Here is a 230,686-nt window from a genome sequence, read left to right as displayed (position 1 = left end):
CCACTTTGCTGTAAACACTGCGCCACGCCTGTAACTTTGCCAGCTGAGGTGCAGCACGCAACATGTCGCGGAAAGAGAGAAACGGCACAGTGCCGAGTTTCAGATAGCCTTCCGCAAACACCGCACGGGAATAGTCAAGAAAGCGCCGATAGCCTTCAACGTCACGCGGGTTAAACGCAGCAATCTGTGCTTCCAGCGCTGGCTGATCGTTGTCATAACTGAATACCTTGCCAGACTCCCAGCAGAGGCGATAAAACGGCTTGACTGGCATCAGCTCGACATAGTCAGAGAGCCTTTTGCCCGCCAGCGTGAACAGCTCTTCAATGGCGCTCGGATCGGTGATTACCGTTGGACCGGCATCAAAGGTGTAGCCCTGATCCTCATAGACATAAGCCCGGCCGCCAGGCTTGTCACGCTGTTCCAGCAGTCGGGTGGGAATACCGGACGCCTGAAGGCGAATGGCCAGAGCCAGACCACCAAAGCCTGCGCCAATTACTGTCGTTCTATTCATTGCATCGCCTGTTGACGGTGAGGAGTCATAATAGCCTGTAATGCCGCCAGTACGGGAACCGGTGGCTTGCCGCTTAGGATACGCAGCCGATCAGACAAAGTGAGTTTTCCCGCATAAAAACGGGCGATCAGATCTTCGGGAAGTCCATAAAAACGTTGCATAACCTGCCAGCGCTGGTCAGCCGGACCCGCGAGAAACAGCATCCGGTTTAGCATGCGGAAGAAGCGCTGCTGCTGCCAGGCCTGACTGGCGAAATGCGCAATGGTGGCGTGCAGGGTTTCAGAGGTAAACGTCTGCATCTGAGCCAGCCGGTCAGCCAGTGAGACCGCCAGTGGCAGAGAGTAGCCAGTGGTAGGATGAAATAACCCGGCACGCAGACCACTGCAGGGTAAATCGCGTTTCTGCCAGAAGGCAGCCACGTCGCCGGTCAGTGTAATCGGTAACGCGCCTTGCTCTTCTCGCAGTAGCTGGTTCAGTTTCCAGCCCTGCTGCGCGGCATAGTCACGGATATTCTGACGGGCGCGATCGCCTTCCAGCGTGGCGTGATCAATATAATGGGTATCTTCAATCAGCAGTGTATCGGCAGAAAACGGCAGGCTGTAGACAAAACGATAGCCTGCCTGCTGATCCACCGTCGCATCCATGATGATCGGTTCAGTCAGTCCGTGTGGTTCACTGAGCTGCCACTCCTGCCCGACGAACGACTGGAAGCCCATACGCAACGCGGTATCGGACTGATAGCCACGACCATCGATCACCGCGTCAGTGTCCAGTACGCGGCCATCCTCCAGCGTGACCGAGCGTGAAGCGATGTTCGCCACTCTGGTGTTCAGCAGCAGTTCCGACGCAAATCTGTCACGAATGACCTGCGCAAAACGCTCTGCGGTCACGCAAAAATAGCCACTGTTCAGGGAACGATGTCGTTGAGGAAAGCGCACTTCATAACCGGGCCAGTGATGAACGACCAGTGGCGCAATCCAGTGATGCTGTGTTTCAGTCAGATCTTCCGCATGAAATGACCAGGTGTGATGCGCGCCTGGCTCACTTTCGGCATCAATTAAGAGAATGCGCAGGGACGGCCGCTGCTGACGCAGGCGCAAAGCAATCAGGCCGTTTGCCAGTCCCGCACCCACCAGAATAAGATCATACCGCGGCATAATCTCTCCTCTTAAGCACCGGTTTACGGGTCAGAATCGCCTGTTCGACAATGTCCGCTGCCAGTGTTGTCCCGCCCGCCTGACGAAGGGCGGTGCGCAGCGTTTTCATCTGCTCAACGTAACTTTCATCTGCCAGCAAGGTCTGGAGCTGGCGGGCCATTGAGTGGCTGGTGGTAAAGCGTGATGCGCGACGTCCGATACCGTGCCAGACCACTCTGGCCGCAACGCCTGGCTGATCAAAGGCCAGCGGGATCGCCAGAAGCGGCGTCAGGTGGTTAACTGCATCCAGCACCGTGTTCATCCCGCCGTGGGTGATGGCCAGATCGGCCTGCGCCAGAGCCGCTGCCTGATCGGCAAAATCGACCACCTGAACATGGCTGGCCTGCGCGAGTTTCTCCGCCTGAAACGGTGACAGGCGACCGCAATGCGCCAGCAATAACTGCGCGTCAATCTCCTGACAGGCACGGACGATGGTTTTAAACAGGCCGTAGCGATGACCCTGCAGGGTGCCGAGTGAAGCAAAAACCTTCGGTTTGTCGTCCTGCGTGAAATAGCGTGTCTTCGACGCAGCCGATGACGATTCCGCAGCGCGCAGAGGTCCAACCGCGTGGAAATGGTCGGGCAGGGTCTGGCGGGGAAAATCGAGTGCCGGGATAAGCTGGCTGATCTGTGCCAGCGGTGAAAAACAGTGATGCAGTTTTTCGCGCGGTGCTAATCCCATTGCATGAGCATTGCGGGCGATCACCCGATCGTGACGCCGCATCAGCCAGTCGTAGATTTTTTCACTGGTGCGATAGCGTTCGCGCGCCTGATCTGTCCCTGCATAGTCAAATGGCATCACGGCCAGCGGAAAATCTGCCTCACGGTTTAGCGGCAGCGCACAGGCAACCGAAACGAAAGGCAGATTCAGAAACTCTGCTGCTAATGCACCGGCAGGTTCCATCTGATCGACGATGACGCCATCGATCGCCAGCGTGTTCAGCACCACCGGCAATTCGCGACAGAGCATATCGGTGCTGCGCGCCATCTCATTGATCAGTTTCAGCATCGACGGGCCAAGAGGATGCGCCGCCAGCTGCAGGGTATGCGCCAGACTGCCCGCGGGATGCGAGGCTAATCCCAGTGGGAAAAAGCCAATTCGCCGGTCAGTGAGAAGCGCGCTGACGTCCGTCTGCTGGATAAAGGTAATCTGGTGTCCGCGCGCGATTAAAGCCTGGCTAAGATGCTGAAGCGCCTGCACATGGCTATAAAAGGGCGGTGCGATGACCGCGTAGTGGCTCATGCAGCATCCTTAACTGACGGCAGCGAGTTTTTTCTCAAACCAGGCCTGAACAAAATGATGTGTGGAATAACCGTCCTGACAGGCCGAGAGCAGATGCTCGCTGGCGCAACGCAGATGGTCTCGCAGTCGCGTTTCCACTGCCTGAGGCCCAAGCAGATTCACCAGCGTCGATTTACCCTCATCCTGATGGGTATCTTTGCCGGTATCGGCCATGCCGTCGGTAAGATCGTCCAGCAGCTGGAAAGCCTGGCCGAGATTCAGTGAAAAACGGTGCAGCTCTTCGCGGGTCTCTGCAGACGCTTCTGCCACAATGGAGGCCATCTGCATTGAGGCGCAGAACAGCGTGCTGGTTTTATAGTGATTGGTCATCAGAATGGCATCAGCACTGCGTGGTTTGTCACCCTCTGAGAGATCTTTGAATTGACCCTGCACCAGTCCCTGCATACCGACCGCATGGGATAACTCCGCGACGGCGTCTGCTCTGGCGGCCGCTGTTAAGCCTTCTGCCATGGCGACCACGCCAAATGCCTTACTCAGCAGTGCAACCGCGGCCAGAATCGCCACATGTTCGCCATACTGACAGTGAATGGTCGGCCGTCCACGACGCAACTGCGCATCATCCATGCAGGGCATGTCATCCAGAATCAGGGAGGCGGCATGGACCATCTCCACTGCACAGGCGAGATCAAGCAAACCGGCGGGCGTGACGTCGCAACCGAGATCGCGCGCGGCCAGCAGTAGCAGCAGTGGACGAATACGCTTTCCCGGTGCCAGCGCACCGTCGCGCATTGCAGCGCCGACCAGGTCACGTTCACTTTCAACCGGTAAAAGCTGGTCGAGCCGTTGCTCAATCTCGTTCAACAGGCTCGCAGCCTCACTGCGGTTGAAATTGACGTGTTGTTCTGCACAGACCGTCATCATGGCTGTCCTTATCTACAGAGGAAGTCACAGCAGGTCGAAATTCTTCGATGCCATCTTCAATAATCGTCCCCGACTGCCCTTGCATAGTGGGCAGGTTTTCAAAGAACGGCGGGTAATTCCATTACAACTAAGCGTAGTTCACAGAGATAAAAATGTCGGTAAATTCAGCAGCATTCCGTGTTTAACGTCGATAATTAACGGGGCATTCTGCCTGAATCAACCCAGTAATGCGCGCAGCGTTTTTATCACGCTGGCGACATCCTCGTCAGATAATGCGCCATCTTTGGCGAAACGCACAATTCCCTTCGGATCAATGACGACCACTGACGCGTTTTCCGGCAGAAGATGCCAGCTGTGAGCGGTAACGCCACTGCTGTCGATAATGAATTGCTGCCATGGGTCAGCCTTTTTACTGGACGCAATGCTGCGCAGTACAAAAATGGCACTGCCGGGCAGAGCATCGTCAGTATTGACGATGGTGGTGGTCTGGAAACGGTCTCGCGGCAGTCGGGCCTGCTGAATGGCATTGATTAAAGGCTCGCTCTGATCTTTCGCAGAGAGACGACCCGCCACATGAATCACAAGACGCACTTTTCCGGTCAGAGTCTGACTATTCCAGCGCTGATAATGAATGTCGCCCTGTTTCAGCACCATTTCGCCTTTGTCGGCGACATAGACGGTGGGGACAGGAAAACCCGTTTTCAGGGTGTGGGCAGTGGCGAAACCCGAAAAAAGAAGGGCTATCATCAATCCATAATGGCGCACAGGGTCCTCACTTCTTTTTGGTTTACGTAGGCCAGCTATCTCATCAGCAGGCAGAAGATTAGTATCACATCTATGTTTCAGATCAATAAAGGCATTTAATAACTGGAGTCAAAATAGCGGGGAAGATCTGATTACTGGAGGTGTGAAATGAGTACAACACTGATGACGCTACCTGAATTTGCCCGTTATATTGGCATCGCAACCCCAACGCTGGCGCGCGCCTTTTGCTGTCGGGGATCGCTGGGAGGCGTGCCGCTGCCACAGGCGCTGGATGATGCCCCGCTGACGCAGCGTCACTGGCTGCGCGACGATGTCTGTCAGTTTGATCATGCCTATAAACGGGTTCAGGCGAGGCAGCAACGTAAAACGCTTTAATCAGCGCGGGGAGAGTCCCGCGCTTTCTTATGCAAAATTATCGGGCTTCACCAGGAAACAGACCAGATTAGCCTCACGGTCGCCCACGATTTCAATGGTGTCATCCAGCCCGCTGACTGCGTCTCCACGACCCAGACGGTGATCGCCCACGCGGATAATGCCTTCAAGCACGGTGAGATAAGCGACAAATCCCGGCATTGAAGGCACATTGAGCGTATGGTTGCGCGCCAGCAGCGTGTCGTAGATATAGACCTCCTGGCGCAGTTCCAGTGGCGCGTCAGACGTTTCTGGCCCGGCCAGTTCGGTCCAGCCGTTGGTCATAATGCCCTGATCGCGTTCCAGCACCTGAGTCATCGCTTCCCCGCCCGGCTGTGAAGGCCGAATCACGGCCTGCAACAGCTCCGCTTCATACAGCGGCACCGACTCTTCGTACTGAACACCTTCACCCGCATTGACCACCATCACTTTCTTTGCAGAGAGCTGTGTGCGCTCGCCGTTGCTGTCCTGATGTTGCATCGAACCGCGCCAAAGGTAAGTGAACACTTCTTCATTCTGATGCTGCTGCATCGGAATCCGGGCATCCAGTTTTAACGACATCAGGTCAACACTGATCAGCGGGCTCAGGGCAGCGCCGGGCCGCTGGCGACGAACGGTGAAAGGACCGTACTCAAAAAGTTGCTCAGGATTTGCTCGCACAATGTTCATGATTAGCTCTTAAATAAAGTGACCAATAGCAACGATCATAGACCTCAGACGTAAAATGAGAAGCCGGGGGATTTGCCCGGCTTCGTCAGTTATTTTGAATAATAGACAATTTGCCGTGCTGGCAGCCTACTTGCCCTGTTCGTCACTTTCACCCAGAAAGAAATACCAGAGTGGAATCGACAACAGCCCGGTAAAGACGGTGGAGTAGAGCAGGATCATCATCGCCTGAGTGATATACATAGTCAGTGACCAGTGGCTGAAAGGGATCTGATACTGATCAATCACGCCACCAATCATCGCATTTGCCATTACCGAGATGACAATCAGCGCCAGCACCGTGACGCTGCGCAGAAAATAACGCATCTCTTTACGTTTACCGGCGAAGCGCGACTGAACGATAGCCAGCGGCGACTGCTTATCCGGGGCGATTTCCACCTGAACGATAGCGGCTCGCTGCGCACTGCGCCAGCGCTGAATATCCAGCAGAATCAGCGCTATCAGGCTGACACCCATAACGGGCAGGGCATAGCCCAGGGCCAGCATGACAATCAGACTGGTACACTGTGCGTAGCGCGGCAGTGACAGCCAGGCGGACAACAGCGTCTGCGATGGGCTGAGCTGAGGAACAGCCGGGCGACGTATCCACCACATGCGGTAGCCCAGCACAATCATTGTGCAGAGACCAAAGCCAAACAGCGCCAGAATCAGCTGGTTGGGCAGGCCAAACAGCACGCCCATATGGGCATCCACGCCCCAGCGGGTCAGTTTCGCCACCAGCGGGAAGCTGGCGAACTCAACGCGATCGACCACGCTGAAATTACCCGGATTGATGGAAACTGCATCGACCTGGCTCGGCCAGCTGCGATCAATCTCTGACACTGTCCATGCCTGTTCAGCGTTCTTAGGCTGGCGCAGTTCCAGTTTCGTGGCGTGAAGTCCGGCCTGACGTGCAGCCGCCAGGGCCTGATCCCAGCTGGCATTCGGCTGATTCAGGATCACCGGCGGCGTGGTTTTCGCTGGCATGGTCATCCCGGACATCGTCATTCCTTCCATCGCACCGCGATGGTCAGCATGGGGATCGGCGGCTTCGGCAGGAACGTTACCATTCAGCGCGGTGTTAACCTGCGGCGTTGTCCAGCCGAAGTCGCTGCGCATCTTATCAATGTTGTTGCCCGCCCACTGTGACCAGGTCAGCCCCGTGACTGAAAAGAACACCAGGCCGATGGCCAGAATCAGGCCCAGCGTGACGTGCCAGTGACGCGTTGCTGCAAAGCCACTCAGCGCTTTTTTACGGTGTCGTGGTGGCCGCGTGCCGGCCCATAAAACGAGTCCACCCAGCGCGGCGACCCACAGCCACGAAGCCGCCAGTTCACTGTAATTGCGACCAAAATCTCCCAGCAACAGGCCGCGATGCAGCTGATCCAGCCACATTCGCAGCGGCAACACACCGCTGGTGCCATAGACCGTCATATCGCCTTTCACCTGCAGGGTGTAGGGATCGATAAACAGCGAGCGCGACTCAGATGGACCCAACTGAGGCTCAGCAAACTGCACCCGGGTTGTATCCAGCGGGCCTGGTGCGGGACGCACGGCGTAAATGCGCGCGGACTCACCGGCACGGGCACGGGCAGCGGCAATCTGAGCTGACAGCGGTTGTGCGACACCCTGCGCGTCAGTGGTCAGGGCATCGTGGTAAATCGCCTGTTCCAGCTGCGGCGTAAGAACGTAGAGCGTACCGGTGAGAGCGGCGACGAAAATAAACGGCGCAATAAACAGGCCAATATAAAAATGCAGGCGGCGAAACAGGTTAAAAACAGTGCCGCGTGGTGCAGGGGACATTTCCCGATTAGAGGACATAGCATTCCACACTTTTCAAAAGACAAAGGCGATCTGGTGACGTTGTCACGCAATCGAATCAGTTAGCAGTCGGTGTGACGCAAAACAGGGTGGCGCACGCGGTCGGTGAAGGCGCAGTAATCGTCGCCATTGCGGCGGATTAATGGCAGAAGGAGGCGGGGCGCGGCTTATCAGGCACATCCACCAGATGAACGGGATAAAGACCCATAGCATCAGCGGCACATGAACCAGCAAATCGCAGTAACCACAGGCAAAGCCCGAACCCATCATCATCCCGTGATCCGCCATCGCCATCTCGCTGTGATGATCCATCATGGGCATCTCTGCGCTCATGGCAGAGGCATCCTGCATCATGGCGCGATGTTCAGCCAGATTTTTAGAGATCATCGGGGCAACAAACAACAGCAGCACGGCCAGTATCGCAATACCGGCTGTGAGTCGCTGTCGGATGTCAGATCTCTGCATGATTTTAACAGGCATTTGGGGTCAGAATTCAGGGCGGCAGTGTAACGCGAAGGGGATAAAAGGGTTAAATAAAGTGGCTTCTGTAGCGAGAAAATTCGCACTCTTTGAACATATTCACTTTAATTTCAGCATCATTTAACGTAGTTGTTACCACCATAACACATACAAATAACATTAATGTTTCGGCTGCAGTTAAACCGAACCCATAAAGGATTAAGAATGAAAATTGTCATGCTGGATGGCGACACGCTGCCTGTTTCACTGCCGACCGGAAAGCAGAATGCTGACTGGGAAATTCGTGCACAGACTTCGGTCAGTGAAATCGTGTCGGCGCTTACGGGCGCCACGGTCGCGATCACCAATAAAGTGCCGTTGCGTGCCGACACCTTAAAACTCTTACCCGATCTGCGCTTTATTTGTGTCGCGGCGACCGGATATGACTGTATTGATCTCGATGCCTGTCGTACACGCGGCATTGTGGTCAGTAATGTTCCTGGTTACTCCACCCAGAGCGTTTCAGAGGCGGTTATCGCCGCGATTTTTGCCCTGCGCCGTCAGATTATGGCTTACGCCAGCAATACCCGCATCGACTGGCCGCAGGCTCAGCACTTCTGTCTGCATCGTCAGCCGATAGGGGATATTGGCGGCGCAATGCTGGGTATCGTGGGCAAGGGCGACATTGGCCAGGCGGTCGGCAGGCTGGCTAAGGCGCTGGGTATGCAGGTGCAGTACGCCGAGCGTAAAGGCAGTGACAGAGTGCGTGAGGGTTATGTCAGCTTCGAACAGATGCTCGCGACAAGCGATATTATTTCGCTTCACTGCCCGTTGAGTGACAGCACTCGTCAGATGATCGATCGTCATGCGCTGGAGAAAATGAAATCGCATACGCTGCTGATCAATACCGCGCGCGGCGGACTGATTAACGAGGCCGACCTCGCTAAGGCGTTAAAACAGGGTGTCATTGGGGGCGCGGCGCTGGATGTGCTGAGCAGCGAGCCGCCCGCGCCCGACAATCCGCTGCTGGCGGATCTGCCAACTCTGCTGCTGACGCCGCACATTGCCTGGGCGAGTCGCAGCGGTGTGGAGAATCTTGTGACTGGCGTGATGGCCAATATCGCGGCCTTTATGCAGGGCGAGCCGGTTAATGTGGTGAGTCGGGCCTTGCGGAAATAGTTTTAATCTCTGACATGCGTTGATATTCAGAGCAACCTCGTAGAATTCAGGTGACACCTTTTACAGTGGTTATTAATCAGGCTATTAGTTTCGTTATCTCCATCAGTGACTAAACGTTCGTGCGTGACAGGAATTAGCGCCTTTTACTGGCTGACTCAGCCGTTGTAAGCGCTTCAGGAACAGAAAGGATTCTGGCCAGTGAAAAATAAGAACAGCACGCCCACACCTCATGATGCGACATTCCGGCAATTTCTGACTCAGCCGGATATTGCCCGGGATTTTATGGCGCTGCACCTGCCGCCGGAGCTGCGCGTACGCTGTGATCTCAGCACCCTGAAGCTGGAGTCGGGGTCGTTTGTGGAGGATGACCTTCGGCAGTACTTCAGCGACGTGCTTTACAGTCTTAAAACAACCGCTGGCGATGGATATATCCATGTACTTATTGAGCATCAGTCAGCACCTGACAAACACATGGCATTTCGGCTGATGCGCTATGCAGTGGCAGCTATGCAGCGCCATCTGGAAGCCGGGCATAAGACATTGCCGCTGGTGATACCCATCCTGTTTTACACCGGCAGACGCACGCCCTATCCCTATTCGACCCGGTGGCTGGATGAGTTTGATGACCCGGTGCTGGCGGACAGGCTTTACAGCCACAGTTTTCCGCTGATCGATGTCACGGTGATTCCTGACGATGAGATCATGCAACACCGCAACATGGCGGCTCTGACCCTGTTGCAAAAGCACATCCGCCAGCGAGATCTGACAGAGCTGATGGACAGGCTGGTATCCATTTTGATGGCAGGCGATCACTCTTCATCACAGGTGATATCGCTGGTACACTACATGGTACAGGCGGGCGAAACATCAGACGCCAAAGCCTTTGTACGGGAGCTGGCACGGCGTGTGCCCCAACACGAGAACGCACTTATGACTATTGCACAACAGCTTGAGCAGATAGGTCTTGAGAAAGGCATCGAACAGGGTATTGAACAGGGCATCGAACAGGGCATCGAACAGGGACGAAAAGAAGGTGTTCGTGGCGCGAGCCTGAGAATTGCGCGTAACCTGCTGATGAATGGTATGGATCGCAACACGGTTATGCAGATGACCGGTCTGAATGAAGACGATCTGACACAAATTTCACACTAAGATATTTTTTGCACTCTGATAATTACTGGTGCCTCACATCGCCAGTGCGCGGCACCCTTCAAATCAGACGGCTTTCCCAACATCCTGAAATTACGCCGTGTTTTATGACGGCGAGCTAAATATTCACGCTCAGCATCAAAATATCGAACGTCCCAGCTTATCAGTCAGCAATTCCAGCACAGCGGTTCCCGCCAGTGAATTACCCGCGCTGTCCAGCCCAGGTGACCAGACGGCGATGCTCATCTCGCCGGGAATGATAGCAATAATTCCACCCCCCACACCTGACTTAGCTGGCATTCCGACGCGCCATGCGAACTCGCCTGCGCCATCGTACATCCCGCTGGTGATCATCAGTGCGTTTATCTGTCGGGCCTGACGTGGCGTGATCATCTGACTGCCATCCAGCGTTTTTCCCTGATTAGCCAGGTAGATAAAGGTGCGGGCCAGCTCAATGCAGTTCATTGAAAGTGAGCAATAGTGGAAATAGGTCTGCATCACGCTGGTGACATCATTATCAAAATTACCAAACGACTTCATTAACCAGGCGATGGCTGCATTACGGGCCGAGTGTTCAAATTCAGAACGGGCAACATGGCGATCATAATTAATATCGGGCTGCTGACTGAGCTGACGCACAATTTCCAGCATTCGCTGCCGTGGTGCGGTCAGACGGGTTTCCAGCAGATCGCAAATCACCAGTGCACCGGCATTGATGAAAGGGTTACGCGGCTTACCCTGTTCCAGCTCAAGCTGCACCAGCGAATTAAAAGGCTGACCTGAGGGCTCTTTGCCGACCCGCTGCCAGATTTCGCTGTCGTCATAGCGCGTCAGTGCCACAGTGAGTGAGAGCGCCTTTGAGATCGACTGAATCGAAAAGCGCGTCTCAGCATCACCCGCCTGAAAGAGGGTGCCGTCACGCAGGCAAACCGCAATCGCCAGATTATCGGCAGCCACATCGGCCAGCGCAGGAATATAGTCAGCCACTTTTCCCTGATGCACCAGTGGACGAACCTGCTTCAGGATCGCCTGCAGCAGAGCATTATTCAGTTCAGACACGCACTTTTCTCCCGTCCATTCTTGCTGATCGACGAAGCAATCCAGCCGCGACCGGCAAATTTTTATTTGTTAGCGGCTCGCCGCAATCTCAGCTAATAGGTTTTGACTGCGCTGCCAGCGGAGCCAGCAGCATCTGCAACAGGCTCAGCAGGGCCAGTACACCGAAAGGCAGCGTCCAGTTACCGCTCTGCTCATGGAGCACGCCGAAAAACAAAGGGCCAAATGCCGCCAGCGCATAACCCACACATTGTGCCATGCCTGACAATTGCGAAGCCTGGCGATGATGCGTGGCTCGCAGATTAAACAGCGAAAGGCAGAGCACCAGTGATGCGCCTGCGCCAAGGCCCGCCAGTGTCAGCCAGATCATCGCCCACTGTGGATTGAGCAATAAACCCAGCATGCCGAGGAAAATGCCTGATGAGGCAATGAATGCAGTGAGCCGGGCGTCTTTAACCCGCTTCAGAATCACCATACAGCCCAGATTGGCAATGATCGCAATCGCCTGATACCAGAACAGCAGCCAGCCCGCACGGGTCTGACTGAAGCCATTGTCCTGAGCAAAGACAGCAAACCAGTCGATCAGGGTATAAAATGCCAGCGACTGCAGCGCCATAAACAGCGCGATCTGCCAGCCCCCGGCTGATTTCCAGGGATGACGATACGCGACGGGCGCATCGGTTGCCGCGAGTGTTGACTGCCGCTGACGCAACAGCGGCAGCCAGACAACCAGCGCCACCAGCCCGGGCAGTGCCCAGACGACCAATGAGAGTCGCCAGCCGGCCGATGAAAGCTGGCTCAGCGGCACGGCAATGCCTGAAGCCAGGCTGGCAGTGATCGACATCGTTGCAGCATAGAGACCAATATATTTAGCGGTGTGGGCGGTGAAATCGCGTTTAATCAGTGGTGGCAACAAGACGTTGGCGGCGGCAATGCCTGCGCTAAGCAGCAGCGTTCCCCCCCACAGTGCTGCTTCGGCGGGGTGCCAGCGCAATAGTGAACCGGCCGTGATCAGACACAGCGCACCCCACAAACTCCGCTCCAGCCCAAGTTGATTTCCCAGCCAGGCGGCGGGTGGGGCGAGCAGGGCAAAGAGAATAAGTGGAATAAAATTAAACAGGCCCGCCTCACCGGCAGTGAGTCCAAATGTCTGACGAATATCCTGCAATACCGGGCCAGCGACAGTAATAGGTGCGCGAAGGTTCGCGGCAGTAAGCAGCAGGACGAACAAAAAAAACGTAGCGCTTGAAAACGCAGTAAGAGATTTAGCGGCGTGTTGTACAGGCATCATGGCAGGGATCATCACAGGCAGCAGTGCTGCGGGGGCGTTGCTTGACGTTAACGCTTACGCATCAGAATTGATGTCTGGACGCTACTCTACTGACCGGGTAGCGGCGTGTAAAGCCTTGTAATGCTATGAGATAGCGCAAATGCGATCTCGCAGCACTGTTGGCCGTTTTACCGATCAGTGAAATTCAGGTTCAGGGAAGTGACCGCAGTCATTCTGGCTGGGATCGGTGCCGGGCTGACAGGTCTGCTGACGGGTTTCGGCTGCGGGAACCTGTTTTTCAGCGTGCCATGGGGCGCTGGCGCTACATGCACTAAGAAGTGAAACCAGAATCATCACACTGACAACGCGCATAGCCGCTCCTTATTAACCGTCACGAACAAAGTTACGTCGGTGATCGCCGGTTTGCAGGTCAGGGACGTCTTACCTGAGTGTGGTCGCTAAGGAGATTCTGTCAATTAAAACAGCGCAAACATCAGGGCGACAGGAAAACTCATCGGCCAGGTCGCACCGACTAAAAAGGCGCTCAGCAGTTTGATACTCAGCTTATCTTTTGCGATGAAGAACGTGATCAGCGTAGCGACCAGTGCAACAACAGCATAGAAAATGAGCATTCCCTGGTACAGTGTCATCGTAATCTCCGCAGCGTCATTAAGGTTTTCGCTGCGCATGATGCGGATTTTTGTGATCCAGATCAAGAGGTGCGCGGTTTAGGATCTAAAGAAATCATGGATTAAGCGCGCAATTCGGACGCTGAACTGCACTATCACATCAGGCGATTTCAGGCTGAAACCCGGCCGAAAAATGTCGCTAAAACCTTTGCTGCCGCCGCAAATGCATTCCTACAACCGCTGGCGAATACTTCTCTGTTATTCGTTTGCAGGATGTAAAAAGCCCGCCAGCGAGTGCGGGCAATATATTACAGCGCCAAGGGGTGTGACTTAACTCTGGTGATATAACGCCATCACTTCCTCCAGGTCCGGAGTCCGTGGGTTGCCGCCAGTGCAGACATCATCCAGCGCCGCCTGTGCCAGTGCTGGGATATCCACTTCTTTTAAGCCCACTTCACGCAGCGAGCGGGGAATACCCACATCGCGACAGAGCTGACGAACCGCGGCGACCGCCGCTTCCCGCGCCTGATCCAGCGATAATGACTCGACCTGTTTTACACCCATTGCGCGGGCAATATCGCGATATTTTTCGCCTGTGCAGGAGGCATTCCACGCCATCACCTGCGGCAGCAGAATAGCGTTCGCTACACCGTGCGGGACGTTATAAAACGCGCCAAGCGGGTGTGCCATGCCATGCACCAGACCAAGGCCGACATTGGAGAAACCCATACCGGCCACATATTGTCCCAGCGCCATCTGCTCAACCGCCTCAATATTTCCTGCCACCGATTTGCGCAGTGACTGGCTGATAATCTCAATGGCTTTGAGGTGCAGCATATCGGTCAGGGGCCAGGCGCCGCGTGTGATGTAGCCTTCAATGGCATGGGTTAAGGCATCAATACCCGTCGCAGCCTTCAGCGAAGCTGGCATGCTCGCCATCATCTCCGCATCAATGATCGCCACTTTCGGAATGTCATGAGGATCGACACAGACAAACTTACGGCGCTTCTCTTCATCAGTAATGACGTAATTAATCGTCACTTCTGCGGCTGTGCCTGCCGTGGTCGGGATGGCGATGATTGGCACACACGGATGGCGGGTGGGGCTGGCGCCTTCCAGACTGCGGACATCTTCAAACTCAGGGTTATTAATAATAATGCCGATCGCCTTGCTGGTATCCTGTGGTGAGCCGCCACCGATGGCTATCAGGTAGTCGGCATCTGACTCTCTGAACACCGCAACACCCTTCTGCACAACCCGAATGGTAGGATTCGGCACCACCTCATCATACACCGCCCAGTCAAGCTGATGGTGCGCCAGCAGATCAGTCACCCGTTTCAGCGCACCCGCCGCGACCAGCGCTTTGTCAGTAACGATCAGTGCTTTTCGCATCCCGCGACGTTGTACCTCTTCCGGCAAATGGCGCAAAGCACCAGCACCAAACCAGGCGGTTTCATTGAGAATCATACGTTGGGTCATTAAAACATCCTCTGTTAACAAATGAATTTTTAACATCCGTGATCTCCGGTGGATGTTCTGCGCAGACCCTCTCACTTTCACGTAAAGACATTTGATAAAAATCAATCAATTAGTAAAAATCGCTGCGCCTGTGCCCGCTGGTTTTCGTGCGGTATGTCTGAAATCAGGCTATAGACCTGTTGATGGATTTCTCACAGTCGTCAGTGGTATGTAACACTGCTTCATCAGCAAACCCGCATGCCTATGAGGAAAGAATACATGACCCGATTCGTAATGAATAAAAAGGATGATCTCGTCGACAGCGCGTTAGATGGCATGATTTACGCCAGCCCGTGGCGCAATCTGGTCCGGTTGCAGGTCGATCCGCGCATTCGCATCGTGATGCGTAATGACTGGCAAAAACAGCAGGTCGCGCTGATTTCCGGTGGCGGTTCAGGCCATGAACCGGCGCATGTCGGTTTTATCGGCAAAGGGATGCTGACGGCGGCCGTCTGTGGCGATGTGTTTGCTTCTCCCAGCGTGGACGCGGTTTACAACGCCATCATCAATATTACCGGTGAGGCAGGATGTCTGCTGATTGTGAAAAACTACACCGGGGATCGACTCAACTTCGGTCTGGCAGCAGAAAAAGCGCGTAAAGCGGGATTCAGCGTCACTATGGTGATTGTCGGTGATGATGTTGCGTTGCCCGATAACCCTCAGCCACGCGGCGTAGCGGGCACGTTGCTGGTGCATAAAGTGGCGGGCTTCGTCGCAGAAAGGGGGGATGACCTGGCGGCGGTGACCGAGGCAGCAGAGGCAGCCAGTCGTGCTATCGCCACTATGGGCGTTGCGCTCTCAAGCTGCCATCTGCCGGATGAGCAGACCGGCCAGCGGGTGCCAGACGGCAGCGTTGAAATGGGGCTGGGGATTCACGGCGAACCGGGTGTTGACGTAATGCAGACGCAAAACAGTCAGCAGATTGTGCAGCATCTGCTGGAGAAAGTGGTGCCGGACAACGATCAGCCACGCGCGCTGTTAGTCAATAATCTTGGTGGCATGTCCGCGCTGGAGATGAGTCTGGTAACGCGGGACCTGATTGAGTCGCCGCTCAGCCGGGGCAGTGATTATCTGATTGGCCCGGCTCCGCTGATGACCGCGCTGGACATGAAAGGCTTTTCCGTCACCTCCATGACGTTGACACCGCTGTTCGAGGAGGCAATCTGCGCGCCGGTAGAGGTCAGCGGCTGGGTTCCGGCTGTTAAAATTGCGCCTCTGCAGCCTGTTATTGCCCCCAGAGAGGCAACAGCACAGACGGCCCAACCCTCTGATAACCCGACGGTGGCGGCTTTCGTTGACAGCATCTGTTCAACCCTGATCGCCAGCGAAAGCGAGCTGAATAAACTGGATGCCCAGGTGGGCGATGGCGATACCGGCTCGACCTTTGCTGCAGGTGCGCGTCAGATCCAGCGTGAATGTGCGGATAACAAGCTGCCGTTAAATGCCTTACCGGATCTGCTCGCGGTGACGGGTGAACGACTGGCGACGGTGATGGGCGGCTCCAGCGGCGTGCTGATGGCGATCTTTTTCACCGCTGCCGCGCAGCAGCTGGCGGAAGGTGGTGCACTGCCCGCAGCCTTGCTGCAGGGTCTGGACAAGATGAAACAGTATGGCGGGGCACGACCCGGGGATCGCACGCTGATTGATGCGCTGCAACCGGCTATCGAGGCACTGGTGGCGGGTAAATCGCTGGCAGAGGCGGCTGATGCGGCACAGCAGGGCAGTGATGCAACCGCCAGCATGGGGAAAGCAAAAGCGGGCCGATCATCTTATCTTAACAGTGCTAACCTCAACGGCGTGTCTGATCCGGGTGCCGTCGCGGTCGCCAGAGTGTTTGCAGCGTTAAAACAGCTTTAAACTTTCCGGCACACCTATGGCGCCAAACGCGCCTGTAAAAACGCCAGTAACTGACGGTTTACTTCGCTGCGCTGACGGTGCTGCGGGTAAACCGCATTCAGTGACAGGGGTGGCGGCTGGCAGCCGTCCAGTACCGTCACCAGCTCACCACGTTGCAGCGCAGTCTCAAGGATAAAGGCGGGTAGCAGCACCAGTCCTAAACCCGCCAGAGCCGCATCCCGCAGCACTTCGCCATTGTTACTCACCATCGGACCCTGAACGGCCAGCCATTTCGCTTTGCCATTGACCTGCAACTCCCAGCCATTCTGACCTTCTCGTCCATAACGCAGACAGGCGTGTTGCAGTAACTCATCGGGATGCTGCGGCGTGCCAGCCCGTTTCAGATAACCGGGACTGCAGCAGATCACCCGTTTCAGCTCGCCCAGCGGCCGAGCAATCAGCGTTGAGTCCGCCAGGGTGCCGATGCGTATCGCCATGTCCACGCCTTCGCCAATGACATCCGCATAGCGATCCGCCAGCTCAATCTGAAACTGCAATGCCGGGTGGTGGCTGAGGAACTCGGCGATCAGCGGCGACAGGTGGCTCATACCAAAGGACATCGGCATATTAATGCGGAAGGTGCCACGCAGCGCCTGTTGCTGCTCAGACACTGCCAGCTCTGCTTCCTGAATCTCATCCAGAATGCGCTGAGCATGTTGCGCGAACAATAAACCTGCATCGGTTACAGACAGCTTACGGGTATTGCGTATCAGCAGGCGAACCCCTAATGACGCCTCCAGCGCAGCCATACGGCGGCTGACATACTGTTTCGATAACATCAATTGCTCAGCCGCTGCAGTAAAGTTGCCAGCATGCATCACGGCGACATAAATCCGGAGGTCTTCAATCTGCATAGTGTCCACTTATTGGTGACAGTCATAGGGATTCAGGCGATATTTCAGCCGCAGACGTTAACTTATATCGGGTAATGGGTGACAGGGCAACGCGTCAGCTGCCGGCGTCTGCGCGACGGAGATCATAGATTTGCCGTTCCGCTGCCACGAAACAGGCAGGCTGCCGGGTCAATTGTGCGAAAGCCGTTATAGTAAGCAGGCAGTGATGTAATGCGTCTGGAAAATTTTCGGGTTAATTCGATAAGGAGTGGCTGGTGAAAAAATTACTCTGCGCAACGGTGCTTGCCGTGTTGCCCATGACCACGCTGGCGGCGTCGGTGTTTACGCTGCAATCTGAGGACTTCAGCGATAATGCGCTACTGGATAAAAAGTTTGCCGGTGCCAATAAAAGTAACCCTTCCTGTACCGGTGAGAATATTTCTCCTCAACTCAACTGGTCTGCTGCGCCTGCGGGAACCCGCAGTTTTGCGCTGCTGATGACCGATCCGGTCGGGGCCAAAGGGCTGGGGGTCACGCACATGGTGGCCTATAACATTCCTGCCAGCCGCACGTCTTTTGCGCAGGGGGCGCTGACAAAGGGCAAGGATTATACCGGTGGAAAAAATACGCCAGGCACGCTGCATTATTACGGGCCTTGCCCGCCAGCAGGCAGTGGTCTGCATCACTATAACTTTGTGCTGATCGCCACCGATTTACCGGTGGGGCAGCTGAAAGCGGGGTTAACCCAGGCAGAGTTGGTTGCCCAGCTGAAAGGCCATGCGCGGGGCGCGGCCAGCACGGTAGGCCGCTTCAGTAATGAATAATCTGCACCCGGAATAAAGAAACGTTTGTGGCACGCGTGAGGGCGGTTAAATAAGGTGGGCGGAGCGTCCGGTCGCAGATAAAAAAACACCCTGCAGAGCAGGGTGTCAGAACACTTATTTACCCGCTGTCGCGGCGGGTTTATTTCGTTTGCGCAGCTTGTCGATTAATCGATGTGCTTCTGCCTTAGTCGCCACCGCAGGGGAAGAACCGGTCAGCGGCTGACGGGCCGTCTCGCGAACGGTCAGAATAGTCAGCAGGCCAATGATACCCGCGCCCATCATGTAGTAGGCCGGCATCATCGTGTTTTTAGTGGTATCCACCAGCCATGCGGTAATCAGCGGTGTGGTACCACCAAACAGCGAAACCGACAGGTTAAAGCCAATGGCCAGCGCACTGTAACGGATATCGGTGGTGAACAGGGCTGGCAGCGTCGAAGGCATGGTGCCGCTGAAGCAGGTATGCAACACACCCAGAATCATGAGTCCGCCAAATACCGCCCACATATTCCCGGACCCGATCAGCATAAAGCTCGGGATTGCGAGGATAATCAGGCCCACCGCACCAAAGGCAATTACCGGACGACGACCAATACGGTCAGTCCAGCGACCCCAAAGCAGCGTCAGCGGCATCATCACAAACATCGCCACCATCACCAGAAGCAGGCCACTTAACTCTGGCAGACCCAGTATCCCGGTCAGGTAGCTCGGCATGTACGACGTCAGCATATAGTTAGAAACGTTAAACAGCAGCACCAGACCAATACACTTCATCATCGGCGCACGGTATTTGCTCAGCATCTGCATCAGTGTCAGACGCGGTTTGCTCTGCTCCAGCGCTTCCTGTTTTTCCATATGCTGCTGGAATGCTGGCGTCTCTTCCAGCTTCAGTCGCACATAGAGACCAAACAGGCCCAGCGGCGCGGCGATAAAGAACGGCACGCGCCAGCCCCAGGACATCATGGCCTCATTGGACATCACGGTCGTCATGACCGTCACCAGGCTGGCACCCATCAGATAGCCGCCAATGGTCCCGAACTCAAGGAAGCTGCCCATAAAGCCACGGCGTTTATCGGTGGAGTACTCGGCGATAAAGGTCGCGGCACCGCCATATTCACCCCCGGTCGAGAAGCCCTGAATCAGGCGCGCCACCAGAAGCAGAATGGGTGCCATGATGCCGATTGAAGAGTATGCCGGGATCAGACCGATACAGAATGTCCCGATCGACATCATGATCATTGTCATCGCCAGCACTTTCTGTCGGCCGATACGGTCACCCAGCGGCCCGAATACCAGGCCACCAATTGGACGCACCAGGAAGGCCGCTGCGAACGTACCAAAGGTGGCAATCAACTGAACCGCGTTGTTGGCATCAGGGAAAAAGACTTTGCCGATGATCACGGCGAGATAGCTGTATACCCCGAAGTCGAACCATTCCATCGCATTACCTAATGCCGCTGCGCCAACCGCTCGCTTCAGCATGTCGTTATCGATCACGGTAATGTCGTCGACAGTCAGCTCTTTAGGCTTCCTGTTCCAGAAATGTTTCTTTGGGTGTTCAGACGATGAGTTTCTGGTGTCCATATTCTCCTCAGGTGCATCAATGAAGGAGTCTTATAGCTTTCGCAGCCGCAAACAATGTTCAGAAGAAACCGTGGAAATGAAAGCTATAAGAAGCCGAAAAATTTTAAGTGAAGCGGCAAAAGCCGCAGCCGGTTAACCATAGACCACGATTGTAAGGTTTTGCAAGTTTTCAGCCGAAAAAGCTAACTTTGATGGAAAATTCAGCACGGCGCTCTGACTCCTGAGTGCTTACGGCCATAAACATTTTTAAATATTGCCTGGTAATAGCTCTTTTCATGTGTGGATCTGTTTATGGCTGTTTTCGCCACAATGACTGCCGAAAAAGAGGCTCACGCATGCAGAGTAATCTGCGGCAGGGATGGCTAAGGGGTGGTGGTATATTTCCATCCACCGCATATCCATAGCAGGATTAGTTGGTAGTTAACGCATAAAGGGAATGGCAGTGTAAGGCTATTCCATGCCAACAGAGTCTCTCTCATGAGCGCGTTAACAACAGCAGAATTGCCGGTTATCGATTTCGCATTATTGTCAGGTAATCAACAGCAGCAGCAACAGGTGCTGGAAAAGTTAAGCCAGGCCGCGCGTGATGTCGGTTTCTTCTATTTAATCAATCACGGCATCGACCGTGAATTATCAGATGAGGTTCAGGACGTCGCGCGGAAATTTTTTGCCCTGCCACAGGCGGAAAAATCCGCAGTAGCGATGGCTAACTCGCCTCATTTTCGTGGTTATAACCTGGCGGGCGTGGAAATAACCCGCAGCCAGCCCGACTATCGTGAGCAGTTCGATATTGGTGCGGAACGGGAAGCGCTGCCCGTTACTGCCGATTCCCCCACCTGGCAACGGATGCAGGGGCCGAATCAGTGGCCTGAAGCCTTACCAGAATTGCAGACCGTGGTCACCCGCTGGCAGCAGCAGATGACAGAGGTAGCGCTGGCGTTACTGCGCGCCTTTGCCCAGGCACTTAATCTGCCGCGCAACGCTTTCGACAACCTCTACGGCGACTATCCCAACGAACATATCAAACTGATTCGCTATCCGGGGCGCACCGAGGGTGAATCACGCCAGGGTGTTGGCGCGCATAAAGATTCCGGCTTCCTGACCATGCTGTTGCAGGATGACCAGCCGGGCCTGCAGGTTGAAGTGACACCGGACAACTGGATCGATGCGTCGCCGCTGCCGGGTACCTTTGTGGTGAACATTGGCGAACTGCTGGAGCTGGCGACCAACGGCTATCTGCGCGCGACGGTGCATCGCGTGGTCTCGCCACCTCAAAGCAGCGAGCGCTTATCCATCGCCTTTTTCCTGGGTGCCCAGCTGGATGCGGTGGTGCCAGTCTATCAACTGCCTCCTCAGCTGGCTCGGCTGGCGCAGGGACCGGGCAGCGATCCGCTTAACCCACTGCTGCGCGAAGTGGGCTGGAACTACCTCAAGGGCCGGCTGCGTTCGCATCCGGACGTCGCCCGGCGTTTCTATCCCGAACATAACACTCACTGATAACGATAAGAGATAAATGATGATTAAAAAGCGCTTTCTGGCCCTGGCCGGTCTTTCACTGCTGATTGCTCAAAGCTTACAGGCTGCACCGCTGCGCGTGGCGGCTGATCCCCTGCCGCACGCGGAAATCCTGGAGTATGTCAAAACTCTGGATCCTAAACTGGATATCAAAATTGTCGAGCTGAGCGGCGGCGTGAATGCCAATGAACTGCTGGCCGCCGGAGATGTGGATGCCAACTACTTCCAGCATCTGCCTTATCTGAAAGATCAGGAGAAAGCGCTGGGTAAAACCTTTGCCGTCGTTGCCAGCGTGCATATTGAGCCGCTGGGAATTTACTCGCGCAAGGTGAAATCACTGGCGGCGCTGCCAGAGGGTGCCAGCATTGCTGTGCCGAATAACACCACCAACCTGAGCCGTGCACTGTGGCTGTTGCAGGACAAAGGGGTGATCAAGCTAAGCGCGAAGGGCGAGGCGGGTTCGACGCTGGTGACGCCGAAAGATATCAGTGAAAACCCGAAGAATATTAAAATCGTTGAGATTGAGTCGCCACAGCTGCCGCGCTCGCTGGATGATGTGGATGCCGCCGTGATTAATGGCAACTACGCGCTGGAAGCTGGGCTGACGCCTGCGAAAGATGCGCTGGGTCTGGAGTCCGCGGCCCATAACCCTTACGCCAACCTGCTGGTGACCACGCCTGAACGGGCTAAAGATCCGCGCGTGTTACAGCTGGCAAAAGATCTGCGCTCGCCGCAGGTGGCGGCATTTATCCGTAAAAATTATCAGGGCTCTGTGATTCCGGTTGCGGACGAGCAGCATGATTAAAATCAGCCATCTCAGTAAACATTACGCTGGCGCACCTGCGCCAGCTCTGGACGACATCTCACTCACCATCGAAGAGGGCACCATCTTTGGCATCCTCGGACGAAGCGGGGCGGGTAAAAGCACGCTGCTACGCTGCCTGAACCGGCTGGAAAGCCCTTCCAGCGGGCAGATTGAGATTGACGGACAGGATCTCGCCGCGATGAGCCTGGCGCAACTGCGTCAGCAGCGTCAGCAGATGGGGATGATCTTCCAGCACTTCAATCTGCTGCATTCGCGCAACGTACAGGACAACGTCGATCTGGCGCTGGAGATTGCCGGTGTGCGAGCGGCGGAGCGGCGCCAGCGTGTGGCCTCATTGCTGAAGCTGGTGGGGCTGGAATCGTCTGGCAAAGCCTGGCCGTCGCAACTCTCAGGTGGGCAGAAACAGCGTGTCGGCATCGCCCGTGCGCTGGCCGCCCGACCCCGTTATCTGCTGTGTGATGAGGCCACCAGCGCGCTGGACCCCGAAACCACCACCTCGATTCTCGATTTGCTTGCCGACATTCAGCAGCAGCTCAACATCACCATTGTGTTGATCACCCATGAAATGGCGGTGGTGAAGCGGATTTGTGACGGCGCGGCACTGCTTGAGAATGGCCAGCTCGTTGAAAGCGGCAGCCTGAGCCAGATCATGGGACGTGAAGAGGGACGCCTGCGCAAAATGCTGCTGAGGGATGGCGAAGCAGACCGGGCGTTTATCAAAAAATATCAGCATGAGGCATTAACCCGATGCGTAGCATGAGTAGTGAGCGGTTCCAGGAACTGCTGCTGAATGCCACTGGTGAAACACTCTATATGGTGCTGCTGGCGGCACTTTTCACGGTCGCGCTAGGCCTGCCGGTGGGTGTGATGCTGTTTCTGACCCGGCCAAAAGGCATTCTGCCCAATCGTGGGATTTCACTGCTGCTGAATACGCTGGTCAATACCGGACGCGCGTTGCCGTTTGTGGTGCTGCTGATTGCGCTGATCCCCTTTACCCGTCTGCTGGTCGGCACCACGCTGGGCAGCACTGCCGCCATTGTGCCGATTACGCTGGGCGCGTTTCCTTTCTTTGCCCGCATTGTGGAGAACGCGCTGGATGAGGTCGATCGCGGCCGCATTGAAGCGGTGGTATCAATGGGCGGCACGCTGTGGCATATCGTCAGCCGTGTGCTGCTGCCGGAAGCGCTACCCGCACTGGTGGCGGGCGTTACCCTGACGATTGTGATGCTGATTGGCTTCTCGGCGATGGCGGGCGTGGTCGGTGGCGGCGGACTGGGTGATCTGGCGATTCGTTACGGTTATCAGCGCTTCGACAACCAGATCATGGCGGCCACCATTGTGGTGCTGCTGGCACTGGTGATGCTGATTCAGAAACTCGGCGACCGGCTGGTGCGCTCACTGGCTTATCGTCGGTAGGTTTTATATCTGACGCTGGCACAGAGCTCTGCAGATTGTTTTTAACGGTGAACAGGAAGGCAGCATTTTATCCCGCCTGTGTTCAGACCATGTTGTGCGGGCCCTTCCGGCATCAGGTGCGTTTAACCTGAAATGCGGTCTGCAAAAAGAGTAAACAGCGGCGCTTGATAAGCTACCAATAGTAACTTACCTTTAGTAGCTTAATGGCTGAACAGGTAAGGTGACGACGATGCATGCATTAATAGTGACTTCTCATCCCAATCAGGATGCGCATACCCACCGCGTGGCGGACCAGCTGGCGCAGGGCATTATCTCGACCGGCCAGCACACGGCTGAAAAAGCCGATCTGGCAGCTGAAAGATTTGATCCGCGTTTCACGCTCACCGACCACCGGCATTTCAACGGCCAGGCGGAGGCATCGCCGGATGTGCTGGCTGAACAGCAGCGGTTAAATCGCGCTGATGCGCTGGTGCTGGTCTATCCAGTTTACTGGTGGTCATTTCCTGCCCAGCTCAAAGGCTGGATAGATCGGGTTTTCATTGCCGGATGGGCCTTTGATGAACAGGAGGGTCGGATAGTGAAGCGCCTCAACCATCTTCCTGTGCATCTGATTGCAATCGGGGGCGCGGATACGCGAACTTTTCTGCGGCGCGGCTATTTCGGCAGCATGCGAAATCAGATTGATCACGGCATTTTTGACTACTGTGGCGCGCCGGTGGCGACCAGTGAACTGTTGCTAAGCGGCGATGAGGGTTATCCTGAGTCACACTATCAGCTGGCGCAGGCGTTGGGCCAGCGTCTGTTCCCCCATCAGGAAAAACATGACCGTTGAGAAAGTACCGCGGAAACGACTGTCACGCGAGGCCCGACGCAGGCAGTTGTCGGATGTCGCGTGGCAGATTTTGCAAACCGAAGGCAGCGAAGCGCTGACGCTGGCACGGGTCGGCGAAGCGGCGGGCGTCAGTAAACCGGTGGTTTACGATCATTTCACCACCCGTCATGGATTGCTGGCAGCGTTGTATGACGATTTTGATCGTCGCCAGACCGAGCGAATGGACGCGGCGATGAATGCTGCGCCGATGGTGATGCAGAAAAAAGCGGAAGTGCTGGCCGCCTGTTATGTGGATTGTGTGATGACTGAAGGACGTGAGATTCCAGAGTTGCTGTCAGCACTCAGCACCTCACCGGAACTGGCCGCCGTTAAACGCCACTATCAGCTCGATTTTATCGCCCGCTGTCAGCGCTGGTTTGCGCCCTTTGCTGGCAGCAGCGGGATACCAGAAGCAGGCATGTGGGGCTTGCTGGGGGGCGCGGATGCTATCGCCGCCGCCGTGACACGTGGCGATGTCGCTAAGCCGGAAGGCGAGCAGGCAATAACGGCCATGGTCGTCGCGCTGGTGACTGGCAGCCGTGCATCGGAGTCAGCGTAGGATAAAAAAGGCGGCCCGCAGGCCGCCGAATCATTCAACCACAACAGGCGTTGTGTAAGCAGTGGCAACGTACAATGATGATCGTTTAGCCTTTCACCCCGCCTGCGGTTAAACCGCTTACCAGCCAGCGCTGCGCCAGCAGGAACACCAGGGTGATCGGAATCGCGGAGAGCACCGCCGCGGCGGCAAAGTCTCCCCACAAATAGTTCTGCGGATTGAGATACTGTTGCATCCCGACCGCAAGGGTGTAGCTGTTGACGTCGCGCAGCAGCAGCGAAGCAACCGGCACTTCAGTGACCGCTGCGATAAACGCCAGAATAAACACCACCGCCAGAATCGGCACTGACAGCGGCAGCAGCACCAGCCGGAACGCCTGCCATGGTGTTGCGCCATCCAGCGCGGCGGCCTCTTCCAGTGATCCGTCGATGGTTTCGAAATACCCTTTAATCGTCCAGACATGCAGCGCGATGCCGCCCATATAGGCGAAGATTACGCCACCATGGGTATTCAGCCCGATAAACGGCAGATACTGACCGAGCCGATCAAAAAGCGCATAGAGCGCCACCAGTGACAGAACCGCCGGGAACATCTGGAATATCAGCATCCCTTTCAGCAGGCTGGCACGACCGGCAAAGCGCATACGCGCAAACGCATAGGCGCAGGTGGTCGAAAGTGCCACGATGCCCAGCGCGCTGATTGCAGCAATCTTGATCGAGTTCCATAACCATAACAGCACCGGAAAGGGCGGCGGTGTCACGCTTCCATCCGCATGTTCAACGCTGAAACCCAGCGCCAGCCGCCAGTGCTCCCAGGAGATCTGTTCCGGGATTAGGCTGCCGGTGGCGAAGTTACCGGATCGCAGTGAAATTGCGATAACCATGAGCAACGGGAAGAGTATCGCCGCAATAAATACCAGCAGCAGCAGATGCGTGGTGAACAGACGCAGCCGTTGTGATTTGGGTTGTACCATAGCCATAACAACTCCTTAGTCGAACTTCATCCGCGAGGCTTTCAGGTTAATCACTGCCAGCGCACCCACCAGCAGGAAGATCAGCGTGGCGATGGCAGCCGCCAGACCAAAGTCCTGCCCGCCGCCGCCCTCAAAGGCGATGCGCCAGGTGTAGTTCACCAGCAAATCGGTATAACCGGCTGGCGTGGTCGTGCCAAGACGATCCGGTCCGCCGTTGGTCAGTAACTGCACCAGCACAAAGTTATTAAAATTGAAGGCAAAGCTGGCAATCATCAGCGGCATCAACGGCTTCAGCAACAGCGGCAGCGTAATCAGGAAGAAATTCTGCAGCGGTCCTGCTCCGTCCATCGCCGAGGCTTCATAGAGATCATCGGGAATCGCTTTCAGCAGTCCCATGCAGAGGATCATCATGTAGGGATAGCCGAGCCAGGTGTTGACGATAATCAGCATGGTGCGTGCCAGCGTAGGATCGCTGAACCACGCAGGCTTCACGCCAAATAGCGCGCTGAGCATCACGTTGATCTCCCCAAAGCTCTGGTTAAACAGCCCTTTGAAAATCAAAATCGAGATAAACGCCGGTACCGCATAGGGCAGGATCAGCATCACCCGATAGATCGCTTTGCCGCGTAACGCTTCCCACTGCACCAGACAGGCCAGCACCATCCCGACGGCTACGGTCAGCACCACCGTGATGAGCGAGAAAAGCAGCGTCCAGCCAAATATCGCCAGGAACGGCTTCTGAATCCCTTCATCAGTAAACACCCGCACGAAGTTCTTCCAGCCGGTATTCACGGTAAAGCCGGGGCTTAAGGTTTCGTTGCCCCACTTATTGTCCGCGTTCACGGCCTGATAGAAGCCGGTCTGCGGATTGGCGCGGTAATGCGTGCCGCTCTGCTGGTTGATCAGTTCATCTTTTGCGCCAACCCGATAGAGCGGCTGGGTGCCGGAGAACTGGCGGAGCGAACTCATCCGCAGCTGACGGCCATCCGGCAGCTCAGCGCGGATCTGACTCAGTGCCTGGCGGTTAGTCGTGATAACCCTGAACGTTGCCCGTTCGCCAGCGGGTGGCGTGGCAGGCATCATTTTCAGAGTCTGTTCTGCGCCAAACTGAAAAGGTGGAGAGACAAAGTCTGCTTTGCCATCGTTCAGTACCAGTTGCCAGCGATCGCCTGCCGGGAACAGAGAAAAACTGACTGCCTCGCCCGACTGGAAAGTACGGCCAAGGAGTACCTGTTGCGCCCGCTCAAAGGTGAGCTGGTTGGTGCTACTGTAGTTGGTAAAGGCGATAGCGATGGTGCAGGCGAGGGGGAACAGCACAAACAGCGACATTCCTGCCACGCCGGGATAGACATAACGCCACGCATAGGCGCGACGATTAGCAAAAATCCACAGCCCGGTAGCACTGAGGATCAGCGTCAGCAACGCAAACAGATATTCACCCTGCGCGTACATCAGTATCAGCAGATAGCCGACCAGCAGACAGCCGATTCCGATGAGAACGCCTTTCAGCAACAGACTGTGCGTTTTCGGTTTTCCTGACATGATGCGGTTTTCCTTAACGGTCACTCAAGCCGGGGATAACCCCGGCATGGGATTATTACTTCTTCAGGCGGGCCTGGGCATCTTTAAGCGCGGCGTCAACACTCTGACGACCGCCCAGCGCATTCAGCGTGGCGGTGCGCATCGCGTACCAGAAGGCCGCCATCTGCGGGATGTTTGGCATGATGTCGCCCTGTTTAGCGTTGCTCATGGTGGCGGCGATACGCGGATCTTTTTCCAGCGTCTGCTGGTAGGATTTCAGCGCCACGGCACCCAGCGGCTTGTCTTTATTAACCGTTTCCAGTCCGGAATCGGTCAGCAGATAGTTCTCCAGGAACTCTTTCGCCAGCTCTTTGTTTGGACTGGCGGCGTTGATCCCGGCACTCAGCACACCGACAAAGGCTTTCGACGGTTTGCCCTTCAGCGTGGGCAGTTCAGTGACGCCATAGTCGATGCCGCTCTTGTCCAGGTTGCCCCACGCCCACGGACCATTAATGGTCATGGCGGTTTCGCCTTTGTTAAAGGCGGCCTCAGCGATGGAGTAGTCAGTATCCGCATTCAGCGTTTTGGCTTTGACCTGATCGACCAGGAACTGCATGCCCGCTTTCGCGCCAGCGTTATCGACGCCGACATCTTTCACGTCATAGTGTCCGTCGGTGAGTTTAAAGGCGTAAGCACCGCCCGCGGCCAGCAGTGGCCAGGTGAAGTAGGGTTCCTGCAGGTTGAACATAATCGCGCTCTTGCCTTTGGCGCGCAGTTGCTTATCAAGACCGGCAATCTCTTCCCAGGTTTTCGGCGGGTTCGGCAGCAGCTTTTTGTTGTAGATCAGTGACAGCGCCTCAACCGAGATCGGATAGCCAATCAGCTTGCCGTCGAAGCGTACCGCGTCCCAGGTGAACGGGAAGATCTTCTCGCGGAAGCTGGCATCCGGCGTCACCTCCGCCAGCAGGCCCGACTGCGCGTAGCCGCCGAAACGATCATGTGCCCAGAAAATGATGTCCGGGCCATCGCCGGTCGCCGCAACCTGCGGATACTTCTCCTCCATTTTGTCAGGGTGTTCGACCGTGACTTTGATGCCGGTCTCCTGCTCAAATTTCTTACCCACTTCGGCAAGGCCGTTGTAGCCCTTGTCACCGTTAATCCAGATGACCAGTTTGCCTTCCTCAATTTTTGCCATTGCGCTTGCTGAAAAGAGCACAGCAGAGAGGGCAGAAAGGGCCAGAATGCGTGCTCCGGTTTTCGTCGTCATAAATCCATCCTGTTAGCGGAAGTGGTGAATGCTCTGTCGGCATCATTGTGCGTATCCACACCGGCATCTCATCCTCCTCCGCTCTACGCCCCTCAGCCTGCCTCTGTGATCCCACTGGCAAAAAGCGCCTTAAGCGGGTGCTTAAGCGGCAAAACAATCTTCGGGTCTGCGTTAGCGATCACAAAAAAGCGTGGCAAGGCGCGGGCTGACGCGTCAGCCCGTGTTTCTCCTCCTCCCGACTCCTCCCCCAGCAGTTTGCGTTACGGCGGAGGATGTTACCGATTGTTTCCTCTCGCATAGTGAGCCCCGGAACCCGTCTGCCGCTGAGCAGACACGATTATGCAGCTAAGAGGGAAGGGATCATGGCGAGCGTTGTGTTACGCAATGTCACGAAAGCCTGGGGCGAAACTGTGGTGTCGAAAGATATCGATCTCACTATTCGTGAAGGGGAATTTGTTGTATTCGTCGGCCCATCAGGCTGTGGAAAATCGACACTGCTGCGCATGATTGCCGGTCTGGAAACCATCACCAGCGGCGAGCTGTTAATCGGCGACCAGCGAATGAATGAAGTGCCACCTGCTGAGCGCGGCATTGGCATGGTGTTTCAATCCTATGCGCTCTATCCACACCTCTCCGTGGCGGAAAATATGTCTTTTGGCCTGAAGCTGGCCGGAGTGAAAAAAGCGGAGATCCATCAGCGCGTCAATCAGGTGGCAGAGATCCTTCAGCTGGCGCATCTGCTCGATCGCCGCCCTAAGGTCCTTTCCGGTGGGCAGCGTCAGCGCGTGGCAATTGGCCGTACGCTGGTGGCCGAACCCCGCGTCTTCCTGCTGGATGAACCGCTGTCAAACCTGGACGCCGCGCTGCGCGTCCAGATGCGCATTGAGATCTCCCGTCTGCATAAGCGCCTGAAACGCACCATGATTTATGTGACCCACGATCAGATCGAAGCGATGACGCTGGCTGACAAGATCGTGGTGCTCGATGCCGGGCGCATTGCGCAGGTCGGCAAACCGCTTGAGCTTTACCACTATCCCGCTAACCGCTTTGTCGCCGGATTTATCGGCTCACCCAAAATGAACTTCCTGCCGGTCAAAGTGACCGCCACCGCCATCGATCAGGTTCAGGTACGACTGCCGAATCAGCAACTGGTCTGGCTGCCGGTTGACAGCGCCGGCGTGCAGGTTGGCAGCAATATGTCACTGGGTATTCGCCCGGAACATCTGCTCTCCAGCGATATCGCCGACGTTACCCTGGAAGGGGAAGTGCAGGTGGTGGAACAGCTGGGGCATGAAACACAGATCCACATCGAGATTCCCGCTATCCGTCAAAACCTGGTCTACCGCCAGGAGGACGTCGTGCTGGTGAAAGAGGGCGCCATCCTCGGTATTGGCCTGCCGCCCGAGCGTTGTCACCTGTTCCGTGAGGACGGGAGCGCGTGCCGCAGGCTTTATCAGGAGCCGGGTGTATAGCCCTGCCAAAAACAATAAAAGCAATGACCTCAGGAGATAGAAAATGTTAACTCTGCGCAAACTTCCCATTGCCGTTGCCGTCGCGGTGGGCACCCTCTCCGCCCCAACGATGGCGGTTGATTTTACCGGTTACGCCCGTTCCGGCATTGGCTGGACAGGTAGCGGTGGCGAACAGCAATGTTTCCAGGCCACTGGCGCCCAAAGTAAGTACCGTCTGGGCAATGAATGTGAAACCTACGCTGAACTGAAATTAGGCCAGGAAGTGTGGAAAGAGGGCGACAAGAGCTTCTATTTCGACACCAACGTGGCTTACTCCGTGGCACAGCAAAATGACTGGGAAGCGACCTCACCCGCTTTCCGTGAGGCTAACGTCAAAGGTAAAAACCTGATTGATTCGCTGCCAGGGTCGACCATCTGGGCCGGTAAGCGTTTCTATCAGCGTCATGACGTCCACATGATCGACTTCTACTACTGGGATATCTCGGGTCCGGGTGCCGGTCTGGAAGATGTGGATCTCGGCTTCGGTAAACTCTCTTTCGCCGCAACCCGTTCGTCTGAAGCGGGCGGCTCGTACACCTTCTCCAGCGACCGTATCCGTGACTTCGCGACCAGCACCGCCAACGACGTGTTTGATGTGCGTCTGGCCGGACTGGAAACCAACCCGAACGGCGTGCTGGAACTGGGTGTCGATTATGGTCGTGCCAATGCCCGTGACGGCTACCGCATCGAAGATGGCGCATCGAAAGATGGCTGGATGTTCACGGCTGAACATACCCAGAGCATGCTGAAAGGTTACAACAAGTTTGTGCTGCAATACGCAACAGATGCGATGACTTCGCAGGGCAAAGGCGTGCCGCAGGGCACCAACCTCAATAACAACGGCAAGATGTACCGCGTGCTTGACCACGGTGCCATTTCGCTGGCAGAACGCTGGGACCTGATGTATGTCGCTATGTACCAGAACATCGATCTGGACAATAACCGGGGTACCGACTGGTACACCGTAGGTGTGCGCCCGATGTACAAATGGACGCCGATCATGAGCACATTGCTGGAACTGGGCTATGACAACGTAAAATCGCAGCAGGCTAATGAGCGCAACGGCCAGTACAAAGTGACACTGGCACAGCAGTGGCAGGCCGGTGACAGCATCTGGTCACGTCCGGCGCTGCGTCTGTTCGCAACCTACGCCAAATGGGATGAGAAGTGGGGCTACAACAAAGATGCCTCGGGCGATCTCACCTCCTTCGCCTCTGCGGACTCTACCGGCAACGGCATCCTGACCAACAGCCGTGGTAAAGATGACGAAGTGACCTTCGGCGCGCAGATGGAAATCTGGTGGTAAACCAATCCCTGTTCTGACTGGCGCGCCCCTGCGCCTGATGGATCACTTTGGTCGCGGTGTGCCATTGCCTGGTTCACGCCGCGACCTGCAATAAGGTACGCATAATGAAAATGAAAAAGCTGGCTGCACTCTGCCTGAGTGCGGCGTTACTGACAGGACATGCGCTTCCCGCCCTGGCGGAGGTCAATCTGGTGCCGCAGGATCTCTCTTCTGCACCGGTCGTCGCACCTGAATCCCTCCAACGCCTGAGCTGGCAGCCGCTGGCGGCCTCTCAGACGCAGACTACAAAACTCGCCAACAGTGGACAGACGCTGAATGCACCTCACATTGCCGGGCCGGTCGCGGCTTACAGTCTGCCGGCAAATATCGGCGAACTGACGCTGACGCTGAGCAGTGAAGTGGCAAACGGTAAGGTTTTCGCACCGAACGTGCTGGTGCTGGATGAAAACCTGCGTCCTGCGGCCTGGTTCCCCAGCCGCTATTTCACTTATCAGAAGCCGGGCGTAATGGCGGCAGATCGGCTGGAAGGGGTGATGAAATTGACCCCGGCGCTGGGTCAGCAAAAAATCTACCTGCTGGTGTTTACCACCGACAGCGATCTGACCCAGACCACCACGCTGCTCGATCCAGCCAAGGCCTACGCAGAGGGCACTGGCCATGCCGTGCCGGATATTCCCGATCCGGTCGCCAGCCACAGCCGCGAAGGCACGATCAAGCTGAAGATGCAGACCAGTTCCGGCTCCTCGATTCTTGTCGGACCGCTGTTTGGTTCATCCGGCGCGAGTGCCGTCACCGTCGGCAATACTGCACCTGCGGCAGCGTACAGCGCAGCACCAGCGCCTGCACCGGCTGCAGCGCCCGCGCCAAAAGCCCGTGCGGAACCGATCATGAGCGACACCGAGAGTTACTTTAACCAGAAGATCACCCAGGCGGTGAACAGCGGCAATATCGACAAGGCGCTGAAACTGCTGGATGAAGCCGAGCGGCTAGGTTCCACCTCTGCACGGCAGACCTTTATCAGTAGTGTTAAAGGCAAGGGGTGAAGCTGCCCCGACGCTATTGATGTTGTCCCATCTGGTGCGCTGCGGCGCACCTTTTTTTGTTGTGGAGATCCTTATTGCAGGGTTTTTTTGTGTGGTTTTACGCATTGCGTAAGTCAGGCTGTGGGCAATAGCGTTCGATGAATATAGGCTACCTGAGCTGTTTCAGGGATAAATTTTATGGCGGTTTCAGGCGAAGTTACATGTCAACTCAGACCCGAAATATCTTTCTGAAATCATGGGTATCGTGATGGCGGGTGAACCTGGGTTATCACCCGTCGGAGTATTTCTGCTCCTGTGCATATCAGCCGCGAAGAGTGTGATATCTGGCAGGAAGTAAAACAGGGTGTCACTTTTCAGGCGATACGGAAAAGAGTAATCAGAAACTTTTAATGGTGACTGAGTAACAAAACAGTCGTGGTTGTCGCGATCAATGCATTTGCATTGCCAATGCACTTGCATTACTGTTGCGTTATCTTGTTTTTCCTGATGAGAATCTGAAATGGGAACGCTGACTCATACCAACATCTCTCTGCGCGCTACATCAAAACTGACAGCCCGCAGCCAGACCACGATCCCTGCCGCAGTTCGTGATGCGATGAATCTGCAACCTGGTGAGAATATCGAATACGCTGTTCTGCCTGGCGGCAAAGTCCTTATTACCCGTCAGGAAACGGTGACTGATGATGATCCGGTGATGGCGAGCTTTCTGAGTTTTCTTGCTGCTGATATGTGCAACACGCCTTCAAATATCAAAACGCTGGATCGAGGATTATTAACTCGCATTACTTCGTTGACCGAAGGTATGGACGTTGATTTGGATGCTCCACTCATGGACGATGAGTAATCAGGTATGGAAGATGGCACGGTTATGAATGGATGGCACGTTTATGTTCATCCCTGTTTTGAATCACAGCTGATTGCGCTGACCAATGAAGTGGAGTCACTCAGGGCTAAATATCCTGAAAGTTACCAGCGAAAAGCGACGACTAAGCTTTTAGCCGCGGTGTTTAAAGTTATCAATAGTGAGATTTGCGCCGATCCACATCATGCAAAGTTTCGCCAGGGCGATACGCTGGGAGAACAAAATAAGCATTGGTTCAGTGCGAAGTTTTTAATGCAGTATCGTTTGTTCTTTAGATTCAGCGAACAACATAAAACCATTATCCTTGCATGGATGAATGACGCCGAGACCAAACGTGCCTATGGCAGTAAACGTGACGCTTATAAAGTATTTTCAGGAATGTTGCATAACGGCTACCCACCAGACGACTGGGCATTGCTGTTAAAGCAATCTCAGGATTGGGATAATACAAACTCGTAAGTGTCATAAATCCTGACCACGATCCTGTTTGTGTTTTCAGACGCCTTGCTCAGGGGTAATTCATCTCTGATGAAAGGCGCTGAGTAAAATAGCAGCGTGCGAGCCGTTGGCGGCCCGCACGCTGTAATAACTGAAAATTATGTAAATCAGGCGGCGTCAGACACGCGTCTGAGTCACGCGTTAATCTTCAACCACGCACTGACCGCTTCCGTCGCGCCGTCAAATCGCGCAACAACCTTTCGGTCTCCGAATCACTGAATAGCGCCTCCAGCGGCACGCTCAGCTTGCGTCGCCAGTTTGGGTATTCGTCGCTGGTACCAGGGATGTTCACCGGCGCGGCCATATCCAGCCAGTCCTCCGGTTGCAGTCCCAGCAGGGCGCTGTGACTGTCGGCCAGATAGCGCTGCATCGCCCGGTTTAATGCTTTGCTCATGCCGGTGCGGCGTGCATCGCGTCCGGCACGTTTCGGCAGCGCGCCCACGCGATGCAAACTGTTCAGCAGCGCCTGCTTTGCCCGAAGTCGATCCTGATACAACCCGGCCAGCACCACTTTGTCCGGATAGAGACCGAGTTGCGCGCCAGTTGTCAGATCGTCACTTTGCCACCAGCCGCGCAGCGTGGGGAGATCATGGGTGGTAGCAACAGCCATCGCCTGCCGTGGCCAGCTGGCGGGCGGGCGAAAACCGGCTTCTGACGTCTGTTCGAACCAGAGCACTTTATAGGAGTAAACCCCGCCATCCCGCAGCTTATCGACAATCGCCTCCGGCACGGTGCCGAGATCTTCGCCAATCACCATGCATTGATGACGCTGGCTTTCCAGCGCCAGAATCGCCAGCAAATCGTCAATCGGGTAGTGCACATACGCCCCGTGCCTCGCGCCTTCGCCAGCGGGAATCCACCACAGCCGCATTAGCGCCATCACATGATCAATACGCAGTGCGCCGCAGTGGCGCATATTGGCGCGCAGCAGGGCAATCCACGGCTCCCAGGCACGCTGACGCATCACCTGCGGATCCATGGGCGGCAACCCCCAATCCTGACCGCGTGGGCCGAGAATATCAGGCGGTGCACCGATGCTGGCCTCCATGCAGTAAAGATCCCGCTCACTCCAGGTCTCTGCGCCACCCTGCGCGACGCCCACCGCCAGATCGCGGTACAGTCCGATGGGCATCTGCTGCTGCTGGCAGCTGTTCCAGCAGTTTTCAAACTGCTGCGCGGCCAGCCACTGCAGCCAGAGCCAGAAGCGCACCTGATCCTGATGCTGTTTTAAAAAGGTCTGCACCGCAGGGCTGCCAGGATGCTGTAGCGCCTCCGGCCAGACCGGCCAGCCCCAGCGCCCGCTATCCTGCGCCATCTGGTCGGCATGCAGCGCATCAAACAGCGCCTGATGCTGCAGGCTTTCGCCACCTTCCTGGATAAACGCATTAAACGCCTGCACCTCAGGATCAGCGGCATCACGCTGGATAAACTGCGGCCACGCCAGGCTCAGCGCCTGAATTTTCAGCCGGGTTACCGCGGCATAATCGACCCATTCAGTTGCGCGAGCCTGCGCCAGCGTCTGCTGCGTTTCGGGCAGTTGCCACCAGGTTTGCGCGACCGCGCTCAACTGGAAGTCAGTGACCGCGGCCACATCAATGTAAAGCACATTGAGCCAGCGCCGGGACGAAGGACTGTAAGGGCTGGCACTCTCCGGGCTGGAGGGAAACAGTGCATGAATAGGGTTGAGGCCGATAAACGCGCCACCACGTGCGGCGATTTCCGCTAGCATCCGGCGCAGATCGCCAAAGTCACCAATACCCCAGTTCTGCACCGAGCGCAGAGTGTAAAGCTGCACGCAGGCGCCCCACAGGGATTCACCTGCCAGCAGTGCTGGCGGTTCATAACAGCGGGCCGGGGCGATAATCACCCGGCACGACCACTGCTGCGTGCCCTGTTGCAGTGTCAGCTGATGATAGCCCTCAGGCAGCGGTGGCAGATGCAGTGGCTGGGCAGGCTGGCAGCGACCTGAGCTCATCTCACCCGACTCGTGGGTGAGATGCCAGTGGGCATCGTCACTCAGCTGAGGCGACAGGCTCAGCAGATCGCCGCTGCGGAAAATCACCGCCGGTGGCAGCGGCGTGCTCAGCGGATGGGGAGTCTGCATCACCGCCAGCAAACGCTGGCGGGTCAGGGTCGGGATCGCCTGAGGCTTGCCGTGCGCATTGATATACTCAGCAGCGATGCCTGCCAGAGAAAAATCATCCATAACCGGTTCTGTTTTCATGGCTTTCCTTAGCGTTTCGCTTGCCAGATGCGCTGCTGGTAATCGCGGATTGCGCGATCGGAACTGAACATGCCACAGCGTGCGGTATTGAGGATAGTGGCACGCGTCCAGGCCTCCTGATCGCTCCACAGCCGTTCAACCTGCGCCTGCGCATCCAGGTAGGGCTGGAAGTCAGCCAGCACCAGATACGGATCGCCGCCTTCCGGGCCGAGACTGTGCAGCATCGCGTCAAAAGCGTGGAGGTCGCCCTGACTGAAGGTGCCATCTTCAAGCGCTTGTAACACCTGATTGAGCTGTGGATCTTTTTTGCGCCACTGATCCGGGGCATAGCCGCCCGTTTTTAACGCCACCACCTGTTCCACGGTATGCCCAAAGATAAAGATATTTTCGCTGCCGACCTGTTCGGCGATCTCGACGTTTGCCCCATCCAGTGTGCCGATGGTCAGCGCACCGTTAAGCGCCAGCTTCATGTTGCCGGTGCCGGAGGCCTCTTTACCGGCAGTAGAAATTTGTTCAGAAAGGTCGGCGGCCGGAATCAGGCGCTCGGCGACGGAGACGTTGTAATCGGGAATAAACACCACCTTCAGGCGGTCGCCGATCCGCGGATCCTGATTGATCACTTCGGCCACTTTGTTGATGGCGTAGATGATGTTTTTCGCCAGCGCATAGCCCGGCGCGGCTTTGGCACCAAACAGCACCACGCGCGGTGCACGGTTCGCCTGCGGATCGGTGACCAGCGTCTGCCACAGTGCAATGATGTGCAGCAGGCTCAGATGCTGACGTTTGTACTCATGCAGGCGCTTAATCTGTACATCAAACAGCGCGGTGGGGTTGATCTCAATACCCGTCCGGTTTTTGATCCACCCGACCAGTGCCTGCTTATTCTGCTGTTTGATGGCGCGATATTCCGCGCGGAACGTGGCGTCATCCGCAAAAGCTTCCAGTCCCTGCAGGGCATCAAGATCGTTCAACCAGGGCTTTTGCAGCGTTCGGCTAATCAACGCACTCAGCGCCGGGTTGCACTGATTAATCCAGCGGCGCGGTGTAATGCCATTGGTCACGTTATGGAATTTTTCCGGCCACATCTGGTGATATTCCGGGAAGAGATCCTGCACTACCAGTTTTGAGTGCAGTGCCGCCACACCATTGACCGCGAAGCCGCTGGTGACGCAAAGGTTGGCCATGCGGAGCTGGTTATTGTGCACCAGTGCCAGTTTTGCCCATTTTGCGTCATCATCCGGCCAGCGTGCGGTGACTGCCGTTTTCAGCTGCGCGTTCAGGGTATTAATGATCATCATATGGCGCGGTAGCAGGCTGCGCACCAGTCGCACATCCCAGCATTCCAGCGCTTCCGGCATCAGCGTATGGTTGGTGTAGGCAAAGGTGTGTTGGGTGATCTGCCAGGCGCGATCCCAGCTAAGCTGATGCTCATCCAGCAGCAGACGCATCAGCTCCGGGATCGCCAGCGTCGGATGGGTGTCGTTAAGCTGGATCACTTCATGGTCAGCCAGGGTTTCGATGTTGCGTCCGGCCAGATGGTGACGACGCAGAATGTCAGCCAGCGCACAGGCGCACTGGAAATATTGCTGCATCAGACGCAGTTTTTTACCGTTCTGATGATTGTCATTGGGATAGAGCACTTTGGTGAGTTTCTCTGCATCAATGCCCTGTTGCTCAGCGCGCAAAAAATCGCCGTCGTTAAAGCGGCTGAGGTTGAACGGCTGAGCATGTTTCGCCTGCCATAAACGCAGTGGCTGGCTGATGCCATTCTCATAACCTACTACCGGTAGATCCCAGGCTTCCCCGACCAGTTCAACTGCCGGTTGCCACTGCGGCTCACCTTCGACAGTGATCACTTTACCGCCCAGACCGACGCGCACGTTCAGCGCAGCGTTATGGTTAAACCACGGATAGCGATCGCGCTGCCAGTCATCCGGCCCTTCAATCTGCGCGCCCTGTTCGAAACGCTGGCGGAAAAGACCATATTGGTAGTTCAGACCATAGCCCGTGGCAGGCTGACCCACATTTGCCATAGAATCCAGAAAACAGGCCGCCAGGCGACCCAGACCGCCATTGCCCAGCGCCGGATCGGTTTCGTTTTCCAGCACGTCGGTGAGTGAGACATTCCAGGCGGCCAGCGCATCATTCACCGCGCCATACCAGCCCAGATTCAGCAGATTGTTGCCGGTCAGGCGACCCATCAAAAACTCCATCGACAGATAGTTTACATGGCGCAGTTCAGTTGTAGCCGGGCAAGCTGGCTGCGCCGCCAGCATATCGGCCAGTGCACCGCTGAGGGCCTGCCACCACTGCGACGGGTTCATCTCCTGCGCGTCGCGCAGGCCAAAACGCTGCCACTGACGGGTCAGGGCAGCAGTAAACTGAGTCGGGTTAAAATCGGGCTGTGTCATGATTGATGTCCTGAAAAAAAGAAAATGGGTCAATGTGGTGACAGTGTGCCCGGGCGGAAATCATCACTCATCCTCCCGAAAAGGATTAGGGCAGGAGGATAGGGAGGGTGGAGAGAATGAGGCTATTCCTAAATCGACGCAGGAGTGTGATTGCGCACGCTTTTGTAAAGTTTAGTTAATGGGTTTGCTTGCATTCATCAGACGAAATGCTGAACCTGTGTAAGGAATAATTACGAAGCGTAAAATAATGATGCGCTCGACGAATGGAGAAACGCGCGCCCATGTTAATACCCGCCAAACTCAGCCGCCCGGTCCGTCTTGAAGGCACCGTCATCCGTGAAAGATTGCTGCAAAAGCTCACCGCTGCCGGTAACTATCGGCTGGTACTGGTCACCAGTCCGGCAGGTTACGGCAAAACCACACTGGTATCGCAGTGGGCGGCGGGAAAGCGCGATCTGGGCTGGGTATCTCTGGACGAGGGCGACAATCAGGCGGAACGCTTTGTCGATTACCTGATAGCTGCACTGCAACAGGCCACACATGGCGGCTGTCCCCGCACTGAGCTGCTGGCGCAGAAGCGGCAATATGTGAATCTCAATGCACTGTTTTCTCAGCTTTTTATCGAACTGGTGGAGTGGCAGCAGCCGTTGTGGCTGATCGTTGATGACTACCATCTCATCACCAATCCGGTCATTCATGACGCGATGCGCTTTTTCCTGCGTCATCAGCCGGAGAATCTGACGCTGATTCTGATGTCGCGTAACCTGCCGCAGCTGGGTATCGCTAACCTGCGGGTGCGTGAGCAACTGATTGAACTGGGCAGCCAGCAGCTCGCATTTACACATCAGGAAGCGCGCCAGTTCTTTGACTGCCGTCTGGCGGCGCCGCTGGAAAGCGACGAGAGCAGCCGCCTTTGTGATGATGTCGCAGGCTGGGCGACGGCACTGCAACTGATCGTGCTGTCGGCACGACAGGGTGCCAGCTCTGCGCAGCATTCAGCCCGGCGGCTTTCAGGTATTAATGCCAGCCATCTCTCTGACTATCTGGTGGAAGAGGTGCTGGATAATGTCGATCTCTCCACCCGCCATTTCTTACTCAAAACTGCGCTGCTGCGTTCAATGAACGATGAGCTGATAGCCTGCGTAACCCACGAAGATAACGGCCAGATGCGGCTGGAGGAGATTGAACGTCAGGGGTTATTTCTGCAGCGCATGGACGATTCCGGCTGCTGGTTCAGCTACCATCCGCTGTTTGGGAACTTTCTGCGTCAGCGCTGTCAGTGGGAGCTGGCCGCAGAGCTGCCTGCGCTGCATCGGGCTGCGGCTGAAAGCTGGATGGCGCAGGGGTTCCCTGGCGAGGCGATTCACCACGCGCTCGCCTCCGGTGACGCGAGCATGCTGCGGGATGTGCTGCTGAAGCACGCCTGGACGCTGTTTAATCAGAGCGAACTACCGTTACTGGAGAACTCCCTGAAAGCGCTGCCGTGGGAGATGATGCTGGAGAATCCTATGCTGGTGCTGCTGCAGGCGTGGCTGATGCAGACCCAGCATCGCTTTTCTGAAGTCGATAGTCTGCTGGCACGTTTTGAACAGGCCAGCCGCTGCGAGATTGATGCCGCTCTGCGCGGTGAATTTAATGCGTTGCGCGCCCAGGTGGCGATCAACGATGGCAACACCGACGAAGCGGAGCGGCTGGCGAAAGTGGCGCTCGACACCCTGCCAGCCAGCCGTCACTACAGCCGTATTGTGGCGACCTCAGTACATGGCGAAGTGATGCACTGCAAAGGTGAGTTAGATGATTCACTCAAGCTGATGCGTCAGACCGAACAGATGGCGCGTCGCGATGAGGTTTGGCACTACGCGCTCTGGAGCATGATTCAACAGAGCGAGATTCTGTTTGCTCAGGGCTTTTTGCAGGCCGCCTATGAGATCCAGAGCCGCGCCTTTGTGCTGGTGGAAGAGCAGCATCTGGCGCAGTTCCCGCTGCATGAGTTTCTGCTGCGCATTCGCGCTCAGCTGTTATGGGCCTGGGGCCGACTGGAAGAGGCAGAGCAGGCGGCGCGCGAAGGGATCAACGTGCTGAACGGTTACCAGCCGCAACAGCAGATTCAGTGTCTGGGACTGCTGGTACAGTGCTCACTGGCGCGCGGCAACATTGATAACGCCCGCAGCTACCTGAACCGTCTGGAAAACCTGCTGAACAACGGCAACTGGCACAGTGACTGGATCGCCAATGCCGATAAGGTTCGGGTGATCTACTGGCAGATGACCGGCGACAGCCAGAACGCACGCGACTGGATGCGGCAGACACCCAAACCCGCTTTCGCTAACAACCATTTCCTGCAGGGACAGTGGCGTAACATTGCCCGTGCACAGATCCTGCTGGGTGATGTCAGCCAGGCAGAAGTGGTGCTGGAGGAACTGAATGAGAACGCCCGTGCCCTGCGCCTGATGAGCGATTTAAACCGTAATCTGCTGCTGCTGAATCAGATCTACTGGCAGACTGACCGCAAAGCGGAGGCGCAGCGTGTGCTGATTGAGGCGCTGAAACTGGCACGCAGCACCGGATTTATCAGCCATTTTGTCATTGAAGGCGAGATGATGGCGCAACAACTGCGGCAGCTGATTCAGCTAAATACCCTGAATGAGCTGGACAGTCACCGCGCCCGCCGCATCCTGCTTGAGATTAATAAATATCATCGACATAAGTTTGCCCATTTCGATGAAGGTTTTGTCAGCCGGTTGCTCAACCATCCTGACGTGCCGGAACTGATCCGCACCAGTCCACTGACGCAGCGTGAGTGGCAGGTGCTGGGCCTGATCTATTCAGGATACAGCAACGATCAAATCGCCGGGGAACTGGCGGTGGCATCCACCACCATCAAAACGCATATCCGTAATCTCTACCAAAAACTGGGCGTCTCTCATCGCAGCGAGGCAATGAATCAGGTGCAGGCGCTGTTAAAAATGATGGGCTATGTCTGAGAATAGCGGGCGATTATTCATCGATTGTTGAAAATTGCCCAGGCATAAGGCTGTTCTGATGTAAAACCCGCACAGGAAACCGACGCCGGTTAAAGGCGCCTGACAAGGTCTGGAAGAGTTCTGGAAGAGTAAAGCAGAGCGGGAGTGTGCTGTGGTGAACTGGTTGAAGTGCTTCCCGATCTGCGTCCCGAGCCGCTTAGCGCGTATTTGTGGTCGCGCACCGCCGCAATCTGTCGCGGCGTATCAGGGCTTTTATGCACTGGACAGAAGACATTTTAAAACCCTATTTTGACTGATTACATGCGCGATATTTACGCCAGATACGAAGAGACGAGGCAAAGGAAAAGCTTAATCGTGCAGGTCACGCTGCGCTTTTTCTGATGGTTTGCTTAATCTGATGATAAAATCGCAAATGAGCGTGTAAGCTGAGATAAATATCAGGGCCGCTATAAATTATAGTGATTGAAGCTTGTTAACATTTGTAACTGCTGCTGTGCTAACATTTCGACGTTTATTCAGGTTTCCTGCCGTGTGTAGTATTACTGGAACGCAGTATGATAGATAAAAATCAAACCCATCACGATGTCGCTGTACTGCTTCTGCTACGACACATCTGCACAATCGTCCTGACGTTTCTTCTGCTCATCGTCATTCCTCATTTAGCCTGGGCCGAAATACAGGATGGCAAAGCTAATCGCATTGTCAGTGGTATTATCAGTTTCACCCACTGGCCGGGTGTGAAACGACCAGAATTATGTGTTTTATCTTCAGCGCGACATCTCTCTTTACCGGAAAATACTGCGTCTTCAACCGCGACATTTACTGTTGTGTATCTTGCTTCTGTTAACGACTTCAGTATGCACCGATGCGATGCTGTTTATTTCGGCGATCAGACGCCCCAGCAGCAGGTTGACTCTCTGCAGCATTTTACAGGAAGAGCCGTTCTTAGCCTCGCGGAGAATAATGCGGAGTGTACGGTGGGTGCCGCGTTTTGCATGATTTTTCAGCCTAATCATACGCATTTTTCCGTTAACCTCGATTCCCTTGCCAGAAGCGGTGTCAGGGTGAGTCCTGATGTGCTTTTGCTCTCCCGCGAGGGAGGCGAATAAGATGAAATTTGATAAATTAAGACATGATAAATCGTCCATCCGCAATAAACTGCGGAAGATAAGCACCATCAACGCTGCAGTGATACTCCTGCTGTGCTGGTTATTGCTCTCATCAACGTCGCTGCTGTTTATTAAAAAATATGAGAAACGAAATCTCGAATTAATCGGTTCGACGCTAAGTACTACGCTAACTGCGGCTACCGTTTTTGCCGACAGCTACGACGCACGTAATAAAATCGAACGGCTTGGCAATGAAGGCATGTTCGCTTCCGCGAAGCTGGTTACTCGTGATCACATTGTTCTGGTTCAGTGGAATGCACAACAGGAACCGTCGGGTTGGTATTCACGCTTACTGCGCGAGTGGATTTATATCAAACCGCTTAACGTCAATATCATTCATGCTGATGCTGTCGTCGGGACGTTGACGCTGGAAGGCACGGTGACCGGCGCGTTAAACTTCCTTCGTTACTCATTTATGATTCTTAGCAGCGGCATGCTTTGTGTGCTGGTTATCTCGCTTCTGCTGAGTGAATTTCTGCATCGGGGTATGGTTGCAACACTGCGCACCATTACCAGCTCAATTCACTATGTGATTCATTCTGGTGATTTTTCACTGCGAATTCAGGGTGGCCCAATTAAAGAGTTTCAGCTCTTTTCAGACGATCTGAATTCACTGCTTAAGGAAATGCAATCGCTGAAGGCTTCGCTTATGCGTGATAATCGCTCGCTGGCCGCTAAAGCGCTGGAAGACCCGCTGACCGGCCTTGCCAACCGCACTGCATTTTCCGCCCGGCTGACACAACTCCTCGCTCTGCAATCTGCCAATGAGCGCTTTGCGCTGTTATTCCTCGATGGCGATCGTTTTAAGAGCATTAATGATAACTGGGGACATGCCGCCGGGGATGAGGTATTGAAAGCGATAGGAACGCGCCTTTTATCACAGGCACCTGAACAGGATCTGGTTGCCCGATTAGGCGGAGATGAATTTGCCATGCTGGTGAGCAGCCGGACCCGTGATGAGCAATTGCAGCAACTCATGCAGAACATTCATGATGCCATCAGCGAAGAAATCAGTATTGCAGAAGGTTTGCCGATAAAAACCTCAATGACCATCGGATATGCGTGGTCACAACAGGGTGATACGGTTGAATCGATCCTCGAACGTGCTGATATGAATATGTATAAGAATAAGCGAAAAAATAAAGTTTAATGAAGGCGTGAACGAGACGTGAATATGAAAAAGAATATTTCCCTGATGCTCCTGACTCTGGCTTTGGTGGGTTGTCAGTCTAAAGAGCATTTTAGTGAGGCACAAATCGCCGCGATGAAAAGTGCTGGATTTACCCGAAATAGTGAAGGCTGGGGGTTGGGATTATCCGATAAAATCCTGTTTGGTGTTAACGAATCAGAACTGACTCCCTCAAGCAAAAGTAATATTCAGGGGATGGCGAAAAACCTGGCATCGACCGGTATTGAGCATGTGCGCATCGATGGGCACACTGACAATTATGGCAAACCCGATTATAACCAGCAGCTGTCGTTGAAAAGAGCGAATGCCGTAGCGGCACAGTGGGCGGAAGGTGCGTCGATACCCCGTGGAAATATTGTTACGCGTGGATTGGGGATGAGTGCTCCGGTTACCAGCAACAACAGCGCGCAAGGGCGTGCGCAAAACCGCCGCGTGGCCATTGTGATCACAGCACCATGATAAACCAGCAGCCAACACCTGCTTTGTCGTCGGATTTACCTGCGCGTGACCATGCGCTGACCATGGGAAAAGATGAACGCACGGCGGACTCCGCCATGCGTTGTTTTTATCAGCGATAAAACACCGGTTTAACCGACATCTTAACCGGCACAATCTCGCCAGAGGTTTGTGCCGCGACACAGGCATCTGCCGCGACTGCCGCCGCGTAACCATCCCACGCCGAGGGACCCGTCATCTCACCGCTGATGACGTTGTTGATAAACGCCTGTAGCTCCACGTCATAGGCATCGATAAAGCGTTTTTTCCAGTCGGTCAAAATGGTAGTCGAGAGTTTTGCCGCGCTGCGTGTCTGCACAGAAACGGGCTCCGGCAGGCGGGCAACGCCGCGTTCACCCACCACTTCACACTGAATGTCGTAGCCATATTCACAGTTCACAAAGATTTCGACATCAATACGCGCGCCTTTGGCTGTCTCCAGCAGCACGATTTGTGGATCGCGCAGATGTGACGATGCCTTGCGGGTTTTGCGTGGGAAGATCACCTGTACGCTGGCGTAGTCATCATTCAGCAGCCAGCGCAGCACATCGAGTTCGTGGATAAGCGTATCGGTGATTGCCATGTCGGTGGTGTAACTGTCACCCACTTCCGGATTACGGTGTGCGCAATGCAGCATCAGCGGTTCACCAATCTCACCGCTGTCGATGACCGCTTTTAGCGCACGGTAGCCGCTATCATAAGGGCGCATAAAGCCGACCTGCACCAGCTGCCGTCCCGCCTGAATCTCCGCTTCAACAATATTCATACAGCCCTGAGCGGTGACCGCCAGCGGTTTTTCGCAGAACACCGCTTTGCCCGCTTCGATACAGGCCAGCACAAAGGCTTCATGTGTCGGACCCCAGGAGGCGACCAGCACCGCATTCACCAGCGGATCGTTAATGAGATCCAACGCATTGTCATAAATGCGTGCTTCCGGCGTCAGCTCATTCACAATCTGCTGGCAGTTGTCGCGGTTGATGTCGTTGAGCGCCACCACGCGCGCATTCTGTAACACTGTGCTGCAACGACGGATATGTTCGCGGCCGATTGCGCCGGTGCCGATAACACCAATGTTAATTGTCATGATGATTCCCTTAAGCTGAGTGATTTAACAAACGAATGCTGTCGCGTATTTCGCGGGTGATGTCCGCTTCCTGCCAGCTGTTCATTACCGACGAGAAAGGTTCAAAAGCGTAAAGGCCGCTGTAGCCCATCTTCTCCAGCCGCTCAACCTGTTGCTTACTTTGCAGGCGGTCGTCCGCGCTGAGCATGATGCGCTCTTCGTCGGTGAGCTGGCTGACCGGGCGTGGGTCAGTGACGCCGGAGAGGTGCACCAGCCCGATCTGACCGATATCGATCTCCTGGTCAAAAGTCTGTTCCGCATCCTCAAACAGATGATGATGGAAGGTATCAATCAGTAATCTGAACGGCACGCCTGCTTCATGAATCAGTGTCTGCGCCTGAGTTGCCGAACGTAGTGAGCTCTGAGGAAAGCCCAGCGGCTCGACCAGTCCCTGAATACCTGCGTCGGCGAACAGCGGTGCCAGGGTTTTCAGTGCAGCGACGGTATCGGCTGCGCTGATGGGCGTACCGTCATTGAGCGGACAGAGCACCAGCGATTCCGCGCCAACTGCCTGCGCATCGCTTAATAACTGGCGGGCGCGCTGTAGTACCTCTTCATTCAGCTGGTTAAACGGATAGAGCGCCTTGATAGTGACAATACGAATACCTGACTCACGCGCCAGGGCCCTGACGTCGTCACCGCTGAGATCGTCGGTAACGCGTCCGCTGGGCATATCATTACGCAGCTCGACATTATGAATACCCAGCTGGCTGACGAGGTTAAAAAATTGCGGAAGGGTGAGGCTGGGCGCTATTTTACGGTTGATGCAAAAGCGCGCGTTGGGAATATTCAGGCTCATAACAATTTCCTTGAACGTAGGGTGTCGGTGTTAATAGCAATCGGGTCGTCAGCGTCATGACGCGGGCCGTTATTTTTTACTGCGCAGCAGGCACTATTTTTTGCCGTTATAAAGCGCATAGAAATAGTGCTCGACCTGCTCAAGACTTCTTCCCCGGGTTTCGGGAATAAACTTCACAACAAAAACAGAACCGCCGATGCCGATGGCCGCGAATATGAAGAAGGCACCAGCCAGACCAAACGCGGCTAATAACAGCGGGAAGGCCATAGAGATGGCAAAATTAGCGATCCACAGTGAGAAGACCGCGCCGCCCATACAGATGCCGCGCATCCTAGCGGGGAAAATTTCTGACAGCAGTAACCAGGTCACCGGTGATAACGCGCCCTGCTGAAAGCACAGAAACATCAGCATGCCCGCCAGCACCAGATACGCCCGCAGCAGATTGACGGTGCCATTGAGGTATTCCGGCATCAGCCAGCAGACCAGCCCGATAAAGAAAAGGCAGCAGGTGCAGCCCATCTGGCCAATTAACACCAGCGGGCGACGGCCCACTTTGCCGATTAACCAGATACCGACCAGCGTCATCACCACCGAAATCACGCCATTGGCGATGGTGGCAAACAGCGCCGCATCATTGCTCAGTCCGGCAGCGGTCAGCATGGTCGGCGCGTAGTACATGATGGTATTGACGCCGGTCAGCTGCTGAATGGCGGCGATGCCCACGCCCAGCAGGAAAATTTTCATCAGCCAGGGCGTCGCAAGATCGCGCAGGCGGCCTTTGCCACGCTGGCGGTTCTCTTCGATGGTTTCCTCAATCTCCTCCAGTTCCCACTCAACATCTTCAGCGGCGCGGGTTTTTTCCAGCACCTCACGGGCGGCCTGACTGCGGCCTTTCATTACGTGCCAGCGTGGGGTTTCTGGCATAAATATCATGCCGATCCAGAGCAGAACGGCGGGCACAATCGATAACGCCAGCATCCAGCGCCAGGTGTTTTCACCGCCCCAGATGTCGTTAAATGTGGCGTTTGAGATGTAAGCCAGCAACTGACCGCTGACGATCATCAGCTCCTGCAGGGTAACCAGCTGGCCGCGTTTGTTAGCGGGTGCGATTTCCGCGATGTAGACCGGCACGGTGGCTGCCGCGCCGCCCACGGCAAACCCCAGGAACAGACGCGAGGCGATCATCCAGGTGACGTCCGGTGCCAGGGCTGATCCCACCGCACCCAGAGCAAAAATCAGCGCCAGTGCGATGATAATGCGTCGTCTGCCCAGGCCATCTGCCAGATGGCCGGCCGCCAGTGCGCCGAAGGCCGCGCCAAACAGCAGGGAGCTGGTCACCAGTCCCGTTGTAAACGGTGTGAGATGCAGATCGCTACGCATAAATAGCAGCGCACCCGAGACCACACCGGTGTCATAACCAAATAGCAACCCACCTAAAGTGGCAACCAACGCAATAATCTTCACAAAAGGCTCGGTGCGGGTGGCGCTATTGGGACCGGAGGCCGGGTTCGACGAAATATAAAGTTCTTTTTCCATGAATACTCCTGGTCATTACGGCAAAGACAAAACGTCAGAACATGAAGAAGCCATCACCCTACTGATATTTTTATTTCGGGTTAAATTATATTTGAAACTTAGTTTTCATTATGTGAGCTCAACCCTTGCGCCTTTTTTATTTTGATTGGATTCCATCAGGGCGTAATAAAAATCGTTAGATTAAAGAGGGTTATTGTTCACGTTAATAAAAAAGCGATGTTTTTGTCAGGGCGAAATGGGAATAATTTCGGGAAAGCAGAGTGTAATGAATCAGGGTCAGGATGAAATATCCTGACCAGAAGAAGGGGGAATGTTGAGGTTAGCGGATGGTGAGTGCATTTAATGCGGATAACAGCGCGTCTACTTTTGGCAGAAACTGTTTACGCCGTGGCCATACCACGCTTAGCGTCAGCCCGTCAGGTTGTAACTGCGGCAGGATAATCTCCAGTTCGCCGGCTGCTACGGCGCGCTGAATCAGCCATGAAGGCATCTGGGCCACACCCAGTCCGGCGATGACCGCCTGCAGTTGCGCATCAACGTCGCCCACTGCCAGCCTGAACGGCACCTCGCGCCAGTGTGGCTGACCATCTTCAGTGGTGAACAGCCAGGGTTTGGTCGAGCCATCCACGCGCTCATAAAGGATGGCGGGATGATTCAGCAGCGCCGCCTCATTCTCCGGACGACCTTCACGGTCCAGATAAGCAGGAGAGGCACAGAACTGCATCTGCTCGCGGCCCATATTGCGCCATCCCAGGGACGCAGGGAGGTCAGGCGCACCGCCGATCCGTACTGCCACATCCACGCCTTCCTCAAACAGGTCCACAAAGCGATCGGACAAACTCAGGCTCAGCGCCAGTTCCGGGTGCTGCTGGCAAAATGGCATCAAGAGCGGCATGACGTTGAGACGGCCATAGGTCGTGGGCACCGCCAGACGCAGACGACCGGACGGAATGATGCGCTGCGCCGCCAGCACTGCCTCGGCTTCGGCCAGATCCTCCAGGATGCGCAGGCAGGTCTGATAATAGGCGCTGCCCGCGTCGGTGAGGTGCAGGCTTCGCGTGGTGCGTTCCAGCAGCCGCGAGCCCAGTCGCGTCTCCAGGCGGCTGACGCTTTTACTGACTGCCGAACCGGTCACATGCAGCCGCTCAGCCGCGGCGGTAAAGCTGCCGCACTCGACGCTGGCAACAAACGGCAGAATATCTTTGAGGCGATGATCGTGCATTGATTGATGAACTCAGGTTAAGAATGCTGTGAATAAATGCCAGAGATAAGAACTGAATTCTCTATTAGGCTTAGAATTACGCAAAACGAGGAGAAATCAAATGAAAAAGCACGCTTTGATTGTTGGCATCAGCGGTGTTATTGGTCGCGCACTGTCAGAGAAATTACAAACAGAAGGCTGGCAGGTCACCGGTCTTTCACGCGGACGCGGTGCGGTTCCTGAAGGCGCAGCCAGTCTGACAGCCGATCTGACCGACGCTGACGCCGTTCGTGACGCACTGAAAGAGGTAAAACCGGATGCGCTTTTCTTCAGCGTCTGGGCGCGTCAGGAAAATGAGAAAGAGAACATCCGCGTTAATGGCGGCATGGTGCGCAATGTGATTGAAGCACTCGGCGATCGCCTGAAGGGTTCACACGTGGCACTGGTTACCGGTCTAAAGCATTATCTGGGTCCGTTTGAAGCTTACGGCAAAGGGGCGGTGCCGGTGACGCCGTTCCGCGAAGAGCAGGGTCGTCAGCCAGTCGATAACTTCTATTACGCGCAGGAAGATGAAGTGTTCGCGGGCGCTGAGAAGTATGACTATCGCTGGAGTGTTCACCGTCCGCATACCATCATCGGTCATGCCGTAGGTAACGCGATGAATATGGGGCAGACGCTGGCGGTTTACGCGACGCTGTGCAAAGAGAAGGGCTGGCCCTTTATCTTCCCAGGCTCGCCTGAGCAGTGGAACGGCATTGTGGATATGACCGATGCGGGCCTGCTGGCTGAGCAGCTGCACTGGGCTGCCACTTCACCAAATGGCGCAAATGAGGATTTCAATGCCGTAAACGGTGACGTTTTCCGCTGGAACTGGATGTGGCCAAAACTGGCAGACTATTTCGGTATTGAAGCTGCGGAGTACCCGGCGCAGATGATGCCGCTGGAAAATCGTATGCAGGAAGCCGCCAGTGCATGGCAGGCGATTGCAGAGCAGAATCAGTTGCGTGAGGCAGATGTGACTAAGCTGGCTTCATGGTGGCACACCGATGCAGACCTGGGCCGTCCGATGGAAGCTTTTACTGATATGAGTAAGAGCCGCAAAGCGGGCTTTACCGGCTATCGCAGCACGCTCGACTCCTTTACTCAGCTGTTTGATAAGCTGAAAGCGGAAAAAGTGATTCCGGACTAACCCAGCAGGCGCCGCATCAGGCGCCTGTTTCGTTTCTGGCAGAGACTATACTCAGGCACTGAATCAGTGAATGGAGGAGCAGATCGATGACAACATGTTTCATTATCGGGGCGGCGGGCAAGGTTGGCCAAAAGCTGACGCGTCAGCTGAGCAGCAGAAACCATGCGGTCACGGCGCTGCACCGTAAACCGGAACAGGCTGAAACTCTTCAGGCCGCAGGCGCGAAGCCTGTTGCGGGTGATATTCAGCAACTCAGCGTGACGGCACTGTCCGGTTTAATGACGGGTCACGAAGTGGTTGTTTTCACCGCGGGTGCCGGCGGTGCCGGGATCGAGTTGACCAATGCTATTGACGGTGAAGGGTTGAAGCTGGCGGTAGCCGCAGCAGAGCAGGCGGGTGTCTCGCGCTTCCTGCTGGTCTCGGCGTTTCCGGATGCAGGCCGTGGTAAAACGCCATCAGAGGGTTTTGAGAATTACATGCGGGTGAAACGTCTGGCGGATGCCGTGCTGGTGGCGAGCAAGCTGGAGTGGGTGATCCTGCGGCCGGGAACGCTGACCGATGAAGCCGGGACAGGGCGGGTGCATGCTGATCTCGCTATTCCGTATGGGGAAATCCCGCGTGAAGATGTGGCGGCGACGCTGGTCGGGTTGATTGAGAATCCGGCGATTAAATATCAGATAATCGAACTCACCCAGGGTGATGTGCAGATTGATGTGGCGTTGCAGCGGTTGCAGCGGGGATAGAAAGGTAGGGTTGTTGCTGGATCGAGCCTGCTCAGGGAACGCGGTCAGTTTGGAAAGACGCAAAAGCCGTCATCCATGACACCCTCGGTCCGCACCGTCCCTGGTAAGGGATGCTTTCCTCCTCTGACCGTGCTCCCTGCGCAGACTCTCTGACAGCCAATAGCCCTTACTTTAATCAACAAAAAAGCCCCGAATCAGGGGGCTTTTTGCTTAGCTGACGCAGGTATTACTTCACGCATTTCGCGCAGTGCGCACGCTCAATGTGCTGGAAGAAGTCATTACCTTTATCATCGACCAGGATAAAGGCAGGGAAATTCTCCACCTCGATTTTCCAGATCGCTTCCATTCCCAGCTCAGGATACTCCACGCATTCCAGACTCTTGATGCTCTGCTGCGCCAGCACCGCGGCCGGACCACCGATGCTGCCCAGGTAAAAGCCGCCATGTTTATGGCAGGCATCCGTCACCTGCTGACTGCGGTTACCTTTTGCCAGCATGATTTTGCTGCCGCCGTGGGCTTGCAGCAAGTCCACATAGGAATCCATGCGTCCGGCTGTCGTCGGTCCGAGTGAACCGGACGCGTAACCTTCAGGCGTTTTAGCCGGACCGGCGTAATAGACCGGGTGATCTTTGATGTACTGCGGCAATCCTTCGCCATTATCGATGCGCTCTTTGAGTTTGGCATGTGCGATATCACGCGCCACGATAATGGTGCCGGTCAGTGAGAGGCGGGTAGAAACCGGATACGCGGAGAGCTGGGCCAGAATCTCTTCCATTGGACGGTTAAGATTCACCTGCAACACTTCACCTTCGCCCTGCTGACGCAGCGCTTCCGGAATCAGACGGCCTGGATTTGATTCCAGCTTCTCAATCCAGATACCTTCGCGGTTAATCTTCGCTTTGATATTGCGGTCAGCCGAGCAGGAAACGCCCATGCCGATCGGGCAGGACGCGCCGTGACGCGGCAGACGCACCACGCGGATGTCGTGCGCGAAGTACTTGCCACCAAACTGCGCACCAAGGCCAAGGTCCTGCGCTGCTTTCAGCAGTTCCTGCTCGAGCTGCACATCACGAAATGCCTGACCATGCTCGTTGCCTTCGGTCGGTAAGCCATCGTAGTAGTGCGTTGAGGCGAGCTTCACGGTTTTCAGTGTGCTCTCTGCCGAGGTGCCGCCGATAACAAACGCGATATGGTATGGCGGGCAGGCAGCGGTGCCGAGGGTACGCATTTTGTCCACCAGGTAATTTTTCAGTTTGCCGGGGCTCAGCAGCGCTTTGGTTTCCTGATAGAGATAAGTTTTGTTGGCGGAGCCGCCGCCTTTAGCGATACAGAGAAACTTGTACTCATCGCCATCGACGCTGTAGAGGTCGATCTGCGCAGGAAGGTTAGTGCCGGTATTCACCTCTTTATACATATCCAGCGCGGCATTCTGGGAATAGCGCAGGTTATCTTCAATATAAGTGTTGTAGATACCCAGTGACAGCGCGGCTTCATCGCCACCGCCGGTCCAGACGCGCTGGCCCTTTTTGCCCATGATGATCGCGGTGCCAGTATCCTGACAGGTAGGCAGCACGCCTTTGGCAGCAATTTCAGAGTTTCTTAAAAACTGCAGAGCCACATATTTGTCATTGTCGCTGGCTTCCGGGTCATCAAGGATGGAGGCAACCTGCTGCTGGTGGGCCGGACGCAGCATGAAAGAGGCGTCGTGGAAAGCCTGCTGACTCAGCAGCGTCAGTGCCTGCGGGTCAACTTTCAGGATCTCCTGACCCTCAAACTCGGCGACGGAGACATGCTCGCGACTCAGCAAATAGTATTCAGTATCTTCGTGGGACAGCGGAAAAGGGTTCTGATAGACAAAAGGTTTGTTCGACATTTTTTCTCACTTAATGACCGGCTGAACCTCCGCGTGCAGGCTGCGGGGCACAACATCATAGGCGAATTAATCGTTTATTATGCTTCCTCACCGTGGGTGCGGTGAGGAAGTGCTGGAATGGTATCTTATAACGCGTTGATCTGCATGTTGTATCCGTCAGAACATCCACACCATCCACGGATAAGCAATCAGCATCATCGAACCTAAGAAGATGGCACCGAAGATAGTACCCAGACGCCAGTAATCTTTGGTAGGCAGATAGCCGCTACCGTAGTAAATCGGACTTGGGCCAGTGCCGTATGGCGTGATGATGCCCATCACACCCAAAGAGGTACACAGCATCAGGCAGAAGACGGGCATATTGATGCCTGGGATTGATGCTGCGATGGTCAGCATGGCCGGTAACAGCGCGGTAGTGTGCGCGGTGGTGCTGGCAAAGAGGTAGTGCAGCAGGAAGAAGGCGATCAACAGCACCACGGCTGAAACCTGCGGGTCATAACCCTGCAGTAGCATGCCACCCTCTTTACCTAACCAGGTGATGAATCCGACACGGGCCAGGCCATCCGCCAGCGCAACCAGGGTCGCGAACCAGGCAAAGGTGTTCCAGGCCGGTTTATTACTGGTGATGTCGTTCCAGTTCAGGACGCCGGTCCACAGCATCAGCACGACAACCAGTAACGCAGCCATCGCGGGCTCAATCCACGAGGTGGCGAAAATCCACATCAGCAGGGCACAGACCACAAACACCAGCAGCAGGATTTCATTGCGGGTCAGTCGGCCCAGTTTTTCCAGTTCAGCGATAGCCCATTTTGGTACTTCATCGTTGATTTTGACTTCAGGTGGGTAGAACCAGTAAGCCAGCAGCGGCATGGTCAGAATCAGCAGCAAGCCCAGTGGCAGGAAGGCCAGGAACCACATGCCCCATGAAATATCAAAACCAATGATGCTTTTCACCAGCTCCAGCGCCAGCAGGTTAGGAGCCAGTGCAGAGAGGAACATTGAGCTGGTGATACAGGCTGCGGTAATCGCGACCCACATCAGGTAAGAGCCGATTTTACGGGCGCTCGGGTCATTAGGCTTAGAACCATACAGCGGCGGCAGGTTAGCAATAATCGGGTAAATCGTGCCGCCACTGCGCGCGGTGTTTGACGGGGTAAAGGGTGCCAGTAACAGGTCAGCAAAGGTGATGGCATAACCCAGCGTCAGGCTCCGGCGACCCAGATACTTCACCAGAATCAGCGCAAGGCGACGCCCGAACTGCGTTTTGTCATAACCTGCGGCGAACATAAAGGCACCGAAGATGAGCCAGACTGTAGAGTTGCCAAAACCGCTGACCGCCCACTTAAAGGACTCACTGGCGACTTTAAATTTCGGGTTAGCCAGTTCAGCCGGGCTGAAGAGCAGAAACTGGCTGAATAGCGCGATGACCACCACGCCAGTCAGACCGATCACGGCACCTGGCAGGGGCTCAAAAATCAACCCGACAATCACGCCCACGAAAATGGCGAAAAAGTGCCAGGCGTAGGGTTCGAGTCCGGCTGGGGTGGGAACAAGCAACAGCAGTACGGCAACGATTACCGGCAGCGCCAGCATGATAGCTTTCTTTTTACCCGCCGCCACAGGATCGGCTTTTGGGGGTTCAGTAACAGCTGAGAGTGTTTTCATAGTGTTTTATCTGCAAGTTAATAAGAATGCGATTTGCGCCCCGGACCTTCACTGATGACTTTCTTTTATATTCTTAATAGTGTGAATAAACCGCGATGCACTGATTTTTTTAATCTGCTGCTGTGATAATGAGCAGCGCTTTTAAATCCATGTAAATATAATGCGATTTCCAGAAATAAGAATTTTGATCCAGATCAAAGAAATTAATCCATTATTCCCGTTTTTTAACATTTATTATTAATTTATTTTTACGGCGACAAAGATTTGACGACTCTGAGAAGCTGATCAACAGGAAAATGACTCTGTAAAGCAAGTGTTTTTTACATAACGCCATGATTTTAATTGACTTTTTTGTTGTGTAAATGAATGGTTGATTTTTGGTAACTGATAGTTAACAATTAATATAACTTCGTTTTACTCTCCCGGCAAATAAAAAAATACAAATCGTTTAAAAGTTATAAAAGTAAAGTTATCGCTTAAGAAAGCAAAGAAAAGAGTATATTAACGTTATGACATCGGACCACTTAATTAAGCGATAATTTGCGTCCGCTAAAAATTTCCAGACTTTATAAATTTTGGAGTTTATCGCAATGAAATCTCTCACTCCCATTCTTAATCCACTTACCCTGCCCAATGGCGCTGTTTTAAAAAACCGGCTGGTCATGGCTCCGATGACCACCTGTACCGGTTTTTACGACGGCACGGTCACCAGCGAGCTGGTCGAATACTATCGCGCCCGCGCGGGCAGCATCGGTACGGTGATTGTAGAGTGCTGTTTTATTGATAACCGTGGCCCGGCATTTCCGGGTGCCATTGCTATCGACAGCGACAATAAAATTCCCGGACTCAAACGTATTGCGGACGCAATTAAATCTGAAGGCTCAACCGCCATTCTGCAGATCTATCACGGCGGCCGTATGGTTGAGCCAGAACTGATTGGCGGAAAAACACCGGTTGCGCCCAGCGCCATCGCGGCGCCTCGTGAAGGAGCAACGCAGCCTCTCGCGCTGAGCGCTGAAGAGGTCGATACCATGATCACCAAATTTGGTGACGCAGTGAACCGCGCCATCAAGGCCGGTTTCGACGGTGTCGAAATTCATGGTGCCAACACTTACCTGATTCAGCAGTTCTATTCACCCAACTCTAACCAGCGCGATGACAAGTGGGGCGGCAGCCGCGATAACCGCGCGCGTTTCCCGCTGGAAGTGCTGGAAATCACCCATAAGATGGCGGAGCGCTTCGCGCATAACTCGTTCATTATCGGCTATCGCTTCTCGCCGGAAGAGATCGAAGTCCCCGGCATCCGTTTTGATGACACGCTTTATCTGCTGGAAAAACTGGCCGCGCGTGGACTCGATTACGTTCACTTCTCTGTCGGCCAGCTGCTGCGTCCGTCGATTGTCGATACTCAGGACCCGACGCCGCTGATTGAGAAATTCGTCGCGATGCGCTCACCTGAGCTGGCAAAAGTGCCGGTAATCGGTGTCGGCGGCGTGGTGAACAAAGCGGATGCGGAGCTGGCGCTGGAGAAGGGTTACGATCTGGTGGCGATTGGTAAAGCCTGTATCGCCTATCCGAACTGGACCGATCGCATCATCAACAATGAACACCTTGAGCTCTACATCGACAGCAACAAACGCGAAGAGCTGCAGATCCCTGAACCGCTGTGGCGCTTCTCGCTGGTCGATGCGATGATCCGCGACACCAGCGAATCAGGCCGTAAATACAAAGCGGGCGTCTATCAGGAAAAAGTTGAAGCCGAAGCGCTGAAGCTGAAAATCAACGTCACGCTGGATACCGACCGTATCACCGACATCTCGCTGGTGCCGGATGACACGCTGGATGTGGACTTCACCACCACCTTTGAAAGCCTGCGTAGCCGCATTCTGGTGGCGAACAGCCCACACGTTGATGCGATTACCGGTGCAACCACTCAGAGTGAGGCGCTTAAAAAAGCGGTTTCACGCGCGATGACCACCTCCAGTAAGGAACACGTGATCGAGGAAGGCGGTAACCCTAACGCACCACAGAATTATGATGTGGTGATTGTGGGTAGCGGCGGTGCCGGTCTGGCGGCGGCGATTCAGGCGCACGATGAAGGCGCACGCGTGGTGATCATCGAGAAGATGCCGACCATTGGCGGCAACACAATTAAAGCGTCAGTAGGCATGAACGCCGCTGAAACCCGCTTCCAGAAACTCAAAGGCATTGAAGACAGCAAAGAGTTGTTCTATGAAGAGACGCTGAAAGGCGGTCAGTTCAAAAACAATCCGGTGCTGTTGCGTGAGTTTGTTGACCTGGCACCTGAAGCAATTGAGTGGCTGGCGGATAAAGGCATTGAGCTTAACGACATCACTATTACCGGCGGGATGAGCATCGACCGTACGCACCGTCCGGCTGACCGCTCAGCGGTGGGTGGGTTCCTGATTAGCGGCCTGGTAAAAAATATCAACAGCCGCAACATTGAAGTCCTGCTGGAAACCTCCGTTGCCGAGATTCTCTACGAAAATGGCGCAGTCGCGGGCGTGAAAGTGGTTGATGAGTACAACGACAGCCGTATTCTGAACGCCAAAAGCGTGATTGTGGCGACCGGAGGATTCAGTGCTAACCGTGAGCTGGTGGTGAAATACCGTCCTGAACTCGATGGCTTCGTGACGACCAACCATAAAGGCGCCACCGGCAGCGGTATTACGATGCTGGAAAAAATTGGTGCCGGCACCGTGGATATGGGTGAAATCCAGATTCACCCAACGGTTGAGCAGACCACCTCTTATCTTGTCTCCGAATCCATTCGCGGCGGCGGCGCCATCCTGGTCAGCCAGGCGGGCGAACGTTTCTACAACGAAATGGAAACCCGCGACAAAGTTTCCGCACAAATCATCGCGCTGCCAGAAAAGAGTGCCTGGATTGTGTTTGATGAGCAGGTGCGTATGAACAACAAAGCGGCTGACGAATATATCGCGAAAGGTTTTGTGATCAGCGCGCCAACCGTGGCAGAACTGGCGGTGAAACTCAACATGAGTGAGCATCACACCCTGGAAGCAACGCTGGCCCGTTACAACAACTTCGTCATTATGCAGAAGGATGAAGACTTTGGTCGTCAGACCGCGCTGCGTCATCCGCTGAGTGAAGCGCCGTTCTACGCGATTCGTGTTGCTCCGGGCGTCCACCACACCATGGGCGGCGTCACTATCGACACCACTACAGCGGTGCTGGACAGCCAGAAGCAGGTGATCAACGGTGCCTGGGCGTGTGGTGAAGTGGTTGGCGGCATCCACGGCGCGAACCGTATCGGCGGTAACGCCGTGGCAGATATCATCATCTTCGGTATTCTGGCGGGTGGTAACGCCGCCGCTTACGCCCGACGTTAACGGCAGTCTCCGGCATCCGCACCTGCGGGTGCCGGTCTTTTCCTATTCAAAGCAGAGTCGCCTATGTTAACTGATGCGCGTGTCTATGCTTACTCCGCTGTTTTAATGGGTTCGCCCATTCTGCTGAAGCTCTTCGAAGACAACCAGACGCTGGCCGCTCAGGTTTTCCGCCTGATCAAACAGCAGGAGAACCTTTTCACGGTGAATCGCGCGGCGTCTGAAGTGATGGCCGTTAATCACGCGGCCGGTCAGCATCCTGTGGTCGTCAGCCAGCCAGTCTTTGATTTGATCGCCTGCGCACATGCCGTCAGCCTGCTGCCGGACAGCCTGTTTAATCTTGCTATCGGGCCGCTGGTGAAGTGCTGGAAAATCGGTTTTCAGGGACACAGCGTCCCGTCAGAAACCGATCTTCAGATGCGCATGGCGCTGACGAATCCCCATGACGTCATCCTTGATGCCACAAGTCGCAGTGTCATGCTGGCCCGGCCGGGAATGGAGATTGATCTGGGCGCCATCGCCAAGGGCTATATTGCCGACGTAGTACAGGCGTTTTTGCGCCAGCAGCAGGTTAGCAGTGCGCTGATTAATCTGGGCGGGAACGTGCAGACGGTGGGCGCGCCGCCCGAAGAGGCGGGCTGGGCAATTGGCCTGAAAAAACCTTTTGGTGAGGCCGATGAGCTGATTGGCGTGATTGGCGTGAACAACCGCTCGGTGGTGACGTCGGGTGTCTATGAGCGCTATTTCGAGCTGGATGGCATCTGTTATCACCACATCCTCAATCCGCACAGCGGATATCCACTGGATACCGAGCTGATGAGCGTCACGGTGATCTCTGATCGATCACTGGATGGTGACATCTACACGACACTGCTCTATGGCTTAGGTGTCGAAAAGAGCATGGCCTGCCTGGCAGATAAACCGGGCATTGAAGCGATCTTTGTGACCCGTGACAGGCAGATCATCTGCTCGTCACAACGTCACTTTTCGTTTCAGTTACTGGACACCGGGTACCGGCTGGTTCACTGACAGTACTGTTTGAGTAAGGTGTGATACTCCGGCTGCAGGCGGTAGCGGTAAACCGGACGGCCCGTGACACCATAGTGAATACTGGTGAACAGAATATTAATCTGCGCCAGCCAAATCAGGTATTTGCGGCAGGAGACGCGAGAGATATTCACTTCCGTTGCCAGCTCATCGGTAGAGAACTCGGTGCCAGGATGCGAATCGATCCACAGACAGAGGGTGCGCAGCGTCTGCGGCGTTAATCCTTTCGGCAGGCGTTTCTGCTCGCTGGCGCCTGGCGGATTTCCATGCAACAGCTGATCAACGTCCGACTGCTGATAGAACTGGTGGTTATCCATCAGCGATTTTTTCTGTCGCCAGCCGGTCAGCGCCTCTTCAAAGCGGGCAAACTGAAACGGCTTGATCAGATAATCCACTACGCCATAGTTGAGCGAGGTTTTGATGGTGGCGGCATCGGCGGCTGACGAGATGATAATCACATCGACCGGACGTCCGGCACTGCGCAGTTCCGGGAGCAGGTCGAGGCCGTTTTCCTGCTGCATATAAATATCCAGCAGAATTAAATCAACCTGTGGCTCCTCCTGAGCCAGCCGCTCTTTTGCCTGCTGTAAGGTCGAGGCGGTGCCACAGCACATGAAGCCTGGGATCTGCCCGATATAGCAGCGATTAAGTTCGGCTACCATCGCATCATCGTCGACAACTAACACATTGATCATTGGGTAATCATTCCTCTCTCCCAGGGAAGTTGTACCAAGAATTGGGTAAATACACCCGGTTCCGATTCGACACTGACGTTGCCGCCCAGGCTTTCGGTCTGCTGCTTCACCAGAAATAATCCGACACCACGATCGTCGCCTTTTGATGAAACACCGCGCTCAAAAATGGTGCTGAGCTGGTTGCCGTCAATGCCCGGCCCATCATCACTCACTTCGCAGGCCAGCCAGCCGTTCTGATAGTGCAGCATGAGGTGAATTTCCCCTTCAGTTTCCGGGTCCAGCGCCTCGAGCGAGTTTTCAATTAAATTGCCCAGTACGGTAATCAGAACCGCGTTCTGCTCCTCGCTGCCGCAGTCAGGCAGAAAACTCGCTTCATCAATAATCAGCTGATGACCTTCATCGGTCACCCGGTTGATTTTACTGAGCAGGAAGCCGGCAATGATCGGCGACTTAATCTTTTGCAGCAGTGAACCGATTTCTGTCTGATAGGCGTTAGCCGTTTTCAGGATGTACTCTTCCATCTGCGCATAATTTTTCATGTGCAGCAGGCCCAGAATCACATGCAGCTTGTTCATGAACTCATGGGACCGCTCACGTAATGCATCCACATAGTTTACCATGCCGTCCAGCCGCTGCATCAGCTGGCTAATCTCCGTCTTGTCCCTGAAGGTAGTCACCGCGCCAATTATGCGGTCGCGACTGCGAACAGGCACGGTGTTGCTGATCAGGATCCGGTTACCGAGCGTCAACTCCTGGTCGTACCAGGCTTTACCTGCATGCAGTGCATCCTGCTGATGACGATGCATCACACTCTCTTCTGCAATCAAATCGCCGCTTGACGGCATCTTGCGGGTCGTCTCATGTAACAACTGCTGAGCCGCGTGGTTGATCAGGCTGACGCGCGACTGATCGTCTACTGCAATCACACCCTCTTTAATGGAATTCAGAATGGCCTGACGCTGCTCAAACAGGCTGGAAATTTCGTGCGGCTCCAGCCCCAGTAAGATGGTTTTTAGTCGCCTGACCAGAATAAGCATACCCAGCAGGCCTGCCAGACCACCAAACAGGACGGTCCAGACGATATTCCAGCGGCTTTTAGCAATCTGGGCCGCTACATCATTCAGTGCGATGCCGATCGCCACGACGCCAATCTGCTGATGCTGTGCGTTATAAACGGGCGTAAATACCCGCAGTGCCTCCACCAGTACGCCATGATTGACGGCGACATTTTCCCGTCCGTCCAGCGTGGGATAGATATCATTGCCGACAAAGTGTTTGCCAATCACCGCCGCATTGGGATGTGAAAAGCGAATACCCTGCATATCCGTGACCACCACGAACAGGAGACCGTTACGCTTGCGGGCCGCTTCAGCCAGCGGCTGAATCTGACTGCTGCCGTCCGGCAACAACAAACCACGCTGAACTTCAGGCGTGTCTGCCAGCGTGCGAGCCACTGCCATCGCCTTGTCTTTGAGATGCGACTGAGCAAAGTTATCAATCTGAACGAAATAGAGCACATGGACAGCGACCAATACAGTGATGATAACGGCGGTCATCATCAGGGTGGTCAGAGTACTGAGTTTCATTGGTCGTTTCGGCACGGCATATCGATTCTGTGTTTGGCTTTTCATGAATGTCCAGCACGGATGGGAGATCGCCAGGAAACATACGCTAACTCACCGCATCAGTACAGTTTTAGCGGCCTGCGCGTGGGCAGTCGCACTCAAACAATATTTGTGTTAGGGGATTGTATAATTCAAAGGACACCCTTAATGTGTGGTTAAAATATGTGAGCAATTCAGTAAGCCTTTTGTAATTAAAATAAGGCTAAATTGCTATTTTTAATTTTATAACTATTTTCACATTAACTCACAAATAACATTATTTTAAACTTTGAGGACTTTTTTTAACCAGTACCGTCTGAGCTGTAGATTAAAATGATGAATTCAAAGAAAGTTATTCCCACTCTTTCCCTCGCGGCCTTGTTAGTTTCTTCAGCCCTTCACGCTGAAACCTCACCAGAAAAAACTGACGTCCTGTTAATTGGCGGCGGCATTATGAGCGCCTCAATGGGCACCATGCTGGAAGAGCTGCAGCCTGGCTGGAAACAGATCATGGTTGAGAAGCTGGATGGCGTGGCACTGGAATCCTCTAACGGCTGGAACAATGCCGGTACAGGTCACTCTGCCAACATGGAACTGAACTATACGCCTGAGCGTAAAGACGGTTCTATCGACGTCTCTAAAGCGCTGGAAATTAACGAAGCGTTCATGATTTCTCGCCAGTTCTGGAGCTCACAGGTTAAAGAGGGCGTAATGCACGATCCGCGCTCTTTCATTAACTCAACGCCACACATGAGCTTCGTCTGGGGCGACAACGTCGACTTCCTGACCAAACGCTATGCGGCGTTGCAGAAAACGGCGCTGTTCCAGGGCATGAAGTTCTCTACCGATCACAAGCAGATCGAGCAGTGGGCACCACTGGTCATGGAAGGTCGCGATCCACAGCAGAAAGTGGCCGCAACCTGGACGCCAGTTGGCACCGATGTTAACTATGGTGAAATTACCCGTCAGTTGATCGGCAGCCTGAAAAAGAACGATAACTTCCGTCTTGAAACCTCTTCTGAAGTTACCGACTTCAAACGTAACGGCGACAACTCCTGGCACGTCACCATTAAAGACGCTAAAAACGGCAACGAACGTGCTGTTGACGCGAAATATGTCTTTATCGGTGCGGGTGGTGGTGCGCTGAAATTACTGCAGAAGACCGGTATCCCGGAAGCGGATAACTATGCGGGCTTCCCGGTAGGCGGATCATTCCTGGTGACTGAAAACAAGGCGATTGCCGATCGTCACCTGGCGAAAGTCTATGGTCAGGCGTCAACCGGTGCACCGCCGATGTCGGTTCCGCATCTGGATACCCGTTATCTGGACGGCAAACGCGTCGTGCTGTTTGGACCGTTTGCGACCTTCTCCACCAAGTTCCTGAAAAACGGTTCGCTGTTTGATCTGCTGAGCACTACCACGACTCATAACATCGTGCCGATGACCGATGTGGGTATGGATAACTTCGACCTGGTGAAATACCTGATCGGACAGGTCATGCTGAGTGATGAAGATCGCTTTAAAGCACTGCAGGAATACTATCCGGACGCGAAGAAAGAGGACTGGAAACTGATTCAGGCCGGTCAGCGTGTGCAGATCATCAAGAAAGATGCTGATAAAGGTGGCGTGCTGAAACTGGGTACAGAAATTGTGACCGATCAGCAGAAAACCGTGGCGGCACTGTTGGGTGCGTCTCCTGGTGCCTCAACCGCAGCGCCTATCTCCCTGAGCGTGATGCAGAAACTGTTCCCGGAAGAGTTCAAGTCACCGGAATGGCAGGCGAAGATCCACAAGATGATCCCAGGTTACGGTCAGAAACTGAATGACAACGTGCCGTTGCTGCAGCAGGTCTGGAATGAGACCGCTCAGACTCTGCAACTGACCACGCCGCCCGTGATCAACATGGAAGGCAAAACCACAGATGCGCCGGCCGCACAGCCTGAGAAGGCTGCGCCTTCAGCGAAACACGATATGGCGCTGTAACAGCGACCTGACGTAAAAAAAGCCCGCACAGGTTAACCTGTGCGGGCTTTTTTATTGCCGCCTGATCGGTATTACTCCGGCGTTTTGTCGCGCCAGTTTCCCCAGGGATCTTCAGCAGGGGCCTGATCCGCGTCTGACGGTTCTTCACGCGCTGCCGGTTGCGCACTTAACGAGTCGAGATAAAGCGCTTCGACTTCAGCCCGCGCCCAGGGGGTACGACGTAAAAACTTCAGGCTCGATTTAACGCTGGGATCGCTTTTAAAGCAGTTAATGTTGATCCGTTTTCCCAGCTCCTCCCAGCCATACTGCGCGACTAAACTGTTAATCTGCATCTCCAGCGTTACGCCATGCAGAGGATCTTTTGAGGTGTGTGCGTTCATCGTCTATCCGCCTGATTCAGTCAATGCCGCACATCCTGACAATCGTAAAGCGGTTGTGCAAGGACTGAAGGTGAAAAAGCTCACCCGCGGCGCATCATCGCTGCTTTTATGTGTTCGGGTTAACGTGACGGGCAGAAGAGCGCGCAGGCATGCAGTGATTGTGCTAATCATAAGCAACTGATGATGCTCTAGAAAGGAACGTCGCTCATGTCCGGACCCGTTGGAAATCTGCTCAGCTCTGCCAGCCGTAAACGTGCTCTGCTTGCCGGTTCGGTAGGAAATTTCATTGAATGGTATGAGTTCGCGGTTTATGGCTTTCTGGCTACCGTTATTGCGCAGAACTTCTTCCGGCTAGAAGGGGAATCCGCGCTGACCGGGCTGCTGCTGACCTATGCCTCATTCGCCATCGCTTTTTTCTTCCGTCCGCTGGGTGCGATCATCTTTGGCCGTATGGGCGACCACATCGGGCGCAAACCTGTACTGATCTTTGTGTTGATCATGATGACGCTGGCGACGGCGGCTATTGGTCTGGTTCCCACCTACGCCCGGTTGGGTATTCTGGCGCCGCTGATCGTGACCGGTCTGCGCATCCTGCAGGGGCTATTCGCGGGTGGCGAGTATGGCGGGGCAGTTTCACTGATGACCGAGTTTGCGCCGCGCGGTAAGCGGGGTCTGTATGGCGCATGGCAATCCTTTACCGTGGCGCTGGGTTTGCTGGCAGGCGCGGGCATTGTCGCGCTGCTCTCGGTGCTGCTGACGCCGGAGCAGATGCTGAGCTGGGGCTGGCGCATTCCGTTCTTTGTCGCGCTGCCACTGGGCGTTCTGGCGCTCTGGCTGCGGGTTCAGATGGAGGAGACGCCGGCATTTATTCAGCAGCAGGCGCAACCTGTAGCAAAAATCGACGCCAGCCTGGGTGACACACTGAAAACGATTCTGCTGGGTATCTGCCGGCTGATGGTGTGGTCGGCGGCGGGCTATACCTGGCTGGTGATCATGCCGACTTATCTGCAGGCATCGCTGCATACTGGCTTTAACCAGGCGCTGCTGATTGCGGTGATATCCAACCTCGGCTTTGCCGCCACGATTATTCCGGCCGGAATGCTGAGCGACAGGATTGGGCGACGGGCAGTCATGGTCTCGGCGGCGGTACTGTTGCTGGTGCTTTCTCTGCCGCTGTTAAACGTGTTGCAGTCAGAGAGCGCCGGATTGCTGATAAAAGCGCTGGTGGTGTTTATCGCGGGCGGGGTAGTCGGATTGCTCGCCGGGCCAGGACCCGCGATGCTGTCCGAAATGTTTCCGACGCGGGTGCGCTACACCGGGCTTGGGCTGGCCTATTCACTCTCCAATGCGGTGTTTTCCGGCTGCGCAGGATTAATCATCACCGGATTGATTAAAGAGACGGGTAACCCCGATATTCCCGCCTGGTATGTGATGGCGACGGCACTGGTAAGTATTGTGGCACTGATGACGCTCAATAAAGATGACCATCTGCGGATGCTGGATGAGCCACCCGCGCGCTGAAACAGAACAGGGACAGGGCATCTGGCAATCGTCCAGGTCTGCATCAGTGCCTGGCTGTATATTGGGTCAAATGGGACCCGATTCTGTCGCTCATCCGGCAATACGCGCTTGATGTCCCGATATATATCGCCAACCATACTTTCCTGATTCTAACGGGAGACGATATGGAATTGTCACAAGAGGAAAGCGAAGTCGTGGCCTGGTTTCTGAGCCAGCATTGGTCGGAATTTTCGGAGATCGCAGAGGAGTACCTTTCGGCTTCTGCCGTGCATCGGCTGGCTGAAAAGCTGGGACTGGAAAACAGAGCTGCCTGAACGAAAAAACCAGCCTCACGGCTGGTTTTGTTTGATGCGACGGACTGCGGGTTGCGGGGAAATTACACCAGCTTTTGTGCCGTGGTTTCCACCAGTGTCAGCAACACTTTGATATCATCCAGCGTCACTGTCGGGTTCAGCAGCGTCATTTTCAGGCAGGTCACGCCATCGTGCTCGGTCACGCCAACGTTAGCGCGGCCTGACTCCAGCAGAGCATCACCGATACGCTGGTTCAACAGGGCGATATCCGCACTGCTGAAGTGCGCCAGATGCGCCGGACGATAGCGGAACAGCACGCTGGCCAGTTGCGGTTTCATCACCAGCTCCAGCGCAGGTTGTTCATCAACGTACTGAGCAACCTGCTGCGCCAGTGTCACACCGTGATCGATGATTTCGGCATACTGCTTCTGACCCAGCGCTTCCAGGCCCATCCACAGTTTCAGTGCATCAAAACGGCGGGTGGTCTGCAGCGATTTGGACACCAGATTCGGCACGCCCTGCGCTTCATCGAACTCAGAGTTCAGGTAGGCCGCCTGGTAGCGCATCAGCTCATAATGACGTGCTTCCTTCAGCAGGAAAGCGCCACAACTGATGGTCTGGAAGAACTGCTTGTGGAAGTCCAGGGTGATGGAGTCGACCAGCTCAATGCCATCCAGATAATCACGATACTTCTCTGAGAGTAGCAGTGCGCCACCCCAGGCCGCATCGACGTGCACCCAGATGTTCTCTTCCGCCGCCAGCGCCGCGATCTCACGCAGCGGATCGATCGCACCCGCATCGGTGGTGCCGGCTGTGGCAACAATCGCCAGAATGTTTTCGCCGTTGGCTTTGGATGCGGCCAGCTTGTGGCGCAGGTCATCCATGTCCATGCGGGCAAAGCGGTCACATTTTACCTGCGTGACGGACTGATAACCCAGACCCAGCAGCGCCATGTTCTTCTGTACGGAGAAGTGTGCGTTTTCTGAGCAGAAGACTTTAATCTTCTTCAGGTCGCCGGTTAAGCCATCCTGTTGTACCGAATGTCCCTGGCGGGCAAACCAGGCGTCACGTGCCAGCATCAGCCCCATCAGGTTGCTCTGTGTACCGCCGCTGGTGAAGACACCGGCGTCGCCAGGCTGATAACCCACCTGGGTGCGCAGCCACTCAATCAGCTTCATTTCAATCAGGGTGGCAGACGGTGCCTGATCCCATGAATCCATGCTCTGGTTGGTGGCGTTGATCAGCACTTCCGCCGCCTGGCTGATAACCAGGCTCGGACAGTGCAGGTGCGCCACACACTGCGGGTGATGCACCGACAGGCTATCTTTGAGGAAGTACTCAATGGCGCGTTCAATCGCGGCCTGGTTGCCCAGGCCCTGAGGATTGAAGTCCAGCGTGATGCGCTCGCGCAGCTCTGCGACGGTTTTTCCCTGATACATCTCAGGTTGTTCCAGCCACTTAACGACAGCCGCGCTACTCTGGGCAATCGCCTGCTGGTAGGCCTCAGTACTCTGTTCTGAGGCCGCCAGAATCGGGTTTAACCGGGACATTGCATTCACTCCACTCAAACTGGTTTCACGCCAGCTGACAGCAGGGCGTTTTCAAATTTATCCATGAACACGTCAAGTTCTGCATCCGTGATCAGCAGGGAAGGCAGCAGACGTAATACGCTGCCGTGACGTCCGCCGCGCTCCAGAATCAGGCCGTTCTCGAAGCATTTCTTCTGAACCAGCGCAGAAAGCTCGCCGTCTGCCGGGAAGCTGCCCATGTGGTCAGCAGGCTCATCGGGTTTCACCAGCTCAATACCGATCATCAGACCCAGACCGCGCACATTGCCGATGACCGGATAGCGCTGCTGCAGCTCGCCCAGTTTGCCTTTCAGCCATTCGCCCTGTGCCGCGACTTTGTCAGCGATGTTATTATCTTTCAGCAGTTTCAGGGTAGTCAGGCCGGTGGCCATTGCCAGCTGGTTACCACGGAAGGTGCCGGTGTGGTGACCTGGTGACCAGGCATCGAACTCTTTCTTAATGCCGAGTACCGCCAGTGGCAGACCACCACCGACCGCTTTGGACATCACAATGATGTCTGGCTCAATACCCGCGTGCTCAAAGGCGAAGAATTTACCGGTACGGGCAATACCCGCCTGGACTTCGTCAATGATCAGCAGAATGCCATGCTCTTTGGTGACTTTGCGGATACGCTGCAGCCATTCCGCTGGCGCCGGGTTAACACCGCCTTCACCCTGAACCGCTTCCAGAATGACGGCAGCGGGTTTGCGAACGCCACTCTCAACGTCATTAATCAGGTTTTCGAAGTAGTAAGTCAGTGCTTTTACGCCCGCTTCACCACCAATGCCCAGCGGGCAGCGGTAAAGGTGCGGATAAGGCATGAACTGCACTTCCGGCATCATGCCATCAACGGCTTCTTTCGGAGACAGGTTGCCGGTGACCGACAGCGCGCCGTGGGTCATACCGTGATAGGCACCGGAGAAGCTGATAATGCCGGAACGACCGGTGTGCTTTTTCGCCAGTTTCAGCGCCGCTTCAACGGCATCTGCGCCGGACGGGCCAGTAAACTGCAGGCAGTACTCTTTGCCCTGGCCCGGTAATAAGGAGAGCAGGTACTCAGAGAACTCATCTTTTAAAGGCGTAGTTAAATCAAGAGTATGTAACGGCAAGCCGCTGGTAATGACATGTTGAATGCTCTGCAAAACATCGGGATGGTTATGTCCCAGCGCCAGCGTTCCTGCACCTGCAAGACAGTCGAGATACTGATTATTCTCGACATCTGTAATCCAGACACCCTGAGCTTTCGCAATTGCGAATGGCAATTTACGAGGATAACTGCGAACGTTTGATTCAAATTCAGCCTGACGGGCTAAATACGTTTCGTTGGTAGCGTTTGCGTTCTGTGCATTCAAACTATCAATACGGACTTTATCCGTCATCATATCTCTCCTACAACCGGGACGGGCGTAGCGTCACAGTTGAATAAATGAATTAAAATGGGTGGCTATGTAAAAGCGCGGCCAATATAGGTGTTTTTAAGGTCCGACTCAATGTTTAATTTCATCATCAGATATCGGATTCTTTACTATAGGAATCAATCATTTGGTGGGATTCTGAGCGCATCTATTCTTGCCGCTTCGTTAGCTGCTTTCCAATAACTGGCGTAAAAACACCAGCTTACCTGACTCCGGTTGCGCTAAGTCAATGATAATAATCTGTGTAAACAGCTGTTTCCGGGTAAAAACGCTATCAAAAAGAGGCCTTTTCAGACAGAAACGGTATAAGTCTGTTTTACTGCGTAAGCTGCATTTAAAGCAGCAATAAACCGCCGACTAATTAAAATAATAAACCTTTTATTAACATTTAATTAATATCTGGTCGGTGCCGTCTCGCTAATAAACCGGTTAATCGGGTTTATGACAGGACAGCATCAATAAATTGATTTAAATCTGCCAGTGCTTCGCGTGCTTTTTTTTCAGAAGGATTGATGGTCAGCAGGTCGGCATAGCCGTTGAGCATGGCGCTGATCTGTCTGGCGGTACGGGGCACGTTACTGCACTGCAGTGTCCCATCCGTGACGCCGTCACGAATAATCGCTTCCATCAAACCCTGCCAGGCATCCGTCATCTCATCGGCCAGCGCCGCATAGGCTTCGTTATGTGCAGCCGTCTGCCAGAACGACGCATAGAGTTGCCAGGTTGCATCCGGTGCGCTCGGCAAATGGCTTTCGATAAGCGTTGCCAGCCGCTGGCGGGGTGTGAGCATTTTCAGGGAGTCAGCAAACGTTTCAAAATCCACCTGCATGAAGCGCTCCAGCGCCGCCAGGCAGAGTGTCTGCCAGTTACTGAAATAGTGGTAGATATGACTGCGTGAGATACCCACTGATTCGGTGAGTTCCCGGGTGGTCACTTTTTCAATCCCTTTTTCAATAAACAGGACTATCGCCGCATCCAGTATCCTGGTTCTCAATGCTTCAGCTGACTCTTTCATTATTCTCCCGATAATGGCTACATTGACTTTGAGCGGTTGCTCAAATAGACTGCTTTTTGTACTTGAGCGACCGCTCAATAATAATTATATCAGAAACAGAAACTATGCATTCCTCAAAAACTATCCTTCCTGTTGCGGCTCCCCGCAGCGCTATTCTGACATTAAAAATGCTCGGCCGTCGCCATAGCCGCAAGCTGTTCCTCACGCTGCTACTGGTGGTGGCGGAGAATGTCATGTATCTCCTCTATCCGCTGCTGGCAGGCTTCGCGATCAATGCGATTATCTCCGGCAGGACCTGGCATGCAGTGCTCTATGCCGCGATGGTCTTTACTATGTGGGCCATTGGCGCAGCAAGACGCAGTGTGGATACCCGCACCTTTGCCCGCATCTACGCTGAACTGGCCGTGCCGGTGATCGTGGCGCAGCGCAGCGAAAACCAGAGCGCTTCAACGATTGCCGCGCGGGTGGCGTTGTCACGTGAATTTGTCGACTTTTTTGAGAAACATCTTCCAGTGCTGATAACCTCGCTGGCGTCGATGACCGGTGCCGCCGTGATGCTGCTGGCTATCGAGTTCTGGACCGGCGCAGGCTGTCTGGCGATCCTGCTGTTCTTTGCCTGTTTTCTGCCGGGGTTTACCCGTAAAAACGACGCGTTGTTTGGTCGTCTGAATAACCGGCTGGAGAAAGAGGTGAGCTTTGTCAGCAATGCGAACGCCGCGTCACTTGGCCGTCACTATGGCGTGCTGGCCAGCCTGCGCATCCGCCTCTCCGACAGGGAAGCGTACGGTTATCTGGCGATTGGCAGCGTGGCGGCGCTGCTGTTTGCTGCCACCATTGCAGTGATGTCCAGCCGTGGCGGCACTGATGCGGGTCACATCTATTCGGTGATGACCTATATGTGGATGTTTGCCATGAGCCTGGATGATGGTCCACAGCTGCTGGAGAAATACTCCCAGCTGAAAGACATTGGCCGGCGGGTGAATACAGGCACGCAATGACTGGCCCGTAAAGCAATTATGGGCTCTCCAGGCCTGAATGACCTTCGAATCATGAACGTGTTCCCGGCGGTCTGGTTCCAATCTGCAAAGCAGGCATTGCACGCCACTGAATGCTTTTAGTGATCCAGATCACAAAATGGGTTGCTAAGCACGTTCTTCCTTTTTATAGTCTGACCGCTCTATCCGGACGGGAACATGTTCTGCTTTCTCCCTCCGGCTCACTTCCGTTTTTTTCAGTTCAGGCCATTGGGAATCAATTTTGTTAAGAAAAAATCATAAAACCGACGATGCCGGTTTTGTCCGCTGGGCATTACTGGCCCTTGCGCTGGGCGGCTTTGGCATCGGGACGGGTGAGTTCATCATGATGGGCCTGCTGCCGGATGTTTCACGCTCTCTGGCAATCACTGAGCCGCAGGCAGGTAACGCCATTGCCAGTTACGCGCTGGGCGTGGTGGTAGGTGCACCGTTTATTGCGGTACTGGCGGCGCGGATGGCGCGTAAATCACTGCTGCTGATCCTGATGGCGCTGTTCAGCATCGGTAATGTCGCCAGCGCGATGGCTGATAGCTATCACGGTCTGCTTGTTGCGCGTTTCCTCACAGGCTTGCCGCACGGCGCCTACTTCGGTGTGGCTTCGCTGGTGGCGGCATCGCTGGTACCCATTGAGCGACGTGGCCGCGCGCTGGCGTCCCTGATGCTGGGGCTGACGGTAGCGACCCTGATCGGCGTGCCGCTGGGCTCCTGGATAGGACAACTTTTCAGCTGGCATGTGGTGTTCACCTTTGTGGGCGCGATTGGTCTGCTGACCTGCCTGCTGATTGGTCGTTATGTTCCTTATGTCGCAGGCGATGCAGATGCGCATCCGCTTAGGGAACTGGGCGCGCTGAAAAACCCACAGGTGCTGCTGACCCTGCTGGTGGGCGCGGTAGGCTTTGGCGGAATGTTCGCGATCTTTAGTTATATCGCACCGACACTAATTAATATTGCCGGCATCTCACCCTCGTTAATACCCTGGGCGATGGTGGCATTCGGTCTGGGGATGATCATCGGTAATCTGGTCGGCGGCCGTCTGGCGGATGGTTCGGTACTGAATATTATTGGCTGGACGCTGTTATGGAACGTGCTGGTAATGCTGGCCTTCCCGGTGCTGGTTCAGCATGTGGCGACCGGACTGCTGGCGACCTTCCTGATCGGCACCTGTTCGGTGTTGCTGCCGTCGCTGCAGATTCGCCTGATGGATGTCGCCAATGACTCGCAAACCCTGGCTGCCGCAATGAACCACTCGGCGCTAAACATTGCTAATGCCATGGGCGCGTATCTCGGTGGTCTGACGGTGTCGCTTGGCTACGGCTGGATCTCTACCGCCTGGGTGGGCGTTGCGCTGGGTGTTGCCGGTCTTATGGTGTTTGTCATGACAGCGAGACATGCTGCCCGTCAGCAGACACAACTGGCCTGATATAAAGAGAAGAGGGCGCAGCGATACATTTTATCGCTGCGCGTTATTCACACTATTACTCGTATCATTTTTCAACATTGATTGTCAGCAAGGCCTTTTACTCTGATCGTTCAATGAAGATTATCATTCTGCCTGACTGAAAATTTCAAAAGGCTAAGAAAATCAATAAAGGCGGTCCGGACGTCTGGATGTTAAAAGTAAATTAAAATAATGTTTGCTATAGTCGATAAGGTCTGGCTTAATAGCGTCATCGGTTTGGAACACAGACCTTATCAAAGCAGTTTTAGTAAAGCAGTCCTCAGTGTAAGCGATATCTCAAGATACCCCTTCTTTGTGAGTCTCCTCCTAAAAGCCTGGTAAGTTACCTTCTGAAAGACAGGCCATCTTCGCCACGTAGTGGCTCATAAATTAAGGAAATATCGATGTCTAATAAAATGACTGGTTTAGTAAAATGGTTTGACGCTGGTAAAGGTTTCGGTTTTATCTCTCCTCAGGACGGCAGCAAAGATGTATTCGTACATTTCTCTGCAATCCAGAGCAACGATTATAAAACTCTGGACGAAGGCCAGCAGGTCGAATTCACAATTGAAAACGGCGCTAAAGGTCCTTCAGCGGCAAACGTAGTCCCTATGTAAGCCCTGATTATCAATGATGCTTATAATCGCTACGACGGCAACAGCCTGAGCAGATAAGCCTGAAATTGATAATTAATAAAACCCGCCTTGTGCGGGTTTTTTGCGTTTTATTACGGCTTAATCAATAAATGTTTATTTTTTATGCTGCTTCATTCGTTGTGCGTTAAATAAGCAGTTAATGAAAGCAATAATAACGGACAGGATCAAACGAGACCGAACACTATAAGGGCTCCGGACGTCTGGATGTTAAAAATAAATTAAAACAATGTTTGCTAAACTAGGTAAAGCGTGGCTTAATAGCGTCATCGGTTTGGAATACAGACCTTATCAAAGCAGTTTTAGTAAAGCAGTCCTCAGTGCAAGCGATATCTCAAGATACCCCTTCTTTGTGAGTCTCCTCCTAAAAGCCTGGTAAGTTACCTTCTGAAAGACAGGCCATCTTCGCCACGTAGTGGCTCATAAATTAAGGAAATATCGATGTCTAATAAAATGACTGGTTTAGTAAAATGGTTTGACGCTGGTAAAGGTTTCGGTTTTATCTCTCCTCAGGATGGCAGCAAAGATGTATTCGTACATTTCTCTGCAATCCAGAGCAACGATTATAAAACTCTGGACGAAGGCCAGCAGGTCGAATTCACGATTGAAAACGGCGCTAAAGGTCCTTCAGCGGCAAACGTAGTCCCTATGTAAGCCTTAGTTATCAATAACGCTTACAATAGCGATGACGGCAACAGCCTGAGCAGATAAGCCTGAAATTGATAATTAATAAAAACCCGCCTTGTGCGGGTTTTTTGCGTTTGTCTTTTACGGAATGCTGTTAAGGAGAAGATGGCCTGCGACAGATTTCTAAACGGGCAAATGAAAACAACTGTTCAGCGTAGGCTGGCGACCAGCCAGTGCTGCAATTCTGTCAGCTCTGCCTGTTGCAACGGGAAATCCGCAACCAGCTGACTCAGTACCGGTTCAAGGGCGTCTGGGCGGTAAGTGACGTTTTGCATCCGTTGCGCCAGTGCTTCAAGCGGCGCAGGATTGAGACTGTCGCTGAAAATCTGACAACGAGTGATCACGCCACGTTCAACATCGAAGTGGATTTCCACACCGCCCCAGGCAAAACGCTGGTCAAGCAGATGCGAGAAGTCAGGTGCCTGACCGAAATTCCACGCCCAGCTACTCTGCCGCGCGAACTGTTCTGTGAAACCCGGCAGGTCGGGCAAGGCTTCAGGCGAAATCATCTCTGGTTCACAACGTTCTCCGTAATGATCGAAAAAGGCGTCAGTCACTGCTGAGCAGATCGCCTGATAGCTGATACCCGGTGCTAATTCTGCCAGATTGGTTACCCTTGCGCGGACCGACGTAATCCCTTTGGCCTGCAATTTTTTCACATCAGGATTAAGGTAGTCCGCCAGCCTGCTTAGATCGGCATCCATCAGGATAGTGCCGTGATGAAAACCGCGGTCCGGTGTTTCGCGGTAGGCAGAACCGGAGATTTTACGCAGTCCCTCAGCGGTGTTGACCACTAAATCGTTACGTCCGGACGCTTTCGCCGGGACATCCAGCGCGTTAAGTGCACGCAGGATAATGGCGGTCGAGACGCTTTTATCATACTCCGGCTTGCCAGCCATGAAGGTAAAACAGCAGTTGCCGATGTCGTGAAATACCGCGCCACCGCCGCTGCTGCGACGCGCCAGCCGGATACCATCTTCTTCCATACGTCGCGTGTTGCACTCTTTCCACGGATTTTGCGCCCGTCCGATTACCACCGTTTCCGCATTACGCCACAAAAATAGCACGCGCTGGGTGGCGGGCATCTGCCGGAAAATGCACTCTTCTACCGCCAGATTAAACCAGGGGTCGTTAGATTCAGATAGCAGTAAACGCAGCGTGGACATCGGAGACTCCTGTTCCTTAGAGAAGCGGCCCATAGAGCAGGGCAGAAGGCTGAGTGTATCAGCAGGGACGCTGATCCACATGCCAGTTCATGCCGTGACGCGACGGCAAAAAAATATAAAATGCCGTCTGTAACGCAATCACGGCAGATCACAGCATCGCATTGTGCCAGTATGGTGGGTGAGAGTGCTGATTCTCCTGCTAATTTTCCCCATGATGAGATCAAAAACCCTATGAACGCTTCCGCTGGCATAGCGATGAAGATCACAGCTGCGTTAAGTTCAACGCTGATGCTGGCTTGTGTTAAAGGACTGGATGGCGCAATCCCGGTCGGTGAAGTGATATTTTTCCGTTCAGTGCTGGCATTGGTCCCACTGTTAATCTGGCTGAGTTTTCAGGGCAGCATACTGGATGGCATTTGCACGCGGAATATTCGCGGACATTTTGTGCGAGGACTGGCCGGAACCGGCGGCCTCTATTTCAGTTATCTGTCGCTGCTCTACATTTCCCTGACCGATGCCACCGCAATTAACTATGCTGCGCCGCTTTTTACCGTGCTACTGGCGGCATTGTTTCTGCGTGAAAAAGTCCGGCACCATCGCTGGGTGGCGGTTTTTACCGGTTTTAGCGGCATCCTGGTCATGTTCTCCGGGCATCTCACCCTGACGAGTCAGGCAACATTCTCGCTCTCATCCTCAGTGGGCATTCTGCTGGCGTTAATGGCAGCCTTATGTACTGCCTGTGCGCTGGTTCAGATTCGGTTTCTTAACGGGAAAGAGAAGCCCGGTGCTATCGCATTCTGGTTTGCTGTCACCACGGCGCTAACGTCGCTGGTTACGCTTCCGGGCGGCTGGAAAGTCCCTCAGGGTAACCAGCTGGCATTACTGGTGGGATGTGGACTGCTGGGCGGTATCACGCAGATCCTGATGACTCTGAGCCTGCGGTACGCCGAAGCCTCACTGCTGGCGCCGTTTGATTACACGACGTTGATCTGGTCGGTGGCGGTGGGCTATCTGCTTTTGGGTAATCTGCCGACTTCCACCACCGTTATCGGTGCAATTCTGGTGGTGATTGGCGGTCTCTATTCGGTGTTGTATGAGCGATATCGCTTCCGGAAAGCGCGGGTGGTTGATGCCACTGGTTGACCTCCCGACACCGTCGTCTGGCATCGTTGATACCCGGATGGTAACGCTGCGTGAATAATTTGTGATCGGGGCAGGAGAACCTGTTACGGTAATCGATTACTTTCACACCATCAAAAAGTAATCGATTACTTATTCACGAGGTTCCCATGATTGCAACGGTGCAGGCGCGCGCAGGCCAGCGGGTGCAGCATAAGCTGCTGGTGCCGCGACTCTCTCTCATGATGTTCATGCAGTTTTTTATCTGGGGCAGCTGGTCGGTCACGCTGGGGCTGGTGATGACCCGACACAATATGCCGTTGCTGATTGGAGATGCGTTTTCAGCTGGACCTATCGCCTCAATTCTCTCGCCGTTTGTGCTCGGCATGCTGGTGGATCGCTTTTTCCCTTCGCAAAAAGTCATGGCCGTGATGAACCTGGCGGGCGCAGCCATCCTCTGGTTTGTGCCACAGGCGCTGATTGCGGAGAACGGCGTGCTGCTAATCGCACTGTTATTTGGCTATACGCTCTGCTTTATGCCGACGCTGGCACTCTCAAATAACATCGCCTTTCACAGTCTCGCCAGCAGTGAGCGGAGTTTCCCCATCGTCAGAGTCTTCGGCACCATCGGCTGGATCGTGGCGGGGATCTTTATCGGCGTGACAGGCATTGCTGACAGCGTGGCGGTGTTTCAGCTGGCGGCGCTCTGCTCGATACTGCTGGCGATTTACAGCCTGACGCTGCCGCATACGCCGGCACCAGCCAAAGGTTTGCCGTTGAAAGTCCGCGATCTCTTCTGTGCGGACGCCTTCGCACTGCTGCGACAGCGTCATTTCATGGTCTTTGCTCTGTGCGCCACGCTGATTTCGATTCCGCTGGGCACCTATTACGCCTTCACCGCCTCGTGGCTGGCGGATGCCGGTATCCGGGACGTCAGCACGCTGATGTCACTGGGACAGATGTCTGAAATTCTCTTCATGCTGATCATCCCGCTGCTGTTTCGTCGCCTCGGCGTCAAAACCATGCTGCTGATTGGGATGATGGCGTGGTTTGTTCGCTACGCCCTGTTCGCGCTGGGCATGAGCGATGAGACGCGCACGCTGATCTACCTCGGCATCCTGTTGCATGGTGTCTGTTACGACTTTTTCTTCGTGGTGGGATTTATCTACACCGATCGGATTGCCGGTGAAAAGGTGAAAGGTCAGGCGCAGAGCATGGTGGTGATGTTCACCTACGGCATTGGCATGCTGCTGGGATCCCAAATCTCCGGTTCTCTGTACAACCATCTGGTGGCGGGCAATGCCACAGCCCAGAGCTGGGCGTTATTCTGGTGGATCCCCGCGATTGCTGCAGCGCTGATTGCGATTATCTTCTTCTTCTCGTTCAAATACCGTGATTAGGCGATAGCAGGACACAGGAGTTAATGATGAGAACAATTAAGGGGCCGGGCATCTTCCTGGCACAGTTCATCACCCCGCAGCCGCCGTTTAACTCGCTGGAGGGGCTGGGGAAGTGGGCCGCCGGGCTGGGATATCAGGCACTGCAGATCCCCTGTCATCAGCCTGCCATTTTCGATCTTAAAAAGGCGGCGGAGAGTCAGACGTACTGTGACGAGGTGCGAGGGGTGCTGGCCGGTTTCGGACTGGAGATCAGCGAGCTTTCTACCCATCTTGAAGGTCAACTGGTAGCGGTTAATCCGGCCTACGAGCTGGCATTTGATAATTTTGCCCCGGCGGCATTACGTGGCGATCCGGCCCGGCGCACTGAGTGGGCTATTGCCACACTGAAGAGGGCTGCGGCTGCCTCAGAGAAGCTCGGCCTGCGTGCGCATGCCACGTTCTCCGGCTCGCTCGCCTGGCCCTGGTTTTACCCGTGGCCACCGCAGCATGACGCGCTGTTTGATGAGGCGTTTGCTGAGCTGGCGCGCCGCTGGCTGCCGGTGCTGGATATGTTTGACCATCACGGCATTGACCTCTGTTATGAAATTCATCCCGGCGAAGACCTGCATGACGGTGTCACGTTTGAGCGTTTTCTGGCGGAGGTTAATCACCACCCGCGCTGCAATATCCTGTTCGATCCCAGCCATCTCCTGCTGCAACACATCGATTATCTGCAATTCATCGACCTTTATCATTCGCGCATCAAAGCCTTTCACGTTAAGGATGCTGAGTATCAGCTTAACGGGCGCAGCGGCGTTTACGGCGGCTATCAGCCCTGGCTGGCCCGCGCCGGACGGTTTCGATCGCCTGGCGATGGTCAGATCGACTTCAGCCGTATCTTCAGCAAGCTGGCGCAGTATGGCTATGACGGATGGGCAGTACTGGAGTGGGAGTGTTGCCTGAAGGATAGCGAGACGGGTGCGCGTGAAGGCGCGGAGTTTATCCGCCGGCATATCATTCCGGTGTCTGATCGCGCTTTTGATGATTTTGCTCTGGCAGAGAACGGCCCATCAGTACGCCATCAGTTGGGCCTGGATCGTGACACCTGAGGCCATTTTGCAGATTCAGCGGCTGTGTTATGTGGGCGATCTGCACGGATTCAAACAGAAGGAGCGCTATGTCTATACAGAGAATCGCCCGGATGGCGGGCGTCTCGGTCGCTACCGTTTCAAGAGTGCTGAATAACAGCGACAGCGTGAAACCGGCTAATCGCCAGAAAGTCCTCGCGGCAATTGAAGAGAGCAACTACCAGCCCAATCTGCTGGCACGTCAGTTGCGTACAGCGCGCAGTTCAATGATCCTTGTGCTGGTTTCAGATATCTCCAACCCGTTTTGCGCTGAGGTTGTCAAAGGTATTGAGGAGCAGGCGGAGAAAAACGGCTATCGCATCCTGTTGTGTAACTCCGGCGCGGACATCGCCCGTTCACGGTCCAGTCTGCAACTGCTCTCCGGCAAGATGGTGGATGGCATCATCACCATGGATGCCTTCAGCAAACTCCCGGAACTGAGTCAGCTGATAGGTTCGGCACCCTGGGTTCAGTGCGCCGAACATGATGATAACGGCCAGATCTCCTGCGTCGGCATTGATGATGAAGCCGCTGCGCAGTCCGTGGTGCACTATCTTGCCAGGCAGGGACGAAAGCGCATCGCGCTGATCAATCACGACCTGAGCTACCGTTATGCCCGCCTGCGTCAGCAGGGCTACACCACAGAGCTTGATGAACAGCAACTGAGCTGGCAGGCCATCGCGTATGCCAGTGCGCTGAGTTTCAGTGCAGGTAAAGCAGCAATGAATCAACTGCTGGCTGCTGAAAGCCAGCCTGATGCGGTGTTTGCGGTTTGCGATACGCTGGCCGGCGGTGCGATGGCGGCGATTCAGCAGGCGGGACTGCGGATCCCTCAGGATATCGCCGTGGTGGGGTTTGACGGCAGCGAACTGGCCAGCATGGTCTCACCCCCGCTGACCACACTGGCTCAGCCCTCAAAGGAGATTGGTCGTCGCGCCTGTGAGCTGGTGTTGCAGAAAATTGCCTGGCCCGACGCGCCGCCGCAATCTGTGATTATGCAGGGTGAGCTGGTGGTGCGAGCCAGCAGCTGAACGCCTCACCCGCATACCCTTCATCGGGATATTGTCGCTCATATTGTCCACCTAAATGAGACAGTGATTGCCAGATCAGGTCATTGTGTGGCACTCAGGTTTACTTATATGCTGTTTCCATCGAAGGGCATTCGCACTTCCCGAATCAACGAAGGGGCAGAATATGATTGAGCAAAGATTGTCAGAGCAACGCGGTGTGGGCGATCACGGCTGGCTGAATTCACGTCACACCTTCTCTTTTGCAAACTACTGGGATCCGAAACAGGCGGGCTTCTCCGATCTGCTGGTGATTAATGATGACCGGGTTGCCAAAGGACGGGGTTTTGGCGCCCATCCGCACAGCAACATGGAGATTATCTCTTATGTGCTGGAAGGGGCGCTGGAGCACAAAGACTCAATGGGAACCGGTTCGGTGATTGTCCCTGGCGATGTGCAACTGATGAGTGCCGGTAGCGGTGTGACCCACAGCGAGTTCAACCACTCCGGCACCGAGGGTGTGCATTTCCTGCAAATCTGGGTGGTACCCGCAGAGAAAAACACTCCGCCAGGTTATCAGCAGATCTCCGTCAGCGAAGCAGATAAGCGCGGTAATCTGCGGCTGATTATTTCGCCGGACGGTGAAAATGGGGCATTACGGGTACGCCAGGATATTCGCATCTATGCAGGACTGTTCCAGGGCGATGAGCAGCAGACTATTACACTCCCGGACGATCGCTACGCCTATATTCATGTGGCGCGTGGCAGTGTCAGAGTCAATGGCCTGCAGTTTAATGCCGGAGATGGTGCGCGCGTTCGCGACGAGAAAACGCTGTCGTTCAGTCATGGTGAAGGCGCAGAGGTGCTGTTATTCGACCTGCGTCCGAATGAAGTGAATCATCCAACCCGATAAAACGAAAACTGCGCGGTGAAAGCCGCGCAGTTTTTTGCATCACTGCGCGTTAAGGAACGCCAGCAGATCCTGATTCAGCTGATCCTGATGCGTCACGGCGAAACCATGTGGCGCATTGTCATAGATCCTGAGTTCAGCACCCTCAATCATCTCCGCCGCAACCTTGCCGGTGGTTTCAAACGGCACGACCTGGTCGTTGCTGCCATGAATGACCAGTGTCGGCACATTCACTTTCGCCACGTCGGCACGGAAATCGGTCTCCGCGAAGGCGGTCACGCAATCCACGGTACTTTTGAGTGAGGCCAGCAGCGCGATGTTCAGCGTCTGCGTCATGACACCATCGGAGACGGTCTGTCCGGCATTAGTGCCGTAGAACGGCGTCGCGAACTCTTTGATAAACTGCGCGCGATCCTTGAGCAGGCCATCACGAATGCCTTCGAACACCGACATATCGACACCCTGCGGATAGTCTGCCGTTTTGCCAAAGATAGGTGTAACGGCACCGAGCAGCACCAGCGCCCCGACGCGATCGCTGCCATAGCTGCCGATATAACGCGTGACGTCACCGCCACCCATAGAGAAGCCCACCAGCGTCACGTTCTGCAGGTCAAGATGGGTGATCAGGTCGTTGATGTCCGACGCAAAGGTATCGTAGTTATTGCCGTTCCAGGGCTGATCTGAGCGGCCAAAGCCACGGCGGTCAAATGCAATCACCCGATAGCCATGGTCGGCCAGAAAGTTCATCTGGCTGTCCCACATGTCGGCATCCAGCGGCCAGCCGTGGCTGAACAAAACAGGCTTACCGGTTCCCCAGTCTTTAAAGTAGATCTGTGTACCGTCGGTCGTTTTAAAGGTGCTCATGGTATTGCCCTCTGTATGACGTGATGAATGATGAGAAGGTGTAGCCAGTCACACTGGCGCCACCAGATAGCGAACCTCGGGGAGATTTTCACCCTGATGAAAAGCGAAAACCCGCCGCTCTATCTTTTTGTCGTTGATGGTGTAGCGCTCTTTCTGACGCAGATGCTCGACCCAGGAGCCGACCACAAACGTCTCGACGAAAATACCGGGCTGCAGGATATCTTCATAAAGTGACCAGTTGATGGCGCCACCACGACGTCTGACCCGCCGCATATCCTGCATGCAGACGGTAAAGGCATGTGCATCATCAATAGTAATCCGGTATTCGTAATTTACCATCACTGGCCCTCGTTCATGACGGATATCCAGTGCAGGCGCATTAACGCCATCGCCAACCATATCGAGATTGAGATCGGGATCCTGATCGAGACGCCAGCGCCAGACGGTGCTGCTGGCGAGCACCATCCCCAGCGCGGCGACGCAGAGCGACAGCGGAATGCCGAAGTGCGAGGCGAGCTGTCCCCAGAGGGCGCTGCCTGCGGTCATCGATCCAAAGAACACTGTCAGATAGACCGCCAGCGCACGCGCTTTCACCCATTTCGCGGCGCTCCGCTGTGCGCCAAGATTCAGCGTCGACAGCACCGCGATCCAGGCAAAGCCGGTGAAGAACTCAAAGGCATTGAGTAGCCAGAAGTGCCGCACAAAGGCCAGCGCCAGCATGGTCATGGCGAAGAGAAGACTGGCGAGCACCATCAGGCGATCGGAGCTTAAGTGACGACGCAAACGCGGCAGCAGCACCGCGCCGGTAATCGCGCCGACACCGATGCAGGCCAGCATGATGCCGTAGCCGCCAGGGCCGAGGCCCAGTTCACGACGTGCCACCAGCGGCAGCAATGCCCAGCCCGCGCTGCCAAACAGGAAAAACGAGAAGGTTCGCACCAGTACGTTACGCAAGACCGGTGCCGCATGAACGTAGCGAAGACCGGCCCGTACCGCCGGGAAGAAGTGTTCGGGCGGAAGACGCTGGACGCTCGGCTCCGCTTTCCAGCGCCAGAGCACCCAGGTGACACCCAGCACCGATAGTGCATTAAGCAGGAAGACCATCCAGGGGCCGGCGAACGACAGGATCAGGCCACCCAGTGCCGGTCCGATAGCGCGACTGATATTAATGCCCAGGGAGTTAAGAGCAATGGCAGGCCCGAGCTCCGGTTTGGTCACCAGATCCGGCACGATCGCCTGGAACGGCGGCGAACTCATGGCGGCACCCGCGCTCAGCAAAAAGGCAGCGCCCAGCAGCACGCCGGGTGTCACATGACCGGTCCAGGCCAGTACAGTCAGCCCGGCGGCGGCGGTAAACGTCCACAGTTGGGAAAACAGCAAATATTTACGGCGGTCAACGATGTCCGCCATCACCCCGGAGGGCAGTGCAAAGAGAAACATCGGCAGGCTGCTGGCTGCCTGCACCAGCGCCACGGCCAGAGGATCGGCACTTAGCGTCAGCATGGTCCAGTTCACGCCGACATCATTCATCCATGATCCGATATTTGAAACCACAGTGGCGATCCATAACATACGGAACACCGGCTGACGCAGTGGCTGTAACGGCGAAACCTCATTAGTGGGCCGCACATCAGGCTGTTCCTGCTCAACCTGATGAATATCATTAACCTGTGCCATAACGCCTCCCATTAGGTTTCGCTGCGCTGATGCGCCAGCCGCCTGGCCCGGTCAGCGCCAGCGTGGTAAAGATAATCAGCAGCAGCCAGCCGAACTGGCCTTCCGCCAGTGACCAGCCAGGGTGGACTACCAGCATTGCAACCAGCAGTACCGCGATAATCGGCAGGCAGGCAATCCGGCTTCCCCAGCCGATAATAATGAAAATCGGGCAGATGACTTCCGCCACGATAGCGGGCAGCAGGCTCATCATCGGTCCCAGCCCGAAGGGATCTTCGATGCGCGTCAGTTCTTCGCTGAAATGCAGAATTTTCGGCAGCCCATGTACCTGTAACAACAGCAGGCTGCCGGTCAGGCGCAGGAAGAACAGCCCCGCGTTGATGCGGGGCGAAAGAGCGATAGCATAGTTCATGATTAAAACGCGAAGCAGCTGCAGCCGAGCGCGCCCCAGAAGGCGTTATCTTCGGCAACGGGTACGCTGGATCCACGGGCGATCTCATGCGAGTGGCGATGAACACCGCACGGGCCGCTGCAGTGGTGGACGGCGGGCATCATGCCTGCACGGCTCTGCGCAACCGGCGGAGCACTGCGATAGTGACCCGGCACATTTACCACCGGTGACCACTCCGGCAGGATCGGAATCGCAGGCGGCGCATCTGCGCTGAACGATCCGGCGGCATAGACGATATTGCCATCCACCACGGTCAGCACTGACTCAATGCCTTTGATCTCCTCTTCCGGGACGCTGAAAAAGTCTTTACTCAGCACCGCCAGGTCCGCCAGTTGTCCAATCTTAAGCTGGCCTTTTTTGCCTTGCTCGCTGGAGAACCAGGCGCTGCCCTGCGTCCAGAGCATCAGCGCCGTTTCACGATCAAGGCGGGCACTGACATCATACATCTGCATGCCGCCCACGGTGCGGCCAGAAACCAGCCAGTAGAGCGCGGTCCAGGGGTTGTAGCTGGCAACGCGGGTCGCATCGGTGCCCAGCCCGACCGGCACGCCGGTCTCCAGCATTTTCTGAACCGGCGGGGTATGGCGGGTGGCTTCTATGCCGTAGCGCTCAGCAAAGTATTCACCCTGGAACGCCATGCGATGCTGCACGGCAATGCCACCGCCCAACTCTTTAATGCGATCGATATTACGCTGAGTAATGGTTTCCGCATGGTCAAAGAACCAGTGCAGGCCATTGAACGGAATATCACGATTCACTTTTTCGAACACATCCAGCATCCGGCTGATCGACTCGTCATAGGTCGCATGCAGACGGAAAGGCCAGCGATGCTCAACCAGATGACGCACCACGCGCTCCAGCTCGTCTTCCATGCCAGGGGCTAAATCCGGACGAGGCTCCAGGAAATCTTCGAAGTCAGCTGCCGAGAAGACCAGCATTTCCCCTGCGCCGTTGTGACGGAAATAGTCGCTGCCCTGACCTGGCGTCAGCATGTCCGTCCACTTTTCAAAATCTTCCAGCTCATGGCCCGGACGCTGCGTGAAAAGGTTGTAGGCGATACGCAGCGTCATCTGCTTTTTCTGATGCAGCTCAGCAATCACTTCGTAATCTTCGGGATAGTTCTGGAAGCCGCCGCCCGCATCAATGGCGCTGGTCAGACCCAGACGGTTCAGCTCACGCATAAACTGGCGGGTGGAGTTGACCTGCTGTTCCAGCGGCAGTTTCGGTCCTTTCGCCAGCGTGGCGTAGAGGATCATTGCATTAGGGCGGGCGATCAGCAGACCGGTGGGATTGCCGTTGCTGTCGCGCTGGATTTCGCCACCCGGCGGGTTTGGCGTCTCTTTGGTGTAGCCCACCACTTTCAGAGCGGCGCGATTGAGCAGGGCGCGGTCATAGAGGTGCAGCACGAAAACCGGCGTGTCCGGTGCTGCTTCGTTGATCTCATCCAGCGTCGGCATCCGGCGCTCGGCAAACTGGAATTCAGTCCAGCCTCCTACTACGCGAACCCACTGCGGCGAAGGGGTACGCAGCGCCTGCTCTTTCAGCATCCGCAAGGCATCCGCAACCGATGGCACGCCTTCCCAGCGCAGTTCAAGGTTGTAATTCAGCCCCCCGCGAATCAGATGCAGGTGTGAATCGTTCAGGCCGGGCACGGCCGTGTGGCCCTTAAGATCGACCACTTTGGTGCCGTCGCAGTGAAATTCCATCGCCTCTGCCAGCGTGCCGACCGCCACGAACTTGCCATCGCGAATCGCAACCGCTTCTGCCACTGGATTACTGCGGTCAACGGTATGAAATTTGCCATGGGTCAGTATCAGTTCTGCTTTACCGAGCGTAACCATAGATGCTCCTCATCGGGGGTGTCCGGCTTAGCGCGGGACAGGAAGTGCCGCAGATAACAGGGCACGAATAAGCCAGATTATGGTGAGCAGGCTAACGGGGCGTCTAGTTATACAGAGGGATACCTATACCTTCGTATAGTTATACGCAGAGATAATAGTTTGCCGTTGCAGGTCGCTCTACACTGCGACCAGACAGCCAGCAGCAGGGCGATAAACCTGCACTGACCGTCATTTTGCACACGCCGGTTGGCGGAAATTTCGTTACATAACCTCTATGGGTGAACGCATGTCCAACGCTAAGCTTGAAGTCCTCACGCCACATAACAGCCAGATCATCTTCATTGACCAGCAGCCGCAGATGGCCTTTGGGGTGCAATCCATCGATCGCCAGGTGCTGAAAAACAACACCGTTGCGCTGGCGAAGGCGGCGAAAGTCTTCAGTATCCCCACCATCATCACCACGGTAGAAACCGAAAGCTTCTCGGGTCACACCTATCCGGAGTTACTGGATGTGTTTCCAGGGCTGGATATTCTGGAACGCAGCTCAATGAACTCCTGGGATGATCAGAAAGTGCGTGATGCGCTGGCCGCCAACGGGAAGAAAAAAGTCGTGGTTTCTGGCCTCTGGACCGAAGTGTGCAACAACAGTTTTGCGCTCTGCGCGATGCTGGAAGGCGGCTACGAAATCTACATGGTGGCAGACGCGTCTGGCGGCACGACTAAAGAGGCACACGACTACGCGATGCAGCGCATGATTCAGGCGGGTGTGGTGCCGGTAACCTGGCAGCAGGTGATGCTGGAATGGCAGCGTGACTGGGCCAATCGTGACACTTATGATGCGGTGATGAACATCGCCAAAGAACATTCAGGTGCTTACGGCATTGGTGTCGATTACGCCTACACCATGGTGCATAAAGCACCATCACGTCAGAAAAGTGAACACCGTACCCTGGCGCCGGTTCACGCACCGATACGCTAAGGCATCCAGCTGATCGGCGGAAAATCGCCGATCAGCTGAGTGGCATAACAGGAGCTGGTCATGAATCCTCTACTTGTTTCCCTGGCTGCCGGGGTGCTTACTGGCCTGCTATATGGCCTGCTAAAGGTGCGGTCACCGGCACCGCCCGCGATTGCGCTGCTGGGTCTGCTGGGGATGCTATTGGGTGGGGCGCTGGTGCATGCGGTATCTCCCGCACAAAAGCCTGCAATTGCCTTGCTTCAGCCTGATGTTCATCCCGTTTCATCCTTATTGCGGATAAGCTGAACATGTTGAAATCCTGCGTTATTTCTCTCGCGGTGGGCCTGCTCGCCGGGGTAATCTATGCCCTGATCAACGTCAACTCTCCGGCGCCGCCCGTCATTGCTTTGGCAGGGCTGTTTGGCATGCTGGTGGGTGAACAGTTAATACCGCTGGCTAAACGTCTGTTCAGGCGACAGCCGGTGACGCTGAAGTGGTTCCGCCATGAATGCATGCCAAAAATCAGTGGGACACCGCCACCCGAGGGTGATAACACGCCTTAAGTCCTCGCATGCCACGCGGTGAGGCGTTCCAGAGGATACCTGCATGACGTTTCCCCAGCGTATTGTCATCGTCGATGATGAACGCGCGGTCCGCAGTGGACTGAGCAATCTGTTGCATTCGGACGGCTACGTAACCCGATCATTTGAATCCGGTGAGGCATTACTGGCCGATGACGATGCGCTGGTTGAGGCGGGTATGCTTATTATTGATGTTGGCCTTAAGGGCATGTCCGGGTTTGAGCTTTTTACCCTTCTCAAGGCGCGGGCTGATCTGCCGCCGGTAATTTTTATCTCGGCAGATGTGGAAGAAACCACGCTGTGGTATGCCATTGGGCTCGGGGCCATGACTTTTTTGCGAAAGCCCATTGATGTTGATACGCTGCTGACACTGATCCGATGCGAGTTATCTCAGGGAGATGTGCGCTGATGAGCCTTCTTTCAGTTACTTCCCTGGAGAGTGATGACGCAGGGATCGCGATTGAAAATTTTGACATCCTGATGCCGCTGGCACAGGAGGGATGTCTTCTCTGGATGCTGGCGCGCCGCCAGTCGGGTGAGTCACTGATCATCGCCACGGGTAAAAGTGACGACGTCACTTTTCAGGCCACCCAGCGGCTCAAAAATGAGCGTGCTCTGGCTGCGTATCTGTCACCACGCTGGGCCATCACCGCCACCGGCACGACCCGTTATCTTGATCGTTATGCGCTGATTTATCCCACCTTCCCATTTCGCACCCTGGCTAACAATCTTGCTACGCCTCCCGAAAAAATCGCCGATTTCCTGCAGGTGGCATTGCAGCTTTGCTACACGCTGGGTCAGGCACATCATCAGGGCATCGTGCATGGGGATATCAAGCCAGGCCATTTTTTTATTACTGACGATGGCCGGTTCCGGCTGGGCGGGTTTGGACTCGCCTCCCTGGCGGCGCAGTCGGCTGAGAAAAACAGCCTGCGTGCCTCAGGCGGCACGCTGGCCTATATGTCCCCTGAGCACACCGGTCGCACGCCACATCCGGTCAGTAGCCTCAGCGATCTCTACAGTCTGGGCGTGGTGTTATATGAGTATCTGACCGGCAAGCTACCCTTTGGCTCACCTGACGCAGGTGAAGCAGAGTGGATTCATCATCACATCGCCAGCGCGCCCCGGCCAGCTGAACAGGTCAGAGACGATGTGCCGCCGATGCTCTCGGTGATTCTGCTGCGCCTGCTGGCAAAGTCACCCGCTGACGGTTATCAGAGCGTGCAGGGGCTGATGGCCGACCTTCGCCGCTGTCAGGCCACATTGACAGGTGAAAACACCATTGAGCCGTTTACGCCCGGACTGCAGGAGCGTTTTAACACCAGTTTCCGGCCTGAGACTCTGTTCAGTCAGCATCCGCAGGCTCGCGTATTGCTGACGACGCTGGATACGGTCATCCGCACTGGAACACAGAGCCTGGTGATGCTCAGCGGTGTGCCTGGTTCGGGTAAGTCCGCGATTATCGCGAGCGCCCTGAAAACCCTGCAGCACCGACAGATTTTACTGGCCGCCAGCAAGGCCGATCAACATTCGCCGACCGCACCCTTTGCCGCTGTGGCCTCCGCGTTTCGCACGGTCACGCTTTATCTGCTGGGGTTGTCAGCGCCAGAGGTCAGAAAATGGCGGGGCCGGTTGCTGCGTCTGCTGGGCGGCTATGTCGATTTAGCCATTGAGCTGGTGCCTGAATTAAAACAGCTGCTCAATATTGGGAATTTACAGCCAGTAGCGCGCCATGCACTGGACGCCCGCGAGCAGTTCACGCAGATGGCCTCTTCGCTTGTTCAGGCTTTCGCCACGCCGGGCCGTCCGCTGGTTATGCTGATTGATGACGTACATTGGGCAGACCCTGCCACGCTGCAACTGCTGGAAAACCTGATAACCCGAAATGAGCATTTGCCCTTTATGCTGGTGCTCGCCTTTCGGGAGGGTGAATCAATGCCCTGTCCGATGATTGCCGGATTTCTGCTGCGCATCAGGGCCGCCGCACCGCGGGTAGTGGCGCTGACGCCGCAGCCGTTGAGTGTGAAACGCATCGGCCGCTGGCTGGCGCAAATGCTGCATACCCGTCCTGGCGGTAATCGCGAGCTGGCGCAGATCCTTTTCGAGAAAACCGGTGGCAATCCCCTTTCGATGCAGGAGTTCTTCCGGCAGGCGGTAGAGGATGGGGTGATTAACTTTCGTCAAAATCCGCCGAAATGGCATTACGACAGTCAGGCGCTCATGGCGCGTCGTTACACCGACAATGTGGCCACGCTGGTGTTAAGCCAGCTGGCACGGATGCCAGAGACCACGCGGCAGCTCATGGGTTCGCTGGCCTGTTTGGGGGCCAGTGGCGAGCTCTCGCTGTTAGGTCAGCTGAGTGCGATGCCTGTGACGCTGATTCAGCAGCAACTTGAACCGGCTGTCAGCGGTCGTTTTGTCACCCTGACCGGTGGGCACTACGCGTTTACGCACGATCGCGTGCACAACGCGGCGTTATTATTGCCTGACCTGCGGCAGCAACAGCATCTTCATCAGCAGGCAGCGGTCTGGCTATCCGCAGCGGTCGCAAGCGGGGATAACAGTGAGACGCTGTTCCGCGCGGTTTATCACATTGGGATGATTGCTGAGCTGCCACTGACTGTGACAGATCGTGAACGTTATTATCCTCTTTGTCTGCGAGCCGCGCAGGCGTCGAAACGCGCCGGAGATTACCTCTCAGCGCTGCGCTATCTGCGCACCGCCCAGCGACTCAGCCTGCGAATGGTGACCGGTAATGACTTTATGCTGGGCTTTGATGAAGCGGAGTGCGAGTTTCTTAACGGTAATCTCACGTCAGCGCAAACGCTCTGTACCCGGCTGCTACGTGAGCCAGGCACGCTCAGTGAAAAATCAAAGGCAGCCTGTCTTTCTGCTGAAATCCATATGCGCCAGTCTGACAACCATCTGGCGCTGGAAACCGCGCTTGCCTGGCTGGCAGTGTTTGGTGTGCATCTCAAAAGGGATCCGGATGATGTGGAGATCGACGCCGCCTGCCTGGCGATTCGGGCGCGAATCGGCGATTCACCGCAGGATACGTTGAACCGGCTGCCGCTTAACAGCGATCCTGATGTTGAGTCGGTGCTAAACCTGATGGCCAGCACCATATTTGTCTCCGCCTATGACTGCCCAAAGCTCCATTTAATCCTGGTCTGTCAGATGCTGCAGATGACGCTGGACCACGGCATAACCGGTGCCTCTGCGTTTGGTCTGGCCTGGTTCAGCGTGCTGACAGGAGAACGGTATCAGACCTGGCATTTTAGTTATGCCTGCGGTCGGGTGGCCCGCGAGCTGGTGGAGCGGTATGACTTTACCCGTTATAAAGCCCGTACTCTGCTGCCGCTGGATCAGGTGGGGATCTGGACACAGCCGCTGGACGTCGCCATTGAATGTGCCCGTGAAAGTTTTCGCGTCGCGGTGAAGTATGGCGATCGCTCTTTTGCCTGTCTTTCGTTGCGTCATCAAATCATGAACACGCTGACACGCGGCGATCACCTGGAGTCCGTGATGACCTCACTTGAGCGCGGACTCGCCTTTACGCGTAAAACGGGTTATCCCGACGTTGAGAACGTGCTGCTGATGCAAAAGCAGCTGGTGATGCAACTGCGTAACAGCAGTGGGTTCAGAGCAGGCGAGCGCGACCAGGCTTTGCCGCTGGTGGCCGGCAGTGAGCCAGGTCCGATCTCCGGCCATAAGGCGATGGTGCAGTTCTGGGCGGGCCTGTATCGGGGAATGGCCCATTACTATGCCGGTGAATATCGTGATGCGCTGCGCTGTCTGGAAGAAATCCAGCCATTGATCAGCGCGGTGCCTGCTTATATCTATATGATGGATATGCATTTTTATACTGCACTCTCCCTGAGTCAGCTGTCTGAAACCACTGATAGCAGCGCGCTGCGCATTCATCTCGACAAGTTTGCTGGCTGGACGGAGCTTAACCCCGGTTTATTTGCAGACAAATATGCCTTGCTGAGGGCAGAGTGCGCCCGGCTTGAGGGCGACACGGGTGAGGCGCTGAAGCAGTATGAAAATGCCATTCGTCTTTCCCGGCAGTCTGGATACCTGCACATTCATGCGCTGGCCAATCAGCTGGCGGGCCGCTACTGCAAAGCCTTGCAACTCGATACCGCGGCAGATGCCTACATCAAAGTAGCAATGACAGGCTGGGACAACTGGGGAGCGCAGGCGATGGTGCGCCAGCTGGAGCAGCACTATCCGCACCTGGCCGCACCGGTGCAAAACAGTGCGCTGGCGACGATTCCGTTTACGCAGGATGCCGCTTTCTACGATCTGGAAAGCGTGCTGACCGCCGTGCGCGCTCTGACGGAAGAGATCAATCTTGATCGGTTGATTCACACCCTGATGCGGATGCTGCTGGAGCGGGCAGGTGCCCAGCGCTGTCGCCTCATCCGGATTCTGGATGGCAACCTGCCAGAGACACAGGCCTGGGCAGAAAGCACGGCTGATGGCGTGCGGGTTCAGATTGTCAAAGAGCGGCCTGACGCAAATGACCTGCCGCTATCGGTGCTGTCAGCAGTGATCCGCACGGGTCAGGAGATTCGCACCAGTAAACCGGAGGTATTCAGTCCGTTCAGTCAGGACCCCTATCTGGTGGCTTCAGGCGCGGCGGTGCTTTGTGTGCCGATGTTCAGGCAGGCCAACATGGTCGGGGTGCTCTATCTGGAAAATCGCCTGATGCCCGATGCGTTCACCGCTGAGCATTCCCACATTGTTAAAACCCTGAGCGCGCAGGCGGCTGTTTCCCTGGAGACGGCGCGACTCTATGCGGAACTGCTGGAGGAGAACAACCATCGGCGTCGGGTTGAGAAACAGCTGCGTGCCAGCAAGACTTCGCTGATGCTGGGCGAGAAAATCAGTCATACCGGCACCTGGCGCTGGGAAGTAGCCGAGGACATGATGATAGTCTCTGAAGAATATGCCCGGATACTGGGACTGCCAGCCGAACAACATGGACTGTCGATGGCAGACTTCCTGACCCGCGTTCATCCTGATGATTATGAATCTATCAGCGAACTGGTGACGCACAGCGTCAGTCAGGGACGCAGCATGCAGGCAGAGTTTCGGGTAATCAGGTCAGACGGTGAATGTCGCTATATCAAAGGTATTGGGGAGCCGGTAAACAATTTCCCTGAGGTGAAAGAGTACTTTGGCACCATTTCAGATATCACCTCGCAGCGTATGGCGGAAGACAGTGCGCGCATGGCGCAGGCGGACCTGGCGCGTGTTACGCGCGCCACGACCGTCGGGCAATTGACAGCCTCCATCGCTCACGAAATCAGCCAGCCGCTGATGTCTATCGTGGCTAATGCGGGTGCCAGCCTGCGCTGGTTGAAGCGTGAGCCGCTGATGCTGGAAAACGCCAGCAGCGGTTTAGATGAGATTATTAAAGAGGGCAAACGTGCCGGGGAGATTATTCGCGGCCTGCAGGCGCTGACCCGTAATCATGAATCGAGCTTTGCTTTGGAAAACCTCCATCTGATCGCCCGTGACATTCTGGCGCTTTCCCGTGTAGAGCTGGAACGGCGGGGAGTCTCGCTGGAACTTAAATTCAGGGCTGCTAAAGCAGAGATTTTCTGCGACCGCGTTCAGATCCAGCAGGTGCTGCTGAATCTGGTGATCAATGCGATCGATGCTATGTCCGACGATCTGCCGCGCGCGGCGCTATTGCGCCTGACGTCAGAGAATCCCACCCCTGATACGCTGCGGTTTGAGGTGCTGGATAGCGGCTGCGGATTAAGTGATGACGTGCGGGAACGGCTTTTTGAGTCATTCTATACCACCAAAAAAAGCGGTATGGGCATGGGATTAACGATCAGCAAAGGGATCATCAAAAAGCATTCTGGTGAGTTAGGCGCAGAAAACCGGCCGGAAGGTGGCAGCCGTTTCTGGTTTACTCTGCCATTGGGTTGAGCGAGAGGAACAGGTCGACTGCCGGGTTTCAGCGGCGTCGGCTATGTTCAATATTGAGCCGCTCTGCCGCCCGCACCAGATCGGTGAGCGAACGCGCATTCATTTTTTCCATTACCCGTCGCTTGTGGACTTTAGCCGTAATTTCACTGACGCCCATCTCTGCAGCAATCTGTTTATTCAACAGACCGCTAATCGCCAGCAGCATCACCTCGGATTCACGCGGCGTCAGGGTCTGATGCCGCTGCACAATTTCCCGCCGTTCCTGAGAAGAGGCCAGATTCTGCTCTGCAATCTCTAAGGCTTCCGCGACCGCCTGCAAAATACGCTCAGGTTCGACGGGCTTAGTCAGGAACTCATAAGCGCCAGTTTTCATCGCCCGCACGGTGACCGGAATGGTCCCGAAGCCGGTCAGGAAAATCGTGGGAATAGCATAGCCACGATCGATCAACGCCTGGGCGACATCAAACCCATCTGCGCCAGGCAGATTAATATCCAGAATCAGGCAACAGGGAAGGGGCGTTAACGCGTGAGACAGGAAATCATCAGCTGAAGAGAAAGAGATAACCGTGTAATCGTCGGCGATGAGGAGATTAGTGAGTGCAGAAGTCACCGCGGCGTCGTCATCAACGATATATACGATGGAATTCATAAAGACCTCATTTCAGCCAGCGTTTTAATGGTCACGGAATTAAGCATGACGCGCAAAGAGACCCGGATAAAAGGGCATCGGGCGGGGTTAAGAGGATATTACCATAACGAAAATCATTATCATCTTATAATTAACAGCTTGTTAAAATTCGGATAACTCACTGATTGAAATGGCTAAAATATACACTAATTACCGTGGCGTGGCTCAGGGCTTTCTGGCTAGAGAACGCATACGTTTTTATTGAAACGCCATATCATTGCAATGTATTCATGATCGGATAATGACAAGGAAAACTGTGCAGGTCAGGTGCGTAATTAATCCATAAGCTGTTCAAACGGGTTAAACCGTTTCAGCATGCCTTAATACCCAATTCAATGGGGACGGCACTGAATGGATTCAGATATTAACTGGTACAAATTCCAGAGGGATTCGATAGTGGATTAATCGACAGGTTTAATGAGAGAGAACCAGGTTAATGCTGATGTTTGTACGGGGTCAGAAAGGAATATCAAACTGCTCACCATATAGTTACAACATACAAATCATTTCATAGTTAACCTTATCATCAGCCATCGGGTGCTTATCGCTTAGCAATACAAAAATGCCGATAACGGTGATTCCTGCCGTCCTGCCGTAAGGGAAAACATGACGTGGTTCACGTGGTAAGAAGTCATTACATTTAAAAAACCCTTAACAGTCAGTAAGTAACCCTGATAAGCGTAGCGGTATTCATGGCGCGGCTGCTAATCCTCACTAAGCTTGTGAAGCAACCCTCAAAATTCAGGGATATTTTTCCAGCAGGACGCTATTCGCAATGACGCCATGAGGCTTATATGAGTGAAAATTACTGCACCATTCTCTTTAATGGTGAACGGTTAAAAGGGTTAGCTAATCAACCGCTAATCGACTTTCTGGATGCTCACGGGAAAAAACTACCTCATGTCTGTTACCACCCGGCGTTGCCGCCGCTGCAAAGCTGTGATGTCTGTTGGGTGGATGCCAATGGCGAGCGGGTTCGCGGCTGCACGCTTCGCACTGAAGAGGGGCTCTCGGTACAGAGTGAAGGTACTGCGCTGAGGGCCGCGCAACAGGAGGGAATGGATAGACTGCTCAACCGTCACGAGCTTTACTGCACCGTCTGTGAACACAACACCGGTGACTGCACGCTGCATAATACCGTGGCTGATATGCACATTCCGATTCAGTACTATCCTCATCAGCCCAAACCCTACGCCAAAGATCACTCTAACCCGTTTTATACCTACGATCCTGACCAGTGCATTTTATGCGGTCGCTGCGTCGAGGCGTGCCAGAATGTGGAGGTCAATGAGACACTCTCTATTGACTACACCCAGGCACATCCCCGCGTGCTCTGGGATGGCGGCACAGAAATCGCCGGTTCCAGCTGCGTCAGCTGTGGACACTGCGTCACAGTGTGTCCGTGTAATGCATTACTGGAAAAGACCATGCAGCCTGATGCGGGTCCGTTCACTGCAATGGATGAGGGGTTGAAGCGCCCGCTGATCGATTTCGTCAAAACGATGGAAAACAGTATCGGCATGGGGCCGATCACCGGCGTCTCCAACATCGATGTGGCGCTGAGGCAGTCGGAGATTAAACGCACTAAAACGGTCTGCACCTATTGCGGCGTGGGCTGCAGCTTTGAGATCTGGACCCGCGATCGTCACATCCTGAAAATTCAGCCGGTGGCGGACGCGCCCGCTAATGGCATCTCTACTTGTGTTAAGGGTAAGTTCGGCTGGGATTTTGTTAATAGCCCGGCGCGTCTGACGACGCCCTTGATCCGCGAAAATGGCCGGTTCCGGCCCGCCAGCTGGGATGAGGCGTTGCAGCGGGTAGCTGAAGGATTGCAGGGCATCGCGCAGAATTATGGTGGCGATGCGATTGGCTTTATTGGCTCCAGCAAAGCCAGCAACGAAGAAGCCTATCTTACTCAGAAAATCGCCCGCTTAATCTTCGGCACTAACAATGTCGACAACTCCTCGCGCTATTGTCAGAACCCGGCGACAGAAGGGCTGTTTCGCACCGTGGGCTACGGCGGTGATGCGGGAACGATAAAGGATCTGCAGGAGAGCGAACTGATTGTGCTGGTCGGCAGTAATCTGGCCGAGAACCATCCGGTGATTGCGTCCCACATCAAACAGAGCCACAAACATCGCGGTCAGAAACTGCTGGTTGTCGATCCGCGTCGTCATGAAATGGCGGAACGGGCGGACTGCTATCTGCGCATCCGACCTGGCACGGACCTGGTCTGGGCCTCGGCGATGGCGAAATATATGTTCGACCACGGTTATGCCGATGATGCGTTTCTGGCACAGCGGGTTAATCAGGTAGAAGAGTATCGCACCTCGCTTGATACCTTTACGCTCGACTATGCCAGCGAGATTTGCGGTCTGAGTGAAGCCGAACTCAAAGAGTCGGCGGAGATGATCGGACACGCGGGTAGCGCCTGCATATTGTGGGCGATGGGGATTACCCAGCACAGCCACGGAGCAGACACCAGTACCGCGCTATCGAATTTGCTGCTGGTCACCGGCAACTATGGTCGGCCTGGCACGGGCGGCTATCCGATGCGCGGTCACAACAATGTGCAGGGCGCCAGTGATTTCGGCTGCCTCAGCAATCGCTATCCAGGCTATGAAAAAGTCACCGACGCGTCGATCCGGGAAAAATGGGCGCGCGCGTGGGGCGTCTCTCCTGATGCGCTTTCCGATAAGGCTGGCGCCGATAACTTCAAAATGGTGCAGCAGGCCGGTGAAGGTAAAATCCGTGCAATGTACATCACCGGGGAAGAGACAGCGTTTGCGGATGCCGACGCCACATCGGTGCATGCCGCCTTCAGCAAGCTGGAATTTATGGTGGTTCAGGACATCTTTATGTCGCGTACCGCCGAATTTGCCGATGTCGTGCTGCCCGGTGCGCCCAGCGTGGAGAAAGAGGGCACCTTTGTGAATACCGAGCGGCGCATTCAGCATTTTACTCCTGCCATGAAGCCACTGGGTGATTGTCGTCCTGACTGGCAAATCTTTACCGATCTCGCGGCGCGTCTTGGACATCCATGGCATTACCCGAATCCCGGCGCGATTATGGCCGAAGTGGCGGGCATTGCAGCGATTTTCGCGGGTGTGAGTTATGAGCAACTGGCAGGCTGGCAGTCGCAACTCTGGCCGGTTAACGCTGAAGGTGAAAGCACACCCCGTCTCTATACAGAACGGTTCAATTTCCCGGATGGTAAAGCGCGCCTCTATCCGCTGAGCTGGCAGCCGCCCGCTGAGCAGGAGGATGCCGAATACAATCTGCTGCTGAACAATGGCCGAATGCTGGAGCATTTCCAGTCAATGAATCAGACCGGGCAGGGTGGCCGCATGATGTCATTGTCGCCTAATGCCTTTGTTGAGATCTCACCGGAACTTGCAGCCTCGCGCGCGCTCATTGAAGGTGAGTGGGTACGGATTACCTCGCGTCGGGGATCGCTGGATGTGCCAGTGGTTATTACAGACCGTGTGGCGGGTAACGTGCTGTTCATGCCAATTCATCATGGTACTGATGGCGTTAATGCACTGACTGGTGAACATCACGATCCTGACGTCAACACGCCCGCTTACAAAGAGATCGCTGTCAACATGACGCGCGTCGATCGACGCCCGCAGCCTAATCCGGTGCCGCTACACAATTTCCGTCATGGTAGCCGAACACCCCTGGATCACCTGCCGATTGAGCAAAAATGGCAGCAGGCAGGTTATCGTGAACCGCCTGAACACGTTGAAAAACCGGAGAAATTTTAATGGCAGAACGGATGAAGTATCAGGTCCCGCCCACACGCACCGAGCCCACTGCCCGGGAGGCAATGGACGAGTTGCTTGAAAATCTCCACCAGCAGGGTTTTCTGCGGGTGGCGAACGATCTCGTTAAATCAAATAACGACGTGGGGAAAATTCTGGTCTCAGGTCTCAATCAGCCCGGCACCCAAAATGCGCTGCAAAACCTGTCACTGTTGATGATGACGCTGGGCAGCGTGCCGCCAGAGCGTTTTAATCACTTACTGCTGGCGGTGCGTGATGCTGCAATGGCCGTTAAGCCGGCTCGGGATGAGGCGCGGCAGGAAAAAGCCGCGCCGGGCATCCGTGGCATCATCCGCTTACTTAATGATGAGGATCTGTGGCGTGGACTGCGGCCACTCTTCGCGGCACTCGAGGTTTTCTCTCAGCAGATTGACCGTGAAGAGGAGAAGCCAATCACACGCTTTAGCGGCAAGCCCAGCCGGGAGTAGTAAAGGCAGCGGTGATTCAGGATTGCGTGGGGGTATAGACCAGATGACCGGCTACACCGCCCGCGCCGCCATCTTTAGGGTGGTTGATACCATCAGAGACCGGCACATCCGTGAAATCAAACGGTGAAACGCCCTCAAGACAGGCGACATTAACCCCAAACTGATCGGGCTGTGAGCGGCTCTGATGAAAAGTATAAATGCCGCAGACGGAGCAGAAGTAGTGGCCCACCTCTTTGCTGTTGAAGCGATATTCTGTGAGGTGCGCTTCACCCTGCGTCAGCTCAACGTTGGTTGCAAACACCACTACCGCGCCGCGCATCCGGCAAAACGAGCAGTTGCATCGGCGCACCGTGTTAAAGCCATCCTTTAGCGTCACCTTATAGGCAACGGCACCACAGTGGCATTGCGCTGTCATTTCATTCTGCATCATGATCTCCTGTGTAATGAAACACCCAGCTTTCAGCCTACGCCAAAGCCCGGGTTTTAGCAGCATCGGAGGCGGATTTGTCCGCATTTCAGACAAAAGGTGTCAGCAGTCTGATCTGGATCTAAGTAAAAACGGTGGGGATGTGAAAGGGTGCTAGCTGAATTTTCTGACCTTTAACCTCAGCAAGGAGCATGACTCACGATGGAATTATCTACCCACACACTGCCGGAAGGCATTGTGCTGACGCTGCGTCAGCCCACAGCGACCACTAAATCCCCGGTGATTATTCTGTGTCACGGCTTTTGCGGAATCCGTGAGATTTTACTGCCTGCGTTCGCAGAGGCGTTTACCCAGGCAGGTTTCGCGACACTGACATTTGACTACCGTGGATTTGGTGACAGCGAAGGCGAGCGGGGTCGTCTGGTGCCTGCGATGCAGATCGCTGATATTCTCTCGGTCATCACATGGGCAAAACAGCAACCGGCGCTGGACCCGAGCAGAATAGGTTTATGGGGCACGTCTTTTGGCGGATGTCACATCTTTGGCGCGGCAGCGAATAACCCGGATGTGAAATGTGTTGTCAGCCAGCTCGCCTTTGCGGATGGGGAAGAGATTGTCACCGGGCAACTGGACGCGACGGAGAAGGCGGGCTTTATTGCTACGCTGGAGAAGATGGATCAAAAGCGGCAGAACAGCGGCAAAGAGATGTTTGTGGCCATTACTCGCGTGCTGAACGATGAAGAGTCAAAAGCGTTCTTTGAGGAGAACCGGCATAAGCATCCGAAAATGGACATCAAAATCCCGTTTTTAACCGTCCGGGAAACGCTGCACTACAAACCCGCGATCAATGCCGCGAAGGTCACCTGTCCGACACTGGTCGTGGTCGCCGGTCAGGATAGCGTGAATCCGCCGGAACAAGGGCGTGCGCTGTTTGATGCGGTCGCCGCAACCAATAAGCAGCTCTTTGTGGCCGAAGAGGCCCGTCATTACGATATTTACAGCGGTCAGCACTTCGCGTCTGTGATAAAGGTGCAGACGTCGTGGTTCGCGGCGCATTTGTAACCTGAAGCAGGCTCGCTTCTGCGTGGTGTTCGCTGACCTCTGTCGCGCGCCGGCAGGAGCGAGTTGATTCCGTGCTGAACATTGCGCAGGTTCACACCCCTCTCTTCAGCCTCAAACACCTCATGCCGTTGTTTATCACGCTTTTATTCCACGACCCGCGTTGCGATTTCATGCCATTTAGCCACGATAAATCGCGCCGTTAAAACCGGTCAGCCCGGCCTCCGGATTCATGGCACAGCCGCTAATAAATGCCTGATCAGATAGAATTCCCGGGATCTGGTCGATCGCGGTTTGTCCGACCGTGCCGTCCGTGATCTTCTGTCTCTGCCCGCCCGGCATAATCCTGACGGAAACCTGATTGAGTTGGTTGCAGAGTAATAAACAAAGTCATTACTTTCCCAGCTGAATCCAGCGGCGTCCGGCCAGCACCGTCAGCGCCACAATAGTAATGCCTGCGGCCAGATGCATAGAGAAATCAATAATATGCAGATGAGTGTCATGACACAGCGACAGCAGCATTGATGAGGTAAACGCGCAGCCGCAGCCGCTCAGCGCGAGACTGCGCGCGGGATAAAGTGAACGGGTGCGTTTCAGGGCGATCACCGACATCAACATCATCGGCACGCTGGCCGACAGCATAAACAGATAGCAGTGTATCCCCTCACCAAACCGACCAGCACCTGCTGGCGGGGCTTCAGGTGACATATTGATCAGATTTAGCCCCAGCCACAAAACAGCCAGCAGTAGCGGCCAGCGCGGACTGATCGGTTTCCTGCCTGCAATGCTCAACGTAAAGGCTGCCGCAAGTGTGCTTCCCGCGATGATGAGAGACAGCAGTACGGCAACCAGCGCGAAAAACGCGCCGGGCTGCGACCAGTCAGTAAACCGGCTGTGAAACGCCCAACTGGTCAACGCGCCACAAGGGAGGGCAAGCGCGATCCAGCCCGCGACGCGCCAGGCCACAGGCCAGACGCGCTGCACCGGCTGCGCAGAGGCGCTGAGCTGATCAATTAACTGGTCATGATTTCTCATGCACACCCCGTCCATATTTTCTAAGATTGACCATTGCGCGATGCAACAGGGATTTAACCGCTGAGAGAGACTGATGGGTTTCAGCAGCTGCCTGCGCCAGACTCTGCTCACGCAGATGTACGGATTCGACAATCTCCCGCTGGCGTAGCGGAAGGATATCCAGATAACCGGAGAGGATATCGTTATCAGACTGGAGTTCACTGCTTTCAGCCGGGCGTCTTTGCAGCGCTTCCTCATCCTGTACTTCCTGACGTCGACCATGCTGACGCAACGTATCAATGGTCCGTGCAGAAGCAATTGCTGCAACCCAGGGCAGTATCGGGCGCTGCGGATCGTAGGTGTGGCGAACCCGATGGATCGCCAGCAGCGTCTCCTGAATCACATCTTCGACTAGCACTTCGTCACGGATTTTTTTGCACACTAATGCACGGATGGCCGGAACCATCGCTTTCAGTAACTGGTTATAGGCTGCTCTGTCGCCCGCCTGCGCCCGTGCCATCAGGGCAGGCCACTGCTGTGCGCGTGGATCAGTCTCTGACATTCGTCATCAGCAGTTCAGCACACAGTGACAGTGGCCTGGAAACGTCCCAGGAAATCGCTTAGTCAATCGTCTCAGGTTTTCTTTCCTTTTTCCGTTGCCTGATCGAGCGCTGAAATGACAATGCCCGGCGTCAGGACCTGCGGTAGTACTACCGGTTTTCCGCCGTCAGCCGGGTAGACCACGTAGAGCGGCAATCCGCCGCGTCCGAAATCACTCAGCGCCTGTTCAACATCAGGATTATATTTGGTGGAGTCTGCAACCATGTAAATGGTATTCGTCCGCGCCATTGCGGCCTTGACCGCCTGCGTCGAAAGTGAAGTGCGATCGTTTACCTGGCAGGTAATACACCATGATGCCGTAAAATTCACCAGGATAGGCTTGCCCTGACCTTTAATCGCGTCGACATTCTGCGGCGACCAGGAGACCGTCTCTGCAGCCTGTGAAGCGGTTTCCGTTTCAGCAGGCGCGCTGGCAAAACGGTTCAGGTTCAGCAAAGGCACGACGACGAGTGCCAGGAAGAACACAGTTGCAACATGCATTACAACATGGCGCTGTCCCATCATACGGCGTTTCTGTGCCATGCCATACAGCCAGGCGGCAAAACTAAACAGCAAACAACAGACCAGAATCGCCGCCAGCGCTGCCGAGCCTGCCTGACGTTCCAGAACCCAAATCAGCCAGCCCACCGCGCCCAGCATAGGAAACGCCAGGCCCTGTTTCAGCGTGATCATCCAGGCCCCCGGTTTAGGCAATATGCGCGCCAGCACCGGGAAGAACGATATCAGGGTAAAAGGCGCAGCAAAGCCCAGCGCCAGCGAAATAAAGATAATGAGACTAATCAGCGGAGGCTGGGTGAGGGCATAACCCACCGCGCTGGCCATGAATGGCGCACTGCAGGGCGTCGCAACGATGATGGCCAGTGCACCGGTCAGGGCTGAACCCATTAACCCTGCACGATTGCCGCCCACTTCGCCAACGCGTTGAACCGACAAGCCGACCTCAAACAGACCGAGCAGATTCAGTGCTGAACCGAGCATCACCAGAATTAACGCGGCGATGACCAGCGGCGATTGCAGCTGAAATCCCCACCCAACGGACGCACCACCCGCTCTGGCCAGCAGTAATAGTGCTGCCAGGGCGACCATCGTCAGGACCACGCCCAGCAGAAATGCCAGGCCCTCTGCGCGGGCGTGAGAGGGCGATTCGTGATGGCGGATCAGGCTCAGTGCTTTCAGCGAGATTACCGGAAACACGCAGGGCATGAGGTTCAGAATAATGCCACCCAGAAAGGCAGCTGCAATCGCAGTCAGCATGATATACCTGCTCAGAAGATGAAGTTATGCCGGATTGGCCTGACGATATTTTTTAACAGCATCCATCGCTTTCTGAATATGCGTATCAGGATTTTTGTCGGTGAAGCTCAGCAGAATCTTGCCATCCGGCGCGATCACATAAGAGGTGCGGTCGGACAGTTTCTGACCTTTCATCTCCATGGTGCTTTTGTATTCAGCCGCCACTTTAGCGCCAGGATCGGCTGCCACGGTGAATTTGTCACGGCATTCCAGCTGAGAGAATTTAGCAATCTGATCGGTATTGCCGGCAGTGACACCAATCACGGTCGCACCCTGTTTTTTAAATTCATCGGACGCTTCGGCAAAATCATGCGCTTCAAGCGTGCAGCCAGCGCTGAACGCCGCCGGGAAGAAGTAGAGTACAACCGGGCCTTTCTTCAGAGCCTGCTGCAAAGAGAAGGTGGTCGATTTACCCGCCAGTGCGGCGTCGAGTTTGAAGTCTGGCGCTTTTTCACCGACCTGTAACGCCGCAAAGGCAGATGTTGCCGGAACACTCAGTGCCAGCAGCGTAGCGACGGCCAGGGTTTTCAGGGTGTTTTTCATTGGCATTTCTCTCTCCATTGACGAACAGACGGGGTTGCCTGACGTCTCTGATAAAAGGTTCGTTCAAAAATGGAAAAAGTTGCGGGGTTTTGAAATATTTTTACGATTTATTCGATTTAGGTGGTCTGGCTGAAAGGGTCAGGGAAATGCTCACAAAGCTGAATCGAATACAGCTAAGTCCGGATTTAACATTAAATTGGTCGCGATTATTCCTTTTTGGCTGCTTAATTATGTGATTTAACCCGCATTTATTCCTCTGGACGTTGCCGATTTACCGGCAGGTGAGCGTCGTCACGTTTCTGGTGAGCCTCAACCAGTAAATTCCGCTTAACGTATGAAAAAACGATTCAGCAAATGAGGTAAATAATGAAAATTAAACTGGCGTTAACGGTAGTAGCGGTTCTGGTTTCTGGTTCTGCAGCCGCAAAAACATGGGTGCTGACGAGTGCTGAACAGGGCACAGATCAGGGAAACTGGCAGATTTCCAGTAGTGAGCTGAAGTTTCAGGGCAAGCCGTTCAGCATCGAGCAAAAAGTTCTGCACGGCGGCAAACAGGAAGGCAGTAAAACGCTGACGATTCGCAGTCAGGATGGCCTGACTATCACGCTCAGTCCCACCCGTGGCATGAACCTGCTGCGCGTCGAAGGCTTTGGTACGCGTATGGGCTGGGATTCACCGGTCAAAGAGGTGGTCAATCCTGCTTACATCAATCTGGAAAGCCGCAACGGCCTGGGCTGGCTGGACGGTTTCAATGAAATGATGGTGCGCTGCGGCTACGAATGGACCGGTCATCCGGTGACTGACCAGGGCCGCATCTACACCCTGCACGGTAAAGCAGGTAACACGCCGGTTTCACAACTGGAAGTTGAAGTGGCAGATGCAGCGCCCCATGAAATCCGTATTCGTGGCCTGATTAAAGAGAGCACCTTCAAGAAAACCGATTTGCAGACGATGACCGAACTGCGTTACGTGCCAGGCAGTAACAGCTTCAGCCTGCATGATGTGTTAACTAATCACGCTGACTATCCGCACGATTACCAGATCATCTATCACAGCAACTTCGGTAAGCCTATTCTTGAAGAGGGTGCACGTTTCCTGGCACCGATGTCCGGCATCAGCCCGTTTAATGATTACGCAAAAGCCGGATTAAAAGACTGGCAGACTTACAAAGGGCCGACCAAAGACTTCGATGAGATGGTATTCAACATCAAACCCCTTTCTGACAGTAATCATCAGACCGTAGCTGCAGTGATAAATAAAGCCGGAAACAGCGGCGCATCCATTCAGTTTGATACCCGCCAGCTTCCAATGCTTACGCTGTGGAAAAATACCGACACCTTAAAACAGGGCTACGTGACCGGTATTGAGCCGGGCACCAGTTATGCTTATCCGGTCACGATTGAGCGCGAACAGAAACGCGTTAAGCAATTGCAGCCCGGTGCCAGCACCTCGTTTGATCTGACCTATACCTTGCTGCATAACAGCCAGCAGGTGAATGACGTTGAGAAACGCATTAAAACTATTCAGGGTGATACAAAGATTGATGTGAGTGAGACGCCGATAGCGAAAGAGTAATAGCAGAACGCCCCGGCATATTGTGTCGGGGCTTTTTTCAGGAGAGGGTCAATGATTTCTGTAACTTCATAATTACTACTGCTGGAAGATTCTGACCCGCCATGGTGTATTGTCGCCGCTATCAAGTTTGGATGGCTGCATAATTAACCGCCATTTTTGCACTTTTAAAGACCTGGATCGTGTAAAAGGACGCATCGGTGCCTTGCTGCCCGTTATTAATAGGGCTCATTCATCACAGCAGGGCATTCATCATGTTGTTCAGAGCAGCGTTTATCGCATTATCGGTTTTAATCATCTCTTTGCAGGCTCATGCAACGCCAGGCTTCCGCCAGGTGACATTAAAAGGGGATCAGGGAGTGCCCCTGAACGTAGCCGTTTGGTATCCGGCGGCGGTGCAAAAAGGAGTCAGTGAAACGGTTGGAGGGAACGCCGCCTTTGTCGGCACGGACATTATCCGAGATGCTGTACCCGCATCTGGAAAACATCCACTTTTACTCATTTCACATGGGTTTAATGGCAGCTGGAGGAATCTCTCCTGGCTTGCTTCAGCAATGGCCGCGCAGGGATATATTGTGGCTGCACCTGATCATCCCGGCACGACGACTTTTAACCACAATCCTGAAGATGCCAGAAAACTATGGCGGCGCCCTGGTGAAATTTCACGGGTAATTGATTTCGTCAGTCAATCTTCAGAATTAACTGGCACAGTAGACCCGGCGCGCATAGCTGCAGCAGGTCATTCACTTGGCGGATGGACAGTCATGTCGCTGGCTGGTGCACGTTTTGATCCGTTACGCCTCCTGCATGACTGTCAGCGACACGTACTTCGCGGAGACTGTAAACTGACAATCAGGCTTGGAATAGATGACGCTTCAGCCCGCAACGTTTTTTTATCTGACTGGCAAGATAAAAGAATTAAAGCCGTCGTGTCACTTGATGCTGGTTTAGCACCAGGTTTTACGCCCGTAAGCCTTAGCAAAATTAACATACCCGTACTTATTCTGGCGGCAGGCAACGGTATGGTGGGCGAACTTCCAGCGCCTGAGGAATCTGAATATCTTGCTAATCAAATGCGTGTATCATTGCGGAAATACATCCTCATTAAAGGCGCAACACACTTCAGTTTTATGCAAATATGTAAACCCGGTGCAGAGAAAATTATTGATGATGAATCTCCGGGCGATGGCATTGTTTGCCATGACGATAAGGACGCGGACAGAACCGCGCTGCATCAGACGATAACGACTGAAATTACAGTTTTTCTGAATTCTGTACTGAATTATCAAGCGCCTGCTGGCGAAATAAACGCGGGGAAAGTCCTGAAAGCCGCTGAAACTCACGATTAAAATTCGATTTAGTCATAAATCCGGACTCCAGCATGATATGGGTAACGGGTAATGATGTGCTAAGCAGGAGTTCTTTTGCCCGTTCAACCCTGAACCCATTGATCCACTGAGAAACGTTGCATTGTTTGACAGAGTTAACCGCTGCAGAAAAATTGCGGGCGGGTACGCCGGTTTTTCTTGCCAGAAGAGCCAGGGTCAGATTGGGATCAAGATAGAGCTCAGATTCATGGATCTTTTTTTCCAGCACAATATATAACTCAGTCATATCAGCTGCTGGCGCTTTTTCATCGGTGGTATCTTTTTCCTGCCTGATATCTGGCTCAAATTGTTGATGCGAATTTATGAAGTTGTAAATAATCACACCAACAATCGGTAAGAGCAAAAGTTGAGTGATGAGAATTATTAAAGCGGCATGCTTTCCGCCACTGATATCAAAATCAATTGCGATGAGAAGATCTGTCAGTGCCGACAGGCAGAGAAAGCTTCCTGCGAAGAACGTCAGGCTAGCTTGCTGAGGGATCTCTTTCAGGCGATTGAATTTTAGTTTTTGCTCATTCACAAAAGCTTTTTTGAGCAGTCCAACGCCGTAGCTGAAAAAAAGCAGGCTGAGAATGAAGTCAGTCACAGGAGCCCAAACCAATCTGATCGCCAGCGATACGAGGACTGGCACAATCATGACGAATAAGTCATGTTTGCGTTTGTTGTCGTTAAGTGGGACAAAAGTGTGCCATGCAATCGCAGGTAATAGCATGGCCATAACAGACTGCAAATCCCTCAGAAAGTGAGAATCGTATTCCCAGCGAATGGTATTCAGTGAAACCAGGATGATGCAGGCCGAAAGGAAACGCAGTGCGCCGTTATTGCATGGTTTGCCAGAAAAGACTGTTGCCATCAGCAAAAATAAAGCAAGCAGGGTAATGACAGGAAAAGGCACTGAGAGCATAGGTACAGAACCAGAGCTGTAAATTTCCTGAATCATTACATAATCGACCACAAGTTGTCTTGTCTGGCCTTGGATGTTAAGTAAGGTCCTGACTAAGAAGAAACCGGCCTTAGTCAGTTTTGAACGTCATTGAGCTATTCAGGTATGGAAGGGTAACAGGAGTCACGCTGGCATCTGTAATTTAACATAAGATAGATTGTGCGCATCAATGGTATAGAGGCAATGCTGACCTGGCCATCCTGGGCAACCTGCTGATAACCCCCCAACATGAGCTCTGAATGCCCTCTGAAAAAGATTCGTTTTTAAATCCTACTTTCTGCGTAATCTATCTGCTTTGATAAATCCGCTACTGCCTGATCAAAACAAACTTCTTCTAAAACCAGAATTCTGAATCAGAGCTTTGATTTTTGCTGTTGCCTGACCTGAGCAGGCCCAGACCCTCATCCCGATTTATATCTGAAATTACCATCAGCATTAAGCAAAATTTAACGCCGTACAAAGATTCGCTAACTCACTTAATATTATAAGATTTTACTCTGGATGAATGCTGCTTATCTCTGGTGGGAAATGAACCTGCATGTTATTTGATTAAGGTGTCGTGCTTAAATTCACCAGCCTTCGGGAAATAAAACATGAAAAAGAGCTTATCTCTCGCATTACTGTTTTCGCTTACCGCGTTCACCCAGGGTGCATGGGCACAGCAAACGCTGCGCTTTGGTGTGGACCCTACATTCCCGCCGTTTGAATCTAAGGCGGCTGATGGGTCATTACAGGGTTTTGATATCGATATTGGTAATGCCATCTGTGCTCAGGCAAAGGTGAAGTGCCAATGGGTGCAAATGGGTTTTGATAGCAGCATCCCTGCTCTCCAGGCGAAGAAATTTGATGCCATCCTGTCAGCTATGTCGATGACCGATAAGCGCCGTCAGCAGGTGGCGTTTAGCGACATGTTGTATAACACGCCAAGTGCCCTGCTGGCACCGGCTGACAGCAAGCTGACGACCGACGTTGCTTCTCTGCGCGGTAAGACCATCGGTGTGGCTCAGGGCACCATCCAGGAAACGTACGCCAAAACTAAATGGGAGTCACAAGGCGTCAAAATCGTCTCGTATCCTAATCAGATGGAAGTCTATCCCGATTTGGTCGCCGGACGTCTTGATGGCAGCCTGGCGAATGCGGTCTCCGCTGAACAGGGATTCCTTACCTCACCGGAAGGCAAGACGTACGCCATTAAAGGAACACTGGTGGATAAAGTCATTTTTGGTGATGGCGTAGGTATTGCGTTACGCAAAGGCGATGAAGCGAATCTGAAGATGATCAACACGGCACTGGCCGAGCTTCATAAAAACGGAACTTATGATCAGCTCACTAAAAAGTACTTTAAATTCAAAGTTTATCCCTGATTACTGTTGTGTGACGAATTCTGGAAGGTAGAGACTATGGCATTGCCCGACTACCGCGTTCAGCGTGAACGCTTTCTGGCCGCAGTGGAGCGCAAAGGTGCTGCGATAACCTCATATCGGCATCCTCTTCCGGGTCCGCAGGGCGAAGCGCTATATACGGATGTGGCACGACTGGGACCCGCCAGCGCATCGCGTCTGATGCTGGTCGTCTCTGGCACACATGGCGTTGAAGGCTATTATGGTTCGGATTGTCAGATAGCGTGGCTCGATTCGCTGGATAAAATACCTGCTGACACCGCATTGCTGCTTGTTCATCTGCTCAATCCATGGGGTGCGGCGCATTTACGGCGCGTGAACGAAGACAACATCGACCTCAACCGTAACTTTATCAACTTCAGTCAACCGGTTCCTGATAACCCGGAATATGCGCAGTGGCACGGTATTTATCATGGCGACCGTGTCAGCGCAGACCGGCAACTGGCTGAGGCGATGGACAACGTGGGCTGGCAGTCAGTTAAACGCGTGGTGGAAGCGGGACAATATACGTTTGCAGATGGATTTTTCTTCGGCGGGCATCAGCCCGGCTGGTCTCATCTTACGATGAAGGCGATCATCGAACAGCATCTCTCGGTTGCGAAAATCATTGTCAGCTTCGATCTTCATACCGGCGCTGGCGCATGGGGCCATCCGATGCTGCTCTCAATTGCAGAGCAGCGTTATGCTGCTCACGACTGGGGCAAAGTCATTTACGGGGAGTGGCTGACGTTGTTATTCACCGGTGCCGGACGTGACAGCGTAACGGGCGTGACGGCAACGGCGACCGGATATCTGTCGCAATATCTGCTGACGTCGCTGGCGGAGACGCAAATATTGCCGCTGGTCGTGGAGTGTGGAACTTACGAGGGCCAGGATATGCATCAGCGGGTGCGGGAAGATCACTGGTTGCATCTCTATGGCGAACCCGCCAGTGCGGCAGGTCAGGCAGTGAAGCAACAACTGGTAGAGGGATTCTGGCCCGCCGATGAGGACTGGCGCGCGTTAGTGGCGTTTCGTACGCAGCAGATTTTCCAGCGTGGCTGGCGTGCCCTTACAGACACGCCCCGAGGTTATAATTTGCCGTAGAAAGTCATACGCGCAGTTTCGGATAAAGCAATGTCGGGCTGGGTATTGTAGGCCAGTACCGCCAGCATCCGGGTGACCTCGCCTTCAGTTGGGGTCACCCGGTGCAGTGAATTACGGCCACGAAACAGCACCAAATCCCCGGCATCAATCTCCAGCTCATTAACCGGCTGGCGTTCATCAAGAACGGCTTCAACCCCTGAAAAGTTCATCTCACCGGCATCGGCATCCCGCAAATCTTTCACGTATTGAAATATGCCGCCCGCCAGCGGTTTCTGGACCAGCAAGGTGATAGCAAAGGAGGAGTTGTCGAAGTGCCAGCCCAGCTCCTGTCCGTGAGGCGCATAGTGCAGGTTGATCGAGGAAAGCGGGTCAGCGTAGGGATAGAGCGCGTCCTCACCCAGCACATCGCACAGAAAACGCTGGAACAGGTCATCATTATAAAGCTGACGCAACGGCGAATCGGCAGCGATCAGATCATCAGTAATACAGCCTTTGGTGCTGAGCACATCCCGATTACGCGGGTGATTGGCTGAGAAAGCCTCATCAGGCTTCATCAGATACACATTGTGTTTGCTGCGGGTATGATAGGCCAGATGACGTTGCGCATTGCCCTCTTCGATGATCGCCTCTAAAGCCTGTGGTTTTAAAAACTGACGCAGTACCAGCGCGCCAGACTGGTTTAATTGCTCACGACAGCGTTGACGCCAGCCGTGGTCGGCCAGCGGATGAAGATCGAGACGAACAAGGGAACCAGACATAGCAACATTTCTCACGATGGGCAGGTGTAATGTTACTCTACCTGTCGCCTGCCACACTGCGTAACGATAAAAATTTACTGCCCTGATAAGGAAGCGTTAATGCCTGCCCAAATGCCAAGGTTGCCAAAAATCAGCGTCATACAGTCATTCAAGGTGGCCGCCGAGCTTGGAAGCCTGGCAAAAGCCGCCGCCCAGCTGGCCTTAACGCCGGCGGCGGTCAGTCAGCAGATTCGCCAGCTGGAGGAGCAACTCGGCAGCGCCCTGTTTTTACGCACGCAGAGCGGTGTCATGCTGACCGAAACCGGAAAAGAGTATCTGCGCTATGTCACCGAGGCCTTTGATATCCTGCATCTTGGCCAGCAAAATATTCGCCATGCGGCCAGTGCACCAAAACTCACGGTTTACGCATTACCGGCGCTGGCATCCAAATGGCTTTTGCCTCAACTGGCGAGCTGGCGCGATCATTGCCCGAATATTGATCTCTCATTACATGGCACGCATTCTCAGGTCGATTTCACCGCCATGCCCGCTGATTTCGTGATCTGTTTCGGTGAAGATCGTTACCCGCAACTGGATAAGCTGAAACTGTTTCATGATGAGGTGCTGCCGGTGGCAAGTCCGGCGCTGCTGCAACGCTTTGCGCCGGAAACGGTTCTGAGTCAGGCACCGCTGATCCATCTCGACTGGGGAAATGAAGGCCGTTTTCTGCCGGACTGGCCGGGTTGGTTTCAGACCAAAGGCATGGACGAACCGTTGCCGCAGCCCGCCTTTAGTTTTAATCTGACTTCACTGGCGATTGATGCGGCTGTTGCGGGTATGGGATTGCTGCTGGGACAACGACGCCTTATCGCGCCCGAACTGGCGCGTGGCGATTTGGTGGTAGTGGATGATCTTTGCCTGCCACTGAGCAAACCCTATTTCCTCGCCTGGCCACAACGCACGATGAGCCAGCCTGGCAGTGAAGCACTGATCGGCTGGTTAAACGAACAGGCTGCAGGTCACTGATAGCCGGTGAACGTAAATGCCTGCGCCCGCCAGAGGTAACCGCCGGCGGGCGCAGGATAGGATTGTCACACCTTTATGTCACTACGCTATAAGCATTGTTACGCATTGTCCTCAGTGATGACTGCCACGCGCTGCCCTGCACGGACTGCGCTGCCTGGCTGTACGCTGACCTGCTGAACAATACCATCGCACGGGGCCAGAAGCGGGATCTCCATCTTCATCGACTCCAGCACGACCAGGACATCCCCTTCCCGAACCCTGCTGCCCGCCGTCGCCTGTACCTGCCATAAATTGCCGGATACCGGGCTTTCAACCCCCTGCTCACCCGGCTGCAGCGGTGCATCGCCGCCTTCATCCGCCACCGTTTCCTGACTGTCGAAATGCGCCTGGCCGCTGGCTATCCAGCGATCCCGTTCAGCATTGAATGCGTTTTGCTGATGATCGCGAAACTCGCCGATACTCTCCGCTTCACGCATGAGGAAGTCCTGATACTCCGCCAGCCGCAGCGTGCTGTGCTCAATACGCAGCGGATAGCGACCAAGTGGAAAATCGCGGCGAATCTGCAACAGTTCCTCCGCAGAGACCGGATAAAAACGGATCTGATCAAAGAAGCGCAATAGCCAGGGTTTGCCACCGAAATCGGCGACTTCATGATAGCGATTCCACATCTGCAGTGTGCGCCCCACAAACTGATAACCACCCGGCCCCTCCATGCCATACACACACAGGTACGCGCCGCCGATGCCAACCGAGTTTTCCGCCGTCCAGGTGCGGGCCGGATTATATTTCGTCGTCACCAGGCGATGGCGAGGATCCAGTGGCGTGGCGACTGGCGCACCCAGATAGACATCACCCAGCCCCATTACCAGATAGCTGGCGTCAAACACCGTGTTCCAGACGGCCTGTTCATCCGGCAGATCATTTATCCGGCGGATAAACTCAAGATTACTCGGGCACCATGGCGCGTCCGGGCGCACGGTAGTCATATATTTTTCGATGGCTTTCTGACAGGCCGGATCGTCCCAGGAGAGCGGCAGATGCACCACGCGTGTGGGCACCTGCAGGTCATCACTCATGCAGACCGTCTCCCACTCACCCCGCACCCACGTCAGCAGTACGTCAAGCGTGAGCGTTTCCGGCTGGAAGTGGATTTGTAGCGAGCGAATTCCCGGCGTGATATCAATTATGCCCGTACGGCCCTGCGCTTCCAGCGCCTGCATTAATGCATGAATGCGAAAACGCAGCACCAGATCCAGCTCAGGCTCGCCGGCCTCTAGCAGCAGATGCGTATCGCCAGAGAGACGCGCCACCAGACGTTTATCCGCTTCGCCGCAGGTCATTACGATGGGCGACGTCAGCGGCGCAGGATGCCACGCTGTCTCGTGTGGCTTAAGCGTTGCGAGCTCGCTGAGACGGCTCTGGGCCAATCGACGTGCTGTCGGGATATCCACGGCTACAAACTGCACTTTGTCACCGGCTTTGAGCTGTCCCAGTTGCCACAGATCCGCTTCAATGACCGTCACCGGACAGACAAACCCGCCGAGACTCGGGCCATCCGGCCCCAGGATTACCGGCATATCGCCGGTAAAATCGACTGCGCCGATGGCGTAAGGGTTGTCATGAATATTCGAGGGATGCAGCCCTGCCTCGCCGCCGCTGTCGCGGGTCCAGATCGGCTTTGGCCCAATCAGACGTACGCCGGTGCGGCTTGAGTTAAAGTGCACTTCCCATTCTGTGGCAAAGAAGGTCGCGATATAATCCGGTGCAAAGAACTCCGGTGCACCGTGAGGGCCATAAATGACACGCAGTGTGCGTACTTTGGCGAGATCTGTGCGCAGTGCAGCGGGCAGTTCTGCGCCGTCTGGGATTGCGGCTTGCGGAGCCAGATGCAGCACGTCGCCGCTACGCAGCGCACGTCCTGCGTGTCCGCCAAACTGGCCCAGAGTAAAGGTGCTTTTGCTGCCCAGATAGTCAGGCACCTGAATGCCACCACGCAGGCAGAGATAGCTTCTGACGCCCGCGGCTCTCATCGCGCCCAGCTTCAGGGTTGAGCCAGCCGGGATAGTAAATACAGAGTCCATCGCCTGTTCAACACCATCCAGCGTAACACTCAGCGATGCGCCACAAATCACCGCCTGAATCTCTGTATTAAATTTCAGTGTGGGTCCGTTGAGGGTGATCTCCAGCGCGGCGTCCCCCTCTGCATTGCCCAGTAGTCGGTTGCCGAGACGCAGAGCACGATCATCCATCGGTCCAGACGGCGGCACACCGACCGCCCAGTATCCCAGACGTCCGGGATAATCCTGAACACTGGTCTGGGTTCCGGCACTCAGCACTTCAACCGTTGCCGCCTGATAGCTGAGTTGCTCCAGGCAGCGGGTCCAGGGTTCCCCCGCTGTGAAGGGAGAAAAAGCTAAAATCTGTAACAGATAGAGGCGGTTGGTTTCAACGCCATAGAGACGGGTTTCCGAGAGTGCCTGTGCCAGGGTCGCGATGGCTTCATCGCGTGTCGGTCGCCAGGCGATGGCTTTTGCCAGCATCGGGTCGAAGAATGGCGGAACTTCGCACCCCGCCTCCACCCAGCGGTCAATGCGCAGGTTTTTACCGTCTGCCGCCGGAAAGGCGACCTCGGTTAACAGTCCAGGCGATGGCTGGAACTGGCGGCCCGGATCTTCCGCATAGATTCGTGCCTGAACGGCATGGCCCTGTGGATTCAGCGTGGCGGCTAAAGCAGTCAGTGAGGGGAGATCGCCCGCGGCCAGTTCAATCATCCACTTCACCAGATCAACGCCCCAGACCTGCTCTGTCACGCCATGTTCAACCTGCAGGCGCGTATTCACTTCGAGGAAATAGAATTGCTGCGCCGCGCTGTCATAAACAAACTCCACTGTGCCGGCGCTGCGGTAATTCACCGCTTTTCCCAGGGCGATGGCCGCCGAACACAAGGCCTCAGCCATGCCTGCGGGCAGATTCGGGGCTGGCGTCTCTTCAATCACTTTCTGATTACGTCGCTGAATAGAGCAGTCGCGGACGCCCAGCGCGATGACCTCGCCCTTGCCGTCACCAAATATCTGCACTTCAAGATGCCGGGCACGTTCGATATATTTTTCGAGAAACACCCCGGCATCGCTGAAGTTGTTCTGGCCCAGCCGCTGTACGGTTTCAAACGCATCTGACAGCGCCTGCGCATCACGACAGACGCGCATACCAATGCCGCCGCCGCCCGCCGTGCTTTTGAGCATCACCGGATAGCCAACACTCTCTGCGGCATGATGCGCTTCGCTGAGATCCGCCAGTAATTCACTGCCTTCCAGCAACGGCACGCCTTCTGCTTTCGCCAGTGCGCGGGCGGTGTGCTTCAGGCCAAACGTCCGCAGCTGCTGAGGCCCAGGACCGACAAAAATCAGTCCCGCAGCTTCACACGCTTCGGCAAAGGCGGCGTTTTCTGACAGGAAACCGTAGCCAGGATGAATCGCTTTGGCCCCGCTCTGCTGCGCGGCGGCGATAATTTTATCCGTCATCAGATAAGTTTGTGCGGCAGGCCCCTCGCCCAGGCTCAGCGCCACATCGGCTTCGCGGATATGTAAACTGCTCAGGTCAGCTTCGGAGTAAACAGCAACGCCTTTCACCTGCATGGCACGCAGCGTGCGCAGAATACGACAGGCGATAGCACCGCGATTGGCAATCAGTAAGGTATCAAACATAAGCGAACTCTCAGGGATGCGGGTCGTCCCGCAACATTCGATATTCCCTGGGGCCGTCCCCGGGGCTGACTGGCTCAAAACGTGCGGCCGGCAACATGCTCAGCCTCAGCAGGCTGGCTTAGTTCCAGACCAGCACTTCTGCGGGTGTCGGGTTCCAGCCGTTGCAGGGGTTGTTAAGCTGCGGACAGTTGGAGATCAGCACCATCACGTTACACGCCGCCACCAGTTCAACGTATTTGCCGGGCGCAGATAACCCATCCTCAAACGTCAGGCCGCCTTCGGGTGTCACCGGAACGTTCATAAAAAAGTTGATGTTGGCGCCGATATCGCGCTTATGCAGACGACCATCGTGCAGGCAGGCGCAAAGGAAGTTATCCCGACAGCTGTGCATATAGCGCTTATCCTGGGCATAACGCACAGTGTTGCTCTCCTGCGAACAGGCACCGCCGAGCGTATCGTGGCGACCACAGGTATCAGCAACGATCGTCAGCATCGGATTACCCAGATTTGAATAGAGTACGCTGCCGGTAGTCAGATAGACCTTTCCCTGACGACGCAGGGTACGCTGAGGATCGTAGCGTTCCCGCGGGTTATCGGTGTTGTAAAACAGGGTATCAATCGCCTGATTGCCTTCGAGATCGAGCAGGCGCAGCGTTTGCCCTTTTTTCACTTCAAACAACCACGGCTCGCCTGCCGGGATCTCGTGGCAATAGACAGCATCTTCAGGACGACGATCAGAGTGGATTAGTGTCATCGCAGCCTCCTTACAGGGCAAAAAATTGGGTATTTTGAAATGCGCGCTGGTTTTCACCGCGAGTGACCATTGCTTTGCTGACAGTCTGTATATCGTCAGCCTGATACCAGCTCAGCTGGACCGGGCGCGGAAGATAGTCAGTGGCGGGATCCTGCGGATGTGGCAGCGCAGTCAGCACCATCAGCACGTCCATCGGCGCATAGAGTTCGACGAAGTCGCCTGCCTGGCTGTTGCGTGCGCTGAACCGAAAGCGGCCCTCTTCATCCACTGTGACCTTGCTGAAAAAGTTAACGACCATCAGCAGGTCTTCAAGGCCCAGATCCCATTTGCCCATTTCCACCAGCAGATTATCTGTACCGTTGCGATAGAAGCCGTTGCGCAATTCCTGGTAGCGGCCTGCTCCATACTTATCCTGTGTTTCCGCCGCGTTGAGTACGCCGCCAAACGGGTCGTGCCAGCCGCAGCTATCCGCGACGATCGCAGCCATCACACGTCCCATGTCTGAATAGAAACAGTGACCGGTGGTCAGGTGCGCGGTGTGCTGACCTTTCAGGGTATCAGGCAGATTCAGCCGTTCACTTTTCTCGTGCGGATTGAGCATCATCATGCTGACGTTCGCGCCGCCCTCGATGTCGGTCAGGCGCAGAATCTGCCCTTTACGCAGAATCAGCGAGGTATGCGCTCCGCCTGGCAGCAGCTCTTCGCGCAGGCTCGGGGCTGAATGAAAAAGTTCTGTCATTGAGCGATCTCCTTAAGGGGATAAATGTTGTTTTTGCTGCCGGTGGCCAGCTGAGAGAGGCGCGTTTCATTGAGCGGGATGTCATAAGTGATACGCGCGCCCCATGCATTGGGGGCCTGTGGATCGATTCGCACTTTGTCGAACACCAGCAGCCGGGTACCCAGATTGAAGCCTTCGGCCAGATCGTGCGTGACCATAAACACCGTCATCCTGGTTTCGCTCCAGAGCTGCAGCAGCAGTGCATGCATATCTTTGCGAATGCCGGGATCCAGTGCGCCAAACGGCTCATCCAGCAGCAGCACGCGCGGCTGCATCACAAATGCCTGAGCAATCGCCAGTCGCTGCTGCATTCCGCCGGAAAGCTGAGCCGGATATTTATCCAGTGAATGGCCCAGACCGACTTTCTCCAGCATCTGTTTTGCCTGGTCACGGGCCTGGCGTTTCCGTGCGCCAAAAAGCCGTCCGGTAAAAGGTGACGCCGGAAGTTCGAGGCCAATGGCGACGTTATCCAGCACGTTGAGATGGGGAAAAACCGAATAGCGTTGAAAAACCACGCCTCGGCTGCGATCGGGCTCCGCGGAGAGCTGCTCGCCATCCAGCGTGATCGATCCTCGCGTTGGTTTTTCCTGACCAAGCAGCAGGCGTAAAAATGTTGATTTACCGCAGCCGGACGCGCCCACCAGCGAGCAGAACTCACCCTCTTTCACCTGCAGATTGATGCGTTCCAGCACCACGTGGTCGCCATACTCCTGCCAGATATTTTTGATATCGATAAAACTCATTCCCGGCCTCCTTCCGCCCAGGGGAAACAGGCTTTGTGCAGCTGACGCAGCGCGAGATCCATCAACCACGCCAGCAGCGTGATCCAGATGACATACGGAATAATGACATCCATCGCCATATAGCGGCGGACCAGGAAAATGCGGTATCCCAGCCCGGCGGTAGCGGAAATGGCCTCAGCGGAGATCAAAAAGAGCCACGCGGATCCCAGCAGCAGACGCAGTGAGGTGATCAGCCGTGATAAGAGTTGCGGCAGCACGACCCGCAGCACCACCGTCCAGCTGTTCGCCCCCAGGGTTTGTGCTTTAATAAACAGCTCCGCGGGGATTTCCCTGGCCCGATGTTCCAGATCGCGCGCCAGCATGGGTGTAATGCCGATAACGATCAGCATTACTTTTGACAGCTCATCCAGCCCGAAGACGATAAACAACATCGGCAGCAGCGCCAGCGGCGGGATCATCGACACCACGGTCATAAACGGTGACAGCGCCGCGCGGGTCATCGGGAAAACGCCCGCCGCAATCCCGATGCAGAGACCAATGAGCGACGAGATCGCCAGGCCTGTCAGTAAACGACTTAAACTAATCCATGTATCCACCCACAGCAGATACTCCCCGCTGCGCTTGTCCGGGGTAAACGCCATCCGGTCTATGGCCGCAATCATCTGCGACAGGCCGGGCAGCAGTTTGTCCTGAGGATTCGCTTCCAGACGCACCGCCGAACTGATAAACCAGACGGCGATTAGCAATACAAAAGGTAACAGCATCAGCGTCAGGCGCATTCCCTGCCGGGGATAGCGGTTGATGTGGCGCATGGCAAAAACTCCTGATATCGATGATTACAGCTTGCCCGCGGCGGCCATCTTCAGATAGCTGTCGTCGAAGCGCAGTTTGATGTTTGCTGTATCACCAACGGTGATGTTGCCGGGGAAGCTCATGCCGATGAAGTCGGCACTTTGTGCGCCCTCGCCCAGTAATCCCTTATCAAAGGAGAATGCGGCGACGCGCTGCATGGTTTTCGCCAGATCGGGAGATGAGACAAATGTCTCGGTTTCGGCAGGCGTCCAGAACAGATGGGTGGTTTTCAGCTGCGCCTTGTATCCGGCGAGGTCAGTACCGGAATCGGCGGCCATGGCACTCAGCGCCTGCGTATCTCCAGACTGCATTTTCGCCATCATCTCAAACCAGGCGCCGGTCAGCGCCTTGCCTAGCGCGGGGTTGTCTTTCAGGGTGTCGGTATTGACCACCATCATGTCAATCAGTTCGCCTGGTACGGCCGAGGAGCTGAACACTTCAGTGGTTTGCGGGGTTTTCTTAATCACCGAGAGCTGCGGGTTCCAGGCCACGGCGGCTTTGACGTTGCTGGTGCCGAAAGCTGAGACGATATCCGCATCAGAGGTGTTCACAACTTTGACATCTTTCTCCTGCAGTCCGGCTTTTTCCAGCCCGCGAACCAGCAGGTAATGCGACACCGACAGCGCAGGAAGATAGACTGACATTCCTTTCAGATCGCTGAGTTTCTTATTTTCCCCTTTCAGCACCACACCGTCGTTGCCATCGGAATAGCTGCCGGTGATCAGCGCCGTCGAGTCAACGCCACCTGCCGCAGGAATGGTCAGCGCATCCATGTTCGTCATGGTGCAACCATCAAACTGTCCTGCGGTGTACTGGTTAATTGACTCGATATAATCGTTGAGCTGGGTGATATGAATTTTAATGCCATATTTGCTGGCCCATTTATCAATGATCTTCTCATTGCTGATGGTGCCCCACGGCATCCAGCCTGCGTAAATGGTCCAGCAGATGTTGAACTCTTTTTTGACTGCGGCGGAAGACGGCGCGCTGACCAGCAGCGCCAGAGACATAACAAGCGTCAGGAGTGGTGATTTCTTCATGGTTGACCTCTGGTTGGCACAAAAAAACGGGAGCAGCGCAAGACACCAGATGGTGCCGCTGTCTCCCGGGCTTTTGTCCCGCCGTGTAACCTCGCAGAGGTCGCCAGCTCTCGGACCAGCCATTCACCTGCGTGAACCGGAACCCTAGCCAGCTATTTCAATCAATTGTGTCTGACGCTGCTTACTGCTAAGAGTCAGGCAAATGGCGTGCCAGAAATTAAATACTGAAATATCAGCAAAATAGACGAGAAAAAATCCATGAGGCACCGGGATGGTGAGCCAGTAACGGGCGTTGCACATAATCAGTGCTGAGGTGAAAGGCACAATAAAATTTTGACGTACGCCCTTTTGATTATTCCTTCAAAAGATGAGGTGTAACACAGACGGTGACGTCTGCTACGTATCGCTATATAATTCTATGTATAACGATTTTCGAGGATAGTTAATGAAGCGCTTCTGGCAGGCATGCACACTGAGTTTACTTATACTCCTTCCACTCTCTTCCCATGCGTCACGCCAGATAATCGATCAGATTGGCCGTCAGGTCACGATTCCAGACCATGTTGATTGCGTCGTGGTGCTTCAGCATCAGACGCTGAATCTGCTGGTGCAGATGAACGCCACGGATAAAATTGTGGGTGTAATGGCGAACTGGAAGCAGCAGCTTGGCGATAGCTATGCCCGTCTGGCACCCGAGCTAAACCAGAAAACCACGCTGGGCGATCTGACGCATGTCGATCCCGAAAAACTGGTGGCGCTGCATCCGCAGGTGGTTTTTGTCACCAACTATGCGCCGCATGAGATGATCGACAGCATTACTGCACTGGGCATTCCGGTGGTTGCTATCTCGCTGCGTCATGACCAGCCTGGTGAAAAGGCCAAAATGAATCCGACCCTCAGCGATGAGGAGATAGCCTATGACAAAGGGCTGCGGGAAGGTATTACGCTTATCGGCGAGATCATCAATAAACCTGAAGAAGCGAAAGCACTGATTGAGGCTACCGATCAGGGCCGCAAAATCGTCAGCGATCGCCTCCGGGATATTCCGGCGGATAAACGTATTCGCGCTTATATGGCTAATCCGGATCTCACCACCTACGGCTCCGGCAAGTATACCGGGCTGATGATGCTGCATGCTGGGGCGGTCAACGTCGCTGCGGCGACCGTAAAAGGTTTTAAAACCGTGTCTATGGAGCAGGTGATCGCCTGGAATCCACAGGTGATTTTTGTGCAGGATCGTTATCCCTCAGTCGTCAATGAAATCAACAGTTCACCGCAATGGCAGACGATTGACGCAGTCAAACATCATCGCGTTTATTTAATGCCGGATTACGCCAAAGCCTGGGGCTACCCAATGCCTGAAGCGATGGGGCTCGGCGAATTGTGGATGGCAAAAAAACTCTATCCGCAGAAGTTTACAGATATAAACATGAATAAGCTGGCTAACAGGTGGTATCAACGCTTCTATCGCACCACTTATCAGGGACCAGAGTGATGCGCGTACTGGCGGCGGGTAGCCTGAAAACGGTCTGGCCTGCAATGATGGCGCATTTCCCTCATCCTGTCGAAACCCACTTTGGTCCCGCCGGCTTGCTCCGCGAACGGATCGAGGCGGGTGAGCGCTGTGACCTCTTTGCTTCAGCCAGTGAGGAGCATCCACAGAGGCTGCTGGCTGCCGGGCGAGCTCTGGCGCTGATGTCGTTTGCGACCAATAAGCTCTGCCTCACGGTGCGCAGTGATTGCATTCAGGCGGGTGATGACTGGTATCAGCTGCTCACACGAGACTCGCTGCGAATCGCAACCTCTACGCCATTAGCCGATCCTTCAGGCGATTATGCTCAGGTTCTTTTTGCCCGGATGGGCCCGGCCGGAGAGGCCGTGCGCCAGCGCGCACAAACGGTGGTGGGCGGACGTGACTCAGCAGTCATTCCCGCAGGCAAGCTGGCGGCGGAGTGGATTATCCAGAGTGATCAGGCGGATCTGTTTATCGGCTACGCCAGCTATCGAAAAGCCCTGAGCCAGATTGCCGGCCTGCGGGTAATTGATATCCCCGAGGCTTTTAATCCTGTTGCGCGTTATGCCTGTGCCGTAATCACGTCTGAGGCAGGACAACTGGCTGCATTTTTAAGATCGGAACCGGCAAAAGCAGTACTTCGGGAAGCGGGGTTTGGTTGTGATTGAAAGACCCCTATTGTTCGCAACCTGGAGCCTTGTCACTTTCACTTCAGGCGTGTAAGCAATCGCGAAGGCGAAATGGATTCGGTCTGCAGAGTGGCAGCACGGCAGTGTTTTACGTTGCCGTGCTGCTTCAGGATTTAAAATTCCGCTGGCTCACCCGGCAATGGCTCGGTTAACTCCTGCCCTTTTACACCCGCATAGGTAATCACCAGTTCAGCTGGCTCATTCAGGGTATAGCCCCGATGCGCACTATTAACCGTCTCATTGAGGGCTTCACCTGCATGGAAAGTCCGTTGCTCACCGCTCTCTTTATCTTCCACGATCAGTGTGCCGGAAAGAATAAACGCCGCATTTGGCATGGGATGGGTGTGCCAGGGCAATGACGTGTGGGCAGGCAGTGACAGCCGCATGACGGTCAGTTCTGGTTCGCCAGCAGGATAGGCTTCGATAACTTCACCGTTCCACGCCTGACTGCTGCGCATCACTTCAACTGCGTTAATCCCGCTATCTTGCTTTGACATGGTTAATCCCTGTTAATAATCAATAAAATGCCAGTTACGACCCATGCCTAAGCGTAGAAGAAAATCACATGGCTGCGTAATACGCGGGCACACAGAAGATTTCATCCAGCAAAATCAGTAATCCAGGCAACCCATTATTGAAAGGTAAGAAGCTGGTTAATTTATGTTCGAATTACGCGTTGTGGTTATAAGATATATTCCGGCGTCAGTACGCAACCTGTGATTTCTGTATTATCTTTGATTCCATCTACTACCTGAGGGATTTCTGATAATGAAAGGTCTGTTTACGGCATTACTTGCCAGTTCTGTTTTATTATTGTCCGCCTGCTCAAAAGATGACGATAACAAAGTTAAAGTCGCGATTAATACCGGCCCGGACGAAGCGATCTGGCAGGTGGTACAGCAGGTTGCTAAAGATAAATACAAACTTGATGTTGAAGTGCTTAACTTCAATGATTATGTGCTGCCAAATGAAGCGCTGAATAACAAAGAAGTCGATGCCAATGCGTTCCAGAGCCTGCCGTATCTTGAGTCTCAGTCTAAAGAGCGCGGCTATAAATTTGCTGTAGTCGGCAAGACATTCGTTTTCCCGATTGCGGCTTATTCGCACAAAATCAAAAACATCAGTGAACTACAGAATGGCGCCACGATCACCATTTCTAATGAAGCCACTACGCTGGGACGCAGCCTGCTGCTTCTGCAGGCGCAGGGCCTGATTAAACTGAAAGACGGAGTGGGATATTTACCCACTTCGCTGGATATCGTCGAAAACCCAAAAAATCTGAAGCTGGTTGAGGTGGACACGCCCCAGCTGACCCGCACGTTAGATGATCCCAATGTAAGCCTGTCGATTATCAATACCAACTTCTCGGCTCAGGCTGGATTATCAGCACACCGCGATGGCTTATTCATGGAGAGTGCCTCATCGCCTTACGTGAATGCACTGGTATCTCGTGAAGATAATAAAGACAGCGATAAAATTCAGAAGTTAAAGGCTGCACTGCAGTCACCTGAAGTCGCGGCAAAAGCAGAAGAAGTTTATAAAGGTGATGCGATTAAAGGCTGGTAATTCATCCTGCAATCCATAACGTCGAAAAGGCCGCACTCTGTCGCGGCCTTTTTTGTCTCTGTATTTCAAGCCAGGCTTCAGTTATCGGTACATTTTATATATTTGTCCCTCTGCTCCGCCTGCTAAATCAAAGGCGCGGTTATGCGGCTGCGCCTTTAAGTTGAGCAGAAAGATGACCTGCCCAAAGGCTGGCGACCCATTTCACCCCTTTCGACGTAAAGCGAGCCTGAGAGAACGCGTGCTGGTTTTCGCCCGTGCCGGAGTGCAGCGTAAAATAGCCCGCCTGAAGATGGTAGTGCTGCGGGGTAAGTGTTCCCCTGGCACGATACATGATGTTTCGCTCCAGCAGGAACTGGCGGAACGCCGGTTCTTTCACTTTTAACATTTTGCAGAGCTGACGAAAGCCAAGACTCTCATCAACCTCAACGAAATTATCGAAGAACGCTGCCTTGGGTGCTGAGAGAGCCAGCTGCTGCTCAGCCGCCTGACGCTGTTCGAATTGCTCGGCCCAGGCGCGAGCCGCTTCAGCCGGGTTAGTGAAGTCAGGCAGATGTGAGGTTTTTTCGCGATCCTGCCAGCGATCCAGCACCTCAGCTGTGAAGCCTGGCGACAGGCGTGCCACGGCCAGCAGCGAGTCTCGCTTGTTGAGACGGTACTCCTGACGCACTTCCCCTTCCCGCTCATATTCATTCACGCTAAGTGGCTGGGAGAGACGCGCGGCCGTCTCCAGACTTTTGATTAAACGCTTCACTTCTCCATGTGTGATACCGGTCATCTGAGCCAGCTCACGACTGCTCATTGTGACCGATTGTTCCAGAGACCTGAGGCTTTCAGTCGATATCATCATGGATTCACCCCTCACTATCGCTTCCAATACCCGGCGGGCAGTCCATTTATTATACAAATACCTGTTCGGATATCCAGTATTTTATTTAAGCAATTCCGTAACTGGAAGCGGTTACGCAGATCAGGCAATAAGAGGCGGGTGTTGAACGAATAAGTGCGATGGCGTTGAGATTGTCAGCGCGTTATCCGCCTTTGCTGCAGCATATGAGGGTAATTTTCCCTTTGGTTATTTACATATAATCACAATGGTGGACACAGAATCTTTACATTACAGTATAGTGATGATTGTCAGCAGGTTAGTTGCCTGCCAGACTCACTATTTTGATTCGGGGTGCAGGGGCGCAAGCTGGCTCGTTACCACTGGATGTCACCTATAAATGGAGAAAGTCATGCAGCCGTTGAAAGTCGCCTTTATTAAAGCCAACTGGCACAGCGAAATCGTTTCGCAGGTTCTGACAGGATTTGAACAGGAACTGGAGAGCCGTGGGACCTCATACGAAATGAAAACCTGGGATGTGCCAGGGGCTTTTGAAATGCCGTTACTGGCGCAACGCCTTGCGCAGACCGGCAATTTTGATGCCATTGTCTGTGCAGCACTGGTGGTAGATGGTGGCATCTATCGTCATGATTTTGTCGCCCAGGCCGTGGTCAGTGGTCTGATGCAGGCGCAGCTGGCAACCAATGTGCCGGTTTTCTCCGTTTCCCTTACGCCACATAATTTCCAGCCTTCAGCCGAGTTTATCGACTTCTATACACAGCACTTCGTGAAAAAGGGTCAGGAAGCGGCACGTGCTGTCTGCCAGATTCACGCTCTCGAACTCTGATCATCCCGAATAATGATGGGGCTGCAGCCTGCGCGATAAAAGGAAACAACATTGGAAAATTCACGTCCGCCTCTACCGCCCTTTACCCGGCCTGAACAGGCAATTGAAAAAGTCCGTCTGGCCGAGGATGGCTGGAACAGCCGTGATGCTGAGCGGGTCTCTCTGGCCTATTCAGCGGATAGCCAATGGCGTAATCGCGATACCTTCCTGACCGGCCGGGCAGAAATTGTCGCTTTCCTTCAGCAAAAATGGCAGCGGGAGCAGGAATATCGGCTGATTAAGGAGCTGTGGAGTTTTGACCAGAACCGGATTGCGGTTCGGTTTGCTTATGAATGGCATGACGAGCAGCGTCAGTGGTATCGCTCCTATGGCAACGAGAACTGGGCCTTTGACGAGCAGGGATTAATGATGCAGCGCTTTGCCAGCATCAACGATCTTAAAATCGATGAAAAACAGCGATTGTTTCACTGGCCACAGGGGCGGCGTCCGGACGACCACCCCGCGTTGAGTGAGCTCGGTTTATAGTGTGAACGTACCAGCGGAGAGCGCGGCTCTCCGCCGTCATCAAATCAGCCCTGCACACCCTTATTTTCGACAAAGGTAGCTTTGCTGTTTGTAACCGTGTAAGCCACTTTTTTGACATCCTCAGGTGACGTGGTCACTTCTACAGGTGCGATTGTCACTCGACCCATACCAAACAGGGTTGGCACATAGCCGCCAATCTGGTGCTTTCCGGCAGGAACGTGCAGCAGCATGCTTTCGCCATTAGGTAATCTGCCGGCGTCTTTGCCATCTACGGTCAGGAACACACTGGAGCCATCATCTGCACGGGTCTTGATGTGTGAGACATCAATCTGCGTCGGACCAGCCGCAAATTCATCTGGCGCATCGCTGGCGGCATGTTTCGCACAACCAGTCAGTACAGCCGCAACCGTTACCACGGCGAGAGTAAAACGATAACGCATGGGACACTCTTTCTCCTGATCATCAGAACCCGCTATTTTAACGATTTGCCGGGTGGATGTAAGGGGTTAAGCAGTCAGCATGCTCTTAAAAAGGTAACAGGAGATCCGTTCCCGGTATATTTGCGTAAAGAATCTTTACTGAATAAATACACAGTTCTTTTCAAACGGTCCTGGACAATTTAACTCTCTGATCATCATGAATTTACCATCAGAATAATAACGAATAAGCGAAGCGTCACGCGGCTTTCTCGCCGATTTTACACGGCTTTTCCCTGTTAATTCGCTGTTATAAGGTTCATAGTAGCCACTCATCCCCGGTTCAATACGGCGGCCTCTCCCTCAACAGAGGGCACGATATGCATTCTTTTACTACCGATACTATTTGCGGATTAACGGGTACGCATCCGGCTAACCTTAAACGCTGGATTAAACAGGGTTTACTGACGGCGCAGCAGAATCCCGACATCTGGAACGATGATCATCTCAGCGAAATCTATGCCTTAGTGGGATTAACCGCTACAGGCGCGACGCCTGAAGAGATCAGAGAGGGACAGCTGGCCGCATCAACGGTCACGACCTATGGCTGGGCAGCGCGTAAAGGCGACATGCTCTGGCAGCTTGAATTTGGCACACCCTTGTCGCTTGCCCGTCAGATGCACAACATGTCCAGCAACTACAGTGGTGATGATTTTATCATCAATCTTTTGCGACCTCTGAGCGTCTGGCTTCATGCCGATCAGCGTCAGGGTGCATCGCGACGCCTGGCGCGTTTTGAGCAATCTGTGCAGCAGCAGGCGGATAAAGTGATGCGCCTCTCATCGCGAAATAAATCATCAGTCCCTTTATTTCTGGAAGCGGTGAGTGTTCTGGATAAGACTGAAATCTGGCTCGAAGCGATTCGTCTTACTGCCATGGGCTTTAATGTCGAGGTGGATTCACATGCAAGTGGAGAACCTGCACTTAAGACCGAGCTTTACCAGCATCATGTCATGTGGTGTGGTGCCGGGATTTCTCAGGAAATGCAGGACTACTTTGAACAGCAGCATCAGAATGGTCACCCGGTAATGCTCAGCGGCCCGGATCGTAACCTGCATTACTTCCACTCTTCTGCATCATCAGCTGCCTGAAGCAGGCAGCCCTCCATTTCCCTTCTTTTCTTCCACCGCCGGTAAATTTTTTTTCGTTAAGAATCTCATAAGCTGGCTCCGTATACTGGTGCCACGATTCTGACTCATTGACGAGACGATAATGAAAAAGACCTTACTGACCTTCTGCCTCTATCTGTTACCACTTAGTTTGACTGTGGCTCATGCGGCCACGGCCCTGACAGGGTGTGCCGCCAAAAAGCAGGCGATCAAAACTCAGCTCTCTTATGCGCGCCAGCACAATAATACTCATCAGGTTGCTGGCCTTGAAAAGGCGCTGCGCGAAGTCGATCAGCACTGTAGCGAAAGCAGCCTGTCAAAGGAACGCCACGAAAAAGTGACAGAGAAAAAGCGCGAAGTACAGGAACGGGAACAGGAACTGGCAAAAGCAAAAGCAGAAGGACGCAGCGCCAGCAAGATCCAGAAGCGTGAAGATAAACTGGCCGAAGCGCGTCAGGAACTGAATGAAGCTGAACAGGCCCTGAGCCGTTAACCATCTTTTGGGTCAGCCCTTTTACTGGCCCGCTATTTTTGTCTTTTCTGCACGACTCCCTCCCTCTTTTCTAAATCACTGATTAGCCAGCGCTATTAGCGCATGACTCATTACTTTATGTAATCCTTTGATTACTTATTCTCATGCACTTAATTGGTGCAACAAAGTCAACACAGATGCGATCAATTATTTAACTTTTTGAGCACCCTCAAAGAATTGAAAGATAGCGATATTTCCCGCCCTATGCAGAAAATACGCACTTAAGCCGCATCATTATTCGCATTAAGCCAGTAACTATAACTAATCTATGCACTCGGGTTGCCCCAAAACAGGGCGTCGCTGCACGTCAGCATGCCTGGCGCCGCATCTTATTTGTTTCAGGAGTGTTAGATTATGTCCGCGCAATACACTGCGTTTAACGTCCACGGCTCCACACAATAAATAACTTCATTAAGAAAGGTTTTTTATGGATAAGTTATCTTATGCGTCTGAAAGTAGCACATCTGCCTGGTCCACCTATCTGCAACAAATCGACCGGGTTGCGCCTTATCTGGGCGATCTTTCACGTTGGATAGATACTTTGCGTCATCCAAAACGTGCGTTGATTGTTGATATTCCTCTCCAGATGGATGATGGCTCAATTCGCCACTTCGAAGGCTATCGCGTTCAGCACAACCTGTCGCGCGGGCCAGGTAAAGGCGGTATTCGCTACCATCCGGACGTCGACCTTAATGAAGTCATGGCCCTTTCCGCCTGGATGACCATCAAGTGTGCGGCAGTTAACCTGCCCTATGGTGGTGCCAAAGGGGGTATTCGCGTTGATCCTTTCAAACTGTCCGATGGCGAACTTGAACGACTGACCCGCCGTTATACCAGCGAGATCGGCATTATCATCGGGCCGCAGAAAGATATTCCGGCACCGGATGTTGGCACCAACAGCAAAGTGATGGCATGGATGATGGATACCTACTCCATGAACCATGGCACAACGATCACCGGCGTCGTCACGGGTAAACCTATTCATCTGGGCGGTTCACTGGGACGTGAAAAAGCTACCGGTCGCGGCGTATTCATTACCGGACGCGAAGTGGCGCGTCGTGCCGGTATCGAAATTGAAGGCGCGCGCGTTGCGGTTCAGGGCTTTGGTAACGTGGGTAGCGAAGCAGCACGCCTGTTTGAAGAGGCCGGCGCACGCGTGGTCGTGATTCAGGATCATACCGCCACACTGTTTAACGCCGATGGTATCAATATGGCCGCACTGACTGAATGGCAGATCGCCAATAAGCAGATTGCCGGCTTCCCTGGCGCTCAGAACATTGATAAAGAGGCGTTCTGGACCACCGGGATGGATATACTGATTCCGGCCGCACTGGAAGGACAGATTACCCGCGAGCGTGCTGAAGTCCTGAGTTGCAAAATCGTGCTGGAAGGGGCAAACGGACCAACTTATCCGGATGCCGATGACATGCTGGCAACGCGCGGCATTATTGTGGTACCGGATGTGGTCTGTAACGCGGGTGGCGTAACGGTCAGCTACTTTGAATGGGTGCAGGACATGGCGAGCTTCTTCTGGAGCGAAGATGAGATCAATCGTCGCTCAGATAAAATCATGACGGAAGCGATGGTTCACGTCTGGGAGAAGTCGAAGGAGAAAGATTGCTCGCTCCGCACCGCAGCCTATATCGTGGCGTGTGAGCGCATTCTGATGGCGCGTAAAGATCGCGGTATCTATCCAGGTTGATACGAAAGGCGCTGTTGCCTGCAACAGCGCCGATTTCCTTGCCTACTTCATCAGTACCTGAAACTGCGGGTTAAATTCATCGAAAATCGGCAAGGCTGCAGCACCCAGCGCAGCGGTATCGCTGCCGGTCATACCAATCTTTAGCCGCATATCAAACAGATAACGACCTCGCACCGACTGATAAAGCGGTGGCAATCGTTTTATCATCTGCTCCAGCAAAGGCGCAGGCATCATCCCACCAATTATTACCGCTTCAGCATCAAACACCGACTCCAGAATATTGATCGCCTGACGCAACGGCGTCATTACACTCTCAATCCAGGCAGTAAAGCGCGCGGGTTCAATCTGCAACAAATCTTCTGGTAACGCTCGCATCGGATCGAGGCCGCAGAATTCATACGCTGCCTGCAATGAGACATACCGCTCCAGACAGCCCTGATTGCCGCAGTAACAGTCCCTACCGCCCGGCTCCACCACGATGTGTCCGATCTCGCCCGCATTTTGAGCGTGGCCGGTATAGATATGGCCATCGGTGAAGATGCCTGCACCCAGACCGGTGCCGATGTAGAGATAGATAAAGGAATTAAGATGCCGCGCCGTGCCGTGAAAGCGCTCGCCGATAGCGGCCACCGTGGCGTCATTTTCCAGCGTGACCGGTAATCCGCTGATAGTGGCGAGCTCCGCCTCGATATCGACCTGCTCCCAGCCGTTCAGTGTCGTGGGGCCTGTTGATGAGATCCCCTCTACGCCAAAAGGCCCCGGCATCACCACGCCAATACCCAGCACTTTCTGCCATTGTGTGCCAAGGAAAGCGCGCATCTCTTCCAGCACGCTGGCAATGCACGCCAGAGTAGCAGCAGGCTGAGGCTTTTGCACCATAAGGAGGCGGCGGAAATGCACTTCGCCGCTAAGATCGACCAGCACCAGCAACAGTGTCTGGTGATCGAGATGAATCCCGATTGACCACGCACTGGTGGGATTGAGCGTGACCGGAATCGAAGGCTGACCTCGCCCGCTGCGGCGCGGCTGTCGGCTGGTCAGCAACTCGGCCTGCTCAAGCTCCGCTACGATATTCGAGACAGTCTGCGGCGTCAGCGCTGTCATGCGAGCCAGTTCGGCACGGGTCAGCTCACCGTGAAGTCGAATGGCTTCAATCACCACACGTCGGTTGTGCGCCCGCGCATGTTCAAGGTTGGTACCCGAGGTTTTCATGTTGTTTTCCATTACAGCGGGGCCTGACAGTATTGGTCCCCAGAGTCGTTCGGGCAAACAATATCTTTGATGCTGCACGCAATTTCTGCACATCAGAATAGGCAATTTTGCCATAAAAGCGCAGTCTGTGTGTTAGCGTTGTTACGGCTTTGTTGCACAGATCTTCACCACTGTGGCATGCCGTTTGCTTAACTCCTGATAGGTCAGTTTATATGCTGACCAAATTACGCCCCCGATTAAATCAATCAAATTGATTTAATTAACCGACAGCCTGTTGCTGCATAGTGGAGAAGACCATGTCACAGCGTTATACCCCCAAACTGAAAGCCGGTTTTGCTGCCTTACTGATGTTAAGCGCAGGCAGCGCGGCGGCGGCCAGCCAGATCAATGCCCTGTTTATGACTCAGGCGGCTTACAGCGAAAACGATATCCGCGCCATGACGCAAAATTTTCAGAAGCAGCACCCGGATGTCACTGTCAATCTGGAGTTTGTTCCTTACGAAGCGCTGCACGATAAAATCGTGGCAGCGCGCGGTGCAGGCGGTAATGGCTATGATGTGGTGCTCTTTGATGCCATCTGGCCAGCAGAGTTCGCCCGATTTGACCTGCTGCAGGATGTCAGCGCACGCATTACGCCAGAGGAAAAAGAGAAGGTCTTTCCGGGCGCGATGAACACGGTGATTTACAAGGGTAAGACGCTGGGTATGCCGTGGATTCTGGATACCAAATACCTTTACTACAACAAAGCGATGCTGGCTAAAGCGGGCATCACCACCCCGCCGCAGACCTGGCAGCAGGTGCTGGATGACGCGAAGATCATCAAAGATAAGAAGATCGTCAACTATCCGCTGGTCTGGAGCTGGTCTCAGGCTGAAGCGCTGGTGTGTGACTACACCACGCTGGTGTCAGGCTTTGGTGGAAAGTTCTATCAGAACGGCAAGCTCGACTTCTCCAGTCCTGCCTCTCTTAAGGCGCTGAACCTGATGAAAAGTTCGCTCGATGATGGGCTGAGTAATCCAGCTTCCCGTGAATATCTGGAAGAAGATGTGCGTAAATCGTTCTCTAATGGCGATGCGGCTTTCGCGCTGAACTGGACCTACATGTACAACATGGCGAACGATCCTAAGCAGAGTAAAGTGGCGGGCGACGTTGGCATTATGCCAGCGCCGGGCGATGCGCCTGGAAAAGTGGGCGCAGTGAACGGCTCAATGGGACTGGGTATCACCAAAGGCAGTACGCATGCCAATGAGGCGTGGCAGTACATTCAGTACATGACCTCACAGCCTGTCCAGAATCAGTATGCCAAGCTCAGCCTGCCGATCTGGAAATCTTCTTATCAGGATGAGGCGGTGAAAAAGGATCAGGAGAGCCTGATTGCCGCAGCGGATAAATCATTAAACGTGATGCTGTCACGTCCAGAGACTGCTGATTATTCTCGTCTGTCCAATCAGCTGCAGCAGCAGTTACAACAGGTCTTGCTGGGAAAAACCCCGGCGCAGGACGCGATGGCAACGGTTGATAAAAGCGCTGCCCGGCTGCGTTAAGGAGTCATGATGCTGAGTTTGCGTCAACGCGAACAGCGTCAGGCATGGGTGCTGCTTGCACCCATGCTGCTGGTGATGCTGTTGTTAACCGCCTGGCCTCTGCTGCGCACTATCTGGCTGAGCTTTACTGATGCTGCGCTGATTGGCAGCGGTGAGTCACCCGCCTGGATTGGCCTGGAAAACTATCTCTATGCGCTTAGCGATCCCGACTTTCGGGCGTCGATCTGGCGCACGCTCTACTTCACCGTTGTATCCGTCACCTTCGAAGGCATCATCGGTGTGCTGGTCGCGCTGCTTTTGAATCAGAAATTCATCGGGCGCAACGTGCTGCGGGTGCTGGTGATTCTGCCATGGGCGCTACCGACCATTGTCAATGCCATGATGTGGCGGCTGAACTTTAACCCTGATTACGGCAGCATCAACGCCCTGCTCAGTCAGCTCGGTATTATTGATGGCTATCGCAGCTGGCTTGGCTCGCCGGATGCGGCACTCAACGCGGTAATGTTCGCGGATATCTGGAAAAACTATCCACTGGTCACGCTACTGGTGCTGGCGGCACTGCAATCGATCCCTGAGGATCTGTTTGAAGCGGCACGGCTGGATGGCGCATCCGCCTGGCGTCGTTTCCGGGCGATTACCTTCCCGGCAATTGTTGCCCCGCTTGGCGTTGCACTGGTATTACGCACCATCGATGCTTTTAAAATCTTCGACATCATCTATGTCATGACCCGCGGCGGCCCGGTGGACAGCACCAAAACCTTAAGCTTTTTCGTCTATCAGGAGTCGTTCAGCTATCTGCGTGCTGGCAGTGGTGCGGCCTACGCAATATTGATGACCCTGATGTGCGCCCTGCTTATTACGCTTTACCTGCTGATGTTATGGCATCAGCGTCGCCGGAGTTCCGCTTATGAAAACTAAACTGCGGGGTATGCTGCGTTATATGGCGGCGCTGCTGGTCGCCATCAGCATTCTGGCGCCAATGGGTTGGCTGTTTTTAATGAGCGTCAGTTCTGCCAGTGATCTTTCACGCGTTCCGCTGGAGTGGCTGCCGCGTCAGTGGGATTTCAGCCGCTATCAGGGACTGGTTTCACTGGCACCAAACCAGCCGGGCAACATTTTTCTGCATGCACTCGGCAACAGTTTGCTGGTAGCAACGGTGGCAACGGCGATTTCGTTGCTGCTGGCAATACCGGCGGCATTCAGTTTCTCACGCTACAGCGGACGTGATGCCTGGCTCTCCGGTGCACTGGCGATCTATATGGTGCCGCCGGTGGCGTTTGTTCTGCCGCTCTACTTTCTGCTGCAACAGCTGGGGTTGCTCAACACACGTCCCGGTCTGGTGATGGTCTACTGCTCGCTAATCCTGCCGTTTCTGACCTGGATGCTGAAGAACCAGTTTGACTCGCTGCCGCGTGATATCGAACAGGCAGCGCGTCTGGATGGTCTGCGCTTCTGGCAGGTTCTGCTACGCATCACACTGCCGCTGGCGAAACCAGTGCTCGGTGCCGCAGCACTGTTTGGCTGGCTGCTGGCCTGGGATGAGTTTTTCTACGCGCTGCTGTTCACCAGCAACATTTCAGCACAGACACTGCCAGTCGCGATTGCCGGTTTCACCGCCGGACGTGCGACCGATGATGGCCTGATCGCGGCGATTGGTATTCTGGCTTCGGTGCCGCCACTGTTTATTGCCATCTGGTTGCAGAAAACGCTGGTCAGCGGTCTCACCAGCGGTGGAAGTAAGGGATAATTATGGATAAGACCATTGCGTCCACACTTTATGTGGTGGGCAACATTAATGTCGATTTAATCATGGGTACGCTCGGCGACTGGCCGGCACGCGGTACGGAAGTGATGCTGCAGCACAGTGCGTTACGTCCCGGTGGCTCAGCGGGTAATTGTGCGCTGGCGCTGGAGGCAATGCAGGTGCCGCATCGGGCTATTGCCAATCAGGGTGACGATGGCTTCAGTCACTGGCTCGCCAGCCATTTTCCCCACAGCGCCGCACACTGGCCACGTTACGCCTGTGAGACCTCGCTCACGGTGGGCATAACCCATCCTGATAACGAACGTTCGTTTTTGAGCAATCACGGTCATATTACCGTGCTCACCGCTGACGATGTGCTGGCGCAGTTACCCCAGCAGGCGACGCAGGGCGATATTGTGCTGCTGTGTGGCACCTTTCTCTGTCATGAACTTTATCGCCGCTATCCGACGTTGCTGGCCGCGCTACAGCACCGAGGCTTTTGTGTCGCCGTGGATACCGGCTGGCCGCCTGCGGGCTGGAGTGATGAGCTTCGCCTGGAAATGGGTAACTGGTTGCCTGACTGTGACTGGCTGTTGCTGAATGAAGTGGAAGCGTTGGGTCTGGCGGGCGCAGACCTGCTGGAACAGAGCGGTAAACGGCTGGCGGCTCAGCTCAGTGGTCGCGGTGGTTGCGTGATTAAGTGTGGCGCAGAGGGCGCGCGTCTCTGGTCTGCGGCCTCGGTGCAATTTGCCGCCGGTCAGCCGGTGACGGTAGTCGATACCATTGGGGCCGGTGACAGTTTTAATGCCGGTTTTCTGACTGCACTGCTTTACCGCCAGTCATCGCATACCGCGCTGCGCTGGGGCATTGAAGTGGCCTCACAGGCAATAAGCAGCTCTCCGCGCCGCTATCCCAGCTGGCAACAACTCCAACTATCAAATGAGGTGCGCTGAACATGGCCAGTGTTGAACTTGTACAGGTGGCGAAGCGTTATGGTAAACAGAGCGTGCTGCACCCGCTGGATTTAACCATTCCTGATGGCAGTTTTACTGTTCTGGTCGGCCCCTCCGGCTGCGGAAAATCGACGTTGCTGCGGCTGCTTGCCGGGCTTGATACCGTCTCTGATGGGGCGATTATGCTGGATAAAAAGCGGATTAACGATCTCGATCCTGCCGACCGGGATATCGCCATGGTATTCCAGAGCTATGCGCTCTATCCGCACCTCACCGTTGCAGAGAATCTGGCGTTTCACATGCAGGTAAAAAAGGTGAAGCGCGAGGAGCAGAAAAGCAAAATCGCCCGCATCGCCGGCATTCTCGGCATCGATCAGCTCTTACAGCGTTATCCACGGGCCTTGTCCGGCGGACAGCGGCAGCGTGTAGCGATGGGACGAGCCATGGTCCGCAACCCACAGGTATTTCTGTTCGATGAGCCGCTCTCAAACCTGGATGCCCAGTTACGTATGGAGCTTCGTGCCGAAATTAAATCCCTCCATCAGCGCTTCAACACCACGATGGTTTACGTTACCCACGATCAGGTCGAGGCTATGACGCTGGCGGATCAGATTGTGGTAATGAAAGAGGGCGTGATTGTGCAACAGGGCGCGCCGCTGGCGATTTATGATCGGCCGGTTAACACCTTTGTGGCGCGGTTTATCGGTTCGCCGCCAATGAACCTGATGGATGCCTGCTTCCAGTCACGGGATGGCCTGCCTGGTGTTTGCTGTGGTAAGCAGTGGCTGCCATTGCCGCCTCGCTGGCACCGTGCCGCGCAGCAGCAGGCCGGCCAGCCGGTTACGCTGGGCGTGCGCCCTCACGATCTGATTTTTGATGCCAGCGGACAACCCGCTGCGGTAAATATTGTGGAAATCACGGGTGAATCAACGCTGTTGCATCTGAACTGGCAGGGCTTCCCGTTGCATATGCAGTTGAGCGGTCGTAGTGACGCCATGCCTGGCGGTACGCTACCGGTCACCGTAAACCCGGAGAAAATGCACCTGTTTGATGCCAGCAGCGGTGAGCGGCTGACGGAGCAATGATTAATCTGAAGTCAGTAGTGAATGCAGGGGGCAAACCCGCTTAAAGCGATGGGAGCATACGCCTGTAGCAACGCATCGCGGGCTATGGACAAAAAACTCCCGGCGCTTTTTGAACAACGTAAAGCGTTAGCCCGGCTAAGGACGCACCTCAGGGCTGAGGTGCGTCATCGCCACGTTGAGTCGCCATGGATGGTGCTCTTGCGTCTTTGCGTAAGGCGTATGCTCCCTGAGCTGCATCCTTATGCCAGATGGAACTGCTCCACCGTCTGTGACAGCTGCTGCGCCTGATCTTCCAGTGAGCTGGCGGCCGCCGACATCTGCTGCACCAGCGCGGCGTTCTGTTGGGTCACGCCATCCATTTCATTGACGGCAATCGTCACCTGGCTGATGCCACGCGCCTGTTCGCTTGATGCAGTAACAATCTCACCAATGATGCCCTGCACTGAACTGACCGCGTGCATCATCTCCTGCATGGTTTTACCGGCATCGTTTACCAGCCTGACACCACTCTCGACTCGCACGCTCGACTCCTCAATCAGTGCGCCAATCTCCTTCACCGCGTTCGCGCTGCGCTGGGCAAGGTTACGCACTTCAGAGGCGACTACCGCAAAACCACGGCCCTGTTCTCCGGCACGTGCGGCTTCCACCGCCGCGTTCAGCGCCAGAATATTGGTCTGAAAGGCAATGCTGTTGATCATCGTGGTAATGTCGCCGATCTTTTTCGAGCTGTCATCGATCTGCGCCATGGTCTGCACCACCTCACCCACCAGCGAGGCACCGCGACTGGCAATATGCGTCGCGTTTTCAGTCAGGCTGGTTGCCTGCTGCGCATTGTCGGCATTCAGACGAATCGTGGCGCTGATCTGTTCCATACTGGCTGCGGTCTGCTCCAGCGCAGCAGCCTGTTCCTCGGTGCGTGATGCCAGATTGAGGTTGCCGCTGGCGATCTCGCCCGCGCCCTGACGTACTGATTCACTGGAATCTTTTATCTGTCCAACAATCTGTCGGAGCTGGCTTTGCATGGTGCTAAGCGCGAAGAACAGGCTGCTGCTATCCCCCCTCTTCACCGGGATCCGGTTATCCAGCTTGCCATCAGCAACGGCCAGGGCAATATGCGCCGCTTCAACCGGCTCGCCCCCAATTGGACGCAGCACTTTACGGCTGAACAGCATGCCCAGTACCGCGCCGACCAGCAGAACGCTGACGACCATCAGGATCACCGCCCACATCAGCTGCTGGGTGGATGCGGCCATCACCTGACTGACCGGTGCAACAACGCCCAGATACCAGGCTTTGTCGCTGTTCCCAATCACTATTGGCTGCCAGGTAACCAGGGCATCTTCACCCAGCACGGCATCAAAATGCTGTACGACTTTCGACGTAAAGCCATCTTTTTCCCCTTTCCACGGTTTCCCAGCCTCATCTTTCACCGGCGAGGAGACAACGTTACCGTTACTGGAGAGTAGCAACGCATAGCCGCTGCCCTGCCAGGGTTTAATCTGATTCACTTTCTGTTGTAGTGAAGCCAGGGATATATCAGAGGTGACAACTGCTTTTAAGGTGCCCTGATCCATAATGACGGCCGCTACGGAGGTGAGCAGGGTCGGCACGCCGTTATAGGCATAACTATAGGGTTCGGTAAGCGTGTCTTTTTGTGATTTTTGCGGAACCAGATAGTAATCGCCCTGACCCGGCGTCAGATAAGAGAGCAGCGGATGCATGGCATATTTACCTGCTGCGTCACGATCCACAAAAAAGGCATAGCGCCCCTGTGGCGCCTGTCCAGGCTGTGAGGCGAACTCTGCATCACGGCCATCAAACGCATTCTGTTCAAAGATGACTGACATCGACAGATAGTCAGGATTCGCGCGTAACGCATACTCCATCACTTTATCGACCGCTTTGCGATCGGTAATACCGGCGCGGGGTAACGCGATCAGACTTTGACCGAGAAGGCTGGCAACATCGCGGGCATGGCTTAGCTCCTGCTGCACCTGCAAGGCACGGCTTTGCGCAATCTGCTGCAGATATTTTTCGGCCAGTAGTTTTTGTTCTTTACCTGATTGCCAGCTGAGGACCCCAATTGTCACGGTAAATCCCAGCACTATCGTTAAACCACCCATGATTAACATCTGCGCACGGGTACTCATTTTTTTCTTATGCGTTACCTGACCGGCCATAGTGATTCCCCTGGAATTTACCTGCCTCAATACCTCCCTGTGTTCATGGTGCTCCTGAGATCATTTATCGGCGGCGTTTTTTTGAACTTTAATGGGGCTTATCCTGCCGTGATGGGGGTCTCAACGTGCGCGGTTCAGGAAAGTTGATCGCCAGGGGAAGATGGCAAAACTGCAGAACGGGCTTTTTTTGATCTGCAACAATATCGCCGTCCGCTATTACTGTCAGTTTATGTCAACAGTTGCTGTAGCCCCCTTATCGCAGTGGAGAGAGAACAATGATCGGTAAATCAGGATTGGCTGTTGGGATGGTTGTCTGGCTAGCGTATATCGCCTGGATCGTTCACTACTATTCAGACACTTTTATGCAGTTCTCCCGCTAGTAAACAGGGCCTTCGGGTCCTTTTCTTTGCCTGCCATTCCGCACGGTTGGCCTGTGAGCCAAATATCCGCTATTATCGACTCATCTCGTGAGCCGATTAACCACACTTATTCGGCTCATTCTCTTTAACCGTGAGTGGATGATGAGCGTTGACTGGATCTGGCAACAGCCGGAATGGCCCCAATTTCACTGGCAGGATAACGAGCTGCTACCACGCCTGCGCCATTTGCAGCAGCAGCGCGGTTTGCTGCTTGGCCGCGCCAGCCTGCAGTCAGACACTGAATCACAGACGCTGGATACCCTGTTGGGTAATATTCTTTCCTCTTCGGCAATCGAAGAGGAGCGGGTCAACGTGCAGTCAGTTCGCTCGTCTCTGGCGCGCCGGTTAGGCGTTACGGAAACGCAGCCCTATCCGGTCTCGGATCGGTCAGAAGGACTTGCCGCGATGATGCTCGATGCCATCAACAATCGCAGCCAGCCATTAACGCTGGAACGGTTATTTCAGTGGCACCACTGGCTCTTCCCGGCAGATGAATGGACAGTACAGCGCCTGAGCGTCGGGACGTTGCGTGGCAGTGAACCGATGCAGGTGGTTTCAGGACGCATAGATCGTCCCACGGTACATTTTGAAGCCCCACCGCGACACGGACTGGAGCAACAGCTGGCACAGTTCATCGCGTGGTTTAACAGCAGTCAGCATGATGTGATGCTGGACCCGCTACTGCGGGCCGCCATCTGCCATCTGTGGTTTGTCACGCTACACCCTTTTGATGATGGCAATGGCCGTATCACGCGAGCATTGACCGATCTCGCCCTGGCACAGGCTGACAGCCAGAGCATCCGCCTGTACGCCATGTCTCCGGCAATACTGGCGCAGCGTGCCGGGTATTACCGCATCCTTGAGCAGACGCAGAAAGGCGGCCTTGATATCACCCGTTGGCTGGTGTGGTTTCTGGATATCCTGGATGAGAGCCTGAAACAGGCATTGGATGTTATCGATCGCACACAGTTGAAAGCGCGATTCTGGTTACGACATCAGGGGATGGCATTAAGTCCGGAACAGGTAAAAGTCCTTAACCGGCTGTTAGACGGTGGCGAGCAGGGTTTCGAACAGGGGATAAGCGCCAGCCAGTATCAGAAAGTCGCGAAAGTAAGTAAAGCCACGGCGACCCGTCATCTGGCGGATCTGGTTGAAAAAGGCTGTCTGTTCCGGCTTGAGGGAGGCGGCAGAAGCACCCGCTATCAGGTTAAAACCCGCGAGATACTTACAGATTAATGGGATGAAAGCGGTGATCAAACCGTTATTCAAAAACAGCAATGCCGGAAGGTTCGCTTCCGGCATTGTGGCAATTACGCGGCTTTAACAGCGCGCACTTTCCTGGCAGCAGGCTCTTCAGCCTGATCATCCGCGCCAGCCTCTGACACGGCTTCCGGTTGAGAGACGGAGACTGCCGCTTCCGGCAATTTGCTGGTGCGCAGAATATGCTGAACCGCATCTTTCTGTTCTGCAATCAGCAGGCCCAGGGTTTCAGCCTGAGATTCATCCAGTGCAGGTTGATGCTGTAACAGCCAGTCAGTGAAAGCTTCGGCCATATCGAGCATTTTGTCGTAGGCATCGGCCTCTTTCTTATTGGCAAACGTCATCTTCTCTTCACCCTTTCTGACTACAACAAATTTTGTTTCAACAGCCATCTTTTCGCCCTCAGGTACTGTGTATACATACAGTATATCATGCCGGTTATGCTTTGCCAGCAGAGAATAGAGTTTATCGGTTATGCACCGGCTAACCTTAACCGGGCGCAGGTTTTTTTTATTTTCCTGAGACTTCTCTGCCGGAAACTGCGCTGACTAGACCAGCAGCTCTTCGAGAAACATCGCCAGCGCCTTGCGTGGATCGTCTTCTTCAGAAACGATCACCTCGATCCCCCACTGCCCCAGCACCTCTTTGGCGACCGGGTTATTACGGTTAGTGAACAGATACGATTTTGGTCGCGCCGTCGCCAGCCCGGTGCGGCCCCACATTTTAGTCAGACGGTAAAACAGCAGGCGAATGTTGAAATCACTGATGCTGTAGCCGACAAACAGCACAGAATTGCCCATCACGTCATGGGTCAGTTTAATGTCGAGCGGTGAGTCAAAATAGAGACGTTCGAAATAGCTGCTCTCATCAAGCACGATTGAGGTGTCATCATCGAAGTCACCGTGCAGTTTGATGATGTGGCGCTTATCTTCGGTCAAAGAGACCAGGTCGGCAGCATTGGCCACTTTATAATAGGGTACGCCGTGCGCGTCGTGCGCCGCTTCCAGCCAGCGATCATAGTTAGTAGTGTAAATGCGGGAGAAGTTACCCTGGGTAATCATGGTATGAATTTCAGAAGACCGGACATCGATATCAGGACGGTGCCACTCGCGATCCATCCAGCTGCGCAGCGGGCCTAACGAACCTTTCTTCTGCTTGTAATACTCCGCCAGCGACAGATGCGTGCCATAGGTATTAAAGATTTTGGGATCGTAACCCAGCTCGTTTGCAAGATGCGCAATCAGTTCGTGCCACTCGGGAAGACCAAAATTGCGCGAAATACCGGCACCGGCAAATAGAATCAGTTTGCCGGAATCATAGGCGCGCTTAAGTTCAGGTTTCATGCCACTCCCCGCGAGGTTTTTAAAAAGGTAGCGAAGCGATCCAGCGCAATGCGCCGCATCGAAATCTCATTCTTGAGTTCACCCATTTCCGCAAAGGTCTGGTCATAGCCTTCGGGAATAAACACACAGTCCCACTGAAAGCCGCGTGTCCCGGCAGGTTTCGCGGCGATGGTGCCACGCAGTTCGCCAGAAAACTGATACATTTTACGGCCATCGCAATAGCCCAGCACCGTTTTAGCCGTCACCGCCTGGCTGTCGAGCCCCTGCACCAGCGCGGTAAAGCGCTCAGCGTCCAGGCGATTCCAGAAGATGCGGGTCAGACCGGCGGGCAGACCATTGAGGCCATCCAGATAGAGGCCGGTATGCTCCACAAACAGCGGTCGCCCAATCAGCGAAAACGCTTTGGTGAGTTTGTCGCGCACCAGGTCGAGCTCGTTTTCAGTCTGAATTTCTTCGATGCGACGGGCAATGGGCAGCACTTCGACCCCGATGGGTTCGAGTATTTTGCGCACCTCAGCCAGTTTTGGTTCATTGGCAGAAAGGAATCTGATTTTCATGGGGCTTCCAGGTTAATTACTCCACCAGGCACTGAATGTTAACGGAAACAGGCGGGCAGGATAAATCACTAACGCTGAAGAGTGTAGCTCAATTCGGTGTGGCGCTGCGAGCCGGGGGCGGTCAGACGAGAGAGGCGCGGGAGGGGATCCAACATTGTTCTGGCTCACTTTTTTAATGAAAAGCCGGAACAGCGCCGGATCTGTGGACTCAGTAAAAAATGCCCGGTGGATTTACTGTGGAGTGCGTAATAGCTTCATCCTGTTCCCCCCAGCGGGCCAGCACCTGCTGATACTGACCGCCCGTAATGGTGCCGTCGAGCGCAGCCTGTAGCGCCGGGGCCAGACCATTGCCCTTTTTGGTGGTCACGGCAACCCAGGCGCGAAACGGCCCACTGCCCACCAGTTTTGTCTGTCCGCGTGACGCCACTTTCCAGGCCGCCATGGAGTGAGGCCCAAACATCGCATCGGCCCGCCCAGACAGCAGCGTCAGCGTCGCCGATGCATCATCAGTAAGGTAGATCGGCGTTACCGCAGGCAGACCTTGGGTCCGGTTCTGCTGATCCCAGCTCAGCAATATGCGCTCCTGATTGGTGCCCGACGAGACGATAATTCGCTTGCCGGCAATATCCGCCGGGCTATTAATCCGGCTGATTTGACTGTCGCTTTTCACCGCAAAGGCGTGATTGTCGGCGCGATAGGTCGCAAAATCGAACTTCTTCTTGCGCTCTTCAGTAACGGCTATATTGAACATCGCGACATCATAGCGTCCGGCGCTGATGCCCAGCGGCCAGTCCTCCCATGAAGCCGAAACCAGCTTCAGCTTTAAGCCCAGACTGTCCGCCAGCAGTCTGGCAATATCCGGGTCACTGCCAATCCGTGTCATGTTGTCTGACGCCAGCAGTGACAGCGGCGGTGAGTTGGTGGCTGAGGTCGCAACCGTCAGCGTACCAGCTTCGATAAAATGAAAACCAGCGGGAATTTTAGCGATCGCCTGCGGATTAACCGGGGCAGGGATCGGCACCTCATTTTTAAGCACATCAAGCTTCTCAGCCGCTGAACAGGTCAGCGCCGGAAGAAGCATCAGCGCGGTAAACGTTAGCCCTCTCATAACACGCGCGCCAGGAAACGGCGGGTGCGTTCATGACGCGGATGATTGAGCACCTGCGTCGTGCTGCCCTGCTCCACAATCCGGCCATCCACCATAAAGACCACGTTATCCGCCACTTCCCGGGCAAAGCCGATCTCATGCGTCACAATCACCAGCGTAGTCCCGGAACGTGCAAGCTTTTTAATCACGTCGAGGACTTCTCCGACCAGCTCGGGGTCCAGCGCCGAGGTCGGCTCATCGAACAGCATGACACGCGGATTAAGCATCAGCGCACGCGCAATAGCGATGCGCTGCTGCTGCCCGCCCGACAGATGACGTGGCCAGGCATCCGCTTTATGGCGCAGGCCCACAATATCCAGCAGTTCACCGGCGCGCTGTATCGCTTTCGTTTTCGTTAACTGCCGATGCGCAATCGGCGCTTCAATCAGGTTATCCAGCACGCTAAGGTGTGGGAACAGATTGAAATTCTGGAACACATAGCCGACGTTGATGCGCTGGCGCAGAATCGCTTTCTCTTTCAGCTCATAAAGCTTATTGCCGCGTTGCTGATAGCCGATGTAGTCACCATCAATCTGAATAAATCCCTCATCGACCCGCTCCAGATGATTAATGGTGCGCAGGAGCGTGGATTTACCGGAACCGGAGGGGCCAAGAATCACCGTTACTGAACCGGGTTCCAGCAACAGCGAAACATCATCCAGCGCTTTATGTTTACCAAAACGTTTACTGACCCCGGTGATACTGATGGCTCCGGTGGTGTGTGAAGTGCGGTAATCAATGGCTTCGGACATGGCTGATCTCCTCGGTTGGATGAAGGGGTGTGACGCGGTTGCGCCACTGTCGCCAGCGAGAGGGTTGCGGTTCACGCGTGACGCTGCGGGCCATCCAGCGTTCAGCGTTATACTGAATCACGGACAATACGGTGGTAATTATCAGATACCAGGCGGCCCCCACCATCAGTAGCGGGATCACTTCCTGATTACGGTTGTAGATCATCTGGATGGTGTAAAACAGCTCCGGCATCGCCAGCACGTAAACCACGGAAGTGCCCTTCGCCAGGCTGATGATCTCGTTAAAGGCGACAGGAATAATGGCGCGCAGTGCCTGCGGCAGAATGATGCGGAAGGTGCGGCGCGTGGCGGAGAGACCCAACGCGGACGCGGCTTCTACCTGACCGTGATCGACACCGAGGATCCCGCCACGAATAATCTCCGCACTGTAAGCCGCCTGCACCAGCGTCAGACCAATAACGGCAGCCTGAAACTGGCCCAGTACGTTAATCGTCTGATACGCGCCCCACGACAGACCGGTGAACGGAATGCCGATCGACAGGGTGTCGTAAAGATAGGAGAAGTTATAAAGAATAATCAGCACGACAATCAGCGGCAGTGACCTGAACAGCCAGATATAACCCCACGCCAGCGTGCTCAGCAGCCATGACGAGGAAAGTCGCGCCAGCGCCAGCAGACCGCCCAAAAGCAGGCTGAATACTGTGCCCAGCAGGGTCAGCAGCAGCGTCTGACCCAGGCCATGCAGGATCACAGGATCAAAGAACCAGCGGGCAAACACGCTCCACTCCCAGCGTGGGTTAAAGGCCACCGACTGCACCACGCCCGCCAGTATAAACAGCGCCACGATAGCCCCGGCGGTGCGTGCCGGGTAGCGCGCTGGCACCACCTGTAGTTGTTGATGCTTGCTCATCGTCACTCCTTAACTCGCTTCGGCGACGTTATAAACGCCGATAACTTTACTAAAACGCAGTCGTCCGTCATGGGGCGGCTGGCCGTAACGCTCCAGATCGCCGCTGAGATCAAAATGAGGCTGATAGCCGTGGCCGGTATAGAGCCGTACCGCTTCCGGCTGGCGAAAGCCGGTGGTGAGAAACAGCCGCTGATAACCTGCCTGCAGCGCACGCCGCTCCAGCTCCTGTAACACCACCAGCGCCAGCCCCTGACGACGCAGATCGCTGCGTGTCCAGATACGTTTCAGCTCGGCGGTTTGTGGATCACAGGGTTTGTAAGCGCCCATCGCGATAATCTCGCCGTCACGCTCCAGCACAATAAACAGCCCCTGCGGCGGCAGATACCATTCGGTCAGTTCCTGCTCTTTATGCCGGGCAAAGTAGTCACCATAGCGCGCGGAATATTCATCAAATAGCCCGCCGAGAATCGGCTGGAGCGCTGGTGCATCGGGTGAAACATCGCGAAAAGTGGATTCACTCATGGTCAGCTCCTTAGTCGCCCAGCCCGGCGGGATTGATTTCTGAACGGTCGATCTTCTCAACACCTTCACCCCAGCGGTTCAGCACCTTCTGATAGTCGCCATTGCCGATCACGCCGTTCAGCGCAGTGCTGATCGGTTCCGCCAGGCCGCTGCCTTTCTTCACGGTAACGGCGATGTGTGCCGCTTTTGGCCAGCCACCATCGACACTGCCCACCAGGCGGGTTTTACCCGTCAGTGCCGCTTTCCAGGCTCCAATCACGTTGGGACCGAAGTATGCATCTGCGCGGCCCGCCTGCAGCGCCAGCGTTTGAGCCGCATCATCTTTGGCGTAGATCGGCGTAAAGGCTTTTAGTCCCTTTGCCTGATTCTCTTTATCCCATGCCAGCAGAATCGCCTCCTGATTGGTGCCGGATCCCACGATGATCCGCAGCCCGGCGATATCCTCTGCTTTAGTCAGTGATTTTATCGGGCTGCTGGTTTTGACATAAAAACCCAGGGAGTCTTTACGGTAGGTAGCAAAGTCAAACTTCTCTTTGCGATCTTTGGTCACGGTGATGTTGGAGATCGCCGCGTCATATTTGCCTGAGGCCACACCCAGCGGCCAGTCTTCCCACGACGCAGGCACGACGTTGAGTTTCAGTCCCAGGCTGTCAGCGACAAGCCGGGCAATGTCCACTTCACTGCCGAGCAGGGTTTTATTGTCGTCGGAAAACACGGTGAGCGGTGGCGAATTCAGTGCCGCAACCGCCACCGTAAAGGAACCTGGCACCACAAAGTGATGACCGGCAGGCAACTGAGCGATGGCATCCGGATTCTTCACGGTATTGACTGGCGCTTTATTCGCTTCAAGACTGACCCGCTGGCCGTTATAGGAAACGCGGGTATCTTCCGCCAGCGCATGGCTGCTGGCCGCCAGAATAAGCAGGGCAAGAAGAGGTGATGTTTTTTTCATGGCCTGTGCCCTATTGTGAGGTGAACTGATTAACGGGTTGTTTCAGGGCAAAGCTGTCGCGCAGGGTGCTGCCCGGATAGTCGCGACGCGTCAGCCCGCGAGCCTGCAGAATCGGCACCACGCGGTCGACAAAGCGTTCAAAGGTATCGGGCGTGCCGCCATTGATGATGAAGCCGTCAGCGGCATGGGTCTCAAACCACTGCTGAAGACCATCGGCGACCTCTTCCGGTGTACCGTGGAACAGCGGGCGCGGCGTGGCGGCTTCCAGCGCCGCCTGACGCAAGGTGTGACCGTGCTCGCTGGCTTTGCGTTTGATCTCGTCGGTGGTGCTGCGGAAGCTGTTCTGACCTATGTCGCCAATATCCGGGAACGGCTGATCCAGCGGGTATTGTGAAAAGTCGTGATGGTCGAAGAAACGCCCCAGGTAATTGAGCGCATCGGTAATTGATACCAGCGCCGCCGTGGTCTGATACTGGCGCTCCACGTCCTCTGCATCATCGCCAACAATCACGCTGACACCCTGGAAGATGTGCAGATCCTCTGGCTGACGGCCATTCGCCTCCAGTTGCTGCTTCACATCCTGATAAAACGCCTGCGCCTCTTCGCGGGTCGGCTGATGGGTAAAGATGGCGTCAGCGTGGCGCGCCGCCAGCTTTTTACCGTCCTCAGAGGCCCCGGCCTGGAAGATAATCGGACGGCCCTGCGGCGTGCGGGCGATGTTCAGCGGCCCCTTAACCTGGAAGAAGTCACCGTGATGATCGAGCGTATGTAACTTTGCCGGATCGAAGAACTGCCCACTCTCTTTGTCGCGCACAAAAGCATCCTGCTCCCACGAATCCCATAAACCTTTCACCACCTGCAGATACTCATCGGCAATGCGGTAACGCAACGCATGCTCAGGATGTTTCTGGCGGGAAAAGTTTTTTGCGGAACCTTCCAGCGGCGAGGTCACCACATTCCACCCCGCGCGACCGCCGCTGAGGTGATCGAGGCTGGCAAACTGACGCGCCACGGTGAACGGCTCGCTGTAGGAGGTGGAAACGGTGCCGACCAGTCCCAGATGTTCCGTAACGCCCGCCAGGGCAGACAGGAGTGTCAGCGGTTCAAAGCGATTGAGAAAGTGTGGTATCGATTTCTCATTAATAAATAATCCGTCGGCGACAAACAGGAAGTCGAGCTTGCCCTGCTCCGCTTTACGGGCGATTTTTTTGGCGTAATCCAGGCTGATGCTGGCATCAGCCTGTGCCGCAGGATGGCGCCAGGCGGACATGTTTCCCGATGCGCCATGCAGAATAGTGCCCAGACGAAGTTGTCTTGTGGTCATGATGCTCTCTCTTTTTTAGTCGTAGTGGTGCCCGACGACGGTGTTCAGAACCGTCGTGCGTTAGCGGTCTGCAGATGAATTCAGTTCAGAATGGATTCCCGACATCGCGCACTAAGATGTTGCAGCGCCAGGCGGGCCAGTCGGGCAAAGTAGTCGGCGGCGGGGGCAATCAGCGCCTCATCAGGGGTAAAACTGGCGTGATGCAGACCAAAATCACTGGCGCTGCCAATGCTGACAAACGCACCGGGCACCTGTTGCAGATAAAAGGCAAAATCTTCGCCCAGCAGATGCAGGTCGGCTGTCTGCACCCGATAACCCGCCTGCTGCGCCACTTCACTGCTGAAGTTCGCCCAGTGCGCGTCATTGATCAGCACCGGCGGGCCAGGATGCCAGCTCAGGGTTGCCTGCGCGCCATTGGCTTCGGCAACGTGTTCAACCAGCACCCGCACCCGCCGCTCCAGTTCCGCGCGCACCCGTAAATCATGGGTTCGGGCCGTGCCGCCAAACTCAACGCCGCCGGGTAACACGTTCCAGCTTTTACCGCCGTCGATACGCGTAATACTCAGCACCAGACTGTCCAGGGCACTGAAGCTGCGGCTGGTGAGTCCCTGTAATGCCTGAATAATCTGGCTGGCGGTGACAATGCTGTCGACGCCCTGTTCCGGATACGCAGCGTGTGCGCCTTTGCCAGTCACGCAAATAATAAATTTATCCGTATTGGCGTAGAACGCCCCGCTGCGGGTAGCGAATGTGCCAATGGGCAGCGAGGGTTCATTGTGCATGCCGAAAATGGCCTGTACCTCATCAAGTACACCCACCTCAATAAACTGTCTGGCTCCTCGCGCGATCTCCTCTGCGGGCTGAAACAGAATACGTACCCGGCCAGGCAATTGATCGGACAGCGTGTTGAGCTGTAACGCTGCGCCCAGCATCACCGCGCTGTGCAGGTCGTGACCGCAGGCGTGCATGACGCCAGGATGACGGGAATGAAACCGCACGCCGCTCGCCTCATGGATCGGCAGCGCATCGATATCCGCGCGCAGCGCAATCACCGTCTCTCCACTGCCAATCTCCGCCACCACGCCCGTCTCGAGGGGATAATCCAGAATCCTGATGCCCGCTGCGGCTAACCATCCCCGCAGTCGCGTCGTGGTCGCAAACTCCTGACCCGACAGCTCTGGCCAGGTATGCAGTTCGCGTCGCCATTCGATCAGTTGTGACTCATGGTTCATGATGACTCTCCACTGAGATTCAGGCTGCGACCAGATGATGCGTAGCCAGCAGTTCAAGTGACTTCAGGCGGGCAACCGGCTCGGTAATCGGCGTGTCGATCACGAACTCATCAATATCAAAATTATGATGCAGTGCATCCAGTTGAGCATGAACCTGCGCTGATGTGCCTTTTAGCAATGACGGTGTGCGCGGCTCTATTTTGTAATCCTTGTAACCGCCCTGACGCACATAGCGTTCGGCCTGCTCAAGACTGGCGACATTGACGCCTGGGCCCTCTTTCACTGCGACGTGATAATGGCGCAGACCGGAAACCAGCAGGTCTGCACCGGCGGGTGAATCGGCCACCACCACCTGTACAGCCACCAGTGCGCGCTGACCGTGACTCAGGCGGGAGAAAGTACTTAACGCGCGCTCCAGTAACTGACGATCGCCATTGAGATGGGCCGCAAACACAAACTGCCAGCCCAGACTGGCCGCGAGCCGGGCGCTCTCTTCACTGGCACCCAACAGAAAACGATTGGCCGGACGTGACGGCAGTGGCGTGGCGGCTAAGCCTTCGTCATCAACATGAGGTTGAGCGGCCGTGAGCCAGCTATCCAGCAGCTGAAGCTGATTAGCAAAGCTCCCTTTTTTAGCGGCATCGACACCCTGTTGCAGTGCATGGGTTGAGAGCGGTAATCCACCTGGCGCTTTGCCTACACCGAGGTCGATACGTCCGGGAGCCAGAGAGGCGAGCAGATTAAAGTTTTCTGCCACTTTATAGGGGCTGTAATGCTGCAACATCACTCCGCCCGATCCGACGCGAATATGACGGGTCTGGGCAACGATCCACGCAATTAACACTTCCGGTGAAGGACTGGCGAGCTGCGCGGTGTTGTGATGTTCTGCCAGCCAGAAACGGTGATATCCCCACTCCTCTGCCAGCTGGGCCAGCTGCAGGGTGCGCTGCAGCGCTGCGGTGGGCGTCTCGCCCTGCAGCACGGGTGCTTTATCTAACAGACTCAATCGATATGCCATTGACCTGGTCCTTGTTAATTCCGGTTGCTGACCAGTGTGCTGCGCAGGTGATTATTGGTAAAACATCATATTGTTTTATGCTTTATTGAATTCGTCATAATGGGGAGGGATGAAAGGATAAATGAGGATAACGGCGCTGAAACAGGGTTTGATAGTAAGATCTCACGGATAAAACCGCCTGTTACCTGAAAAAAAGGCGATTGAAACCAGCGAGCCGGCAAAGTTATGCAGAAAATCGTCTTAAGTATGGAAAGCTGTTATGCGTTCTGCCGCGGCGCTGCCTTGATAACAGACATCGGGAATACAACACACTGAAGTCCATTCTGTACTGGAGGAAGAAAGCGCAGAACGTCGGGCAATTAAATAAGCATACTGAGCTTTCAATTGAGGAAAGATAAGTGACTAAAACATTATTTTAGTTAAGGTCGCTGCGAATTTTGTTTCAGAGGAAAATACCGGGTATTGATAATCGCCACATTGACTTCACAGGGAATGCCGTCGTCGAGATAAACCGTTTCATTAAGCTGAATGACCGCATCGCCTTCCGCTAAATTAAGTAACGTAAGTGATTGTGTATCCGCAAGATTGACGGCTGTTAAATGCTGGTCTCTGAGCTGGACTTTTTTACCTGTCACCTCTTCAATATAGGCATATTTGGAGATTTCCAGCTTGCTGAATTCCATGCTGTTGAACAGGTTTACTGGCAGGTGGATATGTTCCAGTGCCACCGGAATATCGTCAAAACACATCAGACGTAAAATTTTATAAATCTGATCGCTGCTCTTGATACGCAGTGCCTGGGCCATGTCCGCTGAAGGAACCCTGACGATACTGACAGAGATGATTTTTCTGACACCTTTATGGCCATTTCTCTGAGCCTGATAATCAAAAGGTGAAAGCACATGATATCGGTGAGCCTGGCTACTTATCTCCGCGGAACCCACAAAAATACCCGATCCTTTTACCCGATATATTCTCTGCTGTTCTACCAGAATACGTGTCGCCTCACGCACCGTTGCGCGTGTAATGCCGATATTTTTGGCAATTGATATTTCGGTATCCAGCTTTTCTCCGGGTTGAAGGCCATCATCCTTAATTTTATTGAGGATGTAATTAACCACCTCTTTTTGCTTTTCAGTAATGCCATCAGCCATTGGCTTTCTTCCCATTTGCGTGAAGGACGGTCTCCCTCTAATCCGTGTCAGTACAGTTCTGCCTGACATTGCCGGATGAGTACCACTACGGCTCGCTGAATATGTGATCAACTTATCAAATTGGCACTGATGTTAAGCCTGTTCAGCCAAATTTTAACTTTACATGTTGTGTCCGTACACGTCGAAGGACATTATCGAGATGACTAGACATCTTTAACATGTACAGATGTACCGGTTAAAGTGAAATTTAATTTTATGTGCACGCTAAGAAACGCGTTATTTCTTAAAGGCTTGATAAAACGTTCTTTTACGAATCGGACTGCCTTTATTTTCCCGCACAGTGAGTGGACGCAGGTTGCCTGCAGGTTCAGTCAAAAAGGGATGAAAGGCGTTTTAATAAAAAATGACTGTACATATTCAGGCATTTTCAGCAGGAGCAAGGCGATGTCACACCTGGCTAAGTGGTTAAACAACGAGAAAATCCAGTACGTCGAAAGCGTTGCTGACTGGCAGGAAGCACTCGTCATTGCGGGGCGTCCTCTGCTCAGTGAGGGCGCAATCTCGCAGGATTACATTGATGCGATCATTCAGCAAAAAGAGGAGATCGGGCCCTTTTTCGTCATCGCTCCGCAGATTGCAATGCCTCACGCCCGTCCGGAACAGGGCGCGCACAAACTGGGGCTCTCGATTGTGCTGCTGGGCACAGCGGTGAAATTTTACTCTGAAGAGAACGATCCGGTAAAGGCCATTTTTATGTTTGCCGCGCCGGACAGCAATAGCCATATCGAAATGATTTCCGAGCTTGCAGAAGTTCTGTCTGATGAAGCGATCATGACACAACTCTTCAGGGCAACCAGTAAAGAAGCGCTGATAACAATTTTATCGGGCGTCTGAACTGCCCGCTAAAACACGACATTTTATCAACAGTGAATGAGGTGAGATATGAAAATTATGGCGGTTTGTGGTTCAGGTCTGGGCAGCAGCTTCATGATGGAAATGAACATTAAGAAGGTGCTTAAAACTATTGGTGTTGAAGCGGAAGTTGAACATTCTGATCTCGGCTCTGTTACGCCCGATGTGGCGGATGTTTTTGTGATGGCAAAAGATATTGCCTACAGCGCCAACCTTCCTGAACAGAAGGTTATCATCATTAACAACATTATTGACCTGAAAGAAGTGGAACAAAAAATACGCGAGTATTTTGAGAAAAACTGACGCTAATAATTAGATAAACACCTTACCCTCGAGGTTAATATGTTTACTCAAAATCTTTTGCAGTTCGTCGTCGACGTGCTGAAAGTGCCCTCAATATTAGTCGGACTGGTGGCATGTTTCGGACTGATTGCGCAGAAGAAGCCGTTTCCTGACGTTATTAAGGGCACGGTTAAAACCATTCTGGGCTTCCTGGTGCTGGCAGGCGGAGCGACCGTCCTGGTCGGTTCCCTGACACCACTTGGCGACATTTTTAAACATGCATTTGATGTTCAGGGCATCATTCCTAATAACGAAGCAATGGTCTCTATCGCACTGGCAAAATATGGTGCGCCAACCACGATGATCATGGCCTTCGGCATGGTCGCCAACATCGTTGTTGCCCGATTTACCCGACTTAAATATATCTACCTTTCCGGCCATGTGACCTTCTATATGGCCTGTATGATCGCGATTATTTTATCAGTTGCCGGTTTTGAAGGTGTGCAGCTTATTTACACCGGCTCACTGCTTCTGGGTATTCTGATGGCCACCTTCCCGGCAATTGCACAGCCTTATATGCGTAAGATCATCGGGGGCGACCATGTCGCGCTGGCGCATACCGGGACCATTGGCTATGTCTTATCTGGCTGGATCGGCTCTTTAGTGGGTAAAGGTTCTAAATCCACCGAAGAGATGAACATGCCAAAAAACCTCAGTTTTTTGCGCGACAGCACGATCTCCATCTCGCTAACGATGATGATTATTTACTTAATCCTGTCGGTGTCAGCAGGTAAAGAGTATGTAGAGGCCAACTTCAGTCATGGTCAGAATTACCTGGTTTACTCGTTTATTCAGGCCATAACTTTTGCGGCGGGCGTCTTTATTATTCTGCAGGGTGTGCGCTTAATCCTGGCTGAGATCGTTCCGGCCTTTACCGGCTTTTCAGAAAAACTGGTACCGGATGCAAGACCCGCGCTGGATTGCCCGATTGTTTTCCCTTATGCCCCGAATGCGGTGCTGGTCGGCTTTATCTCCAGCTTTGTTGGTGGCCTGGTTGGGCTGTTTGTCCTCGGTCAGCTGCATTGGGTATTAATTCTGCCGGGTGTTGTGCCCCACTTCTTCTGTGGCGCTACGGCGGGCGTATTTGGTAATGCCACCGGTGGCAAACGCGGGGCGATTTGCGGTGCCTTTGCACATGGCCTGCTGATTACCTTCCTGCCTGTCGCGTTGCTACCGGTACTGGGACAGATCGGGCTGACCAACACGACCTTCTCGGATACCGACTTCGGCGTGACCGGCATTCTGCTTGGCAATATGGCTCACTTTATGGACAAGGGAACCATCACCATGATCATCACCGGTATTTTTGGCTTGTTAGTGATTTATAACTTCATGGCCAAAAAGAAGGCACCTGCTGAAACGAATGCAGGGTAAAAAGAAAGTGTACTAACCCAGAAAGGGCGATTAGCCCTTTCTGGGCGTGTGTTTCATCGGCTCTTCATTCCCCTCCTGGTCCTTATCAGAATCCCCCTCACCTGTGCCGACAATAGCCGTAATTTACGCTCGTTATGCTCATCCCTGACCTGAAACGCCTCATCGTGACACAGATTCACTGACATCTTCTGGCACTAATCACGCTAAAAAAGGACTATTCCGAACACAAAATGTGATCTATGTCACATTTACAACATTAGTCCGGCTAATAGATAAAATTTAACAATAAAACAATTGAATGATAATGATTAACATTTACACTCTCATCCGCATATAACAAAGCGTTAAACGCTGCAAAATCCACAAATAATATGCGGTATTTATTTTTTTAAGGTTAAAACCCTGGCGTCTTTGGTTGTCAGGATTTTTATCTGGTTAGTCAGATTTATGTTTACTGGAGTTGTTGAGCGCACATCCAACGCTGCTGGCTTAATGCCGGCAGGGTCACTGGTATTAACGCACAGGAACTGAACATGCTTTTACGCTCATCCACACAGGCGGCTCTGGATCTCGCGCCAGCCTCCAACGCCAGCGGTGCCGAAACGGCCATTTTTAACGATCAGCAACTGGCGGCCTGGTCGCAGCAGACTCAGGAAGTGCTAACGCTGATGACGCGCACCGTTACCGGCGTAGAGAAGCCCTTCAGCGGCATTCTGCCCCACGAACTGGCGGCGGAGTTCAGCGAGGTCAATCTCGATCACCCACTCGGCAACAACGAGGATGCACTGGCGGAGCTGAGCCAGCTCTATCTTCGTGACGCCGTCTGGTTTCACCATCCTAAATACCTGGCGCACCTGAACTGCCCGGTGGTGCTGCCCTCGCTGATGGCAGAGCAGATTATGGCGGCAGTCAACAGCTCGGTCGATACCTGGGATCAGAGCGCAGGCGGCACCCTGATTGAGCAGAAGGTGATCGACTGGACGCTTGGCCGTATCGGTCTGCCAGCCGGATCGGATGGGATCTTCACCAGCGGCGGTACCCAATCCAACCTGATGGCAATGCTGCTGGCGCGTGACAGCTGGTGTGCCGCACATCATCCGGGACATTTGATTAAGCATCGTGGCCTGCCTGAAACTGCCTCGAAATGGCGGGTGTTTACCTCGAAACTCAGCCACTTCAGCATCCAGAAATCGATGGCGATTCTCGGTCTGGGCTATGACGCGGTTATCGCCGTCGATCACGATGACCATTACCGCATGGACGCGGGATGTCTGGCACAGGAGATCGCGCGTTGCCGCAGTGAAGGGCTAATCCCGATTGCAGTGGTCGCCACCAGCGGCACCACAGACTTTGGCAGCATCGATCCACTGCCGGAAATCGCCCGTCTCTGTGACGATTACGGTTTATGGATGCACGTTGACGCCGCGTATGGCTGTGGCCTGCTGGTCTCTGAAAATCATCGTTCCCGCCTGAATGGCATTGAGCGCGCGGACTCCGTGACCGTTGATTATCACAAATCGTTCTTCCAGACCGTCAGCTGTGGTGCCTTCTTTGTGCGGGACAGCCAGAATCTGAAGCATGTCACGCACCATGCGGACTACCTCAATCCGCTCAGCGCCCAGCAGGAAGGCACGCCGAACCTGGTCAACAAAAGCATTCAGACCACCCGCCGTTTTGATGCGCTGAAAATGTGGCTGACACTGCGCGTCATGGGCCCGGCGGCGCTGGGTGATGCCTTCGATACCCTGATCGATCTGACACAGGCTGCGCATCAGCTATTAACGGCGCATCCGGCCATTGAAGTGCTGCACGCGCCTGAGCTGACTACCCAGATTTTCCGCTACATTCCCGGCAAACATGCCAGCGACGCGCAGATCGATGAGATCAACGCCGCCATCCGTAAAGCGCTGTTCCGCTCCGGTAATGCGGTGATCGCCGGAACCAAAGTGGATGGACGTCAGTATCTGAAATTCACCCTGTTAAATCCCACTACCACCATTGCCGACCTCGAAGATGTGTTGAGCCTGATTGCGCATTACGGCCGCGAACAGGTTCGTGCTTCTGCGCTGAGCGCGGCGAATCAGGGAGCGATCTGAAATGAATAATCCTGTTTACGATTTTATTGGCATCGGCATTGGCCCTTTCAACCTGAGCCTGGCCTGTCTGAGTGAGCCGGTTGAGGGATTAAACGGTATTTTCCTGGATGAGAATCCCGGCTTTGACTGGCACACCGGCATGATGCTGGAAAACGCCCATCTGCAGACGCCGTTTATAGCCGACCTGGTGACACTTGCCGATCCCACCAGCCCGTACAGCCTGCTTAACTACATGAAGGAAAAAGGAAAACTATACTCTTTTTATATCCGTGAAGACTTCTTCCTGATGCGCAAAGAGTATAACCAGTACTGTCAGTGGGCCAGCTCGCGTCTGTCTAATCTGCGCTGGAACAGCCATGTGGAGTATGTCAGCTACGATGAAGCGGCCGGCATTTATCACCTTCAGGTGACCGACACCCGAAGCGGAGCGAAACAGCGCTATCAGGCGCGTCATCTGGTGCTCGGCACCGGGCCAAAAGCCTGGATGCCGGCGTGCAGCCAGCCGCACCGCCAGCGCCTGACCCACTCCAGCCATTATCTGGCCAAAAAAGCGGAGTTGCAGCAGAAGCGTTCGATTACCGTGCTGGGGAGCGGCCAGAGTGCAGCGGAAATCTACTACGATCTGCTGACCGATATCGACCGCTTTGGCTATCAGCTCAACTGGATCACCCGCGCGCCGCGCTTCTATCCGCTGGAGTACACCAAGCTGACGCTGGAGATGACCTCGCCGGAGTGGGTGGACTATTTCCACGCCCTGCCCGCCAGCACACGCGACGAGCTGAATGCCCGTCACAAGAATCTCTACAAGGGAATCAACAGCAGCTTAATCAATGACATTTACGACCTGATGTATGTGAAACAGCTTGACGGCGATCTCAATGTCAATCTCTTCACACACTCGGCGCTCACTGCGATGCGCTGGCTGCCGCAGGGGGAATTCGAACTGACTCTGCATCAGGAAGAGCAGGATTGCACCTTCACCCGTCGCACCGAAGGACTGGTGATGGCGACCGGTTATCACTACCAGCCACCGATGTTTTTAGAGGGTATCCACGCCCGCCTGCGCTGGGATGACAAAGGCCGCTATGACGTTCAGCGCAACTACAGCATCGATCATCACAATCAGATCTTCGTGCAGAACGCCGAACTGCATACCCACGGTTTTGTCACGCCGGATCTCGGCATGGCCTGCTACCGCAACTCAGTCCTGCTGCGTGAACTGACCGGACGCGAGGTGTATCCCATCGAGCGTCAGATCGCCTTCCAGACTTTCCCGGCTAAATCGGAGCATTGAGATGAGTTCACCAATACTGTTCAGGGCCGATCGTCCCGCAGGCCAGTTTACCCTGAGACCGATGCTTGAGAGCGATGCGTCACTCATCCACAGCTGGGTCACCCGTGATTACGCGCGCTTCTGGGGCATGCAGCAGCAGAGTCTGGAACAGGTCGCGGCGTTTTATCAGATGCTGACCGCATCCGATCCCCATGCCGCGCTGATTGGCTGCTGCAATGACAAGCCCATCTGCCTGATTGAGTGTTATCGCGCCCGCGACGACGAGGTCGGCACGTTTTATCCGGCCGCGCCTGATGATTACGGCATGCACATTCTGATTGCCCCGGCCAGCCAGCCAATCAAAGCCTTTAGCTGGCAGGTCTTCACGCTGGTGATGGACTACATGTTCAGCCGCCCCGAGGTAAACCGTGTCGTGGTAGAGCCGGACGTACGCAATGAAAAAATCCACGTGCTGAATAAACGCGCCGGATTCCGCTATCAGCACACCATCGACATGGGCCATAAAACCGCCTGGCTGGCCTTTTGCCAGCGGGACGATTATCAACACGCGTTACTGCAGGAGTCGCAGACCATGAATACCTCCGCTTCACTGACCGACGGCACACATCTGACGGGCGACAACTGGACACAGGCCAACCGCATGCTGATCCGCAAAGCGATTGCCGAGTTCACGCATGAAAAAATCATCACGCCGCAGGCATCGCAGGATGGCAGCTATCAACTGGCGGTGCCGGGCGGTGAAGCAACGTACCATTTCCAGGCGGCGCGGCTGGCGCTGGATCACTGGGAAATCGACGCGAAGTCACTACGCAAGCAGGAGAACGGTCGCGATCTGCCGCTGGATGCGCTGAAGTTTATTGTGGAATTCAATGGCGAGATTGGCATTCCGCAGGCGCTGCTGGCGACCTATATGGAGGAGATCAGCAGCACCCTGTGCAGCAGCGTGTATAAACTTCAGAAGAATAATCCCGACAGCCAGGCGCTGGTCTCAGCCGATTTCCAGACCGTGGAAGCGGCAATGACCGAAGGCCATCCCTGCTTCGTCGCCAACAACGGACGTATCGGTTTCGATGCGCAGGATTATCTGGCCTATGCGCCGGAAGCCGCCGCGCCCGTACACCTTATCTGGGTCGCTGTTCACCGCCGCAATGCCCATTTCTCCAGCCTTAGCGGGCTGAGCTATGAACAGCTGATGCGTGATGAGCTGGGCGACACCACCGTGGAACACTTCAATACGCAGCTGGTGAATAAAGGGCTGGCGGTTGAGGACTATATCCTGATGCCTGTGCATCCGTGGCAGTGGCAGAACAAACTGCTGACCGTGTTTGCGGCGGACATCGCTAATCACGATATTGTTTATCTTGGCAGCGGCGACGATGCTTATCAGGCGCAGCAGTCCATCCGCACCTTCTTTAATCGCAGCCAGCCTTCTAAGCGTTATGTGAAAACCGCACTGTCGGTGCTGAACATGGGCTTTATGCGCGGTCTGTCACCCTACTATATGGCGACAACCCCTGCCATTAACGGCTGGCTGGAACAGCTGGTGGCGGGGGATGCGTGGCTGCAACGCTGTGATTTCCGTATCCTGCGCGAAGTCGCTTCCGTCGGCTATCACAACCGCTACTACGAGCAGGCGATCAAAGGCGATTCCGCCTACAAAAAGATGTTTGCAGCGCTGTGGCGGGATAATCCCGCGGCCAGCCTGCAACCTGGCCAGCGTCTGATGACCATGGCCTCATTCCTGCACGTTGATCACCATCAGCAGGCTCTGCTGCCTGCACTGATTGCGGACTCCGGTTTGCCGGCGAAGCAGTGGATTGATCGCTATCTCACCTGCTACCTCAGCCCGCTGCTGCACTGTTTCTATCAGCATGACCTGGTGTTTATGCCGCATGGTGAAAACCTGATCATGCTGCTGGAAAACAACGTGCCGGTTAGTGCTTACATGAAGGATATCGGCGAAGAGATCGCCGTGATGAACCCGGAAGCCGTGCTGCCGGAGGGCGTGCAGCGTCTGGCGGTGGATGTGCCGGAGAACCTCAAATTACTGTCGATCTTTACCGATGTATTTGACTGCATCTTCCGCTTTATCAGCGCGATTCTGCATCAGTCAGGAACGCTGCCGGAAGAGGATTTCTGGCAGGCGGTGGCGCAATGCGTGAAGGATTATCAGCAGGCGCATCCCGAGCATGCCACTAAGTTCGCCCGTTATGACATGTTTGCGCCGGAGTTTACCCGCTCCTGTCTGAACCGCCTGCAGCTGGCGAATAATCAGCAGATGATCAACCTTGCCGATCCCGCCGAGAATCTGAAGTTCGCGGGTACGCTGGTCAACCCGATTGCCCGCTGGCGCTAAGCGTTACACTGTCACTCTGATTTGATGCGGTCACTTCGGTGGCCGCTTTTTAATGGTTATATTGCAGGTATTCATCATGGCTTCTTTTCTGCCGGTGGCGCAACTGACCCGCCGACATCTGATCTTTCCGCTCTCGCTGGTCTTATTCGAGTTCGCCACCTATATCGCCCATGACATGATCCAGCCCGGCATGCTGCTGGTGACACAGGAATTTAAGGTCGGGCCTGAATGGGTTTCTACCTCGCTGACCGCCTATCTGGCGGGTGGCATTCTGCTGCAGTGGCTGCTTGGACCGCTCTCGGATCGCATCGGGCGGCGTCCGGTGCTGCTCAGCGGCGTGGCGTTTTTTATGCTCTCCTGCATCGCGACCCACTGGGTACAGAGTATTGAACAGTTCATCCTGCTGCGGTTTCTTCAGGGGATGAGCCTCTGCTTTATCGGGGCGGTAGGTTACGCGGCGATACAGGAGGCGTTCACAGAGTCGCTCAGCATTAAAATGATGGCGCTGATGGCCAACGTCGCCCTGCTGGCCCCACTGGCCGGGCCGCTGGCGGGCGCAGCTTTTCTTACCGTGGGAGAATGGCGCACCCTGTTCTGGTTGATTGGGGCTGTCGCGGCGCTGGCGCTGGCCGGGCTGTGGTATGCCATGCCTGAAACGGCGGGCGATCGTCAGACACCGCTGTCACTGCGATCGATTATCAGCGGTTATGCGGCATTGCTGAAAGAGCGTCAGGTGATGCGCGGTTCGCTGGCCATCGGACTGGTCACTGTGCCCTGCATCGCCTGGGTTGCGCTGTCGCCCGTGATTTTGATCCACGGTGCGCAACTGAGCCGCATCGACTATGCGCTGTTACAGCTGCCGGTTTTTGCCGCCATGATTGCAGGTAATCTGACTCTGGGTCGATTATCCAGCCGTCTGCCCATTGAACAGCCTGTAAGACTCGGTGCATGGCCTGTGGTCTGCGGACTGACCATTGCAGCGATCGCCACCATGATTAACCCAGACAGCTATCTGTGGCTGACTGCCGGAATGAGTCTCTACGGTTTTGGCACCGGACTGGTCAACGCCGGGCTCTATCGCATGACGCTTTTTTCCAGCAACGCAGGCAAAGGCAGTGTGGCGGCGATGCTTGGGATGGTGAGCATTCTGATCATTGCACTCGGCATTGAAGCCGCCAAAACCGCGTATTTCAGCTTCGGCAACGGTGGTTTTAGCATAGTGAATCTGATCTGCGGTCTGCTATGGCTGGGTCTGGTCAGCGCATTCCTGCGTGCAGGACAGCGAAAATTATGCGCGGAGTAGTCATTACCCAGCTATAAAAAATTGCGGGATGGCAAAACAGTGTTTGTCATTCCGCACGCTCAGAACACTGATTAAATCCCCTTCACTTCCGCATTGATTTTATTCAGATAAGCTTCGACCAAATCGTTACTTTATCTGCGTGTTGCGTCATTCGATGATGATTGCGCCTGCTGAGGCAATGGATAAATCTTTTATGCCGGAAACACAGGGATACCATGACTTTGCCTTTAACTGAACAACTGGTGCAGTGGCGTCGCGAACTGCACCAGCATCCTGAACTTTCGAATCATGAATATGCCACTACGGAACGGATTACACGCTGGCTGGAACAGGCAGGAATCCGGCTGAAGCCGCTGGGGCTGAAAACCGGCGTCGTGGCAGAAATCGGTCATGGCGAACCGCTGATCGCCCTGCGCGCGGATATTGATGCGTTACCGATTGAAGAAACCACCGAGCGACCGTGGCGATCACAGCAGCCGGGCGTGATGCACGCCTGTGGTCACGACGTTCACAGCGCCGTGATGCTCGGTGTGGCGTTGCAACTGAAACAGCAGGAAGAGACGCTGCCTGGTCGGGTGCGGATTCTGTTTCAGCCCGCCGAAGAGACTTTTAATGGCGCGCGTCAGCTGATTGAAGCCGGTGCGCTGGAAGGCGTTCAGGCGATATTCGGCCTGCACAATGCGCCTGACCTGCCGCTGGGCACGCTTCAGAGCCGGGCGGGTGCATTTTATGCCAACGTCGACCGCTTTGTGATCCGCATTGAGGGCAAAGGCGCGCATGCCGCACGACCGCAGGAGGGGATCGATTCGATCGTGATTGCCAGTCATATCGTGACGGCACTGCAGACCCTGCCGAGCCGGGTATTCAGCTCGCTGGAAACGGTGGTGCTGAGCGTAACGCGCTTTACCGCCGGTAATACCTGGAACGTGCTGCCGCAAAGCGTTGAGCTGGAGGGCACCGTACGCACTCACAACGGCGAGATTCGGGCGCAGATCCCGCACCGCATGCGGTCACTGATTCAGGGTATCGCCGCCGGATTTGGTGCGACCGCAGAACTGGAGTGGACCGAGGGACCGCCTGCCCTGATTAACACGCCAGGCTGGGTGGATGTTGCTCTGGACGTTGCAGAACAGAGTGGCTATCTCGCGGAGCATGCTGAGTCGCCACAGATGGGCGGAGAAGATTTTGCCTTCTATCTGCAACAGGTGCCGGGCGCGTTTGTCAGCATCGGCAGTGCCAGCCAGTTTGGGCTGCATCATGCCGCCTTCGATCCGGATGAAGCCCTGATCGGCCCGGCGGTGGCGTACTTCACCCAGCTGGTGCCGCGCGCGTTGCAGATTGTGGCGGCGCAATGACAAAAAAAGGAATGCCGGTGACGGGTGACATCGCATTTCAGGAGCAGCCTGAGGCGATTGTGGTGGAGTCCACTGAAGGTTTTAACCTGGCACTACGTTTTACCTGAGTGCAGACCTGTTATGTTGTGAAAAACGCCTCAAATGAGGCGTTTTTCACAGGCGTTACAACGATACAAATCAGAAGGTGTAGCTGGCGGTCACTGAAAAATTACGAGGTTCGCCGTAGACCACAGAGCTGGCCACGTTGGTGTCATACTCTTTGTCGAACAGATTATTGAGATTGCCCTGCAGTGACAGGTTTTTGTTCACCTGATAGCGGGCGAATAGATCAACCAGTGCATAGCTGCCCTGCCGCGCGCGCCAGGTGCCATTACCTTCCGGGCCGCCGACATCGTTCCAGACGTGCGTCTGCCAGTTCACGCCGCCACCCAGCGTCAGCTGCTGCAGTGTCGGCAGACGATAGCTACTGAACAGGTTAAAACTGGTCTGCGGCAGTTGCGGGTTAAACGTGCTGCCATCGCGGTTTTCCGCGATGTAACGCGACCCGCCAAAAGTCATCTGCCAGTTGTCGGTTAATGCACCGTTGACTTCGAACTCCACACCACGACTCACAACCCCTTTGCGGCCAACGTAGGCAACATCTCCAGAGCCCTGAATGGTCTGCGTCGTCGCTTCACCTGCGTTATCCAGCTCCGTGCGGAAAACTGAAACGGAGGTTGTCAGGCGACTGTCCAGCCAGTCAGATTTCACGCCTGCCTCGTAGTTTTTACCGATAACCGGCGACAGGTAAGCACCGCTGGCATCGCGGTAATCCTGGGGCTGGAACACCGAGGTATAGCTGGCGTAAGCCGACCAGTTTTCGGCGAAGTCATAAATCAGCCCGCCATACGGCGTAATGTTGTTTTCTTCCGCTTCGCCACTTAAGGTTTCGCGATTCCAGTTGGTGTAACGGGCGCCGAGAATCAGGTGCAGCGGATCAGCAAGTGACAGGCGGGTTGCCATGTAAGTTGATTTCTGGCGAACCAGTTGGGTATCGCTGGCAGGCAGACGCGGTGTCCAGTTGGATTCCGGATACTGGCCGTTGAAGTCGTTATAGTTACCTAACGACGCCGACGAGATATTCTCAAAGGTGCTGAAGTACTTATTATCCTGGCGGGTGTAGTTGACGCCCACCATCAGCTCATGCTGGCGCCCCAGCAGTTCATACGGGCCGCTGGCAAAAGCATCCACTGCATCCACTTTCCGTTTGCCGGTGTTATAACCGGTTCCGCCCACCACCGGATAGTCAGCATAGGAAGAGACACCCGCGCCGGTATTGCGATCGAAATAGCCATCAAGATAGATCTGCTTACTGTCCAGACGCATCTCGTTGTGCGCCCCGTTCAGGGTGATGTTCCAGCCGTTATCGAAATCCTGCTTCAGGTTTACAAAGAGTTTGCGATTCTCTTTGTCGTTATAGGCCCAGTCAGGCGCGGTGTTGTAGCCGCGACGGGTATGAATCTGTGTGCCGTCCGTGTACCAGCGTGGTGCGCCGCCCCACATGGTGGAGTCGGTATTGACCTGACTGAACTCATAACCGACAGAGAGCGTGGCAGAATCCGTCAGATCGGCGTCAACTACGCCATAGATGAACTGTTTTTTAGCGCCGTAGCGTTCGATGAAGCTGTTGTTATCCTGCCAGCCTGCAACCAGTCGGCCACGCACATTACCTGACTCACTGAGCGGCGCCGAAAGATCGGCAACATAACGCTGTTTGTTCCAGCTGCCGTAGCTGGCAGAGACGGTGCCGCCGAATTCTTTGCTGTCCGCATGTTTGCGTACCATATTGATGGCTGCTGAAGGATTGCCTGGCCCGGTCATCAGCCCCGTTGCGCCGCGAACCACTTCAACGCGCTCATACAGGGCCATATCGGTCTGTGCATCGCCCAGGTTCCAGCGTTCGGCAAAAGCAGTGGGAATGCCATCGACCATATAGTTGTCGATCATAAAGCCGCGCGCATAGTAGTTAGTGCGGTCCATATCCCCACTGATGCCGCGGATTCCAGTGGTATTTGCCAGCACATCATTCAGCGACTGAAGTTGCTGATCTGCCATTCGCTGCTTGCTGACAATGCTGACTGACTGCGGCACATCACGCGCAGTGCCCAGCATTTTTGTGCCTGCACGGGTAACCGGGACGCTGTAATCGGTTTCGGGCGAAGAGACCGCAGCAGCATTATCGGCAGCGGTAACGGTCAGAGTCTGGTCAGTGCTGGCAGCGGGTGCCTGAGTCTCTGCGGCATGCGCAATGTTATGTGCCAGTGATGAGGCGACAATCACGGCCAGCAACGAGAAGCGAAATGGACGTTGCAGAGCAATCACGTTCTTAATCCTGGGATGCTGAAGATCGAAGGCGTTCATTAATTCCTCAATTATCTTTATGTTTTTATGCTGCCATTATCACGGCCCTGCATCCTGCGGGCATCGTCTGACTGCTTATGCTCAGAGAAATCAAAAACCCTCTCGTAAGCGTTTATGCGCAAGTGTGAAAAAACTTTAAAGCAAATGAGAAATATACGCATTGCGATTATCAATGCAAGATTTTGTTAACAAACAATGCTGATTCTTTCAAAAAAGTATTTATCGGGTTCGGACTGCTGGAGAGGATCGCCAGCAAGGAAGGGATTTTCACATCAGTGTAAAAGCGAATTTAACCTCAGTAAGCAAATGCTGCTTCATTTTAAATAATTATAAAATCCTGTAATGCCCGTTCATTGAGCTGAAGTTTCCCTTTCTCATGCAACAATCCCCGTCTTGATACATTTTTTTCCTTATTTAACACCAGATATTGCAGGAATTCGTCAATGCGCAAAATTTTACCTCTTAAAGCGCTGATCATTACGTCCATTTTCAGTGATTTTTCAGCCTCCGCCGCCACACTTATGCAGAATGTAAGTTCAGGCTGGGAAAATTTCAGCAATAACGTCGCCACCACCTGGCAGCAACCTGAGGGTATCGACTTTTACCTTCCCGCTATTACCTGGCACAACCGTGCAACCTACGATCGGGAACATATTAATAAATATAATGAAAGACCCTGGGGCGCAGGTGGCGGGATTTCCCGTTACGACGAAAAAGGCAACTGGAACGGCATCTATTTAATGGCGTTTAAGGACTCCTTTAATAAATGGGAACCCTTCGGTGGCTATGGCTGGGTGGCAACCTGGCGCCCGCTTGCTGATCAGAATTTTCACTGGGGCGCAGGTTACACTGTTGGCGTGACCGCACGACACAACTGGGACTATATTCCAGTGCCAGCCGTCCTGCCACTGGCCTCAATCGGCTATGGCGATCTCGATTTCCAGATGACCTATATTCCCGGTACGCATAACAACGGGAACGTCTATTTTGCCTGGCTGCGCTACCACTTCTGATTACCCTGAATGTAAGCGTTAGCGTGACATCGCCATGATAGAGAGATCGTTCAGGGAAAGCGTCTCACCATCATAGCGATGTCGCAGCAGATAATAACTTTCGCAGTGAATAATCTGCTCAACTGCATCCGAGAAGGTGTTCATCGCGCTGCGCATCTGGCTCAGATAATCATGAGTGTCATACACCCGGTCGATACCCTCCAGCGCATGGTTCATGATTTTGCGGGCCACATCGTTAGGCGTGTCGAGCGCGGAAAGTTTAGATCGTGCGGTCCGGCGCAAATCGCGCGGCGTAAAGGCCTCCAGCCCGAGTCCGCGTGGAGCGCGAATCATCCGACGCAATGCCTGGTTCAGTGCGCCTTTAGACAGTGGCTGTTGCGGATCCCGTGGCGCAGGCACCAGCCAGGGGGAATCGGGATCCGCATCGCGCAGCAATGCTTCAATGCATTGCTTCATCAGGGGTGAAATGGGTAACACATGTTCCCGCTGTGATTTATTGCGTGTGCCCTGCATCCACAATCCTAACTGCAGATCGAACTCCGTTTTTTGCGCCTGTACGATTTCATCAGGCCGTCGGGCACTGACAAGACACAAACGCAGCGCCCAGCGGACTTGTTCTGATAATGCCCAGTTGTCCAGCCCATGCCAGAAAACCCAGATTTCCGCATCAGTGAGTTGCCGACTGCGCGGCGGCGTTGAGCGACCTGCGACATCCCGTTTCTTCATTGAGGCAATAGGTGAATGATCGAGATAACCCTGCATCTCAGCCCAGGCAAGGAATTGTTTAGTCAGCGCAAAGACCCTTCGCGCCTCCTCTTTTTTACCGTCGGCAATCAGAATGTTGTAGAGCCGGTTGAGTCGTAAACGGTTCAGTACTTTGAGGGGCAGCAACCCGATGTTGGGCAGAACATGTTTCAGCAGCGATGAGATCGCAATCTCGGGACGCCGACGGCTACTTAGCAATGACAGTTTGACCCAGACTTTCATCACCTGCTCAACGGTGCCCTCATCGCCAAAATTATCCAGCTCACTAAGCGTGGCAGTTTTTACCTGCTCCAGCCAGACCAGTACATGACGGCCCACATACGCTGAACGGTCCATGGTCTGAGTCAGATTTGTTGTCACATCGCTACCTGTAGCTAACTTCAAAGCGGGCCATTCTAGTCACAATTTATCTGTGACTCCAGACCTATTAAGTCTGGAGTCACAAAGACGCGTTTTGAGTAAAATTGAAGGCGTTGATGGGGTGTTATGCTGAACCAGAAAAGCGATTTTTACTGGATAAAAATGCGATAAAGAAGTGCTTCAGGAGTGAAACATCAACGTAATGATCTTGTGACTCACTTATGTTCCTCAATGCCATCCATGGCGTATAAATTCCGGTCTCAATCGGGCAGCAAGTTATACCAGCCCGGGATGAACGCTGTGCGTCATCAGCTGCCAGCCTGACAGGATAATGATTTACACAGCCCGCTCTTCACCAAAACAGCATGTGCTTTACTGGCAGGCTCACCGTATCCACTATTTGAAATCAACCTGCATCAACTCGGCGATGGTGGAGTCGCGGGTTGTTACTACGCAGCGATCCAGGTAATCGGTAAATCTTGAGGGTTTGTTCATACCCAGTTGCAGCAGTTTGGAATTATCGAATACCACATTCAGGTTTGAGAAATGACCATACAAATTCATGGCGCGCAGCATGATGCGCTCGTTGCAGGGCCCGAACAGATCCTTAAAGGTTCTTCTGCTGTCAGAGAGCTGTTTATAGGACACCTTCTGATAATCAACGCCGAGTGCCCTGCTCCCTGATGCTTTAGCCATCGCTTCGTCAATTTCAGCGAAGGTCACACTGCTTTGTGTGCCAGCAGAGATATGAATCACCTCATTAATGACGTCTTCTGCATCAAGCAGCATCACCAGCGCATCCGCGCAGTAATCAACCGGAACGACATCAATACGATCGTCCAGGTCGCAGGTGAATTTCCCTAATGCCAGCGCCATACGGAATACCCAGAAAATACTGGCTGACGGCAGACAACCCTGATCGGAATGGCCCACGACGATTGATGGCCGGGCAATGACCAGAGGCAGTTCCGGCAGCTTTTCGGTCATCATTTTTTCAATTGAGGCCTTACTCCAGGTGTACTCGACAACATGTTGATCGCGGCTGGAATCCAGTCCGCCTTCAGTCACCAGCGAGCCACGCTCCGGTGCACAAGACATCGCCGTACCCACGTGGATAAATTTCTCAAGTCCCGCGACACGGCTCATGCGTTCAGCGAACTGGAATGTGCCTTCAACATTCACTTTCCAGATAGTGGGATTGTTACCAAAAGAGGCAACGGCAGCACAGTTAATAACGTGGGTGACGTCATTAATCCGAGAGTCATTGATAAAGTTTTCCGTTAATGCCAGATCACCTAAAATGATATTTTCAGGTGTTATCGTGTGAATAACTGACTCACTTAAGCCAAAGTTTTTCAGGTTAGCTTTAAGCCTTTTTAGCCCTTCTTCAACCGTCTCGCCTCTGACCAGCAGCAGCAGCCTATCCTTGACCCTGTTCTGTAATAAATTTGCTACAACAGCCCCGCCTAAAAAACCTGTAGAACCAGTAATAAGGATTTTTTTCATGATAGTGCCATTTAATCTGATTGATCAAAGGAAGCATTACTAAACCGCTTCCCAAACAGGAAACAATTAAAAAAATAAATTGTTCAGGTAAATCATTTCTGATGTATGCGCTGGTGAGTTCAGGTTTACTGCTGAGTCCGACGTCAATGCCTTCCAAACCTGTCACTTCGTAAACCCGACCAGTATAAAGCCAGTTTCTATCGCCAGGCTCAACAACACTGCAGATATTTTACGAAACACGTTCGTTGAAGATTTATTTATATTCTACACAGGAGTAATAACTGCTGACCTCCCCACTCTGCAGCTAAGTTGCCGCTTTAATTTGAACCATTTTCCTCAGTCGGGATCAAGCTATATTAGATTTATATTTTATGAACTTTACAGGTTAGTTATAAATTAAGTTTATTAAGAATCCATTAGGACTGAATTATTTTTCAAAGATTGTCTGCAGGTTAAACAAAAACAATTTAAATCATTTATTAAGCAAGCCGTTTAAACAGCGTTTAATTATCATCGTTTTGTCTCTGCCAATCATAATAGTCTTTTTAAAACGCAGGCGCTCTGAGACGTTTCAGTGCCGCGTCAGACAGAAACGGTTTCCCGGCGAGGGAATTTAACGCAAGAACGACACCCGCTCAAAGCATGACCAGTTCTCAACAGGATGCCATGGGTATTTTGTATGAATACGATCAATCCCTGACAACCCAGCCAGCCAAAGGCTCTCTTACTCGCATGAATGGCGTGAAAAGGGTCGAAACAGGCCGATGGGAAAGCGCGCGTCATGTCACGTTTAAAAGTATCGAGCCAAAAGAGCAATCTCTGCGACAGCAGGTTATTCTTCTGGTTCACAGTGACTACATGCCCTCTCACTTTATAAAGGAAAAGAATTCCTGCACGAAATATTATCTGTAAACAGATGCAGATTACTATTCTGAATAAAAACTCGCCATTTTTTCGCCTCACTGGCTGAAAAGCGTAACCACAGGTAACTATCTTCGTGATATCTGTATCCTGACGAGAGAAAAGAGCCAAAGAGGAGCTAAGCTCTGATGAGTTCAACGTGCAACTATGACTACCAGGATATTGAGTAATGAAAAAATTATCAGTTATCGTTATTGCTACCGGCCTGTTTTTGTCAGTAAATTTACAGGCTAATGCTGAGGGATGTCTTAAAGGAGCCGCAGTTGGAGGCGTGGCAGGTCATGTTGCTCATCATGGTGTCGCCGGAGCTGCAGCAGGCTGCGCAGTCGGTCATCATATGGCAAAGAAAAAGCAGAAAGAAGCTGAGAAAAATCAGCAGGCACAGCAGGCTCAGAAATAAGCTGAACTTTGGTGTTGACCTAGACCCGCCAATAGCCGGATAACACTTTATCCGGCTATTGTTGATTTTTATTGTTAACTACCCAGAATAAATACAGGTGTAGCTGTGCATGAACAGCAGGGATTCGCAGTTTATGATTTACGCTGGCTCATAAAATTAACACCTACCAATTCCGCAGTTATTTAAGCATCATGATTTTGACGCCATTCATCGACCATCTGCTTTGAGACCTCTTTTTTATAACAGATCGGTGCATAACCACCCTGCTTGCTCCATGCGCTTCGTCCGCCACAGCTACTGCCATTTCGCGCAGCACTAAATGGGCATGCACATACACCAGGATATGAGACGATTGAATCCTCGATAATGCGCTGGCGAATGTGATCATCGTTTTGCTTTGGTGTCTTCGCTTGAGACGCACCAACCCAAAATATTGTCAGGACGATAACCAGACTAAAAACGATTCTGTTGTTATTCACGATTTCCTCCAGAAGTGAGGAGGATAATTTAACGCAGTCCAATTCATCTCAATCCTGTGAACAACAGACTATTATGTGCCTAATCCTGGAAATGTTCGGTGTCAGAGGCGAAGGCGAAGATTCTTACCCAATAAGATATCAAGCGAAGATTACGCATTAAAAACCATATCTAAGCCACAGTTCAGAGAAAATCAAAAGCTAATCATAGCGTTCGACCTCCTGAAGACGTTTGTACGAGATAACAGTTATCATCGGCCACATGATTATTCATGAATGCTTTCACAAACGCTTCCTGATTGATAGTTAGATATGTCAGTTACCGTAGCCTTACAGGTTTTGGTCATGATAATGATAAAAAATCCCCCTGATATGACACTGACCATTAATTTTATTTACTTTGTAACCCCCCCAGTTATTAAATGAATATCAGCACTATCATCTAAATCATATCTAAATATTAGAATAAAAACCTATATACTTCATCTTTATACATATAGATTGTCGCAAACCTTCATCGATGTACAATTCTCAAACCCAGAGCACAGTGAGTTTGTCATCTCAGATAATGACATCACGTTTTATAGCGTTGCTTGCCTGAGGTTGGTTTTAGGATTCACGCTAAGCTTTATTCATTATGGGAGAAGGTCGTGGAACAAAAAAGAAAAGATAAAGTTATTGAGAAGTAATTTAAACAATGAATATGGCCAGCTGTAGTTGTTGATCGTACAACTCTATATGTAATGAACCTTAATTCTGGCTTGATATTTATAATTGCAATGCTGGATAGCAACCCCTTAATTATGGAATAAATTCAGGAATGCTGGCTTTTTCATTCTATCAGCCAGTACAGGCAAAACGGGTGAAACAGTATTGTGACATTTACTCATGGCCTTCGATCAGGGCTGAGTAATTCTATAAAGTTGGTTTTTTATGATAGTAAAATATACTAATCGGATAATTTCCTGCGTGAGTGCAGCCCTTGTTTTTTTGTTATTTTCGCCATCAACTTTCGCTACACCCGTTATTGGCATCGGCAGTATGTATGATGTCCTGACGCCAGGAATGCAAAGTATGACTAAAAGAATATATAACACAGGTGACTCCACCGCATTTGTTCGGGTTGAGATTCTTGAAATACATCCTGAGCGACAGGATAAGAATAATGAGTTACCACAAAAAGAGGTATCCGGAAAAACACTGGAACGTGAGAGACTTATTGTGACACCACAGCGCCTTATTATTCCCCCATCAGGATTTCAGAGTGTCCGTATGCTCTGGCCTGGTGAGCGTAACAGTGAGCGATATTTTCGCATCAGATTCATCCCTGTTATGCCAGAGAGCGACGATGGCTTTGGACTTGATAAGAAAGCAGTGAGTGAATACCGTAAAGAAAACCTGCAGGCAGGACTTAATGTCCTCACCGGGTACGGAACTATTCTAATCGTCCAACCGGAAAAGCCTTTATTTAATACCGTTATACACGATGCGGCGCCAGACTCTTTATCAGTGCGAAATAACGGCAACGCTACGGTGTCACTGGATGCAATACGCCAATGTAAATTTGCGAATACGGATTGTGGTTCCGTAACACGAGAATTCATTCTTCCTGGCCGAACACACGATGTGAAACGGAAGGCAGGATATAAAACGAATTTCACTCTTATTGAGGGAAGCAACAAACGGAATTTGAGTTATTAATTCCGTAAATATCTTCAGGCGAAAGCTTGCCTGTAATTAAAGACCACTTAAATCATTAGGATATTATTAAACATGAAACGCAACCTTTCTATTCTTAAAAAATCCTTTTCTACCGCACTAATTTCCTGTGCAATTTTAGGCGGCGCAGTTGCGCATGCAGCTGACAGCCAAAGCTATACCATCAATTTATCTGCAACTGTTCCTTCAGATACTTTTCAGGTGATCCCTGTTGATTCTGGCTGGATTAACCAGACACAGGATATGGCTTACGACATTTCTACCAGCAAACTTAAAGTCTTTGAGAAAGAGTTTCAGTATAAAAAAACCAATGGTGGTATTCAGGCAACACTGACCGGAAACCTCAACTCTGATGGTAAACCGCAGCTATCTAATGGAACAGATGTTATTCCTCTGGCTGTGACATTTAATGGTGTAACCCTTAGCAAAACAGCTACAACTGTTGTTACCAATGAAAATGCCAAAACCGGTGGTCGAACAATGTTAAAAATCTCTCAGGCTGATGAGAAGGCTCTTGATATGAGTGGTTCGTTCACTGGTTCAGTTGCAATGGTCTTTGAACCTGCTGTCGTTACGCCAGAGTCCTGATAAATATGAGTTAAATATTTCATTGAGCACACCAGATGAGGGCCGCCACAGGATTGTGGCGGTTTTTTATGAAAAAGACTCTTTTTGCACTTATTTTACTTCCGCTTATATCCCATGCTGATGATATGATGCTGGCCGCAAATATGCGGAAATTACCTGAAGATTTCCGCCGGTACTTCTACAACTCTGAGATTATTGTTCAGGTCTATCTGAATGACAGCCGGTTATTTGATGCGGCGGTTGCCTTAAAAGAAAATGGAAATATTCGTCTGCTGCGTATAATCGATGACGCTCAGGATACTGACCCGGAAATTCAGACGCTATGGCGTGATTTACTTGCAAAAGGCGTATCGATTGGTAAATGCGAGAAAAACTGTCCATCCGGCCTGATGGCGGTGCAGTACAAACTTGATAATTCTGTGCTGAAACTTTATACCCAGAATTATGAGACAGCCCGTGCCAGAAGCACATACATTTCCATGCCGGAAGAAACACCCGGTGGAATAATTATGTATAACGATGCATCGGTTACAACCTCGGAGGCATCACGAAGCTGGGGCATAAATTCATCGCTCACTTCATCTCTTGCTAACTGGAGCCAGAAAGCATCCTTTCAGTCATCCGGAACGAACGGTAAATATAACTATAGTAGTTCTAGTCTTTATGAACTCTACACGCAAAAAGAACTTCAGGGCAGTTTTATTCGCCTGGGCTTTTTTACTCCAGACAATGATACCGGTAATGTACAGACATCCGGATTCGGTTACGACACCGTAGTCGGTGCAATGTGGGGAACTTCAGATACACTCCTGGTCAGTACGGACAGTGTCAGCGCCTGGCCTGTTTATGTGACTGGACGTAATCGATCCATCGCAGAAGTCTGGCGTGATAATCGCCTGATTCATACCCAGGAATTACAGGCTGGTGTGCAGGCGCTGGACACCCGTCAGTTGCCTGGTGGCATTTACGATATAACCATTAAAATCATTGAAAATGGGCAAACCGTCGATACTCAGCAGGCGCAGATCTACAAACCTCAGGGATGGAGCGACCCAAACCGACGCTGGCGTATGAATCTCTGGAGTGGCCAGCACAGAACCCTGGCTTCTGGAAAGGGTCGCGTACGAGACGATAACCCTTATGCCGTTGGGGGTGGCATTGATGTGCTGGCACACCCCCGTGCTGTTCTGGGCATTAGCGGAGCGGCGACAGATAAGGAAAATCAGGTCAGAACACGGGCGAATATAACGCTATCCCCTGATGACAGTCTTTTTGCCCAATACACGCTGGGAAACACAGAATATCAAACGAACCAAAATACCGACATTCGCTATTATCGCAATATCTCCGGTGGCAGTTCTGCCAGCATATTCTGGCGCTCAACAACGTCAGATATCTATGGGCACAGAACGTCATCACGCCAGCAGGGCGATACATGGGGAAGCACCCTTTCGCTCCGGCTTCCCTGGTCAACATCCGTCATTGTTAACGGGCAATATATGGATACTGTCTGGCGCCGCGGATTGGGTGCCGATATATCACTGACCACGCTGGCCTCTCTGTCCGGACATGACATAAATTATCGGGTCAGCGCATACGACCGCCCCGGCTTTAATGACAATCGTCGCGACCATGGTATTTCATTTGGTGTCAGCATCTCACTGGCACCGGCGGCACGGCACATCCTGTCAACTGAAACAGGCATGAACCAGAACCATGGGTATTCCAGTCTGAACTATCAGTGGCAGCCCGGAGAGGACAGTAGCATCCGCACTCTCGGAGGCGGCGTCTCATACAGTCAGCTAAATACCGTCATCAGCGGCAATGCCTCAGTTGATACGCCGTACGTTAGCGGAGATGGTTACGTTCAACATAATACTCAGGGTAATACCAACGTAGCGGGCGGTAATCTGAGCCAGGTTCTGGTTATTGGCGGAGGCAAAATGGCGTCTGTCAACGGAAGTAAAAGTCGTAGCATGGAGTCCGCCCTGATTGTCGACGTGGACTCAGATGATGACACGACGAATATCCTGGCTTCAGGCCGGATGGCTGAGACGCGGTTGAAAGTGGGTCGTAATATTGTACCGGCAGAGTTGTGGAAAAAAGATAACGTCCAGTTTACTGCCAGTGGCGGTGATGCTGTACAGGTCTCACCAGCCTTCGACAGTGTGCAGATGCAACGTGGCAGCGTGAAATACATAAAAGTAAAGGCAGTGAAGACCTTCACTCTCGTAGGGATGCTGCAGGACGAAAATGGCAATGTCCTGAGAAACCGCTATGTGAACACTGATGTAGTCAGTGGCGTGATAAACGCTGAGGGAGTACTGACACTGGAATCCGGAACAGAGAACAGAAAACTTAAGATCAGGGCCGAAGAAGGTTTACCCGCAATGCAGTGTGACCTCCCGACCGGAATCGACAGAAATAAAAAAGTGCAATTCATCAGCGCAATAAAATGCCGGGCTATCGACACGGGAGACAAAAAATGAAGAGCGTAATATTACGGTTTTTGATGAGCACCCTGCTGCTTGCCGGCTGTGCATCGGCCAACGCCGCAACAATGGATATCTCAGCATCGTTTTCACCTTCAATGGATAATCCGGAAAATAATGCGTTCAAGAATACCACACCGCAAAGTGGATTTTGTGCCACACACCCAGCAAACTGTGTCGACGGGACAAAAAGTCTGGCGACTGGACTGACACTTACCCCATCCAGAGGGCTGACACCACAGGATGACAAAAGAGAGAGTCTTTTTTTTAAATGGCCCTCGTCTACCCGGAAAATAATGGTTACAAATATAGAAACGGGAAACACGCAGGAGGTGCATTTCAGGGTATCGTCGTTTAGTGGTCGTTATACTGCCAATAGTGACTCAGGAGTATACAATTGGGGTCGGGGAGACGCTGCTTTCAGTCTATATCCTGATGGCGGTTGCAGTAGTTTACATGCAGGTTGGGGCGCTAATGCTTGGCTGGAATGGTTATGGTGGGTCCCAGAAGGAAATTCCGGTTGTTATAAAATAAGCAGTGTTGAACGCCCGGTTGGCGATAGTAAATTCATAAATAAAGTCAATGAGCTAAGTTTTGGATATGACCTCAAAGCCCCAGATCCATTGAAAATGGAATCCGGAATTTATACTGGAAGGCTAGCCCTACGTGTCGGACCTGGAGGCGATATCGATTTCGGTGACAACTTTCAGGCATCAGACAACGAACTCGATATCAATTTTACACTGACCGTGAATCATGAACTCAAACTGACAACGACACCCGAAAACCGGGCAGTGTCCCTGCAGCCCTGTGCGCCCGGCCGCATCTGTAGTGAAGAGGAAGGTTCTGCAAACTGGGAGCGCTGGATGGTGAACCGTATCACTCCTGAACTGACCGGAAAAAGTAACTTTAATCTTTCAAGCTCTGGCGAATTTACGGTTTATCTCCAATGCGAGCAGCAGAGCGGTTCAGACTGCGCCCTTAAAAGCGACAACACGCCTTCGCAGACCGTGCCCGTCCGGACCCTTCTGACCCTGCCGGAGAATATTATTGATCATTCAACAGGCTCAACCGTGTCAAAACGGCGACTGACCACAGGGAAAGATTTAACAAAAAACGTATTCACAACAAAAAGCTTTGGTCAGAACAGAGCTGGAAGCATCGAATTTCTGGTAGGGCAAAAAGACGTTGATACCATGCTAAAAACCCGCCCGGATACGTATCGTGGTGCTGTAACAGTCATCTTTGATCCGGATATTTATTAAAATCAATCTGGCAATGCCGCCGTTTTTATCATGTTGATGGATTAAAAGGCGCTGAAACAGAACGTTTCCGTTGCGGGCAATCAGTTCGCAACGGGAATAATCACGACATCAACGTTTTATCATGACTCTTCATCACAACGATAAAAATGCAGTTAGTAATTCACTTATGTATAGCGCAGTAACTGGCTGATACGCATTCAGGGTGAATGCCGTTCATCCTGTACGGGTTATTCAGTCATCAACAATGGGGCCTGCCCTGCTCCAGGGTTTAAGGGCATGCCTGTATAGGCCAGGTGTCTGTTTTCGGTTCATGGTCTGACTAAACGACATAAAAAATCCGGAAACGAAACGCTTCCGGATTTTTATACAGTTGCTGGATTGTTTAATCGCCAATTATCAAAACGGCATCAACCCGTTTAGTGACTTGCCGGTCAGGTAAAGCACGATACTGATTAAGTCCGCACGCGCAGCGCTGCCTCAATCCTGTCAGCAATTCGGGTGACTAAGTAGGCAATTACCATGTAGAACACCACCGCAATCAGGAAAGCTTCGAGATAATAGAAGTTCAGTGCTGCCGTCAATTGTGCCTGAGCAAAGATATCGACTACTTCGATGGCAAATGCCAGCGACAGCGCTTTCATGATCACCATAAAAGCATTTGCCAGATCGGGAATCGCCGCGACGATAATCTGCGGGAACATCACCCGGCGAAACAGCTGTCCGCCGCTGTAACCGAGTGACAGGGCGGCATCCGACTGGCCGTTGTCAAACGAGTTCAGTGCCCCTTTCCACACTTCAGCCTGGAATGCTGCGACGCAGGCGCTTAACGCCACGATAATGATCACCCAGTTCGGCAGCGAGTGTGCATTGACTTCCACGCCCAGTAACGTGGCAACAAAGTGCAGCGCCGGAGGCAAGCCGTAATAGGCGAGGAAAATGACCACTACCATCGGCACACCTTTGAAGGCGATTTTGTAGATAATCACCAGCTGGCGCAGCACCGGCATGCGGCGATGCTCAATAAAGGCAAACAGCCCGCCCAGTAGTGTCGAACAGATAAAAACTGTAACAGCCATCAACAGCGTCACTGGCACCGCATCAAGAATGCTCCAGAAGTCCGGCAGCAAAACCTCAGCATCAAACATGGTTTTTCTTCCTCACTCAAACGCTGGTGGTGAACTTCACGCGCGCAGCAGACTTCGAGCTGTATTTCGCATGACGTTGTTCAAAGAAGCGGATAACCAGCCATGCGACGCCGCACAGCAGCGAATAAAGTACGGCCAGCACGAGATAGGTGCCGAACTGATACTGGTTGTAATCGCGTTCCATAATCAGGTGCGCGGTCGCCATCACATCTGCTGCACCGATGTACATCACCAGTGCCACGTTGTGAATCAGATAGATGATTGCATTACCGTAACCCGGCAGCGCAAAGTGCACCGCCTGCGGGCCAACGACACGCAGCATTTTCTGGCGGAAACTGTAACCAAGGCTGTCGGTGGCATCGTGCTGACCACGTTCAACCGCGAGGTAAGCCGGGCGCATCACTTCCGATAAATAACCGCCGTGATACAGGCTCAGACCAATCATTGCCGCCACGTTGGCCGTGAAGAAGTCGTTAAAGCCAAAGTTATCGGTGATCAGTGGCATGCCGTAGAAAGCCACAAACAGCTGCAATACAACGGGCACGCTGCGGGCATAAGAAACGTAGAGATCGGCCAGCTGGCTGAGCACGGGAATACGGCGCACGCGGAAAAAGGTCGCGATCAGCGCCAGAAAAAACCCGACAATCATCGCCACAAACATGATGCCGAGCGTTAAAGGCAGTGCCGACAGCAGTTCTGGAATCATGGAGGAAAGATTCACGGTTAAACACTCCTGCTAATAAGGACAGCATGCGCCCGGCTCATCGCCGGACGCAGTGAATCTATTACTTCATGTATTTGGAGACGTCTTCGCCAAACCACTTTTGCGCCAGCTTATCGAGCGTGCCGTCCGCCTTCAGCTCTTTCAGCGTTTTCGTGATGTCATCATTCAGTGCCTGATTCTGAGCAGAGCGGTGGATCAGAACATAGGTATTGTTAATGACCACCGGCTCACTGGCTTTGATAGCCAGCTTCTGGTTGTCGATTACCGTTTGCTCACCGAGGTTTGAAGGCAGGATGAGTGCGTCATATTTACCGTTCTGTACTTCTTTCAGACGATCCGGATAAGGCACCCCGGCGCTGGACGCTTTGATGGTGATCTTGTCGTTCGGGTTATCCTGCTGCCACTGGGTGACGAACTTATACACGCCCCCACCTGCGGTGACAGGCACGATCTTCTTGCCGACCAAATCTTTCATACCATTGATATTGCTATCGCTGCGGCTGTAGATCTTCATCAGGCTGGCACCGATTGGCGCATCAGGTATCAGGAACTGTTTGCTGCGCGCAGGCGCTTTATAGTATCCGCCGGTGGCCATGTCATATTTGCCGGTTACCAGGCCGGTTTCCTGTGCGATATCCGCCGCACCTTCCATCACAAATTTGTACTGTGGCAGTTTCGCGTTGATGGCTTTCAGCACGTCCGGCTCGTATCCCTCGGGTTCGTGACCAATTGCGCCCCATGACAGCGGCTTGGATTCTGCAGCGGTGGCGATTTTGATAGTACGTACGGCGTCAGCAAAGCTGTTACCGCTGATCAGGGCCAGTGCGATGATGCCAGGCGCGGCCAGGCGACGTAATGTGGTTTTGATTGCAGGCATGTTTTTGATTCCTTTAATTATTAGAATACTTTTTCTGAGTTGAGGAACTGGGCAAGGCGCGGCAGCGTTGGGTTATCAAACATCTCTGCTGGCGTCCCCTGCGCCGCCACCACACCCTGATCCATAAACACGATGCGATTCGAAATGCTTTTCGCAAACTGCATTTCGTGCGTCACCAGCAGCGAGGTAATGCCGGATGACGCCACATCTTTAATCACTTTAAGCACTTCACCCACCAGCTCAGGATCGAGCGATGAGGTCGGTTCATCAAACAGCATCACATCCGGACGCACCGCCAACGCACGGGCGATACCGGTCCGCTGTAACTGGCCGCCCGATAACTGCGATGGATAGTGATCGAGCCGGGTTCCCAGGCCTACGCGTTCCAGCTCCTGCACGGCGATGTCGCGCGCTTGCTGTTTGGTTTTACGCTGGATAACAATCAACGGATCCATCACATTTTCCAGCACCGTCATATTTTTAAACACGTTAAACTGCTGAAACACCATGGCAGTGCGCAGACGGATAGCCTGAATCGCTGCTTTGTCGGGTGACTGATAATCCATGCGGATCTGGTCGAGTTGAATCGTCCCCGCTGACGGCTTCGCCAGGTAGTTAATGCAGCGCAGCAGCGTAGTTTTCCCCGTACCACTTGGCCCAATGATCGAAACCACATCGCCGCGTTTTACTGACAGATCGACACCTTTCAGAATCGGGTTACTTCCGTACGCGAGCGTAATATTGTTGAGTTCTAACATCCGGTGCAGCCCTTATTTGTTCAGGTCAGCATGGCCAAGCACATGCATCAGACGGTTGGCCCAGCCAAAGATGGCGATAGCGTGGATCAGATCGATAATCTCCTGATCGTTCATGCCGACGGCGCGAAGTGCGGCAACATCTTCCGGCGTGGCTTCAGACGGTGTGACCGATAAACGACGCGCAAAGTGATAAATAGCCGCGTCGCGTTCACCCAGCACGTCCGCACGGTCGAAATAGATGGCACTGACCACGGCGTCGCTGTCGGCCAGCTGTGCATGACGGCGCGCATGCACCACCGCACAGTAGCGGCAACCGTTAACAATGGAAGCACCCAGTGCGCCAAGTTCACGATCCGCGCGGTTCAGACCACCGTCAACATACATAATGGCGTTGAATAAACCGGTACGCGCAGTGTAGCTCTCTGGATCGTGTACCAGCGTGCGCACATACTCTGAGATCTTCTTGTTGGACGGCGTCACTTTCATCGCATCAAGCTGTGCCGGCGTTGCCTGTTCAACCTCTACGGGTGTGATATAGGGATGCCAGTGCAGCGGCTTGAGATTAACCGACGGAATCATGCGGACCTCATCAGACGTAAGCCAGCCGCGACCCGCGTCTGGAAGTTAAGAAAGGCGATCAGTTCAGAGAGCGCGACAATTTGCGGGTTGCTCAAGCCGGCCTGCTCCAGCAGGCGAATGTGCTGTTCAGTCGCCTGAATCGGGTGCTGTGTCACCATGTCAGCATGGCGTGCAATCGATGCCAGCGGTTCCTCATGCACAGGATTACCGGCCGCGAGCGCCAGTAACGCGTCAGACGGGTTCAACACTGCCAGCTGTGCATGATAATCGCGTTGCAGCGGTTCATCCGCGTTCAAGACCGCCATACGTTGCGCCAGCGCCAGACGGAGAACCGCAGGCAAACCCTGTTCGTCTTCCGGCGTTAACACTGACAGACGGCACGCTTCTGCACCCTCAACAAATTCGGGACGCAGGCGGCGCGTCTGATACAACGCTTCTTCGGGTACTAATCCGGCTGCCTGATCAATAACGTCGCTCACAACGCGTTCTCCTGTTTTAGTCGCGGGGTTGAATCTACCCATTCATCGCCCAGTAATTCCGGGGTGTTAAAAGCCTGTAAGTTGGCATAGTGCTGCCCGACGTCATCGGCGAACAGTGAAGCAGCAATGCCGCGCACCAGGCGTTCCGCTCCCGCGCTCACTGCGGGAATATCGCCAGAAACTTTGCCGTGCGTCAGCATCGCAGCATCATTGAAACAGTGAATGTGTGCCAGTATCGGGCAGGCACCCGGCGTCAATTCGCGGAATTCAAACGAAGGACCGAGATCCGGCGCTTCCAGCAGGCTGTGTCGTGCAGTCCCCATTTCCGGCTGATAGCGACCGTCGGACCAGCTACGAATATGCGGCGCAATAGCAGCAAACTCCGGACGGCCGTGGAAATCGTTGGTGAAGCCGGTGGCGGCGATCAGGAAGTCGTAGCGCAATACGCCCTGGGTCGTTTCGATCAGCAAGCCATCGGCTTCCTGCTTAACGGCCTTGATGGCGCAGTCGAGGAAGAAACGTGCATTGTCATGACGGGATACACGCAGGGTTGAAGCACGTGGCGGCGGCGTTTGCGTCGCGGCGGTGTAATCGACAAACTTCCACTTCCAGACGTCGGGGAGTTGATACATGCCATGCACCACGCCCTGACTGCCAATGCCCGTCATCTTGTTAATGCGCGGCATTTCTTTACGTCGGATCAGCAGATCGACTGTGGCAGCGCCCTGCTCCAGAGCGGTGGCAGCGTTATCCATCGACGATGCGCCTGCGCCAATCACCGCGACGCGTTTGCCCTGTAATGCGGCAAAATTGATGTTATCGGCGGAGTGTGCCCAGAACTGGCGATCGATACCTTGCAGGAAATCTGGGACGGCAAAACCACCGAGTCCTGAACGCCCGGTAGCCAGCACCAATCGGCGTGTGTAGACGCGCCCGGTTTCGGCACCGTCCAGATCGAGCGCAATGAGATCCCCGGCCTGCGCGATATGGGTGACACGCACGTTGTTCTGCACCGGCAGATTCAATACCCTGCGGTACCAAATCAGGTAATCCATCCACTGCGCTTTAGGAATTTTGTCCAGTGCTTCCCATGCTTCATTCCCCCACTGTGCCGTGAACCATGCACGGAAGGTCAGCTGCGCGAGACCCAGAGCCGGACCGTGAAGCGTTTTCGGCGAGCGCAGCGTTTCCATGCGCGCAAAAGTAACCCAAGGCCCTTCCAGCCCTGCGGGCGCAGCGTCATAGGCCACCACATTGCTAATGCCGGTGAACTGTAATTTAGCGAGCGCTGCCAGACCGCACATGCCCGCACCAATCACCACTACATCGCGAACGGGTGCGCTCTGATAAGTCCGTTCCGGTACCCATGATTTGGCAGGCAGCTCCAGAAACTCCAGATCCTGCTGAAGCTGAGCTTCCAGCGCATCAAGACCTTTGGCGACAAATGTCATAAAGCAATCCCCTGGTGTCAGCGATCGCATGAGAGCGAGCGAAAACGGTCAATGTGCGTCAATGAGACGGCCTTTGATTATCTTCAAAACACATAATAGGCGGCTAACAATCATTAAAACGCATAGTAAGAACTAAGTTTTCGCATAATCCTCTTGCCCTAATTCAGAGTCAATAACTCCGCTCAGGATTCGACCAATGGATTTCTTATATCTTATGCTGAAAAAGCTATAAGCATTGAATATGAAGGGGTTTTTTATAAATGGGTGTCTGGTTCTGCCTTAATACCTGCAGTAAAAACGATCTCTATATCGCAGCCTTCCACTTGATAGTGACGTTAAAACGAAAACCGTTATTAATCCTGATTGATGATTCGCATAATGCGAGGGTGTTCACTGGCAGTCAGACGTTTAAATCCAGGCAGCAACTGCGCGGCGGCATCTGCCAGCGCCTCCACCAGCGCCTGCGCCGCGCTGGAAAGCTGGCGGCCCTGAGGCGTGATCACACCAAAAAAGTAAGGGATATCTTCCTGAAGCGGGCGGATCGCCACACCGGCCAGCGGCATGCCCCAGCCTGTAACCGGTTCGAGGATCGCTACACCTAATCCAGCCCGCACGCAGCCCAGAATATTCGCCGACGAATTGGTTTCGATAGTTTCCAGCAGCGGCGCTTTGACCTTCTTCAGCGCTTTATCATAGCGGCCACGCAAACGCTGCGGACTCCAGGGGGCAATTAAACGGCGGCCTGCTAACTGACTCAGCGATAGCGTACTGTTCAATGCCAGCTCATCTTTTTCCGGCAGCGCGACCACGCACTGCGACTGTCCAATCCAGTGCAACTCAACCGCGTGATGTTCTAGAGGCAAACTGCACAAACCGATGTCAGCCTCTGCGGTGATCACCGCATGCGCCGTCTGAACGGCGGATTCACTGATGATTTGCACTTTGTTTTGCAGATTCAGCGCAGCCAGTGCCTGTGGCAATAAGCCGGCAGCGAGCGCGGGCGTAGCCGCAATACTGAGCGGGCGATGCTGCTGATGCGCAATTTCCTGAGCACGCAGGCGTATCTGCTGTAATGACAGCAGCGCTTTTTGCACATACTGATGCAGCTGCAAGGCCTCTTCTGAGGGATGAATGCGCGGACCATTACGAATAAACAGTGGGTAACCCAGCGACTGCTCCAGCTCCTGAATCAGACGGGAAACGGCGGGTTGTGAGCGGTTTAGCACTTTGGCTGCCGCGGTGACGCTGCCCGCAGAGATTACCGCCGAGAAGGCTTCCAGCTGACGCAGATCGAGGTCATTTAACAAAGTCATCGCGAGGATTCTTCCCTAAGTCATTGATCGTTCCCGATAAACACACGGGAAAAAATCCATCATAGAGAGAGTTTGTCAAATTAGCCATAACGACAAAAATCGCGTGGCAGTTGCCGATTCGTCATGGCGTGTATCCGGCGACTGAATGCAGGGGCAAGCTCAGCGATTTCTTCCTGCATGCCTGGCGGCATCTCTTTGCAAATTGAACCGTCTTATATCTGACACCCATACTCCTTGCGGCAGTCGTCTTTGAAATTGCGTCGGGTACCGGGTTATCGGCTTTAAACGTTGGCAGATCGTTTAATAACGGCAATGCGTTTTCAGGGTTCTGCTGGTTATTTATTTTAATGGGCACCATCTGATATTAATCATCACGACACTTTCAGGTCACAGGCCAGAAATTTGAATACGGTGTGCATATGTTCAATTCTGATAAGGTAAAAGATCTTTTAAAAAAACGTCCTTTATCGATCCAGCCGCAGACCACCCTCTCGTCGGTGCATTCAAGCACAATCATTTTTTTTCTTCTGTTTCGTCGACGAACAATGGTGCCAACCGCAATCATGCGGATGCCTTAACCGAGAGTTGCCCGGCTTTATTATAATTTTCCGCCAGTATCGTCCTGACAATAAAATCGTTAGTGCTATGAAGTTCTTTTATCTCAGGCTGAAGTTTTCCATAAATCCTCATGCCCTCCAGCATCATAAAAATGCTTTGAGCCATGACCCTGGCATGTTCATCCTGCCGAAAGATACCCTCCTGCTGACCTCTTACTAATATCCATTCTAATTCATTGATAATATTATTGAATTTAGAAGATACTTTTGATTTTACCTCTTCGTCCCCAGGTAAAAGCTCACTGGCTGCTGCAATAGTAAAGCAGCCTTTCTCTCCCAAAGGAGCAGATGATAGCTGGGCCACAAATTCAAGCATTTCTCGCAGCGCTGCCTCAGGCGACATTTCTGCATTTCGCTTTGCCGTTCTTGAATTGCCATCCTCCATGTAGCGCTGTAATGCAGCAAGGTATATAGCGCGCTTATCCGGATAAAGCTTATAAATACTGGCACTCGCCAGGCCTGAGGCTTTCATGAGGTCAGCCATCGATGTCGCCTGGTATCCGTTTCGCCAGAAACATTCAAGTGCTGTATTGAGAAACACGTCTGGATCGAACTCTCTCGGTCTTCCCGCAGCTGCTTTCATAGGGCTCTCCTCTGTGAACAGGAGTATTGTAGATCGACCAATCTACAATTAAAAGGTTTTGTATAGACTCTGCGTCCATCACTATGAATTTAAGCAATCGCGAGACCGCTATTATCACTGACAGAAGTAAACTCAATCACAACGGTGCATGAGGCACAGGAATATGTAATCAATAAACATGAATCTGACCCTTACAATTCGCCTGATGCAAGGGCTGTTGAAGCGGTCCGCCATCAATCAGGCGCGTGCGCGTTAACTGATGGCAGACTGACTATAATCACTGGCTGTCATGTTCAGAGCACGCAGCCACGATCATTAATGAGAGTTGTTGTCCGATATTTTCAGCTGCGACCTGGCATTATAAAAACGTCGGTAAGATAAATAGACCGCGATGATTGTTGACAGGCTGGCGGTTCCAATCAGCATGAACGTCACCATAATCTGATACTTAATTGCCTTGAGCGGATCGATTCCTGCGAAGATCAACCCTGACATCATCCCTGGAAGGCTGACCAGTCCGACCGTTTTGGCCGCATCTACCGTGGGAATCAAAGCTGTACGAATGCTGTCAGCAATAATACGGCCCGACGACAACTTCACTGATGCGCCCAGGCTCAGCATCTCCATAATTTTCTGGTGATTATCGCTGAAACGCTGGTTCAGATTGCTGTAACAGAGCCCTACCGCGACCATGGCATTACCGGCAATCATGCCTGAGATGGGAATGACCTGCATCGGCACAAAGGCGATTGCGCCGCTAAGCACCAGAATCGTCAGTGTGATGACGGTGCCACTGAAAATAGCGACAAAGGATATCGCAAAGGCGTTATCGATATTCCGACCGCGCTTGCGTGCATTGATTGCGGCATTTACGCAGATAAACAACACCATCACTACCGTCAGCCAGCTGTTATTAACGTCGAAAATTGACTTCAGCACGAAGCCAACAATAATCAGCTGGATAATCGCCCGGCATACACTCCAGATAATATCTTTGCTCATGCCGAGCTTTTCTTTCTGACTGATTAGCAAAGCAATGACGACCAGCGTCAATGAGAGCAACAGTGAGGTGTCACTGATATTATGTTGATTCACGCTGATGCTCCTCTTCGGGCGCTGCCAGACGAAGCACATTCCCGGCCTGCTGAATGTCATTTACATCGTGACTGATGCGCACCACTGCCACCTTGTCTTCAACTGAAATTCTGTTAATCAATGAAAGCACCGCCAGCCTGTTTACGTCATCAAGGGCGCTGGTGACTTCATCCAGTAGCAAAATATCCGGCATAAACTGCAGATTACGAAGCAGCCCGATACGCTGCTTTTCCCCACCGGAGAGCTGTTCAACAGATTTATTCAGCATATCGGGTGAGAGATTGACACTCTCAAGGTGAGCAACAAGCCTTTCCCGATGCGGTTTCTGGCGCCGGATCTGCCAGGGAAGCGCGAGGTTGTCGTAAACCGTCTGACCAAACAGCTGCGGTGTCTGAAAACAGTACGAGACCTGCTGGCGATACGCCTCTGCGTCCAGGGTGGTGATGTCGTGGTTTTTGAAGAAGAGTTGCCCGGAATCTGGCGTAATGAGGGAAGCCATAATTTTTAAAAGTGTGCTTTTTCCACTGCCAGAAGGGCCGGTCAGTAATACGCAATCGCCCTGATGTAACTGCAGAGATACCGGTCGTAGTAGCTGACGATCTCCGACTGAAAAAGTGACCTCCTGCACATCAAGCAGGGGCAAAACTCTGTCCATATTTACGCCTCAGGACCTTAAGAGTAAGTGGCAGGATTTTTGCGTCAGACGGAATCAGACACTGCCTTTCATGGGCCGGATACACGTGGTGTGCTTTGCCGCCCATTTACAGCGCGAATGGCGGGTTAAGCGCATCGGACTGCGAGACATAAGAGTAGTCATTTCAGAACGGCTAATCATCTTCTGAGTTAAAAATGAGTGGATTGAAACAGCTGTGGGTCGTTCCTCCGCAAAAAGCACGAGGGTCAGACAAAGGTGGCTGACCCGCTGCGGCATTTATTTGTTTTCCCAGTGGGTAGAAACGGGGTTTGTGACCGTATTCATTTCCTGTGTATAGGTGCCGTTCTGCTGTGCGATGGCCTCGCCGGTGTCGACAATCGCGTTCTGAATGAAAACGTGCTGCTTTTCACTTCTGATAAAGGTTAACTGGTGAAAGGCCGTTTTATTCCCCCAGTCAGCAGAAGGCAGAGAGATAAAACGCACGGTGAACGTTTCATCATCAAACTTGCCCTGCATAACGTAAACGCCGTAGTGGTTTTCGCCCTGAGAAATGATCTTGTAGGTGCCATTGTCGTAATAATAGATCTCAGCGTCCGGAAACGGCTTTTTGTCATACATTTTGCGGTAGTGCAGCACCTGTTTGATGGTGGGCTGCCCGAAACTGACAGTCAGGTTTTTACCATCCGCTGAGGTCGTCAGACCTTCAGCATGAACACTGCTCATCAGCATTAACAGGCTGGTTGTAACCATTGCAGTTGCTTTCACTCTCTTTCTCCTGATCGGATCACGGGAACAACAAACGTATAACACGACAGAACTTACACGGCAGTGCGTGTCGGTTGAAGAGGCAGATAACACCTCATTACACATTGTTATAATCACTAAAGGTGACCAGGTTGTTACAGAATGACAGCTCCGCAAATGATGCCAGGCTGTCACTGGATTTAATTCAGTAAACCAGCCCCGACATTCACCGATAAACCCAGAATAGCCAGATTGAAAATAAAGGAGATAACAGATTGCAGTAATGCGAGTTTACGCATCTCTGTGGTTCCAGTGGCGACGTCCGCAGTTTGTGACGCAACCGCGATGGTGAATGAAAAGTAGAGGAAATCCCAGTAGCCCGGATCCGTCGTTTTATCGGGGAATATCAACGGACTCACATTTTCACTCCGGTTAAGGTAGTGCTGATGAGCATAGTGCATCGCAAATGAGCTGGGCAACATGGCCCAGGATGCGATCAATGTCATTGCTGTCAGCAACAAATGCAGGAGTCGTGGTGTGCCGGTGAGTCCTTTCAGGGTAGGGAGTTCACTCAGAATAGCCACAATGCTGACCATACACGCCACAATCACGATTCCCAGCACCAGCGCGGCACTCTGATCCTGCAGCTGAGCAATACGCTTAATTCCTGTTGCATCGGTTCGCAGCATGCGAACCCAGAGAATGCAGAGATAGAGCCAGGCCCACACATTCCAGCTAATCAGCAAACGCTGCATCTGACCCAACTGAGCAGAGAGCAAAAAGTAGCACATTAAACCGGCAGCAACAGAGAGCACCAGACGCAAGCGGGCATACAACGTGGAGGTTAAAGATGTCGGCATCGTAAAGCCATTATGGTTTAGTCAGAATGATATCCACTTTAGCTAAAACCGGGTAAAAATTATAAATAAAGAATCAATACTTACACTTTTTAAGTACCCGCCAGGTTCGATTCCAGAACGTGAAATGTGTAAAAAGCGCAGCGAATCACTTATGCAGTAAAAGTCTGCTGGTATTGAGAGGATGAATAATCTAACGGTGTTTATTTTATCAGGTATGGCTCCCGCTTTAGCAGTAGTTTTTTGGTGAATTATCTATTTCGCCTTTACGATAAAAACAGATGTTGATAATTCTCAATCACGCTAACCTGAGGGCAGTGAAAATAAATCTCCACCCTCTTTATTTTTATGGCGATTTCCAGCTCAATCAGGGTAATAACCAGATCGCCAGGCAATATCTGGAAAAAGCACTCAAAGCAGCGCCGCGTCCAGGGCGGGAAATCGCTGACAATGGACGGCATGCCGATATTGAACGTGATCTCAGCAAGCTTGATTAAGGTTTTTTAACGATGGCCCGCCGGTTCCCTCGTTGACTTTCGCCCCGCGTCTATACTTTTTCGAGGGCGACTAATCTAAACCGACGACGTCATGATTTACAGATTGAGTGCCTGCTGTGGCCTGCTTTAAAACGTTAACGTCTGACACAAGAGGGATAAACGGTTGATACATGGAGAATCGCACAAAATTTCGCGATCTGGCTGGCTGCGAGCAGCCGTGCTGGGTGCCAATGATGGCATTGTTTCGACGGCAAGCCTTCTCACCGGTGTCGCTGCTGCTAACAGCGCTTTTCATAGTCTGCTTCTGGCAGGCGTAGCTGGCGTGGTGGCCGGTGCCATGTCTATGGCGACAGGTGAGTACGTTTCTGTTTCCTCACAGGCTGACACCGAGCGCGCCGCTATTGCCGAAGAACAGGCCGAACTGGAAAGCAACTATCAGGCTGAAACACACGAGCTGGCAGCAATTTATACTCATCGCGGTTTGAATAAAGAATTAGCGCATGAGGTTGCCACTGCACTCATGAAACATGACGCTCTTGATGCGCATACGCGTGATGAACTTGGCATCTCTGATATCTCCAGCGCCCGGCCGCTTCAGGCTGCACTGTTCTCTGCAGGCAGTTTTACGGTGGGGGCATTAATTCCGCTTATTGTCGCTCTGACTTATTCAGGTATTGCGGGTATTGTTATCTCGGCTCTGCTGGCGCTGATGATTTTAGGAGCTGTAGCCGCCAGAGCCGGCGGAGCACCAGTCATACGCAGCGTCATCCGTGTCAGTTTCTGGAGCAGTCTCGCAATGGCGCTGTCCGGCGTGACTGGCGCTTTGTTTGGCCATTTCGCAGGGTGAATTAAGGTGACGCGTAAGCGTCACCTTAACTACATAAGCTGAATACCAAAGCGCTTTAAAAACAGCGCCCAGAGAACAAAGAGGATGACAGTGATTACGCAGGATATCAGTAGCGTCAGCCAGAAGCCGGTTCGCTGATAGAGGTAAGGAAAAAGAACGAACATCGGCAGTGTCGGCACCACATACCAGAAAGTGTACCAGGCATGAGCGCTGATTTTTTCCTGTGTCTGCCCTTCCAGCTTCATCCAGATCAGCACCAGAAGAGTGACCAGCGGTAAGGCGGCAAGCAGGCCGCCCAGTCGATCGCTGCGCTTCGCCGCTTCTGATATCAGTACGACCATAAACGCCGTAATGGCATATTTCGCTATTAACCAGAGCATGATTCTCCTCAAAATTCCTGTACATCTCACCGACGAGTGCAGGATCGTGAACGATCAACACGCTCTGATTATCAGGCCACGCGCTTACGGCATCATCCTGCGCAACGTGTCATCTTTCAGAAAATAGTGATGGAACAACGCCGCCACCGCATGCAGACCAATTAACCAGTATCCCAGTGGCGCCAGGGTTTCGTGCCAGTCAATTAACATACTGGCAGTGGCAGGGTCCGGAATCGTCGCGACAGGCATGTTAAGCCCAAACAGGGACCACTCTTTTCCGCGCAGGTAACGTGAACTCAGCCCCAGGATCGGTAATACAACAAAAAGTGCATACAGCAAGGTGTGCACCAGATGCGAAATACCCGTCTGCCATGGCGCAACAGGTGGCGTGATCGGCGGGGTTTTCGTGCGGGTGCGCAAAAAAAGACGGGCTATCATCAGGAGCAATATGCAGAAACCTGCTGAAAAGTGAGTAATCATAACCACATTTCGCTGCCAGGTGCCCTTGTCTGCCATCCAGCGCAGCTCAATCGTAGCGTAAGCCACGATGATCAACAGAACCGTAAGCCAGTGAAAAAGAATTTGCGAACCTTTGTATTTGCTCAACATCGATAAACTCCAGTGACTATTTTTTTATGTCACTATACCAGCAAATAATTAGATGCTTATTAGCAATTTACCTGTGATTTTAAAGTTTAATAACTCAGCTACAGAGCAGCCATCCGATGCTTCACAGCATCTGGCTATGGCCTGATTGCACGCTTCGTTAGTTTCACGCTGTAATGCATCCCCTTCACCTTCTCAGACGCATTTGTGGCTGAAAAAACCCTCTATTTAACAATCTGATTACATTCATTTACTGCCCAGATGTTTTGCATCTCAGGTTCAGTTTGCATGACGGTAGCGCGTTGTGGCTCTATACACGCTTAACAGGTTAAACAGCTGCTTTGATTGTGTTACGCAGTAAGTAACAATTTTCACGCAATTTACGACAATTTAACACCATGGGGTTCAGGCAATGCGAATTGCGATACTGGCTATTGAGGGCAGCGTTCTCTCAGCCATTTCAGGAATAGCAGACATGTTCTGGATAGCGAATTATGCCGTTGCTTCCAGTCCACAACATGCAGCCCGGTTTGAAAACGACCCTTTCCAGACCGTTATCGTCAGTCCGGATGGTGGCCCCGTATGGGACGTTCAGGGCCGTCTCATTCACATTGACAGCTCCTTTCAGTCAGTTGGTCAACCTGATGTCATTATTGCCCCCGGCATGGTGCTGGGAAACAACCGGGAGCCCGTGAATATGCTGGGCGTAAAAGAGGCCGCCGTCTGGTTAAGGAAGCAATATGACGCCGGTTCTATCATCGCCTCAACAGGTACAGGTGGGTTCATACTGGGCGAAGCAGGTTTGCTTGACGGAAAGTCTTTTTCAACAACGTGGTGGTTTTATCACACCATGCGGGAACGCTACCCACTTGCCCAGTCTCAATGGGGTAAGGTGCTTGAGGAAGATGGACGGGTATTGACCACCGGCGGCTGTTTCTCATGGATTTCGCTGGTTCTGCATATTATTCAGAAAGGCGCTGGAGCCGATGTGGCAAAACTTGCCGCAGGCATGTCGCTAACGGACAACGACTCTTTATGCCAGCACCTTTATGTCCCTCCCGGGCTGGCAGATAATGGCCACCCGCTTTTATTACGTGCTCAGGACATCATACGGTTTAAAAACCCCTCTATCAGCGCGGCAAAACTGGCTGAAGCACTCAATACCACTGAACGCACGCTGCAACGAAAACTTAAAGCGCTCACGCAGGAAAAGCCTAAAGAATTCATCACCCGCATAAGAATAGAATCTGCCTGTGTCATGCTCGCGAATCCTACGATCAGCATACGTCAGGTGGTGACAGAGTGTGGCTATTCAGAAGAGACAGCCTTCAGAAAAGCATTCACACAGATAATGGGAATGGCGCCAGCACGTTACCGCCAATGGCTTGCCGACAAAGCCTCACCACAGGGCTAAAACATACCGGCATTTACAGATGGGATACTGGATGAACTGGCAGCAGGTTATTATGAGGTGATGATCACTTAGCGTTATCAATATAAACTCTGGATTAAAGCCCCCTTTCTGCAGGCCGTAATCAGTTAAACTGATTACAGCTCCTGCACTCGTTCACTTTATTTGAACTATATTTTCCTGTTACATTGCCGATATAACGACATGTTTATTTTTCCGAGTATTAACGTTTACCGTTATTACCTGGCGTCACACTGATAATTTACGCTAACCCGATCATCTTGACATAAAATTGATGATTAGATTACAGTGTATTAGCTGTTGCGCTACACAATCTATTTTAGAAAAAAAGGTGATATTACGTCATTCATTATTTATATGATTGACCGAAATCCTTCAGACAAAAATTTAGCCATTGACCCAGTGTTTTTTGGGAAAAATTAATTTCTTTTAAACCACATAACACCAGGGGAGAAATGATGAAGGCAAGGCACGCAACTATAATTTCAGAAGCCTTTCAACACCCTGAGCGTGCGGATAAAAAGAAATTATGGGCGTCATTAATCATTTCATCAATTCTGGTCGCTTTGTCAGCGATCTTTTTTTACTGCATTAATTCATCCTCTGACGACAAACAAAGAACCCGGACACTGGAGAACCTGGTAATAAAAATCGACGGAATTCTGGCGGACGCGATCGAAAGTGCCACCGCACTAATAAAAACGGGGACAGACTGCACAAGCCAGCAACTGCAGTCAATAAAAAAAACCGTTCAGACAAACGGCTATATTCGATCGCTGACTCTGTTTGATGCCTCCGGGAATATTTACTGCTCCTCATCGACAGGTCAGACCTACATTCCAAACGAAAGGGTTAACCTGAACATCAGGCACGATATCAGAAAACGCATCGAACAAAATGAAAAAGGAATTTCAATAAAACTCATATCCGGCTCCAATCGCGTGCCAGATAAAAATGCAATGGTGATTTTAATACCTTTCAATAATGGCATAATGACACTTGCAATAGATGCCGGATATTTTACGACACCACTCAGCACAATCCATCTGGTAAGCAACAAAATTTATACACTTGAAGCAGATGGAATGCGACTCTCCTGGCATGGTTTAACAGCATCTTCTTCGGTGGAAGAAAATGGTTATTTAAAAAAATCCACCCTGTTTCCGTACAAAATAATAGAGACCTCATCAGAAAATACCGATGGCATTGACCATACTATAATCTCTGCTGGTTTTTTTTCTTCCCTGTTTCTGGCATTTTTCCTTACCTCACGCTGGACACTCAACCGATTCTACTCCAGAAAGCGTTACATCATTAACGCCCTTAGAGACAAGGCTTTCTCTTTTGACATACAACCGGTATTCAGCCTGAACGAAAAACGCCTTATGGGAGGCGAGGTTTTGATACGCTGGAGAGTGAGCCCGTCCATAATGATATCGCCCCACCTTTTTATTCCTGTTGCTGAAAAACATAATATCGTGAACAAACTGGCAGAGTTTCTTTTAACCGATATTGCTGACAGAATCTTAGCAGGAAGTCTGATACTTCCGCCTTCGTTCAGGCTTAACTTTAATGTTCATTCCTCTCACTTTGAACAGGAATCTCTTATCATTGCCTGTCAGTACTTTCTGAATGCCACGGCAGCCTGCAAAATAAAACTGGTGCTGGAATTAACTGAACGCCAGGAACTGGCGCAGCAGATGAGCGTAAAGACAACTCTCAGCGTTTTAATCGCAGCGGGTGTTGAGATGGCCGTGGATGATTTCGGAACCGGCAGTTCAGGGCTTCGCTATCTTTACAACAGCAACTTCAGGTGCATAAAAATTGATAAAAGCCTGACTGAAGAAGCCATTTCTAACCCACTTGCCTGCACAGTAATGGAGTCCAGTATTCAACTGGCCCAGAAACTGGGTAAAGTCATTGTCGTAGAGGGAATTGAAACACAACAGCAGTTAGAACTTATCAGCCGAATGGATCTGAAAAATGAAGTTCTGATACAGGGATATCTGTGGTCGCGCCCACTCTGCCCACAACAATTTGGTTATTTCATAAATCATAATGCATGAATGAACACATTAATGCTTAGGGTAACCATTGCGGCATTACCCCCATTTTCATTTTCACCACACACTCACCAGGAACGTTAATAATGAACAGAGTTAAGCAGGTTTTTGAAAATCTAAAGATCAGATCAAAGCTTGGAATTTCTTATTTCGCACTGATTTCTTTTCTGCTTGTCAGCGTCCTTATCGGACTCAACGCGCTGGGAATGGCCAGAACAAGTATCACCGGTATGATTAACGACGACTATCCAACGATATCTTTAGGCAATGACCTTATTCAGAATATAAATCAGGGTGTCCAGCTACAGCTGATGCTGATAAATGCCCAAGATCCCGTTTCCAAAATGACCATTGAGCGTGAGATGCTGGAAAAAACAAAGAATATCAGCACCACGTTTGGCGAACTGCGGCGTCTTGCAGACGACAGTGACTCACAGAGGATCCTTGATGATATTGAGGTCAAACGCCGCGAATTCCTGAGTTCGCGCCAGGATTTCCTGTCGCGCCTGGCCGTAAATAAAGCGGAGGCAAACTCGTTTTATCTCAACTCAACAGTGAAACTACAGGATGCGTATGTTAAGCAAGTATCGAATTTCATCGGGTTACAGGAAGCCCAGATGAAAAGCTCCTATGAAAGTTTCACTACGCGATATAACAGCGTACGCAAGGAGATTATTTTCATCTCTCTGTTCAGCATCCTGACAGCCATTACGCTGGCACTGTTTATTACCCGATCGATTACTGCCCCGCTTTATGACGTTATCGCCCGGGTACAGCGAGTCGCTGAAGGGCACCTCACTAACAGTATCAGCACGCAACGTCGGGATGAGACAGGACTTCTCATGAACGCCATTGGCGCCATGCAAACTAATCTCAGTGTGATGGTCCGTCAGATACGCGAAGGTGCAGAAAATATCGCTACCGGGGCCCATCAGATACTCGCCGGCACCCGTAATTTATCGGAACGAACGGAAGAGCAGGCCAGCTCGGTAGAGGAAACGGCTGCCTCTGTTGAGCAGTTTACCGCCACCATTGCCCACACCCGCAGCAATACGCGCTTTGCCTCCACGCTCTCAGCGCAGGCTGAGAATGCCGTCAGTCAAAACGGTGAAATGATGCAGGCCGTGACGGTTAAGATGAATGAAATCGAAGCCTCCTCACGTCAGATGGCGGAAATACTGACCTTGATTGACTCGATTGCGTTCCAGACCAATATTCTGGCGCTCAATGCGGCGGTTGAAGCAGCGCGTGCCGGTGAGCATGGCCGGGGATTTGCGGTAGTGGCGCAGGAGGTTCGTTCCCTGTCACAGAAGACGGCCACTTCATCCAGCGAGATAAAAGCGTTGATTGAAAAGTCTTCATCCCAGACACGAGACGGACAAAGAATGGCAACGGACGCAAACCAGTTGATGGGCGGCATGATCAGCAACGTTTCTGAGATGAAAACAATCCTGAGCCAAATCGATCAGGCTGCCGTCGAACAGGCGGACGGTATTGCTCAGATTAATATTGCCATTACGCAGATCGACACCACCACCCAGCAGAACGCCGCTCTTGTAGAGGAATCGCTTGCTGCTTCCGCCATGCTGAATGATCAGGCCGTTATCATGATGCGTACGGTAAGCGCATTCAGGACTGAGGACGCACCGTCAGAGAATGTTCAGGGATTGAGCAATCACAAAGAAATAACTTACGCCACGGCGTGATGAACCTGATTAACTCAGGTTTCAGGTAGCCATTCTCTCACGCCACACGCAGATTATCGTGCAGGCAAAGCCATCCTCTGTGGTGGCTTTTCTCGCTTTCGTATTTTGAAATTTGGTTGATCAGGCAGTAACCGCCAGCGTGTCGCCCGCATATGTGAACAAACCTGCATAATTCCGGGACGTCTTATCCGCCGCCAAATCCGCTTCACGCCGTACTACTCACCTGAGTTGCGAAACCCCATCAGGATGTTGACCCACCAGAATATCCCGCTGAACCGCAGAAACAAATCAGACTGAGTGTTGAGCCAGGTTAAGTCATTACTCCAGTCAGCCTGGGGAATTTGAGATTTAAGAGAGCGATAAATCTTAAACTTAACCTGAGGTTCATTGTGTAAAATAGCGAAAACCTGTAGCTGAATGCGCTACTTACATCTGTAAATACACTGCTCACTGGAACGATTAGCATGCCCGATGTGAGTCCTTCTTTAAGTCAAATCCGCCTCCCATCGCCAGAATCTGTTAACGTCTCGCTTATTATTAGTGCCAGTCTAAATAAGAGTTAAAATGACACACGTTATCGTCACCTTTTGACTCTATATTTTTCATTCAAAAACAGTAACTTCTACTCTGATTGTAGTTCGCCTATGCTGGCTGCTTACTACGTTTTACGTCAGAGGGATTTGCTATGTTTAATGTGTCCGCAACCTACAGTGCAGAGGCTGTTGAATGCCTTTATGAAGTCATCGACATTCTTAACCTCAAGGGGGCACGCTGCCACGTGATCTTTGATAGTCAGGCATCCCGTGCCGCGGTCATTGAAGCCGATACAATAGAAGAACTCGGCGAAATGCGTCACCCTGTACTGGCCGTTCTGGAACTGGAGCGCGTGACCAGCATCAACACCATTTTGCGGATTAAATCGTTCTGGACTGATCCGGAGGGCGTCAGGCCTGACGTTGAGCCTGGCAGCCTGGCTAAAGCACTCTATAAAGCGCTGACCATCAAGAAACAGATTACGCTGGTCGGTTTGTAAGAGAGACGGCTGAAAATCATTCACTGGCAATTTGCGCGCGTGTTCAATTCCCCATTTCACCGTTCACGGTCCAGAATACGCGCGCATATTCATCATTGTTCAGGTACCCCGGTTGATCATTTTCACCTGAAAGAGATGTTCGTAAATAACCCTGAACGTGGGACTACTTTGAATTCTCAGCAACAAAGTTCAGATAATTTTCAGGTGTAATCAGCTTGTAAGGCACCCAGTTAAGCGTCTCAACCTTTTGTTTGTTCAGCAGGGCTTTGGTCACCTGAACTGCGCCGGTAGCCTGTCCTTTTGCATCCTGAAAAATAGTGAGCACCATCCTGCCGTTTTTAATGAACTGCTGACCATCGGGTGTTCCATCAATTCCCGCCACAAGGATTTTATCGTTCTTCGCCTGGTTTAAAGCCATAATCGCGCCAATCGCCATCTCATCGTTGTTTGCAGCAATGGCGTCAATGGGACGCTGATTTAGCAGCCAGCCAGAAACCACATCAACCGCTTCATTGCGTTGCCATTTCGCTGTCTGCTTCTCAATAACTTTCATGTCTTTATATTTACTGATAACCGCTTCCACAGCACGGGTACGCTCACGGGCCTCTTCATTCGACAGCGCGCCCATCAGTATCGCTACATTACCTTTGTAGTTCATTTTCTTTGCCAGCGCCTCCATCTGCATTTCACCACCCAGCGCCGAATCAGAACCAACATATGCCATATCTGCTGGCAGTTTCACTTCCGGTTTACGATTTACGAAAACCAGCGGAATACCGGCATTTTTGGCGGCCGTGATCATCGGTAAAACACCCTGAGTATCAACCGGATTGAGAATAATGGCGTCAACGCCCTGGTTGATAAAGTCATCAACCTGCTGCACCTGCAGCGCGACATCGCCTTTGGCATCAACAAACTGGCTCTTGAGTTCACTGGCGTTAAGCTCTTTCTGCATCTGAGTGCGAAGGATGGAGACAAAGTTAAGGTCGAAGTTAGCCAGCGCGACGCCAACGGTAAACGTTTTGGCACTGATTCCTGCACTAAACAGCAGGGAGCAAAGACAAAGCAGAAGGTTTCTGATGTTCATAGTCAATTCCTGTAGGTTGAGGTTGTTATTGTTTTCATTAACATTATTGTGCGTCGGGTAACAGGCAAATACCCGACGCATGCTGCTTACAACGTAAAGTGATCGCGGAACTGCTGGACAGCCGCTGTGCTATCACCGCTGGCCCAGCCCTCCATGGCGACGGTGCCGCTGTAACCTATCTCCTGCAGCGTCCGTGCAATTGCCCGGTAATTGATCTCGCCGGTGCCCGGCTGCTGGCGGCCTGGTACATCGGCAACCTGGATTTCCCCTATCGCTGAACCGCAGCGCCGTACCAGTTCAATCAGATTGCCTTCGCCAATTTGTGCATGGTAGAGATCCAGATTCATCTTCAGCGCCGGGCTGTTGACCGCTTCGACCAGCGCCCGCGTTTCAGAGGCCAGGGCGAAGGGTGTGCCCGGATGATCGATCGGCAGATTAAGGTTTTCGAGGGTGAAAACGCGTCCGGCTCGTTCACCAAGTTGTGCAACCTGGCGCAGCGTATCGGCGGCCTTGAGCCACATAGCGCCCGTTACCGTTGTCACGGGTTTTACCGGCAGTCCGCGGTCGTCAAGTCCGGTGCCATGCAGATTCAGTACAGGACAACTGAGACGTTCGGCCACAGCCAGTGAGGCTTCAGCACTCTGCAGTAACTGCGCTATCTCTGTTTCATCGGTAAGATTACCGCTCAGATAACCGGTCATAGAGGTAAAGCGCGCACCGGTAGCCACCAGCGCATCAATATCCTTGTTGGCCCATCCCCAGATTTCGACGCCGAAACCCAGCTCATGAATGCGTTTTACGCGCTCTGTAAATGGCAGCTCCAGAAATACCATTTCAGCGCAGACGGAAAGTTGATAATCAGCCATCAGCGCGCCCCCAGCTTAACCGGCAGGTTGCTCTGTACAGATTCGATACAGGCCAGCGCAATTTCCAGCGCGTTGCGCGCATCTTCGCCCGTGGCGCGAGGCGTTTCACCACTTCGGATACAGCAGGCAAACTCGGTCATTTCTGCCACATAGGCCTCTCGCAGCAGATCTGAATCCAGTCGCGACGTATCGACGGCTATTCCGCTGGCGGTGTAACGCACGCAGTGGTTGGCATTGATGTGGCCCGCCTGCAGCATGCCTTTACTGCCAAAAACCTCACCGCGCACGTCATAGCCATAGACCGCCTGAAAGTTTGCCTCAGCTATAGCAATAGCGCCGTTGTCGAAGCGAATAGTCACAACCGAGGTATCCAGCAGCCCTTTATCCTTAAAATCTGGCCGCACCAGCGCATCGGCCAGCGCATAGACTTCTACCGGCTTTGCGCCATGATTGAAGTGCAGTAGCGTGTCAAAATCGTGAATCAGCGTTTCAAGGAAGATGGTCCATTGCGGAATCGGCGCTGGATCGTTCAGGCCTGGGTCACGGGTCACAGAGCGACTAAGCTGGGTCGTGCCATTCTCACCATTTTTTACCGCTGCAATTGCTGCCGCAAAACCGGAATCAAAGCGGCGATTAAAGCCCACCTGTAACACGACGCCTGCCTCTTTTGCCGCCGCGATGGCGCGATCGGCCTCATCCAGCGTGACAGCCATAGGCTTTTCGCAAAACACATGTTTGCCGGCTCTGGCCGCGGCAATCACCCACTCCGCATGCGTCCGTGCTGGCGCGGCAATCGCAACGGCGTCGATTTCATCATCCTGAAGCAGCGCATGCAGATCGCTATACGATTTGCTCACCCCAAGCCGGCTGGCGAGCTTCTCTGCTGCGCCAGGGAACGGATCGGCCACTGCCGCAAGGGTGGCACCAGGCACACGCCAGGCCAGATTTTCCGCATGGAAGCTGCCCATGCGGCCTGCGCCGATTAAACCCACGCGCACTGTTTGATGGTTCATAAAAACTCCTTATTATTTTGCTTTTGCCCAGGCGGGCGATGAAGGGTGTTGTTCAGATCGCTTCACCTCAGCAGCGAAACGACGGGATTTGGAGAGCATCAGCGGTTCAATGTGCTCCAGCGACACGCCCCGGGTTTCCGGTAAAAAACGATGGACAAACCAGAACGCGATGAGCGATCCCACCGCGCATAACATCAGTGGGAAGGCACCATGAAAGTGTTCCATCAGCACCTGGCTGCGGTTCATCATCGGGAAGCTTTGGGTAACGATAAAATTAGCGACGTACATCGAGGCGAACGCAAAGCCCATCGCCACGGCGCGAATCCGATTAGGAAAGATTTCTGAGATCAGCAGCCAGGCACCCAGGCTCCATGAGAGGCCAAATATCAGCACGAAGGCCAGCAGTCCAATCACCGGCAGCAGGCCACCTGCATCGGCGATAAATGCCAGGGCGGTGAAGATCATAGAGAGCGCGCATCCCAGTGCCCCCCAGCGCAGCAGCAACGTGCGGCCCAGACGATCAATGGTACTCAGACAAACGGCCACGCCAGCCAGCAGCGCAAGACCAATGAAAATGCTGTGAAACAGGGAAGACTGGGTACTGCCGGTGATGTTTTGTAAGAGTGACGGCGCGTAATAGAGCAGGATGTTGATACCGGAGATCTGCTGCAAAATAGCAATGGCACAACCCACCAGCAGGATATAGCGTGCCCGCGCATCCCGCAGGATGCCGCGCTGACGGGTCTGGATGTTGTCATCCCGATTTGACGTCAGGATTTCCTGTAACAGTCGCTCGGCGTGTCGGGCATTTGAAAGACGCGTCAGCACCTCAAGGGCGCGCTCTTTTTTGCCGTTCAGCGCCAGCCAGCGCGGTGATTCTGGCATAAACGGCACCAGCAGCAGGAATAGCACGCAAGGCACCACGCCCGAGGCGAGCATCCAGCGCCAGCCTTCACTGACAATCCACTGATGCGGCATGCCGCGTGCAATCAGGTAATTCACGATATAGACGGTAACCTGTCCGCCCACCATCAGCATCTGCTGCAGGCCGAGCATCCGTCCGCGCCAGTCTTTGGGTGAAACTTCAGCGATGTAAAGCGGCGTAATCGCAGAGGCCATCCCGACCGCCAGCCCGCCAGTCAGTCGCCAGATAACGAAATCGGTCAGCGATCCCGCCAGCGCAGCGCCCACTGCGGAGAGCAAAAAGAGTAGAGCGGTAACGATTAGGGTCGTTTTGCGACCGATACGATCAGAAATGAAGCCAACACTCCATGCGCCGCCGATGCAGCCGAGAATGACGTTGGACACCGCCCAGCCACTTTCCCATGGCGTTAAATTCAGATGTTCTGTCAGCGGGTCGATAACGCCAGAGATTACAGAAGCGTCATAACCGAGAATCACGCCACTTAGTGAAGCAATGGCACAGATAAACAGAATCAGCCGTAAATTGTGTTTGCGCATAACAACTTATTTCCCTTCGCATGATTGATTCAGGTGATTGCATCAACCTTTGCAAAGGTGGTGCCAACCAAAATCCGGGAAATTTTGTGAGCGCTGACACAACGTCACACCACAAACTGGCAACAATGTTTACATGTCAACTTAACATGTCCATAAAATGGACATTTAATTCCACTGGAGTGGCGTGTGAATCAGCAATTGTTATTACGAGATGAGAGCGAGTCGATCTTCAGCCTGCCCGACAGGGAGGCCGCCGACAGTTGGGACGCGCTGTTATGGCGAAGCTGGGAGAGCTTTACCCAGGGCGAACCGCCGCCAGCGCTTCGTGAAACTATTCTGCACTCCTGGCAACGCTCGCAGCAGTACGCTATCGATCCAGATCGATTTATCTATACCGCGCCCCCAGCCAGCGAACTGACTGCGATTCTTGAAAACAATGCAGAACTCATTCTTGTTGCACGCAGCATTATGGAAAATTTGCTCGCCTATAATCCGGACGGGCACATTAACCTCACCGATGCGCAGGGTGTAACGCTCCATTTTTGCGGTGCCGACCTGACACCGATCGGCAGTATTCTGCGTGAAGAGGTATTGGGTACTAACTGTACCGCGCGCTGCCTGATTGAACAGCGACTGGTCTATGTGTTGAGCGGTGAAAACTGGAAGTTTGATTTGCGAAAACGCCGCCGGCAGTGCGCTGCGGCCCCCGTACGTAATGAAAACGGACAATTGATAGGTGTGCTCACACTGACCGCCACGCCTGATAATTTCAACGTCCACACACTTGGCACGGTCCAGGCGGCTGCAGAAGCAGTCGGACAGCAACTGATGCTACGACGCCTGCTGGCTGAACAGCAGTCCATTCTTGAGACGCTGAATGAAGGTGTGATTGTCTGTGATAAACAGGGACGCATTAAAACCCTTAACCGCTATGCGCGCCAGATTTTCAGCGGGCTGAATCCAGGCAATATCCCGATTGATGAACTGCTACAGCCACAAGGCGGATCGCTGCTGACCATGCCTTTTTGTAATGACATCGAGTTGCAGTTCAGGCCGGCCGGCCTGGCCCCCCTCTCCTGCCTGATATCATTGATGCCCGCGCCGGATGGCGGACGCGTGCTGTCGCTGCGTGAAAATCAGCGTATCCGTGCCATTACACGACGTGTCATGGGCGTGAATGCCAGTTACACCTTTGACATGATTCGCGGCCGCTCGTCGCGTCTGCAGCAGGCAATTCATAAGGCCCGGGTCAGCAGCCGAACCGACAGCACAGTGCTGCTCAGCGGTGAAAGTGGCACCGGCAAAGAGTTGTTTGCGCAGGCCATTCATAATGCCAGCCCACGTCAGCAGGAAGCGTTTATCGCTCTTAACTGCGGCGCACTGCCACGCGATCTGGTGCAAAGCGAGCTGTTTGGCTATGCGGATGGCGCCTTCACCGGTTCACGGCGTGGCGGTTCGGCGGGCAAGTTTGAACTGGCTGACGGCGGAACCCTTTTCCTGGATGAGATTGGTGAGATGCCGCTCGAAGCGCAAACCAGCTTGCTACGCGTGCTGCAGGAGAGTGAAGTGCTGCGTATCGGCGCGGCTCAGCCCGTGAAAGTGAATGTCCGCATTATCGTGGCAACGCACTGCAACCTGCTGGATGCCGTGGAGAAAAATGCCTTTCGGCGCGATCTCTATTACCGCCTGAATGTAATTTCATTAGAAATTCCTCCGCTGCGTGACCGTCGTGAAGACATACCGGAGTTGGTGAATATTTTCATTCAGGCGCTCTGCACACGTCTGAAGCGTATTCCGCCTGTGGTCGCGCCGGACGCAATGACCTGTCTGCAAGCCTGGGATTGGCCGGGAAACGTACGTGAACTGGAAAATGTGATTGAGCGTGTCGTCAACCTGAGTGAAGGGTTAGAAATAACCCGCGCCGATTTGCCCGAATCCCTGCAGCAAGTCTCAGCCAGTGATGCGCCCGGAGAGATTCAACCCTCACTGCAAAATCTGGAGCGGATGCATATTTTACAAATTGTCAGTGAACAACAGGGGAATCTGCGTCAGTCGGCGCAACTGCTGGGGATCTCACGAACGGCGTTATATAACAAGCTCAATGCATGGAAAATCGACTACCGTGCTTTCAGGAAAAATGATGCCTGAACGCTGCGACGATTTGGCTGAACAGCACAGTGGCACCAACAATCCATATCGCGATAAAGATCCCTGCCGTTACGCGACTGACCGGATGTGTACTGGCTTGCGCTGCAGTTTCACGATGTTCGCGCATCACCTCGGGGGGAATAAGACGCACCACCAGCATGATCCCCAGCGGTACAATGATCAGGTCGTCGAGATAGCCGATAACGGGAATGAAGTCGGGGATCAGATCGATGGGTGAAACCGCATAGGCCGCGACAATCATCGCCAGCACTTTAGCCACTAACGGTGTACGGGGATCGCGGGCGGCGAGCCATACCGCATGCACATCCCGTTTGATGTTTCGTGCCCACGTTTTGATGTCAGTCATAAGCTTACTTTTCACGAAACGTCTTTTCCTTATTGAGGACAACGGTTATTCCGCTTTCGTACAACGCTCCTCACAAAGACTCACCCGCCGTGTTGAGTCCGGGCACCATTTCAGTCAATCAACACTACGACAATAGGCATCCCAGGTCTTCATGGCAGTTGATACCGCCGCATCAAGTTCTTTACCGGTTGCGCCATCGCGGGCTTCGGTCGACAGGCCGATTTCAAAACTGTGAAAAAACCTGGCCAGTGCCTGCACATCTGTACCGGAAACCAGAAGCCCCACCTCTTTCGCTCTGGTGACACATCGCAAAAATCCCGCTCTGGTCCTATCACGTTGCGCTGCCAGAAGCTCACGAATGTGCGCGTTTGCAGGTGAGCAGGTATTAACGGATAGCGCGATCAGGCAACCGCTGGGATGTCCCTGATCTGTCTGCATCTTTGCGGAGCGACGCAAGGCGAGTTCGATAGCCTGTCGGGGTTCAAGCGAATCGTCCCATAGACAATCGTTCACCTGACCATAAGTCGTCATATAGCATTCGACAACCTCTTCGAACAGCGCCTCTTTAGAACCAAATGCGGCGTAAAAACTGGGGGCAGTGATACCGTTACCGAGATTCGACTTGAGCATGGCAAGCGAAGTGGACTCGTAACCGTGTTGCCAGAAAAGTGTCATCGCCTGACGAATTGCTTCGTCACGGTCAAATGTTCGTGGACGTCCCATCTGAGCCATATCCGTTCCTTTTTGACTTGCCAGACATAAATACTAATCGATACATATATTCTTGACAAGTTGCGCGGGGGCTTATAGTTTCGAATATATATACCGATCGATATGTATATCAGTCAGTCCGTTATCAAGCGGGTTTTCGCAATTTTTAAGCGTTACAAACTTTAAAAAGGATTCAACGTGCACGCCAATAGCGCATTCAGTGAAACCACAACACAACGAGGCCTGCCTCTGGCTTCCCTGCTGGCATTTGCCATGACTGGCTTTATCGCCATTCTGACCGAGACCCTTCCGGCGGGTCTGCTTCCGGAGATCGGAAAAGGTCTGGGGGTTTCTCAGGTAATGGCAGGCCAGCTGGTCAGTATCTATGCGCTGGGATCGCTGCTGGCGGCGATTCCTTTAACGGTTCTGACCAGTGGATGGCGACGTAAAAAAGTGCTGCTGCTTGCCGTCGGGACTTTCCTGATTTTCAACACCGTTACCACCCTTTCATCCAGCTACTGGCTGACGATGGGGGCTCGCTTCATGTCCGGTGTGGCTGCCGGACTTGCATGGGGAATCCTGGCGGGCTATGCGCGCCGCCTCGTTCCTGCTGAATTACAGGGCCGCGCGCTGGCTATTGCGATGGTTGGAATACCGGTTGCCCTGTCGCTGGGAACCCCGGCAGGCGCATGGCTGGGCAGTATGATGGGATGGAGAGTCCCCTTTGGGATCATGGCAGCACTGGCCATTATTCTCTTTATCTGGACATGGGTGGCGGTTCCTGACCTGCCGGGCCAGCAGGCTGACCGTCGACTGCCGGTATGGCAGGTTTTCCGTATGCCCGGCGTCAGGCCCGTTCTGGCGGTTATCTTTCTGTGGATGACGGCTCACAACATTCTTTATACGTTCATCGGACCATTCCTGCAGTTGTCGGGACTGACCGGAAACGTCGGACTTATCCTGCTGATTTTTGGCATCGCGGCATTGGTCGGCATCTGGATCACCGGAATGTTGGTAGATCGTCATTTGCGACATCTGGTTCTGCTCAGCCTTGCAGCACTGGCGGCGGTTTCTGTGGTGCTGGTCGCAGGCATGCGGGAACAGATTGTGGTCTATGTGGCTGTCATCGTATGGGGTTGGTCGTTTGGTGGTGCATCAACCCAGATGCAAACGGCCGCCGCTGATTCGGCTGGCAATCATGTCGACGTTGTTCAGGCGATGGTGACAACCGCATGGAATCTGGCTATCGCCAGCGGCGGCGTTACTGGAGGACTGCTTCTCAATAATGCCGGTGCGGTCTCTTTCCCCTGGGCGCTACTCACCTTTATGGCGGTTGCGTTGATCATCGCCTGGCGGGCGAAAAAGCATGCTTTCAGGCCGGGTGCCAGAGGAGGCCCAGTGAAATAGTGATGTTGAAAGGCGTCCGCAATGGACGCCCGATAAATATCCAATCTGCTTTGCTTTGAGCTTGTGACCGGTAAATCTGTCTGAACGCGTTTTGCCAAACCCATTATGTGTTAATTGTTGGCCTCGTCAGAAACTGACTGCCCGAGCTGGGTGGTGTAATTAGCGGGCACCCAGCGATAAGCATTACCCTCGTGCTGAACATGACCCAGACCCGGGAAAGCGATATGCGCCGCAGCCACCCAGTAGCCCTGATCGGCAGCCTGTTTCAGTACCCTTTCACGTGTATTAATAGCCTGTTTCTGATCGACATCAAAATGGATGGCCACTTCGGGGTCTGGCATTTGCACCGCTTTGGCATGGATGATGTCTCCCCATAACACCAGCGTCTGCCCCTGGCTTTCCACGCGATAAAGTACGCTGCCCGGCGTATGGCCAGCGGTCGACTCAGCACGGATTCCTCCCGGTAATGTAGCGGGTGCCATAAATGTTTTAAGCAGGCCAGCATTCATGACCGGGCGAAGCGTTCGTTCAGAATCCGCAAAGGTGTGAGCCTGACTGGCTTCCACTTTGCTGGCGTTGGCCGGATTAAGCCAGAAATCGACATCCCGTTTATCCACATACACTTCAGCTTCAGGAAAAGCCGGCTTGCCTGCACGCGAGACACCGCCTGAATGATCGGCATGAACATGAGTCAGAAGCACAGCATCGATCGATTCAGCCGGATAGCCAGCAGCGGCCAGGTTGGTCAGCAGATGTCCGCCATCGTGGCCAAAAAGCTCACCGGCGCCAGTATCGACTAAGATGCGCTTTTTGCCATCATCGATAACAAACGCGTTAATCGACGTTTCAGCCTGCGGCGTCATCGCCTCTCTGGCCATTCCCTTGCTGAGTGTATCCGGTGAAATGTTTGTCAGTAGTCTATTAAGGGGAATGGTCACCGTGCCGTCGGAAACGGCGGTAATGCGCAATTTACCTAACATCATCCGGTAATAACCCGGAGCCTGTTGATCCCGTGCAGACGGCTGTTCGGCTGCATAGGCCGGACTGAATGCCATAAGTGACGCCACCAGCATCAGTAAAATTTTCATCAATTATTCTCCAGAATGTTTCATCACAACGTGGTGGGCAGTATCCTCAGACAATCCATATCACTCAAATTGATTAAACTGATGCTCACTATCAGAGAAAATGATTTTCATCGTATCGACCTGAATTTACTGACGGTGCTGTTAGTTCTGAAGCGGGAAGGCAGCGTCTCTCGTGCAGCAGAAAAGCTGCATCTGGGCCAGCCTGCGGTCAGTAATGCACTGGCCCGGTTGCGGGTGATGTTCAGCGATCCGCTCTTTGTGCGTACAGCAACAGGAATGGAGCCTACCCCGCGAGCCGAGGCGCTGATCGCTGAGCTGGGGCCTCTGATGGCGCAGATGCAGAATGTCCTTTTTCAGCCAGCATCCTTCACGCCTTCTGAGGCGACGCATGTTTTTCGGCTGGGGATGAGCGACTGGGTTGAGCGCTCAATCATGCCGGCACTGTATGCGCGCATCACGCGCACCGCGCCGGGCGTGACGCTTCAGGTCACGGCCAGCGATCCCTTCAGGGATGTGGAACTGGTCGCACGTGGCGAGATCGATCTTGCCATATCGGTGGGCGATAACACGCCCGCCACGCTGCAGCGCGAGAAGATCGTTTCACAAAGCTTTTGTACGTTGTGGCATCCGGAGCAGCTTTCGTTATCTGCGCCGCTGACGCTGGAGGATTACGTGGCGCATGATCATCTGCTGGTTTCCTATCGTGGATCAACCTGGAGCGCCATTGATGACCAGCTTGCGACCCTGGGAAAGGCACGTTCGATTCGCTACGTGACGCCGCATTTTTCCTCTCTGCCGCCGCTACTGGTGCGCATGCCCGCGTTAGCTACCGTCCCCGCCGGGCTAGCGGATGACTGGATAACCCATTACGGTTTATGCTCCAGCCCTGTACCGGTGGCGACTCCCGAAATCGCTCTTTCGCTGCTCTGGCATAAACGCTGTGATAACGATATGCCGCTGAGCTGGCTCAGGGAGGAACTGCGTAGTGTGATGACAGAGCGAATCTGAGTAGCTGCTCTTATGGGATGCTAAAACCTGCTTTGCAGTTCAACCGCCCTGAACAACGTCGAAAACCAGACTTTGCAGAAAATGGATGCTGAGAAGAGGATAAAAATTTGTCTGACTACCAGCTTGCTGGAACTGTTCGGTCTGTAGAGAATTTTTGCCGCTTACGTATTATCTCAGGACTGACGCCACGTCCCGCCGAAGCTGCCCGCCAGGGACGTCCTGACAGCTGTTATGGTGTTCATATCCTTTATAGGGAAACCGTCATCGGAATGGGACGTATCGTAGGCGACGCCGCGCTGAATATGGATATTGTCGATGTCGCTGTAGATCCACGCATCAGGGAAAAGGTCTGGGCCGCATGATAATGGAAACGCTGACAAAGTGGCTCGATCAAAATGCCTGTGATGTGCTTATGTCACATTGATGGCAGATGTTCCGGCGCTGTACGAAAAATTTGGTTTTACGCGCGTCAGCCCTGTAAGTGAAGGTATGGCAAGGATCTGGAAAAATACCAAAACGTCATGAAATAGTGATGCTCCCGTTTAATGCAGACCGTAACATCACATCATTAAGCACTGATCCAAATAAAACATTGATGAGCAGGTAGATAAAACGTTATCTGCTCTGCTCTCTATCAGCGTGAACCCGTTAACTTCCACACCTTCACTTTATAAAGCACCGTTTACGTTCTGAATCTCAGTATCTCGCCCGGCTACTGCTTAATCGCGGAAAAAATGCCGGTGGCGGCAGAGCCTGAGGCGCCGCCGGCTCAGCGTTCAGCATGCTTAAGAACGCCCCGGCCCAGTGATGATTGTTGTGCATATGCAGGCCTTTCATCAGACGTGCATGCAGACTTCGCCGTTCGTGTAACGGCATCTGCAGGGCGCGATGCACCGCACTGGCCATTGCGTCAGGATCATAAGGATTGACGATGATGGCTCCCTCCATCTGCTCGGCTGCACCGGCAAACTGCGAGAGGATAAGCACGCCAGGATTTTTCGGGTCCTGCAGGGCGACATACATTTTCGCCATCAGACTCATACCCGCCATTAATGGCGTTACCAGCGCAACGCGTGAGGCTCGATAGATACCAGCCTGCTCTTCCCGGCTATAAGCATGGGTGAGATAGTTCACCGGATACCAGTTCATTGTGCCATGTACGCCATTCAGCTCGCCGCACAGTGCTTCCAGCGCATGACCGAGTTCAGACGCATCATGCGCGTGTCCGGCTGCCGGAGGTGCCAGCTGCAATAGCGTAATATTTTTCTGATAGCAATCATGTCTTCTTAACAGTACCTCCAGGGTACTGATGCGGTAAGGCAGCCCCGAACTCTCATCAAGATGGCCGCCGCTAAGCACGGTATTTTCTGGCAGACTTTCGCGGCACTGCATTTCCATGTAAGCACAGCTGTTGCTCTCGCGCAGACATTGCACATCATCAAGATCAATCCCGACCGGAAATACACCCACTCTTATTATCCGGCCATTAATCCGAAAACGTTGTGCCTCCAGTCGATCCAGTCTGAATTCGCTCTCCAGCCAGACCAGGAAGTTATTCATATCCTGTACCGTCTGGAAGCCAATCAGGTCACAACACAGTAATGAGTCAGTGAACCAGCGCCATTCGGGAATCGTTTCAAACATCCTGCCAGCCGGGAAAGGCTGATGCAGAAAAATACCCACTGAGTTGGTCAGCCCTTCTTCACGAATATAGGAAGCACAGCCAAGCAGATGATAATCCTGAATCCAGATAACATCGTCGGGTGTGGCATTTTCGCAAATGGCGCGCGCATAGGCTTTATTAATATTTTTATATTCCTGATAGCCATTGGTGGAAAATCGGGCCATGTCAGGGCGCTGGTGAAAAACAGGCCAGAGTCCTTTGTGAATATAGTTGTGGTAACCCTCATTCAGCTCGCCCGGCGTATAGGAGAAGGTCACGGTTTCATACTGGCCAGCCTGCTGCACTAAGTAGGGTCTTGACGCGTCGCTGGGTATCACTTTGCTCTCACCATCCCAGCTAATCCACAGCCCGCCCTGACGGGAAAGTATGCCTTCATAAACGGCAGTAAGCGTCGAACGTTGACATTGATTATGAGAAACAAGGATAAGGCCTGACATGGTGTGTTCCTTAAGAACCCGCTGCGAAAAGGCAACATTGCCTGGTAGTGAGCCGCTATTAATCGGAGGTCGGATAATAAACTGGAGAAAACCGCTCATTTGCGTGCACCCGGGCTTAATGCCTGCTGACGCATTTGGCGCAAATCGGGTCGTATCCCCCTTTCTGCAGCGTTGTCACGTAGACACCGGGCAGTGAGGGAAAAGAGATAAATCCGTTACGCTCGAAGAAATCCGGTACAGGCTCACCCATTGCAATGATGCTCCGGCAGCCCCTGGCGCCAGGATGAGACAGACAGCAGTGCAGCAGCCATGAGCCGAGCCCGATAAAACGATATTCCGGCGAGATGAACAGGTTCCGGATTACCCAGGTCTCCGCCATATCGGTCACGACGCGGGCAAAACCGATTTGTCGGCCATTGCGGTAAAGTCCAAAACAGAGGCTATTGTTCAGCGCCAGAATCAGAGAGCGGGTGTCCGTTATCGATTCACCCAGCCACTGAGAGATCAGGCGATAGTTCAGCAGTGCCGGATCGGTACTGGCCTCGATGGCATCTCTGAACCATTTGCGGGGCGAAACAAGGCGAAGGCGCTGTTGCTCAGCAAGTTCAGCGACAGCAGCATCGCTGCACCCCGGTATGGACCAGGGTTTGTTAATGCATTTCATCCACGGCTTCCTTGAACATAGGCGCATCAGCGCCCGGTGCCGTTAATTAAACCGATCGGCCTGTAAAAAAGGCGTAAAAAGAGGCAGATGAAACGTAAAAACGCTGCAAAACATCCGCCGCCCTGGCATCGCCGGACGGGGAAGGTGCAATAAGTCAGCGAGTTGAATACAGAGAATGTACGCAGTGATAAGTCAAGAAGAGTGGCCTGCCCGGGTCCACTCGCTCCCAAAGCGGGTTTACAAAACGCGTGGCAGAGCCATATTTACTGCAGAAATGTAGAAATTAAAAAATCTCTTTTAAATCAAAACCGAGCCATCATTGTCTGGAATGATACGCCGTTGAAAAACTTAACCTCTCCCACTCTCTTAAATCCCAGTTTTTCATAGAAGGGAACGGCGAAGAGTGATGACCGTACACTGATTTCTGATCGCAGCATGGGCGCTACCTGCTGCCAGAGTGCCCTTGCCACCCCTTGACGGTGAAACTTTGGATGCACAAAAAAGTATTTCACTAGATTGCCTTCGAAAAGGGTGAGTACGCCTGTTACCTCACCTCTTTCCACGGCAATCAGCCAGAGATAGTCATCTGCAACGATCAACGGTTTAAGCACATCGGGTTTTATGCTCTCGATAAACCAGTGCTGACAGGGCTCTACCTCTGAAAAGTTACACTTAATCGACACACTGTGTATCAGCTCACTGATGCTTACCGCATCTGACTCAATGGCCGCTCTGATTTCCATTCTTTTGTCCTTCCCCTGATGTTGTGAATGTAAAGAAATGGCGGTTTGCCATTCGGATTGCCACCCACTCACCCTATCTCCTGAATTCCGGCTGAACCTGCGCCATTGACTATCAGAGCAACGTCACTTTGCCCTGGAAAATCACCGGCCCGGATGGCCCGCTGAGTTTAGAACCCCCCACAGGCTCCAGACTCACCGCCAGCACCGTCTGATTGTTTAACTCGCCTGGTGCTAATCGGAAAGCGTTACTGTCGGTGTGATTGATCAGTCCCAACGATTGCGGCGCAGCACTGCCCCTGATCAGCCAGAGTTGCAGGGCTTTATTCTCTGGCAGCGTGATGTTTAGCGCCGAGACCTGAATGCGTGACGCTGACTTATCCAGACTCACCACAAACTGTGCGTTGGGCTGCGCGCCACTGAGTACCGCAATGGGCTGCAGGGAATGCGGGGTATCCGGCTTAATCACCTGGGTGTAAAGGAGGAGGCCCGCCATTGCCGCCGCCAGACTCCAGCCGAGCCAGAAGCCAGGTTGCCTGCGGACTGATATCGTGCCAGAGGCGTCAGCGTTCCGGTTAAGGTCCTGCCTGATCAGCGGCCAGACCGTAGCGGGAGGAATAACGTCGTGGGTGAGCAAATCGATGCCGCTAAACGCTTTCTGCCAGCGCAGCACTTCTGCAGCAAAGAGTGAATCGTCATTGAGACGTTTATCAAGCCGATGGCGTGTCACATCGTCGGTAAGACCCAGCACATATTCCGCCGCAGTGAGATCATTGTGTTCCTGAGCAGTCATAGGCCTATGCACTCCCGAAGATGGATTAACGCGCGACGGATCCAGCTTTTAACCGTACCCTCAGGCTGACTCATGGAGAGCGCAATCTCACTCTGCGACAGGCCACGATAATAAGCGAGCGAAATACTTTGTCGCTGTTCTGAAGGTAAGTGCGCCATACAATGTTGAAGACGACGCGCCTCTGCAGGACTGTCATCCGCGGGAAGTAACGCCTGAAAACCCGCTTCCGCTTCGCTGATTTCTTCCAGTGAACAGCATCGGTTCTCATGTTTTCGCAGGAAATCAATCGCCCGATTTCTGGCTATGTGGCTAAGCCAGATGTGCGGCTCACTGCGCGCATCATCGTAATAGTTTGCCGACTGCCAGATGTGGATAAACGTGTCGTGCAGGATCTCTTCTGCCCAGTCCCGGCGCCTGACCATCCGCAGGATGATCCCATAAAGTTGGGGCGACAGGACGCGGTAAAGCTGCTCAAGAGCAGCTTTATCACCGCCGGCTATCTGGTTCATTAAGTCGGCCTGAATGTGGGGCACATTTTTTGTCATCGGCTTCCCTGTAAAAGGTGTGGCCACGCAATCAGTGGCCACACACAGTATAGGTAACGCTTTATGGCATCAGTACAGTATCGATAACGTCGATGACACCGTTACTCTGGTTCACATCATAGGTGGTGATATTAGCAATATTGCCCTGAGCATCTTTAAGCTGAATGTTATGTGGGCCGTTGGACATCACCCAGAGTGATTCGCCATTAACTGTTTTCAGCTCGGCTTTACCGCCACCAGCTTTGATTTTTTTCTCCAGCGCTTTCATGTCCATTTTTCCTGCGACCACGTGATAGGTCAGCACGCTGGTCAGTTTTTGTTTATTTTCGGGCTTCAGCAGGGAGTCGACGGTACCCTTCGGCAATTTTTCAAACGCCGCATTAGTGGGTGCAAATACGGTAAAAGGCCCCTTGCCTTCAAGCGTCGGAACCAGCCCGGCGGCTTTGACGGCGGCCACCAGCGTGGTGTGATCTTTGGAGTTAATTGCGTTCTCAACAATATTTTTTGACGGGTACATGGCCGCTCCACCGACCATCACCGTGTCGCTGTCCATACTCGCCGCGAAAGTGGCGCCGCTGAAGACTAATGCAGATAAAAGCAGAGTTGGCAGGAATGGCTTCATTTTCACTTCCCTCATTCAGTTTGCGGACAGGGCCGAAGTGCCCTTATCTGTTAATACGAATGAGGGAGGGAAACGGATGCAAAAAATTTTACTTTTTTTGAGCTGCCTGTTCAGGCCCTGCTGCCGGGGCCTGAACAGATGTCACTCACTGTTTGTCATAAGTCCATTCGGACCTGAGTAGTTACCTGTCTGCTCAGATGCGGAAGGCGTTAACGGCTTCACGTAAAGAGTGCGCCTGAACTGAAAGAGACTGCGATGCAGAAGAGGATTCTTCCACCAGCGCCGCATTATTCTGCGTCACACCATCCATCTGGTTTACCGCAATGCTGACCTGAGAAATACCCTGCATCTGTTCAGCCGAGGCGAGCGAGATGTTATCCATTGCCACAGCCAGTTTTCCGACCATAGCGTTGATATCCAGAATACTCTTGCCGGTTCCGGTTGCAACGACAACACCACTTTCGACCTGCGCCACAGCCTCTTCAATCAGATGTTTAATATCCCGGGCAGCCGTCGCGCTGCGCCAGCGTCCTGACTTCACCGGCGACCACAGCAAACCAACAAAGCATTTATCTATGGTGAAAAAGGCTACATTGAAATACCCGACTACTGGAAAGCCAGACGGGCGACCGTGCATTATTCCAGCGGCGAAACAGAAGAGCTGCATTTTCCCTGCGATTTTGAGCTTGTTTATGAAGTTCAGCATATACATGCGTGCCTGGACAGTAACAGGCTGACCAGTCCGGTCATGCGTGCTGACATTACAATAGATACAGTCTCTATGCTGGAATCGATACATAAAGAGTGGTCTTAATGACATAAAATATCGCTGTGGTTTTATACGATGAAAACAGTACGCATCTGCCTCACATTGATGAAAGCTGAGAATTAAGATGCGTCCTGGAATCTATTTCGCCGTTCTGTTCCAGGGCATTTTTTGCAACAACGTTGCCATCCCGCAAAAACCCGTCACGCCAGAGAAAATTAAACCGGCACCTATCACTCCTGAGAGCAAAAATAATCGGCTATCGAGGGTATATCCAGACACCACACCCAGCAGAACCAGTGAACCCGCCGTAATATGAACCTGTCTTATGACAGGCAACGGTTGTTTTTTATCTTCGACTGTCGGGAACGTGGCACTTTTCCACGCATTAATGCCTCCGGACATCAGGAAGACGTTTTCAGAGGTTGCCGCTTTTATAAGTGCATCAGCGTTACTGGTGGTTCTCATCCCTGCCTGACAGTGAAAAATCACAGGACGGGAGCCTGCGTTATCGACGCATTTACCCGCGGTGATGTCGGAAAGTGGCAGTGAGACCGCCTCCGGAATGTGTTCTCTGAGATAATCTGCACGTTCACGGATATCAATCAGCACGGCTCCTTGCGCAATCATCTCATTGGCTTGCAACGGCGATATCGATTCAGACTTCATTTTAAATCCTCCGGGCAATAGATATCTTTTAGTGTGGAGACAACTTTTTTAACCGCATCGTCTTTTATGAAATAGTTCACCCGCTGAGCCACCTTTGAAGACTCAATCAGACCATCTTCTTTCATTTTCGCCAGGTGCTGAGAGGTGGCAGAAGGTGTCAGCCCACTTTGCTGGGCCAACTCCCCTGACGAGGTGCCGGGTTTTTCAATAAGGATGCAGAGGATTAAAAGGCGATTGCTGTTACTCATCGACTTCAGCAACGTTGTCGCCAGCGAAGCGCTTTCCTGCAACCGAACAAGCTGACTGTTTTTCATGTTTACTATTTTAGGGCTCTCTAAATTAAGTAAATACTAAAATACAAGCAGGCGGGATGCAATGACTAATTTTTGCCGATGACTGTTGAAGAGGCCTGACGGTAAGCACACAGCCTGCAACTGAATCGTCCGGCATCAGAAATGCACGGTCAGAAAAAGCCTTTACCGCCAGATCACGGGTAAATTTATCGTTCTGATACCCCAGCATTAATCACATGTGATCTATCACCACTAAAGTAACGTACGACATTATCAAAGGCCGTTTTGAAGTAGAGCGCATAGCTGGCCTTCTCGACATAGCCCAGATGTGGCGTGCACAGCACATTTGGCATCTGCAGGTAAGGATGTTGCGCGTCGTACAACGGTTCATCGTCGTAAACATCCAGTGCCGCAAATCCGGGGCGCCCCAGTTTCAGGGCGTTTAACAATGCGCCTTTCGAAACGAGTTCAGCACGGCTGGTATTCACAAATAACGCATCCGTTTTCATCAGTGCAAGATCGGCCGCCGTGATATTACCTTCCGTCGACGCGACCAACCTTTGATGTACGGTTACCACATCGCTGGTGGCGAAAAACTGCGCCCGACTCTCCGGCACTATCCATCCGTCAGTACGGGCTTCTTCCTGTGCGCGAAGACTTCCCCATACCTGCACTCTCATCCCAAAAACGGCTGCAAAGGAAGCGAGACGTTTTCCTATTTTCCCATAGCCAAGAATGCCGATGAGCTGATTATTGACTGCAGAGCCTATTTCTGTTTGCCATCGTCCTTCGGCCATTGCATTCACCGAAGAGACTAATTTTCTGCGTGATGCCATGATCAGCAGCCAGGTTAATTCTGCAGGCGCGACCGGGGAACCGGTCCCTTCTACAATTGCCACACCCGCCATTGTACAGGCCTCAACATCGACATTCCTCGCCAGCTTACCCGTCTGGCTGATTAATTTAAGACGCGGTGTGCGTCGCAGAAAGGCTGCATCAACCACTGTTCTTTCCCTGATGAGTATCAATGCCTCTGCTGCAGAGAGATGGTGATCAGCCATTGAATCTTTAGTGAGGTCTCCCAGAGCCGAGCAGAGGTATTTGTCGTTGTGCTGAAGAAAGTCACACTGCTGAGTAGCGAGCTGATAATCGTCTGGAATCACTATATGAATGGCCATCAATCATCCTCTTTGTGGAGTATTTTCGAAGAGCATTAACTTTAATCAAATAACGTTATGTCATACTAACGGCTTCCAGACTTTGTGCCATAGCGGATATTTAATTACATGATATGTGAGTTATTTCTGCAGGCAAGCAGATCCGTTTACCCTCATCGCGGGGCTTCCCGCATACCCTCTCAGGAACATTTCAGAACACTCGCTTTTCGAATCCGCGAGGGTTCAATGTTGTGTCCAGAGCTTATTGCATGTGGAGACGAGATTCCGTCAATGGAAGCGAAGTCATTACAGGATGTAAAGGAGGGATTGTGTCAACATCTTACAATCAGAAGGTAATGAAAAGTGAGGCCTAGCCGATAATGACAGGCATCTGGAACGTGAACTTACGTCGTCAGTTATAATTTGAAAATGATAACATCAGAATATCAACCCGTTAATAATGTTAAGCAGGATTGAACATACAACTCTTATTAAACATACATTGTTTGATGTGATCAGGCTGATAATTTAAAAGTTGAAATGGGATGCTCTCATTTTTGTTCAATTTTCATTGTTTAGAATGTATATAGTTTTTTAACCGGCTGAAAATTATGGATTTACAGGAATAAAATGAAACCTGTTGTGAAAAATGACGAGCCGCGTGAAGTTTTGCTACGGCGTATTAACAGCGGTGAGTTTCACCCGTTTTTTCAGCCTATCGTCTCACTGGAAGACCTGCGCGTGATGGGTTTTGAAATGCTCGCACGCCACATTTCCCCGCAAGGAACCGTTACGCCACCAGCAGACTTCATTCCTGCTATGGAACAAAACGGTCTGCTGGACGAGCTGATGCTCAGCCTGATAGCGCAAGGTTTCAAAACGGCAGCTGCATGGCCGGAACAGCAATTTCTGTCGATGAATGTGTCACCCTCTCAGCTCAATGGCAGAGACCTGCCTGAAATGATCAGTCAAACTGCTAATCGATTTCAGTTTGATCTGACAAGATTAAAGATTGAGATAACCGAAACTGCCCTGTTAGATGACATCATAACAGCCCGTGCAGAGGTTGAGGCCTTGTCTGATATGGGCTGTACGATTGCGATGGATGACTTTGGGACAGGCTATTCCAGTCTTTCCTGGTTAATTCAATTACCCGTCAATACTCTTAAAATTGATAGCAGCTTTATTCGCTCCATGCTGGAAAAAAAGGATAGCCGAAAAATTATCTCCAGCGTAGTTGGGCTAGGCCAAAGCCTTGATATGGATGTGATCGCCGAAGGGGTTGAAACGGATGAACAGGCTGAAATGTTACGTGGAATTGGATGCCTGTATGCGCAGGGCTATCTGTTCGGCAAGCCGGTGACCGCGGCAGAAAGCCACCTGATGCTCGCCAGGGCGCCCGAAAAAGGTTTTCTTCGCCGGGTTGTGCGTCTTTCTCTTGACCAGCGGGCGCATCAGATATCATCAATGTACGCAGTTCCTGGTACCTCCATCTGCTTTCTTAACCCGGAGTTGATGATTGTTGATGCAAGCGACACCTTTGCTGAAAGGCTTGGCTGGGCCCCACAGGATGTTATTCACAAATACATTTATGAGGTGATACCCTCTCAGGCGGACAAGTTGCTCTGGCTGCAGGAATTCCGAATAAAAGGGCTACCCTACCCGCCATATGAAGTCGTACTGCCCGACGGTTCATCCGATCTTGTCATGGTTACGCGTGTTGAAGATGAAGCAAAGGACCTGTTAGGCTTCTGCGTTTTCGGTGTCAAACTAACGGGTCGTCACGGCAATGAAGCAAAATAGATTGCTGTCAGAATTACGAATCAGACAGCACTCATCACCTCATTTCACCCTACTGCACTGCAATACAGCATAAAGGGATGTCCCTGGCTGTATCCGCCTCTAATCTTGCCGTTGAACATTTTTTCCACCAGACACTGACTTCACGTTCAACAAAACTGTAGCCTTACGGTTCATTCCTGAACTGACGTTGTTCCTTCCCGCCAGTTTCAGGTAAGTACTTTAACCGCCAGAAAGAAATTTCAGGTCAAAGGAGGCCGGGATTGACGCGGACCATTTCAGTGGTGCCTTATGATGAAAAATGGCCGGAAGCATTCGAGGCTGAGCGTCTGGTGATACAGGCCTTATTAGGGGAAGTTGCAGTGAATATTCATCACATTGGCAGCACTTCTGTTTCGGGTCTGGCAGCAAAGCCCGTGATCGACATACTGCTGGAAGTCTCTGATATTAACCAGCTGGATGAGTGTACCTCTGCCATGAGCAGCATCGGGTACAGTGCCAGAGGTGAAAACGGCATTCCGGGACGCCGATATTTCACTAAAGGTGTCCATCTGCGTAGCCATCAGGTGCATGCATTTTCAAACGGGGATGAGCAAATACTTCGCCACCTGGCTTTTCGGGATTATCTCCGTAAAAACAGTGACATTGCTGAAGCCTATGCGGAGATTAAGTCCACTGCTGCATTGCTCTGCAACAATAATGCGCAACGATATAGCGCGCTCAAAGCCGGGTTTATTGAGCATCATCTGCAACTCGCGCTGATTAACCACACGCGTTAAGTCCAGTATTCAGTGGAGTGTCATCATGGCTGAATCTTTTCAGGGGCGGGTTAAATTCCAGTCATCCCGGCTCAGCGTAAAAAGCATGCTTGCAGCCGCATCTGGCACATCATAGACATCGCGAATATGCCGAAGTCCGGCGTTAATCAAAACCTTTTGTGACGCCAGATGGTTTGCTCTCACCACTGCAGAGATTTCCGTGAGTTTTAACTCACTAAACCCATATCTGACTGCATATCGGGCAAACTCTGTCGCCAGCCCTTTTCCCCAGGATTCCGGCGAGAACCGATACCCCAGATTATTGATCGTGATATCGGCGAAGTTTCGGATGCTCAGCCCTCCGAAGCCTATGATTCTGTCAGGATCATCCCGAAGCGAAATAGCCCAATTGCCGAAACCCTGTGTTTCCCAGTGGCTTATTGAGCGAGACAAGACATCCCGTGCATGTTCAATATTCGGGTAAGGACCGGCTGGATTAAACACGTTCGTCGCAGGGTCACCATAAATCCTGAAAAGGTCGCCTGCATCTGCTTCGCTGACTGGACGAAGGGCTAACCGCATGACGTCTGGCTGCAAAAGAACCTCCTGTGTTCGGTAAATAAACGGGCACAACTGATAATAAACACAGTAAAAGGTGCCGGTCACCCAGTCAATACGTCACCTGAACAACGTTGTGATAACGTGATAGCCGTTATTTCATTGTGCTTACGTCCCGGTAAGTCAAATTAACAGACGCCGCTACTGTTCACTATTAATCCTCTTTTTACCATCCGGACTTGTTTTAAGATCGCCGGCGATTAATGACTTAACTCAATCTAAAAAATATGACTAATCGGGCTGAAGATATCGTGATTTTTGTCGAAAACATAATGAGAAAATAAAAACATAAAGGGAGGAGTAAGAGAAGATATTGCTCCTGAATGTTCATCACGCTCTCTGGCAAGCCAGCCGGGCTTAACGCTCCTGCCTGTTTCCCAGAGCAATGCACTTTAAGTAGTCTGGCAGCACTGGAACAACGATGAACCGATATATTTCAGGAAGCAGAGACGTCCGGAACGTGACCTATAGCATGATGAAGAGCCCACAAAAACGTGACGTCCCGACGGCGTCTGTTTTCACTACTGCGGGAAATGAAAAATGAGCATCGTTTATATACCTGCCCTCATTCCCTTACTGATGAAAAAAGAGAATGAGAAAGGAAGCCCACTGACAGAGGATGAAGTCCGCCACGTCCGGGATAACGCCACGTTTATCGAAGTGCCGCGTGATGTTGCTTTCACGATGGCCGAATGCCGGGGCTATTTTGATATCAATCCTGAGCATTGCTGGTCACAATGGTGCTCCTATCGGCGTGAGAATCTGTTGCCTGCTGCTGGCAACGTGTAACTGCATCGCAGTTCGACATCTGCTTACCGCTTTTAGCAGTCGGTCTCCGGCCGCATAGCGTAATCGTTCAACAGAATGACGCATCCGTCCGAGGCGGACCTGGGCCACGACCGCCAGGCTTTCAGGTTGCTTTGGGTTTCACCCCCCTCGCAAAGGCTTTCCCGTGCAGCGGTCTGGCTGGTCAGTCGTAAACTGAGTGTTGAACACAAGGCGACGTTCGCGTCTGATTCATCGGATGGGCTGCAAGCTGAGAGGGTATAACGTTGTAGTCGTCCTTAAAAGATCAGGCTCATCCGACATACCCTTGTGATATTCTCTGCACTCTGGCGAAACCTGTCCTGTATATTATTCGCTACGGAGGCATGATGACAGACTCAGATTCCATCAAATTAGCTATGCTGTTTCTTATTGCCTTCTGGATATATTACCTGAAAATTACACGCAGCTTTTCAGGACGATTTATCTATTTTGATAAAAGAAAAAAAGATGTCTCATTACGCCTGTCAGTTTTTGGCACACCAGGAGACACGTCCGATCTTAGCGACATTATTATTTCACTTAAAAAGTGTTTACAGGATCTTGAAAATAAAAATTATCATAGCGTGACATTTGAATCACACCTCATTACTGCAGAGATGATAGAATCTATTCAGCGCTTTACACAGGAACAGGGTTATTCATTTCAGAACGTCATGTTCTGCTACACCTCAAAATGGCAACGCGTAGTCATTCCACTTAAAACGGCCCTCTGCCGTTTCAACCTGAAATTTGCTAATCCGACAACCACAACATTCACTGTCGTACTTAATCGAAGCCCAGCTTCCGGCTTTGATAATATTTATATCGGTAAGTGACATTATTCCTGATACAGCATGTGAGAGCGTAGTCTGGGTTTCAGAAGCGTAACACGTAAACAGATCAGCATTGAATCCAGTGCGTTACACTCCGGATAGCTCTCATCGTTCACTGCGGAGCAAAATGGATTGTCATACTGTCCTTCTGGAATGGGCGGCCCACGGGGAAAGTATTGTTATCTACTGCCTGATTAATGGCTTCAGTAGCCGCAACGCACAGATCCGGATCGCCGCCCACAACATTTATCTTTACCGAATGATCACGTTGCGCCAGCTTAATTCTTACGTCACATGTTTTACCGCGATAAGTATCTGCATCGAAGAAGCGATGCTGTATTGATGTTGAGGCCTGGCATATCCAAAGCATCGCCTCGCGTTGTTGCGTTTGCTGAGGTGTCTGAGCTTCACACTGTGATTTAATCTCTGATGCGTCTGGAGACTTAATTCCCTTATGATTGATAGGGTTTGTCCGTGTATTGCATCCGGAAAGGACCAGTGCGAATGTTAAAACAACAATTTTTTTCATCATGGCTTCCCTGTCGATTTTCCTGATTTGTAGCATGAATAGTGCAATTGAGTAGCCACCGCCAATAGACTCTCTTCAAAGCAAATACCACGATCTCCACACCGGCAACCCGACAAAGTCTATAAAACTTGTACGGAAATTCATACAGCCATTCACGCCCTCTTTGCAAATCACATCCGCTACCGTTACTCTATACGAAACGTATACACTTCATATAAGGCTTGTATGGGTATCGTAAAAATTTCCGACCTGATGCATGAGAATCTCCGCATCGCCAGCCAGGCGATGAGCCGCTCGATCAATGCCCAGGCAGAACACTGGCTTAAGCTTGGCATGCTGGCTGAACTCTATCCGCAGCAGACTCAACACCAACTGGCGCAAATGCTGATCCGGCTTGAACTGGAAGGCAGCGCTGATATTCGCAGTATGCTCCCAAAAGAGAGCCTCATCCCACAAGGAGACGTGTCATGAACACCGTTAAAATACATACCGCAGCGGAAATTGAAATGGCGCGCGCAGCCGGACAGGCTGCTGCTCAGGTACTGGCGATGATCACGCCTCATGTGCGTCCCGGTATCACCACGGAAGAACTGGATGATATCTGCCACGACTTCATTGTGAATGAACTTAAGGTCATACCCGCGAACATTGGCTATCACGGCTATACCCGCACCACCTGCACATCGGTTAATCATGTGGTATGCCACGGTATTCCGGCCAGTAAGACGCTTAAGGATGGCGATATTGTGAATATCGATGTGGCGGTCATCAAAGATGGCTGGTACGGCGATACCAGCCGCATGTACTTTGTCGGCACCCCATCAGTCCGGGCCAAACGTCTGGTTGAGATCACCTATCAGTCGATGGTTGCGGGTATTAAAACAGTTCGTCCTGGCGCGACGCTAGGTGATGTGGGTGCAGCAATTCAGCGTGTTGCGGAAGCCGCAGGTTTCTCGGTGGTGCGTGAATATTGCGGTCACGGCGTCGGGGAGATTTACCACACCGATCCGCAGGTGTTGCACTACGGCACACCCGGTGAAGGGATGCCATTGAAAGCTGGCATGATTTTCACCATTGAACCGATGATCAACGCCGGTAAAGCAGGCACCAGCGTGCTGTCAGATGGATGGACGGTGGTCACGAAAGATCGCTCGCTTTCCGCACAATGGGAACACACCGTCGCAGTGACTGAAGAAGGTTTTGATCTGCTGACGCCGTGGCCTGAAGGCACCGGCGACTATCCCGCAATTTAATCCCCCTGCCTGAGACACTGTCTCAGGCAGTGTTCTCTATCTGCTTCTGACTTCATCCAGCGTTTCCAGCGTGCCCGAATGCCAGACCTGTATGTTATTGCGACCGGCGCGCTTAACCTGATAAAGCGCTTCATCAGCGCATCTCAGCCATTGATGGATTGATTCCGCATCACTTGCCGGTGCAATTCCAATACTCACCGAGCACTGAAAAGTGGGAGACGCTGGCAGCCGCAGCAGCGCAATGCCCTGTTTAATCTGCTCTGCCAGCAGCGTAATGCTGGCTTCGTCTGCATCCCGCACAATGACGCATAACTCATCACCCCCGAAACGGGCAGGAATATCTTTCAGTCCGACGCTATTACGAAGCAGTGCCGAGATTTCTGCCAGTAGAAAGTCACCAGCCTCATGCCCAAAGGTGTCATTCACCTGCTTGAAATGATCAACGTCCAGCAGCATTAGCCAGGCTTTACCCTCACCTCGCTGGGTGCGCAAAAACTCACTTTCCAGACGCTGCTCAAACAGACGTCGATTTGGGATTTTCAGCCCGGGATCCATCAGTGCAATACGTTCCAGCTCGCGGTTCTTTTTACGCAGACTCAGGGTCAGATTATGTGACACCACGCTGAGTGCCAGCAGATATCCGCTGGCCAGCGGCAAGGTCAGCCAGACGGTACGGGTACTGAAATTAAGCAGAATGGGCGCCTTTTCCACCAGCCAGGCCAGCATGAAGGTAAACAGAAAAGCCTTTATTGCGGATTTCAGCTGAACCCAGCCCCCAGCCGAATAGCGATCGGAGATCAGCACCGCCATGATAATAATTGAGGGCAACGGGCTTAGCGCCATGTTTGCAACCCAGAATCCGCCAAAGGCGGCATCCAGCGTTAAACTTTTGCGTTCAAATCCAGTGGGGTCGCGGGATCGCAACGCCAGTCGGTACGCTGCATAAGGCCAGACAAACGCATTAGTAAACAACAAGGCGCAGAGTTGCGGGCACATTCCCATCTCCATCAGGACAGAAAGAATGGGCAGAAAACAGAGAAAGGTACCAAGCTGGCGCATCATAAACATTCGCCGGACAAATCGCGTCGAACGTCGCTTCAGTTGTACATCATCGGGGGTGTAATAATTCATACGCGCACTGAAGCAGTTACAGGTCAGGTAAGTTTATCGGTAAATGAAGAAAAATTGTGAATTATTTGCAGATTATTCTTATTGCTTGTACGCGAGTTAATTAAAAGGTGTAATTAACTTACGGGACTGGAAACAGCGGTGAGAGATTGCCACGCGTCGTGAATAACGCGCGGCATCTCTGATGCAGATTATCTGCGGCCTTTAACGATTGAGGCAGACCAGTTGAAATCGCTGACTTCACTGGCGGTCAATGAAGAGGGCTTCTTTTTACGAAGCGGCTTTTTCTGCGCTTTTAGCGCCAGCGCTTTTTCCTTCTCCAGTTTACTGGTCATGACGATCTGACGTGCTTCACTATTAAATTCTTTTTCTTTCTTACTATCAGGCTCTTTACCGGTTCGTTGACGGTACTTCTCTGCCAGTCCGTTGTAGGTTTGCTCGACGGCCAGACGTTCATCAGCGTTGAACTGATCAATGGAAATCATCTTCTTATCGTTCATAGCGGCATGTCCTGTGGCGAGTTATTCAGGCAAGTGTATCGCATTTGCCGTTCGTGAATGCAGGGAATGGCATTAATCCGTCGACGTGATAGTTTCATGAGCCTTCCGGCAGGACAAATACGCCTGATCCTATTTGTAAGCCTGACTCAATCAGGTTTCTTTCTTAATATTAAACTAATGTTCATCAGGTTTAATGGTAGTGACCACGTACCGCCAGAGAGCAGAACCAATGATAAGAGAGACCGATCGCCTGTCACAGGCATTATTACGGCGGCATGGGATTGGCATTAAACAGAAACGCATACACTTCAGAGGCAGAGATCTGCTGTTTCAGTTGCACAACGCCCGCTATGATGTTTTCAATGGTGACCGCTGGATTGCGACTGTAGAAACTAACAATATCAACGAAGCCATTAAGCAGTTTAAAGCGCTGGATAACCCTGATGAGAAATAATCCCGCCTGATTCATGACCTGTTTCAGAGGGATCACGCCGTCAGAACCGTTTGTGTTGTGATGCAGGATAATCAGGATGCTCGAAGTTTCGAGGGTTTGTAAGAAGGTATATGGCGTGCAGCACCCGATAACGCCATTGCAGCCCTGCTGCACGATCAGCCGATGCGGCTTGAAAATGAATGCCGCACAATCGTTTGCAACGGAATCAGTGGAAAGCAGCCTGTTACGCCTGTCTACCTGGTAAGCCGGAGAGTGTTCATCCGGTTCAACGCCAAATTTAGTGTTAATTAAACCGGTGCTGATTAGAATAAAGCAAACTCCCCGAATACAGGTTTCTGATGAAAATCACCATTCACAAAGAAGATGAGCTGTTTATGCAAAACTTCTTTGATGCACCCTGCCACACTCTCGAAACAGAATCGCCGCAGGCTCAAAAAATTCAGCAATCTCTTCAGCTGGCCATTCAGCAAAAAGGTGCAGAGGCCGATGGCGACTGGAAGCGTAGCCTGACGTTTCTGCTGCTGTTTCTCTTTCTGTATGCTGCGCTGGGTGCCTCACTGACGCTTGATCTCAGCGCCCCGGGCACGGGCCATAAAAGTATTGCCTATGCGCTGGAAGCGATTCCGGTACTCATCGCCTTCTCCGGTTTTTTCATCTCTATTCTCTATCTTTTCCTGACTCGCGCCAGTGCGCGTAAACAGCGTAATTGGGAAAAAACGATTCTGGTGCTGGAGAAATACGCCATCGGAAACCTGTTCAAGGTGACACACACCCAGGGTGGCGGAACCAGCAATTACTCCGTGCCTAACCTCTCCATTTCGCTGGCGATGTTTATCTGTGTAACCTGGCTGGTGATTTATAACTATCTTACATTCACCACCAGCGGTGTATTCGGTAGTGTGATTTCGCTGTTCATCAGCACCATGGTGTATGTGATTCTGGATATTCAGTTGCTTAAGCCTTTCATCCATGTGATGGATAAAGAGGAATCAGAAAAGCGTGACGCGGATAAAGAACAGGATTAACCAGGATCTTCTGCGGTGTCAGAATACCCGGCCACTGTGAGCCGGGTATTTTTTTGCCACAAACTGGCCATTGTTACTGGCAGGCCCATTTTTGCAGCGAATTCAATGAAACGCGAAACGAACACAACCTTGGTATGTTGTAACTATATGACGGCCTTATTATACCCCACTTAGCGCTGACGAATCTCCGCCAGAAAGCCCGCTTTGATAGCGGGCCTGCCGTCATTACCAGTGAGTTTTCTGCATATCGATAACGAAACGGTATTTCACGTCACCAATCAGCATACGTTCAAAGGCTTTTTCAACGTCGTCACCGGTGATCATCTCAACGTCAGCCGTGATGTTGTGCTGACCGCAGAAGTCGAGCATCTGCTGCGTCTCCTTAATGCTGCCAATTGAGGTGCCGCTAATACTCAGGCGGCGAAACACCATTGGGGTGACATTCGGTGACTTATGCGGTTGATCGGGGATGCCGACCAGCACCAGCTGACCATTAGTTTTCAGCGCATTGAGGTAAGGATCGAGATCATGAGCCGCAGCCACACAGTCCAGAATGATATCCAGGGAGGCCTGACACGCTGCCATTTGTGCCGCGTCTCGCGAGATGACCACGTTTTTAGCACCCAGACGGCGCGCATCCGCCCCTTTTGCAGGAGAAGTGGTAAACAGAGTGACTTCTGCACCCAATGCGCTGGCGAGCTTAACCGCCATGTGTCCCAGTCCGCCAAGGCCGATAACACCTACGCGGTCGCCTGCTTTAACATTAAAATGCTGCAACGGTGACCAGACAGTCACACCTGCACACAACAGCGGTGCCACAGCGCTCAGCGCCAGATTGTTGGGTACCGTCACCACAAAATGCTGGTCGGCAATGACATGCTGCGCATACCCGCCAAAGGTGGTATTGCCAGTGTATTTGTCGGTGCCGTTATAGGTTGGTGTGAAGCCCGCTTCACAATATTGCTCTTCCTGCTGCTGGCAAAAATGGCATTCACGGCATGAATCGACCATAACACCCACGCCTACGGTATCTCCGACAGAAAAGCGTGTGACATTGTCACCTTTATCCACCACGCGTCCTACAATCTCATGACCGGGAACCAGTGGATAGCGGCTCACGCCCCATTCATTCCGTGCCATATGAAGGTCAGAATGACAGACGCCACAATAAAGGATTTCGATTTTGACATCGTCAGCCTGCACGTCACGTAACTCAATCTGACCCGCCTTTAACGGTTGATCTGACTGGGTGGCTACCAGCGCGTTAATTTTCATCTGTTGCCTCTTCTCATCTGATGGTCGTAAAGAAAGCGGCCCACTATAGACATGCAGGAACCTGTTTGGTAGTAGTTACCTTTTGGTTACCATGAATGTGAGGAGAGACTGTGCCGGTCTGGGTTGAAGGAAAACTTTATTTTTATGCGGACTCACCACCACGTCGCCTGCTTGAGCTCTTTTCCGTGAAATGGAGCACGATGGTGCTGCATGCGCTTTATCACTGGCCGGAAAATCGGGCGCGCACAGGGGAACTGGAGCGCAGCCTGCAGGGAATTTCAAAGAAGATGCTGATTCAGACGCTGCGCGAGCTTGAGCAGCGCGGGCTGGTGTCGCGTCATGTCTGGCAGGTTGTCCCGCCGAAAGTGGAGTACAGCCTTACACCACTCGGCCATACCTTTGCAGAACCGATTGAGCAGATGTATGAATGGGGTCTGGAGAATCAGGCTGCGCTGGATGAAATGGAAAATCATGCGCGCAGCCATCAGGAGAGTGGCGGAGATGACCGCCAGTGATGCACGTTACGGATTAATCGAACGGGAATTCGCGCGCCAGCACGCGCGCAATCACATTTAGCGCGCCTTCGTCGTTGTTGCTCTGTGTCTGATAGTGCGCCACGGCGGCGACAGCCTCAGCAGCATTTGCCATCGAGAAGCTAAAGCAGGCCTGACGCAGCATCTCAATGTCATTGGCGCTGTCACCAATCGCCAGCACTTCACAGTCACTGATGCCCCACTTTTCCTGTAGTAGCGCAATGCCGTGTGCTTTATGGCAACCGGGAATGATGAGATCGATAAAGCCAAAGCCGCTGGAGACCGGATGCATGATGTTTTCCAGCTCGCCAAGTGTGGCGTGCAGTCTTTGCAGCAGTGCATTTACGCCTTCGTGCTCCAGCTTCAGCGAGAACTTGAAAATGGTGTCGTCGATGGCATAAAGGTCATCACGTTTTTCGAGTCGGTGATAATGGTTTGCCAGTTGCGCCATCATCTCGTCTGAAGCGGATGCATGCACATACGCACCATTACGTCCGCAGACCACAACCGCGATGTCGGGTTCATGCGCCAGGATATCGAGGATCTTATGCACTTTCTCCTGCGCTAACTCGCCGCAGAAAATCTCTTCATTGCAGTCCGAAACCCACGCACCATTTTCTGCCACAAACGCGATTTCATCTTTAATGTCGGGAAAATAGCGCTGGAGCTGGTAGTACTGATTCCCGCTCGCCACCACAAAACGAATGCCCTTCTGCTTCAGCAGCGCATACTGACGTGAAAACCGCTGGACGTTGTACTGCTTATTATCGTCCAGAAAGGTGCCGTCCATATCCACCGCAATCATCTTAACCGCCATTTCGCCTGCCCCTTTACGTTCGCCGTTCTGTCCTTTCGGCTGATTGATTTGATTCATAAAGCTTACTCGCTGTGTGGATTAATGAGAATGCAAATAGTGACATTGCTAACGGATTTCAGAGCGTTCCGGTTCATCAGTTGTGTTAGCGCGCACGGTTTATGTCGTTAAAAGAATGTTAAGCTCAACGACAAATTACGAATGAAGATTATTTAAATTACATTCGAAACTCAACCATGACGATAAAGGAGCAGAATATGATCCGTGATGAAACCCTGGCTACCCCATTACCTGACGACGTCAAAACCGCTATCCGCAAAATGAAACAGCAGTTACGTCAACAAATCGGCGATGTTGATGCTCTGTTCAAACAGGTCTGCGACAACATCACCACTGCCATTGCGCAGGCAAAAACAGAGGAAGCGCAAACCGGCACGGCCTGGCCGGTCGTGCCAATGCAGGACATTACTGAAGGAAAGGTTTCAGATGAAACCCGGTTGCTGATTAAACGTCGCGGTTGTGTGGTGATTAAGCAGCATTTTGCACGAAATCAGGCTCTGGCCTGGGATAAGTCGATGCTCGACTATCTGGATCACAATCATTTTGATGAACAGTATCGTGGGCCCGGTGATGACTTTTTTGGCACCCTGGCTGCCTCCCGTCCTGAAATCTATCCCATCTACTGGTCGCAGGCGCAAATGCAGGCGCGGCAGAGCCCGGCAATGGCAGAGGCACAATCTTTTCTTAACCGGCTATGGACGTTTAATTCCCAGGGCAAGCAGTGGTTTGATCCGGATGTCAGCGTTATCTATCCCGACCGCATCCGTCGTCGCTTGCCGGGTACAACCTCTAAAGGCCTGGGTGCCCACACCGATTCAGGAGCACTTGAACGCTGGTTGCTGCCCGCTTATCAGCAGGTTTTCAGTAAGCTGTTCCACGGTGAATTTGCCGCATACGATCCCTGGGACGCGGCTCACCGTACCGACGTAAACGAATATGATCTGCCAGGCACCACCAAATGTTCTGTGTTTCGCACCTTTCAGGGCTGGACCGCGCTCTCCGATATGATCCCCGGCCAGGGCCTGTTGCATGTGGTGCCGGTGCCGCAGGCGATGGCTTACGTTTTGCTGCGTCCGCTGCTTTCGGATGTGCCTGAAGATGAGTTGTGCGGTGTGGCGCCGGGTCGGGTATTGCCCGTGAATGAACAGTGGCATCCGCACCTGATTGCCGGGCTCTGTTCAATACCGGCTCTTGAGGCGGGTGATTCCGTGTGGTGGCACTGTGATTTGATTCACGCTGTTGCACCGGTTGAGAACCAACAAGGCTGGGGCAACGTGATGTATATCCCCGCAGCACCGATGTGTGAGAAAAACCGCGCTTATGCCTGTCGTGTTGCAGAGGCGCTGGAGCAGGGACGTTCACCGGCCGATTTCCCGCCTGAAGACTATGAAGCAGAATGGGAGCAACGTTTCATGCCGGAAGATCTCAACCTCCATGGCCGACGGTCTCTGAATTTAGCCTGACGCAACCCCGCGTCGCGCACCGGCGCGGGATAATCCCTGTTACACTGCCTCTTTTATTTAACGGCGAAGCGCGATTATGAACCCGCGACATCATCAGATCATTCAATTAGTTAATGACAGGGGCAGCGTAACTGTCAGTGAACTGGCGCAGCATACCGGAGTTTCGGAAGTGACGGTGCGCCAGGATCTGACACTGCTGGAACGTGATCGGCTGCTTCGCCGGGTTCATGGCTCTGCGCTGGCACTGGATAGCGATAACGTCGGCACCCGCATGAATACCCGTTATTCTACCAAGCAGGCGCTGGCACGACATGCGGCCAGCCTGGTGCAGGCGGGTGAGTCGGTTTTCATCGAAGGGGGCAGTACCAATGCGCTGCTGGCGCGGGCGCTGGCCGATCGTGCGGACCTTACGCTGATTACCGTCAGCCACTATATTGCCCAGCTTCTGCGTGAGGCTGCCTGTGAAGTGATTGTGCTTGGCGGATTATTGCAGAAAAGCAGTGAATCCGTTGTGGGTCCGCTGACGCGTTATTCCATTCAGCAGGTCCATTTTCACAAAGCGTTTGTTGGTGTGGATGGCTGGCATCCGGAGACGGGTTTCACCGGCCGCAATATGCTGCGCTGTGATGTGGTAGATGCAGTGCTGGCGAAAGGCGCTGAAAGCTATGCGCTGACTGACGCGTCTAAATTTGGTCAGATTCACCCCTATCCGCTCTCATCCGGCTTTCAGGTCGGGCATGTAATTACTGATGAGACACTGGATTCCGCGACGGTCGTGCAACTCAGCGAACAGGGGATCGAGGTGATACAGATCGCGACAGGTTAAGCCGACCAGGGGCCTTTAGTCACGGAGTCCCGCATCATCAGGCTGGCCGTGAAAGGCGCCTGAGTCTGCCAGTCACCCCCGTCCAGCATGGTTACCAGGCGGTTGATCGTCTCGTCGATCATTTCTGTGACCGGTAGCTTCATACTCGATAATGACGGCGTGATATAGGGTGCCAGCGGGATATCATCAAAGCCTATTACCGAGACCTGATCGGGCACTGCAATGTTGCACTCGGTCAGGCGTTTGATTGCACCAATCGCCATCTCATCATTACTCGCCACCAGCGCAGTAAATGACACGTTGCGCTCAAGGAGCGTGTCGACGGCTGCCATACCGCTCTGCGCCGTCCATTTACCCGCCACAATATGGCGGTCGTCAGCGTTAAGGCCCTTTGCCGCCAGCGCAGAACGATAACCGTTAAGGCGCTCAACGCCGGTCGGGGAATCCTGCGAACCGGTAATAAATGCGATATCGCGGTGTCCCTGGTTCAGCAGATAGCCCACGGCCGTGGCACTGCTGGCGTGCTGATCGCTGTAAATGCAGTAGCTGTGGTTGACGCGCAGCCGCCGGTTAATAACCAGAATGGGCTGTTTGTGGCTGGAGATAATCGCATCCAGCGCGTCAATGCTGAGGAAGCGCGGATAGATGATGATGCCGTCACAGCGCAGATCGAGCAGAAACTGAATGGCCGCCTCTTCCTGCCTGGCGGTGTGCTTGCCGTCCGCCAGAATCAGCTGACGGCCCTGCTGCTCCATCATGCGTGCGGAGTGGGCCATTAACTCAGTAAAGTAGCTGCCGCTGTAAAGCGTGTTGGTGATGACCAGTCCGATTGTCTGAGACGTTTTTGTCGCCAGATTGCGGGCCAGCAAATTAGGCCGATACCCGGTTTCTGCAATCGCCTTCAACACCCTTTCACGTTTTTCCTGTCCGACGTAGCCATTACCGGAGAGCACACGTGACACTGTCGCTTTTGAAACGCCCGCCTTAATTGCTACTTCCTGAATCGTTGTCATTGTGATGCTCCTTTGCTACGTCGTCCTGCAGTTTACCTAAGCCTCTCAATATTGGAAATATTTACCCGGTATGTATACGCACATCATCAAATTTAGCAGGTGATGCACTTCACAAAATAGAAATCTGCCCGATTTATACTCTTGTCGCCGAACGTAAAGACCTTCATGATTTTGTGAAACCGGTTTCCTATTTGTCTGCTTGCAGGCATTAAAAACATAAAAATTTTGACCGATTTACCCTACAGAGAAGAGCGATCATGCCCATGAACTATGCCGAGGTGTCACGCGCCATTGTCGATGCGCTTGGCGGCCTCACCAATATCGAAGCCGTCACTCACTGCATGACCCGCCTGCGTTTTGTCCTGAAGGATCAAACACAGGTCGACTATCCACGTCTTAAAGCCATCACAGGTGTCATGGGCGTGGTACACAACGATACCCAGTACCAGGTGATCATCGGGAATAACGTATCGCAGGCTTACCAGGCGGTGCTGGAACTGGGATCGCCCGGCGCAGCTTCGACTGTGCCGGTGAAACGCAAAATTACCCTGAGAAGTATTGGCGCAGGCATTCTGGATGCGCTGGTGGGCACCATGTCGCCATTGATCCCAGCCATTATTGGT

The 230,686-nt window shown here is 53.3% G+C and carries 209 protein-coding genes, 3 pseudogenes and 1 riboswitch (2 of these 213 running past the window's edge); of the genes and pseudogenes, 99 read left to right on the top strand and 113 right to left on the bottom strand.

Annotated elements, in window-relative coordinates:
• From KTJ90_RS21060 to KTJ90_RS21040, 5 genes are all read right to left on the bottom strand, one after another.
• Positions 1 to 511, bottom strand: the 5' portion of a protein-coding gene (locus tag KTJ90_RS21060; protein WP_140033836.1) for a phytoene desaturase. It extends 968 nt beyond the left edge of the window; only the first 511 of its 1,479 coding nucleotides appear in the window; its start codon is at positions 509 to 511; its stop codon lies beyond the left edge, outside the window.
• Entirely contained in the window at positions 508 to 1,668 is a 1,161-nt protein-coding gene (gene crtY / locus KTJ90_RS21055; RefSeq protein ID WP_457171638.1) for a lycopene beta-cyclase CrtY, read from the bottom strand. Before crtY ends, KTJ90_RS21060 begins: the two co-directional genes overlap by 4 nt.
• Positions 1,655 to 2,950 (bottom strand): glycosyltransferase, encoded by a 1,296-nt coding sequence (locus tag KTJ90_RS21050; protein WP_105099684.1) that lies wholly within the window; start codon positions 2,948 to 2,950, stop codon positions 1,655 to 1,657. The genes crtY and KTJ90_RS21050 overlap by 14 nt, the downstream gene beginning before the upstream one ends.
• 9 nt (positions 2,951 to 2,959) lie before the next feature.
• Positions 2,960 to 3,868 (bottom strand): polyprenyl synthetase family protein, encoded by a 909-nt coding sequence (locus KTJ90_RS21045; RefSeq protein ID WP_033762527.1) that lies wholly within the window; start codon positions 3,866 to 3,868, stop codon positions 2,960 to 2,962.
• A 219-nt stretch (positions 3,869 to 4,087) separates the two neighbouring features.
• Positions 4,088 to 4,618 (bottom strand): YtfJ family protein, encoded by a 531-nt coding sequence (locus KTJ90_RS21040; RefSeq protein WP_499026827.1) that lies wholly within the window; start codon positions 4,616 to 4,618, stop codon positions 4,088 to 4,090.
• Between the two features lie 165 nt (positions 4,619 to 4,783).
• Between KTJ90_RS21040 and KTJ90_RS21035 the strand changes: the two genes are divergently transcribed.
• Positions 4,784 to 5,011: a hypothetical protein gene (locus KTJ90_RS21035; RefSeq protein ID WP_003851555.1), complete on the top strand. Its 228-nt coding sequence runs from the start codon at positions 4,784 to 4,786 to the stop codon at positions 5,009 to 5,011.
• A gap of 27 nt (positions 5,012 to 5,038) precedes the next feature.
• Here the strand turns inward: KTJ90_RS21035 and KTJ90_RS21030 are convergent, their stop codons facing one another.
• From KTJ90_RS21030 to KTJ90_RS21020, 3 genes are all read right to left on the bottom strand, one after another.
• On the bottom strand, positions 5,039 to 5,716 hold the full coding sequence (locus KTJ90_RS21030) for a pirin family protein (protein WP_008924744.1): 678 nt from the start codon (positions 5,714 to 5,716) through the stop codon (positions 5,039 to 5,041).
• A 126-nt stretch (positions 5,717 to 5,842) separates the two neighbouring features.
• Positions 5,843 to 7,573, bottom strand: coding sequence for a DUF2534 family protein (locus KTJ90_RS21025; protein ID WP_499026824.1), 1,731 nt, complete (start codon positions 7,571 to 7,573; stop codon positions 5,843 to 5,845).
• Positions 7,574 to 7,618: 45 nt separating this feature from the next.
• A complete protein-coding gene (locus tag KTJ90_RS21020) occupies positions 7,619 to 8,038 on the bottom strand; it encodes a DUF2946 domain-containing protein (protein ID WP_008924742.1) in 420 nt (139 codons plus the stop codon).
• A 219-nt stretch (positions 8,039 to 8,257) separates the two neighbouring features.
• Here KTJ90_RS21020 and KTJ90_RS21015 point away from each other — a divergent pair, with 219 nt between their 5' ends.
• A complete protein-coding gene (locus KTJ90_RS21015) occupies positions 8,258 to 9,211 on the top strand; it encodes a D-2-hydroxyacid dehydrogenase (RefSeq protein WP_499026822.1) in 954 nt (317 codons plus the stop codon).
• 198 nt (positions 9,212 to 9,409) lie between these two features.
• On the top strand, positions 9,410 to 10,363 hold the full coding sequence (locus tag KTJ90_RS21010) for an Rpn family recombination-promoting nuclease/putative transposase (protein WP_485523343.1): 954 nt from the start codon (positions 9,410 to 9,412) through the stop codon (positions 10,361 to 10,363).
• Between the two features lie 135 nt (positions 10,364 to 10,498).
• On the opposite strand, the gene glsB is transcribed toward KTJ90_RS21010, so the two are convergent.
• The 5 genes from glsB to fucO all read right to left on the bottom strand — a co-directional run bounded on the left by glsB (position 10,499) and on the right by fucO (position 14,794).
• Positions 10,499 to 11,419, bottom strand: coding sequence for a glutaminase B (glsB, locus tag KTJ90_RS21005; RefSeq protein ID WP_110411820.1), 921 nt, complete (start codon positions 11,417 to 11,419; stop codon positions 10,499 to 10,501).
• Between the two features lie 88 nt (positions 11,420 to 11,507).
• The gene (locus KTJ90_RS21000) at positions 11,508 to 12,707 is read right to left on the bottom strand and encodes a CynX/NimT family MFS transporter (RefSeq protein WP_499026819.1); all 1,200 of its coding nucleotides are present in this window, start codon (positions 12,705 to 12,707) and stop codon (positions 11,508 to 11,510) included.
• Between the two features lie 174 nt (positions 12,708 to 12,881).
• Positions 12,882 to 13,058, bottom strand: coding sequence for a hypothetical protein (locus tag KTJ90_RS20995; protein ID WP_003851540.1), 177 nt, complete (start codon positions 13,056 to 13,058; stop codon positions 12,882 to 12,884).
• Between the two features lie 104 nt (positions 13,059 to 13,162).
• Entirely contained in the window at positions 13,163 to 13,336 is a 174-nt protein-coding gene (locus KTJ90_RS20990) for a GhoT/OrtT family toxin (protein WP_008924737.1), read from the bottom strand.
• A 309-nt stretch (positions 13,337 to 13,645) separates the two neighbouring features.
• Positions 13,646 to 14,794 (bottom strand): lactaldehyde reductase, encoded by a 1,149-nt coding sequence (gene fucO / locus KTJ90_RS20985; RefSeq protein WP_499026817.1) that lies wholly within the window; start codon positions 14,792 to 14,794, stop codon positions 13,646 to 13,648.
• A gap of 258 nt (positions 14,795 to 15,052) precedes the next feature.
• On the opposite strand from fucO, the gene KTJ90_RS20980 reads away from it, so the two are divergent.
• Positions 15,053 to 16,690, top strand: coding sequence for a dihydroxyacetone kinase subunit DhaK (locus KTJ90_RS20980; protein WP_187513054.1), 1,638 nt, complete (start codon positions 15,053 to 15,055; stop codon positions 16,688 to 16,690).
• A 14-nt stretch (positions 16,691 to 16,704) separates the two neighbouring features.
• Here the strand turns inward: KTJ90_RS20980 and KTJ90_RS20975 are convergent, their stop codons facing one another.
• The gene (locus KTJ90_RS20975; RefSeq protein ID WP_485526054.1) at positions 16,705 to 17,583 is read right to left on the bottom strand and encodes a LysR family transcriptional regulator; all 879 of its coding nucleotides are present in this window, start codon (positions 17,581 to 17,583) and stop codon (positions 16,705 to 16,707) included.
• Between the two features lie 254 nt (positions 17,584 to 17,837).
• Between KTJ90_RS20975 and KTJ90_RS20970 the strand changes: the two genes are divergently transcribed.
• Positions 17,838 to 18,386 (top strand): YbhB/YbcL family Raf kinase inhibitor-like protein, encoded by a 549-nt coding sequence (locus KTJ90_RS20970; RefSeq protein WP_337028546.1) that lies wholly within the window; start codon positions 17,838 to 17,840, stop codon positions 18,384 to 18,386.
• A gap of 114 nt (positions 18,387 to 18,500) precedes the next feature.
• Here the strand turns inward: KTJ90_RS20970 and proP are convergent, their stop codons facing one another.
• Positions 18,501 to 19,967 (bottom strand): glycine betaine/L-proline transporter ProP, encoded by a 1,467-nt coding sequence (proP, locus tag KTJ90_RS20965; protein WP_008924732.1) that lies wholly within the window; start codon positions 19,965 to 19,967, stop codon positions 18,501 to 18,503.
• Between the two features lie 477 nt (positions 19,968 to 20,444).
• Between proP and KTJ90_RS20960 the strand changes: the two genes are divergently transcribed.
• From KTJ90_RS20960 to KTJ90_RS20935, 6 genes are all read left to right on the top strand, one after another.
• The gene (locus KTJ90_RS20960) at positions 20,445 to 21,464 is read left to right on the top strand and encodes an isopenicillin N synthase family dioxygenase (protein WP_499026814.1); all 1,020 of its coding nucleotides are present in this window, start codon (positions 20,445 to 20,447) and stop codon (positions 21,462 to 21,464) included.
• A 19-nt stretch (positions 21,465 to 21,483) separates the two neighbouring features.
• A complete protein-coding gene (locus tag KTJ90_RS20955) occupies positions 21,484 to 22,287 on the top strand; it encodes a MetQ/NlpA family ABC transporter substrate-binding protein (protein ID WP_499027081.1) in 804 nt (267 codons plus the stop codon).
• Positions 22,280 to 23,068, top strand: coding sequence for a methionine ABC transporter ATP-binding protein (locus KTJ90_RS20950; RefSeq protein ID WP_003851523.1), 789 nt, complete (start codon positions 22,280 to 22,282; stop codon positions 23,066 to 23,068). Before KTJ90_RS20955 ends, KTJ90_RS20950 begins: the two co-directional genes overlap by 8 nt.
• Positions 23,056 to 23,724, top strand: coding sequence for a methionine ABC transporter permease (locus KTJ90_RS20945; protein ID WP_499026812.1), 669 nt, complete (start codon positions 23,056 to 23,058; stop codon positions 23,722 to 23,724). The genes KTJ90_RS20950 and KTJ90_RS20945 overlap by 13 nt, the downstream gene beginning before the upstream one ends.
• 229 nt (positions 23,725 to 23,953) lie before the next feature.
• Entirely contained in the window at positions 23,954 to 24,556 is a 603-nt protein-coding gene (locus KTJ90_RS20940) for an NAD(P)H-dependent oxidoreductase (RefSeq protein ID WP_110411811.1), read from the top strand.
• Entirely contained in the window at positions 24,546 to 25,154 is a 609-nt protein-coding gene (locus tag KTJ90_RS20935; protein ID WP_003851519.1) for a TetR/AcrR family transcriptional regulator, read from the top strand. The genes KTJ90_RS20940 and KTJ90_RS20935 overlap by 11 nt, the downstream gene beginning before the upstream one ends.
• Positions 25,155 to 25,239: 85 nt before the next feature.
• Here the strand turns inward: KTJ90_RS20935 and malG are convergent, their stop codons facing one another.
• From malG to malE, 3 genes are read right to left on the bottom strand one after another with little or no spacing between them, the layout of a single operon-like run.
• The gene (malG, locus tag KTJ90_RS20930; RefSeq protein WP_003851518.1) at positions 25,240 to 26,130 is read right to left on the bottom strand and encodes a maltose ABC transporter permease MalG; all 891 of its coding nucleotides are present in this window, start codon (positions 26,128 to 26,130) and stop codon (positions 25,240 to 25,242) included.
• Positions 26,131 to 26,139: 9 nt separating this feature from the next.
• On the bottom strand, positions 26,140 to 27,666 hold the full coding sequence (gene malF / locus KTJ90_RS20925; protein WP_003851515.1) for a maltose ABC transporter permease MalF: 1,527 nt from the start codon (positions 27,664 to 27,666) through the stop codon (positions 26,140 to 26,142).
• Between the two features lie 55 nt (positions 27,667 to 27,721).
• Complete coding sequence (gene malE / locus KTJ90_RS20920) at positions 27,722 to 28,912, bottom strand: maltose/maltodextrin ABC transporter substrate-binding protein MalE (RefSeq protein WP_039661387.1); 1,191 nt, start codon at positions 28,910 to 28,912, stop codon at positions 27,722 to 27,724.
• 362 nt (positions 28,913 to 29,274) lie between these two features.
• On the opposite strand from malE, the gene malK reads away from it, so the two are divergent.
• From malK to KTJ90_RS20895, 5 genes are all read left to right on the top strand, one after another.
• A complete protein-coding gene (malK, locus tag KTJ90_RS20915) occupies positions 29,275 to 30,384 on the top strand; it encodes an ABC transporter ATP-binding protein (protein ID WP_499026808.1) in 1,110 nt (369 codons plus the stop codon).
• A gap of 43 nt (positions 30,385 to 30,427) precedes the next feature.
• Positions 30,428 to 31,729, top strand: coding sequence for a maltoporin (locus KTJ90_RS20910; RefSeq protein WP_105099698.1), 1,302 nt, complete (start codon positions 30,428 to 30,430; stop codon positions 31,727 to 31,729).
• A gap of 104 nt (positions 31,730 to 31,833) precedes the next feature.
• On the top strand, positions 31,834 to 32,772 hold the full coding sequence (malM, locus tag KTJ90_RS20905; protein ID WP_105099699.1) for a maltose operon protein MalM: 939 nt from the start codon (positions 31,834 to 31,836) through the stop codon (positions 32,770 to 32,772).
• A 499-nt stretch (positions 32,773 to 33,271) separates the two neighbouring features.
• Positions 33,272 to 33,616, top strand: coding sequence for a type II toxin-antitoxin system PrlF family antitoxin (locus tag KTJ90_RS20900; RefSeq protein ID WP_003851503.1), 345 nt, complete (start codon positions 33,272 to 33,274; stop codon positions 33,614 to 33,616).
• Positions 33,617 to 33,622: 6 nt separating this feature from the next.
• A complete protein-coding gene (locus KTJ90_RS20895) occupies positions 33,623 to 34,093 on the top strand; it encodes a type II toxin-antitoxin system YhaV family toxin (protein ID WP_039661390.1) in 471 nt (156 codons plus the stop codon).
• Between the two features lie 187 nt (positions 34,094 to 34,280).
• Here KTJ90_RS20895 and malQ read toward each other — a convergent pair whose 3' ends face one another.
• Complete coding sequence (gene malQ, locus KTJ90_RS20890) at positions 34,281 to 36,356, bottom strand: 4-alpha-glucanotransferase (protein WP_499026802.1); 2,076 nt, start codon at positions 36,354 to 36,356, stop codon at positions 34,281 to 34,283.
• Positions 36,357 to 36,364: 8 nt separating this feature from the next.
• Entirely contained in the window at positions 36,365 to 38,767 is a 2,403-nt protein-coding gene (gene malP / locus KTJ90_RS20885) for a maltodextrin phosphorylase (protein ID WP_499026800.1), read from the bottom strand.
• A gap of 281 nt (positions 38,768 to 39,048) precedes the next feature.
• On the opposite strand from malP, the gene malT reads away from it, so the two are divergent.
• The 5 genes and pseudogenes from malT to yfiB all read left to right on the top strand — a co-directional run bounded on the left by malT (position 39,049) and on the right by yfiB (position 44,568).
• The gene (gene malT / locus KTJ90_RS20880) at positions 39,049 to 41,751 is read left to right on the top strand and encodes an HTH-type transcriptional regulator MalT (RefSeq protein WP_283543578.1); all 2,703 of its coding nucleotides are present in this window, start codon (positions 39,049 to 39,051) and stop codon (positions 41,749 to 41,751) included.
• 153 nt (positions 41,752 to 41,904) lie between these two features.
• Positions 41,905 to 42,047: pseudogene (locus tag KTJ90_RS20875) on the top strand (transcriptional regulator); the annotation flags it as partial.
• A 258-nt stretch (positions 42,048 to 42,305) separates the two neighbouring features.
• A complete protein-coding gene (gene yfiR, locus KTJ90_RS20870; RefSeq protein WP_140033855.1) occupies positions 42,306 to 42,860 on the top strand; it encodes a regulatory sequestration protein YfiR in 555 nt (184 codons plus the stop codon).
• A 1-nt stretch (position 42,861) separates the two neighbouring features.
• Positions 42,862 to 44,070, top strand: coding sequence for a diguanylate cyclase (gene dgcN / locus KTJ90_RS20865; RefSeq protein ID WP_499026798.1), 1,209 nt, complete (start codon positions 42,862 to 42,864; stop codon positions 44,068 to 44,070).
• A 24-nt stretch (positions 44,071 to 44,094) separates the two neighbouring features.
• Positions 44,095 to 44,568 (top strand): outer membrane lipoprotein YfiB, encoded by a 474-nt coding sequence (yfiB, locus tag KTJ90_RS20860; protein ID WP_008924716.1) that lies wholly within the window; start codon positions 44,095 to 44,097, stop codon positions 44,566 to 44,568.
• Between the two features lie 109 nt (positions 44,569 to 44,677).
• Here yfiB and iolG read toward each other — a convergent pair whose 3' ends face one another.
• The 4 genes from iolG to KTJ90_RS20840 all read right to left on the bottom strand — a co-directional run bounded on the left by iolG (position 44,678) and on the right by KTJ90_RS20840 (position 49,284).
• Entirely contained in the window at positions 44,678 to 45,688 is a 1,011-nt protein-coding gene (gene iolG, locus KTJ90_RS20855) for a Gfo/Idh/MocA family protein (RefSeq protein ID WP_499026795.1), read from the bottom strand.
• Positions 45,689 to 45,698: 10 nt separating this feature from the next.
• A complete protein-coding gene (locus tag KTJ90_RS20850; RefSeq protein WP_499026792.1) occupies positions 45,699 to 46,526 on the bottom strand; it encodes a TIM barrel protein in 828 nt (275 codons plus the stop codon).
• A 93-nt stretch (positions 46,527 to 46,619) separates the two neighbouring features.
• Positions 46,620 to 48,062: a sugar porter family MFS transporter gene (locus KTJ90_RS20845; RefSeq protein WP_375150461.1), complete on the bottom strand. Its 1,443-nt coding sequence runs from the start codon at positions 48,060 to 48,062 to the stop codon at positions 46,620 to 46,622.
• 319 nt (positions 48,063 to 48,381) lie between these two features.
• A complete protein-coding gene (locus KTJ90_RS20840) occupies positions 48,382 to 49,284 on the bottom strand; it encodes a LysR family transcriptional regulator (protein WP_008924712.1) in 903 nt (300 codons plus the stop codon).
• 100 nt (positions 49,285 to 49,384) lie between these two features.
• Here KTJ90_RS20840 and KTJ90_RS20835 point away from each other — a divergent pair, with 100 nt between their 5' ends.
• Positions 49,385 to 50,452, top strand: coding sequence for an SDR family oxidoreductase (locus KTJ90_RS20835; RefSeq protein ID WP_499026788.1), 1,068 nt, complete (start codon positions 49,385 to 49,387; stop codon positions 50,450 to 50,452).
• A gap of 86 nt (positions 50,453 to 50,538) precedes the next feature.
• On the top strand, positions 50,539 to 51,195 hold the full coding sequence (locus tag KTJ90_RS20830; RefSeq protein WP_039661399.1) for an SDR family oxidoreductase: 657 nt from the start codon (positions 50,539 to 50,541) through the stop codon (positions 51,193 to 51,195).
• Between the two features lie 226 nt (positions 51,196 to 51,421).
• Here the strand turns inward: KTJ90_RS20830 and fumA are convergent, their stop codons facing one another.
• Together fumA and KTJ90_RS20820 are read right to left on the bottom strand one after the other, a co-directional pair.
• On the bottom strand, positions 51,422 to 53,068 hold the full coding sequence (fumA, locus tag KTJ90_RS20825; RefSeq protein WP_039661400.1) for a class I fumarate hydratase FumA: 1,647 nt from the start codon (positions 53,066 to 53,068) through the stop codon (positions 51,422 to 51,424).
• Positions 53,069 to 53,224: 156 nt separating this feature from the next.
• The gene (locus KTJ90_RS20820) at positions 53,225 to 54,733 is read right to left on the bottom strand and encodes an anion permease (protein ID WP_499026785.1); all 1,509 of its coding nucleotides are present in this window, start codon (positions 54,731 to 54,733) and stop codon (positions 53,225 to 53,227) included.
• A 590-nt stretch (positions 54,734 to 55,323) separates the two neighbouring features.
• Between KTJ90_RS20820 and KTJ90_RS20815 the strand changes: the two genes are divergently transcribed.
• Positions 55,324 to 58,104: an NADH-dependent flavin oxidoreductase gene (locus tag KTJ90_RS20815; RefSeq protein ID WP_499026782.1), complete on the top strand. Its 2,781-nt coding sequence runs from the start codon at positions 55,324 to 55,326 to the stop codon at positions 58,102 to 58,104.
• 63 nt (positions 58,105 to 58,167) lie between these two features.
• On the top strand, positions 58,168 to 59,130 hold the full coding sequence (locus KTJ90_RS20810; protein ID WP_499026779.1) for an FAD:protein FMN transferase: 963 nt from the start codon (positions 58,168 to 58,170) through the stop codon (positions 59,128 to 59,130).
• Here the strand turns inward: KTJ90_RS20810 and dcuR are convergent.
• Both dcuR and KTJ90_RS20800 read right to left on the bottom strand, forming a co-directional pair.
• Positions 59,124 to 59,843: a two-component system response regulator DcuR gene (dcuR, locus tag KTJ90_RS20805; protein ID WP_003851470.1), complete on the bottom strand. Its 720-nt coding sequence runs from the start codon at positions 59,841 to 59,843 to the stop codon at positions 59,124 to 59,126. The genes KTJ90_RS20810 and dcuR overlap by 7 nt on opposite strands.
• On the bottom strand, positions 59,840 to 61,474 hold the full coding sequence (locus KTJ90_RS20800; protein WP_008924707.1) for a sensor histidine kinase: 1,635 nt from the start codon (positions 61,472 to 61,474) through the stop codon (positions 59,840 to 59,842). Before KTJ90_RS20800 ends, dcuR begins: the two co-directional genes overlap by 4 nt.
• Before the next feature lie 306 nt (positions 61,475 to 61,780).
• On the opposite strand from KTJ90_RS20800, the gene mqo reads away from it, so the two are divergent.
• Positions 61,781 to 63,430: a malate dehydrogenase (quinone) gene (gene mqo, locus KTJ90_RS20795; protein ID WP_008924706.1), complete on the top strand. Its 1,650-nt coding sequence runs from the start codon at positions 61,781 to 61,783 to the stop codon at positions 63,428 to 63,430.
• A 71-nt stretch (positions 63,431 to 63,501) separates the two neighbouring features.
• On the opposite strand, the gene KTJ90_RS20790 is transcribed toward mqo, so the two are convergent.
• On the bottom strand, positions 63,502 to 63,810 hold the full coding sequence (locus KTJ90_RS20790; RefSeq protein WP_003851462.1) for a VF530 family protein: 309 nt from the start codon (positions 63,808 to 63,810) through the stop codon (positions 63,502 to 63,504).
• Between the two features lie 207 nt (positions 63,811 to 64,017).
• Here KTJ90_RS20790 and KTJ90_RS20785 point away from each other — a divergent pair, with 207 nt between their 5' ends.
• A complete protein-coding gene (locus KTJ90_RS20785; RefSeq protein ID WP_499026773.1) occupies positions 64,018 to 65,331 on the top strand; it encodes an MFS transporter in 1,314 nt (437 codons plus the stop codon).
• 164 nt (positions 65,332 to 65,495) lie between these two features.
• Positions 65,496 to 65,645 (top strand): hypothetical protein, encoded by a 150-nt coding sequence (locus KTJ90_RS20780; RefSeq protein WP_164913098.1) that lies wholly within the window; start codon positions 65,496 to 65,498, stop codon positions 65,643 to 65,645.
• Between the two features lie 62 nt (positions 65,646 to 65,707).
• Here the strand turns inward: KTJ90_RS20780 and KTJ90_RS20775 are convergent, their stop codons facing one another.
• From KTJ90_RS20775 to KTJ90_RS20765, 3 genes are all read right to left on the bottom strand, one after another.
• A complete protein-coding gene (locus KTJ90_RS20775) occupies positions 65,708 to 67,174 on the bottom strand; it encodes a pyridoxal phosphate-dependent decarboxylase family protein (RefSeq protein WP_192378035.1) in 1,467 nt (488 codons plus the stop codon).
• Positions 67,175 to 67,188: 14 nt separating this feature from the next.
• Positions 67,189 to 68,574, bottom strand: coding sequence for a diaminobutyrate--2-oxoglutarate transaminase (locus KTJ90_RS20770; protein WP_003851454.1), 1,386 nt, complete (start codon positions 68,572 to 68,574; stop codon positions 67,189 to 67,191).
• Positions 68,575 to 69,046: 472 nt separating this feature from the next.
• Positions 69,047 to 69,622: a TetR/AcrR family transcriptional regulator gene (locus tag KTJ90_RS20765; RefSeq protein WP_313045031.1), complete on the bottom strand. Its 576-nt coding sequence runs from the start codon at positions 69,620 to 69,622 to the stop codon at positions 69,047 to 69,049.
• Between the two features lie 104 nt (positions 69,623 to 69,726).
• Here KTJ90_RS20765 and KTJ90_RS20760 point away from each other — a divergent pair, with 104 nt between their 5' ends.
• The 4 genes from KTJ90_RS20760 to cspE (KTJ90_RS20745) all read left to right on the top strand — a co-directional run bounded on the left by KTJ90_RS20760 (position 69,727) and on the right by cspE (KTJ90_RS20745) (position 73,401).
• Entirely contained in the window at positions 69,727 to 70,620 is an 894-nt protein-coding gene (locus tag KTJ90_RS20760; RefSeq protein ID WP_140033867.1) for an ABC transporter six-transmembrane domain-containing protein, read from the top strand.
• Between the two features lie 259 nt (positions 70,621 to 70,879).
• Positions 70,880 to 72,076 carry an MFS transporter gene (locus KTJ90_RS20755; RefSeq protein WP_003851447.1) on the top strand — a complete coding sequence of 399 codons (1,197 nt, stop codon included), beginning with the start codon at positions 70,880 to 70,882 and terminating at the stop codon, positions 72,074 to 72,076.
• A 422-nt stretch (positions 72,077 to 72,498) separates the two neighbouring features.
• Entirely contained in the window at positions 72,499 to 72,711 is a 213-nt protein-coding gene (gene cspE, locus KTJ90_RS20750; protein ID WP_003855207.1) for a transcription antiterminator/RNA stability regulator CspE, read from the top strand.
• Positions 72,712 to 73,188: 477 nt separating this feature from the next.
• Positions 73,189 to 73,401 (top strand): transcription antiterminator/RNA stability regulator CspE, encoded by a 213-nt coding sequence (gene cspE / locus KTJ90_RS20745; RefSeq protein ID WP_003855207.1) that lies wholly within the window; start codon positions 73,189 to 73,191, stop codon positions 73,399 to 73,401.
• Positions 73,402 to 73,583: 182 nt separating this feature from the next.
• On the opposite strand, the gene lplA is transcribed toward cspE (KTJ90_RS20745), so the two are convergent.
• The gene (gene lplA, locus KTJ90_RS20740; protein WP_499026763.1) at positions 73,584 to 74,600 is read right to left on the bottom strand and encodes a lipoate--protein ligase A; all 1,017 of its coding nucleotides are present in this window, start codon (positions 74,598 to 74,600) and stop codon (positions 73,584 to 73,586) included.
• A gap of 231 nt (positions 74,601 to 74,831) precedes the next feature.
• On the opposite strand from lplA, the gene KTJ90_RS20735 reads away from it, so the two are divergent.
• The 5 genes from KTJ90_RS20735 to KTJ90_RS20715 all read left to right on the top strand — a co-directional run bounded on the left by KTJ90_RS20735 (position 74,832) and on the right by KTJ90_RS20715 (position 80,145).
• Positions 74,832 to 75,743, top strand: coding sequence for a DMT family transporter (locus KTJ90_RS20735; RefSeq protein WP_499026761.1), 912 nt, complete (start codon positions 74,832 to 74,834; stop codon positions 75,741 to 75,743).
• Positions 75,744 to 75,889: 146 nt separating this feature from the next.
• Complete coding sequence (locus KTJ90_RS20730) at positions 75,890 to 77,119, top strand: MFS transporter (RefSeq protein ID WP_187961285.1); 1,230 nt, start codon at positions 75,890 to 75,892, stop codon at positions 77,117 to 77,119.
• A 26-nt stretch (positions 77,120 to 77,145) separates the two neighbouring features.
• Complete coding sequence (locus KTJ90_RS20725) at positions 77,146 to 78,207, top strand: sugar phosphate isomerase/epimerase family protein (RefSeq protein ID WP_497817348.1); 1,062 nt, start codon at positions 77,146 to 77,148, stop codon at positions 78,205 to 78,207.
• A gap of 68 nt (positions 78,208 to 78,275) precedes the next feature.
• Positions 78,276 to 79,256 carry a LacI family DNA-binding transcriptional regulator gene (locus KTJ90_RS20720; RefSeq protein ID WP_499026759.1) on the top strand — a complete coding sequence of 327 codons (981 nt, stop codon included), beginning with the start codon at positions 78,276 to 78,278 and terminating at the stop codon, positions 79,254 to 79,256.
• A 163-nt stretch (positions 79,257 to 79,419) separates the two neighbouring features.
• Complete coding sequence (locus KTJ90_RS20715; RefSeq protein ID WP_003855194.1) at positions 79,420 to 80,145, top strand: pirin family protein; 726 nt, start codon at positions 79,420 to 79,422, stop codon at positions 80,143 to 80,145.
• Between the two features lie 39 nt (positions 80,146 to 80,184).
• On the opposite strand, the gene KTJ90_RS20710 is transcribed toward KTJ90_RS20715, so the two are convergent.
• Genes KTJ90_RS20710 through KTJ90_RS20695 form a run of 4 tightly spaced genes read right to left on the bottom strand, consistent with a single transcriptional unit; the run spans position 80,185 to position 84,972 of the window.
• Positions 80,185 to 81,006, bottom strand: a complete 822-nt coding sequence (locus KTJ90_RS20710) for an alpha/beta fold hydrolase (protein ID WP_003855192.1) — start codon at positions 81,004 to 81,006, stop codon at positions 80,185 to 80,187.
• Positions 81,007 to 81,054: 48 nt separating this feature from the next.
• The gene (locus KTJ90_RS20705; protein WP_110411977.1) at positions 81,055 to 82,683 is read right to left on the bottom strand and encodes an MFS transporter; all 1,629 of its coding nucleotides are present in this window, start codon (positions 82,681 to 82,683) and stop codon (positions 81,055 to 81,057) included.
• Complete coding sequence (locus KTJ90_RS20700; RefSeq protein ID WP_499026756.1) at positions 82,670 to 83,092, bottom strand: DoxX family protein; 423 nt, start codon at positions 83,090 to 83,092, stop codon at positions 82,670 to 82,672. Before KTJ90_RS20700 ends, KTJ90_RS20705 begins: the two co-directional genes overlap by 14 nt.
• A gap of 2 nt (positions 83,093 to 83,094) precedes the next feature.
• Positions 83,095 to 84,972 carry an amidohydrolase gene (locus tag KTJ90_RS20695; protein ID WP_003855185.1) on the bottom strand — a complete coding sequence of 626 codons (1,878 nt, stop codon included), beginning with the start codon at positions 84,970 to 84,972 and terminating at the stop codon, positions 83,095 to 83,097.
• 286 nt (positions 84,973 to 85,258) lie between these two features.
• On the opposite strand from KTJ90_RS20695, the gene KTJ90_RS20690 reads away from it, so the two are divergent.
• From KTJ90_RS20690 to KTJ90_RS20670, 5 genes are read left to right on the top strand one after another with little or no spacing between them, the layout of a single operon-like run.
• The gene (locus KTJ90_RS20690) at positions 85,259 to 85,951 is read left to right on the top strand and encodes a hydrolase (protein WP_033742913.1); all 693 of its coding nucleotides are present in this window, start codon (positions 85,259 to 85,261) and stop codon (positions 85,949 to 85,951) included.
• 60 nt (positions 85,952 to 86,011) lie between these two features.
• Positions 86,012 to 86,236 (top strand): XapX domain-containing protein, encoded by a 225-nt coding sequence (locus KTJ90_RS20685; protein WP_499026753.1) that lies wholly within the window; start codon positions 86,012 to 86,014, stop codon positions 86,234 to 86,236.
• Between the two features lie 2 nt (positions 86,237 to 86,238).
• A complete protein-coding gene (locus tag KTJ90_RS20680) occupies positions 86,239 to 86,493 on the top strand; it encodes a XapX domain-containing protein (RefSeq protein ID WP_008924690.1) in 255 nt (84 codons plus the stop codon).
• A 43-nt stretch (positions 86,494 to 86,536) separates the two neighbouring features.
• Entirely contained in the window at positions 86,537 to 86,920 is a 384-nt protein-coding gene (locus tag KTJ90_RS20675) for a response regulator transcription factor (protein ID WP_003855179.1), read from the top strand.
• On the top strand, positions 86,920 to 92,460 hold the full coding sequence (locus KTJ90_RS20670) for a trifunctional serine/threonine-protein kinase/ATP-binding protein/sensor histidine kinase (protein ID WP_499026750.1): 5,541 nt from the start codon (positions 86,920 to 86,922) through the stop codon (positions 92,458 to 92,460). Before KTJ90_RS20675 ends, KTJ90_RS20670 begins: the two co-directional genes overlap by 1 nt.
• A gap of 28 nt (positions 92,461 to 92,488) precedes the next feature.
• On the opposite strand, the gene KTJ90_RS20665 is transcribed toward KTJ90_RS20670, so the two are convergent.
• Positions 92,489 to 93,109 carry a response regulator transcription factor gene (locus KTJ90_RS20665; protein ID WP_003855175.1) on the bottom strand — a complete coding sequence of 207 codons (621 nt, stop codon included), beginning with the start codon at positions 93,107 to 93,109 and terminating at the stop codon, positions 92,489 to 92,491.
• Positions 93,110 to 93,942: 833 nt separating this feature from the next.
• On the opposite strand from KTJ90_RS20665, the gene fdhF reads away from it, so the two are divergent.
• Both fdhF and KTJ90_RS20655 read left to right on the top strand, forming a co-directional pair.
• Positions 93,943 to 96,915: a molybdopterin oxidoreductase family protein gene (gene fdhF / locus KTJ90_RS20660; protein WP_499026747.1), complete on the top strand. Its 2,973-nt coding sequence runs from the start codon at positions 93,943 to 93,945 to the stop codon at positions 96,913 to 96,915.
• Positions 96,915 to 97,400: a helical membrane plugin domain-containing protein gene (locus KTJ90_RS20655; RefSeq protein ID WP_140915711.1), complete on the top strand. Its 486-nt coding sequence runs from the start codon at positions 96,915 to 96,917 to the stop codon at positions 97,398 to 97,400. The genes fdhF and KTJ90_RS20655 overlap by 1 nt, the downstream gene beginning before the upstream one ends.
• A gap of 16 nt (positions 97,401 to 97,416) precedes the next feature.
• Here KTJ90_RS20655 and KTJ90_RS20650 read toward each other — a convergent pair whose 3' ends face one another.
• A complete protein-coding gene (locus KTJ90_RS20650) occupies positions 97,417 to 97,827 on the bottom strand; it encodes a GFA family protein (protein WP_003855170.1) in 411 nt (136 codons plus the stop codon).
• A gap of 201 nt (positions 97,828 to 98,028) precedes the next feature.
• Between KTJ90_RS20650 and uilS the strand changes: the two genes are divergently transcribed.
• Complete coding sequence (uilS, locus tag KTJ90_RS20645; RefSeq protein ID WP_003855169.1) at positions 98,029 to 98,889, top strand: UilS family quorum-quenching N-acyl-homoserine lactonase; 861 nt, start codon at positions 98,029 to 98,031, stop codon at positions 98,887 to 98,889.
• A gap of 177 nt (positions 98,890 to 99,066) precedes the next feature.
• Here the strand turns inward: uilS and KTJ90_RS20640 are convergent, their stop codons facing one another.
• The 5 genes from KTJ90_RS20640 to KTJ90_RS20620 all read right to left on the bottom strand — a co-directional run bounded on the left by KTJ90_RS20640 (position 99,067) and on the right by KTJ90_RS20620 (position 102,363).
• Positions 99,067 to 99,228 carry a hypothetical protein gene (locus KTJ90_RS20640; protein WP_003855167.1) on the bottom strand — a complete coding sequence of 54 codons (162 nt, stop codon included), beginning with the start codon at positions 99,226 to 99,228 and terminating at the stop codon, positions 99,067 to 99,069.
• Positions 99,229 to 99,279: 51 nt separating this feature from the next.
• On the bottom strand, positions 99,280 to 99,921 hold the full coding sequence (locus tag KTJ90_RS20635; protein WP_003855164.1) for a DUF1109 domain-containing protein: 642 nt from the start codon (positions 99,919 to 99,921) through the stop codon (positions 99,280 to 99,282).
• Complete coding sequence (locus KTJ90_RS20630; protein ID WP_003855162.1) at positions 99,908 to 100,462, bottom strand: sigma-70 family RNA polymerase sigma factor; 555 nt, start codon at positions 100,460 to 100,462, stop codon at positions 99,908 to 99,910. Before KTJ90_RS20630 ends, KTJ90_RS20635 begins: the two co-directional genes overlap by 14 nt.
• A 71-nt stretch (positions 100,463 to 100,533) precedes the next feature.
• A complete protein-coding gene (locus KTJ90_RS20625) occupies positions 100,534 to 101,775 on the bottom strand; it encodes a protein-disulfide reductase DsbD family protein (RefSeq protein WP_003855160.1) in 1,242 nt (413 codons plus the stop codon).
• Positions 101,776 to 101,799: 24 nt separating this feature from the next.
• On the bottom strand, positions 101,800 to 102,363 hold the full coding sequence (locus KTJ90_RS20620) for a peroxiredoxin (protein ID WP_003855159.1): 564 nt from the start codon (positions 102,361 to 102,363) through the stop codon (positions 101,800 to 101,802).
• A gap of 360 nt (positions 102,364 to 102,723) precedes the next feature.
• Here KTJ90_RS20620 and KTJ90_RS20615 point away from each other — a divergent pair, with 360 nt between their 5' ends.
• A complete protein-coding gene (locus tag KTJ90_RS20615) occupies positions 102,724 to 103,932 on the top strand; it encodes an aldose 1-epimerase family protein (protein ID WP_003855157.1) in 1,209 nt (402 codons plus the stop codon).
• Between the two features lie 251 nt (positions 103,933 to 104,183).
• Positions 104,184 to 105,278 carry an alpha/beta hydrolase family protein gene (locus KTJ90_RS20610; protein ID WP_080601083.1) on the top strand — a complete coding sequence of 365 codons (1,095 nt, stop codon included), beginning with the start codon at positions 104,184 to 104,186 and terminating at the stop codon, positions 105,276 to 105,278.
• Here the strand turns inward: KTJ90_RS20610 and KTJ90_RS20605 are convergent.
• Positions 105,184 to 106,257: a helix-turn-helix domain-containing protein gene (locus KTJ90_RS20605; RefSeq protein WP_080601082.1), complete on the bottom strand. Its 1,074-nt coding sequence runs from the start codon at positions 106,255 to 106,257 to the stop codon at positions 105,184 to 105,186. The two genes, KTJ90_RS20610 and KTJ90_RS20605, sit on opposite strands and share 95 nt — an antisense overlap.
• Positions 106,258 to 106,853: 596 nt before the next feature.
• Between KTJ90_RS20605 and KTJ90_RS20600 the strand changes: the two genes are divergently transcribed.
• Both KTJ90_RS20600 and KTJ90_RS20595 read left to right on the top strand, forming a co-directional pair.
• Positions 106,854 to 107,624 (top strand): ABC transporter substrate-binding protein, encoded by a 771-nt coding sequence (locus KTJ90_RS20600; RefSeq protein ID WP_003855153.1) that lies wholly within the window; start codon positions 106,854 to 106,856, stop codon positions 107,622 to 107,624.
• 36 nt (positions 107,625 to 107,660) lie between these two features.
• Positions 107,661 to 108,746, top strand: a complete 1,086-nt coding sequence (locus KTJ90_RS20595) for a DUF2817 domain-containing protein (protein WP_105099726.1) — start codon at positions 107,661 to 107,663, stop codon at positions 108,744 to 108,746.
• Here KTJ90_RS20595 and KTJ90_RS20590 read toward each other — a convergent pair.
• Positions 108,731 to 109,504 carry a HalD/BesD family halogenase gene (locus tag KTJ90_RS20590; RefSeq protein ID WP_003855151.1) on the bottom strand — a complete coding sequence of 258 codons (774 nt, stop codon included), beginning with the start codon at positions 109,502 to 109,504 and terminating at the stop codon, positions 108,731 to 108,733. The genes KTJ90_RS20595 and KTJ90_RS20590 overlap by 16 nt on opposite strands.
• A gap of 99 nt (positions 109,505 to 109,603) precedes the next feature.
• Between KTJ90_RS20590 and KTJ90_RS20585 the strand changes: the two genes are divergently transcribed.
• On the top strand, positions 109,604 to 110,509 hold the full coding sequence (locus KTJ90_RS20585) for a LysR substrate-binding domain-containing protein (protein WP_003855149.1): 906 nt from the start codon (positions 109,604 to 109,606) through the stop codon (positions 110,507 to 110,509).
• Between the two features lie 98 nt (positions 110,510 to 110,607).
• On the opposite strand, the gene uca is transcribed toward KTJ90_RS20585, so the two are convergent.
• From uca to KTJ90_RS20555, 6 genes are all read right to left on the bottom strand, one after another.
• Complete coding sequence (uca, locus tag KTJ90_RS20580) at positions 110,608 to 114,213, bottom strand: urea carboxylase (protein ID WP_033763302.1); 3,606 nt, start codon at positions 114,211 to 114,213, stop codon at positions 110,608 to 110,610.
• A gap of 118 nt (positions 114,214 to 114,331) precedes the next feature.
• Entirely contained in the window at positions 114,332 to 114,967 is a 636-nt protein-coding gene (locus KTJ90_RS20575; protein WP_008924675.1) for an urea amidolyase associated protein UAAP2, read from the bottom strand.
• Positions 114,968 to 114,977: 10 nt separating this feature from the next.
• A complete protein-coding gene (locus KTJ90_RS20570; protein WP_008924674.1) occupies positions 114,978 to 115,706 on the bottom strand; it encodes an urea amidolyase associated protein UAAP1 in 729 nt (242 codons plus the stop codon).
• Complete coding sequence (locus tag KTJ90_RS20565) at positions 115,703 to 116,488, bottom strand: ABC transporter ATP-binding protein (protein ID WP_003855148.1); 786 nt, start codon at positions 116,486 to 116,488, stop codon at positions 115,703 to 115,705. Before KTJ90_RS20565 ends, KTJ90_RS20570 begins: the two co-directional genes overlap by 4 nt.
• A complete protein-coding gene (locus KTJ90_RS20560) occupies positions 116,485 to 117,300 on the bottom strand; it encodes an ABC transporter permease (protein ID WP_003855145.1) in 816 nt (271 codons plus the stop codon). The genes KTJ90_RS20565 and KTJ90_RS20560 overlap by 4 nt, the downstream gene beginning before the upstream one ends.
• 24 nt (positions 117,301 to 117,324) lie before the next feature.
• Positions 117,325 to 118,380: a putative urea ABC transporter substrate-binding protein gene (locus KTJ90_RS20555; RefSeq protein WP_008924671.1), complete on the bottom strand. Its 1,056-nt coding sequence runs from the start codon at positions 118,378 to 118,380 to the stop codon at positions 117,325 to 117,327.
• Positions 118,381 to 118,440: 60 nt separating this feature from the next.
• A riboswitch (guanidine-I (ykkC/yxkD leader) is annotated at positions 118,441 to 118,539 on the bottom strand.
• Between the two features lie 286 nt (positions 118,540 to 118,825).
• Between KTJ90_RS20555 and KTJ90_RS20550 the strand changes: the two genes are divergently transcribed.
• Both KTJ90_RS20550 and KTJ90_RS20545 read left to right on the top strand, forming a co-directional pair.
• Positions 118,826 to 119,875 carry an ABC transporter substrate-binding protein gene (locus tag KTJ90_RS20550; protein WP_003855137.1) on the top strand — a complete coding sequence of 350 codons (1,050 nt, stop codon included), beginning with the start codon at positions 118,826 to 118,828 and terminating at the stop codon, positions 119,873 to 119,875.
• A complete protein-coding gene (locus tag KTJ90_RS20545; protein WP_003855136.1) occupies positions 119,875 to 120,561 on the top strand; it encodes a molybdate ABC transporter substrate-binding protein in 687 nt (228 codons plus the stop codon). The genes KTJ90_RS20550 and KTJ90_RS20545 overlap by 1 nt, the downstream gene beginning before the upstream one ends.
• A 134-nt stretch (positions 120,562 to 120,695) precedes the next feature.
• Here the strand turns inward: KTJ90_RS20545 and KTJ90_RS20540 are convergent, their stop codons facing one another.
• Complete coding sequence (locus tag KTJ90_RS20540) at positions 120,696 to 121,079, bottom strand: cupin domain-containing protein (protein ID WP_003855134.1); 384 nt, start codon at positions 121,077 to 121,079, stop codon at positions 120,696 to 120,698.
• A 271-nt stretch (positions 121,080 to 121,350) separates the two neighbouring features.
• On the opposite strand from KTJ90_RS20540, the gene KTJ90_RS20535 reads away from it, so the two are divergent.
• Entirely contained in the window at positions 121,351 to 122,148 is a 798-nt protein-coding gene (locus KTJ90_RS20535; RefSeq protein WP_003855132.1) for a MetQ/NlpA family ABC transporter substrate-binding protein, read from the top strand.
• A 139-nt stretch (positions 122,149 to 122,287) separates the two neighbouring features.
• On the opposite strand, the gene KTJ90_RS20530 is transcribed toward KTJ90_RS20535, so the two are convergent.
• On the bottom strand, positions 122,288 to 122,995 hold the full coding sequence (locus KTJ90_RS20530) for a phage antirepressor KilAC domain-containing protein (RefSeq protein WP_008924668.1): 708 nt from the start codon (positions 122,993 to 122,995) through the stop codon (positions 122,288 to 122,290).
• Positions 122,996 to 123,383: 388 nt separating this feature from the next.
• Here KTJ90_RS20530 and KTJ90_RS20525 point away from each other — a divergent pair, with 388 nt between their 5' ends.
• Positions 123,384 to 123,818, top strand: coding sequence for a 6,7-dimethyl-8-ribityllumazine synthase (locus KTJ90_RS20525; protein WP_008924667.1), 435 nt, complete (start codon positions 123,384 to 123,386; stop codon positions 123,816 to 123,818).
• A gap of 51 nt (positions 123,819 to 123,869) precedes the next feature.
• Positions 123,870 to 124,343 (top strand): nuclear transport factor 2 family protein, encoded by a 474-nt coding sequence (locus tag KTJ90_RS20520; RefSeq protein WP_003855128.1) that lies wholly within the window; start codon positions 123,870 to 123,872, stop codon positions 124,341 to 124,343.
• 44 nt (positions 124,344 to 124,387) lie between these two features.
• Here KTJ90_RS20520 and KTJ90_RS20515 read toward each other — a convergent pair whose 3' ends face one another.
• Entirely contained in the window at positions 124,388 to 124,783 is a 396-nt protein-coding gene (locus tag KTJ90_RS20515; protein WP_003855127.1) for a hypothetical protein, read from the bottom strand.
• 356 nt (positions 124,784 to 125,139) lie between these two features.
• Between KTJ90_RS20515 and KTJ90_RS20510 the strand changes: the two genes are divergently transcribed.
• The 3 genes from KTJ90_RS20510 (at position 125,140) to KTJ90_RS20500 (ending at position 128,162) form a co-directional block, all read left to right on the top strand.
• Entirely contained in the window at positions 125,140 to 125,910 is a 771-nt protein-coding gene (locus KTJ90_RS20510; protein ID WP_003855125.1) for a hypothetical protein, read from the top strand.
• 121 nt (positions 125,911 to 126,031) lie between these two features.
• Positions 126,032 to 126,421 carry a DUF1090 domain-containing protein gene (locus KTJ90_RS20505; protein ID WP_039661432.1) on the top strand — a complete coding sequence of 130 codons (390 nt, stop codon included), beginning with the start codon at positions 126,032 to 126,034 and terminating at the stop codon, positions 126,419 to 126,421.
• Positions 126,422 to 126,887: 466 nt separating this feature from the next.
• On the top strand, positions 126,888 to 128,162 hold the full coding sequence (locus tag KTJ90_RS20500; protein ID WP_003855119.1) for a Glu/Leu/Phe/Val family dehydrogenase: 1,275 nt from the start codon (positions 126,888 to 126,890) through the stop codon (positions 128,160 to 128,162).
• A gap of 42 nt (positions 128,163 to 128,204) precedes the next feature.
• Here the strand turns inward: KTJ90_RS20500 and KTJ90_RS20495 are convergent, their stop codons facing one another.
• Positions 128,205 to 129,374 (bottom strand): ROK family transcriptional regulator, encoded by a 1,170-nt coding sequence (locus KTJ90_RS20495; RefSeq protein WP_033763325.1) that lies wholly within the window; start codon positions 129,372 to 129,374, stop codon positions 128,205 to 128,207.
• Between the two features lie 296 nt (positions 129,375 to 129,670).
• Here KTJ90_RS20495 and KTJ90_RS20490 point away from each other — a divergent pair, with 296 nt between their 5' ends.
• From KTJ90_RS20490 to KTJ90_RS20470, 5 genes are read left to right on the top strand one after another with little or no spacing between them, the layout of a single operon-like run.
• Positions 129,671 to 130,918, top strand: a complete 1,248-nt coding sequence (locus KTJ90_RS20490; RefSeq protein WP_003855115.1) for an extracellular solute-binding protein — start codon at positions 129,671 to 129,673, stop codon at positions 130,916 to 130,918.
• Between the two features lie 9 nt (positions 130,919 to 130,927).
• Entirely contained in the window at positions 130,928 to 131,836 is a 909-nt protein-coding gene (locus tag KTJ90_RS20485) for a carbohydrate ABC transporter permease (RefSeq protein ID WP_105099741.1), read from the top strand.
• Positions 131,826 to 132,665 carry a carbohydrate ABC transporter permease gene (locus KTJ90_RS20480; protein ID WP_003855111.1) on the top strand — a complete coding sequence of 280 codons (840 nt, stop codon included), beginning with the start codon at positions 131,826 to 131,828 and terminating at the stop codon, positions 132,663 to 132,665. Before KTJ90_RS20485 ends, KTJ90_RS20480 begins: the two co-directional genes overlap by 11 nt.
• Positions 132,666 to 132,667: 2 nt before the next feature.
• Positions 132,668 to 133,615 carry a carbohydrate kinase family protein gene (locus KTJ90_RS20475; protein WP_110411957.1) on the top strand — a complete coding sequence of 316 codons (948 nt, stop codon included), beginning with the start codon at positions 132,668 to 132,670 and terminating at the stop codon, positions 133,613 to 133,615.
• Between the two features lie 2 nt (positions 133,616 to 133,617).
• Complete coding sequence (locus KTJ90_RS20470; RefSeq protein ID WP_485523252.1) at positions 133,618 to 134,700, top strand: ABC transporter ATP-binding protein; 1,083 nt, start codon at positions 133,618 to 133,620, stop codon at positions 134,698 to 134,700.
• Positions 134,701 to 134,939: 239 nt separating this feature from the next.
• Here the strand turns inward: KTJ90_RS20470 and KTJ90_RS20465 are convergent, their stop codons facing one another.
• Positions 134,940 to 136,880 (bottom strand): methyl-accepting chemotaxis protein, encoded by a 1,941-nt coding sequence (locus KTJ90_RS20465; RefSeq protein ID WP_499027060.1) that lies wholly within the window; start codon positions 136,878 to 136,880, stop codon positions 134,940 to 134,942.
• Positions 136,881 to 137,401: 521 nt separating this feature from the next.
• Between KTJ90_RS20465 and KTJ90_RS20460 the strand changes: the two genes are divergently transcribed.
• Complete coding sequence (locus KTJ90_RS20460) at positions 137,402 to 138,535, top strand: Fic family protein (protein ID WP_008924656.1); 1,134 nt, start codon at positions 137,402 to 137,404, stop codon at positions 138,533 to 138,535.
• A 74-nt stretch (positions 138,536 to 138,609) separates the two neighbouring features.
• On the opposite strand, the gene KTJ90_RS20455 is transcribed toward KTJ90_RS20460, so the two are convergent.
• From KTJ90_RS20455 to KTJ90_RS20400, 12 genes are all read right to left on the bottom strand, one after another.
• Positions 138,610 to 138,951, bottom strand: a complete 342-nt coding sequence (locus tag KTJ90_RS20455) for a YebG family protein (protein WP_105099745.1) — start codon at positions 138,949 to 138,951, stop codon at positions 138,610 to 138,612.
• 156 nt (positions 138,952 to 139,107) lie between these two features.
• Positions 139,108 to 139,902, bottom strand: coding sequence for an SIR2 family protein (locus tag KTJ90_RS20450; protein WP_003855101.1), 795 nt, complete (start codon positions 139,900 to 139,902; stop codon positions 139,108 to 139,110).
• Entirely contained in the window at positions 139,899 to 140,459 is a 561-nt protein-coding gene (locus tag KTJ90_RS20445; protein ID WP_003855100.1) for a non-canonical purine NTP pyrophosphatase, read from the bottom strand. The genes KTJ90_RS20450 and KTJ90_RS20445 overlap by 4 nt, the downstream gene beginning before the upstream one ends.
• 208 nt (positions 140,460 to 140,667) lie before the next feature.
• Complete coding sequence (locus tag KTJ90_RS20440; RefSeq protein WP_499027057.1) at positions 140,668 to 141,567, bottom strand: ABC transporter substrate-binding protein; 900 nt, start codon at positions 141,565 to 141,567, stop codon at positions 140,668 to 140,670.
• Positions 141,564 to 142,358: an amino acid ABC transporter ATP-binding protein gene (locus KTJ90_RS20435; RefSeq protein WP_499027055.1), complete on the bottom strand. Its 795-nt coding sequence runs from the start codon at positions 142,356 to 142,358 to the stop codon at positions 141,564 to 141,566. The genes KTJ90_RS20440 and KTJ90_RS20435 overlap by 4 nt, the downstream gene beginning before the upstream one ends.
• The gene (locus tag KTJ90_RS20430; RefSeq protein ID WP_008924652.1) at positions 142,342 to 143,268 is read right to left on the bottom strand and encodes an amino acid ABC transporter permease; all 927 of its coding nucleotides are present in this window, start codon (positions 143,266 to 143,268) and stop codon (positions 142,342 to 142,344) included. The genes KTJ90_RS20435 and KTJ90_RS20430 overlap by 17 nt, the downstream gene beginning before the upstream one ends.
• A 9-nt stretch (positions 143,269 to 143,277) precedes the next feature.
• Complete coding sequence (locus tag KTJ90_RS20425) at positions 143,278 to 143,790, bottom strand: GNAT family N-acetyltransferase (protein WP_003855096.1); 513 nt, start codon at positions 143,788 to 143,790, stop codon at positions 143,278 to 143,280.
• A gap of 10 nt (positions 143,791 to 143,800) precedes the next feature.
• Positions 143,801 to 144,742 carry an ABC transporter substrate-binding protein gene (locus KTJ90_RS20420; RefSeq protein WP_008924650.1) on the bottom strand — a complete coding sequence of 314 codons (942 nt, stop codon included), beginning with the start codon at positions 144,740 to 144,742 and terminating at the stop codon, positions 143,801 to 143,803.
• Between the two features lie 10 nt (positions 144,743 to 144,752).
• Positions 144,753 to 146,066, bottom strand: coding sequence for an LLM class flavin-dependent oxidoreductase (locus tag KTJ90_RS20415; RefSeq protein WP_499027053.1), 1,314 nt, complete (start codon positions 146,064 to 146,066; stop codon positions 144,753 to 144,755).
• 80 nt (positions 146,067 to 146,146) lie between these two features.
• Positions 146,147 to 147,298: a zinc-binding metallopeptidase family protein gene (locus KTJ90_RS20410; RefSeq protein WP_499027051.1), complete on the bottom strand. Its 1,152-nt coding sequence runs from the start codon at positions 147,296 to 147,298 to the stop codon at positions 146,147 to 146,149.
• Positions 147,299 to 147,317: 19 nt separating this feature from the next.
• Positions 147,318 to 148,316, bottom strand: a complete 999-nt coding sequence (locus KTJ90_RS20405; protein WP_485522150.1) for an MsnO8 family LLM class oxidoreductase — start codon at positions 148,314 to 148,316, stop codon at positions 147,318 to 147,320.
• A 419-nt stretch (positions 148,317 to 148,735) separates the two neighbouring features.
• The gene (locus KTJ90_RS20400; protein ID WP_003855087.1) at positions 148,736 to 149,470 is read right to left on the bottom strand and encodes a GntR family transcriptional regulator; all 735 of its coding nucleotides are present in this window, start codon (positions 149,468 to 149,470) and stop codon (positions 148,736 to 148,738) included.
• A 444-nt stretch (positions 149,471 to 149,914) separates the two neighbouring features.
• Between KTJ90_RS20400 and KTJ90_RS20395 the strand changes: the two genes are divergently transcribed.
• From KTJ90_RS20395 to KTJ90_RS20360, 8 genes are all read left to right on the top strand, one after another.
• Entirely contained in the window at positions 149,915 to 150,364 is a 450-nt protein-coding gene (locus KTJ90_RS20395; RefSeq protein WP_499027077.1) for a PTS sugar transporter subunit IIA, read from the top strand.
• 48 nt (positions 150,365 to 150,412) lie between these two features.
• Complete coding sequence (locus tag KTJ90_RS20390) at positions 150,413 to 150,685, top strand: PTS sugar transporter subunit IIB (protein WP_003855084.1); 273 nt, start codon at positions 150,413 to 150,415, stop codon at positions 150,683 to 150,685.
• Positions 150,686 to 150,724: 39 nt separating this feature from the next.
• Complete coding sequence (gene ulaA, locus KTJ90_RS20385; RefSeq protein ID WP_008924645.1) at positions 150,725 to 152,098, top strand: PTS ascorbate transporter subunit IIC; 1,374 nt, start codon at positions 150,725 to 150,727, stop codon at positions 152,096 to 152,098.
• A 533-nt stretch (positions 152,099 to 152,631) separates the two neighbouring features.
• Positions 152,632 to 154,194 carry a pyridoxal phosphate-dependent decarboxylase family protein gene (locus KTJ90_RS20380; protein WP_008924644.1) on the top strand — a complete coding sequence of 521 codons (1,563 nt, stop codon included), beginning with the start codon at positions 152,632 to 152,634 and terminating at the stop codon, positions 154,192 to 154,194.
• A gap of 1 nt (position 154,195) precedes the next feature.
• Positions 154,196 to 155,488 (top strand): lysine N(6)-hydroxylase/L-ornithine N(5)-oxygenase family protein, encoded by a 1,293-nt coding sequence (locus KTJ90_RS20375; protein ID WP_499027047.1) that lies wholly within the window; start codon positions 154,196 to 154,198, stop codon positions 155,486 to 155,488.
• A 1-nt stretch (position 155,489) separates the two neighbouring features.
• Positions 155,490 to 157,844, top strand: a complete 2,355-nt coding sequence (locus tag KTJ90_RS20370; RefSeq protein WP_438476191.1) for a GNAT family N-acetyltransferase — start codon at positions 155,490 to 155,492, stop codon at positions 157,842 to 157,844.
• A gap of 76 nt (positions 157,845 to 157,920) precedes the next feature.
• Positions 157,921 to 159,147, top strand: a complete 1,227-nt coding sequence (locus KTJ90_RS20365) for an MFS transporter (protein ID WP_499027045.1) — start codon at positions 157,921 to 157,923, stop codon at positions 159,145 to 159,147.
• A gap of 215 nt (positions 159,148 to 159,362) precedes the next feature.
• The gene (locus KTJ90_RS20360; RefSeq protein ID WP_499027043.1) at positions 159,363 to 160,502 is read left to right on the top strand and encodes a zinc-binding metallopeptidase family protein; all 1,140 of its coding nucleotides are present in this window, start codon (positions 159,363 to 159,365) and stop codon (positions 160,500 to 160,502) included.
• Positions 160,503 to 160,679: 177 nt separating this feature from the next.
• On the opposite strand, the gene fhuE is transcribed toward KTJ90_RS20360, so the two are convergent.
• Positions 160,680 to 162,902: a ferric-rhodotorulic acid/ferric-coprogen receptor FhuE gene (fhuE, locus tag KTJ90_RS20355; RefSeq protein WP_003855069.1), complete on the bottom strand. Its 2,223-nt coding sequence runs from the start codon at positions 162,900 to 162,902 to the stop codon at positions 160,680 to 160,682.
• A gap of 443 nt (positions 162,903 to 163,345) precedes the next feature.
• Here fhuE and pagP point away from each other — a divergent pair, with 443 nt between their 5' ends.
• Positions 163,346 to 163,915: a lipid IV(A) palmitoyltransferase PagP gene (gene pagP, locus KTJ90_RS20350; RefSeq protein WP_110411945.1), complete on the top strand. Its 570-nt coding sequence runs from the start codon at positions 163,346 to 163,348 to the stop codon at positions 163,913 to 163,915.
• An 18-nt stretch (positions 163,916 to 163,933) separates the two neighbouring features.
• Here pagP and KTJ90_RS20345 read toward each other — a convergent pair whose 3' ends face one another.
• Entirely contained in the window at positions 163,934 to 165,016 is a 1,083-nt protein-coding gene (locus KTJ90_RS20345) for a tyrosine-type recombinase/integrase (RefSeq protein WP_499027075.1), read from the bottom strand.
• Positions 165,017 to 165,436: 420 nt separating this feature from the next.
• Positions 165,437 to 166,546 carry an SDR family oxidoreductase gene (locus KTJ90_RS20340; protein ID WP_187513089.1) on the bottom strand — a complete coding sequence of 370 codons (1,110 nt, stop codon included), beginning with the start codon at positions 166,544 to 166,546 and terminating at the stop codon, positions 165,437 to 165,439.
• A gap of 1,090 nt (positions 166,547 to 167,636) precedes the next feature.
• Here KTJ90_RS20340 and KTJ90_RS20335 point away from each other — a divergent pair.
• Positions 167,637 to 167,867, top strand: a complete 231-nt coding sequence (locus KTJ90_RS20335) for a hypothetical protein (protein WP_003855058.1) — start codon at positions 167,637 to 167,639, stop codon at positions 167,865 to 167,867.
• Positions 167,868 to 168,049: 182 nt separating this feature from the next.
• Here the strand turns inward: KTJ90_RS20335 and KTJ90_RS20330 are convergent, their stop codons facing one another.
• Positions 168,050 to 168,313 (bottom strand): hypothetical protein, encoded by a 264-nt coding sequence (locus tag KTJ90_RS20330; RefSeq protein ID WP_392391873.1) that lies wholly within the window; start codon positions 168,311 to 168,313, stop codon positions 168,050 to 168,052.
• Between the two features lie 963 nt (positions 168,314 to 169,276).
• Here KTJ90_RS20330 and KTJ90_RS20325 point away from each other — a divergent pair.
• The 4 genes from KTJ90_RS20325 to KTJ90_RS20310 all read left to right on the top strand — a co-directional run bounded on the left by KTJ90_RS20325 (position 169,277) and on the right by KTJ90_RS20310 (position 174,407).
• Positions 169,277 to 170,044, top strand: coding sequence for a fimbrial biogenesis chaperone (locus KTJ90_RS20325; protein WP_225613821.1), 768 nt, complete (start codon positions 169,277 to 169,279; stop codon positions 170,042 to 170,044).
• Positions 170,045 to 170,116: 72 nt separating this feature from the next.
• A complete protein-coding gene (locus tag KTJ90_RS20320) occupies positions 170,117 to 170,650 on the top strand; it encodes a CS1 type fimbrial major subunit (protein WP_499027040.1) in 534 nt (177 codons plus the stop codon).
• Between the two features lie 68 nt (positions 170,651 to 170,718).
• Entirely contained in the window at positions 170,719 to 173,139 is a 2,421-nt protein-coding gene (locus KTJ90_RS20315) for a TcfC E-set like domain-containing protein (RefSeq protein ID WP_231001629.1), read from the top strand.
• Positions 173,136 to 174,407, top strand: coding sequence for a hypothetical protein (locus tag KTJ90_RS20310; protein WP_499027038.1), 1,272 nt, complete (start codon positions 173,136 to 173,138; stop codon positions 174,405 to 174,407). Before KTJ90_RS20315 ends, KTJ90_RS20310 begins: the two co-directional genes overlap by 4 nt.
• A 452-nt stretch (positions 174,408 to 174,859) precedes the next feature.
• Here the strand turns inward: KTJ90_RS20310 and KTJ90_RS20305 are convergent, their stop codons facing one another.
• The 13 genes from KTJ90_RS20305 to KTJ90_RS20245 form a co-directional block, all read right to left on the bottom strand.
• The gene (locus tag KTJ90_RS20305; protein WP_003855051.1) at positions 174,860 to 175,552 is read right to left on the bottom strand and encodes an amino acid ABC transporter permease; all 693 of its coding nucleotides are present in this window, start codon (positions 175,550 to 175,552) and stop codon (positions 174,860 to 174,862) included.
• Positions 175,553 to 175,568: 16 nt separating this feature from the next.
• Entirely contained in the window at positions 175,569 to 176,273 is a 705-nt protein-coding gene (locus tag KTJ90_RS20300; RefSeq protein ID WP_003855049.1) for an amino acid ABC transporter permease, read from the bottom strand.
• 64 nt (positions 176,274 to 176,337) lie between these two features.
• Positions 176,338 to 177,153: a transporter substrate-binding domain-containing protein gene (locus tag KTJ90_RS20295; RefSeq protein WP_003855047.1), complete on the bottom strand. Its 816-nt coding sequence runs from the start codon at positions 177,151 to 177,153 to the stop codon at positions 176,338 to 176,340.
• 20 nt (positions 177,154 to 177,173) lie between these two features.
• Positions 177,174 to 177,911 carry an amino acid ABC transporter ATP-binding protein gene (locus KTJ90_RS20290; RefSeq protein ID WP_003855046.1) on the bottom strand — a complete coding sequence of 246 codons (738 nt, stop codon included), beginning with the start codon at positions 177,909 to 177,911 and terminating at the stop codon, positions 177,174 to 177,176.
• Positions 177,912 to 177,923: 12 nt separating this feature from the next.
• Complete coding sequence (locus KTJ90_RS20285; protein WP_008924630.1) at positions 177,924 to 178,490, bottom strand: peroxidase-related enzyme; 567 nt, start codon at positions 178,488 to 178,490, stop codon at positions 177,924 to 177,926.
• Positions 178,487 to 178,969, bottom strand: coding sequence for a CMD domain-containing protein (locus KTJ90_RS20280; RefSeq protein ID WP_003855044.1), 483 nt, complete (start codon positions 178,967 to 178,969; stop codon positions 178,487 to 178,489). The genes KTJ90_RS20285 and KTJ90_RS20280 overlap by 4 nt, the downstream gene beginning before the upstream one ends.
• On the bottom strand, positions 178,966 to 180,420 hold the full coding sequence (locus KTJ90_RS20275; protein WP_008924629.1) for an NAD(P)-binding domain-containing protein: 1,455 nt from the start codon (positions 180,418 to 180,420) through the stop codon (positions 178,966 to 178,968). Before KTJ90_RS20275 ends, KTJ90_RS20280 begins: the two co-directional genes overlap by 4 nt.
• A gap of 353 nt (positions 180,421 to 180,773) precedes the next feature.
• On the bottom strand, positions 180,774 to 181,733 hold the full coding sequence (locus KTJ90_RS20270; protein ID WP_003855042.1) for a LysR family transcriptional regulator: 960 nt from the start codon (positions 181,731 to 181,733) through the stop codon (positions 180,774 to 180,776).
• 561 nt (positions 181,734 to 182,294) lie between these two features.
• Positions 182,295 to 182,933: a TetR/AcrR family transcriptional regulator gene (locus KTJ90_RS20265; RefSeq protein WP_499027033.1), complete on the bottom strand. Its 639-nt coding sequence runs from the start codon at positions 182,931 to 182,933 to the stop codon at positions 182,295 to 182,297.
• A 315-nt stretch (positions 182,934 to 183,248) separates the two neighbouring features.
• Positions 183,249 to 184,028 carry an iron efflux ABC transporter permease subunit FetB gene (gene fetB, locus KTJ90_RS20260; RefSeq protein WP_003855040.1) on the bottom strand — a complete coding sequence of 260 codons (780 nt, stop codon included), beginning with the start codon at positions 184,026 to 184,028 and terminating at the stop codon, positions 183,249 to 183,251.
• Complete coding sequence (gene fetA, locus KTJ90_RS20255) at positions 184,015 to 184,683, bottom strand: iron efflux ABC transporter ATP-binding subunit FetA (protein WP_039661455.1); 669 nt, start codon at positions 184,681 to 184,683, stop codon at positions 184,015 to 184,017. Before fetA ends, fetB begins: the two co-directional genes overlap by 14 nt.
• A gap of 276 nt (positions 184,684 to 184,959) precedes the next feature.
• On the bottom strand, positions 184,960 to 185,448 hold the full coding sequence (locus tag KTJ90_RS20250) for a hypothetical protein (RefSeq protein WP_499027031.1): 489 nt from the start codon (positions 185,446 to 185,448) through the stop codon (positions 184,960 to 184,962).
• 179 nt (positions 185,449 to 185,627) lie between these two features.
• Complete coding sequence (locus KTJ90_RS20245; RefSeq protein ID WP_110411943.1) at positions 185,628 to 186,287, bottom strand: DUF1345 domain-containing protein; 660 nt, start codon at positions 186,285 to 186,287, stop codon at positions 185,628 to 185,630.
• 314 nt (positions 186,288 to 186,601) lie between these two features.
• On the opposite strand from KTJ90_RS20245, the gene KTJ90_RS20240 reads away from it, so the two are divergent.
• Together KTJ90_RS20240 and KTJ90_RS20235 are read left to right on the top strand one after the other, a co-directional pair.
• Positions 186,602 to 186,781 (top strand): hypothetical protein, encoded by a 180-nt coding sequence (locus KTJ90_RS20240; RefSeq protein ID WP_143756052.1) that lies wholly within the window; start codon positions 186,602 to 186,604, stop codon positions 186,779 to 186,781.
• A 166-nt stretch (positions 186,782 to 186,947) separates the two neighbouring features.
• Positions 186,948 to 187,628 carry a VIT1/CCC1 transporter family protein gene (locus tag KTJ90_RS20235; protein WP_039661827.1) on the top strand — a complete coding sequence of 227 codons (681 nt, stop codon included), beginning with the start codon at positions 186,948 to 186,950 and terminating at the stop codon, positions 187,626 to 187,628.
• A gap of 29 nt (positions 187,629 to 187,657) precedes the next feature.
• Here KTJ90_RS20235 and KTJ90_RS20230 read toward each other — a convergent pair whose 3' ends face one another.
• Entirely contained in the window at positions 187,658 to 188,008 is a 351-nt protein-coding gene (locus KTJ90_RS20230; RefSeq protein ID WP_008924623.1) for a DUF3147 family protein, read from the bottom strand.
• An 84-nt stretch (positions 188,009 to 188,092) separates the two neighbouring features.
• The gene (gene cybB / locus KTJ90_RS20225) at positions 188,093 to 188,617 is read right to left on the bottom strand and encodes a cytochrome b561 (protein WP_003855033.1); all 525 of its coding nucleotides are present in this window, start codon (positions 188,615 to 188,617) and stop codon (positions 188,093 to 188,095) included.
• A 472-nt stretch (positions 188,618 to 189,089) separates the two neighbouring features.
• Between cybB and KTJ90_RS20220 the strand changes: the two genes are divergently transcribed.
• The 4 genes from KTJ90_RS20220 (at position 189,090) to KTJ90_RS20205 (ending at position 194,848) form a co-directional block, all read left to right on the top strand.
• Positions 189,090 to 190,028: a GlxA family transcriptional regulator gene (locus tag KTJ90_RS20220; RefSeq protein ID WP_105099772.1), complete on the top strand. Its 939-nt coding sequence runs from the start codon at positions 189,090 to 189,092 to the stop codon at positions 190,026 to 190,028.
• 473 nt (positions 190,029 to 190,501) lie between these two features.
• Positions 190,502 to 192,112, top strand: a complete 1,611-nt coding sequence (locus KTJ90_RS20215) for an EAL domain-containing protein (protein WP_312041086.1) — start codon at positions 190,502 to 190,504, stop codon at positions 192,110 to 192,112.
• An 83-nt stretch (positions 192,113 to 192,195) separates the two neighbouring features.
• Entirely contained in the window at positions 192,196 to 193,815 is a 1,620-nt protein-coding gene (locus KTJ90_RS20210; protein WP_499027027.1) for a methyl-accepting chemotaxis protein, read from the top strand.
• A gap of 685 nt (positions 193,816 to 194,500) precedes the next feature.
• A complete protein-coding gene (locus tag KTJ90_RS20205) occupies positions 194,501 to 194,848 on the top strand; it encodes a hypothetical protein (protein WP_003855026.1) in 348 nt (115 codons plus the stop codon).
• 163 nt (positions 194,849 to 195,011) lie between these two features.
• On the opposite strand, the gene KTJ90_RS20200 is transcribed toward KTJ90_RS20205, so the two are convergent.
• The 4 genes from KTJ90_RS20200 to KTJ90_RS20185 all read right to left on the bottom strand — a co-directional run bounded on the left by KTJ90_RS20200 (position 195,012) and on the right by KTJ90_RS20185 (position 199,275).
• The gene (locus tag KTJ90_RS20200) at positions 195,012 to 195,935 is read right to left on the bottom strand and encodes a substrate-binding domain-containing protein (RefSeq protein WP_105099774.1); all 924 of its coding nucleotides are present in this window, start codon (positions 195,933 to 195,935) and stop codon (positions 195,012 to 195,014) included.
• An 86-nt stretch (positions 195,936 to 196,021) separates the two neighbouring features.
• Entirely contained in the window at positions 196,022 to 196,801 is a 780-nt protein-coding gene (locus KTJ90_RS20195; protein WP_140915514.1) for a TIM barrel protein, read from the bottom strand.
• Positions 196,801 to 197,814, bottom strand: coding sequence for a Gfo/Idh/MocA family oxidoreductase (locus tag KTJ90_RS20190; RefSeq protein WP_499027024.1), 1,014 nt, complete (start codon positions 197,812 to 197,814; stop codon positions 196,801 to 196,803). The genes KTJ90_RS20195 and KTJ90_RS20190 overlap by 1 nt, the downstream gene beginning before the upstream one ends.
• A gap of 12 nt (positions 197,815 to 197,826) precedes the next feature.
• Positions 197,827 to 199,275 carry an MFS transporter gene (locus KTJ90_RS20185; protein WP_499027022.1) on the bottom strand — a complete coding sequence of 483 codons (1,449 nt, stop codon included), beginning with the start codon at positions 199,273 to 199,275 and terminating at the stop codon, positions 197,827 to 197,829.
• 186 nt (positions 199,276 to 199,461) lie between these two features.
• Between KTJ90_RS20185 and KTJ90_RS20180 the strand changes: the two genes are divergently transcribed.
• Positions 199,462 to 201,423, top strand: a complete 1,962-nt coding sequence (locus tag KTJ90_RS20180; RefSeq protein ID WP_187513102.1) for a sigma-54-dependent Fis family transcriptional regulator — start codon at positions 199,462 to 199,464, stop codon at positions 201,421 to 201,423.
• Here KTJ90_RS20180 and KTJ90_RS20175 read toward each other — a convergent pair.
• Both KTJ90_RS20175 and KTJ90_RS20170 read right to left on the bottom strand, forming a co-directional pair.
• Positions 201,404 to 201,790, bottom strand: coding sequence for a YkvA family protein (locus tag KTJ90_RS20175; protein ID WP_499027072.1), 387 nt, complete (start codon positions 201,788 to 201,790; stop codon positions 201,404 to 201,406). The genes KTJ90_RS20180 and KTJ90_RS20175 overlap by 20 nt on opposite strands.
• Before the next feature lie 114 nt (positions 201,791 to 201,904).
• The gene (locus KTJ90_RS20170; RefSeq protein ID WP_499027020.1) at positions 201,905 to 202,522 is read right to left on the bottom strand and encodes a TetR/AcrR family transcriptional regulator; all 618 of its coding nucleotides are present in this window, start codon (positions 202,520 to 202,522) and stop codon (positions 201,905 to 201,907) included.
• Between the two features lie 177 nt (positions 202,523 to 202,699).
• Between KTJ90_RS20170 and KTJ90_RS20165 the strand changes: the two genes are divergently transcribed.
• Entirely contained in the window at positions 202,700 to 203,908 is a 1,209-nt protein-coding gene (locus KTJ90_RS20165) for an MFS transporter (protein WP_485523266.1), read from the top strand.
• 110 nt (positions 203,909 to 204,018) lie between these two features.
• Here KTJ90_RS20165 and KTJ90_RS20160 read toward each other — a convergent pair whose 3' ends face one another.
• Positions 204,019 to 204,996 carry an MBL fold metallo-hydrolase gene (locus tag KTJ90_RS20160; RefSeq protein WP_375150362.1) on the bottom strand — a complete coding sequence of 326 codons (978 nt, stop codon included), beginning with the start codon at positions 204,994 to 204,996 and terminating at the stop codon, positions 204,019 to 204,021.
• An 81-nt stretch (positions 204,997 to 205,077) separates the two neighbouring features.
• On the opposite strand from KTJ90_RS20160, the gene KTJ90_RS20155 reads away from it, so the two are divergent.
• Positions 205,078 to 206,004: a LysR family transcriptional regulator gene (locus KTJ90_RS20155; RefSeq protein WP_187513106.1), complete on the top strand. Its 927-nt coding sequence runs from the start codon at positions 205,078 to 205,080 to the stop codon at positions 206,002 to 206,004.
• A gap of 107 nt (positions 206,005 to 206,111) precedes the next feature.
• A pseudogene (locus tag KTJ90_RS20150) lies at positions 206,112 to 206,529 on the top strand (GNAT family N-acetyltransferase).
• Between the two features lie 171 nt (positions 206,530 to 206,700).
• Here KTJ90_RS20150 and KTJ90_RS20145 read toward each other — a convergent pair.
• The 10 genes and pseudogenes from KTJ90_RS20145 to KTJ90_RS20100 all read right to left on the bottom strand — a co-directional run bounded on the left by KTJ90_RS20145 (position 206,701) and on the right by KTJ90_RS20100 (position 214,395).
• Positions 206,701 to 208,125: an alpha,alpha-trehalose-phosphate synthase (UDP-forming) gene (locus tag KTJ90_RS20145; protein WP_499027018.1), complete on the bottom strand. Its 1,425-nt coding sequence runs from the start codon at positions 208,123 to 208,125 to the stop codon at positions 206,701 to 206,703.
• 115 nt (positions 208,126 to 208,240) lie between these two features.
• Entirely contained in the window at positions 208,241 to 208,789 is a 549-nt protein-coding gene (locus KTJ90_RS20140) for a GNAT family N-acetyltransferase (protein ID WP_499027016.1), read from the bottom strand.
• A gap of 302 nt (positions 208,790 to 209,091) precedes the next feature.
• Positions 209,092 to 209,604: a GNAT family N-acetyltransferase gene (locus KTJ90_RS20135; RefSeq protein WP_499027014.1), complete on the bottom strand. Its 513-nt coding sequence runs from the start codon at positions 209,602 to 209,604 to the stop codon at positions 209,092 to 209,094.
• A 40-nt stretch (positions 209,605 to 209,644) separates the two neighbouring features.
• On the bottom strand, positions 209,645 to 210,322 hold the full coding sequence (locus KTJ90_RS20130) for an anti-sigma factor (protein WP_337028606.1): 678 nt from the start codon (positions 210,320 to 210,322) through the stop codon (positions 209,645 to 209,647).
• Entirely contained in the window at positions 210,319 to 210,867 is a 549-nt protein-coding gene (locus KTJ90_RS20125; RefSeq protein ID WP_499027012.1) for a sigma-70 family RNA polymerase sigma factor, read from the bottom strand. The genes KTJ90_RS20130 and KTJ90_RS20125 overlap by 4 nt, the downstream gene beginning before the upstream one ends.
• 61 nt (positions 210,868 to 210,928) lie before the next feature.
• Positions 210,929 to 211,489, bottom strand: coding sequence for a fasciclin domain-containing protein (locus KTJ90_RS20120; protein WP_003854991.1), 561 nt, complete (start codon positions 211,487 to 211,489; stop codon positions 210,929 to 210,931).
• 193 nt (positions 211,490 to 211,682) lie between these two features.
• Positions 211,683 to 212,046 (bottom strand): annotated as a pseudogene (locus KTJ90_RS20115) (methyl-accepting chemotaxis protein); the annotation flags it as partial.
• Positions 212,047 to 212,396: 350 nt separating this feature from the next.
• A complete protein-coding gene (locus tag KTJ90_RS20110; RefSeq protein WP_499027010.1) occupies positions 212,397 to 212,924 on the bottom strand; it encodes a rhodanese family protein in 528 nt (175 codons plus the stop codon).
• Positions 212,921 to 213,238 carry an ArsR/SmtB family transcription factor gene (locus tag KTJ90_RS20105; protein WP_003854984.1) on the bottom strand — a complete coding sequence of 106 codons (318 nt, stop codon included), beginning with the start codon at positions 213,236 to 213,238 and terminating at the stop codon, positions 212,921 to 212,923. The genes KTJ90_RS20110 and KTJ90_RS20105 overlap by 4 nt, the downstream gene beginning before the upstream one ends.
• Before the next feature lie 185 nt (positions 213,239 to 213,423).
• Entirely contained in the window at positions 213,424 to 214,395 is a 972-nt protein-coding gene (locus KTJ90_RS20100; protein ID WP_140915506.1) for a D-2-hydroxyacid dehydrogenase family protein, read from the bottom strand.
• 609 nt (positions 214,396 to 215,004) lie between these two features.
• Here KTJ90_RS20100 and KTJ90_RS20095 point away from each other — a divergent pair.
• A complete protein-coding gene (locus KTJ90_RS20095) occupies positions 215,005 to 216,177 on the top strand; it encodes an EAL domain-containing protein (protein WP_008924601.1) in 1,173 nt (390 codons plus the stop codon).
• Positions 216,178 to 216,437: 260 nt separating this feature from the next.
• The gene (locus tag KTJ90_RS20090) at positions 216,438 to 216,953 is read left to right on the top strand and encodes a GrpB family protein (protein WP_499027008.1); all 516 of its coding nucleotides are present in this window, start codon (positions 216,438 to 216,440) and stop codon (positions 216,951 to 216,953) included.
• A 39-nt stretch (positions 216,954 to 216,992) separates the two neighbouring features.
• Here KTJ90_RS20090 and KTJ90_RS20085 read toward each other — a convergent pair whose 3' ends face one another.
• Positions 216,993 to 217,514 (bottom strand): GNAT family N-acetyltransferase, encoded by a 522-nt coding sequence (locus tag KTJ90_RS20085; protein WP_110411988.1) that lies wholly within the window; start codon positions 217,512 to 217,514, stop codon positions 216,993 to 216,995.
• A gap of 576 nt (positions 217,515 to 218,090) precedes the next feature.
• Here KTJ90_RS20085 and KTJ90_RS20080 point away from each other — a divergent pair.
• Positions 218,091 to 218,339: a hypothetical protein gene (locus KTJ90_RS20080; RefSeq protein ID WP_003854978.1), complete on the top strand. Its 249-nt coding sequence runs from the start codon at positions 218,091 to 218,093 to the stop codon at positions 218,337 to 218,339.
• 362 nt (positions 218,340 to 218,701) lie between these two features.
• On the top strand, positions 218,702 to 219,193 hold the full coding sequence (locus KTJ90_RS20075; protein WP_499027006.1) for a hypothetical protein: 492 nt from the start codon (positions 218,702 to 218,704) through the stop codon (positions 219,191 to 219,193).
• Between the two features lie 109 nt (positions 219,194 to 219,302).
• Here the strand turns inward: KTJ90_RS20075 and KTJ90_RS20070 are convergent, their stop codons facing one another.
• Positions 219,303 to 219,722 (bottom strand): cell envelope integrity TolA C-terminal domain-containing protein, encoded by a 420-nt coding sequence (locus tag KTJ90_RS20070; protein WP_316250744.1) that lies wholly within the window; start codon positions 219,720 to 219,722, stop codon positions 219,303 to 219,305.
• Between the two features lie 222 nt (positions 219,723 to 219,944).
• Here KTJ90_RS20070 and KTJ90_RS20065 point away from each other — a divergent pair, with 222 nt between their 5' ends.
• Complete coding sequence (locus KTJ90_RS20065; RefSeq protein ID WP_003854973.1) at positions 219,945 to 220,190, top strand: ParD-like family protein; 246 nt, start codon at positions 219,945 to 219,947, stop codon at positions 220,188 to 220,190.
• Entirely contained in the window at positions 220,187 to 220,972 is a 786-nt protein-coding gene (map, locus tag KTJ90_RS20060; RefSeq protein WP_499027003.1) for a type I methionyl aminopeptidase, read from the top strand. Before KTJ90_RS20065 ends, map begins: the two co-directional genes overlap by 4 nt.
• A 36-nt stretch (positions 220,973 to 221,008) precedes the next feature.
• Here the strand turns inward: map and KTJ90_RS20055 are convergent, their stop codons facing one another.
• The 3 genes from KTJ90_RS20055 to KTJ90_RS20045 form a co-directional block, all read right to left on the bottom strand.
• On the bottom strand, positions 221,009 to 222,103 hold the full coding sequence (locus KTJ90_RS20055) for a sensor domain-containing diguanylate cyclase (protein ID WP_008924597.1): 1,095 nt from the start codon (positions 222,101 to 222,103) through the stop codon (positions 221,009 to 221,011).
• 188 nt (positions 222,104 to 222,291) lie between these two features.
• Positions 222,292 to 222,600 carry a hypothetical protein gene (locus KTJ90_RS20050; protein ID WP_003854970.1) on the bottom strand — a complete coding sequence of 103 codons (309 nt, stop codon included), beginning with the start codon at positions 222,598 to 222,600 and terminating at the stop codon, positions 222,292 to 222,294.
• A gap of 265 nt (positions 222,601 to 222,865) precedes the next feature.
• Positions 222,866 to 223,207, bottom strand: coding sequence for a hypothetical protein (locus tag KTJ90_RS20045; protein ID WP_499027001.1), 342 nt, complete (start codon positions 223,205 to 223,207; stop codon positions 222,866 to 222,868).
• Positions 223,208 to 223,392: 185 nt separating this feature from the next.
• Between KTJ90_RS20045 and KTJ90_RS20040 the strand changes: the two genes are divergently transcribed.
• Positions 223,393 to 224,079 (top strand): RipA family octameric membrane protein, encoded by a 687-nt coding sequence (locus tag KTJ90_RS20040; protein WP_140033910.1) that lies wholly within the window; start codon positions 223,393 to 223,395, stop codon positions 224,077 to 224,079.
• Positions 224,080 to 224,304: 225 nt separating this feature from the next.
• Here the strand turns inward: KTJ90_RS20040 and KTJ90_RS20035 are convergent, their stop codons facing one another.
• Entirely contained in the window at positions 224,305 to 225,354 is a 1,050-nt protein-coding gene (locus KTJ90_RS20035; RefSeq protein WP_105099791.1) for an NAD(P)-dependent alcohol dehydrogenase, read from the bottom strand.
• A gap of 110 nt (positions 225,355 to 225,464) precedes the next feature.
• Here KTJ90_RS20035 and KTJ90_RS20030 point away from each other — a divergent pair, with 110 nt between their 5' ends.
• A complete protein-coding gene (locus KTJ90_RS20030) occupies positions 225,465 to 225,869 on the top strand; it encodes a winged helix-turn-helix transcriptional regulator (protein WP_003854965.1) in 405 nt (134 codons plus the stop codon).
• A gap of 13 nt (positions 225,870 to 225,882) precedes the next feature.
• Here the strand turns inward: KTJ90_RS20030 and KTJ90_RS20025 are convergent, their stop codons facing one another.
• Complete coding sequence (locus tag KTJ90_RS20025; protein ID WP_499027070.1) at positions 225,883 to 226,704, bottom strand: Cof-type HAD-IIB family hydrolase; 822 nt, start codon at positions 226,702 to 226,704, stop codon at positions 225,883 to 225,885.
• A gap of 254 nt (positions 226,705 to 226,958) precedes the next feature.
• Here KTJ90_RS20025 and KTJ90_RS20020 point away from each other — a divergent pair, with 254 nt between their 5' ends.
• Both KTJ90_RS20020 and KTJ90_RS20015 read left to right on the top strand, forming a co-directional pair.
• Positions 226,959 to 228,224, top strand: a complete 1,266-nt coding sequence (locus KTJ90_RS20020; RefSeq protein WP_499026999.1) for a DUF1479 domain-containing protein — start codon at positions 226,959 to 226,961, stop codon at positions 228,222 to 228,224.
• 76 nt (positions 228,225 to 228,300) lie between these two features.
• The gene (locus tag KTJ90_RS20015; RefSeq protein WP_008924592.1) at positions 228,301 to 229,050 is read left to right on the top strand and encodes a DeoR/GlpR family DNA-binding transcription regulator; all 750 of its coding nucleotides are present in this window, start codon (positions 228,301 to 228,303) and stop codon (positions 229,048 to 229,050) included.
• Here the strand turns inward: KTJ90_RS20015 and KTJ90_RS20010 are convergent.
• Positions 229,047 to 230,063 carry a LacI family DNA-binding transcriptional regulator gene (locus KTJ90_RS20010; RefSeq protein ID WP_432537073.1) on the bottom strand — a complete coding sequence of 339 codons (1,017 nt, stop codon included), beginning with the start codon at positions 230,061 to 230,063 and terminating at the stop codon, positions 229,047 to 229,049. The two genes, KTJ90_RS20015 and KTJ90_RS20010, sit on opposite strands and share 4 nt — an antisense overlap.
• 257 nt (positions 230,064 to 230,320) lie before the next feature.
• On the opposite strand from KTJ90_RS20010, the gene ascF reads away from it, so the two are divergent.
• Positions 230,321 to 230,686: the 5' portion of a PTS cellobiose/arbutin/salicin transporter subunit IIBC gene (gene ascF, locus KTJ90_RS20005; protein WP_187513424.1), read on the top strand. It continues 1,083 nt past the right edge of the window; only the first 366 of its 1,449 coding nucleotides appear in the window; it begins with the start codon at positions 230,321 to 230,323; its stop codon lies off the right edge, out of view.

The organism is Pantoea jilinensis (assembly GCF_019104105.1).
GTDB classification, from domain to species: Bacteria; Pseudomonadota; Gammaproteobacteria; order Enterobacterales; family Enterobacteriaceae; genus Pantoea; species Pantoea eucalypti.
This window is presented reverse-complemented; position numbering and strand designations above follow the sequence as displayed.

Excerpts from the sequence above, each read along its gene's own strand:
- crtY (WP_457171638.1), bottom strand. The coding sequence starts at position 1,668 with ATGCCGCGGTATGATCTTATTCTGGTGGGTGCGGGACTGGCAAACGGC.
- KTJ90_RS21050 (WP_105099684.1), bottom strand. The coding sequence starts at position 2,950 with ATGAGCCACTACGCGGTCATCGCACCGCCCTTTTATAGCCATGTGCAG.
- KTJ90_RS21045 (WP_033762527.1), bottom strand. The coding sequence starts at position 3,868 with ATGACGGTCTGTGCAGAACAACACGTCAATTTCAACCGCAGTGAGGCT.
- KTJ90_RS21040 (WP_499026827.1), bottom strand. The coding sequence starts at position 4,618 with ATGATAGCCCTTCTTTTTTCGGGTTTCGCCACTGCCCACACCCTGAAA.
- KTJ90_RS21035 (WP_003851555.1), top strand. The coding sequence starts at position 4,784 with ATGAGTACAACACTGATGACGCTACCTGAATTTGCCCGTTATATTGGC.
- KTJ90_RS21030 (WP_008924744.1), bottom strand. The coding sequence starts at position 5,716 with ATGAACATTGTGCGAGCAAATCCTGAGCAACTTTTTGAGTACGGTCCT.
- KTJ90_RS21025 (WP_499026824.1), bottom strand. The coding sequence starts at position 7,573 with ATGTCCTCTAATCGGGAAATGTCCCCTGCACCACGCGGCACTGTTTTT.
- KTJ90_RS21020 (WP_008924742.1), bottom strand. The coding sequence starts at position 8,038 with ATGCAGAGATCTGACATCCGACAGCGACTCACAGCCGGTATTGCGATA.
- KTJ90_RS21015 (WP_499026822.1), top strand. The coding sequence starts at position 8,258 with ATGAAAATTGTCATGCTGGATGGCGACACGCTGCCTGTTTCACTGCCG.
- KTJ90_RS21000 (WP_499026819.1), bottom strand. The coding sequence starts at position 12,707 with ATGATGCCTGTACAACACGCCGCTAAATCTCTTACTGCGTTTTCAAGC.
- KTJ90_RS20995 (WP_003851540.1), bottom strand. The coding sequence starts at position 13,058 with ATGCGCGTTGTCAGTGTGATGATTCTGGTTTCACTTCTTAGTGCATGT.
- KTJ90_RS20990 (WP_008924737.1), bottom strand. The coding sequence starts at position 13,336 with ATGACACTGTACCAGGGAATGCTCATTTTCTATGCTGTTGTTGCACTG.
- fucO (WP_499026817.1), bottom strand. The coding sequence starts at position 14,794 with ATGACCCAACGTATGATTCTCAATGAAACCGCCTGGTTTGGTGCTGGT.
- KTJ90_RS20980 (WP_187513054.1), top strand. The coding sequence starts at position 15,053 with ATGACCCGATTCGTAATGAATAAAAAGGATGATCTCGTCGACAGCGCG.
- KTJ90_RS20975 (WP_485526054.1), bottom strand. The coding sequence starts at position 17,583 with ATGCAGATTGAAGACCTCCGGATTTATGTCGCCGTGATGCATGCTGGC.
- proP (WP_008924732.1), bottom strand. The coding sequence starts at position 19,967 with ATGGACACCAGAAACTCATCGTCTGAACACCCAAAGAAACATTTCTGG.
- KTJ90_RS20960 (WP_499026814.1), top strand. The coding sequence starts at position 20,445 with ATGAGCGCGTTAACAACAGCAGAATTGCCGGTTATCGATTTCGCATTA.
- KTJ90_RS20955 (WP_499027081.1), top strand. The coding sequence starts at position 21,484 with ATGATTAAAAAGCGCTTTCTGGCCCTGGCCGGTCTTTCACTGCTGATT.
- KTJ90_RS20950 (WP_003851523.1), top strand. The coding sequence starts at position 22,280 with ATGATTAAAATCAGCCATCTCAGTAAACATTACGCTGGCGCACCTGCG.
- KTJ90_RS20945 (WP_499026812.1), top strand. The coding sequence starts at position 23,056 with ATGCGTAGCATGAGTAGTGAGCGGTTCCAGGAACTGCTGCTGAATGCC.
- KTJ90_RS20940 (WP_110411811.1), top strand. The coding sequence starts at position 23,954 with ATGCATGCATTAATAGTGACTTCTCATCCCAATCAGGATGCGCATACC.
- KTJ90_RS20935 (WP_003851519.1), top strand. The coding sequence starts at position 24,546 with ATGACCGTTGAGAAAGTACCGCGGAAACGACTGTCACGCGAGGCCCGA.
- malG (WP_003851518.1), bottom strand. The coding sequence starts at position 26,130 with ATGGCTATGGTACAACCCAAATCACAACGGCTGCGTCTGTTCACCACG.
- malF (WP_003851515.1), bottom strand. The coding sequence starts at position 27,666 with ATGTCAGGAAAACCGAAAACGCACAGTCTGTTGCTGAAAGGCGTTCTC.
- malE (WP_039661387.1), bottom strand. The coding sequence starts at position 28,912 with ATGACGACGAAAACCGGAGCACGCATTCTGGCCCTTTCTGCCCTCTCT.
- malK (WP_499026808.1), top strand. The coding sequence starts at position 29,275 with ATGGCGAGCGTTGTGTTACGCAATGTCACGAAAGCCTGGGGCGAAACT.
- KTJ90_RS20910 (WP_105099698.1), top strand. The coding sequence starts at position 30,428 with ATGTTAACTCTGCGCAAACTTCCCATTGCCGTTGCCGTCGCGGTGGGC.
- malM (WP_105099699.1), top strand. The coding sequence starts at position 31,834 with ATGAAAATGAAAAAGCTGGCTGCACTCTGCCTGAGTGCGGCGTTACTG.
- KTJ90_RS20900 (WP_003851503.1), top strand. The coding sequence starts at position 33,272 with ATGGGAACGCTGACTCATACCAACATCTCTCTGCGCGCTACATCAAAA.
- KTJ90_RS20895 (WP_039661390.1), top strand. The coding sequence starts at position 33,623 with ATGGAAGATGGCACGGTTATGAATGGATGGCACGTTTATGTTCATCCC.
- malQ (WP_499026802.1), bottom strand. The coding sequence starts at position 36,356 with ATGAAAACAGAACCGGTTATGGATGATTTTTCTCTGGCAGGCATCGCT.
- malP (WP_499026800.1), bottom strand. The coding sequence starts at position 38,767 with ATGACACAGCCCGATTTTAACCCGACTCAGTTTACTGCTGCCCTGACC.
- malT (WP_283543578.1), top strand. The coding sequence starts at position 39,049 with ATGTTAATACCCGCCAAACTCAGCCGCCCGGTCCGTCTTGAAGGCACC.
- yfiR (WP_140033855.1), top strand. The coding sequence starts at position 42,306 with ATGATAGATAAAAATCAAACCCATCACGATGTCGCTGTACTGCTTCTG.
- dgcN (WP_499026798.1), top strand. The coding sequence starts at position 42,862 with ATGAAATTTGATAAATTAAGACATGATAAATCGTCCATCCGCAATAAA.
- yfiB (WP_008924716.1), top strand. The coding sequence starts at position 44,095 with ATGAAAAAGAATATTTCCCTGATGCTCCTGACTCTGGCTTTGGTGGGT.
- iolG (WP_499026795.1), bottom strand. The coding sequence starts at position 45,688 with ATGACAATTAACATTGGTGTTATCGGCACCGGCGCAATCGGCCGCGAA.
- KTJ90_RS20850 (WP_499026792.1), bottom strand. The coding sequence starts at position 46,526 with ATGAGCCTGAATATTCCCAACGCGCGCTTTTGCATCAACCGTAAAATA.
- KTJ90_RS20845 (WP_375150461.1), bottom strand. The coding sequence starts at position 48,062 with ATGGAAAAAGAACTTTATATTTCGTCGAACCCGGCCTCCGGTCCCAAT.
- KTJ90_RS20840 (WP_008924712.1), bottom strand. The coding sequence starts at position 49,284 with ATGCACGATCATCGCCTCAAAGATATTCTGCCGTTTGTTGCCAGCGTC.
- KTJ90_RS20835 (WP_499026788.1), top strand. The coding sequence starts at position 49,385 with ATGAAAAAGCACGCTTTGATTGTTGGCATCAGCGGTGTTATTGGTCGC.
- KTJ90_RS20830 (WP_039661399.1), top strand. The coding sequence starts at position 50,539 with ATGACAACATGTTTCATTATCGGGGCGGCGGGCAAGGTTGGCCAAAAG.
- fumA (WP_039661400.1), bottom strand. The coding sequence starts at position 53,068 with ATGTCGAACAAACCTTTTGTCTATCAGAACCCTTTTCCGCTGTCCCAC.
- KTJ90_RS20820 (WP_499026785.1), bottom strand. The coding sequence starts at position 54,733 with ATGAAAACACTCTCAGCTGTTACTGAACCCCCAAAAGCCGATCCTGTG.
- KTJ90_RS20815 (WP_499026782.1), top strand. The coding sequence starts at position 55,324 with ATGAAATCTCTCACTCCCATTCTTAATCCACTTACCCTGCCCAATGGC.
- KTJ90_RS20810 (WP_499026779.1), top strand. The coding sequence starts at position 58,168 with ATGTTAACTGATGCGCGTGTCTATGCTTACTCCGCTGTTTTAATGGGT.
- dcuR (WP_003851470.1), bottom strand. The coding sequence starts at position 59,843 with ATGATCAATGTGTTAGTTGTCGACGATGATGCGATGGTAGCCGAACTT.
- KTJ90_RS20800 (WP_008924707.1), bottom strand. The coding sequence starts at position 61,474 with ATGAAAAGCCAAACACAGAATCGATATGCCGTGCCGAAACGACCAATG.
- mqo (WP_008924706.1), top strand. The coding sequence starts at position 61,781 with ATGATGAATTCAAAGAAAGTTATTCCCACTCTTTCCCTCGCGGCCTTG.
- KTJ90_RS20790 (WP_003851462.1), bottom strand. The coding sequence starts at position 63,810 with ATGAACGCACACACCTCAAAAGATCCTCTGCATGGCGTAACGCTGGAG.
- KTJ90_RS20785 (WP_499026773.1), top strand. The coding sequence starts at position 64,018 with ATGTCCGGACCCGTTGGAAATCTGCTCAGCTCTGCCAGCCGTAAACGT.
- KTJ90_RS20780 (WP_164913098.1), top strand. The coding sequence starts at position 65,496 with ATGGAATTGTCACAAGAGGAAAGCGAAGTCGTGGCCTGGTTTCTGAGC.
- KTJ90_RS20775 (WP_192378035.1), bottom strand. The coding sequence starts at position 67,174 with ATGTCCCGGTTAAACCCGATTCTGGCGGCCTCAGAACAGAGTACTGAG.
- KTJ90_RS20770 (WP_003851454.1), bottom strand. The coding sequence starts at position 68,574 with ATGATGACGGATAAAGTCCGTATTGATAGTTTGAATGCACAGAACGCA.
- KTJ90_RS20765 (WP_313045031.1), bottom strand. The coding sequence starts at position 69,622 with ATGAAAGAGTCAGCTGAAGCATTGAGAACCAGGATACTGGATGCGGCG.
- KTJ90_RS20760 (WP_140033867.1), top strand. The coding sequence starts at position 69,727 with ATGCATTCCTCAAAAACTATCCTTCCTGTTGCGGCTCCCCGCAGCGCT.
- cspE (WP_003855207.1), top strand. The coding sequence starts at position 72,499 with ATGTCTAATAAAATGACTGGTTTAGTAAAATGGTTTGACGCTGGTAAA.
- cspE (WP_003855207.1), top strand. The coding sequence starts at position 73,189 with ATGTCTAATAAAATGACTGGTTTAGTAAAATGGTTTGACGCTGGTAAA.
- lplA (WP_499026763.1), bottom strand. The coding sequence starts at position 74,600 with ATGTCCACGCTGCGTTTACTGCTATCTGAATCTAACGACCCCTGGTTT.
- KTJ90_RS20735 (WP_499026761.1), top strand. The coding sequence starts at position 74,832 with ATGAACGCTTCCGCTGGCATAGCGATGAAGATCACAGCTGCGTTAAGT.
- KTJ90_RS20730 (WP_187961285.1), top strand. The coding sequence starts at position 75,890 with ATGATTGCAACGGTGCAGGCGCGCGCAGGCCAGCGGGTGCAGCATAAG.
- KTJ90_RS20725 (WP_497817348.1), top strand. The coding sequence starts at position 77,146 with ATGAGAACAATTAAGGGGCCGGGCATCTTCCTGGCACAGTTCATCACC.
- KTJ90_RS20720 (WP_499026759.1), top strand. The coding sequence starts at position 78,276 with ATGTCTATACAGAGAATCGCCCGGATGGCGGGCGTCTCGGTCGCTACC.
- KTJ90_RS20715 (WP_003855194.1), top strand. The coding sequence starts at position 79,420 with ATGATTGAGCAAAGATTGTCAGAGCAACGCGGTGTGGGCGATCACGGC.
- KTJ90_RS20710 (WP_003855192.1), bottom strand. The coding sequence starts at position 81,006 with ATGAGCACCTTTAAAACGACCGACGGTACACAGATCTACTTTAAAGAC.
- KTJ90_RS20705 (WP_110411977.1), bottom strand. The coding sequence starts at position 82,683 with ATGGCACAGGTTAATGATATTCATCAGGTTGAGCAGGAACAGCCTGAT.
- KTJ90_RS20700 (WP_499026756.1), bottom strand. The coding sequence starts at position 83,092 with ATGAACTATGCTATCGCTCTTTCGCCCCGCATCAACGCGGGGCTGTTC.
- KTJ90_RS20695 (WP_003855185.1), bottom strand. The coding sequence starts at position 84,972 with ATGGTTACGCTCGGTAAAGCAGAACTGATACTGACCCATGGCAAATTT.
- KTJ90_RS20690 (WP_033742913.1), top strand. The coding sequence starts at position 85,259 with ATGTCCAACGCTAAGCTTGAAGTCCTCACGCCACATAACAGCCAGATC.
- KTJ90_RS20685 (WP_499026753.1), top strand. The coding sequence starts at position 86,012 with ATGAATCCTCTACTTGTTTCCCTGGCTGCCGGGGTGCTTACTGGCCTG.
- KTJ90_RS20680 (WP_008924690.1), top strand. The coding sequence starts at position 86,239 with ATGTTGAAATCCTGCGTTATTTCTCTCGCGGTGGGCCTGCTCGCCGGG.
- KTJ90_RS20675 (WP_003855179.1), top strand. The coding sequence starts at position 86,537 with ATGACGTTTCCCCAGCGTATTGTCATCGTCGATGATGAACGCGCGGTC.
- KTJ90_RS20670 (WP_499026750.1), top strand. The coding sequence starts at position 86,920 with ATGAGCCTTCTTTCAGTTACTTCCCTGGAGAGTGATGACGCAGGGATC.
- KTJ90_RS20665 (WP_003855175.1), bottom strand. The coding sequence starts at position 93,109 with ATGAATTCCATCGTATATATCGTTGATGACGACGCCGCGGTGACTTCT.
- fdhF (WP_499026747.1), top strand. The coding sequence starts at position 93,943 with ATGAGTGAAAATTACTGCACCATTCTCTTTAATGGTGAACGGTTAAAA.
- KTJ90_RS20655 (WP_140915711.1), top strand. The coding sequence starts at position 96,915 with ATGGCAGAACGGATGAAGTATCAGGTCCCGCCCACACGCACCGAGCCC.
- KTJ90_RS20650 (WP_003855170.1), bottom strand. The coding sequence starts at position 97,827 with ATGCAGAATGAAATGACAGCGCAATGCCACTGTGGTGCCGTTGCCTAT.
- uilS (WP_003855169.1), top strand. The coding sequence starts at position 98,029 with ATGGAATTATCTACCCACACACTGCCGGAAGGCATTGTGCTGACGCTG.
- KTJ90_RS20640 (WP_003855167.1), bottom strand. The coding sequence starts at position 99,228 with ATGCCGGGCGGGCAGAGACAGAAGATCACGGACGGCACGGTCGGACAA.
- KTJ90_RS20635 (WP_003855164.1), bottom strand. The coding sequence starts at position 99,921 with ATGAGAAATCATGACCAGTTAATTGATCAGCTCAGCGCCTCTGCGCAG.
- KTJ90_RS20630 (WP_003855162.1), bottom strand. The coding sequence starts at position 100,462 with ATGTCAGAGACTGATCCACGCGCACAGCAGTGGCCTGCCCTGATGGCA.
- KTJ90_RS20625 (WP_003855160.1), bottom strand. The coding sequence starts at position 101,775 with ATGCTGACTGCGATTGCAGCTGCCTTTCTGGGTGGCATTATTCTGAAC.
- KTJ90_RS20620 (WP_003855159.1), bottom strand. The coding sequence starts at position 102,363 with ATGCCAATGAAAAACACCCTGAAAACCCTGGCCGTCGCTACGCTGCTG.
- KTJ90_RS20615 (WP_003855157.1), top strand. The coding sequence starts at position 102,724 with ATGAAAATTAAACTGGCGTTAACGGTAGTAGCGGTTCTGGTTTCTGGT.
- KTJ90_RS20610 (WP_080601083.1), top strand. The coding sequence starts at position 104,184 with ATGTTGTTCAGAGCAGCGTTTATCGCATTATCGGTTTTAATCATCTCT.
- KTJ90_RS20605 (WP_080601082.1), bottom strand. The coding sequence starts at position 106,257 with ATGATTCAGGAAATTTACAGCTCTGGTTCTGTACCTATGCTCTCAGTG.
- KTJ90_RS20600 (WP_003855153.1), top strand. The coding sequence starts at position 106,854 with ATGAAAAAGAGCTTATCTCTCGCATTACTGTTTTCGCTTACCGCGTTC.
- KTJ90_RS20595 (WP_105099726.1), top strand. The coding sequence starts at position 107,661 with ATGGCATTGCCCGACTACCGCGTTCAGCGTGAACGCTTTCTGGCCGCA.
- KTJ90_RS20590 (WP_003855151.1), bottom strand. The coding sequence starts at position 109,504 with ATGTCTGGTTCCCTTGTTCGTCTCGATCTTCATCCGCTGGCCGACCAC.
- KTJ90_RS20585 (WP_003855149.1), top strand. The coding sequence starts at position 109,604 with ATGCCTGCCCAAATGCCAAGGTTGCCAAAAATCAGCGTCATACAGTCA.
- uca (WP_033763302.1), bottom strand. The coding sequence starts at position 114,213 with ATGTTTGATACCTTACTGATTGCCAATCGCGGTGCTATCGCCTGTCGT.
- KTJ90_RS20575 (WP_008924675.1), bottom strand. The coding sequence starts at position 114,967 with ATGACACTAATCCACTCTGATCGTCGTCCTGAAGATGCTGTCTATTGC.
- KTJ90_RS20570 (WP_008924674.1), bottom strand. The coding sequence starts at position 115,706 with ATGACAGAACTTTTTCATTCAGCCCCGAGCCTGCGCGAAGAGCTGCTG.
- KTJ90_RS20565 (WP_003855148.1), bottom strand. The coding sequence starts at position 116,488 with ATGAGTTTTATCGATATCAAAAATATCTGGCAGGAGTATGGCGACCAC.
- KTJ90_RS20560 (WP_003855145.1), bottom strand. The coding sequence starts at position 117,300 with ATGCGCCACATCAACCGCTATCCCCGGCAGGGAATGCGCCTGACGCTG.
- KTJ90_RS20555 (WP_008924671.1), bottom strand. The coding sequence starts at position 118,380 with ATGAAGAAATCACCACTCCTGACGCTTGTTATGTCTCTGGCGCTGCTG.
- KTJ90_RS20550 (WP_003855137.1), top strand. The coding sequence starts at position 118,826 with ATGAAGCGCTTCTGGCAGGCATGCACACTGAGTTTACTTATACTCCTT.
- KTJ90_RS20545 (WP_003855136.1), top strand. The coding sequence starts at position 119,875 with ATGCGCGTACTGGCGGCGGGTAGCCTGAAAACGGTCTGGCCTGCAATG.
- KTJ90_RS20540 (WP_003855134.1), bottom strand. The coding sequence starts at position 121,079 with ATGTCAAAGCAAGATAGCGGGATTAACGCAGTTGAAGTGATGCGCAGC.
- KTJ90_RS20535 (WP_003855132.1), top strand. The coding sequence starts at position 121,351 with ATGAAAGGTCTGTTTACGGCATTACTTGCCAGTTCTGTTTTATTATTG.
- KTJ90_RS20530 (WP_008924668.1), bottom strand. The coding sequence starts at position 122,995 with ATGATGATATCGACTGAAAGCCTCAGGTCTCTGGAACAATCGGTCACA.
- KTJ90_RS20525 (WP_008924667.1), top strand. The coding sequence starts at position 123,384 with ATGCAGCCGTTGAAAGTCGCCTTTATTAAAGCCAACTGGCACAGCGAA.
- KTJ90_RS20515 (WP_003855127.1), bottom strand. The coding sequence starts at position 124,783 with ATGCGTTATCGTTTTACTCTCGCCGTGGTAACGGTTGCGGCTGTACTG.
- KTJ90_RS20510 (WP_003855125.1), top strand. The coding sequence starts at position 125,140 with ATGCATTCTTTTACTACCGATACTATTTGCGGATTAACGGGTACGCAT.
- KTJ90_RS20505 (WP_039661432.1), top strand. The coding sequence starts at position 126,032 with ATGAAAAAGACCTTACTGACCTTCTGCCTCTATCTGTTACCACTTAGT.
- KTJ90_RS20500 (WP_003855119.1), top strand. The coding sequence starts at position 126,888 with ATGGATAAGTTATCTTATGCGTCTGAAAGTAGCACATCTGCCTGGTCC.
- KTJ90_RS20495 (WP_033763325.1), bottom strand. The coding sequence starts at position 129,374 with ATGAAAACCTCGGGTACCAACCTTGAACATGCGCGGGCGCACAACCGA.
- KTJ90_RS20490 (WP_003855115.1), top strand. The coding sequence starts at position 129,671 with ATGTCACAGCGTTATACCCCCAAACTGAAAGCCGGTTTTGCTGCCTTA.
- KTJ90_RS20485 (WP_105099741.1), top strand. The coding sequence starts at position 130,928 with ATGCTGAGTTTGCGTCAACGCGAACAGCGTCAGGCATGGGTGCTGCTT.
- KTJ90_RS20480 (WP_003855111.1), top strand. The coding sequence starts at position 131,826 with ATGAAAACTAAACTGCGGGGTATGCTGCGTTATATGGCGGCGCTGCTG.
- KTJ90_RS20475 (WP_110411957.1), top strand. The coding sequence starts at position 132,668 with ATGGATAAGACCATTGCGTCCACACTTTATGTGGTGGGCAACATTAAT.
- KTJ90_RS20470 (WP_485523252.1), top strand. The coding sequence starts at position 133,618 with ATGGCCAGTGTTGAACTTGTACAGGTGGCGAAGCGTTATGGTAAACAG.
- KTJ90_RS20465 (WP_499027060.1), bottom strand. The coding sequence starts at position 136,880 with ATGGCCGGTCAGGTAACGCATAAGAAAAAAATGAGTACCCGTGCGCAG.
- KTJ90_RS20460 (WP_008924656.1), top strand. The coding sequence starts at position 137,402 with ATGAGCGTTGACTGGATCTGGCAACAGCCGGAATGGCCCCAATTTCAC.
- KTJ90_RS20455 (WP_105099745.1), bottom strand. The coding sequence starts at position 138,951 with ATGGCTGTTGAAACAAAATTTGTTGTAGTCAGAAAGGGTGAAGAGAAG.
- KTJ90_RS20450 (WP_003855101.1), bottom strand. The coding sequence starts at position 139,902 with ATGAAACCTGAACTTAAGCGCGCCTATGATTCCGGCAAACTGATTCTA.
- KTJ90_RS20445 (WP_003855100.1), bottom strand. The coding sequence starts at position 140,459 with ATGAAAATCAGATTCCTTTCTGCCAATGAACCAAAACTGGCTGAGGTG.
- KTJ90_RS20440 (WP_499027057.1), bottom strand. The coding sequence starts at position 141,567 with ATGAGAGGGCTAACGTTTACCGCGCTGATGCTTCTTCCGGCGCTGACC.
- KTJ90_RS20435 (WP_499027055.1), bottom strand. The coding sequence starts at position 142,358 with ATGTCCGAAGCCATTGATTACCGCACTTCACACACCACCGGAGCCATC.
- KTJ90_RS20430 (WP_008924652.1), bottom strand. The coding sequence starts at position 143,268 with ATGAGCAAGCATCAACAACTACAGGTGGTGCCAGCGCGCTACCCGGCA.
- KTJ90_RS20425 (WP_003855096.1), bottom strand. The coding sequence starts at position 143,790 with ATGAGTGAATCCACTTTTCGCGATGTTTCACCCGATGCACCAGCGCTC.
- KTJ90_RS20420 (WP_008924650.1), bottom strand. The coding sequence starts at position 144,742 with ATGAAAAAAACATCACCTCTTCTTGCCCTGCTTATTCTGGCGGCCAGC.
- KTJ90_RS20415 (WP_499027053.1), bottom strand. The coding sequence starts at position 146,066 with ATGACCACAAGACAACTTCGTCTGGGCACTATTCTGCATGGCGCATCG.
- KTJ90_RS20410 (WP_499027051.1), bottom strand. The coding sequence starts at position 147,298 with ATGAACCATGAGTCACAACTGATCGAATGGCGACGCGAACTGCATACC.
- KTJ90_RS20405 (WP_485522150.1), bottom strand. The coding sequence starts at position 148,316 with ATGGCATATCGATTGAGTCTGTTAGATAAAGCACCCGTGCTGCAGGGC.
- KTJ90_RS20400 (WP_003855087.1), bottom strand. The coding sequence starts at position 149,470 with ATGGCTGATGGCATTACTGAAAAGCAAAAAGAGGTGGTTAATTACATC.
- KTJ90_RS20395 (WP_499027077.1), top strand. The coding sequence starts at position 149,915 with ATGTCACACCTGGCTAAGTGGTTAAACAACGAGAAAATCCAGTACGTC.
- KTJ90_RS20390 (WP_003855084.1), top strand. The coding sequence starts at position 150,413 with ATGAAAATTATGGCGGTTTGTGGTTCAGGTCTGGGCAGCAGCTTCATG.
- ulaA (WP_008924645.1), top strand. The coding sequence starts at position 150,725 with ATGTTTACTCAAAATCTTTTGCAGTTCGTCGTCGACGTGCTGAAAGTG.
- KTJ90_RS20380 (WP_008924644.1), top strand. The coding sequence starts at position 152,632 with ATGCTTTTACGCTCATCCACACAGGCGGCTCTGGATCTCGCGCCAGCC.
- KTJ90_RS20375 (WP_499027047.1), top strand. The coding sequence starts at position 154,196 with ATGAATAATCCTGTTTACGATTTTATTGGCATCGGCATTGGCCCTTTC.
- KTJ90_RS20370 (WP_438476191.1), top strand. The coding sequence starts at position 155,490 with ATGAGTTCACCAATACTGTTCAGGGCCGATCGTCCCGCAGGCCAGTTT.
- KTJ90_RS20365 (WP_499027045.1), top strand. The coding sequence starts at position 157,921 with ATGGCTTCTTTTCTGCCGGTGGCGCAACTGACCCGCCGACATCTGATC.
- KTJ90_RS20360 (WP_499027043.1), top strand. The coding sequence starts at position 159,363 with ATGACTTTGCCTTTAACTGAACAACTGGTGCAGTGGCGTCGCGAACTG.
- fhuE (WP_003855069.1), bottom strand. The coding sequence starts at position 162,902 with ATGAACGCCTTCGATCTTCAGCATCCCAGGATTAAGAACGTGATTGCT.
- pagP (WP_110411945.1), top strand. The coding sequence starts at position 163,346 with ATGCGCAAAATTTTACCTCTTAAAGCGCTGATCATTACGTCCATTTTC.
- KTJ90_RS20345 (WP_499027075.1), bottom strand. The coding sequence starts at position 165,016 with ATGGACCGTTCAGCGTATGTGGGCCGTCATGTACTGGTCTGGCTGGAG.
- KTJ90_RS20340 (WP_187513089.1), bottom strand. The coding sequence starts at position 166,546 with ATGAAAAAAATCCTTATTACTGGTTCTACAGGTTTTTTAGGCGGGGCT.
- KTJ90_RS20335 (WP_003855058.1), top strand. The coding sequence starts at position 167,637 with ATGAAAAAATTATCAGTTATCGTTATTGCTACCGGCCTGTTTTTGTCA.
- KTJ90_RS20325 (WP_225613821.1), top strand. The coding sequence starts at position 169,277 with ATGATAGTAAAATATACTAATCGGATAATTTCCTGCGTGAGTGCAGCC.
- KTJ90_RS20320 (WP_499027040.1), top strand. The coding sequence starts at position 170,117 with ATGAAACGCAACCTTTCTATTCTTAAAAAATCCTTTTCTACCGCACTA.
- KTJ90_RS20315 (WP_231001629.1), top strand. The coding sequence starts at position 170,719 with ATGAAAAAGACTCTTTTTGCACTTATTTTACTTCCGCTTATATCCCAT.
- KTJ90_RS20310 (WP_499027038.1), top strand. The coding sequence starts at position 173,136 with ATGAAGAGCGTAATATTACGGTTTTTGATGAGCACCCTGCTGCTTGCC.
- KTJ90_RS20305 (WP_003855051.1), bottom strand. The coding sequence starts at position 175,552 with ATGTTTGATGCTGAGGTTTTGCTGCCGGACTTCTGGAGCATTCTTGAT.
- KTJ90_RS20295 (WP_003855047.1), bottom strand. The coding sequence starts at position 177,153 with ATGCCTGCAATCAAAACCACATTACGTCGCCTGGCCGCGCCTGGCATC.
- KTJ90_RS20290 (WP_003855046.1), bottom strand. The coding sequence starts at position 177,911 with ATGTTAGAACTCAACAATATTACGCTCGCGTACGGAAGTAACCCGATT.
- KTJ90_RS20285 (WP_008924630.1), bottom strand. The coding sequence starts at position 178,490 with ATGATTCCGTCGGTTAATCTCAAGCCGCTGCACTGGCATCCCTATATC.
- KTJ90_RS20275 (WP_008924629.1), bottom strand. The coding sequence starts at position 180,420 with ATGACATTTGTCGCCAAAGGTCTTGATGCGCTGGAAGCTCAGCTTCAG.
- KTJ90_RS20270 (WP_003855042.1), bottom strand. The coding sequence starts at position 181,733 with ATGACTTTGTTAAATGACCTCGATCTGCGTCAGCTGGAAGCCTTCTCG.
- KTJ90_RS20265 (WP_499027033.1), bottom strand. The coding sequence starts at position 182,933 with ATGAAAGCAGCTGCGGGAAGACCGAGAGAGTTCGATCCAGACGTGTTT.
- fetA (WP_039661455.1), bottom strand. The coding sequence starts at position 184,683 with ATGGACAGAGTTTTGCCCCTGCTTGATGTGCAGGAGGTCACTTTTTCA.
- KTJ90_RS20245 (WP_110411943.1), bottom strand. The coding sequence starts at position 186,287 with ATGCCGACATCTTTAACCTCCACGTTGTATGCCCGCTTGCGTCTGGTG.
- KTJ90_RS20230 (WP_008924623.1), bottom strand. The coding sequence starts at position 188,008 with ATGCTCTGGTTAATAGCGAAATATGCCATTACGGCGTTTATGGTCGTA.
- cybB (WP_003855033.1), bottom strand. The coding sequence starts at position 188,617 with ATGTTGAGCAAATACAAAGGTTCGCAAATTCTTTTTCACTGGCTTACG.
- KTJ90_RS20220 (WP_105099772.1), top strand. The coding sequence starts at position 189,090 with ATGTTCTGGATAGCGAATTATGCCGTTGCTTCCAGTCCACAACATGCA.
- KTJ90_RS20215 (WP_312041086.1), top strand. The coding sequence starts at position 190,502 with ATGATGAAGGCAAGGCACGCAACTATAATTTCAGAAGCCTTTCAACAC.
- KTJ90_RS20210 (WP_499027027.1), top strand. The coding sequence starts at position 192,196 with ATGAACAGAGTTAAGCAGGTTTTTGAAAATCTAAAGATCAGATCAAAG.
- KTJ90_RS20205 (WP_003855026.1), top strand. The coding sequence starts at position 194,501 with ATGTTTAATGTGTCCGCAACCTACAGTGCAGAGGCTGTTGAATGCCTT.
- KTJ90_RS20200 (WP_105099774.1), bottom strand. The coding sequence starts at position 195,935 with ATGAACATCAGAAACCTTCTGCTTTGTCTTTGCTCCCTGCTGTTTAGT.
- KTJ90_RS20195 (WP_140915514.1), bottom strand. The coding sequence starts at position 196,801 with ATGGCTGATTATCAACTTTCCGTCTGCGCTGAAATGGTATTTCTGGAG.
- KTJ90_RS20190 (WP_499027024.1), bottom strand. The coding sequence starts at position 197,814 with ATGAACCATCAAACAGTGCGCGTGGGTTTAATCGGCGCAGGCCGCATG.
- KTJ90_RS20185 (WP_499027022.1), bottom strand. The coding sequence starts at position 199,275 with ATGCGCAAACACAATTTACGGCTGATTCTGTTTATCTGTGCCATTGCT.
- KTJ90_RS20175 (WP_499027072.1), bottom strand. The coding sequence starts at position 201,790 with ATGACTGACATCAAAACGTGGGCACGAAACATCAAACGGGATGTGCAT.
- KTJ90_RS20170 (WP_499027020.1), bottom strand. The coding sequence starts at position 202,522 with ATGGCTCAGATGGGACGTCCACGAACATTTGACCGTGACGAAGCAATT.
- KTJ90_RS20160 (WP_375150362.1), bottom strand. The coding sequence starts at position 204,996 with ATGAAAATTTTACTGATGCTGGTGGCGTCACTTATGGCATTCAGTCCG.
- KTJ90_RS20155 (WP_187513106.1), top strand. The coding sequence starts at position 205,078 with ATGCTCACTATCAGAGAAAATGATTTTCATCGTATCGACCTGAATTTA.
- KTJ90_RS20145 (WP_499027018.1), bottom strand. The coding sequence starts at position 208,125 with ATGTCAGGCCTTATCCTTGTTTCTCATAATCAATGTCAACGTTCGACG.
- KTJ90_RS20140 (WP_499027016.1), bottom strand. The coding sequence starts at position 208,789 with ATGAAATGCATTAACAAACCCTGGTCCATACCGGGGTGCAGCGATGCT.
- KTJ90_RS20130 (WP_337028606.1), bottom strand. The coding sequence starts at position 210,322 with ATGACTGCTCAGGAACACAATGATCTCACTGCGGCGGAATATGTGCTG.
- KTJ90_RS20125 (WP_499027012.1), bottom strand. The coding sequence starts at position 210,867 with ATGACAAAAAATGTGCCCCACATTCAGGCCGACTTAATGAACCAGATA.
- KTJ90_RS20120 (WP_003854991.1), bottom strand. The coding sequence starts at position 211,489 with ATGAAGCCATTCCTGCCAACTCTGCTTTTATCTGCATTAGTCTTCAGC.
- KTJ90_RS20110 (WP_499027010.1), bottom strand. The coding sequence starts at position 212,924 with ATGAAGTCTGAATCGATATCGCCGTTGCAAGCCAATGAGATGATTGCG.
- KTJ90_RS20105 (WP_003854984.1), bottom strand. The coding sequence starts at position 213,238 with ATGAAAAACAGTCAGCTTGTTCGGTTGCAGGAAAGCGCTTCGCTGGCG.
- KTJ90_RS20100 (WP_140915506.1), bottom strand. The coding sequence starts at position 214,395 with ATGGCCATTCATATAGTGATTCCAGACGATTATCAGCTCGCTACTCAG.
- KTJ90_RS20095 (WP_008924601.1), top strand. The coding sequence starts at position 215,005 with ATGAAACCTGTTGTGAAAAATGACGAGCCGCGTGAAGTTTTGCTACGG.
- KTJ90_RS20085 (WP_110411988.1), bottom strand. The coding sequence starts at position 217,514 with ATGCGGTTAGCCCTTCGTCCAGTCAGCGAAGCAGATGCAGGCGACCTT.
- KTJ90_RS20080 (WP_003854978.1), top strand. The coding sequence starts at position 218,091 with ATGAGCATCGTTTATATACCTGCCCTCATTCCCTTACTGATGAAAAAA.
- KTJ90_RS20075 (WP_499027006.1), top strand. The coding sequence starts at position 218,702 with ATGATGACAGACTCAGATTCCATCAAATTAGCTATGCTGTTTCTTATT.
- KTJ90_RS20070 (WP_316250744.1), bottom strand. The coding sequence starts at position 219,722 with ATGATGAAAAAAATTGTTGTTTTAACATTCGCACTGGTCCTTTCCGGA.
- KTJ90_RS20065 (WP_003854973.1), top strand. The coding sequence starts at position 219,945 with ATGGGTATCGTAAAAATTTCCGACCTGATGCATGAGAATCTCCGCATC.
- map (WP_499027003.1), top strand. The coding sequence starts at position 220,187 with ATGAACACCGTTAAAATACATACCGCAGCGGAAATTGAAATGGCGCGC.
- KTJ90_RS20055 (WP_008924597.1), bottom strand. The coding sequence starts at position 222,103 with ATGAATTATTACACCCCCGATGATGTACAACTGAAGCGACGTTCGACG.
- KTJ90_RS20050 (WP_003854970.1), bottom strand. The coding sequence starts at position 222,600 with ATGAACGATAAGAAGATGATTTCCATTGATCAGTTCAACGCTGATGAA.
- KTJ90_RS20040 (WP_140033910.1), top strand. The coding sequence starts at position 223,393 with ATGAAAATCACCATTCACAAAGAAGATGAGCTGTTTATGCAAAACTTC.
- KTJ90_RS20035 (WP_105099791.1), bottom strand. The coding sequence starts at position 225,354 with ATGAAAATTAACGCGCTGGTAGCCACCCAGTCAGATCAACCGTTAAAG.
- KTJ90_RS20025 (WP_499027070.1), bottom strand. The coding sequence starts at position 226,704 with ATGGCGGTTAAGATGATTGCGGTGGATATGGACGGCACCTTTCTGGAC.
- KTJ90_RS20020 (WP_499026999.1), top strand. The coding sequence starts at position 226,959 with ATGATCCGTGATGAAACCCTGGCTACCCCATTACCTGACGACGTCAAA.
- KTJ90_RS20015 (WP_008924592.1), top strand. The coding sequence starts at position 228,301 with ATGAACCCGCGACATCATCAGATCATTCAATTAGTTAATGACAGGGGC.
- KTJ90_RS20010 (WP_432537073.1), bottom strand. The coding sequence starts at position 230,063 with ATGACAACGATTCAGGAAGTAGCAATTAAGGCGGGCGTTTCAAAAGCG.